The following is a 225244-nucleotide window of genomic DNA, read 5'->3' on the forward strand; positions in this document are numbered from 1 at the left end:
ACCTTCTCCCGCAGCGAGAGGTTCATGCGGCGTCCTTCGGTTGCAGCCTGCCGATGAGCGCGGTGGCGACCATGATCACGGCGGTGAGCGCGATCGCGACCGCGGCGCCCGAGCCGACCTGACCGGTGTTGAACGCCCGGTTGTAGGCCTCGAACGCCGGCACCGTCGTCGCGTTGCCCGGCCCGCCGCTCGTCGTGACGTAGACCAGGTCGAAGGTCTTGAGCGCGGAGACGATCGTGAGCGTCAGCGCCACCGCGATCTGCCCGCGCAGTGACGGCAGCGTGATCGCGAAGAACTCGCGCGCAGCGCCCGCCCCGTCCAGGCGGGCGGCCTCGAAGAGCGCCGGGTCGATGTTGCCGACGCCGGACAGGAACAGCACCAGGCACAGCCCCGCGTTCACCCATGTGCCGACGAACCCGATCGCGATCAGCGCCGTCGAGTAGTCGCCGAGCCACACCCGCGCGAGGTCACCGAGCCCGACCAGCCGCAGGCCCGCGTTCAGGAGCCCGTCACCCGAGTAGATCGACACCCAGATCGTGGCCACCACGGTGGACGCGATGACCTGCGGCAGGAACAGCACCGTGCGGTACACGCTCATTCCCCGGAGCTTGTGCGCGCGGGAGATCAACGCGGTGAGCAGCAGCGCGAGCACGATCGGGACGGCGGCGTAGAAGATCATGAGGACGAGCGCGTGGCCGAACGCCGCCCGCAGCCGCGCGTCGGTGAGCACGTCGACGTAGTTCGAGAGGCCCGCCCACGTGGCGTAGGAGAGCCCGTCCCAGTCGAAGAACGAGTACTGGAACGTCTGCAGGAACGGGACGCCGAGGAACACCGCGAACACGACGAAGGCCGGCAGCACGTAGAGGTAGCCGACCAGGCCGCGCCGCGAGGGCCGCCGCGCCACGGGCGTATCGGGCGCGGCGACCTTCGGGGCGTCGACCAGCGACCCCGTCGAGATCCCTTGGGTCACGCTAGCGCCCGCTCGCGCCGAACGCGGCGTAGTCGTCCTGCAGGGTCTGCGTGAACTGTTGGGGAGACTGGTGCCCTCCCACCAGGTCCTGGGCGGCGGCCGTCAGGGTGTCGTAGAAGGTGGGCGTCGCGTAGTCGAGGTAGGGCGAGATCCCGTCGGCCTGCGAGATCGTCTTGTACGCGCCGCTGATGTCGCCCGCGAGCGTGCCGGGTGCGGGCGCGGGGTCGGCGGGCACCACGGCTGGCAGGTTGCCGGTCTTCACGAGCGCCTGCGCGGCCTGCTCGTCGGTGATGAAGTCGACGTAGGCGGCGGCCGCGTCCGGGTGCTTCGTCTTGGTGGTCAGCGCCCAGGCCAGGCCCTCACCGCCCATGGTCTGCGGTGTGGCCGCGCCGTTCGGGACCAGCGCGGTGAAGCCGATGTCCTTCGCGGCGGCGGCCGCCTCGAGCGTGGCCTGGTACCAGGTGCCGGTGATCAGGAACGCGGCCTCGCCGTTGCCGAAGCTCGCCACGGCCTGGTCACGGGAGACGCCGTTCGCACCGGGAGTCACGTAGCCGTTGCCGACCCAGTCCGTGATCACCTGCGCGGCCTGCACCTGCTGGGCATCGGTCCACGCACCACTCTTGGACGTGATCAGGTCGTTGACGACCTGCTGCCCGGCCAGCGCGGTGAGCACGAACCCGTACAGGTGGATGCCGGGGCTCTTCTCCACGTCGCCGTAGCTGAGCGGGAGCGCGCCCGCCGCCTTGACCTTCGCCATCGCGTCGGTGAGCTCGGCGACGGTGGTGGGCGGCGTGGTGACGCCCGCCTTCGCGAGTACGGCCTTGTTGTAGTAGAGGCCGACGAGCTCGCCGGTCTGCGAGACGCCGTACAGGTTGTCGCCCTGCCATGTCTTGCCGTCCGGCGAGAACGAGTTCAGCGCGAGCAGGCCTGGCGGGTAGTAGCCGGTCCACCCGTAGAGGTCGGCGTAGTCGTTCAGCGGGCGCAGGTACCCGGCCTTCACGAAGGCACCCATGTCCGGGTAGCCCTGGTTGGCCTGCACGACGTCCGGCGGTTCGTCGCTCGACAGGGCCAGCTTGAGCGTGGTCTTCAGGTCGGCGAACGACCGGCTGACCCGGTTGATCGTGACGTTCGGGTACTTCGCGTGGAAGGCGGCGTTGAGCTGTTCCTGGGCGTCGTTGATCCCCGGGTCGGTGTTCTGGTCCCAGACGGTGAGGGTGATCGGTTCGGTGCCGACGTTCGTGGACACCGGGCCGAGCTGCTGGTCGGCGGCCGGCGCCGCCGGGCCGGGTGCACAGGCGGCCAGGCTCACCAATGCGACAACCGCGAGGAACGACTTCCTCAGATGGATCATGACGGTCCCTTCGTTGCGGTCAGGAATGCCCAGTCGCCCGCGGGGTCCTCCCGCGCGAGGAAGGCGAGCAGGTCAGCCGTTCGCGGCGCGCTGATGGCGCCACCGAGGCCGGTCACCGACACCGAGGCGGACAGACCGGCGAAACGCAGCTGCGTCTCCAGATCCCATCCGTGCCGCCATCCGTACCGGACCGCCATGAACGTCGCCACGAACACGTCGCCCGCGCCGGTCGGGTCGACGACGTCGACCGCGACCGAGGGCACCTCGACGACGTCGCCGCGCTCGGCGTCCACCGCGATCACCCCGCGCGGCCCGCACGTGACGACCGCGAGCGGGACGTGCTCGGCGAGGGCCTTCGCGGCGGTGGCGGCGTCATCGGTCCGCGTGTAGCGGGTGGCTTCGAGGTCGTTGGCGACGAACACGTCGACGTCGGCCAGTCGGTCCAGGACGGTCCGCGACCAGCGGCCCGTCGCGTCCCAGCCGACGCCGCCGACGATCGTGGTGCCGGACGCGCGCAGCTGTCCGACCCATGGCGGCAGCTCGCGTGCGACGCCGACGTGGGTGGCGCCGATCGGGCCGTGGTTGGCCGGCAGCTCGAGGTGAGGGCGCTCCTCGATGTAGGTGATGAAGCTGCGCTCGCCCGCACCGGCGAGCGAGACGGTGACCGGGCTCTGGTGCCCTGCGACGCTCGTCAGCCAGGACGTGTCGAGCTCCGGCTCGGCGTCGAGCAACCCGTGCACGTGCCGGCCGAGCGGGTCGTCACCGAGGCGGGACAGCAGCCGGGTGTGGGCGCCCGCACGGGCGGCGGCGACGGCGCGATTCGCCACCCCGCCGGGAGTGACGGCGAAGCCGTCGGCGAACACCTCGCCGCCGATCTCCGGGGCGGGGACGCCTGCGAAGACCAGGTCGCAGTAGACGTCGCCCGCGAACAGCAGATCGCAGCCGCCAGGGCTGTCGGTGCGGTCTGCCACGGGCGCTCCTCATCGATGCCGGTCGACGAACGATGCTCAGGTTCGAGCAAGCCTGCGCAGCGTTCGTGTCGCGCAGGTTACAGACATGGCGTCAGTTGGTGAAGCATGCTCACTCAGGGGACGCTTGTGCACGAGTCTGATTGACTTTGCGCGACCTCGCGCTACCGTCGACGCCGTGATCTCGCGCGAGCGCCACAACCGCATCGTCCGTGCCCTGCGCTCGGACGGGTCGGCGTCGGTGCGCGAGCTCGCCACCGCGCTGCGGGTCAGCGAGTCCACGATCCGGCGCGACCTGGAGGCCCTCGACCGCAACGGCGAGCTCGTGCGCACGTACGGCGGCGCGGTGGTCGCTCCGCGCGCCACCGTGGAGGAGGGCGGCCGCTCGGAGATCGAGCAACCGTTCAGCGCGGGCGAGGACGCTCCGCTGAAGCGGCGCATCGCCGCGGCAGCGGCCGAGCTCGTCCCGGACGGTGGCGTGGCCATCCTCGACATCGGCACCACCACCCCGCTGGTCGCGCGGCACCTGCGCGGCCGCGACGTCACGGTGATCACATCCAACCTCGCGGTGTTCGACGAGCTCCGCGACGACGACGCGGTCCGGCTGGTCCTGCTCGGCGGTGTGGTGCGCCGCAACTACCGCTCGCTCGTCGGGTCGCTCGCCGAGCTCGCCCTCAGCCAGGTCAGCGCCGACCTCGTGCTGCTGACCTGCACGGGAGTGCGGGCAAACGGGCACGTGGTGGACAACATGGCCGTCGAGGCGCCGATCAAACATGCCATGATCGCCGCGTCCGACCGGGTCGTGCTGCTCGCGGCCGAGACGAAGTTCCCCGGGAGAGGCGCGCTGCGCCTGTGCTCCCTCCCCGAGGTCGACACCCTGGTCACCACGGCCGGGGCACCCGAAGAGACGCTCGCGATCTGCCGGAACGCCGGCCGATCGGTGCTCGTCGTTTAGAAGGGCAGCATGAAGCTCTGCATCCTCGGCGGCGGAGGTTTCCGGACGCCGTACGTCTACCAGGCGCTCCTGCGCGACTCGGGGTCGCCGCGGGTCGACGAGGTGGCGCTGTACGACGTCGACGAGTCGCGCCTGCACGCCATGGTCGCGGTGCTCGCCGAGCTCGCCGCCGGGTTTCCGGACGCCCCTGCGCTCAAGCCGACCACGAACCTGCAGGACGCCGTCGAGGGCAGCCACTTCGTGTTCGCCGCGCTGCGCGTCGGCGGACTGGAGGGCCGCCGGTGCGACGAGCACGTCGCGCTCGACCTGAACGTGCTCGGCCAGGAGACCACCGGCCCCGGCGGGCTGGCCTACGCGATCCGCACGGTGCCGGTCATGGTCGAGGTGGCGAACGTCGTCAAGGCCCTCGCGCCGAACGCGTACGTCATGAACTTCACCAACCCCGCGGGCCTCGTCACCGAGGCGATGCAGGGTGTGCTCGGCGACCGCGTGCTCGGCATCTGCGACACCCCGTCCGGGCTCGGCAGGCGCGTCGCAGGCCTGCTGAACCTCGACCACACCCGGGTGCGGATGGACTACGTCGGCCTCAACCACCTCGGGTGGATGCGCCGGGTGCTCTACGACGGGCGGGACGTGCTGCCGGAGGTGCTCGGCGACGACGCACTGCTCGGCCGCCTGGAGGAGGGGCAGGTCTTCGGGGCGGACTGGGTTCGCTCGCTCGGCGTGATCCCCAACGAGTACCTGTACTACTACTACTTCAACCGCGACGCGGTGCGCGCGATCGTCGACTCCGGCACCACCCGGGGCGACTTCCTGGCCCGCACGCAGGAGGAGTTCTACCGGCGCGCGGCGCAGTCCGGGCCGGGTGTCGCCGACATGTGGCGCGCCACCGTCGCCCGGCGCACCGCGTCCTACATGGCAGAGGCCAGGGGCGGCACCCAGGACGAGCCCTCGGGCGACCGGCGCCCCGAAACCGACCCTTCCCACCAGGGCTACGCCGGAGTCGCGCTCGGCGTCATGGCCGCGATCAGCCGCAACGAGGGCCGGACCATGATCCTCAACGTGCGCAACCGCGGCACGGTGGCAGCGCTCCCCGACGACGCCGTGATCGAGGTACCGACCCTCGTCGACTCCAGCGGCGTGCACCCACTCTCGACCGACCAGCCCGACCTGCACCAGATCGGGATGATGGCGCAGGTCAAGGCCGTCGAGCGGCACACGATCTCCGCCGCCCTCACCGGGTCGGCGGACGAGGCCGTCACGGCGTTCGCCCTGCACCCGCTGGTGGACAGCGTCGCTGTGGCGCGCCAGCTGGTGAGGGGCTACATCGACCGGATCCCGGAGGTCGCCGCTGTACTGGGGCGGTGAACCGCGCTCGGGGACCTCTCCCCACGGCGCGCCTTACCGTCCGCGCCATGAGCACACCCCTGACCCCGGAGCAGCCCGCGGTAGCCGGTGCCGCGCCGTTCCGAGGCCTCGAACGCCCGGCCCGCTTGGTCGTCGTCCTCGTCTGCTGCGCTGCCTTCGCCGACCTCGTGTCCCTCCCGGTCGAGCTTCGGCTCGCCGAGTTCTACCGCGCGCTCGGAGCAGGCGAGTACAGCCAGGAGGAAGCAACCCGCACCGCCGAGGCGATCGACGCGTTCTCCTTCCCCCTCACGATCGCGGAGGTCGTCGCCTTCCTGGTTGCCGGGATCGCCTACATCGTCTGGTTCCGGCGCGCCCGCGCGAACCTCCCCCGCCTCGGCGCGGTCGAGCTCCCGCCGGGCACCGGCTGGGCGGTCGCCGCCTGGCTCATCCCCCTCGTGTCGCTGGTGATGCCGAAGGTGATCCACGACGAGATCTGGCGGGCGAGCGATCCCGACCTGCCGTGGCCGGCACAGCGCGCTGTGTGGGACCGCGTCCGGGTCCCCGTCCTGCACCACGTGTGGTGGGCCGCCTTCGTCGTGGGGGGCCTGCTCGAGACCATCGGCAGCCGACTGACGGACGCCGATGACCTCGGCACCATGCGGATCGGCGTGCTCATGTGGGCCGCGGCCAGCTTGGTGTTCCTCCTCGCTGCTGCCCTCGTCGTGTCGATCGTCCTCGCGGTGACGGCGCGACAGCGAGCGCGCGCCGCCCGGTCGCCCTGGCCGTGACCCTCGGGAGCACGGTTACCCCGTGCGGGGGCGGGCACCCCACCGCCAGGAAGGGGCGTGCTCGTGGTGACGACAAGGACGAACCGGTGGGCGACGGCGCGAGCCTGCGCGCGCGGGCTGATCGGCGCGATGGCGATGACCGGCCTCCGGACGGTCACCGCGGCGGTCGGCCGGCACGAGCAGAGCCCTCCGGTGGCCATCGTCGAGGAGAAGGCGCCCGCGCTGGTGCGCCGGCTGCCCGAACGGTCGCGGGGTGCCGTGATCGAAGCGGCCCACTGGACGTACGGCACCGGCGGCGGGCTGGTGTTCGGGCTGCTCCCGGCCGACATCCGCAGGCACCCGGCAGCCGGGCCGGCATACGGCCTCGCGATCTGGCTCGCCTTCGAGCTCGGGATCGCCCCGGTCCTCGGCGTCCGGCACGCCCGCGAGCGCCGGGTGCTGTGGCGTGCGCTGGTGGCGCTCGACCACATCCTCTACGGGATCGTCGTCGCCGGGCGGCCCACTCGTCCCTGACCGGAGAAGAGATCGCCTCAGGGGCCTTGACCATCGCCGAGAACGGGATGGGCTGAACCTCCCCATCCGGCCGCCCGTGTAACGGTCCGGCGGCGCGCGGCGCTGCCGGTCCGGACGGTTCCGGGCGGCGCTCCCCACGTTCCCGCCCTCCGTCCCCAGAAAGGACGTGGAGGACGTGTGCGTGCTACCGCGGGCGAAGTGATCCCACCACGAGCCGATGTAGATCTGGAGGATGCACTGCGAGCGGCGTCCCGCGGCGAGGAGGCCGGGTTCGTCGCCCTCTACCGCGACATGCAGCCCCGACTGCTGCGGTACGCCACCGCCCTGATCGGCGCCGAGGCGGAGGACGTCACGGCGGAGACCTGGTTGCAGGTGGCGAGGGACCTGCGCGGATTCGACGGCGACCTCGACGGGTTCCGCGGGTGGGTCAGCACGATCTGCCGCAACCGCGCGATGGACTGGGCCCGCACCCGCACCCGCCGGCCCGCCGACCCGACCGACATGCACACGCTCGCCGAGCACCCGGACGGCACCGACGCGCACAGGTCGGTGGTGGAGGGCATGTCGACGCAGTGGGCGATGGCCCAGATCCTCGCGCTGCCGCAGACCGAGGCGGAGGCAGTGCTCCTGCGTGCGGTCGTCGGGCTGGACGCCCCGACCGCGGCCAAGGTGCTCGGCAAGCGAGCCGGCGCAGTGCGGGTGGCCGCCCACCGCGGTCTCAAGAAACTGGCCGAGGCGATCCGAGACGACCGCTGGACGGGTGAGGACGATGCGTAACAGTTTGCGGGGGTGCGGCGCTGGACGGCCCGAGATGCGCACCTCGAACTCGGACCGCCTGACCGCGGCCACCACGGAGCAACTGCTCGACGGTGGTCCCGGCCCCGCCGGTCTCCACCAGCTCCTCGCCGCTGCCGCGGGCCCCGGCACGGCGAGCGAGCTCGCCGGCGAGACGGCGGCCGTTGCCGCCTTCGTCGGTGCTCCCCGCGAGACCTCGCTCCCCAGCGCACCCACCCGGAGACCCTCGATGCTCAGCACCGCATTGTCCAAGATCCTCGCGGCGAAGGCCCTCGCCGCCGTCGTCCTGCTGGCCGGCGCCACCGGCGGCGTGGCGCTCGCCGCGAACGCGTCCAGCGGCCCGTCCTCGACCGAGGAGACGGTGACCTCGACGGAGACGGCCGACCCCGAGCCAGCCGACGACGAGAACGCGGACTCCAACTCCGACTCCGACGAGAACGGCGACGCGCCGGACGCCACGAAGGCACCCTCCCCCGAACCGTCGATCATCGGCCTCTGCAGGGCATGGGCAGCGGGCGCCACCGATAACCCGGGCAAGGCCGCCGAGAACCCGGCCTTCCGCTCACTCCTCGAGGCGGCGGGCTCGGAACGGGACGTGCCCGGATTCTGCGCCGTGCGCGAGAGCCTCGACCAGCCCGGCAAGTCCGCCGCCGCGCCCGGCCACGCCGACGACGAGGACGCCGCACCCAAGGGCGCCCCGAAGGACACCGCCGAGGACAAGGGCGGCCGGCCCCCGGCTGCCCCCGGCAACCCCGACCACCTCACCGGCCCGCCTGCCGACCGCCCCGCGAAGGACGACGACAAGGCCGACTCCAAGGACGCCGAGGAGAGCGGATCCAAGGGGAAGAGCGACCAGGCCAAGCAGGGCGGTCAGGGCGGTCAGGGCGGTGGCGCCGAGCGCAGCTCGGGCGGCTGATCCGGCCGATCTAGCCTGTCGTCCCGCCTCCTTACGGCCCCGAGGAGGCGGGACGACAGCCCGAACGGCCCCCGGCCTCTCCCCCTCGGGGCCGGGGCCCGTTCGTGCGTAGTCCCGGCAAAATGCCGAGGTGGGAGCCGTGATGTAACGGTACGGCGGCGTGCAGCGCTGTCGGTGCGGACGGTTCGGGCGGTGCTCCCCACGCCCCTCGCCCCGTCCCCGACAGGACGGTGGAGGACGAGTGCGCGCTGCCCCGGGCGACGTGGTCCCACCGCGGACCGAGGCAGGCCTGGACGACGCGCTGCGCCGCGCGTCCCGCGGCGACGAGGCCGGGTTCGTCGCCCTGTATCGCGACCTGCAGCCAAGGCTGCTGCGGTACGCGACGGCGCTGGTCGGCGCCGAAGCGGAGGACGTCACGGCCGAGACGTGGCTGCAGGTGGCCCGCGACCTGCATGGCTTCCAGGGCGACCTGGACGGATTCCGGGGTTGGGTCAGCACCATCTGCCGCAACCGCGCGATGGACTGGGCGCGGACTCGTACCCGGCATTCCGCCGAGCCGAACGCGATGGATGTGCTCGCCGAACACCCCGACACCGCCGATGCGCACGGCTCGGCCGTGGAGGGGATGTCGACCCGGTGGGCGATGGCCCAGATCCTCGCGCTGCCGCAGACCGAGGCGGAGGCAGTCCTCCTGCGCGCGGTCATCGGCCTCGACGCCACGAGCGCGGGAAAGGTGCTCGGCAAGCGACCCGGCGCGGTCCGGGTGGCCGCCCACCGCGGCCTGAAGCGGCTGGCCCGGGTCATCCGGGACGACGACTGGACAGGCGAGGGGCATGTGTAACGGTTTGCGCCCGCCCGGCGCTGGAGGGCCCGAGATGCGCACCTCGACCTCGGACCGCCTGACCCGCGACGCCACCGAGCAGTTGCTCGACGGCGGCGACGGGCCGGCCGGCCTCCACCGGCTCCTCGCCGCCGCCGCCGGCCCTGGCACGGCGAGCGAGCTCGCGGGCGAGCCGGTCGCCGTGGCCGCGTTCGTCAACGCGCAGCGTGCGTCGCCGCCCGCCTTCGCTCCCTCGCGGAAGCCGTCGCTGCTCGGCACCGCCCTCTCGAAGGTCCTCGCCGCCAAGGCGGTCGCCGCCGTGGTTCTCCTGGCCGGTGCCACCGGCGGCGTAGCGCTCGCCGCGACCGTGTCCAGCGCGCCGTCGTCCCCGCCTGCGGACCGGCCCGTCGCGACCCTCACCCCGACGGCCACGCCGTCGCCGTCGGATGAGCCTGACCGTCTCACGGAGAGGACCGCAGCCGGCGAGCCGGACCCCGCCGCATCCCGATCCGGCTCCGTGCCCGGCGGGGACGGCGAGGAGCCGGAAGCACCGCCCGTCGACGAGCCCGGCGCTACCTCGGGCCGAGGCGTCCCGCCAACCGCCGCACCGGGCAATCCCGACCGTCCCGCCGGACCTCCCGCCGACCGCGCGGAACGGGACAACACCGAGCAGGAGGGCGACCAGCAGGACAGCGCCGGGCAGAACGGCGCCAAGCAAGAAAGCAACCAGCGGGACCGAAACGAACAACAAGGCAACCAGCAACAAGGCGACGAACAACAAAGCGACGAACAACAAGGCAACCAGCGGCAGAGCGGCAAGCAGGACGACACCGAGCAGGAAAGCGACGAGGAGGACGGGGGCAACCGCTCCACGTCGGAGGACAAGGGTCGCAGCGACGACTCCGCTGCAGCCGACCGCAGACCTACCAGCTGACAGCCCCTGAGCTGGCCGTCACGCCGCAAGGCGCGACGGTCGAGAGAACGGATCCCGGCCTCCGTCCCCCCGGGGCCGGGATCCGTTCGCATGTGCGGCCGAGATGTCAGCGGGACACGAACGCGGTCGGCGTGACCCCGGTGAACGTGCGGAACTCTCGCACCAGATGGGACTGGTCGGCGTAACCGGTCTCTGCCGCGATCCGTTCCCATCGTGGCGCGCCCGGTTGGTCGAGCGTGCGCAGGACGCGGGCGAAACGCACCAGCCGCGCCGCCGCCTTCGGGGACAGGCCGACCTGCTGCGTGAACCTGGTGATCAGGTGCTTGTGGCTCCACCCGACCTCACGGGCGAGGTGACCGATCCGCGCCGCCCCGCCCGTCGCGACCAGGCGTTGCAGGACCCGGGCGACCTCGGGCGACGGGCGCGGCCCGCCGTCGAGCCGCTCCAGCAGGAACCGGTCCACGATCGCGAACCGGTGGCGCCATGTGCTCGCGTCGCACAGCTGCTCGGCGAGCCGCCGGCCGTCGGCTCCGAGCAGGTCACGCAGATCAGCGAGCTGGTCGCCGAGCGCGTTCAGCGGAACGCCCAGCAGCGTGTAACCGCTGAGCGGGCGGATCCACATCTCCAGGTACGAGGCCGCGCACTCGCCCTCCGGCACGAGGTGCGCGTGGCGCGGGCCCTTCACGAACGCGGCAGGGCGGTATGCCGAGTCGCGCAGCTTCACGACGACCACCACCGCGGCGGACGCCGGGACCACGAGGTGGCGTGGCCGGGTCCGCTCCACGAAACCCGTGTGGCGCCGCGCCAGATGCGCTGCCAGCAGCGGGTGCGGTGCGCCGACGACACGCGGCCACCGCAGCCGTTCGAGCTCGGCACTCGCCACCACCGACACACTAGGCCGTGTCTCGCGGATCTTGACCGCGGTATTCGCGCCCAGGCCGCCCCTGGCTGCGTTGTCGGCCCGACCGGGTATTCCAATACAACGGCTCGGGCCTCCGCCTTGCCAGGCGCGGCCTGGATCACGAATCCCATCGCCCAAGATCCACGAGACACGGCCTAGGAGGGCGCTGAAGAAAGCCGATCTCGATGGGTGCGGGACGGGCAGGGTCTCTCAATGGGCCGTCGTTGCGGCGTTGGAGTCGAGCGCCCGTGGGCGTGACTACGAGCTCACCCTGCCCGTCGCGGGTCAGCGTGGAGGGCTGGGCGGGGCTGGTCAAGCCCGGTTCGGGTTAGGCGATCGCCCAGGCCCCGTCGGTGCGGGTGAGGCCGAGGGTGAGCAGGCGGCGCAGGTTGAGCGCGGCGAGGCGGTGGTGCAGCCACAGGTCGTTGAGCGCGGTTCCGCGGAACCGCAGTCGCCGGTTCCCGCCGGCGACCAGCCAGGCGATCGAGCGTTCGACCATCGGCCGGTGCTGGCGGTAGCTCGCCTGGAACTCGGGGTCTTGGGCGCGTTGTCGATGCGTGCGTTGGAGCGCGTCGTGAGGATGGAGCCGAAGTGTTCTTCCCGATGCCGAGGTGGTGCAGCGGGCGCGTAGCGGGCAGTCCCGGCAGGCCGCCCCGAAGATCACGTTCCGGGTGCGGGTCATCGAGCGGGTGATGCCGTTGGGGCAGGTCACGGTGCCGGCGTGCTCGTCGACGGTGAAGTCGTCGAGGGTGAACCCGCCCTCGACCGCGGGGCGCAGCGGCCACGGCTTGATGATCGGGGTGTGCCCGCCCTGCTGCGCGGCGTCGAGCATCTCCCCGCTGCCGTAGGCGGAATCGGCCAGCACCTCGGCCGGGTCGTCGGTGCCGGCGAGCAGATCGATCCCGACCGCGGCGTCGCTGTTCTCGGGCCCCGAGGCTGGGGTCAGCGCGGCGTCGGTGACGATCCCCGTCTCGGGTTCGACCACCAGATGCGCCTTGTAGCCGTCCTGGCGCCGCGAGCGGGTCTTATGCGCATGCCGCGCCTCGGGATCGACGGTGGAGATCACCCGATCCGGGGCCACCCGACGGGCGATCCGCCACCGCCCGTCGGTGCCGTCCGAGTCCTCGACCGGCTCCACGTCTTGCCCGGCGACCAGCGCCAACAACGCCACCGCCTCCGCCGCCTTCGCACCGAGTTCCTGCTCGGGCAGATGCCCCAACAGTCGGTGCGCATCGCCGACCAGGGCGTCGACCAGCTGCTCACGGGCAGCCGGGTCGTCCCAGGCGATCGACGGCTTCCCCGGCCGCGTGTAGTCGTGGGCCCGGCACTGCTGCGCGATCACGGCGGCGGCGCCGGGCACCTCCCGGGCGACCCGACGGACCGCGGCGATCAACTGGGTGATGGTGTCCTGGGTGGCCACCGCGTCATCCAGCACGGTGGAGTCCAACGCCCGCCGAGTCTTCCCGGTCAACGTCCCGGTCTCGGCCACCACCTGCCGGACCGCGTCGAAGATCCGATTCGGCCGATCCGAGCGCGCGAGCCGGCGCCGCCAGTAGGTCAACGACGTCGGGTGGAACGCCTTCCCCGTCACCGCCAGCCCACACGCGGCCTTCCACCGCAGATCAAACGTCAGCGCCTCCGCGGCCTCCCCGTCCGAGAGCCCGTGCAGGGTCTGCAACACGATCGCCGCCGCGATCACATCCGCCGGGATCGACGGCCGCCCCCGACCGGAGGCGAACAGGTCGACGAACATCTCGTCCGGGAACAACTCGCGGCGGTGCGCGGCCAGGAACGCGAACACCCCACCCTGCGGCAGCAGATGCCCCGCGACCGACTCCACATCCAAGATCTCACGCTGCGGATCAGCCCGTCCCTGCACCAACCGATCGTCCCAACCCGATCACGAACCCAGCGGGACCGACACCGCGATTTTTCAGGGGTCTCCTAGGCGCGCGAGGTGAACTTCGTTCAAGACAGCCGGTCGGGCGGGTTCCTACCGTCGTCGCCGTGCTCTTCGACCAGCCGACTCGGGCGGCCGCCGCGGACGACTTCGGGCACCTCGTGCACCGCACACCGCATGCCGTGCTACCCCCCGCCTCCGCTGCCGACGTGGCGTCGGCGGTGCACTGGGCCGCCGACCATGGCCTGCGGTTCGCGCCGCAGGGGCGTCGGCACTCGGTGTTCGGCCGCTCGCAGGTGGACGGCGGAGTCGTCGCCGAGATGACGACGCTGCGGACCGTCCACGCCGTCGAGGACGACCGCGTGGTCGTCGATGCGGGCGCCACCTGGCGTGACGTGCTCGCCAAGACCCTGCCCCGCGTCCCGGCGGGCCTGCCCGACTACCTCGACCTATCGGTGGGCGGCACCCTGGCGGTCGGCGGCGTCGGTGCGCAGATCTCGCGGACGGGAGCGCTGAGCGACAACGTCCTCGAGATGGAGGTGGTCACCGGCCGGGGCGAGATCCTCGAGTGCTCCCACGGTGACCTGTTCGACGCAGTACGAGCCGGACTGGGGCAGATCGGGATCATCACCCGGGCGACGCTCGCCCTCGTCCCCGCCGCGACACACGTGTGCCGCCACCTGCTGGTCTATCCCGACCTCCCCACGATGCTCGCCGACCAGCGTCTGCTCGCCGGCGACGACCGGTTCGCCGCCGTCCAGGGCGCCGTGCTCGCCGCCCCGGACGGCGGGTGGACGTTCCGGCTCGACGCCGTGGCCGACACCGAAGCCGACCTGACCGGCCTGTCCGACGATCGCCGCCACGCACAGGTCGTCACGATGACGCAACTGGACCACCTCGACCGGCTCGCCCAGCTCGAACGGGCGCTGCGCGCGAACGGCCAGTGGTCACTCCCTCACCCGTGGCTCACGACGTTCGTCGGCGATGTAGTCGTGGAGGCCGTCGTCACCGCCGAGCTGGACCGGCTGACGCCGGCCGATCTGGGTCCCTTCGGCCAGGTGGTGGTGTCCGCGTTCCGCGGGCGGGCGGTCACGAGTCCGTTGCTGCGCCTCCCGGCGGACAGCCTCTGCTTCACGTTCAACCTGATCCGGATCCCGGCCTCGGGCGAAGCGGCGGAGCGGCTCGTCGCCGCCAACCGGGACGTGTACGAGCGGATCCGGGATGCGGGCGGCACGCTCTACCCGGCGAGCGCCCTCCCGATGTCAGGCGCGGACTGGCGCGACCACTTCGGGCCTGCCTTCGACCGGTTCGGCGCGGCGAAGGAGGAGTTCGACCCGGGCCACGTCCTCACACCGGGCTACGAGGTCTTCTGAGTTCCCTGGTGGACGTGAGGGTGTGCGGTCGGCGCGATCTGGTCGGCGCTCACGCTGGTCCGCCGCCGCCCGACAGGCGCCGGTCGATGAGGACTGCCGGGATCGTGGCCAGTGCGAGCACCGCGCCGATCCAGGGGATGGAGCCGATGCCGGCACCGGCCGCGAGGGCGGCCCCTGCGAACACGGGAACGAGGCTGATGCCCAGCTGGAACGCCGACACCGCGGTGGCCCCAGCGAGGGTCGGCGCACCCGCGGCGATGGTGAACACCCGCCCGTAGATGGCCGGGTTCAGCACGAATCCCGCGACCCCGAGTAGCGCGACGAGCAGGACGACGGGCACGACGTGCGAGCCGAGCACCGCGAGCAGGACGGAGCTCGCCGCGATCCCGATCGCCCCTGCCAGCAGCGCGTGGAACGGACGCGCGTCTGCGATCCGGCCCCCGACCGAGAGGCCGAGGAGTGCGCCGACGCCGAAGAGCGTGAGGATCGGGGGCACCCACACCTCGGCGATGCCGGTGACACCGGTCAGGAACGCCGCCAGGTAGTTGTAGGAGATCATGTAAGCGGCCGTGCTGAGCAGCGTCACGCCGTAGACGAGCCACAGCCGCGGCCGCGCCATCGTGCGCAGCTCCCGCCGCACATCGGGCCTCCCGTCCGCGCGGGTCTCCGGCACCGCGACGAGGGTCGCGACCGCACCGATCACGGTCAGCACCACCACCGCCCAGAACCCGCCCCGCCATCCCGTGAAGTAGCCGAGCAGGGCGCCCGCCGGCCCACCGACGATCATGGCAAGGCTCAGCCCGCTCACGACCACGCCGGACGCGCGCGCCGTCCGCTCGGGGGTGACGAGCCCGACCGCGGTGACGGCGGCGGCCGCCCAGAACCCGGCATAGGCGAGACCGGCGACGAACCGGGTGGTCAGCAGGAACCCGTAGTGGTGGGTGAGGAGGCCGGCCGCCACCGACGCCGCGAAGACGACCTGCGCGGTGACCAGCGTGATCCGGCGCGGCCAGCGCAGGGTCGCGACGGCGAGCAACGGCCCGCCGACGACGACCCCGGCCGCGAAGGCCGAGATCATCGCGCCGGCGGCGGGCAGCGTGATCCGCAGGTCGTCCGCGATCGCCGGCAGGACCCCTGCAACGAGGAACTCCGCGCTCCCCATCGCGAACAGACTGAATGCGAGCAGGTAGACCGCCAGCGGCAGCCGTCCGCGGGCGGCCGACGCCCGCGGCGAGGTTCGAACGTTCATGCGCCACACGCTCGGTCCGCCCGTGGCGCATCACCAACAATCGTTGCCGATACCGGGACCATGTCGGCTCCAGGTACCGGTACGTCCACTGCTCCTCACAGCCGGGATCTGAGTGCGGACATCAACTCCGCCCGGCCCGCCACCGCCAGCTTCTGGCGCAACCGCGCCACGTGCTGTTCCACCGTCTTCGGCGAGATGTAGAGGCGCGCGCCGATCTCGCGGTGGGTGTGGCCGTCGAGGATCAACCTGCCGATCTCGCGTTCCCGCTCGGAGAGGCCGTCCGGCCCCGCGGCCCGGTCGCGCCCGCCCTTGCCGCGCCACCCGCGCCCCGCTCCCAGCAGCTCCCGGGCCGTCGTGGGATCGTCGGTGCGCCTGGCCGCGGCGGCGCACAGCGCCGCCGCCTCCCACGGCCGGCCGGCCGCCACGAGCCGGTCCCCGGCCCCGCGGACGGCCGTCGGGTCGACGCGGCCGCCCAGCACCTCCGCCCACGCCCGCGCGCTGCCCGCCAGCGCGGTCAGGTAGGCCGACCCGCCAGGAAAGGCGGCCGGTGCGGCGTATGCGGAGCCGGTCGCCGCGGCGCGTTGCACCTGCCACCACAGCCCGGAGGCGAGGGCCCACGCGGGCTGTCCGGCCCGTCTGATCGCGGCGTCGATCGCGGTGGCGATCGACGCGGCGGCAGGCGCGGAGACGGTCGCGGCCGACACCGACAGCTCGCCCCAGAGGTCGACCTGCAGGATCTCGACGTCCGCGCCTGCCACGACCGGGGCGATGCGGTGCCACGTCCGCGCCACGACCGCCGGGTCGGCGGTCCGGCGGGCGAGCCCGGCGCTCACGGCTGCCACGAGCAGGGCGTCGCGGCGCAGCACCGGACCGCCCGCGGCCGCGGCGAGCCCCGCCCGTGCTTCTGCGAGGCGTCCGGTGCGCAGGTCGAGCCATGCGACGAGCAGCAGGCGCCGAAGTCCCGGATGGCCGTCGTGCGCCGCGAGCATCGCGCGGGCGGTGTGGTCATCGCCACTCGCGAGCACCACCTCCGCGGCAAGCTCCGGCCATGGTTCCACCGCGAACGGATCGGGCGGCACGGTGGCCGCCGCAAGACCCGTGAGCCGGGTCGCCGCGCCTGCCAGATCGCCGTCAACCGCGTCGAGCACGGCCTGCACCCCGTTCAGCAGCACGGTCACACCGCGCGGTGCCGGATGGGTGAGCCCGGCGCGGGCCCCGGCGAGCTCGGCGGTCGCCGCGTTCCGGTCACCGGTGAGCGCTGCCGTCAGCGCCGCCCGCCCGCGGGCCTCGACCGCGGCCACCCCCTCGACCATCTCCGCGACCCCGCGCCAGCGCGCCGTGGCATCGCCCAGCGCGCCGTCCGCGGCCGCCGCAGCGGCAGCCACCCCGGCCGCTCGCGGGTCGAGCGCCGCGGCGAGCGCCCGGTCGGCCGCCTCGATCGCGGTGATCGCGTCCCCCGCGCGCCATGCGCGATCGGCCAGTGCAGCGTCGTTCATCGTCTCCCCCCACCGCTCGTGACGAGCAGTCCTTCACAGGTGCGCACGACCACCCGGCACACGTCGGCGGCGTTGCGCCGGAACATCGGGTTGGCGGCATGGCGCTGCCAACGCGCCACCGCGGCCCCTGCGGCGGCGCGCACGGAACCAGCGTCGGCGTCGCCGGGCAGCCCGAGACGGGCGGCCGCGCCGCGCCCGCTGTCGCCGAGCAGCCGCTCTGCCTCGCCGACGAGGTCTTTCGGCAGCCGCACCGCGCCCGCCCTGAGCGCGCCGAGCGCCCGCAGCTCGGTGAACTCGTGGGCGCCTGCCAGCACGCGTTCGAGCTCGGCGGCGAGAGGCCCGGGGCGCCCGTCGGCGCGCAGGACCGACTCGATGGCAAGCAGCGCCGAGCGCGCCTTGAGCACATCGCGCCGCTCCGCGAACTGGACGCGCAGCACCCGCTGCAGCTCGGGCAGGCCGCTGCGGTCGACCAGCTCGGTGGCCATGGCGTCCGCGGTCCGCGTGCCCTGCCGGATGAGGGAGACAGCAAGCCGGATCCCGTACATGCCGAACCGGCGCAGCAGCTGCTCCCGCGACGTCCCGGTGGCGAGCGGCTCGCCGCCGAGGAACCGGTCGACCGACATCAGCGAGCGGTCCAGCTCCTCGCGTGGGATCTCCGCCAGCGCGGCGAGCGCCTGGTACTCAGCCTGGCGCAGGGTGCGGCCGGTCTGGGCCAGCAGCCCGGCCACCGCGACGACGTCCTGGCACAGCGCACGCACGGCGGGCTCCCCGCGGTAGCGCTGCGCGATCGCGCGCGCCGAGAACATCGCGTCCACGCGGCCGGCGCCGATCTCGTCGGCCCGGGAGATCACCGCCATCGCGTTCACCGTCGCGGCCCTGGCCACCCCCTGGTCCCGGAACGACTCGAGGAACTCCGCGTCGGCGGTGTGCAGGTGGCGCATGAGGTAGACGACCGCGTCGGCCTCGGTCGGTGACTCGTCGTCCGGATCGAGGAACGTGACGGTGCGCCGGGAGTTCTCCGTGGTCAGCGACGCGATGCCGGGGGTGTCGATCAGGGTGAGGGTGCGCAGACCGGACGACGGCCAGTCGACCACCACTCGGTCCAGCTCCTCGGCCGGCGTCGTCCCGAGGTCGATGACGAGCGCGCCGTCCTCCCGGGCGACCGTCAGCGGCACCGCGGGACCGCGCAGCGGGTGCATGACGACCCGCGGCGTGCGCCCGTCCCGGAACCACGTGACGACCTTCGTGCACTCGCCGGCATCCGTCGGGGCCAGCAGGTCACCGACCAGGGCGTTGAGCAGCGTCGACTTGCCCGCCTTGACGCGGCCGGCGATCGCGACCCGCAGCGGCTCGTCGAGCCGGGCGAGCTGCCGGTGCAGCAGGGCCGCGGTCTCCGGATGCCCGCCGTAGGCCTGCAGGGCCATGCCGAGCAGCCGGCGCACGGCCTGGGTCAACGTAGCGCTCATCGCTCGGCCTCGCTGCGCTCCGCCGGCGCTTCGCGCGGGCACTGTGTCCATGATTCGCTCGCAAGCTCGCTCATGAGCGCACCAGCGCTTCCGCTTCCCGGCGCACCGCGGCAAGGCGCTCCAGCTCCGCGCGGAGCTCGGGCAGGCGCCGCTCACGTTCGCCGGTCGATGCCTTCACGGCACGCTCGGCCGCCTGCAGCGACTCCTGCAGCGACCGGTTCAGCTGCTCGGCCTGCGCGGTGAAGTGGTCGCGCAGGTCGCGCTGCACGAGCCGCAGCCGGTCGCGGGAGTCCTTGCCGACCTGGAACGTCACGTCGTCGACGTAGCGCTTCACCGCGGCGCGCGCCTCGGTCTGGCGCTTGGTGATCCGGCGTTTGCGCTCGTCGCCGATCTGCTTGCTGCCCATCGCGAGGCCGGCGCCGATGGAGATCGGGTTGATCATCGACAGCCCGACGAGGGTGCCGAGCATCCCGAACATCAGCATCCCCATGTATCCGCCCTTGACGCCGGTGAGCACCTTGGACCCGACACCCCACTTATCCTCGGTGCGGACGGCGAGGGGGCGCACCGAGCGCAGGGCATCGGAGGCGTCGGACCGCAGTGCCGGCAGCAGCTGGTCCTGGTCGTCGGAGAAGTGCCGGGCCACCCGCTCGGCGAGCACCCGGGACCGCTGCGTCGCCCAGATGAAGTTCGCCGAGGCCGCCCCGACCACCTCCTGGTGCACCCACCGGGAGAACTCCGGCCACGAAGGAGCGGGGTCGCCACCGTTGGTGATCTCGTCGTCGGCCGCGCGCGTGATCTCGCGCATCCGTCCCTTGAGGTCGTGGTCGATGTCGGCGTTGAGGTCGGCGACACCGTCGTTCAGCCGCTGCTGCCAGCGCGCAGAACGCTCCTTAAGCTCGGCAGCGCGCTCCCGGGCAGTCACGAGCTGGGCGACGAGCGCCTTGGCCTTCTCCGGGTCCTGCTGGGCCGCGAGCTCCGCCTCGAGGCTGCCTGCGATCTGCCCGGTCACCGCGAGCACGTCGTGCACGACCGACCGGCGGGCCAGCCGGTCCGCTCCGGCGAGCACCTCCTGACGCAGGACCTTCACCAACTCCGGAAAGCCGGACTCGGCGTTGACCTCGGTGTCGCCGGACCGCACCGCCTCCCAGCGCAGCGTGGACGACACGGGGAAGAGCCGCGCGGCGATCCCCGCCTTCTCCAGGTGCTCCCGGTCGATGTCGGCGATGCGCCGCCACTCCGGGTAGAGGTCGATCTTGGTGAGCACGCACAGCACGTTGGGGCACACGGCCGCGGCCTGTGCGAGGAAGGCCAGCTCGGGGGCGGTGAACTCCTGGGATGCGTCCGACACCAGCACCACGGCGTCGGCCGTCGGGAGCGCGGCCGTGGTGGCGGCACTGTGCGCGGACGACAGGCCCCCGACGCCCGGCGTGTCCACGATCTCCAGCCCGCCCGACAGCACCGGACGCGGCAGCCCGACCTCGACCTGCACGAGGCCTTCCCGGGCGGCCCGGTCACCCGACTCGTCGACGTGGGCCGCGAGCTCCTCGACCCCGACCACGACCCGCTCGGTGTGCGCGTCGGCGGGGTCGTTGTCCGGTCCGGACGGCAGCCGGCGGACGAGGGTGACCGTCACCTCCTCCGCGTGGTGCACCGCCGTCGGGACGGCTGTGGCGATGTCGTCGGACACCGGGCACACCGGCGCCGCGACCAGGGCGTTCACCAGCATGCTCTTGCCCTGCTTGAACTCCCCGACGACGAGCACCCGCACGCGCTCGTCGGTCAACCGATCCCGCGCCGCCCGCAGGCGGGACGTCAGGTCGGGACGGTCGTAGTGCGCGAGCGCGGTCAGCGCGAGGTCGACGACCTCCACCGGGCTGCGTTTCACCGGGCTGCGTGTCACTGGGCTGGATGTCACTGGGCTGGTTGTCATGGGCACCTCCACGGTTCCCCCGACCCGCCGCCCGGTGCCGCCTCAGATCACGGCCGCGTCGAGCGTCGGGTCGAGGTCCCCCTCCTCCGCGGGGTCGGGCTCGGGCTCGGCCTCCTCGATGTCCGCCGTGTCGTCGACCGGTTCCACAGGGGGCTCCTCGACGGGCGGGGCGGCCTCGTCCGGCACGTCCTCAGGCGCCGGTGTCTCGACGCCTGACCCGTCTACGACCGGGGCGGGCGGCTGGTTCACCGCGGGTCCGGCGCCGGTTTCGACCGGGCCCGATTCGATGACCCCGATGGTCGTGGAGTTGTCCTGGATCGCGGTGACGACGTTGACGCTCTCGTCGTTGAACGAGTCCTGGATGACCGTGATGTCGTTCGTGGTCGTGGTCTGGGTGACGGTCGTGTCGTCATCGCTGATCGTGACGGTCGTGTCGCGGTCGTCGATGTTGACGATCGTCGTGGTCTCGGAGAGGAGGTCGGGTTCGCCGAGGGCTGGTGGCCCAGCGGCGTCGGGCCCTGGCTCGAAGTTGTCGGCCGTGAACGCCAGCTCCGCGATCGGGTCGTTGCCGCCAGGGGGCGGATCATCGCCCACCGCCTGAGCGCCGCCCTGATCGGCGAGCGCGAGGCGGGCGTCGCGGACGTCCTGGGCCGTGACGCCCTCGAGGCCGCGGTCTTCGAGGACGCCCTCGGGGTTCTGTTCGAACTCGGCCTGCAGCTCCTCGTCGCGGAGCAGGTCGAGCAGGAAGTCGATCACGTCTTGCATGCTGGGCATGTCGGGCTCCTCCCGGGTGGCATGGGGAAGCCGGCCCCGCCCGGTGCGGGCGGGACCGGCTGGACTTCCTACGGGCCGTGTCTGTCAGACGGCGAAGTCCGCGTCGGTGTCGGCGTCCTGTTCGGAGTCGGCGTCCTGCTCGAGGTCCTGGTCCAGATCGATGTCCTGGTCCTGGTCGCTGTCGTTCGAGCCCACGACCTCCACGTCGGCGTCCGCGTCGCCGCCGCTGGCGTCGGCGTCACCGGCATTGCCGCCGTCGCCACCGACCCCGGTGCCGTCGCCACCCTCCGGGTCACCGAAGTTGATGTTGAACTTGCCGTCCTGGTCGATGTCGCCCGCGTCGCCGCCGACGCCGGTGCCCGCGCCGCCCGCGCCACCGGCTGAGATGGCGGTGCCGCCGTCGCCGCCCACGGTCGTGGTGTCGACGTCCTGCGCCAGCACCTGCTCGTTGACCTGCGGGGCCGTGGACACGTCGGCGACCTGGGCGGCCTCCTGGTCCTGCACGTTCGTCAGGTCGAGCGCCGAGTCGATGTCGGCCTGCACGTTGTCGAGGATGTCGCTGAGGTTGAAGTCGCTTGGCACGGTGGCTCCCTCTGGTGATCGGGTTGGTTCGTCGTGTCTCGCCGTATCCGGCTGCCAACGAAGTTAGGGCGGTCCGAGGCCCCCGCCATCCGGTCCGATCCCTGTCATCCCCAGCTCTGACCAGGGGGTTTCCGGGTCGCGTCGGGGGGTGCCCCGGGATCGGCCCGGTACTTGCCGCGAACGCCGAACTCGTCCGGCCACCCCGGCGTAAGCAGGGGGATGGCGGGACCGGCAGCGCGAGGAGGGGTGATGGCGTACCAGGTGGGTGTCGATCTCGGGACGACGTGGACGGCGGTGGCCGTGTGCCGTTCCGGTGGCCAGGCGGAGCTCGTGCAGCTCGGCGAGCGGGCGCCGGCCGTCCCGACCGTGGCCTTCCTCGGTGACGGCGGCGACTTCGCGATCGGGGAGGCCGCCGAGCGTCACGCGGCCGCGGAACCCGCGCGCGTCGTGGCCGAGTTCACCCGGCGCATCGGCGATCGCACGCCGATCGTCGTGGACGGCCAGCCGATCGCGGCCGAAGCCCTCGCGGCCCGGTTCGTCGGCCACCTGCTGCAGCACGTGGCAGCGCGGGAGGGCGGACCCGCGGCCGGGGTGGCGCTGACCCATCCCGCAGGGTGGGGTCCGCACAAGCTGGGCCTGCTGCGGGACGGGCTGGCCGGGCACGGGCTGCCCGGCGTGGTCGTGGTGCCCGAGCCGCGGGCCGCCGCGGTCGGGTACGCGAGCGTCACGCGGGTGGAGCCCGGCAGCGTCGTCGCCGTCTACGACCTCGGCGGTGGCACCTTCGACGCCGCGGTCCTGCGCACGGCGGACCGCGCGGGCGGGTTCGAGCTGCTCGGCCGGCCGGAGGGGATCGACCGGCTGGGCGGAATCGACTTCGACGAGGCCGTGTTCGAGCACGTGCAGGCCGAGCTCGGGGCCGAGTGGGACGCCCTCGACCCGACCGATGACATGGTGCTCGGTGCGGTGGCGGGGCTGCGGCGGGAGTGCGTCGCGGCGAAGGAGGCGCTGTCGCAGGACACCGAGGCGACGATCACGGTCACGCTGCCGGGCGTGCACCGGCTGGTCCGGCTGGAGCGCGTCCGGTTCGAGGAGATGATCCGGCCCGCCGTCGAGGAGACCGTCGCCGCGCTCGGCCGCGCGATCGCCTCCGCGGACCTGGCCGGTGGGACCGTTCCGACGATCGTGCTCGCGGGCGGATCGTCGCGGATCCCGCTCGTGCGCGCGACCGTGGAGCGCGAGCTGGGCCTGCCGATCGCGGTGGGCATCGACCCCACGGGCGTGATCGCCCTCGGCACCGCGCTCTCCGCCCGCGACGCGAACCCCGCCCCCATGAGCGCGCCGTCGGCCGCGGTGACGCCACCCGCGGCCGATGTGTACCCCACCGAACCTCTCGAGGCGCCGCCCGAGGCGCCCCCCGTGCTCGTCCCCCCGCCGGTCGGGGTCCGCCCGTTCCGGGAGCCCGACACGGCGCGGCCCCGACGGTTGCCCGTGCTGATCGGCGCGGCCGCCTCGGGCGTGCTCGCCCTGGCGATCGGCGGGAGCCTGCTCGCCTACGTCACCCAGAACCAGCCGGTCACACCGGTGGGCTCGACGGCGGTGGCGTCCACGCCTGCGAGCCGGCAACCGGCCGCGCCGACGCTCGCACCGCCCGCCGACGCCCCGCCCACCGCTGCGCCGCCTGCCGCGCGCCCACGTCCGCGCGAGCAGGCTCGGCCGGGGGTGCAGCCGCCGACGACGACGGTCGTGCCGACCCCGGCCGCCGCGACCACCACGACCGCTCCGCCGGAAGAAGCGGTGGTCCCGCAGGAGGAGACGACGGTCCCGCCTGAGGAGACGACGGTCCCGCCGGAGGACGGCGACGAGGCACCGAGGGAGCTCGCCGACCCCGAGGCCGACCAGTCCTCGGAATCCGCCACGAGCCCCGAGGAGACCACGCAACCGGTCCCGCCGGCGACGAGCGACGGCGGCTGACTTCGATCGCCCGCCGGTCGAGTAGCGCCGGGCATACTCGACCACCGGGGACACCAGTGACCACATTCATTCGCCGGGTCTGGTCGGGCTCGCCACGAGCACGGTCGCGCAGACCCGTGGTGGTTGTGGGGCCTTTGGTGGCGCCGGGTCCTCATCAGGCCGGCAGGCTGCAGGGCCTCCGGTGGCACCGGGCCGTCAGCATGCCGGCAGGCCATAGGGCCTCCGGTGGCGCCGCGCAGTGTGCGGGGCCGCCCCTCCCAGGTCAAGGGCGCCTCCGGCGTCGCTTCGCGATCGCTTCGCGACCCTTGATGCGATGAAGGAGCGGGGCCTCCGCTCCTCGTGATCCCCGGTTCATGCTCGGGGTTGCTCACACCATCGATTCGAGGAGGCCCCTGTGAGCGCATCGTACGAGGGCACGCAGGTCGTGGGAATCGACCTGCACCGGCGCCGGTCGGTGTTGGTGCGGATGACCGAGACCGGGGAGCGGTTGGAGACGGTGCGGATCTCCAACGACCCGCAGTATCTGCGGCAGGTGATGGCCCGGGCTGGGGAGGCCCCGGAGGTGGTGTTGGAGGCGGCGTATGGCTGGTATTGGGCCGCGGACACGCTGGCCGAGCTGGGCGCGCATGTGCATTTGGCGCACCCGCTGGGGGTGAAGATGTTCTCCTACCGGCGGGTGAAGAACGACGAGCTCGACGCCGGCGATTTGGCGGATCTGCTGCGGATGGGTCGGCTGCCCGAGGCGTGGATCGCCCCGCCGGCCACCCGGGAGTTGCGCGGCTGGGTGCGGCATCGGGCCAAGCTGGTCGGGCTGCGCTCCAGCCTGAAATGTCAGGTGCATGCGGTGCTGGCCGGGGCCGGGGTGCAGGTGGGGATGAGTGATCTGTTCAGCCCGGGCGGGCAGCACCTGCTGACCGGCACTGGGTTGTCGGCCGAATCACGGGTTCGGATCGACTCCGCGCTGCGGCTGATCGAGCACTTGGACGTGGAGATCGAGGCGTTCACCAAGCTGATCGGCGGTCGGTTGCGCAAGCATCCCGGCTATCGGGCGATCCAACAGATCCCCGGGGTCGGGCCCATCCTGGCCGCGGTGTTCGTGGCCGAGATCGGCGACATCACCCGGTTCCCCGGGCCGGCCCAGTTGGCCAGTTGGGCCGGGCTGACCCCGAAACACCACGAGTCCGACACCACGGTGCACCGCGGCCGGATCACCAAGCAGGGTTCGCGGCTGGTGCGCTGGGCCGCGGTAGAGGCGGTGCAACGGGTCGGCCCGCACACCCGTCCCGGCGTGGTTCGGGACCGGGTCGCCGCCCGCCGGGGCCGCAACATCGGTGTGGTTGCCGGCGCTCGCGAGCTGGTCGAGCTGGTCTTCTACGGCCTGCGTGATGGGCGCATCCGTCGGCTCACCCCGGCCGCCCCGGCCACCCCGGCCACCCCGGCCACCCCGGCGTGAGTCGACCATCGATCGTGGTGGGCGCGGGTCGTGCAGGTCATGACCCCCATCCCAGGCGAGAGTCACGGTCCTGGGGATCACGGCGTGGTCGCCCCTTTGATTGACCTCGCCCACCGCGAACCGTCGTAGCACTCCATGCCTGATGGCGAAGGGATGACCGACAGCCCCCCACGTGGGCCTGTCCACCGCCGGGGCACCGGCACTGGAGCATGCACCCGACCCCTGATTCACTCGAACCCCTGGAGCCGCGAGATCACCCCGTTCTCCGCCCGTGAACAGCGTGCGCCGGCCGGCGTCGAGGTCAAGGACCTGCGGCCGCTGCGCGGTCGGCCCTGCGGGCCGATCCTTGACCCCGACGCCTCATCCCGGCGCGCCCACACACAGGCGCAGAGACCAAGAAGAAAGATCAGGAGCCACAAACCGGGGGTTGACCGGCCCCGCTCCTTCAGGGATGACCTGCGAGCCTCTGCGTCCCCTCTGGGCAGTAGCACGGGCAGGCCAAGGGCCTGCCCAGATGGGCGCGCGGCGCCACCGGAGGCGGTTCTGACGGGCATGATCGAGGCTTCGGCGCGTTCTCGGGCGAAAATGACCCGGGAACGCGCCGAACTGCTGATCAAGCCGCCATCCTGGGTCAAATGCGGCGATCAAGGCGAAATGGTCGCTAGATGATCTCCGATCACGACCATCAGCCCTTGATCACCGCGCTGACCTGCCGGTATCGGGTGCAGATGGTAGTTGGCGCGACCATGGACAACCGATACTGCAAATCATGCGGTCGGCGCCCGGGTGGCGGGCGGTTCCATCTGCAACAGGCTCACACAACGACCCGGGAACGCGCCAAATCGGCGATCTTGCCGCGATCGAGGCCCGAGCGACACCCGCGGCCGCCGCCGGGGCCGGGGCACACACCGGGCGGCCTCGGCGCACACGTCCGGAGGTGTGTGAAGACGTGAACATGGTGGTCACCGCACTAGGCCAGGCGTCGCGGCTCGCGGATGCCCTCGAGGACGAAGCAGTCGACCGGGTCCCGCTTGCCCGCCACCCGCACGGCGCGCCGCTCGGAGGTGCGGGCCGCGTCACCGAGCTGTGCCGCCGTGACCGCCGAGACGACGACCGTGCCCGGCTCGGCCAGCCCTTCGAGGCGGGCCGCGAGGTTGGTCGTGTCCCCGATCGCGGTGTAGTTGCGCATCTGGGCCGCGCCGATGTTGCCGACGAGCGCGGGGCCGGTGTTGATCCCCACCCGGAACCGCGGCCAGTCCCGCCCCGCTGCGGCCGCCTCCACCGCCCGGTGCAGGCCGAGACCCGCGCGGGCGGCGCGCAGCGCGTGGTCGGGTTGCCGGGTGGGCGCGTTGAAGATCGCCATGACGGCGTCGCCGACGAACTGCACGACGGTGCCGCCGTTCCCGAGGATCACCGGGACGATCGCGCCGTAGTAGGTGTTGAGCATGGCGACCACGGCGTCGGGTGTGCTCCGCTCGGAGAACGGGGTGAACCCGCGCAGGTCGGCCATCAGCACGCTGACCTCCACCAACCGCCCGCCGAGGCCGGCCTGGGCCGGGTCGGCGATGAGCGCAGTGGCCACCCCGGGGGAGATGTAGGAGCGGAAGAGACCGTCGAGCTGCGCGTACAGCCGCGCGTTCTCGAGCGTGACCGAGAACTGGCTGGCCAGCGACGTGAGCACGGCCCGCTCCGGCACCGAGAACCCGCCCGCCGGGCGGTGCGCCTCCAGCACGCCCGCCGCCCGCCGCTTCACCGCGATCGGCAGGGCGAACGTCGCGCCGTCGGGTGAGACGGTGGGCCGCAGCGTCGACAGCACGGTGAGGGTCGCCGCGTCGCGGGCGGGTGCCCCGTCGGTGAACGCAAGGGCACCGTCGCGGACGAGCCCGAAGCGCAGCCGGTCGCGCTGGAACGCCGCCTCCGCCACGGCCATGACCTCGTCCATGAGCTGGAGCTCGCCCCGGATCACGCTCGCCCGCTCGCCGATGGTGACCAGCCCGCCCAGCCTGCGCGTCTGCTCACGCTCGCGGCCCAACGCCTCTGCGCTCTCCTGCAGCACCTCCAGCTGCCGCTCGGTGAGCCCGAACTTGTGCGCGACCTCGGCGCCGATCACGGCACGGGACTCGCCCGGCTCGTCGTCGGCGCGCCGCCGCAGCGCGTCGACCATCTCCTCGAGCGCCTGTGAGTACTCCCGCTGCAGGGCAGCGATCGTCTGCTGCAGGGTCATGCTGTCGAAGAGGCCGAGCGCCGAGCCCTCCCTGCGGAACTGGGCGTGCACGCTCACCGCGATCAGCGCGAAGGCGGCGACCATGAGCACGTGCCACTCCCACCAGGTGAGGCGCCAGCTGCGGGAGAGCGCCACGGCGAGCATGGCCTCGCCGAGCAGCACGAACGCCGTGAGCACGCTGAGCAGCAGCACAGACGGCCTGCGCCGGTACAGCAGCAGGTACCGCACGGCGGCGGCGAGGTAGAACACGGTTCCGGTCGACGCGGCCAGCGCTGCCACCCAGTGCGTCTCAATGACGTCCGGTGCGACGTCCAGCGGGGGCAGCCGGGCGAACGCCGGCACCGACCAGCCGACCAGGAGCACCCACGGCAACGCGGCGAGCAGCCACTGCCAGCGCATCAGCCGCTCCGCCGCTGCCGTACGCAGCTGTGCCGCCGACGCGAGCGCGGCCACCGACCCGAGCACGAGCCCGAACGGGGTGGACGCCACGAACCCCGCGTTGCGGGCCTGGAGGATCAGGCCCGGCGTTGCGAGCGCATGCACCGCGAGGAATCCGGCGTTGACCTGGAACACCAGCGAGACCAGGAACAGCCGCGCGTCCCGGCGTCTGCGCACCGCGCGCATCATCACCACGGCGAGCACGAAGCACACGGCCGCGGTGCCGAGCACGAGCCAGAAGTGCACACCGTGGTGCTCGTAGTGCGCGTCCATCTCGGGGCGGGCCAGCAGCACCACCAGACCCAGCAGCGGCACGGCCGCCGGCGCGAGCCAGGAGAGCAGCCGTGACGTGACAACAGGTGTCGTCACTGCCCGGCCCGATCCAGCGCGACCCGATCCCGCACCATGATCCGGCCCCTGGCGAGGCTCAGCACACCCCGTGCGGCGAGCTCCTGGAGCACTTTGTTGGTGGTGGCCCGCGTGGTGCCGGCCATGCCGGCGAGGTCGTCCTGGGTGAGGCGGATCTCCGCGCTGCCGTCGGCGGCGACGTACATGCCGGCGAGGCGGGCGAGCTGACGAGCCACCCGGGCGTCGACCGGCAGGTAGAGCGCTTCGAGCACCATCGCCGACAACCTTCGCACGTGGCCCGCGAGCGTCTCGGTGAGGAATCGGTCGATCTGCGGATGGTGGCGGCGCAGCTCGTCGAGCTGGGAGCGGGTCAGGCTCAGCGTGTGCGCCTCCTCCAGCGCGACGACGGTGGCGGTCCGCAGCGACGCCGGGTCGAGCAGGGCGAGCTCGCCGAACGTGTCGCCGGGACCGAGCAGGGACAGCGTGGCGCTGTGCCCCAGCGGGGTCGTGACGTGCACCGCCAGCCGCCCGGACGTCACGATGTGGAACGTGTCGCCGGGGTCGCCCTCGTGGCAGACGATCTCGCGCGCGCGGAAGCGACGCGGGCGGCTCGTGGCGATCAGACGCTCGCGGGCGGCCTCACCCAGACCCTGCAGCAACGCCGAATGGGCTCGAGTCATGCATGTCCCCCCATGCGCGTGGTCCGAACGATAGGACGCGGCGCACGGGGCGGCTATCCGCTGCTCAGTGCATGGTGCCATCGAGCTGTGCGCGCAACGCGCGGAGCGCGTAGTAGACGCGGCTCTTCGCCGTGCCGACCGGGATGCCCAGTCGCGCGGCGGCCTGCTCATAGGTCAGCTCCTCGATGAAGATGGCGGTCAGGATGGCGCGACCGTCGGGAGTCAGCCCGGCGAGTCCCCGGTACACCTCCTCGGCGGTGTCGTAGCGGGCGAACGTGTCGGACGGGTCGGCGAGCTGTGCGGCCTGGTCGGCCTCCGCGTGCAGCGCAGGCCGTCGGCCGCGGCCGCGCACGGCGTCGATGACGGCGTTGCGGGCGATCGCGAAGAGCCATGTGCGCAGCCGGGCGACGCGTTCGCGCGCATCCCCGTCCGGCATGCGGAAGTTTGAGCAGTGGCGCCATGCACGCAGGAACACGTCCTGGGTGATCTCCTCTGCGAGCCCGTGGTCGGCGAGTGCCTTGCGGCAGTAGCCGGTGAGCTCGCCGGAGAGGGCGGCATGGGCCTGCGCGAACCCGTCCCCCGTGCACAGGCGGGCACAGGACGGGGCGCATGAATTGGTGGTAGGGGCGTTGAGCTCGAGTGTTGGCATGGCGGCGGTCCTACGGTCGAGGGACGGTGCGTTCCTCGGGGGCGCCGCAACTGTCGCCTTCGAGGACAGGTCCGGTCTGTCAGCGAGCCGACACTCGCCACGTACTCGCGCACACACTCGAACTCTCGAGCGGCCGGGCACGTATCCGGGCCATGAGCGGCCGCCCTGTGGCATGCCCGAGCTGGCAGGACACCGTCGTCGACCTCGTGGTCGGCGTCGCCCCGCCGGCGCGGGCCACCGCGTTCCATCGGCACCGGGCCCGCTGCGACGCCTGCCGGGCCGAGTACGCGTCGGCGCTGTCACTCGCAACGGTGCTGGGTAACGGCGGCGACGCCTTTCCGAATCCTGCTGGGAGCCCATCCGAGGGGGTACCGATGAAGGGCCATCGAGGGCCGCTGCTGACCCTGCTCGCCGTGGCCGGCCTCGCGGCAGTGCTGCTGGGCGTCAACGTCGCGAGGGAGCCCGCGCCGGTCGCTGCGCCCACCGTGGTGCCGGCGCCGGCTCCCACCGAGGCGCCCCCGACCACTCAGCCGCTCCCGGCCGAGGTCGCCTACGCGGGCCGGACCGCGGGGAACGAGGCCACCATCGCGATAGCGATGAAGGACGGACGGGCCGTGGCCTACCTGTGCGACGGGAAGAAGATCGAAGCATGGCTCGAGGGCACGGTCGAGGGGTCGACGTTCTCCCTCGAGGGGCCCGACGGCGCCGCGGCCACCGGCGAGGTCGCAGACGGCGCGGTGTTCGGCGAGGCGACCGCGAAGGGCAAGCAATGGCCGTACTCCGCTGCGCTCGCCACCCCGCCGGCCGGCACGTACCGGGGCAGCGTCTCGGTCGCGGGGGTGCAGAAGCGGATCGGCTGGAACGTGCTGCCCGACGGCTCCGTCACCGGCATCGTCAGCGACCCGAACGGGGCGGCCCCGGCGCCACCGCTCGACCCGGCGGCCCGCACCGCGTCGCTCGACGGCGTGCCGGTCGACGTCGAACTCGTCACCGCCGGGGGGACGGGATGACGCACAGCTCACCACCCGCCGCCCGCAGCACCGCCGTCGTGGTCGTCCCGGTGGCGATCGGCGTCCTGGTCGCCGTGGCGCTCGGCGTGTACGGCCGTCTCCACGAGCCGGCCTTCTTCTCGGTCAACGTGGCGGGCTTCTCCAGCCCGGGTGCGGTGAAGTCGTGGCTGGCGACGGCCGCGTTCGTCCTCGCGCTGGTCCAGCTCGGCTCCGCGCTGGTCATGTGGGGCAAGATCCCCGGAGTCGCGGCGCCGTCGTGGATCGGCGGGCTGCACCGCTGGTCGGGCCGGCTGGCGGTGCTCGCCACCGTGCCGGTCGCGGTGCACTGCCTCTACGCGCTGGGCTTCGACTTCTCATCGCCGCGCACGCTCGTGCACTCGCTGCTCGGTTGCTTCTTCTACGGGGTCTTCGTCACGAAGATGCTCATGCTCAGCCGACCGAACGTGCCCGGATGGGCGCTGCCCGTGGTCGGCGGCCTCACCTTCACCGCGCTGACCGGTCTCTGGCTCACCTCCGCGGTGTGGTTCTTCACCACCACCGGCCTCACCTTCTAGCGCATCGATGGCCCGAGGTCAGGGCTGAACTCCAGCACCGTCCGCCCATCCGCCACCGGGCCGCTGCCGCGGAGCACGAGCCCACATTCGGCGGCCAGCGCGGCCAGCTCGTCGACCGTGCGCTCCCTCCCGCCGAAGCACATCAGCATGAACAGGTCCATCGCGGTGCCCGCCGCCCCCGCGCTCTCGATCACCACCACTGTGCCGTCCGGTGCGGCGGCCGAACGGCACCCGGTGAGGATCTTGCGGGCGTGTTCGTCGTCCCAGTCGTGCAGGATGTCGGACAGGAGATATGCGTCGGCTCCCGCCGGCAGCGGGTCGAAGAAGCTGCCGGGAACGGCACCGGCCCGCCCATCGAGCCCCGCCGCTGCGAACCTGTCCGCGGCAGCGGCAGCCGTAGGGGGCAGGTCCAGCACCCGTCCGTGAAGACCGGGGTGGGCCTGCAGGATCGCGGCGAGCACCATGCCGTCACCGCCGCCGACGTCGACGAGCTCGGAGAAGCGGCCCCAGTCGAAGCGTTCGGCGATCTGCGCCGCCTGCACCTGGAACCGCCAGTTCATCTGCGCGTCGAACGAGCGCCGCAACTCCGGGCTGGCGTCCAGGTCCGCCCAGAATTCGCGCCCGTAGCGCCGCACGTAGCCGGATGTGCCCGTGGTGATCGTCTCGAGCAGTTCGACGAACCCGAGCTCGGCGCGCCCGCCCGCGGCGTTGATGTCGAGCAAGGGCTTGATCCCCTCCGGGGCGTCCTCGGCCATCTGAGCGCCGAGTTCGGTGGGGCGGTAGGTGCCGGAGCCCGCGTCACGGTCGAACACGCCGATCGCGACCAGGTGCTCGAGCAGGCGTCGCAAGGCGGAGGGGGCGGTTCCGGTGGCCGCGGCGAGTTGCTCGGCCGTTGCTCCCGCACTTCCCGCGAGCTCCACGAGGCCGAGCGTCGCGGCCACGCGGATGGACATGGGGGTAGCCAGATCGGCGAGCGCCCGGATCGAGGGTGGTTCCACGGTCCGAACCTATTCACCCCGCCTGCCCCGACACCATGGAGCACGGCCGGCGGAACGTGAGGGGGCGATCCGCCGGCCGGGCTTGCACCCGGGTGCCCGATCTCCGCCGCCCGCACACATGGTCACGTTCGTACAAGACGGGGACGCCGCCGCCGGTGACGATCGGAGCCATGGCGATGAAGGAACCGGTCAACCTGACGACGGCGCTGGCCTCGTTCGACGAGGTGTACAGCCCACGGATCGTGGCCCGGATGAACGACTACGACGTGCGCATCGCCCACACGGAGGGCGAGCACGTCTGGCACGTGCACGAGGACACCGACGAGTTCTTCCTCGTACTGGACGGGCGCTTCGACGTCGCGATCCGGGAGGCCGACGGCACCGAGCGCACCGTCGTGCTGCACGAGGGCGACACGTTCGTCGTGCCGAAGGGCACCGAGCACAAGCCGTCCTCCCCCGGCGGCTCGATCCTGATGTTCGAGCCGAGCGGCACCTCGACCACCGGCGACCGGCACGAGGGCGAGATCCCCGGCCACGTGGACAGCACGACCGGTCACGAGCTCGGATAGCCGGTACGTTCCTGATCGTGTTCGAGGGGTTCGAGCGGGTCAGGGTCGATACCGGCGAGGCGACGATCAACGCCGTGCACGGCGGCACCGGGCCACCGGTGCTGCTGCTGCACGGGTTCCCCCAGACCTCGGCGATGTGGCACCGGGTGGCTCCCGCGCTGGCGCGGCGGCACACGGTGGTGGCCGCTGACCTGCGCGGCTACGGCGACTCCGCCCGCCCGCCCGCAGGTGCCGACCACGCGGCCTACTCGTTCCGCGCAATGGCGGCCGACCAGGTGGCGCTGATGCGCTCGCTCGGGCACGAGCGCTTCGCGGTGGTCGGGCACGACCGGGGCGCGCGCGTGACGCACCGGATGGCGCTCGACTCGCCGGACGCCGTCACGCGGCTGGCAGTGCTCGACATCCTGCCGACGCTGCACGTCTACACCCACGTCGACCGCCAGCTGGCCACGGCCTACTACCACTGGTTCCTCTACATCCAGCCCTTCGACGTCCCGGAACGGCTCATCGCGGGCGACCCCATCGGCTACCTGCACACCATCCTGGGCAGGTTCGGCGGCCGGGTGGACGCGTTCGCCCCGGAGGCGGTGGCCGAGTACGAACGCGTCTTCGCCGACCCCGACGCGCGCCACGCCATGATGGAGGACTACCGGGCAGGCGCCTCGATCGATCTCGAGCACGACCGCGCCGACGCCGGACGCCGGCTGGAGGCGCCGCTGCTCGCGATGTGGGGCACGCGGGGCGTCGTCGGACGCGGCCCGGACAACCCGGTCGCGGTGTGGCGCGAGCACGCCACCGACGTGTCCGGGGTGGGGCTCGACGCGGGCCACTACCTCGTGGAGGAGCGGCCGGACGAGGCGCTCGCCGCCATCGAACGATTCCTGGACGCGTGATGGACGACCTCGTCACACGGCTCGCCCGGCTGCAGGTCTCGTCGCTGTCGGACGCCGACAAGACGCTGCCGGTCTGCGACCCGGCGATCCACGCGCTGATCCCCGATGTCACGCTGGTGGGCACCGCGTTCACCGTCCGCGCCGACGGCGACTTGCTCGGCATGATCGACGCGATCGGCCGAGCTGAGCCGGGCACCGTGCTGGTGGTGGCCACGGACGGGCGGCCGCTCGCCGCGTCCGGGGAGCTGTTCGCCACCGAGGGCCGCAGGCGCGGGCTCGCCGGCATCGTCGTCGACGGGTTCTGCCGCGACCTCCGCGGGATCCGCCGGGTCGGACTCCCGGTGTACGCCCGCGGCACGACGCCGGCCGCGGGCCCCGCGCTCGGGCCCGCTGTCGTCCAGGAACCGGTGCCGTTCGGCGGGATCGAGGTGCGGCCGGGCGACCTCGTCTTCGGCGACGACGACGGCCTGCTCATCGCGCCGCCCGAGCGCATCGCGGCCGCAGTGGACCGGGCGGAGGAGATCGAGCGCGTCGAGGCGGAGGTGGCGGCCGCGATGCGCGGTGGCCGCAGCCTGCACGAGCTGACGAATGCCCCCGAACACCTCCGCGCGATCGCCGCGGGCGAGCCGAGCACGTTCCGCTTCCAGCCCTGACCGACGGTGGCCGAGCAGTCTGGTCGCTGGGCTCGGGAGGCGTCGGGTTTCGCGCCGAGCCGCTGATCATCGCCTGGGTCGCGGTGCGTTCCGCGGAACGCCCCCCGGGTTTCGGCCGGGTGCCGGACGCTTTCGTGGGCGCGCCGTACCCGGCCCCGGATAGCCCCCGGCCTCACCCACCAGCCCTCGGCTGCCGGCGTGCTCTCACCGGTTCACCTCAACCCTTCGCCTTGCGGGGTGGCTGGGCTGGGTGCACCACCGAATCATGTGGTTGCTCGGGCGGCCGTCCCCGACTGGGGGGCACGCCCGCTCCGGACGAGACCACCGCAATTTTGGTGCCACTTGACTGGCTGTGGTCCCGATCCTCGCCCACTGGCCACCCCTGGAATCTGGGGCGTGATCAGCGGAATCGGGACCGGAGCTGCACCACCTGCGGCTGGCGTCCCGTTCCTGCTGATCATGGACCTGCGCACGGGCCCTGTCCCTGGGGTGGTCTGGCCGTGATCATCCGGGAGAGGGCTGGGGTGGAGGGTCGGGACCACAGCCGGTTGCGTGGCACCCGAACCGCGGTGGTCTCGTCGAGAACGGGCGTGCCCCCCAGTCGGGGACGGCCGCCCACGCAACCCCAGGGTTCGGTAGTGCACCCAACCCAGCCACCCCCACAAGGCGAAGGGCGTCGAGGTGAACGGGCGGAACCCCACGCGAGGCCCGGCTCACGGGCGCGCGCCGGCGGGCCCGGGCCGGGAACGGCGCGCCCACCGGCAGCCGCCCGGCCAGACCGACCCGACGGACCGACACGATCGCGCCACCCCGGCCGCTCGACCGGCGGCGAGCATGATCCGAACCAGCGGTTGTCCACGGCTGCCCCCACAACCATGAGCAACCGAAACTCCGGATCATGGACGCGAAGATCGCAAGTAGCGGGTGCACACGGCTGCCGGCACAGCCATGAGCAACCGATACTTCGGATCATGGACGTGGCCACCACCGAACGGGACCCAGCAACAGCGCCGACCACCCATGATCACAAAATCCGCTGTAGGACTAGCCGATGCAGAACTCGTTGCCCTCCGGATCGGACATCACCGTCCAGCTGGTGCCGTTGCCGGAGCGGCGCTCGCCCCGGGTGGCACCGAGGGCGACGAGCCGGGCGATCTCGGCGTCCGGGTCGCGGGTGGCGAGGTCGACGTGCACCCGGTTCTTGCCCGCCTTCTGCTCGGGCACCTGGAAGAACAGCAGGTGGCGGACGCCGCGCGGGTCGGTGGCGCGCAGCCGCACGAAGTCGGGACGCTCCTCGGCCACCTCGTACCCGGTGGCCCCGGCCCAGAACGAGGCGACCCGGCGCGGGTCGACGCAGTCGAAGGTCACGTTGAACACGAACGACGTCATGACCGTCATGATGGGCGCACCCTGAGTGCTTCCGCGACGACCGCGTCGAGGCGCCGCCCGTGCGCGCCCCGCCAGTACACCCGGCCGCAGGACCGGCACCGGGAGAACCGCTCGTAGCACCGGCGGGTGCCCGGCTCCAGCCGGTCGGCGACCTCGGCCTTCTCCACCTCGACCAGCTCGCCGTTGCACGCCGAGCAGCGCGTCCACGGAGCGAGCGGCGGCGCGAAGCGGTCCAGCACGTCGGCCAGCTGCGCGCCCGCCCCGTGCCCTCGGACGTAGGCGCCCGCCCACAGCGCGCGGCGCATGAGCAGGCCACGGTCCTGGGTGAGCAGGACCCTGCGCTCCCGCCCTGCCCGCTCGACGAGGTCGGCGTCGTCGGCATCGTTGCTGTACGCGGTGTCGACGCCCAGCAGGCGCAGCCGCCGGGCGAGCGACCCGAGGTGGACGTCGAGCAGGAAGCGGGCGCTGCCCGGCAGGCGCTGCGGGCGGGGCAGCGGGTCGAGCTCGATCACCGTGCCGTCGCGGAGCCGGTCGGCCACCGGCGGCTTCACCTCGGTCAGCGGGATGCCGAGCGCCTGCACGACGTGGCCGACCGACGCGCTGCCGTCGTACGGCACCACGATCTCCGTACGTCGCCGGCGCGGCGGGAGGAAGAGCCACAGCGCCGGGTCGGGCCGGACCACGAGGTGCATCACGAGCGGGTTCCCGCTGATCACCGCGAGAACACCCGGTCGAGGTGGTAGTCCACGGTTGCCACGGCCTCGGCCGGTGTGCGGCCGCCGAGGACGATCGCCGTGGCCTGGGAGTCGATGAGCGCCCAGAGGATCACCGCCTCGTGTCGCGGATCGACCCCCTGCGCGAGGTCGGCCGCTGCGAGCCGCTCGGCGAGGAACTCGATCAGCCCCGGCCCGCCCGCCGCGACGACGGCGGCCATCCGATCGTCGGACATCGCACGGATGAAGAACGCGATGCCGGCAAGCCAGGACGCGCGGCTCGATGCGTCGGTCGGGAGGATCTCGACGATCACCGTCCGGACCACGTCGCGGATGGTCGGCGGGCGGCCCGCCGCGGTCAGCTTCTCGACGATCCGCTGCTCGTGCCGTCGCGACTGGTACTCGAAGGCGAAGACGAGCATCTCGTCCTTGCTGCGGAAGTAGTGCTGCACCCGGCCCATCGAGATCCCGGCCTCGGCCGCGACGTGCCGCAGGCTCACCGACTCCAGCCCCTCGGTCGCGGCGAGGCGCAGCACGGCATCGGCGATCTCACGGCGGCGCGCGTCGTGATCCACCCGTCTGGGCACCCAACCAGATTACAATGCGATCGCATTGCAAAAGGGGGAGACATGACGACAACGGAACGGGTGGGAGAGCTCCGGCTCCGGCCACCGCGCAACCCGGTCGACCCGCGGGCGGTCGGCTGGTGGCGCACCACGCTCGCGCTGCTCTTCGGCGCGCCGGTCGTGGTTCTCGTAGTGCTCGGGTTCCTGATCCCGCCTGCGCGGTTCTGGCTGCTGCTGCCCGCCGTGATCATCGTGATCGCCGGGCTGCCGCTGACGGTTGCGCTGCCGCGCTGGTGGTACCGCCTGCACCGGTGGGAGGTCACCGACGCCGCCGTCTACACCCGCTCCGGCTATTTCTGGCAGGAGTGGCGCGTGGCGCCGATGTCGCGGATCCAGACCGTCGACACCCAGCGCGGCCCACTGGAACAGCGCTTCGGGCTCGCGACCGTCACCGTCACGACGGCGTCGGCGAAGGGGGCGCTGAAGATCGAGGGACTCGACCACGAAGTGGCCGCCGACCTCGCCGAACGCCTCACCGCCTCCACGCAGGCCACTGCCGGGGACGCGACGTGACCGGCTGGACGTCGCTGGACCGGCGCACGGTCGCGGTCACCGCGCTCGTCATGGTGGGCGTGTCGGTCGCCGCGGGCGTGCCGACCGGCATCGGCATAGCTCGCGGCACGTCGGCCGGCACGGCCCTGCTCTGGCTGCTGCCGGCAGCAGCACTGCTCGTGGCGGGCGGCAGCGCCGTCGACTACGTCCGCTGGCGCCGCACGCGCTACCGGCTGACCCATGGCCGGGTCGAACTGCGCACCGGCATCCTGGTCAGCAAGCACCGGTCGCTGCAGCGCGACCGCATCCGCGCCGTCGACATCACGGCCGATCCCCTGCTGCGCGTGTTCGGGCTCGTGGCCGTGCGGATCGGAACCGGCGAGCAGTCCGGGGCGGGTGAGGGGTCGGTGGTGCTCCGGCCCGTGCCGGCCGCTGTCGGCGACGCGTTGCGGCGCGAGCTGCTGGACCGGGCGCACCCGCCGGCGGCGACGGACGGCGCGCTCGCCGGGTTCGATCCGGGCTGGATCCGGTACGCGCCGGTGTCGTTCCTCGCGCCCGTACTCGGCGCGAGCGCGTTCGGCGGTGTGCTCCAGGTGTCGGAGTGGTTCGGCCTCCAGTCCGCCGTGATCGACTGGGTCGGGAGCCTGTTCCGCGGCGTCCCCGTCGTGGCGATGATCGCGGCCCTCGCCGCGGCGGCGCTCGTCGTCGGCGCGGTCGCCTCGCTCGGGCTCTGGGTCGAGATGTGGTGGCATTACCGCCTGGAACGCGAGCCGGGCACGCTGCGGGTGCGCCGGGGCCTTTTCACCACCCGCTCGATCTCGATCGAGGAGGCGCGGCTGCGCGGCGTCGAGCTCGTCGAGCCGCTCGGCGTGCGCCTCTCGGGAGCGGCCCGGGTCGACGCGGTGGCCACCGGCATGGCGGGCGCGAAGAGCGACGACGACAAGTCCGACCGTCGCACCCTGCTGCCCGCAGCCCCGGTCGGGATCGCCCGGCGGGTCGCGGCCGACGTGCTGCGCGAACCCGAGTCCCCGCTCGACGCGGTCCACCTGACCGGACATCCCCTTGCCGCGCGCGGCAGGCGGCTGCGGTGGGCGCTCGGCACCGTCGTCGCGATCGAGGCGGGGCTGGTACTACTCGGCGCGCTGCTCACCGACGTGCTGCTGCACATCGCCTGGATCAGCGCGCTCGTGCTCGTGCCGCTCGCCGCGGTACTGGCCGTGGACGAGTACCGCGGCCTCGGCCACGGGCTCGGCGAGCGGTACCTGGTGACCCGCAGCGGCAGCCTCCGCCGGGCGACGGTGGCGCTGCAGCGTGGCGGCATCATCGGCTGGACGTTCCGGCAGTCGGTATTCCAGCGGCGTGCGGGCTTGGTCACGGTGCTCGCGACGACGGCAGCGGGCGCGGGCGCGTACGCGGTGCCCGACGCGGGGTCGGACGACGGGCTCGCCCTCGCGGTGACCGCCGTCCCCGGACTGCTGGACCCGTTCCTCGAGCCCCCAGCCGTTCCGACGAACGGCGCGTTCGTCGGAACCTATCCGACCGACGCGCCGTTCGTCGGAAGATCACATCCTCGCTAGCGTGCGCCGCACGGCTACGGTCGTGCGCTCCACATCGCCCGTGGCGAGCAGGTCCAGCAGTGCGCCGCGCAGGGTCGCGAGCACCTCGGTCGGGTCGCCCTTCGGGCCGAGCACCCCACCGAGCACCTCGATCCAGTCCTGCACGCCCTGCGCGGCGAAGCCGGCCCACGGCCCGTCCGGCTCCACGAGCGAGCGGGCGTAGCCCTCCGCCCACAGCCGCAGCAGGTCGCGCCGCTGCGGTGCGGCGAGCCACCCCCATAGCCCCTCGATGACCTCCGCCGGACCTCCTCCCTCCGCCCGCACCCGCGCGAGCAGCGCGAGCTCCTCGGTGCGCGACCGCCCCAGCAGCGCCCGCACCAGCCCGTCCTTGGAACCGAACAGGTACAGCAGCACGCGCGGGCTCGACCCGACGGCCTCCGCGAGCGGGCGCAGCGACATCGCGGCCATGCCGTTGCGGAGCACGTAGGCGTACGCCAGCTCCAGCAGCTCCTCCCGGCGGGCGGAAGGAACTTGCGGATCGGCGCTCATGGCGACAGTCTGCACTGAAACACTTGTTTCAGTCCATGGAGGGTAGCGATGGGCGATGTGCAGATCCGCGAGCTGGGACAGCCGGGAGACCTCGGCTGGGTGGTGCTCGCGCACGGCGAGCAGTACGCGGCGGAGTTCGGCTGGGACGGCTCGTTCGAGGCGCTCGTAGCCCGGATCGTGGCCGAGTTCGGGGAGGGCAACGACCCCGCGCGCGAGCGGGCGTGGATCGCCGAGCTCGACGGCAGGCGCGTGGGGTGCGTCTTCTGCGTGGCGGACGACGAACCGGGCACGGCCAAGCTGCGGATCCTGCTCGTGCACCCGGACGCCCGCGGCCACGGCGTCGGCACGCGGCTCGTGGACACCTGCGTGGCCTTCGCCCGCGAGGCGGGCTACGAGCGTATGCGGCTCTGGACGAACGACGTGCTCGTCGCGGCCCGCCGGATATACCTCGCCGAAGGCTTCCGGCTCGTGGCCGAGGAGCCACACCGCAGCTTCGGCGTGGACCTGGTGGGGCAGGACTACGAGCTCGACCTGGCCCGGGTGTGACCTACGCGGCCACGGCCTCCCACCGCCAGCTCTCGCTCATCGGCTCCCTGCAGTCGGGGCAGGGCACCTCGCAACCGGCCGTCGCCGTGACCGGCAGCTCGGCCTCGACGCCGCACCCGGTGCACACCCACCATCCGGTCGTGATCGTCGTGTTCATGGCTCGATGCTAAATGACACCACTGTCATTTCCCGTGACGCGCCGCCGCGCGGACCGCGGAGTAACACGGGCGCGGCGCGTCGCGAGTGGATCCGCGGGGGTGGGGTTGACCACGGGCCCCGCGCGGAGCGCAGGGCCCGCGCGCGTCCCCGGCGCCGCGCCCGGCCGGAGAACCCCTCCTCACCGGCCCCGGATCCGCACCGACGTGCCCGCGTGGTGCGGATCCGGCCAGAGGGTCATCTTGGCCTCTCAGACCTCGCTGACGAGGTCGGCGATCGAGGCCACCACCCGGTTGGGTCGGTACGGGTAGCGGTCGACCTCCTCTGCCTGGGTGATGCCGGTCAGCACCAGCACCGTGCGCATGCCGGCCTCGAGGCCGGCGATGATGTCGGTGTCCATCCGATCGCCGATCATCACCGTCGTCTCGGAATGGGCCTCCAGCCGGTTCAGCGCCGCCCGCATCATGAGCGAGTTCGGCTTGCCGATGAAGTAGGGCTCCACCCCGGTGGCCCGGCTGATCAGCGCGGCCACGGCGCCGGTCGCCGGCAGGACCCCGTCCACCGACGGCCCGGTCGGGTCCGGGTTCGTGGCCACCCACCGCGCGCCGCCCTTGATCAGCCGGACCGCCGTGGTCACCGCCTCGAAGCTGTAGGTGCGCGTCTCCCCCAGCACGACGTAGTCGGGCGCGTTGTCGGTGAGCACGTAACCGATCTCGTGCAGGGCCGTGGTGAGTCCGGCCTCGCCCACCACGTAGGCGCTGCCCTGCGGCCGCTGGTCATCGAGGAAGCTCGCGGTGGCGAGCGCCGACGTCCAGATCGACTCCACGGGTAGGTCGATACCAGTCGTCCGCAGGCGGAACTGAAGGTCTCGCGGTGTGTAGATCGAGTTGTTGGTGAGCACGAGGAACGGCCTGCCGGTGTCGCGCAGGCGGGTGATGAACTCGTCGGCGCCAGGGATCAGGCGTCCCTCGTGCACGAGGACACCGTCCATATCGGTCATCCAGCACTCGATCGGCTTGGAGTCGGCCACGGCTGGGCAGCCTATTGGAACGAGGCCGGTCTGACCTGCGTTGGACGATGTGACGGCTGCAGAGGAAGTGGTTCGAGATGGACGTGCTCCTGACCATCGTGGTCCTCGCTCTGATCGTGGTCGGCGTCGCGTGGTTGATTCGCCAGCGCAACGCGGCCAAGTCCCGCGAGCTGGAGGACGCCAAGTCCGAAGCACGACGGTGGGTGGAGCGGCTGGGCGGCCAGGTGCTCAACCTCGTCGGCACGGACGACGCGTCCAAGCAGGCGCTCGCCGACGCGGCGGAACGCTACAACGCTGCCGGCTCCCAGATGGAGCAGGCGCGCAGTACAGCCCAGGCACAGCAGGTCACCGAGACCGCCCGCGAGGGTCTCTACTACGTGCGCGCCGCCCGCACCGCGATGGGCATCGACCCCGGCCCCGAGCTGCCCCCGCTTCCCGGCCAGCAGCGGGCGGGCGCCGTCAGCGAGGAGCGCGAGGTCGAGGTGGAGGGCCACGCCTACAGCGCATCGCCCACGCCTTCGGGCCGCAACCAGCACTACTACCCCGGTGGCGTCGTGGCCGGGCGGCCGGTCCCGCAGGGCTGGTACTCCGAGCCGTGGTGGAAGCCCGCCCTCGTCGCGGGAGCATGGGGTATCGGGTCGGTCCTGCTGTTCAGCGCGATGTTCTCCGGCATGTCCGGCGTGGCCTACTCCGACGGGTTCGCCGACGGCGCGGCGTCCGCCGACGGAGGAGCCGACGACGCGCAGGGTGACGTCGGCGCCGACATGGGTGATCCCGGTGGGGTCGACGGTGGCGGGTTCGACGCCGGCGGCGGTTTTGACGGCGGGTTCGGCGACTTCTGAGTTACGGCTGCTCGACGCGCACCGTGCGCTCGGCCTCCGGCCAGAGGGCGGCCAGCATCCGCTCGCCCTCGGCCACCACCTCGGCCGCGTCCGCGTCGGCGAGCGGTGCGAGCGGGCGCACGACCAACCCATCGGGCCCCGACGTCCACAGCCCGGCGGCCATCCCGTCCACCAGGAGCGGGCGCACCGGCTTGAGCAGCACGTGCGAGCGGTGCTCGGTGTCGAGGACGCGGGTGCGGGCGTCGTGGCCGAGCAGCGCGTTGTCGAACTCGCCGAGGAACCGCGGGGGCGCGGGCGTGTCCGGGTCGGGCAGCGGCCCGTCGGGCACGTCGTACAGCGTGCGGCCGCGCTCGTCGACGAACCGGCGCAGATCGAGGCGTTCCACCACCTCACGGATGCCGCCGACGCCGGTGAACGCGCGGACGTCGGCGGTGCTCGCCGGGCCGAACGCGCGCAGGTAGCGCAGCACGAGCCAGTCGGCAGACGTGTCGGTGCCGACGGGTCTGCCGAGCGTCCGGCCCAGTTCCGCGAGCCGGGCCCGACCGGTCTCGCCCCACACCCCACGGGGCGGTAGCTGGAGGAGCGGAGCGCCGTACTGCACGGCGGCGCCGAGCGGGGTCGGCTTCCGGTCCGGATAGCGCCCCGCGAGCTCGCGGCCCAGCTCGGTGACGGTCAGGGGCCGGTCGCGCAGCAGCTCGACCCCTGCGGCGACGACCTCGTCGAGGTCGAGGCCTGCCAGGTCGCGCCCGTACTCGCTGCCCTTGAACACCCGCCGGTGCAGCGGAGCCACGATCGGCGGGAGCGCGAGGGCATCCTCGACGGTCGTGAGGTGGATGGTGGCGCGCAGCGATGGCATCCGCACCAGCGAGAGCTCGGCCACGCGTCGCGCGAGGTCGTGCGGGTCGAATCCGGCCACCCGCGACCAGAGCCCTAGTGCCCCGGCAAGGAAGGTTGGTGCGTAAATCGGCGGATCCAGGTTTCCGCTGGGTGCGCCGGCGGGCCGGCCTCGTACCGGGCGTACTCGGCCGGTTCGCCGGTGCGGCCAGCGGGGAGCTGGGCCGTCGAGTTACGTGGCGAACCTTCCTTGCCGGGGCACTAGGTACGGCGCGTTGGGCACCTGCGCCTGGACACCCACCAGGTGGGCGACCGCGTCCGGCACGGCCAGGTCGGCCCTGCGCAGCAGCTGGCGCTCGAGGAAGGCGCGGTTCAGCGCGCGCCTGCCGAGCACGGGCGGCGAGATCGTCATGCCGGGAACGGTACGAAAGTGGGTAGCGGCTACCGATGCCGGCGACGCTCCGAGGTCGTGTGATGGGCCTATGCACGCCACGTTCGACCCGTACACCGCAACCGCGGACGGCGCGCGCCACGCGGCGTACGCAGCGCTCGCCGCACGCGGGCCTGTGCATCAGGTCCGGCTGCCCAGCGGTGTCAAGGGGTGGCTGGTGACGAGCCACGACGCCGCCCGCGTCGCGCTCACCCACCCGGGCCTCAGCAAGGGTGGGCCCAGCAGGGCGCCGTACGCCGACGAGCTCCCGCCCGTCATCGCGGCGGCCATCAACCACCACATGCTCGCCATGGACCCGCCCGACCACACCCGCCTGCGCAAGCTCGTGTCGGCGGCGTTCACCCGCCGCCGCACCGAGGCGCTCGCCCCTGGCATCCAGCAGCTGGCCGACGACCTGCTCGACGGGCTCGCGGATCGGGACGAGGCAGACCTGATCACGGCCTTCGCCTACCCGCTGCCGATCGCGGTGATCTGCCGCCTGCTCGGCGTGCCGGACACCGACCACCACCTGTTCCGGGAATGGACGGCCCCGCTCGTCGTCGGCGGGAACATGGCGGGCATCGAGGCCTACTCGGCCGCGGCCACCGCGCTCGTCGCGTACGTGCGGGAGCTGCTCGCCGAGAAGCGCAGGCGGCCTACCGACGACCTGCTCTCCGCACTCGTCGCCGCGCGTGACGGCGAGGACCGGCTGACGGAGGACGAGCTGACCTCGATGGTCTACCTGCTCCTGCTCGCCGGCCACGAGACGACGGTGAACCTGATCGGCAACGGCGTGCTGGCCCTGCTCACCCATCCCGACCAGCTCGCGCTGCTGCGTGCCGAACCCGAACGGCTGCCCGCGGCCGTCGAGGAGCTGCTGCGCTTCGACGGCCCTCTCCAGAGCGCCATCCCCGCCATCGCGACGGAGCCGGTGGAGATCGCCGGCACCACGATCCCGGAAGGGGCGAACGTGGTGGTGGCGCTGCTCGCGGCCAACCGGGACCCCGATCGGCTCCCCCGTCCCGACCGGCTCGACCTCACCCGCACCCAGTCGCTCGGGCACCTCGCCTTCGGGCACGGGGTGCACCACTGCCTCGGCGCGCCGCTCGCCCGGCTGGAGGGTCGCATCGCGATCGGCGGCCTCGTCACACGGTTCCCGCGGCTGCGGCTCGCGGTGCCCGCGGCGGAGATCACCAGGACCCCCGGACTCATGATGAACGGACTCGCCGAACTCCCTGTGAGGCTTCGATGACAACTGCCCCGATGACCACATTCGTACTGGTGCACGGCGGTTGGCACGGCGCATGGTGCTGGCGGCGGGTGACGCCGCTGCTCACCGGCCACGACGTGCACTGCCCGACGCTGACCGGCGGCGGCGACCGCGCGCACCTCGCCCGCCCCGACACCGGGCTCGCCGACCACGTGGCGGACGTCGTCGCCGTGCTCGAGCTCGACGACCTGCGCGACGTCGTCCTCGTCGGGCACAGCTCGGGCGGTGCCGTGATCACGGGGGTCGCGCAGCGGTGCCCGGAGCGGCTCCGCGAGCTGGTGTACCTCGACGCCTTCGTGCCTGCGCCAGGGCAGTCCGTGTTCGACCTGCTGCCTGCCGTGCTGCGCGAGCGATTCCTCGGGCTCGTCGACGGGTCGGGGCGGATCGTGCTCGACTGGGAGGCCGCGATGGACGGCTGGGCCCTCACCGCCGCCGCCGACCGGGACTGGGTGCGCCCCAGGCTGCGGCCGTTCCCGGTCGGGGCGGTGCGTGACCCGCTGCCCCTCGACCCGGTGCCCGAGCTGCCCCGCCACTACATCCACTGCACGGTGAAGCCCGGTGGGGACAGCTTCGCCGGCTTCGCCGATGCGGCGCGCACCGATCCCGCGTGGCGGTTCGACGAGCTCGAGACCGGCCACGACCCGATGGTCACCACACCGGCGGCGCTCGCGGCGGTCCTCTCAGCGGAACGTCAGCAAATCCACTTTGCTGACGCTCCGGGGCCGCTAGCGTCGGGACGGTGACCACATCGACCACGCCGTCGCCGTTCACCGAGACCACCGGCACGGCGCGGCACGCCGCGTTCGCCGAGCTCGCGACCACCGGCCCGGTGCAGAAGGTCATGCTGTTCACCGGCGTCCCGGCGTGGCTGGTCACCGGGTACGCGGAGGTCCGCGAGCTGCTCGCGCACCCCGCGGTGGTCAAGACCGTCGGCGGTCCCCACATGGACACGATGCCGCCGGACCTGAACGCCGCGATGAACACGCACCTGCTCAGCACGAACCCGCCCGACCACACCCGGCTGCGCAGGCTGGTGACGGCCGCGTTCACCGTCCGGCGGGTCGAGGCGCTGGCCCCGCGCGTGCAGGAGATCACCGACGGGCTCCTCGACGAACTGGCGGCCGCGGGCACCGGCGGCCCCGTCGATCTCGTGGACGGCTTCGGGTTCCCGCTGCCGATCACCGTGATCACCGAGCTGCTGGGTATCCCGCCGGGTGACCGCGCCGAGTTCCGGCGCTGGTCGTCGATCGCCGTCAACGGCGCCGTGCACCCGGCCGACGTCTACGTCGACGCGGCCCGGAACATGGTCGGCTACGTGCGCGAGCTGATCGCCGCCAAGCGCGCCGACCCGAGTGACGACCTGCTGTCGGCCCTCATCGCGGTGCACGAGGACGGCGACCGGCTCTCGCAGGACGAGCTCACGTCGATGGTGTTCCTACTGCTCGTCGCCGGGCACGAGACCACCGTCAACCTGATCGTCTCCGGTGTGTACGCCCTGCTGCGCCACCCCGACCAGCTCGCGCTGCTGCGGGCCGAACCGGAACGGCTGCCGGCAGCCGTCGAGGAGCTGCTGCGCTACGACGGACCGGTGCAGGTGACGGTCCCGGCGGTCGCTGCGGCGCCGATCGAGGTGGGCGGAGTGACGATCCCGGCGGGCGACGTCGTGCTGCCCGCCCTGCTCGCCGCCAACCGCGACCAGGCGCGCTTCCCCGCACCGGACCGGCTCGACATCACCCGGACCTCGAACTCCCACATGGCGTTCGGCCACGGGCTGCACCACTGCCTCGGAGCCCCGCTCGCCCGCCTGGAGGGACGGATCGCGCTGGGCACGCTCTTCGCGCGCTTCCCCGGGCTGCGGCTCGCCGACCCGGCGGCCGAACCGGCCCGCAACCCGGGGCTGATCATCAACGGGCTGGTCGCGCTGCCCGTCGTGCTCGGCTGACCCGCTGGCACTTCGGGCACCAGAACAGGTTGCGGGCAGCGTGCGCGGCGTGCGCGATCGGTGTGCCGCATACGAGGCACGGCAGCCCGGCGCGGCGGTACGCGTAGACCTCGCCGCCGTGCCGGTCCTGACGCGGTGCTCGGCCCGTCCGCTCCGGGTCGTGCTCGGGAGCGACGGTGTCGATCCGGCCGGTCCGCACACCCTCGCGCATCAAGGCGACGAGGTCGCCCCACATCGCCTCCCAGCGCGCTCGGCGCAGTGAGCGGCCCGGCAGCTGGGGGTCGATCCGGTGTCGGAACAGCAGTTCGGCCCGGTAGACGTTGCCAACGCCCGCGATCACCGTCTGGTCCATGAGCAGCGTCGCGAGCGGCGCGCGCGAGCGCGAGATCCGGGCCCATGCGCGGTCTGGGTCGGCGTCGGCGCGCAACGGGTCCTCGCCGAGGCGGGCGTGCACCGCGGCGGCCTCGGCGTCGGTGACGAGCTCGCAGGCCGTTGCGCCACGCAGGTCGGTGTAGTGGGTGGCACCCACCATCCGCATCCGCACCTGTCCCACCGGCTCCGCGGCCGGCAGCGGCGCCTCACCGAACGTGCCGTAGAGGCCGAGGTGGACGTGCACCACGAGGTCGGGGCCGTAGTGGTGGAACAGGTGCTTGCCGTGCGCGTCGGTGCGCTCCAGCACGCGACCGTTGACGAGCGCGGCGCTGGCCGCGAAGCGCCCCTGCGGGCTGGACACGGCGACCGGGTGCCCGGCGTAGCGGCGCTGGTGCAGGTCGGCGAGCCGGTGGAGGGTGTGGCCTTCTGGCATCAGGTGGTCGTGGTCGGCGCCGGGATCTGCTCGGGCGGCAGCGCGGGCGGCACGCCGGTGCGCTCGTACTCGCTGAGCAGGTCGATCCGCCGCTGGTGGCGCTCCTGTCCGGAGAAGGGCGTGGCGACGAACGCGGCGACGATCTCGGCGGCCTCGTCGAGGGTGTGCATCCGGGCCCCGAGCGCGACGACCTGCGCGTCGTTGTGCTGGCGGCCAAGCGTGGCGGTCTCGACGCTCCACGCGAGCGCGCACCGGATGCCGGGCACCTTGTTGGCCGCGATCTGCTCGCCGTTGCCGGAGCCACCGAGGACGACGCCGAGGCTCCCCGGGTCGGCGAGCGTGCGCCGTGCCGCCTCGACGCAGAACGGCGGGTAGTCGTCTTCCGCGTCGTAGACGGCCGGACCGACGTCGATCGCCTCGTGGCCCAGCCCGGTCAGGTGTGCGACCAGGTGCGCCTTGAGCTCGAAGCCTGCGTGGTCGGACCCCAGGTAGACGCGCACGGTGCGCAATCCTCCCTCATGCCCCGCCGGAGCTCCCACCGCGGTGCACCTCGGGGAGCTCCGGTTCGGGGACGTCGAGGTCGCGCCGATCCGGGAGGTCCCGGTCGGGCGCGGTGGCGTCCGGCGTCGGGGCACCGGGCACGCCGTCGACCACCTGCACGGTCTCCAGCGGCGGGTCGACGCGCGGCGCGGGCCCACCGGCCGCGCGGGCGTCGATCCGCTCCCCCAGGTAGCGCACCACCACCGAACCCGCGGCAACGACCGGCACCGAGAGGAACGCGCCCGCGATCCCGTACAGCGTGCTACCGGCGGTGACGGCGAGCAGCACCACAGCTGCGTGCAACCGCAGGCTGCGGCCCTGCAGGTACGGCTGCAGGACGTTGCCCTCCAGCTGCTGCACCAGGACGATGATCGCCAGCACGATCAGCGCGGTGGTGAACCCGTTGCTCACCAGCGCGACCAGCACCGACAGGACGCCGGCCACCAGCGCGCCGACGATCGGCACGAACCCGCCGAGGAACGTGAGAACGGCGAGCGGGATCGCCAGCGGCACGCCGAGCACCACGAGCCCCAACCCGATGAGCACGCCGTCGACGAGCGCCACGAGCGCCTGCACGCGGATGAAGTCGCCGAGCGTGGTCCAGATCCGGCGCAGCACCTCGGCCATGTGCCCGCCCGCTCCGGGGCCCGCGACGGACCGCAGCCACGGCAGGAACCGCGGCCCGTCCTTCACGAAGAGGAACGCGAGCACGAGCGTGAGCAGCGCGGTGACCACCCCGGATGCCACGCCGCCGACGCCGGTGAGCACGCTGGTGGTGACCGTCGAGACACCCAGCTGCAGCTGGTCCGCCGCTGTCTGCACGGCCGCGTCGAGCTGGCTCTGCGCGAGGTTGAGCGGCGGGCCGGACAGCCACTCCTGAATGGCCTGGATGCCGTTCGACGCGCTCGCGGCGATCTGCGGGATGCTGCCCGACACGGACGCGCTGATCAGCGCGATGAGCCCGGCGAACACGACGATCCCGGCGAGCACGACCGTGGCCGCGGCCAGTGCGGGCGGGAAGCGGTGCCGCCGTAGGAACGCGGTGGGCGGCCAGAGCACCGTGGCCAGGATCACCGCGAGGAACACCGGCATCACGATCGACCACAGCGCACCGATCAGCAGCCAGACCAGCACGGCACCCGCGGAGACGAGGATCATCCGGAGGCTCCAGCGGGCGGTCCACGTGATGCCCTCGCCGATCGCGGTGCCACGGCCCCGCTCGGGAGGCTCGCTCGTCGTCACGGACACCAGCGTCCCAGACACCGCCGACCCGTGTCCGCCGTGTCTACGATCAGCCTGGTGACGCCGCGAACCGCAGGCATCGTTCTCGCGGGCGGGCTCTCGTCCCGGATGGGGACGGCGAAGGCCACCCTCGAATGGCACGGGTCCACGCTCCTGCGCCGCACCACCGGAATCGTCGCCCGCACCGTCGACGGGCCCGTCGTGGTGGTCCGCGCGCCAGGTCAACCGCTGCCCCCGCTCCCGGACGCCGTCGAGTTCGTGGACGACCCGGTCGAAGGACTCGGCCCGGTGCAGGGGATCGCCGCGGGCCTCGCCGCGATCGGTGACCGGGCGGACGCGGCGTTCGTCTGCTCGACCGACCTGCCGTTCCTGCACCCGGCCTACATCCGGCGGGTGCTCGACCTGCTCGACGGCGACGCCGTACTCCCGCACGCCCGCGGCCACCGCCAGCCGCTCGCCACCGCGTACAGCACGGCGCTCGCGCCCGTGCTCGCCCAGATGGCCGACGATCGTCAGCTCAAGCTCGGGCAGCTGTTCGAGCGCTGCCGCACCCGCCGCACCGACGACGCGGAGCTCCTCGCCGAGCCGCGGCTGCGTGCCGTCGACCCCGACCTGGACTCCGTCGTCAACGTGAACGAGCCCGCCGAGTACCGCGCGGCCAGGGAGCGCCCGGCCCCTGAGGTCACGGTCCAGCGGTTCGGGGCGCTCGCCCGCCGCGGCGGGGCCGCGCCCGGGGTCGTGCGGGCCGCCACGCTGCAGGCTGCGGCTGCCGCCGTCGGGCTGGAGCTCGACCGGCACGTCGTGGCCGCGCTCAACGGCGACCAGATCACGCGAGACCCCGAGACGCCGCTGGTTGCCGGAGACTCCGTGGCCTTCCTTTCGGCGGATGCGGGTGGTTGATCAGCGCGGTCGGGACCTGGCGCCCATATTCGAGCGTCAGGTCCCGACCCCGACGATCAAGGCCCCCATGCGCTTACAGTCGGCAGCATGACGGCAGGCGGCTACTCCGGGCGCGCGTTGGTCGTCGACGTCTCCGCCACGTCGGCCACCGGCGCCGTGCTCGACCTGCCCGAGCGCGTGCTGCGCGCCTACCTCGGTGGAGTCGGGCTCGGCACGTGGCTGCTGCACCGCCTCGTCCCCGCCCGGGTCGATCCCCTCGCCCCAGAGGCGCCGCTGGCGTTCGTCTTCTCCCCGCTCGTCGGCACGCCACTGACGACGAGCGCGAAGTTCGCGGTGCTGGCGAAGTCACCGCTCACCGGGCTGCTCACCGACGCGCTCGCGTCGTCCCAGTTCGCGATCGCGGGCAAGCTGACGGGCCACGACGCGATCGTCGTGCGCGGGCGGGCCGCGGAGCTGTCGGTGCTGCTGGTCGACGGGTCGGGAGTGCGGCTCGAGCCGGCACCCGAGCTGGCCGGGATGTCCGCGGCCGCCGCGGAGGCGGCGGTGAAGGAGCGGTTCGGCCGCGGGTGGCGCACCGCGGCGATCGGCCCCGCGGGCGAGCGGGGCGTCCGCTACGCCACGATCAGCCACGACGGGCGGCACGCCGGGCGCGGTGGGCTCGGCGCCGTGCTCGGGGCGAAGAACCTCAAGGCGGTGCTCGTGCGCGCGAGCACCAAGGTCGAGGTCGCCGACCCGGCCGCCGTGCTCGCGGCGGCCAAGGACCTGCGGCAACGCAGCTTCGGCCCGGCGACGGCCAAGTACCGCGAGCTCGGCACGCTGGCCAACCTGCTCGCGTTCAACGCCGTCTCCACGCTGCCGACCCGCAACTTCACCGCCGCCACGTTCGCCGAAGCGCCGCGGCTGGCCGCCGAGGAGCTGCACGAGCTGCGCGGCGTGGCCCGCAACAGCTGCGCGTCCTGCTCGATCGGCTGCGAGCACATCTACTCGCGCAAGGGCGGCGGCTCCCAGCGCATGGAGTACGAGAACGTGTTCGCGCTCGGCCCGCTGTGCGGTGTCTCCGACCCGGACGACGTGTTCGCCGCGAGCGCCCGCTGCGACGAGCTCGGCCTCGACACGATTTCGGCGGGCGGCACGATCGCATGGGCTATGGAGTGCGTCGAGCGCGGGCTGATCGACGAGCCGTGGCTGAAGTTCGGCGACGGCGCCGCGCTGCTGCGCACCCTCGACCTGATCGGCTCCCGCGAACCCGGCCTCGGCGAGCTGCTCGCCCTCGGCTCACGAGCCGCCGCCGAGGTGGTCGGGCACGGCTCCATCGACTTCGCGCCGCAGGTCAAGGGCCTCGAACTGCCCGGGTACGAGCCGCGGTCGCTGCAGTCGATGGCGCTGGGCCTCGCCGTCAACGCCCGCGGCGCCGACCACAACCGCTCCGGCGCCTACGAGGCCGACCTCTCCGGCGAGCTCGACCGCCTCTCCGGCGGCCCGGCGCACGTCGCGGCCGCCATCGGCACCGAGGATCGCGCCGCCGTTATGGACTCGATGATCCTCTGCAAGTTCCTGCGCGGGATCTTCACCGAGCCGTTCGACGAGTGGGCGACGCTGCTGCGCCCGGTCACCGGCTGGGACGTCACCGCCGACGAACTGCGCGCGGCGGCCCGCCGGATCGTGCTGGCCAAGCGCGCGTTCAACGCCCGCGAGGGCGCCACTGCCGCCGACGACGTGCTGCCCCGCCGGATGCTCGACACCCCGCTGCTGCTGGGCTCCGGCCGCACCGCCACCCTCACCGCCGAGCGGCTCCGCACGATGGTCGCGGGCTACTACAGCGGCCGCGGCCTCGACGCAGAGGGCCGTCCCGCCCCCGCGGATCTCGCCGACCTCCTGCTCTAGCCGGGGGCGCTTGCTGCGTTCACACCTGCACACGTTTTTCCGCGTTCGCCCGCGAGTGACTTCCAGGGCTGCCACGGTTCCACACCGAACCGAGAAGTCACTTCAAGTTGTGAGGCCAGCGGAATGGATGCAGGCAGCTTCGTCATCGCACTGCTGACGGCGGCGGGCGCCGCCGCCGGACCGGCGGCGCTCAGCGCGCCCCCGGACGCCACGGCGTCCACCGCCCGCTGCATCGCCGCTCCCGATGAGGAGCGGTCCGGGAGCGGGGCGTCGGCCCGGCAGCGGGCCGATACCGACGTCGGCCTCGACACCGCGCAGGACACAGGCACCGGTTCGTCGGCGCTGTCCGAGCAGCTCATCGAGGACCTCGCCGAGATCATCGCCGGCACCGGCGTCGACACGAGCGCCGACTCGTCTTCGGCCCTCGCGGAGGTGCTCGCCCAAGAGCTCGCCGACGTCGTTGCCGAGAGCGACGACCCCACGTCCCAGCGGCTCGCCGCCGCGCTCGCCGACGCGGGCTTCGAGCCGAGCGCCACAGGCGGGGCTCGCCAGGAGACCGCGGCATCCCGCCCCGACGACACCGGCCTCGACGACACCGGCCTCGACGACCGGTCGAGCCAGGCCGACCAGCGCGACCGGAACCGCCTCGACGACCAGCTCGGTCAGCGCGACGACGACCAGCTCGGCAACGACCGGAACGGGCAGGACCGGCAAGGCAACAACGATCTCGACGACAACCGTGGCGGCAACGGCCGGCAGAACGACGACCGGCTCGACCGCAACCAGGACGAGAACCTGGCATGCGACGAGCAGGCTGCCGAGCAGGACGGTGCCACGAACGGCAACGGCACGAACGGCGACCGCGCGAACAGCAACGGCGCCAACGACAACAGCGCCAACGACAACAGCGCCAACGACAACAGTGCCAACGACAACAGTGCCAACGACAACAGTGCCAACGACAACAGTGCCGACCGCGCCAACGACAGCGGCACGAACCGCTCCAGCGACCTGGAAGACGTCCTCGCCAGGGGATCGGATCGCGATCGAGCAGGCTCCGACCGGTCGAGCTCCCGGGTGGAGCGCGATGAATCGGGTATCGCGGCCGCGCTCGAGCGCGGCGAGCGGACCGCCGAATGACCGGCGACGGCGGCGCGCCCCGGCCGCCGTGGCGGCGCCCCCCGGCGGCCCGCCGGGCCCGCACTCGCATCGCGGAATCACCAGCCTCGCCGCACCTGCGCCCGGCGCCCTCGCCTCGTCCCGGTCCGGCCACTGACCGGGCGCACGCCGACCTCGCCGCGATCGGCCATCCGCACGCCGCAACCCCGGCCCCCGCTGCCCTCCCCGCCCGCCGGGCCGACGCGGGCGCGCTGGCCGCGGCGTTCGGCGTCGACTTCCTGTCATGGGACGAGAGCGATCCCGGCCGGCGGGGCCGCGCGCTCGCGTCGTACGTCGCGCAGCCGGTGCGGGAGGAGCGGCTCGCGGCCACGGGCTGGGCGGGCAGTGGGCGGCAGCGCGGTGAGCTGGCCCTTCCCGGCGCCGTCGTCGCCCTGTCGGAGGACCGGTTGCTGGTTCACGTCCGGGTTCGGGTCACGCCGTTCCGCAGGTTGACGATGACGCCCAGCTGCGTCCGGAAGAGCACCGACGTGCTCCCCTACCCGGCCGCCGCTCCCGCCCCTGCCGATCCGGACTGGGTTGGCCTCGACTCGTACTGGTACGAGCTGCTCGTCCCGGTGCGGGAGATCACCGACCAGTGGCGGGTGGACATCGGCGCGGTCATTGTGGTGCCCCCGTTGCCGTCCGAGGTGCGGGACGGGGTGGTTCCACCGTGAGCGTCCGATCACACGGATACCACTACGGCCGGCCCGCAGAGGCGCCGCTCGGCGAGGCACCGGTCCGCCCGAGCCGCCAGGCGAGCTGGGCCGACACGCCGTGGCGATCGGGCCCCGCCACCCACGAGTGGGACGACCCGCCCACGGAACCGATCCCCGTGATCCCGCCCGGCCCCGCGGTTCCCGACTGGAGCCGGCTCGCGCCCGCCCAGCCCTACCAACCGTCGACGGGCTTCCTCCCCGGCGCCGAGATCGACGTGGCGAGCGACACCGTCCTCACCGACGAGACGTTGGTGCGCCACCACCGGGCCACACCCACCGAGGGGTGGCGGCTCGCGCTGTACGCGGCCTCCGGTGGCCGCATCAACCCGGGGCAGAGTCCCCACGAGGCCGCACGGGTGGAGCTGGTCCACCGCATCCGGCGCCCGCTGCCCGCACCGCACAGGGTCGCCGTCGTCTCGGTCAAGGGCGGGGTCGGGAAGACCACGGTGGCCGCCTGCCTCGGGCTCGTGCTCGCCGAGCTGCGCGGCGACCGGGTGGTGGCACTCGACGCCAACCCCGACGCGGGCACCCTGTCCGAGCGGCTCACCGGGCCCGGCGGTCCCACCGTGCGCGACCTCTACGAGGACATGCCGAACCTGGCATCGGTCGCCGAACTCACCCGGTACATCCGCAGCGCGGGCCGGTTGCACGTGCTCGGCAGCGAGCAGGAGCCCGCGATGGGCGAAGCCTTCAGCGCGGAGGAGTACCTGGACGTCACCTCGCTGCTCGAGCGCTTCTACAACGTGATCATCACCGACTCGGGCACCGGCATGGTGCACTCGGCGATGGAGGCGACGCTCGCCACCGCCGACAGCCTCGTCGTCGTCGGCTCGCCCACGGTCGACGGCGCCAACCGGGCCAGCCGCACCCTGTCGTTCCTGGCCGACGAGGGCTACCGGGTGGCGGCCGAGCAGTCCATCGTCGTGCTCTGCGGCGACCGGAACAGCCCGGACGTCGATCGCGCCCTCATCCGGTCCCACTTCGCCACCCGCTGCCGCGCGGTGGTCGACGTCCCGCCCGACCCGCACCTCTCCACCGGCGGCCGGATCGACCCCGCGCTGTGGCGGGGCCCCACGCGCGACGCCTGGTACCTCCTCGCGGCGCACGTCGCGGACGGCTTCGGCGCCCCGTCCCCCACGGCACCGGCGCCCCCGTTCGCGATGCCGGCTCACGGCCCCGGCTGACCCTCACATCCCGACGACGCAGGAACCAACCGACGTACGAGGACGGCGATACCGATGGATCCGATGAAGAGCCGGAGGTGGATCGCTGCGGCCGCGCTCGCCGCCGCCGTGGTGTTCCTCGTCATGGTCACCGGCGAGCACGGCCCGGCGGCACCGGCTGCCACACCGGCGCCGGTCTCGTCGTCAGGGGCGGTGCTGGCCTCCGACGGCGGCCCTCCCGAGAACGACGACGGCGACGCTGGTGGGGGTGGAAACGCCGCCGCCGGGGAGGACGCCGACCGGGAAGAGATCATCGGCGCCCTGCAAGGCCTGCTCGACGCGCTCGGCATATCCGCGGAGGAACTCGGCGATGGAGCCGAGAACTCCGGCTGCGACAACGGCAACGGGAACGGCAACGGGAACGGCAACGGGAACGGCGACAACAGCAGCAACAACAAGGACGACAACAAGAGCAACGGGGAGTCGAACGGCGGCTGCGAGCAGTCCGAGCCCGCATCGGCCGGCCAGTCCGGTGAAGTCACGATCACGATCAAGGGCTTCGCGTTCGGGCAGCCCCTCACGGTCGCGCCCGGCGCAACGGTCGAGGTCGTGAACACCGACGCGGCGCCGCACAACGTCACCGCGGCCGACGGGGGCTTCAAGACCTCCAACCTGAACCAGGACGAGACGGCCACCTTCACCGCACCGAACACGCCGGGGCGCTACGAGTTCAGCTGCACGCTCCACCCGGAGATGACCGGCACGCTGATCGTCGAGGGCAACGGCGGCGAGTCGAGCCGGTCGCGCTCGTCGGAGCCCTCCAGCGGATCCCAGCGCGGCGGCAGCTCGAGCGGTGACCACAACGGCGGCTCCCAGCAGCACCAGTCCACAGCGCCTGGCAGGGAGAACACGGGCGGCTCCTCCGATGGCTACTGACACCGGCCGTGGCGAGCGAGCGGCGCGTTCGCTGCGCGGGAGTCACACGTGACCAGCTCCTTGGAGATGCAGGCGGGGCCGGGATCGGTGGCAGCCGCGCGCGGTTCGGCGCGGCTCGTACGCCGGTGGCTCGCCGGGCTTGCCGTCGTGCTGCTGGCGCCGCTCGCCATCCGGGTGCTCGTCGGCGGTCCCGCCCCGCTGTGGTCGATGCTGACCGACCTCACCGGCCTCGTGGCACTCTCGGCGATGGTCTGTACGTTCGTGCTGGTCTGCCGGCTGCGGGCGCTGTCGCGAGCGGCCGGGATCACCGCGCTGCTGTCGGCCCACCGCAGCATGGGGGTGCTGGCCACGACGAGCGTCGTGCTGCACATCGCCGTCGTCATCGCCGCCGACCTCGACAACGTCGACCTGCTGACCTGGATCTACGCGCCGCCGCGCGCACGGGCCGCCACCGTGGCCACGGTCGCGCTCGGCGGTGTGATCGCGCTCGGGGTGCTCCGGCGGCGGGTGCGCCAGGAGTACGAGCTGTGGCGCTGGGCGCACCTGGTGCTGAGCGTGGCGGCGGTCGCGCTCTCGGCGCTGCACGTGCAGCTGGTCGGGGAGCTCGTCGCACACCCGGTGATGCGATGGGTGCTGGTGGCGCTGGCCGTGGTGCTCGCCGCGGGCCTTGCGCACCGGGTGCTGGCGGCACAGCGCTCCAGCGAGCACGTCGTGCGGGAGGTCCGGCTCGACTCCGACAGCGTCTGCACCCTGGTGCTCGACCCGCGAGGGGCGCCGCTGCGGTTCGCCCCCGGCCAGTTCGCATGGCTGCGCCTCGCCAAGTCGGGCGGCGAGGAGCACCCGTTCACCATCGCCTCATCGGCTGCGGGTGGCGGGTGCGCGTTCACGGTGCGCTCCACGGGTGATTTCGGCACCCTGCTGCGGAACCTGCCGCCCGGCACACCGGTGTGGGTCGACGGGCCATACGGCTCGTGCAGCCTCGACCTGCTCCTCCAGCCGGCGTCGGGCGTCGCCATGATCGCCGCGGGGGTCGGGATCACCCCGATGCTCTCCATGGTGCGCACGCTCGCCGACCGGCACGACCCGCGCCCGCTGCTGCTGCTCAGGGCCGCGGGGACGCCACGCGAGCTGCTGTTCCGCCACGAGCTCGGCCACATGGCCCGCCGGCTCGACCTCACCGTCGTCGAGGTCGTGCGCCATCCCCCACCGGGCTGGACCGGTGCCGCGGGCGACGTCGGCACCCCGCTGCTGCGCGCGGTCCTACCGCACGCCGGACGGCGGTCGGCGCTCGACTACTTCGTGTGCGGGCCACCCGGCTTCGTCACCACCGTGACACGCAGCCTGCTGGAGCTCGGAGTGCCCGAGCACCGGATCCACATCGAACAGTTCTAAGGACGGGGCCGTGCGATCACCTGTCTCGAGGGCCGCGCGCTGGGCCGGCGCACTCGTGCTGGCCGTCATCGTGACGGTCGCGGTGTTCAACTCGGGGGGCACCGGCGGCGACGGCGTCGCGGTGGACCAGCAGTCCAGCGTGGGTACCACCACCCGCACCGAGTTCGGCCCGCTCACCGCGTCCGACATCGACCTGCTGGTGAAGGTGCGCCAGGCCGGGCTGTGGGAGACCCCCACCGGGCAGCAGATGGAGCAGCGGGCCACCAACTCGGTGGTGCGCGACGTGGGCAGGCGCATCTCGGTCGAGCACACCGATCTCGACGAGATCGTGCGCCGGACCGCCGACCAGCTCGGGGTCACCCTGCCGAGCCAGCCTTCGGCGCAGCAGCAGGGGTGGATGGAGGAGATCTCCGCGCAGACCGGCGCCGAGTACGACCGCACCGCGGTGAACCTGCTGCGCCAGGCGCACGGCAAGGTGCTCCCCGTCATCGCCGAGGTGCGTTCGGGCACCCGTAACGAGCTGGTCCGCGAGTTCGCGACGACAGCCGCCCAGTTCGTCACCCGCCACCACGAGTACCTCGAGAGCACCGGTCTCGTCGACTTCGAGGCGCTACCCGAACCGCCCGGTCCCGCGGCGGCCCCGGCCCCGGCCGCATCCGCCGCGGCCGGGACCGGCGGCGCGGCACCTGTGCTCACCGCGAACGGGAGCCCCTCCGATGGGAGCGCGACGTTCGGTGCGCTGGCCGCGATCCGCGACGCCTCTGTGTCGTCGTGGCTCGCTGCCGTGCTGGCGTTCGTCGCCGTGCTCGGTGGCGGCGCGCTGGTCGACATGCTGCTGCGCGACCGCTCCCGCACCCGCCCCGCAGGCGCCGCCCCCGCCTACCCCCCTGCCCAGCCGTTCCCCGCACCACCACCACGACCCCCGGCGCCCCCGCGCCTCCACCCGCAACGACGCAGGCCTGCCGGCCAGCGCCGCCCGGGAGGGCCTGCCGTGTTCGGCCTGCTCGTGATCGGAGTGCTGGCGCTGCCGCCCGTGCTGGAGGGCGCCGTGTCCCCGCCCGCGCAGCCGTCCACCTCGACGGCCGTCGCCGCCGGGTTCGCCGCGCTCGACCCCGCCCCCGACCACGTCATGGCACTGGTCGCCGCCAAGGAGGACGAGCCGTCCGACGAGGACGGTGGCAAGGACGGTGGCAACCGCGACTCAGACAACGACAAGGCGGACGGCGACAAGGCAGGGAACGCCGGCGCAGGCGAGGAGAACGACGCCCGGGAGGCACTGAGCCAGTCGCTCGCCGCCCGCCAGGCCGACCAGGATGGTGGCGACGACCAGAACGCGGAGAACGACAACAAACAGAACAACAACCAGAACAACGAGAACCAGAACAACGAGAACGACGACGAGAAGAACGAGAACGCGGCCGACGACGACTTTCCGGGGCGGGAGGACGCCGCGCCGCCCGCCATCGCCGACTTCGCCGACATCGGTGAGGTCAACCAGCTCGTCTCCAACCCGGCACCGGACGGGAACGCCTCCACCGGCAGCTTCGTGGCCGAGTGCGGCACACCGGATCCCGCGCTGCGCAACTCCGACAACTGGATCGTCGCCCCTGGCACCGTCAACGGCGCCCAGCACATGCACGACTACCTCGGCAGCACGGCAACGGACGCGTCAACGGACGCCGGTGACCTGCTGGTTTCGGAGACGACCTGCGACCTGGACAACCGCTCCACGTTCTTCTGGCCCGTGCTGCGCGACACCGGGCAGATCGGTGTGGACGACAACGACGACGGCGGTGGTCTGGACGGCAACGTCGGGGAGATCATCGAGCCTGCGCAGGTCGTCATGCAGTTCCTCGGCAACCCGACGGAGCCCGTCTCGCCCATGCCCCAGCTGCTGCGCGTGATCACCGGGGACGCCAAGGCGGTGACCAACGGCCCGGACAACGTGCGTGCGCAGTGGACGTGCCGCGGCTTCGAGGACCGCGCCACCACGCAATACCCGCTGTGCCCCGAGGGGAGCCGGCTGTTGCGCGTGCTCGACTTCCCGTCCTGCTGGGACGGCGAGAACCTCGACTCGGAGGACCACCGCTCGCACATCGCCTTCGCCGACGAGGACACCGGCGCGTGCCCGCAGGACACGGTCGCGGTGCCGCAGCTGCGGATGATCCTCGCCTACGACCAGCCGGGCGGGCGCAACTTCGCGCTCGACGGGTTCCCCGACCAGCAGCACCATCCGGCCACCGACCACGGCGACTTCGTCAACGGCATGCCCGACGAGCTGATGAACGCAGTCGTCGACTGCCTGAACGAGGGGCTGCAGTGTTGAACACCCTCGCCACCCGGCCGCGGGACGCCGTTGGCCCGGTCGGCAGATGGGCGGCGGTGGCGCTGGGTGCCACCGCCGCCGGGGTGCTGCTGGCCGCGGCGGCCGACGGCGTGCCGCCCGGCAGCACGTCCATCGCGGTCACGGTGAGCCGCACGGTGATGGACGTGGCCGGCGTCGCGGTCGTCGGCCTCGCGCTGCTCGAGGTGCTGCTCCCCCGGGGGGACCGGAGGACGGCACCGGTGCTCGCTCGGACGAGGCGGGCTGCGCTCGTCTCGGCGGGCGCGTGGCTGGTGGCCGTCCTGTTCGCGATCGTCCTCGGTGCCGCGGCCGCGTTCGCCCGGCCCGTCAGCACGCTCGGGGTGGACGAGCTCGTCACATGGGCCACCCGGCTCGGCGCGGGCCAGGGCATGCTGCTCGTCGCCTGCGCCACGGCGCTCGTCGCCTGCTGCACGGTCGTCAGGGCGCGCAGGCCGGGCCTGCTCCCGCCGCGGGTGGTGCTCGCGGTCGCCCTGTTCGCGATGATCACGCCGGCCGTCACAGGTCACTCGGGGGCCGTGCACGCCTACCAGGTGGTCGCCGTCGTCGGCGTCGGGATCCACGTGGCGGCCGCCGCCGCGTGGGTCGGCGGCCTCGGCGCGATCCTGGTGCTGGTCGCGCCCCGGCGCGGCCTGCTGGTCGCGGTGCTGCCCCGCTTCTCGCGGCTGGCCGCGGTGTGCATCGCCGCGGTGGCGGCCACCGGCGTCCTCACGGCAGCGGTCCGGCTGCCGCCCGCGCTTGCGCACGTCCGGTGGGAGGCCGCCGTGCAGCTCTACCTGGCCACCGGCACGGCGCAGCTGCTGGTGGCGAAGACCGCGGCCCTCGGTGTGATCGGCTGGCTCGGCTGGCTCACCCGCCGCCGGATGGCGGCGAGCCGCATGCCGCTGCTGCTGTGGGCGGGGTACGAGGTCACGCTGATGGCTGTGGCGCTCGGCCTTGCCGCTGCCCTCACGCAGACGGGCAGCGGCCACTGAGCGGGTTTCAGAAGGTGATCAGCGGGTCCCCCACGAAGTCGGCGACGAAGTTGACGAAGAAGAAGCCGAAGAACAGGAAGTTGAGCACCAGCAGCACGTAGTGCCACGGCCGTGGCCGGGCCGCTCGCGGCAGCCTGCTGTTCAGGTACATCAGCAGGAACGGGAAGATCAGCGCACCCAGGTTCGACATGTTCGCCGAGAACTGCACGAGCGCGACGGGCAGCGCCAGGTGGATGATGATCGCGATCGCGATCAACAGCGCGATCATGAAGGGGTAGTAGAAGCGGCGCGGGTCGCTCTCGATCAGCGCGCGCAGGCGCGGGCTCACCGCGGGTGCGCCGTCGGTGACCACCCGGACCAGCGCCTCGAAGATGCCCAGCTGCGTGGAGAACAGGACCAGCACACCCATCAGCAGCATCAGGTAGAACATCCCCTGGCCGTACTCCGGCGCCAGCGCGCTGGCGACGAACGTGGGCACGTTGGCCGTGGTGGGCCGCTCGCCCGACAGCGCCACCGCGTGTGACATGAGCACGGTCGGCAACAGCATGCCGAGGATCGCGCCCACGAAGAACACTCCCCACATGTCCACCAGCAGCAGGCGGTACCACCGCCGCCACACACCGGTATTCCGCTCGTCGTCCGGGAACGTGACGCCGACGGACAGCAGCTCCTGCTGGTTGCCGCGCAGGCCTGCTATGAACCCGGCGCGGTGCCCCATGCCGTAGCCCTTGTCGCGGTAGTGGCTCATCAGGTACCAGTTCAACCCCGACGCCATCGCGGTGAACCCGGCGAGCGCTCCGAGCTGGGTGGCGCTGATGCCGGCCGGTGGGGCGGCAGGCGTGACGAGCCCTCGGATGCCCTCCCACCAGACGCTCGCCGGCACGACGAGCAGGTCCACGATGATCAGGATCCCGAGGATCGCACCGACCATCACCCAGTTCGACAGCTCGAGCGCCCTGCTGATCCGCTGGGCCGACACGGTGATCAGGAAGACGATGACGAGCAGCCCGATCGCGTACCAGCGGGTCTGCTGCATCTCGCCCGCCTCGGCGACCCGGCCGTTGACGAGCGCGAACATGCCCTGCCCCGCCGAGGCGGCCCACCCGCCCGCGATGAACGCGAAGATGACGATGAACACCGAGACCGGGACCCAGAACAGCTTGCCGGGCGGCACCCGGCCCCACCCGACGGTGTCCGTCTCGCCGGTCGCGACGATGTAGCGGGCGCACTCGACGTTGTAGAACGTCTGGAGCACCGCCGAGATGGTGATCACCCAGCCGATCCCGACGAAGCCGTATTGCCCGACGGCCTGCGGCCCGAGCAGCCACTCCCCACTGCCGATCGAGACGCCGAGCGCGATCAGGCTGGGCCCGATCGCGTACATGACCAGCTCACGGGCGCCGATCTTGCGGACGTTGAACACTTCCTCCGGCGTCGGCAGATCGGCCACCGCGAGGTCTGGCCGGCTGACACCGAGCGGATAGGTCCTTTGCACCTCGGTCATCGCGACCTCCGCGACCACGTCGATGTGATTCGGACCCAGAGAGTGATCCGCGTCACCCACCCGGGTCAAGGGTGGTCACCCGGCCGGCCGTCGCCTACGAGGAGCTCGACGAGCTGTCCGAGGAACTCGACGAACTCGACGACGAGCTGTCGGACGAGCCGGACGAGCTGGACGAGGTGCTGTCCGACGAGGATCCCGAGCTGTCGCCCGACCACCCACCATCGGACGAGCCGTGCCAGCCGTGATGCCCTGCGTGGTCCGCGGCGAGATCACCGTCCGATGGCCACGCGGACCCGCGCGGGGTCGGATCGACGCCAGAGCTGGAGCCGGATCCGGACGGAGGATGGTGGAACTCTTGTGCCGCCCTCCATCCCGCGGGAGCGCCCCGCAGCGGCAGCCCTTCCACTCGGGCGCGCAGCATCCGCTGCGGGATCACCAGCGTCCACACCACGACGGCCACGACCACGGTCGCGAACAGCACGGGCCCGCCGACGAACAGCGCCGGCGCGCCCCACATGATGACCCCGACCGCCAGTCCGATGATCTCCAGTACGACGGCGGCGATGGCGATCCAACCCACGAGCAACGTCCGCTCCCCCGGTCGACGTGATGTCGCTCGTTCACTCGCTCGCCGGGCGCGGACCGTTGCGGGTGTCGGGCGCCCCGCGGTCGCAGCCTTGACCTGTACCTGACTTCAACTCCTACGGTCGTCCGCGAGCAGCCGAGGCGAACTCGGACCAGAACTGTCGGACCCCCTCACCACAATGACCGCGTCCGGACGACCGATGAGTTTCACCGGGCGGAGCGGTCGTAGAGGCGGCGGGCCGGACGGCGAGGAACAGGAGCGGCACGTGAGCATGGAGATGGTGGCGTGGCACTCGGTATACCGGGCTGCCCACGCCGAGGAGGAGAAGCGGCCGTTCTCGGCCGCAACGCTGCGCCGGATCGGGGCGTTCGCGCAGCCCCACCGCCGGCGCATCGGCGCGTTCCTGCTGGTCAGCGTCGTCGTTGCGGCCCTCGCCGTAGCCACGCCCGTCCTCGCGGGGCGGGTCTTCGACGTCATCAACCGTGGCGGGCCGGTCGGGGCCGTGATCGGGCTCGCCGTCCTGATCGCCGTGATCGCTGTCGCGGAGGCGGGTGGCGGCATCCTGCAGCGCTGGCTGTCGGCATCGCTCGGTGAGGGGCTCATCCTCGACCTGCGGGCCGCCGTGTTCGACCACGTCCAGCGCCAGCCCGTCGCGTTCTTCACCCGCACCCGCACCGGGGCGCTGGTGAGCAGGCTCAACAACGACGTCATCGGCGCCCAGCGAGCCTTCAGCGACACGCTCTCGGGCGTGGTCGGCAACGTCGTGCAGCTCGCGCTCACGCTCGGGGTGATGCTGAGCCTGTCGTGGCAGGTCACCCTGCTCGCCCTCGTGCTGCTGCCGCTGTTCGTCCTGCCTGCGCGACGGATGGGCGGCAAGCTCGCCTCTCTCGAGCGGGAGGCGGCCGACCACAACGCCGCCATGGGCACGCAGATGACGGAGCGCTTCTCCGCGCCTGGCGCCACGCTCATCAAGCTGTTCGGCCGGCCCGCCGAGGAGACGCGCGAGTTCGTCGCGCGCGCCGCCCGCGTCCGCGACATCGGCGTGCGCACCGCAATGGTGCAGTGGGTGTTCGTCTCGGCGCTCACGCTCGTGTCCGCGCTGGCGCTCGCGCTCGTCTACGGCGTGGGCGGGTGGCTGGCGCTGTCCGGCGGCGCGAGCTCCGGCGACATCGTGGCGCTCGCACTGCTGCTCACCCGCCTGTACGCGCCGCTCACGGCGCTGGCCAGCGCCCGGGTCGAGGTGATGAGCGCGCTGGTGAGCTTCGAGCGGGTGTTCGAGGTGCTCGACCTGCCGCCGCTGGTCGCAGAGCCGGAGCACCCGGTCCCGCTGCCCGACGGCCCGCTGTCGGTGGAGTTCGGCGCCGTCGACTTCGCTTACCCGTCGGCCGACAAGGTGTCGCTGGCGTCCCTCGAGGAGGTGGCGCGGCTCGACTCCCGCGGCGGCGAGCAGGTGCTGCACGACGTCTCGTTCCGGGCAGAGCCTGGCCAGATGATCGCGCTCGTCGGTTCGTCGGGGGCGGGCAAGTCCACGATCGCGCAGCTGCTCCCCCGCCTCTACGACGTCGACTCGGGCGCGATCGAGATCGGCGGCGTCGACGTGCGCGACCTGTCGTTCGACACGATCCGCGGGGCGCTGGGCCTCGTCACGCAGGACGGGCACCTCTTCCACGAGTCGATCCGCTCCAACCTGCTGCTCGCCGCACCGGGAGCGAGCGAGGCCGAGCTCTGGAGCGCGTTGGAACGCGCCCGGCTGGGCGAGCTCGTCGCGTCGCTGCCCGACGGCCTCGAGACGGTCGTCGGCGAGCGCGGCTACCGCCTGTCCGGTGGCGAACGCCAACGGCTCACCATCGCCCGCCTGCTGCTGGCGAAGCCGCGGGTCGTCGTGCTCGACGAGGCCACCGCCCACCTCGACTCCACATCCGAGGCCGCGGTGCAGGAGGCGCTGGGCGAGGCCCTCCAGGGCCGCACGGCCATCGTGATCGCCCACCGGCTGTCCACCATCCGGGCCGCCGACCAGATCCTCGTGCTCGAGGCCGGCCGGGTCATCGAGCGCGGCACCCACACCGAGCTCCTCGCTCGCGACGGGCGCTACGCCGAGCTGCACCGCACCCAGTTCGACCTCCCGGACGCCCAGACCCCGGTCGCGCTTGCCGGCAGCTGACCGGTGACCGCCGCCCGGCCGGGTTGAGGGGTCCGGCCGGGCGGAAGAGTGGCGATGATCGCCAGGAGTGGTGTGGGAGCGACATTTCTGACGCTCCCACACCACTTGCGGTGATCTCGGGCCAGCCGCCGCAACAACACACGGCCAAGATCAGCAGAACCGGGACATGACGCTCATATGCGAGCGCTGTGTCCCGATCCTGCCGATCATGGGCACTCCCGCGAACCTGACCCTCGAGTCCATCCCAACGCAGCGAACGGGTGCGAACACGTGGGAAGCCAGGGCGAGTGCGAGAACGGCCCCCAGGCGCTGGGGGCCGGGAACGGCGCGCCCAAGCCGCGCGCGACATGATCAAGTCGACGCTATGCGTCCCGGCCCAAGCTCCACAGACCCATGAGGTCGATCTGATCATGCTGGACTGAGGGCGGGGATGCTGCACGCCTGATCCCCCTCCGGCAGACTCGTCGGGTGGACTTCCGCTCCCCCTACCAGCACGGGTTCCTCCGGGTCGCCTCCTGCACGATCCGCACCTCGATCGCCCAGCCCGCTGCGAACGCGGAAGCCGTGCTGCGGTCGGCACGGGAGTGCCACGACGAGGGCGTGGGGCTCGCTGTGTTCCCCGAGCTGACGCTCTCGGGGTACTCGATCGAGGACATCCTGATGCAGGACACGCTTCTGGACACGGTCGAGGAAGCGCTGCTGGAGCTGCTGGCCGGCTCGGCCGACCTGCTCCCGGTGCTCGTCGTGGGGGCCCCGCTGCGGTACCGGCACCGGATCTACAACACGGCGGTCGTCATCCACCGTGGCCGGGTGCTCGGGGTGGCGCCGAAGTCGTACCTGCCGACGTACCGGGAGTTCTACGAGCGGCGGCAGGTGGCGCCCGGCGACGACGTGCGCGGCACGATCCGGATCGGCGAGTCGGAGGTGCCGTTCGGGCCGGACCTGCTCTTCGCCGCCGAGGACGTGCCGGGGTTCGTGCTGCACGCCGAGGTGTGCGAGGACATGTGGGTCCCGATCCCGCCCAGCGCGGAGGCCGCGCTCGCCGGGGCCACCGTGCTCGCCAACATCTCCGGGAGTCCCATCACGGTGGGCCGCGCGGAGGACCGGTGCCTGCTCGCGCGGTCGGCGTCGTCGCGCTGCCTGGCGGCGTACGTCTACTCGGCCGCGGGTGAGGGCGAGTCCACCACCGACCTGTCGTGGGACGGCCAGACCATGATCTGGGAGAACGGGGTGCTGCTCGCCGACACCGAGCGGTTCCCGATCGGCCCGCGCCGCTCGGTGGCCGATGTCGACCTGGACCTGCTGCGTGCCGAGCGGCTGCGGATGGGCACGTTCGACGACAACCGGCGCCACCACGCCCAGCGCACCGACGCGTTCCGGCAGGTCGGGTTCCGCCTGGAACCGCCGGGCGGGGACATCGGGTTCCGCCGGGAGGTCGAGCGGTTCCCGTTCGTGCCGTCCGACGAGACGCGCCTCGAGCAGGACTGCTACGAGGCCTACAGCATCCAGGTCGCGGGTCTGGAACAGCGGATGCGGGCGATCGGGCAGCCGAAGATCGTCATCGGCGTGTCCGGCGGGCTGGACTCCACGCACGCGTTGATCGTCGCGGCGAAGGCGATGGACCGGGAGGGGCGCCCGCGCAGCGACATCCTCGGCTTCACGCTGCCGGGCTTCGCGACGGGCACCCGCACCAAGGGCAACGCCACCCGGCTGGCGGAGACCCTCGGGATCACGTTCACCGAGCTCGACATCACCGAGACGGCGCGGTTGATGCTGAAGAACCTCGAGCACCCGTTCTCCCACGGCGAGCCGGTGTACGACGTGACGTTCGAGAACGTGCAGGCCGGGCTGCGCACCGACTACCTCTTCCGGGCGGCCAACCAACGCGGCGGGATCGTGCTGGGCACCGGCGACCTCTCCGAGCTGGCGCTGGGCTGGTCGACGTACGGCGTGGGCGACCAGATGTCGCACTACAACGTCAACGGCGGGGTGCCGAAGACGCTGATCCAGCACCTCATCCGATGGGTCGTGTCGTCGAAGCAGTTCGACGACGACGTGAACGCGGTGCTCACCGACGTCCTCGACACCGAGATCACACCCGAGCTGGTGCCCGCGGGCGAGGACGAGGAGGTGCAGAGCAGCGAGGCGAAGGTCGGGCCGTACTCGCTCCAGGACTTCTCGCTCTTCCACGTCCTGCGCTTCGGCTTCCGCCCCTCGAAGATCGCCTTCCTCGCCTGGCACGCATGGCACGACCCGCGGCTCGGCGACTGGCCGGTCGGGTTCCCCGAGGACGAGCGACCCTCCTACACGCTGGCGGAGATCAAGCACTGGCTGGAGGTGTTCGCGCAGCGCTTCTACGGCTTCAGCCAGTTCAAGCGGTCGGCGCTGCCGAACGGGCCGAAGGTGGCGGCTGGCGGGTCGCTCTCGCCGCGGGGCGACTGGCGGGCGCCCTCGGACATGTCGGCCCGCATCTGGCTTGACGAGATCCACAGGGAGATCCCGGCAGACTGGAAGGCGTGAGCCGGAAACCCTGGGTCCTCCTGGCGCTGCTGGCGCCGGTGCTCGTCGCTACGCCATTGGCCTGGTTCGCCGCGTCCACCGACGGCAGGCGCACCACCGTCGATCGGGCGGAGGCACGCCCGATCGCGCTCGTGCTCGGCGCCGGGTTGCGCCGCGACGGACGCCCGACCCTGCTGCTCGCCAGGCGCCTGGACATCGCCGCCGACCTCTACCACCGGGGCACCGTGGACGCGGTACTGGTGAGCGGCGCGGACGAGGAACCCGTAGCGATGCGCACCTACCTGCTCGCCGCGGGCGTCCCCGACGGCAAGATCGTCGGCGACGCGGCAGGGTTCCGCACGTGGGACTCGTGCGTGCGGGCGCGCGAGGTGTACGGCGTGCGTTCGGCGATCGTCGTCACGCAGGAGTTCCACCTGCCGCGGGCGATCGTCCTCTGCGGCGCCGCCGGCATCGACGCCACCGGCGTGGGCGACGCGAGCCTGAGCGCGCGGCGCACGGCCACGGTCTACGGCTGGCTGCGGGAGATCCCGGCCGCGGTGAAGGCCCTCGGCGACACGCTCTTCCGCCCGGCTCCGCAGCACATCGGAGCGCCGATGGACACCCTCGCCGACGCCGTGCTCGCACCCCGTGCGTGATCTGTGGAGAGATTCCTCCAGGCCTCGCCGGAGGCAATGGAGATTCATCCATCGTCGTCCGGTCGGCGCGCAGCTTGACTGGAGTGCATGACGACAGCGACCACCCACCCCGCACTCGCCCCGACCCGGCTCGGCGTCCACATCCTGCGCAACCGGATGGCCGTGGCACCCATGACCCGCACCTCGGCGACCCCCGACGGCGTACCGACCCCGGAGATGGCCGACTACTACGCCGAGTTCGCCGAGGGCGGGTTCGGCCTGATCGTCACCGAGGGCACCTACCCGGACACCGAGTACAGCCAGGGCTACGACAACCAGCCAGGGCTCGCCACCGACGCACACGTCGACGGCTGGCGGGCCGTGACCCGGCGCGTGCACGCCGCGGGCGCCGTGATGATCGCCCAGCTGATGCACGCCGGCGCGCTGTCGCAGGGCAACCCACACCGCACCGGCACCGTCGGCCCCTCGGCCGTGCAGCCGCGCGCGGAGATGATGCCCGAGTACGGCGGCAGCGGGCCGTGGCCGATTCCGGCCGAGCTCGGCGTCCACGACCTGGAGCGGATCGTCGAGGGGTTCGCCGCCTCGGCGCTGCGGGCCCGAGAGGCGGGCTTCGACGGCGTCGAGATCCACGCCGCCAACGGCTACCTGCTCGACCAGTTCCTCACCGAGTACACCAACCGGCGCACCGACGCCTACGGCGGTTCGGTCGCGAACCGGGTGCGGCTCTCCGCCGAGGTGACGGGCGCCGTCCGCGCCGCGGTCGGGTCCGAGTTCCTCGTCGGCGTCCGGCTGTCGCAGACCAAGGTCAACGACTTCGAGTACCGCTGGCCAGGCGGCCGGCGGGAGGCGGAGACCATCTACACCGCACTGGCGGACGCGCGGGCCGACTACCTGCACATCGCCAGCGAGGGCCGCACCTTCCTGGAGACGGCGGTGCTCGACGGCGGGTGCACGACCACGGCGCTCGCCCGCAGCGCGACCGGCCTGCCGGTGATCGCCAACGGCGGTATGCACGACCCGCGCCAGGCCGAACAGGTGCTCGCCGACGGGCACGCGGACCTGCTCGCCGTGGCCCGCGGCGCGCTCGCCAACCCCGACCTGCCCCGCAGGCTCGGCGCCGGGACACCGCTGGAGCGCTTCGACCGCTCGATGCTCTCCCCGCGCGTGACGCTGGAGAACGTCCAGCGCTGGCGTAATGGTTGATTAAGAGGTTTACGCCTTACCGACCAGGGCTACCCACCTCGTGACGGACACCGACACGAGGAGGACCCATGGTTCCGGTCGCCCATCGCCGCGTCGACGTGGACGGCATCGAGATCTTCTACCGGGAGGCGGGCCCGGCGGACGCCCCTGCCGTCGTGCTGCCGCACGGCTACCCGTGCTCGTCGTTCCAGTTCCGCCACTACATGGCGGCGCTGGGCGACCGCTGGCGCCTCGTCGCACCCGACCACCCCGGGTTCGGCCACAGCGCGACCCCCGAGCCGGACCGCTTCCCCTACACGTTCGACGCGTACGCCCAGTACCTGCGCCGCTTCGTCGACGCGCTTGGGATGAAGCGGTACGCGATCTACCTGCACGACTACGGGTCCCAGTTCGGCCTGCGGCTGGCGATGAGCTCCCCGGAGCGGGTGGCGGGGCTCATCCTGCAGAACGGCGACATCTACCCAGAGGAACACGGCCCGAAGTACGCGCCGCTGAAGGCGTTCTGGGACGACCCCACCCCGGAGGGCCGGGACCGGCTGCGGGCCGCGGTGAGCGAGGAGGGGTTCCGCGACGAGTTCATCGGCGAGGTCCCCGAGCACCAGGTCGAGCAGATCAGCCCGGACCTGTGGACGTTGCATTGGGCACTCGTGGAGCGCCACGGCCGGCGCGAGCACCTGGTCCGACTGCTGGCCGACCAGGGGTCGACACAGGCGTGGTTCCCGCGGCAGCAGGCGTACCTGCGCGAGCACCGGCCGCCCACGCTGATCGCGTGGGGCCCCCACGACGGCTACATGCCCGAGGGCGCCGCCCGCGCCTACTTGCGCGACCTGCCCGGCGCCGAGCTACACCTGCTCGACGCCGGGCACTGGGCGCTCGAGACGCACCTCGACGACATCGTCGCGCTGTCGCGCGACTTCCTCGGCCGGGTGCACCCGGCGTGACCCCCTGTTCTACGACGCCTGCGCGAGGAGCCCGGCCGGATCGGTTGCGTACACCGTCATCCAGGTCGGCCGCAGCCGGTAGTAGACGACGTCGAAGTCGAACGACATGTCGCCGTAGAACCCGCGCAGGTACTCGTGGATCGGCGGCCAGTCGGGGTGCGGCTGCCCGTTCACCGGCGTGAGTTCCTCCACCGCGCCGTGGACGAACACCCCGAGCTCCTCCCCGCGCAGGTGCGCGGCGCTCGCCGCCGGCCGCACCCGCAGGTGCCGCGCCTTGGCGGCGCTGCGCGCCGTGCCGAACACCCATCGGCCGTGCAGGAAGTGCCCGTCGACGGCGCTGACGCGCGGCTCGCCCTTCGCGGTGACCGTGGACAGCACGAGGACGCACATCCCGGTGAGCACCCGCGTCATCTGCTCGGCGCTCAGGCTGCGCTCGCCGGTGATGATCGACTGCAGGTGCGCGGTCGACCGGCCGAGCGAGGCGTCGATGAGGGTCTGCAGCTCCCGGAGCTCCGGTTCGGTTTCGTACACGCGACGAGCATCGCATCGAAACTTGACAGAACGTGGTCACGAAGCGCCTTGGAGCTTCACCCAGTGAGCAGCTCGCTCGATGGAGGTTCCGCTCTCGCCCAGCCGCCCGCGCGGGAGGTTGGGTGAGGGCATGCAGACCGACACGATCACCCGGCGCTTCGAGGTTCCCGGCGGCGCGGGGCGGGCGGTGCGCGTACGGGCCGGCGAGCTGGTCCGGATCGTCGACCTGGCAGGCGGGCAGGTCGGCGACGTCTTCGCGTTCGCCACGGACGTCCCCGACGAGCATCACAGCGCAGCCCACACGCGGACGCACACCCGACGGCTGTTCCCCGCCCTCGGGGAGCAGTTCGTCACCGACCGCAGGCGCCCGATCCTCACGCTCGTCGCGGACACCTCCCCTGGCCAGCACGACATGCTGATCGCCGCCTGCGACCCGCCGCGCTACGCCCAGCTGGGCGCTCCGGACCACCGGTCCTGCGCCACCAACATGTGGGAGGCCCTCGCCGCCGTGGGCCACCCCTACGCAGGCCCGACCCCGCAGCCGATCAACGTGTTCATGCGGATCCCCGTCGGCGCCGACGGGTCCCTGACGTGGCTGTCCGCGCCGACGAGTGCCGGCGACGCGATCACCTTCCGAGCGGAGCTGGACGCCGTGGTCGTGGTGTCGTCGTGCCCCATGGACCTGGTCGGGATCAACCGCGGCGCGCCGTCCCCGCTCGCCGTGGAGGTGCTGGCGGGGCAGGGTCGGCGGTCATGACCGGAAGCTGGCACGGCGGCGCGGCGGCCGTCGCGACCCTCACCTTCGACGTCGACGCGGAGACCCCCGTCCTCGCCGCGGGCCGCTCCTTCGCCGATCACATGTCGACGATGTCGCACCAGGCGTATGGGCCGGAGGTCGGCGTGCCCCGGATCCTGGACCTGCTCGACGAGCTCGCGGTGCCCGCCACGTTCTTCGTGCCGGGGTGGGTGGCTCAGCAGCGACCCGGCCTGGCTGCCTCGATCGTGGAGCGCGGCCACGAGGTGGCGCACCACTCGTACTCCCACCGGCCGCCGACGTGGATGACGGCGGCCGAGGAACGCGCCGACTTCGAACGGGCGCTCGCGGTGTTCGCCGAGCAGGGCATCCCGATCAGCGGCCACCGCGCGGCGATGTGGGAGGCGACCTGGCAGACCCCTGTTCTGGTGGCCGAGCACGGCCTGCGCTACGACTCGTCGCTCATGGCCGACGACCGGCCCTACCGGCTCGCGGCCGGAGGCGGCGAGATCGCGGAGCTGCCGGTGCACTGGTCGCTCGACGACTGGGAGCAGTACGCGTTCCTACCCGCGCCGCAGGTCGGCTCGGTGATCACCGCACCGTCGACGGTGCTGGGGATGTGGTGCGACGAACTGGACGCGATGCGGCAGTACCAGTGCCTGTTCAACCTGTGCGTCCACCCGTTCCTGTCCGGGCGGCCGAGCCGGATCGTCGCGCTGCGGAAGCTGATCGAGTTCGCGCTCGACCGCGGCGACGTCCGCTTCGCCCGATGCCGGGACGTGGCGGAAGCGGCGCTGTCGGACCCCGCTCTGCGCGTGCGCCACCCCGAACGCCCTGAGGTCTCAGCGGAGGTCTTTCCCGACTGAGGCGGCCTCCAGCGCGAGGAAGAGGTCCACCCGGTCGGCGGTGCGGCCGACGTCCCTGCCCGTGAGCTCCGCGATGCGCGACAGGCGGTTGCGCAGGGTGTTGACGTGCACGTAGAGCGCCTCGGCGGTGGCCGCCCAGTGACCGTCGTGGTCGAGGAACGCCCGCAGGGTCGCCTCCAGCTCTCCGCCGCGGCGGCCGTCGTGCTCGCGCAACGGGCCGAGCACGTTCGCGGCGAACCGGTGCAGTTGCTCGGGCTCCTGGAGGCCCAGCAGGAGCCGGTAGCCACCAAGCGAGTCGAACGTGGTGACACCCGGGCCGCCGCGCCGCGCGCGAAGCACCCGCACCGCCTCCCTGGCCTGCGCCAGCGGCCGGCGCAGCTCCGCTGCGTCCGCCGCAGTGCCGCCGATCCCCGCAACGGGGTCGCGATCGGCGAAGCGCGAGTCCAGCGCGGCGACGAGGCGCGTGGCGAGCGCCGACAGGTCCGACGGCGGCCGCCGCCACGGCAGCACGGCCACGACGTCCTGGCTGCCGCCCGCGACGAGGGCGGGGAGGCTCTCGGCGAGGAAGAAGTCGGTGATCGCCTCGACGATGCCGGGGAGCGTCGGATCGCCGGAGCGGAAGGCGACGGCACACACCGCGAGCGGCGCGTCCGGGTCGACGCCGAAGGCCCGCAGTCTGCCCGGCACCTCCGCGGCCCGGTGCGCGCCGGAGAGCACCATGTCCAGCAGCTCGCTGGCGAAGCGCTGCTCGATGGCCTGCACGGTCTGCTGGCGCGCGACCTCGAGGGACAGGAACCGCGCCGCCTGCTCCAACGCGTCGCGTTCCTCCCGGTCCAGCTCCGTGACCGGCCGCAGGCACAGCAGGGCGGCGTCGACGTCGCCGACCGCACCCACCGGGTAGATCGTGGCCCGGCCCGCGGAGCCGAGGTCCACTTCGAGGGGCCGCGGGCGGCGGGCGAGCGCCCGCGCCGCGGTGCCCGCCTGCTCGGTGTCGAGCTCAGCGCCGGCCGCGCCGAGCAGACGTCCCATCCGGTCGACGACAGCGAGCGGGAGGTCGTGGTCGCGGCGCAGCACCGCGAGCACCCCGGACGCGCCCGCCCCGTGCGAGATCGCCGTGGCGAGCGCGTTGCCCCGGCGCACCAGCCCGACGAGCGCCTCCTGGCGCTCGGCGGCGTAGCTGGCCGCGGCCGCCCGCGTGATCGCCGTGAACGGCACGTCTACCGAGATCTCCAGCAACGGCAGGCCCGCGGACCGGCAGGCCTCGACCAGTTCCTCCGGCGTGCTCGTCCGCTCGGCGCGCAACCCGAACACGACTCCCGCTGCGCCGGCCCGCCGGGCACCGGCAACGAAGCCGGCAGGCTCCGCCGTCTCCAGCCACAGACCGTTGGTCAGCACGAGCTCGTGCTCGCGCACGTACCGGGACGGGTCGGGCAGCTCGGTGTTGTGCACCCACACGACCTCGGCGTCCAGCGCACCTTCCGTCCCCGGTACGAGCAGGCGCAGCTCGAGCGCCGGGTCGGCGAGAAGAGCGCGCACCGTGAGCATGGTGGGAATCTATCCAGCCGAGGGGCCGAACCGTAGACGTTCCTCCAGGGCATATGGCTCGCCGGGCGTGAACAGGCAACGGCCCGCCGACGTGGTTCGTCGTCGGCGGGCCGGGGCAGCGCGGTATCAGCTGATTCGCCTGCTGAGCAGCTGCTTGCCTTGCTCCGCACCCTTGCGGCTCTCGCTCTGCGCCTTCCGGAAGAACTCGGCGAGCTCGTTGTCGCCCTCCCGCTCGGCGTCCTGGATGTAGGTCTCGAGGCGCAGCGCGTTGCTCAGGCACGCCTCGGTGAACCAGATGATGTTGTAGTCCTTGTCCTTGGTGCCGGTGACCTGACCGGTCTCCGTCGTGGTCATCGTGTTGCTGCCTCCTCGTCGTCGGCGACTGCCGGGACTCCTACGACGTACCCACGGGCCGTCGCAGAACACACGGCTCGCCCGCCTGGAGCACCGGTGCCGCCCGACCGGGAGAGACAAGTTAGCCTCTCCTCAGTTCTGGAGAGGGAGGCTCGATGAGGCGGATGGCGGCGGCGGGGGCGCTGGTCATGGCGCTGGTGGCCGGATGCGGTGGCGCGCCCGACCCGGGATCGAGCGGCCCGGGTAACACCGACGTGGCCACCGGGGGCCGGCTCTTCTCCACCGCCGACGAGGCCACCGCGAAGCTGGGCTCCGACGCCGCGCCGGGCGTGTTCCCGCGCACGATCACCCACGCACGGGGCACCACCCGGCTCGAGCAGAAGCCCAAGCGGGTGGTCGTGCTCGACACCGGGGAGACCGACGCGATGCTCGCGCTGGGCGTCGTGCCGGTGGGCACCGCGAGCCCGAACGGCACCATCCCCTCCTACCTGCAGCCACAGCTTGCGGGCAGCACCAACGTCGGGTCGCTCGACGGGCTGCGGCTGGAGGCGATCGCCGCGCTGCAGCCGGATCTCATCATCGGCAGCCAGCTGCGGGTCGACGCGCTGTACGACCGGCTGTCGGCGATCGCCCCCACCGTCTTCAGCATCCGGCCCGGGTTCCCGTGGAAGGAGAACCTGCTGCTCGCGGGCGCTGCGGTCGGCGAGGAGACCAAGGCCACCGAGCTGCTCAACGACTACCAGCGCCGCGCCGACGCCATCCGGGCCCGGTTCACCCAGCCGCCGACGATCTCGCTGCTGCGGTTCATGCCCGAGCGCGTCCGGCTCTACGGCAACCTCTCGATGGTCGGTGTCGTGCTGCGCGACGTCGGGCTCCCCCGCCCGCCGAACCAGGACATCCAGGATCTCGCCGCCGAGATCTCGCCGGAGCGGATCTCGGAGGCCGACGCCGACTGGATCTTCTACTCCAGCTACGGCCCGAAGGACGGCACCGCGGAAGGCTCGGTGGTCGGTGGGGAGCTGTGGAACCGGCTCGGCGCCGTGCAGCGCGGCACCGCGCGTCCCGTGGACGACGAGGTGTGGTTCCTCGGACTCGGCCCGATCGGCGCGTCTCGCGTGCTCGACGACCTGCAGGCGTTCCTGGCCTGACAACGCCGAGGACTGCTCAGCGCTCCGCGTCGGCCCCGTCGCCGAGCGGCTCGTCGCCCGCGATCTCCAGGTAGGTGTCGACCTCCTGCGGTGAAGGGTCGGTCCCCACCGCCTCCGCGTATGCCTCGGCCCGCTCGGGGTCGTGCTCGAAGCCCGGCTCGGGAGGGTCGGCCTCCGAATGCTTGTCGGGTGCGCTCACTCCGCCTCCTCGTACTCGATGGTCCCGACGCTGTACCCCATCTCCGGGGAGGTAGGCCTGGGGCGTGTCCCGCGGAGCTACCGACGCGCGCGCCGTGCGGTAGCAGCCCCTACAGGGCGCCGGCCAGTTCCCCGACCAGCTTCAGCGTCCTGGCCTTCTCGGTGTCGTCGCCGACGAGGCCGACCAGCACGTCGGTCGCGCCGGCGGCCGCGTAGGCGCGGACCGCGGCGGCGACGGTGTCCTCGTCTCCGGCGACGATCGTCTCCGCGACGTTGCGCTGTCCCTGGCGATCGAGGAGTGTCCGGTAGCTGGCGAAGTCCGACGCGAAGCCGAACACGCCGGCGGCCTCGTCGCGCACGGCGTCCGGTCTCGCGGTCACGCTCAGCATCACCGCCGCCACGACACGCGGATCCGTCGCCACCGCGTCGATCTTCGGCCGGATGTGGTCGGCGATCGTCGCCGGGGTCGCCCACACTGTGATCGTGCCGTCGGCCAGTTCGCCCGCGATGCGCAGCATCACCGGACCGAGCGCGGAGAGCAGCACCGACGGCGGCTGCGCGCCCGGTACCCGGATGTGGCCGGTGCCCGAGAGTTCGGCCCGCAGCGCGGTCAGGTACTCGCGGGTGTGGTTCGCGGGCCGGTCGTAGGACAGGCCGTACACGCCCTCGATGAACGGCTTGTGGCTCGGCCCGATGCCGAGGGTGAACCGGTTGCCGGTGGCGGCCGCCACGCTGAGAGCCTGTCCGGCCAGCGAGATCGGATGGCGCGGGTAGGTGTGCACGATGCCCGTGCCCAGCTCGATCCCCGGCACGGCCGTGCCGGCGAGCGCTGCGACGGTGAGTGGGTCCCACGCCATTACCTGGTTGAAGAACACGCTGGCCAGGCCGTGTTCGGCCGCTGCGCGCGTCTGTTCGATCTGGGACTGGAGATCACTCTGATCTCCGACGTACAGGCCGATCCGCATTGCCCCTCCAAGGTGAATTCGGGATTCCGCTTCCGCGACGGTAGCATAAGATGAATCGGGTATTCCGGTTGATGGGAGACGCGGGTGCGGGCAGACGCGCGGCGCAATCGGTCGGCGATCACGAGCGCCGCCCTCCGGCTCGCCGGCGAGCGGGGCGAGGCCGTGGCGATGGAGGACATCGCACGGGAGGCCGGGGTGGGCGTCGGCACCCTGTACCGGCACTTCCCCGACCGGCGCGCGCTGTTGGAGGACATCGCGGTCGACACGTTGCGGGAACTGCTTGCGGCCACACGCGCGGAGGTCGGCCGGGCCCCTGCGTGGGAGGCGCTGGTGCGGATCGCGGAGCACTGCGTGGCACTGCCGCTGTCGCTGACCAAGTCCCTGATCACCGATGAGGCGGGACGCCCCGAACTGGCCGAGCTGGAAGCCGAGGTCAACGCGCTGATCGCCGAAATCGCGGCGGACTCGCAGCGCGAGGGTGACTTGCGCGCCGACGTACCGCCGACGGAGGTGGTGCGGGTGCTCAACGTGGCGGTCTGCCGCTGCGGCGCCCGCATCGACGACCACCTGACCCGCGTGCTGCTCGACGGCCTGCGTACACCCAGGAACTAGGCCCTGGTACTACAGCCGGACTTCGTGATCGTTCTTCTGATCGCAGGGCTGGGGAGCATCTCGGCACGGCGGAGCCGCCGACACCGGCGCAACCCGTGCCGGTCGACGCAGCCCGTCGCAGGTCAGACACCCCGTCGACCGGACGCGCCAGCCGAGAACGAACGCGCCGGGCGACACAGGGCCCTGGCCGACCCGGCATAAGCCTGTGATCACCAGACCGGCGCGTTTCCCGACGCGGGGCGTCGGCCTTCGCGCCGAACCGCTGATCGTGCGTTCCGCGGAACGCGCCCCCAGGGTGCCGCCGGGTGCCGGGATCTTTCGTGGGCGCCGTTCCCGGCCCGGGCCACCCGGCGCTCACCCACCAGCCCTCGGCCGCCGTCGTGTTCCCGCCGGTTCACCTCAACCCCCGCCTCATGGAGGTGGCCGGGTTGGGTGCACTACCGAATCATGTGGTTGCTCGGGCAGCCGTCCCCGACGCGGGGGCACGCCCGTTCACGACGAAACCACCGCAATTTTGGTGCCACTTGACTGGCTGTGGTCCCGATCCTCGCCCACTGGCCACCCCTGGAATCTGGGGCGTGATCAGCGGAATCGGGACCCGAGCTGCACCACCTGCGGCTGGCGTCCCGTTCCTGCTGATCATGGACCTGCGCACGGGCCCTGTCCCTGGGGTGGTCTGGCCGTGATCATCCGGGAGAGGGCTGGGGTGGAGGGTCGGGACCACAGCCGGTCGCGTGGCACCCGAACCGCGGCGGTCTCGTCGAGAACAGGCGTGCCCCCAAGTCGGGGACGGCCGCCCACGCAACCCCAGGGTCCGGTAGTGCACCCAACCCAGCCACCCCCGCACGGCAACGGGCCGAGGCGAACCGGAGGGAACACACGCAAGGCCCGGATCACGGGGCGCGCACCAGGGGGCCCGGGCCGGGAACGGCGCGCCCACCGGCAGCCGCCCGACCAGCCCCGACCCGATGGACCGACACGATCGCGCCACCCCGGCCGCTCGACCGGCGGCGAGCATGATCCGAACTAGCGGTTGTCCACGGCTGCCCGCACAACCATGAGCAACCGAAACTCCGGATCATGGACGCGAAGATCGCAAGTAGCGGGTGCTCATGGCTGCCGGCACAACCATGAGCAACCGATACTTCGGATCATGGGCGCGGCCACCCGCGAACGGGACCCGGCAACAGCGCCGCAACACCCGTCGCGCGGCGGCAGTCCACGTTCCCCCGCCTCGACCAACCGACGACCTCGGGGTTGAGGCACCGACAGTTCGTCACAGCTCCGGCAGCCGCTGCGGCCGGCCGATGAGCTCGGCGAGCGGGTCGCCCGCCTCCCGCACCCGGTCGAACACGGTGCGGATCGTCCAGCGGTCGGGGCGCAGGCCGGCGTCGTCGAGCTCGTCCCACGTGATCGGCACGGAGACCGGGGCGCCAGGCGCGGGTCGGGCGCTGTACGGCGCGATCAGCGTCTTGTTGATCGCGTTCTGGGTGTAGTCGAGGCGCGCGAGCCCGCGGCGGCGGTCCTTCTGCCACTCCCAGCTGATCAGGTCCGGCACGGTGCGGCCGATGGCCCGCGAGATCTTCTCCACCCACCCGCGGGTGTCGGCGAACGTGTAGCCGCCGGCCACCGGAACCCAGATCTGGACGCCGCGCCTGCCGGTCACCTTCGGCGCAGCGGTGACACCCAGATGCTGCAACGCCGTGCGGTAGAGACGGGCGAGCACGAGGACGTCGTCGAAGGAGGAGCGCTCGCCAGGATCGACGTCGATCAGCGCCCACGTCGGCTCGTGGACGTCAGGCAACCGGGACGTCCACGCGTTGAGCTCGACCGCGCCCCAGTTCGCCATCCAAGCGAGGGCCGCCACGCTGTCCACCACCGCGTAGCAGACCGTCTCGCCCGGGTCCGCCTCCTCGTTGCGCCACTGGGTGAGCCACTCGGGCGCGTAGTCGGGCATCTCCTTGTGCCAGAAGCCAGGCTTGTCGACGCCGTCGGGATAGCGGTGCAGGTTCACCGGGCGGTCGTGGAGGAACGGGAGCATGTGCGGGGCGACCTGCGCGTGGTAGCGGACGAAATCGCGCTTGGTCACCGGCGGCTCGCCGTCCCGCGCCGGGAAGAGCACCTTGTCCAGGTTGGTGAGCTGCAGGTCGAGGCCCTGCACCGTCCACCGGCCCTTGCGCCCCAGCGCGTCGAGGGCGGCCAGCTCGTCGGGCGTCGGCGGATCCCAGGTCGGCAGGTTGCGGCCGATGGCGACGGCGGCCTCGGCGGCGGGGAGATCGCCCCGCCACAGGGTCTCCGGGTCGGCGGCCACCTCGTCGTTGGTGCGGCCACTCTTGACCGACCGCGGGTGCTCGTCAGCGTCCCAGCCCGGCACGGCGTGGTCGTCGTTCTTGTGCAGCAGTAGCCACCGCTCCTTGCCCGAGCGGTCCTCACCCGTGCGGACCAGCACGAACCGGCCGGCGAGCTTCTCGCCGTGCATGTCGAGGTGCAGCTCGCCGTCCGCGACAGCGGCGGCCGGATCCTCGGTGCGCGCAGGCTCCCACGTTCCCCAATCCCAGACCACGACGTCCCCACCGCCGTACTCGCCGCGCGGGATGATGCCCTCGAAGTCGAAGTACTCGATCGGGTGGTCCTCGACGTGGACTGCCAGCTGCCGGGCCTTCGGGTCCAGTGACGGGCCGTTCGGCACCGCCCAGCTCACCAGCACGCCGTCGATCTCGAGCCGGAAGTCGTAGTGCAGCCGCCGCGCCCGGTGCCGCTGCACGACGAACCGCCCGGTACCCGGCGCGACCTGCTCGCCCGCCGGCTCTGGCGTCGCGGCGAAGTCGCGCATGGATCGGTACGTGCTGAGCCGGTCCACCTGGTCGGTCATGCGCGCGGAGTACCCCGCTCAGTCCTCGCGCAGCACGGTGGCGAGGCCGAACACCCCGAACAGGCTGGGGTCCAGGAATGCCACCACACCGGCGATGGCCCCCGGAACCAGCTGCAGGACGTGCACCCCGTGGGCCCTGAAGACTCCGTCGGCGCCGCGCTGGTAGGCCGCGAAGGCCGGGCAGCCGTTCGCCCCGGTGGCGACCATCCAGGTGTCGCCCGGTCGGCTCGGACACTGCGCCGCGATCAGCGCCGCGACGGCGGCGCGCCCCCGCACCCAGGTCGGGAACGGCGGCATCTCCCATGTGGCGTCCGCGGTGAGCAGCCGCGTCAGCGCCGCCGTGTCGGCCTGCTCGAACGCCTCGGCGTACCGATCGAGCAGTGCACGCTGCTGCGGGTCGTCGGGCTCGACGAGGCGGTCCTCTACCGGTGCCACCGCCGCGAGGTGGGCCCGGGCGCGCTGGAGCGCGCTGTTGACCGCTGCCGTCGAGGTGCCCAGCAGCTCGGCGACCTCGGCGGCCCGCCAGCGCAGCACGTCACGCAGCAGCAGCATGGCCCGCTGTCGCGGTGGTAGGTGCTGCAGTGCGGCCACGAGGGCGAGGCGCAGGCTCGCCCGGTCGTCGACGATCGACGCGGGGTCGCCCCGGTCGATGGCGCCGAGCGCGTCCGGGAGCGGCTCCAGCCACGCCGACTCGGGCAGCTCGGCGAGCGGGCCGACGACGTCGTCGGCCGGACCGCCGAGCCCGGCTGGGAGCGCGCGCCTCCGCCTGCGCTCGATCGCGGTCAAGCACGTCGTCGTGGCGATCCGGTGCAGCCACGTCCGCAGCGAGGCCCGCCCCTCGAACCCCGGGTAGCCGCGCCACGCACGCAGGTAGGTCTCCTGCACCAGATCCTCGGCGTCGTGCACCGAGCCGACCATGCGGTAGCAGTGCTCCAGGAGCTCGCGCCGGTACGGGTCGGCGAGCCGGGCGAACTCCGCTCGGTCAGGGACCGGTGGAGTGATCGGTGCGGCGGTCACACCGGTACAGACCGTGCGGCGAGGCTGAACTCATCGCGATGAATCGGGGACGGGCGAGGTGTCAGTCCATGTGGAGGCACCGGACCGCGGTGCCGGACCCGTGGAGGAACCGTGGACCACCAACCAACGACCAGCCCGCCGCACGGCGGGCCCGAACCCGACCCGCGCCGCTGGCGAGCGCTCGCCCTGCTCGGCACGGCCTTCTTCATGGTCATCCTCGACTCGACGATCGTGCTCACCGCCATCCCGTCGATGCAGGCGGAGCTGGGCGTCCCGGTGGACGTCGTGCAGTGGGTCCTCACCGGATACGCACTCGCGTTCGGCGGGCTCATGCTGCTCGGCGGCCGGATCGCCGACCTGTGGGGCAGGCGGCGGGTGTTCGTCGTCGGGCTCGCGCTGTTCGGCCTGTCGTCGCTGGCCTGTGGGCTCGCCTGGACGGCCGGAATCCTGCTCGCGGCGCGTGGGGTGCAGGGCGTGTCGGCGGCGATCATGGCACCGACCGCCCTCTCGCTCGTGATGACGACGTTCCCGGACGGCCCGGAGCGCAACAAGGCCCTCGCGGTCTGGGGCGCGCTCGGCGGCATCGGCGCCACGGCCGGGCTGCTGGCGGGCGGCCTCATCACGGCCGCGCTCGGTTGGGAGTGGGTGTTCTTCCTCAACGTCCCGGTCACCGTCGTGCTGGTCGCGCTGTGCCCGGTGCTGCTGCGGGAGAGTCGCGACCCGAGTGCCGAGCGGTCCGTCGACGTCGCCGGCGCGATCACGGTGACCGGCGCGCTCGTCCTTCTCGTGTACGCGATCGTCACCGCCCCGGACGCCGGATGGGCCAGCGCGCGCACGGTCGGTCTGCTCATCGCGTCGGCCGGTCTGATCGGGCTCTTCGTGCTGATCGAGTCGCGGACCGCCGCGCCGCTCGTACCGCTGCGGATCTTCCGGCTCCGCACGCTCGTCGCCGGCAACGTCGTGCTGTTCATGGTCGGGTTGGCGCTGGACGGGATGCTGTTCCCGCTCACGCTCTACGCGCAGCAGGTGCTGGGATACTCCGCGCTGCAGGCCGGTCTCCTGTCCGCCGCGATGACCGCGACGTCGATCGCAGGCGCGTTCGCCGGGCAGGCCCTCGTGGTGCGGATCGGCCTGCGCCGCCTCGCGGTCGCCGGCATCGTGCCGGTCGTCGCGGGGTGCGCGCTGCTGCTCGGGGTGACCGCCGATGGCAACCCGCTCGTCCAGGTCGTGCCCGCGATGCTCGTCTTCGGCGCCGGTCTCGGCGCCGCGTTCGTCGCCTGCCAGATCGCGGCGCTCACCGGGGTGCCCGAGCGCGAGTCCGGCCTCGCCGCCGGCCTGATCGACACCTCGTTCAACCTCGGCAATGCGATCGGCATCGCGATCGCGACGTCCGTTGCGGTTGCCATCACGGAGGCGGCGCAGCACGCCGACCCCGGCATCCACCCCGCCGCCGCGTTCACCGACGGCCTGCGCGCCGCGTTCGGCATGACGGTGGTGGCAGCCGCACTTGCCCTCGTCGCCGCGATCGTCCTCCTGCCCCGCACGGCTCTCGCTCACGAAACCGGCGACGAGGGCCCACGAAGTTGAATCACGGCGCAGGCCGGCGCCCTCTTCCGATGTGACACCGCCGAGGGGATGGACGTAGATGGATACCGAGCTCGCACAGCTGGTTCGCGCCCGCGTGGCGTTCTGCAACGAAGGCGACTGGGCCGCCGTGCGCGCCGTGACCGGCGCCGGCTACGCCTACCGCGAGGCCGGCGCCGGTGGGCGCATCGACGACATCGACGACGTGCTCACCGCGCTGGAACGGCTGCGGGCGGCCGCCCCGGACGTGCACATCGAGGTCGAGCACGTCCTCAGCGAAGGGGACGTGACCGTCGCCCAGCTCGCATGGAGCGCGACGCTGACGCGCAGGCGGCTGCGCGTCGTCGATCGCATGTGGGCGAGCTGGGCGGACGGCAGGCTGATCGCCGAGTGGCACGAGGTGGGTGTACTGACGCTGGTTGCGCCCCTCGTCGATGCCGAGCTGGCCCGACACCGCGTCGCCTCCGCCGCGCCGGGGCGGCATTAGCCGTACGTCGAGCGACCGGCACGCTACCCTGCGCTCCGGCCCGGCCGCTCCGGCCGGGAACAGCAGCCGGTGCTGGGGGGCGCGATGGGCACCGACCGGATCGAGACCGACCTCGAGGTCGTCGCAGGCGTGACGGATCGTGGCCACAGCCACGAACGCAACGAGGATGCGATGGCGCTCGGCCTGTTGCCGGACGGGACCGTCGCCGCCGTGGTCTGCGACGGGGTGTCCACGTCGCTCGAGCCCCAGAAGGCGTCGCGGATGGCGGCCGACACCGCGCTCGACGTGCTGCTGACCAGCACCGCTGCGGCCGTCGAGAGTGTGGACGGCGCCGTTCTCGCCGCCGCGTCCGCCGTGGCCGCGCTCGGCCGTGCCGGCGATCCGCACGCGCCGTCCTGCACGCTCGTGTGCGCGCTGGCCCGTCCCGGTGAGATCACCGTCGGCTGGGTCGGCGACAGCCGCGCCTACTGGCTCTCGCCGCCCCACGCCGCCGAGCCGGCCCGCCTCGTGACCACCGACCACTCGTGGGCCGCGCAGATGGTGGCGGCGGGCGTGCTCGACGCGGCGGCGGCGATGCGCGACCCGCGGGCTCACGCGATCACCCGCTGGCTGGGCGCAGGCGGAACCGGAGAGGCGGAGGTCGCGACGCTGCGCCCGACGAGCCATGGCGCGCTGCTGCTCTGCAGCGACGGGCTGTGGAACTACCTGCCCGATGCCGCGCACCTCGCTGCCGTCGCGCTTCCGGAGCTCGCCGACGGCGGACCGATCATGGCGGCCGAGGCGTTGACGGCGCTCGCCCTCGACGCGGGCGGTCGCGACAACGTCACCGTGGTCGTCATCGAAGGCCCATCCAGGTGAATTATCATCACAATGCGTGACAATCATGTCCGTGACCGGCGCTGAACCCAATTCACGGGCAACCGGAAAGAGGGCGTAACCAAACGCAGAGTGGGCGACTCACCCGATGGTAGTAGGGAATTTGTTTCGCCCCACCGCGGACGCTAGCTTTTTCCGCAGTCAGCGATGCTCCCCGTCATGAACGCTGACCTTGGATGGGTTGGCTCCGGTCGACTCCGGACACTCAACAGGAGATGAACTGTGCTGAAGAAGGCTGGAATCGTCGTGGCTACGGCCGCTGCTGGTCTGCTCGCGGTCAGCCCGCTCGCCTTCGCCGGCGACGACCACGGCAAGACCAAGGTCGAGGACGTCAACCACATCGACGGCTCGACCAGCGGCGGCCTGCTGAACGTCGGCGGCAACAACCTGTCCGTGCCGGTGAACGTGTGTGACAACCAGGTTCCGGTGAACGTCCTTGGCGTTCAGGTGCCGCTCAACAACACCCACATCCTCGCCGACCTGACCGGTGCGCTCGGTCTCGGCGTTGCGGGTGGGGCCGACACGGACGCCGACTCCGACGGCGACAACACGATCGACGACTCCTGCAGCGCGGCCGCCACGTCCGGCGACTCCGCCGAGATCGACGACTGATCTCGCAGGACTGATCGCGGAACGGCGCCGGGCCTTCGGGTCCGGCGCTGTTCTCGTTTCTCGGGCGACAATCGGGTTTCCCTCGCGGGACGCGCGATCAACTTCTGCGGCCACGCACCAAGTGCAGTTCGTGTGCCGACACCGAAATTGGTGTGCGAGCACCCCTGTCCACCGCTCCTGTGCCAGCGCCGATGTGCGGCGACATGGCGATGGCAGACTGCCGGCCGACCGGGCCGATCGGGAACGGTCGGATCGATCAGGAGAGATCGTTGGACCGGCTACCCGTCCCCGATGTCACGGACCGCGCCGCCTGGACCGTGATCGACGCGGGCACTCGCGACGGCCTGCTCACCGCCGCCCGGACCGCGCTCGCGCAACCGCTGCCGGCCATGCCTGCGTCGGGCTGGGCACGGGCGTTCCGAGACGGCGTGCGCACCGAGCACGAGGACGCCGCTCGCGCCCTGCGCCACGACGTCGCGCTGCAGGTGGTCGCGGCCGTGCTCACGGGCGATGTCGCGGCGGCCACCGATCCGCCCGGTGCCGCCCGCCACCTGGATCGGGTCGTCGACGGGCTCGTCGCGCTCGCCGAGACCAGCACCTGGTGCTGGGCGCCGCACGACCGCGGTGCCGTCGCGCGAAGCGAGGTGCTTCCCGACCCCGACCGGCCGTTCCTCGACCTCGGCGCCGCCGAGGTGGCCTCGCTCGTGGCCTGGTCCGACCACGTCCTCGGCCCGCACCTGGACGTGCGGGCGCCCGGGCTGCGCAGGCGTCTGCGCCGCGAGGTCGAGAAGCGGGTGCTCGAGCCGTTCGAGCGGGTGCGGGACTGGCACTGGATCGGGCGCGACGGCGACGCCCACAACTGGAACCCGTGGATCCACTGCGCCGTGCTCGAGGCCACGATCGCGCTGGTGGACGACCCGCGGCGGCGCGACCACATCGTCCGGCTCGTCGAGGAAGGCCTCGATCACTTCGTGCGCGTGCAGCCCGACGACGGCGGCGTCGACGAGGGCGTGCAGTACTGGTGGCTCGGGGCAGGTCGACTCCTCGAGGCCCTCGACCTCCTCCCGCCGCGGGAGATCCCGGTGCTGGCGCAGCTCGTCCGCTACCCGCACCGGATGCACCTTGGCGGCGACTGGTACGTCAACGTGGGCGACGGCCCGGCCCGGCCGTCCGCCGAGCAGCCGTGGCACGTGCTGCACCGCTGGGGCGGGCGGCTGGGCGACGAGGCGGTGCAGGCGCACGCGCTCGCCCGCGGGCGGGCCGCGCCGGTTCCGGTACGGGCGGGGCTCGGGCGGGCGCTCACCGCGCTCGGGTGGACGGCTGCAGCGGACGGCGGCGGGAACTGGCTCGCCGCCCACGAGTGGCTGCCGCACGTCCAGGTGCTCGTGGCACGTGAGGAGGCGGGTACGACCCGCGGGCTGACACTGGCCGCCAAGGCGGGGCACAACGCCGAGCGGCACAACCACCTCGACGTCGGGACGTACTGGGTGGCCGTCGACGGCAGGCCGCTGGTGGTCGACGTCGGACAGCCCACCTACACCGCGGGGAGCTTCGGGCCCGACCGGTACCGCGCGTGGCCGCTGCGCAGCGCATGGCACAACGTGCCGGAACCCGGCCGCGAGCAGGAGCCCGGCGCGGCGAGCCGTGCCACGGACGTCCGTGCCGAGCTGAACGCCGACACGGCCGCGCTGCACTCCGACCTGACCGCCGCCTACCCCGATGCGCGGTTGCGCCGGTGGGAACGGATCGTCCGGCTGGTCCGGGGCGACCGCCCGCACGTACTGGTGACCGACCGCTGGGATGGCGCGCCGGAGCACGTGCTGCTGCGGCACGTGCTGGCCGGCGAGGTCGAGCTCGGCGCCGGCTTCGCGCTGGTCAGTGCGCCTGATGCCGGCCCGCTGATGATCACGTGGGAGAACGCCGACGCCGAGCTGGAGCACCGGGAGCTGGACGACCCCCTCCTGGTGGCGTCATGGGGCCCGCGGCTGTCCCGCCTGACGCTGCGGCCCGCGCCGACGGCAGGCGAGGCGACGATCCGGATGGAGAGGCACGGTGAGTGGCAGCCCGGCATGCTGCTCCCGTGACGTGGATCAACTGGGCGGGCGATGAGCGCTGCGCCCCCGCCGTCCTGGTCCGGCCGGGGTCGGTGGAGGAGCTCGCTGCCGCGGTGCGGCAGGCCAACGCGAGCGAGCGGACCGTGCGCGTGGCAGGCGCCGGGCACTCCTTCAGCGACCTCGTCGCGACCGACGGCGTGTTGCTGCAGCTCGACGGGCTCGCCGACGTGCTCGCCGTGGACCGGGCGGCCGGTCTGGTCCGGGTGGGTGCCGGCATCCGGTTGCACGCCCTGAACACCGTCCTCGACGCGCTCGGGCTCGCCCTGCCCAACCTTGGCGACATCGACCGGCAGAGCCTGGCGGGCGCGATCTCCACCGCCACCCACGGCACCGGCGCCCGGCTGGGCAACCTCGCCACGCAGGTCGAGGAGCTCGAGCTCGTGCTCGCCGACGGTAGCGTGCTGCGCTGCGCCCCCGGCAGCGACGACCTGCGCGCCGCGCGGGTGAGCCTCGGGGCGCTCGGCGTCATCACGAGCGTCACGCTGCGGGTGGTGCCGGCATTCCGGCTGTGCGCCGAGGACCGTGCGCGCCCACTCGACGAGACGCTCGGCCGGCTCGACGAGCTCGTGGCGGGGAGCGACCACTTCGAGTTCTACGTCTTCCCGCACTCCGACCGGGCTCTCACCCGCACCAACACCGGGACGGACGCCCCGGCGGCGCCGCGGGGCCCGCTGCGCCGCTTCCTCGACGAGGAGCTCGTGCCGAACGACCTGCTCGGTGCGGTCTGCCGGGTCGGCAGGCGGTTCCCGGCGGCGATCCCCCGGCTGAACAGGCAGGTCGCGGCGGCGTTCAGCGCGAGCGTTCGCACCGACGTGAGCCACCGGGTGTTCACCAGCCCGCGCCGGGTGCGGTTCACCGAGATGGAGTGGGCGCTGCCCCGCGCGGCGTGCGTGCCGGTGCTGCGGGCCGCGCTGCATGCCGCGGAGCGGCACGTCGTCAACTTCCCGATCGAGGTGCGCTTCGTGGCGGCCGACGAGGAGTCGTTCCTCAGCCCGTCATGGGGCCGGGACACGGCGTACGTGGCGGTGCACGCGTTCGAGGGCATGCCGTGGGAGCCCTACTTCCGGGAGGTGCAGGCCGCGGCGCTCGACCACGACGGGCGCCCGCACTGGGGCAAGCGCCATCTGCTCGACGCCGCCGATCTCGCGCCCCGCTACCCCGCCTGGGATCGCTTCACGGCCGTGCGGGACCGGCTGGACCCCGGGCGCCGGTTCACCAACGCCCACGTGGCGCGGGTACTGGGTCCATGAGTTGCGGCGCCGCGTGCTCGGCGACGAGCAGGTCGTGTGCATACGTGATCTTGATGTTGCGTTCGTCACCCCGTACCCAGCGGATCGGCACGTCAGGCGCGAAGCGCTCCATGCAGGACGCGGTGTCGGTGCCGACGAACCCCCGGCTCGCGGCCTCCTCGTACGCCGCGAGCAGCGGCGCGGCCCGGAACGCCTGAGGCGTCTGCACCGCCACGAGCGCGTCGGGCGACGGCCCCGCGAGCCCCGAACCGCCGGGAGCGGCGGCCGCGAGATCATCGCGCCACAGCCCGGGCACCGCGCCACCCGCGTCCCGAGCCGCGGCCAGCACGGACGACGCCAGCTCGCGCCCGGCGAGCGGGCGCGCGGCGTCGTGCACGAGCACGGCGTCGATCTCGTCCGCGTCGATCCGCGCGGCGAGCCGCCGCAGCCCGGCCAGTTCGGACTCCTGACGCGTGCTCCCACCGATGACGATCTCGACGCCACCCGCGGTGTGCTCGGCCAGTATCCGGTCGGCGAGTGGCCGGTCCGGCTCGCGCACCACCAGCACGATGACGCCGACCTCCGGCATGGCGGTGAACGTCGCGAGCGACCACGCGAGCACCGGCCGCCCGCGCAGCGGTAGGTAGACCTTGTTCCGCTCGGCGCCCAGACGTGTGCCGCTGCCGCCTGCCAGCACGATGGCGGCCGCTGCCGGACCCGGCGATGGCACATTCACGGGGTCAGTGTCCCCCGCCGGGAGGCCGAGATCCGTGCAGGACTCCCGGCGGAGGGCAGCCGTGTGCCGGATCGGCACCACACGGCCGGAGCGATCCGTATCGTCGTCCCGAGTGACATCGCCGTCCCTGACCACTGCAGATACCGGCCACATACGGGGAGAACCGCTCGAATCCCCCACCTGACGAGGTGCGTCGCGATGCCTGCGATCACGCGCAGTAGGCTCCGGCGGATTCCTCGTCCCGCCGCCGGAGGACCGAACGCCAGAGGGGGGTGCGCATGACCGACGACAGACAGCGCGTGCCCGGCCGCGACCGGATGACGCCTCCACCGCGGCAGGCGCCTCGCCAGCAGGGCTCGCGGCAGCAGCCGCCGCACCAGCAGCCACCCCGCCAGCAACCGCCGCGTCAGCCGCAGCAGCGCCAGCCACCGCCGCGCCAGCAGCCGCCACCGCCCGCGGCCCGCCGGTCCGACCGCGGGCACCGGGCCGTGCCGCCCTCGCGCCACGCGCAGCCGCCGCGGCCCGTGGCCCCGTCCGACGCCACCCGCGCGATGCCGACGACGCAGCGCCCGCCGCGGCCGCGCGACGTGGATCCCGCCACCAGCCCCGTTCCCCGGCCCGCGCCGGGCAGCCCGCGCCCCGCCGCCCCGCCGCGCGGGCCGCAGCGCAGGTCGGCCGCCGCGGCGCGGGCCGCTGTCACCACGGCGCTGCCCACATCGCGTGCGCTCGACGACCCCGAGCCCCCCACCGTCCGCCACGACGCGCTTCCCGCGGCGCGCACGTCCGTGACGCGCCCCCCGAGGCGGCGGCGCCCGGAGCCGCTGCCCGCCGAGGTCGAGGTCGAGGAGGAGGCCGACGAGAAGCCGCGGCGTTCCTTCGGCAAGGCACTCGCCGCCGCGGCCGCGTCCACCGTGGCCCCCGGCTCGGGCCACCTCATGCTGCACCGCACGCGCACCGGCGCCGTGATCCTCGGCACATTCCTGTTGGTCATCGCCGTGCTGGTGATCCTGGTGCTCAGCTCCGACACCGCGGAGCTGCTCGAGACGGCACTGTCGTCCAACGTGCTCGTCATGGCCACCGTCGGCAGTGTGGCGGCGGCGATCGCCTGGGTGGCGGTGATCGTCCGCACCTACCTGCTCGCCCGGCCTCCGGGGCTCGGGGCCGCCCGGCAGGCGATCGGCGTGGCCACCGTCGTCGCGTTGAGCCTCGTGGTGGCCGCGCCGCTCGGGTTCGGCGCCAACCTGGCCAACTCCCAGCGCACGCTGCTCGACGACCTCTTCGCGGGGGGCGGCGGTACCTCGGCGGCCGAGGCCATCGCGAAGCCGAAGCTGAACATCCTGCTCGTGGGCAGTGACGCCGGACCGGACCGCAAGGGCGCGCGCACCGACACGATGATGGTGGCCAACATCGACACGAAGACCGGCCGCACCGTCCTCTTCGCGCTGCCCCGCAACATCCAGTACGCCCAGTTCCCGCCGGACTCCCCGATGGGCGAGGAGTTCCCATCGGGCTTCCACAACCCGGACGACCCGCTGTCGGGCGACTACCTGCTCAACGCCGTCTACTCGTGGGGGCTCACGCACCCGAAGATGGCCCCTTCCGACCCGACGTCCGACCCGGGCCTGAACCTGCTCCACCAGACCGTCGCCCACATGCTCGGCCTGCAGCTCGACTACTACCTCGAGGTCAACATGGCCGGGTTCGAGTCGATCATCGACGCGTTCGGCGGCGTGACCATGGACGTCGGCCCGGAGCGGATCCCGGTCGGCGGCATCACACCGAGCGGCAGGCACGTGCGCCCCGACTACTACCTCGAGCCCGGCGTCCAGCAGCTCTCCGGAAAGCAGGCGCTGGACTTCGCCCGCTCCCGCTCCAGCTCGAGCGACTACGCCCGCATGGGCCGCCAGCGCTGCCTCCTGCAGTCCATCCTCTCGCAGAAGAGCCCCACCGACATGCTCGCCAACTTCCAGAGCGTCGCCACGGCCACCACCAACAGCGTGTCCACGAACATCCCGCAGGCCGTCCTGCCCGCGCTCGCGGCGCTCGGCGGGAACGGGATCTCGCTGGAGAGCGTGTCGTTCGACCCGAGCCTTCCCGACCCGTCCACGAAGGACGGCAACTTCAGCACAGCGGACCCGAACTTCCGCTACATGCGGCGGGTGGTCCAGGACGCCATCAACCGACCCCCTCCCCCACCGGCACCCCCCACGAACGCGGCGGCCGCCGCCCCCACCACCCGCGCGGGTGACGCCGATGACGACGAGGAGTCGACGGGCACCGAGGAGAGGGAGCCGAAGCAGAACTCGGCCGCTCCCACCTCGCTGGCAGAGTCCTGCTGAGAGCGGCCACACCCGCAGGGAGCGGTCAGCCGGATGCCCCGCGGGGCCGCCACCGGTACTCCGTCTGTGGCCGCCCGGTGGGCCCGTAGCGGGCGGTTCGCTCACCGAGGCCGGTCTCCACCAGGTACTCCAGGTACCGGCGGGCCGTCACACGCGACGCCCCGATGGCGTCCGCCACCTCGGCGGCGGTGCACCCTCCGGCGGCCTCGAGCGCGACACGGACCGCGTCGAGCGACGCGCGGTTCACACCCTTGGGCAGGCCGCCCGCCTCCGCAGGGGCGCGCAGGCGCCCGAACAGATCGTCGACGTCGTCCTGGGCCACCACGGGGCCTTCGCCGAGCCGCTCGCGGTACTCGAGGTAGCCCTCCAGCTTCCGGCGCACGGCGCTGAACGTGAACGGCTTCACCAGGTACTGGGTGGCGCCGAACGCGACGGCGGCCTGCACCACGGCGACGTCCCGGGCCCGCGTCACCATGATCACGTCCGTGGTGTGGCCCGCGGCCCGCATCCGGCGCAGCACTTCGAGCCCGCTCGTGTCGGGCAGGTGGACGTCCAGCAGGACGAGGTCGACGGCGGTGGTCGCCAGCGCGCGCAACGCATCGGCGCCGGAGGCGGTGCTCGCGGCGACGGTGAAGCCGCGCACGCGCTCGACGTACGCGACGTGGGCGGCCGCGGCCACGGGGTCGTCCTCGACGACGAGCGTGCGGATCACGCCCGCACCAGCGGCAGCCGCACCGTGAACTCCGCCCTGCCCGCGAGGTGGACCGCTCCGCCGTGGCGCTGGGCGGCCCTGCGCACCAGCGCGAGGCCAAGGCCGCGTCCCATGCCGTCGTGGGGCTTCGTGCTGAACCCCCGCTCGAAGGCCCGCTCGGCGTCCTCCGGCGCGATCCCGGGGCCGCTGTCGCTGAACCTCAACTCCACGGCGTCATCATCGACGCCTGCCCCGAACCGCACCCACCGCGGCTCCGGGCCGTCCTGCGCGGCGTCGATCGCGTTGTCGAGCAGGTTCCCGACGATGGTGACGAGGTCGCGTGGGTCGGCAAGGCCCGCCGGTACGTGCGTGCCCTCCTCCAGGCACAGTTCGACGCCCCGCTCGCCCGCTGCGGCCGCCTTCCCGATGACGAGCGCGGCGACCTCGGGCACCGAGATCCCGGAGACGACGGCATCGGTGAGGTGCTGGGCGGTCTCCAGCTCCGCCGTGGCGAACTCGAGCGCCTCGTCGGCCCGCCCGAGCTCGATCAGCGAGATGACGGTGTGCAGCTGGTTGGCCGCCTCGTGCGCCTGGGCGTGCAGCGAGTCGGCGAACCCGCGCACGGTCTGCAGCTCGCTGACCAGCTGCCGCAGCTCCGTGTGGTCCCGAAGGGTGACAACGGTACCGAGGTAGCGGCCCGCCCAGCGTGCGGCACCCTGGCTCACCACCACGATCCGATCGGCCGTGAGGTGGATCTCGTCGTCACGCGGCTGCCCGTCGGCGAGCGCCTCGCCGAGCGGTGCGGGCAGCCCGATCTCGTCCACGCGGCTGCCGTTGACGTCGGCCGGGAGCGCGAGCAGCCTGCGCGCCTCGTCGTTCACCAGCTGCACCCGGCCGTCCCGGTCGAGCAGCAGCAACCCCTCACGTACGGCGTGCAACACGGCGTCGTAGTACTCGTACATGCGCGCCAGCTCGGCGGGGCCCAGGTCGTGGGTGGAGCGGCGCAGCCATCGGCTCACCAGCCACGATCCGGCGGCAGCCAGCAGCAGCGCCACCGCGACGGCGCCGAGCACGAGCGGCACCTGCCGTTCCAGGTCGCGGGCGACGGCCGTGATCGACCGGCCCACCGAGACGAGTGCGACCACGCGCCCGCCGTCGAACACCGGCACGACCGCGCGCACGGACGGGCCGAGCGTGCCGGTGTAGGTCTCGGTGAACTGGCTGTCGCCCGCAGCCGCCGGCCCGATGGTCCCGACGAACCTACGACCGATCTCGCTGCGGGTGGGATGGGTGTAGCGGATCCCCTCGGGGCTCATCACGACGACGAAGTCCGTTGCGGTGTCGATGCGCACCCGCTCGGCGAGCGGCTGCAGCACCGCACTGGGGTCGGGGTCGTCGAGCGCGGCCAGCACCTCGGGGGATGCGGCCATGGTGTGGGCGATGCTGAGCATCTCCTCCGCGGTGGCCATGCGCTCGGCGTCCCGCAGCTGCAGGTAGCTGGCCATCGCCAGCCCGATCAGCACGATGCCCGCGATCGCGGCCTGCAGCGCGAACAGCTGCCGGGCAAGGCTCCACCCGCCTGCGCGCCCCATCAGCCGCTCCTCGCCTCGTACGAAATGAACAGAAGGGCGACGATAACCAGCCCGCGCCGCATGCTCGCCGCGATGGTCGCCGGTATCCCGGCACCGGTGCAATCAGCCTGAGTTCGCCATCGCCTGAATTCGCCAGAGTCGTCGGCTTCGGAGGAACCCGTGACAGACACCAGCGCACCACCCCGGCGGGATCGCACCCACTACCTGTACATCGCCGTGATCGTCGCCGTGATCGCGGGCGTCGTCGTCGGCCTGGTCGCCCCGACGGTCGGTGAGGCGCTCAAGCCGGTCGGTACCGCGTTCGTCAACCTGATCAAGATGATGATCTCGCCGGTCATCTTCTGCACGATCGTCCTCGGCATCGGGTCGATCCGGCAGGCGGCGAAGGTGGGCCGCGTCGGCGGGCTCGCGCTCGGGTACTTCATCGCGATGTCCACGGTCGCGCTGGTCATCGGGCTGGTCGTGGGCAACATCGTGCAGCCGGGCACCGGCCTGGACATCGGCGGCCTCGAGGCGTACAACGCGCCGGAGGGCGAGTCGACGTCCGAGTTCCTGATGGGGATCATCCCGACCACGCTGTTCTCTCCCCTTGTCGGCGACAGCGTGCTCTCCACCCTGTTCGTGGCGCTTCTGGTCGGGTTCGGGGTGCAGGCCCTCGGACGGTCCGGCGAGCCGATCCTGCGCGGCGTCAAGCACATCGAGCGCCTCGTCTTCCGGGTGCTCGCGATGATCATGTGGGTGGCTCCGATCGGCGCGTTCGGCGCCATCGCCGCCGTCGTGGGCTCGACCGGCTGGTCGGCGGTCGTCGCACTGTTCCAGGTGATGGCCGCGTTCTACATCACCTGCGTGCTCTTCGTCTTCGTCGTGCTGGGGACGCTCCTGCGGTTCGCCGCCGGCATCAACATCTTCTCGCTGCTGCGCTACCTCGGCCGCGAGTTCCTGCTGATCGTCTCGACCTCGTCGTCGGAGTCGGCGCTGCCGCGCCTGATCGCGAAGATGGAGCACGCGGGCATCTCGCGGCCGGTCGTCGGCATCACGGTGCCCACCGGCTACTCGTTCAACCTCGACGGCACCGCGATCTACCTGACGATGGCCTCGCTCTTCATCGCCGACGCCCTCGGCAGGCCGATGGCGATCAGCGAGCAGATCGGCCTCCTACTGTTCATGATCATCGCGTCGAAGGGCGCGGCGGGCGTCACCGGCGCCGGGCTCGCGACGCTGGCGGGCGGGCTCGCGTCGCACCGGCCTGACCTCGTCGACGGCGTCGGCATCATCGTCGGGATCGACCGCTTCATGTCCGAGGCCCGCGCGGTCACCAACTTCGCGGGCAACGCCGTCGCGACCGTCCTCATCGGGCACTGGGTCGGCGAGTTCGACCGTGAGAAGGCCAGCCGCGTGCTGAGCGGCGAGGACCCGTTCGACGAGGCCACGATGCTCGACGACGAGGAGCCGGAGCCTGCCGTTCACGGCGGCGCCGCCCTCAGCAGCTCGTAGGCGCGTCGAACCAGGAGGAGGCTGCCACCAGCGCCCGATCCCCAGCAGAGCGGCGCTCCGCCCACAGGCGGGGCGCCGCTCTGCTGCGTTACCGGACGGTGAGCGTGCAAGAGGCGGGCTGACGCCGCCGCGCTCGGCTCACCACGCACGTCGACCGGGCCTTCGCACGGACAGGAGGCGCGGGCCGCGCTTCGTTGGTCTACTGGGCCGCATGACTCGAGAGATCACCGCCGAGCAGGCAACCGCCGCCGTCGCCGAGCACGGTGAGGGCCCCGTGTGGGACGCGAGCCGCGGCCTGCTCGCCTCGGTCGACATGCTCCGCGGCGACCTGCTCACCGTCGACCTCCTGCGCGACGGGGTCGAGCTGGCCGAGGTGCGCCGCCGGCACGTGGGCGACGTGCTCGCCGCGCTGCGCCCGCGGGCACGGGGCGGCTGGGTGGTGGCCCTCGAGCGCGGGTTCGGGCTGCTCGACGAGCCGGGTTCGCCAGGGGAGGGTGGCGCCCGATCACTCGGCGAGCTGTGGTCCGACGAGAGCGTCCGGATGAACGACGGCGGCTGCGACCCGGCGGGCGCGTTCTGGTGCGGTTCCATGGCCTACGACTCCACCCCCGGCCGCGGCTCGCTGTACCGGCTGGCCCCCGACGGCTCGGTCGCCACCATGCTCACCGGCGTCACCGTCTCCAACGGCCTCTGCTGGGCCCCCGACGGCGCCCGCGCCTACTACGTCGACTCCCATGTTGGGGGGATCGACGTGTTGACCGTCGATCTCTCCGCACCCGCCGTGACCGCACGGGAGAGGTTCGTCGACGTCGAGGGCGGCACCCCCGACGGCCTTACCGTCGACGCGGAGGGCGGGGTGTGGGTCGCGCTGTGGGGCGGTTCCGCCGTGCACCGCTACACGCCGGACGGCGCCCTCGACACCGTCGTCCTGCTGCCCACGACACACCCCACGGCCTGCACGTTCGCCGGTCCCGAGCTGGACGAGCTGTGGATCACCTCGTCGGCGACGGGCGCGGGTGTATCTGATGGCCGCGCCGGGGCCCTGTACCGCTGCCTGCCGGGAGTTCGCGGCCTCGAACCACTCCCCTACCGCGGGTGAAAGACCCCCGACCGGGGAAGACCGTTCGGCGCGCACCGGGGGGCGCGCGCGTGGCGCTGCACGGTTCTGTCACCCTTGACAGCCAAGATGACCTGCGCACATCCCATCCGGGGTGGACGCACGGAGAGGAGAGAAGTCGACATGGCACTGCCCACGCTCACTCCGGAGCAGCGCGCCGAGGCCCTGAAGAAGGCCGCGGCCGCCCGCACCGCCCGCAAGGAGCTCCGCGACGCGATCGCTCGCGGCGAGCAGACGATCCCCGCGGTTCTCGATCGCGCCAAGACCGACCAGGTGGTCGGCAAGACCAAGGTCGCCGACCTGCTCAAGAGCCTTCCCGGCTACGGGCCCGCCAAGGTCTCGGCGCTGCTGGAGCAGACCGGCATCGACGCGTCGCGCCGCGCCGCGGGTCTCGGCGAGCGCCAGCGCCAGGCACTCATCGACGCGCTCAAGTGACACCCGCCGCCCGGCGCCCGGCCTGCTGATCCACTGCGACCGGGCCCGGGCGGGGTGGCGCCCGCCACCCGGGCACCCCCACCGATCGACATGGGCAGCATCGACGGGCAGGCTGCACGCCGTGGAACGCTTCGTCGACGTCGAGCCCGGTGTCCGCCTGTGGGCAGAGGCCATCGAGCCCACCGGGCCGCACCCGGGTGAGCCGCTGCTGCTCGTGATGGGCGCGAACTCGTCCGGCCTCGTCTGGCCGGACGACCTCGTCGCCCAGCTCGCCGAACACCACCGCGTCATCCGCTACGACCATCGCGACACCGGGCGCTCCACCGCGACCTTCGAGGACGCTCCCTACAGCATCGTCGATCTCGCCGACGACGCGATCGCGGTGCTCGACGCGTTCGACGTGCCGCGCGCCCACGTGGTCGGGATGTCGATGGGCGGGTACCTCGTGCAGCTGATGCTGCTCGACCATCCCGACCGCATCGCCACCGCCACTCTCTTCTGCACCGGGCCGCTGCCGTTCCCGGCGTCATCGTCCGCGCCCGCCGTTCCCGGCCCGGACCAGGCACTGCTGCGCCTGTGGGCCGAGCTGGACGACCCGCGTGACCTCCAGGGGGAGATCGCGTGGCGCCTCGAGCACTGGCGGCTGCTCAACGGCTCCGGCACCCTGTTCGACCCGGCGGAGTTCCGCGCGCTGGAGGAACGGGTGATCGCCCACTCCGGCCGGCACGACCCGGTGGTGGCGCACGCCCGCATGGACACCGACGGCATGGAACGCGGCGCCGAACTGGCCGGCGTCACCGTGCCGGCGCTTGTGATCGAGGCGCCGGAGGACCCCGCGTTCCCGCCGCCCAACGCCGGTGTGCTCGCCCGCTCGCTCGGGGAGGGCCGGCTGGTCCGGATCCCTGGCATGGGCCACGCGATCAACCGGACGGTGATCTCCCCGCTCGCCGCCGCGATCCTGACGCAGACCACCCGGACGGCCGCCGCGCCCGCCTGACGTTCCGGTGGTCGAGTAGGCCTGCGCTACTCGACCTCCGGATCTGTCGACTGGCGCACGACCGTGAGGGCGTCGCGCACGAGACCGATCAGGCGGTCGGCGCGGCCCTCGCCGCCGACCTGCTCGACCACCCACGCGATCCCGGCGACGATCGCGAGGACGTCCTCGGTCGACACGTCGGCCCGCACCGCGCCCGCGTCCTGAGCGGCTGTCATGAGCCGCGCCGCCCCTCCCTGCATCCGCCCGCACGAGGCGTGCAGCGGCGAACCCTCCTCGTCCAGCCCGACCAGCACCGACCGGGGCAGACCGCGGTAGGTGCCGCTGTGGGTCGCGAACGTGCGCAGCCAGCCGACGACGGCCTCCGCCGTGACCGGGGCGGCGAGCCGGACCTCCGCCTCGTCCGCGAGCTCCCGCAGGCTGCGTTCGAGCAGCGCGGCGAGCAGGTCGTCCCTGGTAGGGAAGTGCCGGTAGAGCGTGCCGATCGCGACGCCTGCCCGTCTCGCGACCTCTTCGAGGGATGCGTCCGTGCCGCGCTCGGCGAACAGGGCGTGCGCCGTCTCGAGCAAGCGGGCCCGGTTGCGGCGGGCGTCGGCGCGCTGTGGAGCACTTGACATGAGGCTCCCTCCGTTTAGCCTTACATGAGGCAACCTCACATTAAGGGATCGGGGACGAGATGGAGCTCGGACGGGTCGGGGTGTGGACTTGGGGCTTCGACCGCCTGCCGTGGGCGCGGGTCGCGGACGCGGCACGCGAAGTGGAGGAGCTGGGGTACGGCACCCTCTGGTTCGGCGAGGGCACCGGACGGGACGCGCCCACGCAGTCGGCACTGCTGCTCGGCGCCACCCGACGCATCGTCGTGGCGCCCGGCGTCGTCTCCATCCCCCGCCACGAGCCCACCACCCTCGCCCGCGTCGAGCAGACCCTCGCCGAGGCGTTCCCCGGCCGGTTCCTACTCGGCCTCGGCGTGGGAGCGAAGATCATCACCGACGAGGTCGGCCGCCCGTGGAACTCACCCCTGGCGACGATGGCGCGTTTCCTCGAGGCGATGAACGCCGCGAGGACCACAGCGCCTGCGCCGGCGACACCCGCGCCACGAGTGCTCGCCGCGCTTGGACCCCGCATGCTCGAGCTGGCCGCGAAGCGCACGTGGGGCGCCCACCCGTTCCTGATGCCGGTGGAGCACACGGCGTACGCGCGCGAACGCGTCGGCCCGGAGGCGCTGCTCGCCGTGCACCAGAACGTCGTGCTCGACCCCGACCGGGCACGGGCCCGAGAGACGGCTCGTGCCGCGCTCGCCGCCTTCATCGCGAATGTGCACATCAACCCATCCCGATGGCGGGTGATGCAGCAGGTCGGAGGGCTCGACGAGTCGGACCTGGCCGGCGGTGGCAGCGACCGGCTCGTCGACGCGCTCACCGCGTACGGAGACGTGGATGCCGTGGTCGCGCGGGTGCGCGACCAGTTCGCGGCGGGCGCCGACCACGTCTGCATCTCGGTCACGACATCGGACGCGCATCCGGTCGTCGGTCTCCCGGCTCTGCGCGAGCTCGCCCCCGCCCTGCCGTAACCCCGCTCGGGTGGTGTGAGCGATCGTCTCCTGGGGCACACTCGGCCGGGCAGGTTCGGACGACGACGGAGGGACAGCATGGGCATCGAGAACCCGGACGCCGACGTGGTCGAGCAGTTGCAGAGTGCCGACGACGGCGACGAGCCGGTGGACGACCGGACGGACCTGCCGTCCGAGGCCGACCCGGCCGATGTGGCCGAGCAGCGCATCGCCGTGCCGGACGACGACGACTACGAACGTTGAGGGTTGCGGCCATTCGAGTGACCCCGGGACGCATGGTGGCGGCAGTGCGTGATGACGATCAGCCACTCCCTCACCCGATCGAGTGATCCTTGCGGCAGTCCATTCGAAGTACGCGCCACCAGAGCGGTGCTCTCCCGGACGCTATGGGCATCTCCGCAGGTAGAACGGATTTCTGATCAACTCCGCGACGGGCCCCCGGTGCTCGGCCTCCGGCGCTCGGCCCTAAAGTCTGCCCCCTCGGCCGGTGCGCCGATGCCGCCGCACGGAGCAGTCGGCATAAGCCGATTAGCCTAAGTGCAGCCCTCCTCCGGGCGTATGGCATCGTTCGCGCGGCGTGCTGCGGGAGGAGAACGGGTGAAGGTCGTCGCCGTCATCAACCACAAGGGAGGGGTGGGCAAGACCACCCTCACGGCCAACCTCGGCGCCGGGTTCGCGGCCCGGGGCCAGAAGGTGTTGCTCATCGATCTGGATGGGCAAGCCAGTCTCACGATCTCGTTCTTCACCCAGAGCGAGTGGACAGCTGAACTGCTGCCGGAAAAGACGATCAAGGAATGGTTCGATCGCATCGGGAGCGGCAACGAGGAGAGCCCGGCGAAGCTCGTCTCGACACCGCCCCGCGTGCAGGACAAGCTGGCCCGCGGCAGCGGCCGGCTCGACCTCATCGCCGCTCACCGCGACCTCACGGACGTGGAGACCAACCTCGCGGCCGAACTGCTCTCGGAACCGGGCCGGTTCGGTGAGCTGCACGGGGGCCTGCGTCAGATGCTCGCCCACGAGGACTTCGCCGAGTACGACACGGTCCTCATCGACTGCGCCCCCAACTTCGGGCTCATCGCCAAGAACGCCGTCGCCGCGAGCGACCTGCTGCTGATCCCGACGAAGCCGGACTACCTGTCCACCAACGGCATCGACTCGCTCGGCCTGAAGATCCGCTCGTTCGTCGAGGAGTACAACGAACACTCCTCGGTGCCCGTCGAGCGGCCCGCCGCGTCGGTCGTGTTCACGATGGTGCAGAACCAGAACGGCGTGCCGATCGAGGCGCAGCGCAGCGTGATCAGCCGGATCGAGGCGCGCGAGGTGCCCACCTTCGCCACCACGATCCGCGACAGCAAGGCCGTCTACGGCCCCGCGCCCGAGCACGGCGTGCCGGTGATCCTCGGCGGCACGGGGCGGGCGGCCACGCGCGAGCTGCGCGACATGGTGTCCGAGCTGTCCGGTCGGCTGGAGAGGATCGCGGCGTGACGCGACACGAGCCGATCGACGTCGAGTCGCTCCCCAGCTCCCCGCTCCCGTCCGCGCCGCTGGCGATCGCGCTGCAGAAGGCCGTCGCGCTGCTCGAGTCGCTCAGTCGTGAGCAGCTCGAGGACATCGCCTCCGGTGAGGGAAAGCTCGTCTACGAGCCGAGCGCGGCGCGTCAGATGCGCAGGCGCGAGGTCGTGCACCGGCCGTCAGGCGTCGACGTCGAGGCCGCGGCCGCCGACATCAACCGGCTCACCACGCCCGGCGAGGTGGCCGAGTACCTGCAGAGCCGCGTGGAGTTCACGGTGCCGGTGCTGAAGGAGATCGCTCGCGCACTGGGCCCGACCGTCAACAGCACGGGCCGCACGAAGGCCCAGCTGCGCCGCGACATCGTGGAGGGCACGGCCGGCTTCCGGGTGCGCGCCGCCGCCATGTCCGACGGCGCGTGGGCGAAGCCCTGAACCACCTTGGAGCCATAGTGCTGAGCACTATGGCTTCAAGGTGGTCAGCCCACCTTCTGTAGCACCCTCGGGAAGTAGCGGCCCGTTCTGGCCGCATAGGCGGCGTACTCCTCGCCATGCAAGCGCGCCAGCATCGGTTCCCGCACCGCGCGCACCTGGATCCGCACCGAGACGACCAGCAGCACGGCCGCCAGCACCCCGACCAGCGTCGGCACCATCACGAGCGTGCCCGCGGTGGCGAGCACGATCCCGGTGAGTCCCGGGTTGCGCATCCGAGAACGCAAGCCATTGCTCGCGAGCACCGGGTCGGCGGAGCCACCCCGGCGCAGCTCGAGCTGGGACGCGAGAACGAGCGCCACCCCGAGCAGGGCGAGCCCGGCGCCGATCACGACGACGCCGGGGTCGTCGAACAGCGCGATCGGGTCGATGACGTCGGCGGCGACCAGGAGCGGCGCCACGAGACCGAGCATCGTGGCACCGCCGTAGAAGACGCGGCCCCACCACGCGGCCGAGCCCCGCACGCGCTCGGCCTGCCCGATCGCGCGGCGGGCTGGCGAGGCGTGCAGCAGGCGGCGTCCGCCGACCGCGCCCAGCACCGCAACGAATGCGGCGATCGCGAGCGCCAGCCAGCCCGCGGCGTGGTGGTCCAGCACGTCCGCGAGCACCGTCCAGGTGGACCTGCCCGCGAGCTGCCCAGCGGCGTCCACCACGAGAATGCCGCCGAACAGGAAGAACAGCGCGGCTGCGCCGATCTGGACAGCGCGCTCGGGGAGCAGCCGCCCCAGCTTCCGCCCGACGACGATCGCCAGCGCGTCCGCGGCCACCATCCCGAGCGTGGAGCCGACCCACACGCCGAACCAGCCGTACTGCGTGGCAAGGGTGATCGTGGCGAGCATCGTCTTGTCGCCGAGCTCGGCGAGGAAGAACGCCACCGACGAGGTGAGGACGGCCGAGCCGGTGGCCCGCTCGGCCTTGGCCCGCTCGGCAGGGGTGAGCCGGTCGCCGCGCAGGGTCCACGCGCCGAACCCGACGAACGCGACGGCGGCCACGAGGGCGATCCACCCGGTGGGGAGCGCCGTGCCCAGCCCGTGCCCGACGGCGACGGAGAGCAGGTGCACCGCCGTGGTGGCGAGGGTGATGCCGATGAGCACCGGCAGCGCCCGGTAGCGCGTGGCGAACGCGAGGGCCATCAGCTGGGACTTGTCGCCGAGCTCGGCGACGAACACCACCCCGAAGCTGACGGCGAAGGCAAGCAGGAATCCGTCCATCTCGCGGTCGACGCTACGAGCGCTCCGCGCAGCGGCTGGACTGCAAAATTCGATTAGCGTGAGCTAACGACCCAGGTCGGGGGCGCTAACCGGAACGTTCGCGCCCTCGGGGCCACTGGTGTACCAATGGGCTATGAGCGCTCCGTCGACGGAGACCGACAAGCAACGGCGCCTGCGCGCGCGGCTCGCCGAGCTGATCGCCGCGATGTCCCCCGGCGAGCCGCTCCCCGCCGAGCGCGACCTGGCGCGCGAGCTCGGCGTCGCCCGGATGACGCTGCGCCGGGCCGTCGACGGGCTCGTCGCCGACGCGATGCTCGTGCGCAGGCAGGGCGCGGGCACGTTCGTCGCGCCCGCCAAGGTGGCCCATCGCCTCGCGGCCAACTCCTTCTCGGCCGACATGCGCTCCCGCGGTCTGCGCCCCGGCAGCCGCACGCTGCGGTCGGGCCGCGGCCCCGCCGGGGTCATGCTGGCCGCGCTGCTTGAGGTGCCGACCGGTACGCCCGTCCTGCACGTGCGGCGGCTGCGCCTGGCCGACGACGAGCCGATGGCGGTGGAGGACCTGCACGTCCCGGCCGACCTCGTGCCCGGCCTCAGCGGCGCCGACCTGGAGAACCGCTCCTACTACGAGCTGCTCGCCGAGCGCTACGGGCACCGCATCGCCTCCGGCACCCAGACCGCGGAGGCCGCGCTCACCGGTGCGGAGGACGCCGCCGTGCTCGGCGTCGATCCCGGATCGCCCGCGTTCTGCTTCGAGCGCACCTGCCGGGTGGACGGCGGGCGCGTGGCCGAGTTCGTTCGTTCGATCTACCGGGGCGACCGCTACCGGATCATGGCGGACATCTTCCCGTCATGAGCTGTTACCTTCCGTAGCTTGACGGCTACGGGGTGACCGACACTACAGTCCGACGCCTAGACCTCTGGTCTCAAAACGTCGGAGGGGAACCCATGTGGTCGATGCCCGGATCCCGAACGGCACGACGGAGCGCCGTCGCCATCAGCGCGGTAGCGGCTTTGGCCCTCGCGGGCTGCGGCGGCGATGCCGGCTCCGGCGGCGGTGACCGCACGCTGACCGTCTGGATCATGGAGGGCACCAACCCGGACGCCCAGCCGTTCTTCTCCGAGCTCTCCACGGCGTTCCAGCAGCGCACCGGCGCCACCCTGGACGTCCAGTTCGTGCAATGGGCGGGCGCACACGACAAGTTCGTCACCGCCATCGCCGGCGGCACCACGCCGGACGTCGCCGAGGTCGGCACCACGTGGGTCGCCGAGTTCGCCGACGCGGGCGCGCTGGCCGACCTCGCGCCCCGCGTGCGGGACGCGGGTCTCGCCGACGGCCTTGTGGACGGCCTGGTGGAGGCGGGAACGCTCGGCGACGCGCTCTACGGCATGCCCTGGTACGCGGGCGTGCGCTCGGTCATCTACCGCACCGACGTGTTCGCCGAGCTCGGCCTGGCGCCGCCCACCACATGGGACGAGCTCGTCGCCGTCGGGCAGCGCATCAAGGAAGCCCGGCCGGAGATGGTCCCGCTGCCGATCGCGGGCGACGACGAGTTCGTCGTGTACCCGTTCCTCTGGGGCGCGGGCGGCCAGGTCGCCACGCAGAACGGCGGTACCTGGGTCAGTGGGGTCGACTCGCCCCAGGCCCGTCAGGGCGTCCAGTTCTACGCCGACCTCGCGCTGAAGCACGGGTTCTCCACGCCCGCGGCCGCGAACTGGCGGGGCACCGACGTGTCCGACTCCTTCGCAAAGGGCCAGTCCGCGATGATCTTCTCCGGCAACTGGGTGCCGAAGGCGATCGTCGAGGACGCGCCCGACCTGCAGGGCAAGATCGGCGCGTTCCCGATCCCGGGCCCGACCGGCGGGCTCGCGCCGTCGGTGCTCGGCGGCTCACTGCTGTCGGTCTTCGAGACCAGCGACGACCAGGACCTGGCATGGCAGCTGGTCGAGATGATGGGCACCGGTGAGTTCGCCGCTAAGTGGGCACGGGAATCCGGCTACTTCCCCGGCACCACGGCGCTGCTCGACGAGGCCGTCCGGTCGCCGGATCCCCTGGTCGCGCCGTTCGCAAGGCAGATGGCCGAGTCCGGCCGCAGCGTGCCGGTCACCCCGACGTTCGGCCAGATCCAGGGCAAGAAGACGATCGCGGCCATGATGCGCTCCATCCTCACCGGCGAGGCCACCGTGGAGCAGGCAACCACCGCTGCGGCCGCCGAGATGAACCAGATCTTCGCCAGCGGCGCATGACCCTCGCCGAGCGCACCCCCCTCGCGACCGAGCCGCCACCTCCTGCCCGTCGGAGCAGGCGGGGCGGCGCGGGCGCTCGGCCGTGGCTGCTGCTCGCACCAGCGCTACTGGTGATGGGTGGGCTGCTGCTCTACCCGCTGCTGCGGGTGCTGGTGCTCTCGCTGCAGGACTTCGGGCTGCGCGAGCTCGTGTCGGGCCGCACCCACTGGGTCGGGTTCGACAACTACGCGGAGCTGCTCGGCAACACCGACCTGTGGGAAACGGTGCTGCCCAACACGGTGGTGTTCGCCGTGGTGGCGGTGGCGTTCACCGTGGTGTTCGGCACGCTGGTTGCGCTGCTGCTGGCCCGGCTCACGCCCGTCGTCCGTGGGCTCGTCACCACCGCGATCATGGTGGCGTGGGCGATGCCGGCCGTCACCGGCACGTACGTCTGGGTCTTCGTGTTCACGCCGGGCGACGGCATCGCGGTGCAGGCGCTCGACGCGCTCGGCCTCGTCGACGCCGCCACCGCCAACCCGTTCTCCGGGCGCATGTCGTTCTACGCCGTGGCCGCCCTCAACGTGGTGCACCACGGCTTCCCGTTCGTCGCGCTCACCGTGCTCGCCGGCCTGCTGACGATCCCACGGGAGCTCACGGAGGCGGCGATCATGGACGGCGCGGGCGCGTGGCGCCGGTTCTGGTCGCTGACGTTCCCGATGCTGCGGCCGGTGTTCGCGGTGGTCACCGTGCTGTCGACGATCTGGGACTTCAAGGTCTTCACCCAGATCTACCTGATGCCCGGCGGCGACGGCGTCAACCGGAACGTGCTCACGCTCGGCACGTGGTCGTACGTCGAGTCGTTCGCCCAGAACCGCTACGGCCTCGGCGCCGCGATCGCGGTGCTGCTCACCGCGCTGCTGCTGGTGATCACGGTTGCCTACCTGCGGCTGCTGTTCCGGGAGCGGGAGCTGTGAGGGCCGTGCTGTGAAGACTGTGGCGAAGGGGCTCGGCGTCACGGGGGTGCTCGTCTTCACGCTGTTCCCCGTCTACCTCATGATCGTCACGGCCCTGAACGGCGAGGCCGACGTCGGATCGCGCACGCTGTGGCCCGACGAGTGGACCGTGCGGAACTTCGCCTACGTCATCGGCGAGGGCGGCTTCGGCCGGTACCTGGCGAACTCGCTCGCCGTCGCGCTCGCCACCGTGCTGGCAGGCGGCCTGCTCGCGCTACTGGCCGCGGTGGCCGTGGCCCGGTTCCGTTTCCGGTTCAGGACGTCCGTGCTGGTGATGGTGCTGATCATCCAGATGGTGCCGGTGGAGGCGCTGGTCATCCCGCTCTTCATCCAGGCGCGCACCATGGCGATGCTCGACACGCTGGTCGGGCTCGTCGTCGTGTACCTGGCGTTCTCGCTGCCGTTCGCCATCTGGACGCTGCGCGGGTTCGTCGCTGCCGTACCCGTCGAGCTCGAGGAGGCCGCCTACCTCGACGGCGCATCGTGGGGCCGGATGTTCCGGTCGGTGCTGCTGCCGCTGGTGGCGCCGGGGCTCGTGGCCACGAGCGTGTTCTCGTTCATCGTGGCCTGGAACGAGTTCATCTTCGCGCTCACGTTCATGGCCGACGACCAGAACTACACGGTGGCCGTCGGCCTGCGCCGCTTCTTCGGGCAGCACGCCACCGACTGGGGCGCGGTGATGGCCGCCTCCACGCTGATCACGATCCCGGTGATGGTGTTCTTCGTGATCGCGCAGAAGCGGCTCACCGACGGCCTCGTCGCGGGGGCGGTCAAGGGCTGACTCCCCTCACATCGGGATGGGCGGCGTCACCAGCAACGGCAGGACGAGCCCGCCCAACACCCCGAGCACCACCGCGACGGCCGCGCACGTGTAGGCGGCGACGGCCGACCAGGTGCCGGCCGGTTGCAGTGCGACCGGATCGAAGTCGGCCCCGCGGAACGTGGGCGCGATCCAGCGCAGGTAGTAGAAGACGCTCGCGACCGTGTTGACGATCGCGAGGATTGCGAGCCACGCGAACCCACCGTCGACGGCGGCGGTGAACACGACGAGCTTCCCGACGAACACCGCGGTGGGCGGGGTCCCGATCAACCCGAAGAGGCAGACGGCAAGCGCGACGGCGAGCGCCGGGTTCCGGCGCGCCATGCCGCGGTAGTCCTCGACGGTGCGCGCGTGCGGGAACTCGGCCACCACGGCGAACGCGCCGAGATTCGTGACGGCGTAGCCGGCGACGTAGTAGAGCAACGCCGGCTGCGCCAGATCGGCACGGCCCGCGACGGCCACGACGATCAGCAGGTAGCCGACCTGGCTGATCGTCGAATAGGCGAGCAGCCGCTGCACGGTGGTCTGGAAGAACGCGGCGAGGTTCCCCAGCGTCATCGAGACGGCGGCCAGTACGGCGACGAGCAACGGCCAGTCGAGGGCATCCGCCGGGACCGCGACCACCAGCAGCCGGTACATCGCTACGAGGCCACCGATCTTGGGGATCGTGGTGACGATCGCGGCCACGGCGGGCGGGGTGCCGTCGGTGACGTCCGGGACCCAGAAGTGCCCCGGCACCCCGCCGACCTTGAACAGCAGCCCGGCGAGCACGGCGACGAGGCCCACCCCGGCCGCGGCCACCGGGGCAGCCGCCAGTCCTTCGCGGAGCGGGCCGTATCCGGTGGTGCGGCCGACGCCGTAGAGGATCGCGACACCGGTGAGCATCGCGACACCGAGGAACGCGCCGGACAGGTAGTACTTCATCGCGGCCTCGGTGCCGAGCGAGGTCTTGTCCCAGCCCGCGAGGGCGTAGAACGGCACGCTGGCCAGCAGGAACGCCGCGAGCAGCAGCAGGAGGTCGTTGGCGCCGCCGAGCAGGATCGTCCCCAGCGCGCCGAGCTGCACGAGCACCACGAACTCGGTCTCGCGCCGGTGCCCCGCCGTCGAGTCGACCGACAGCGCCAGCGCCACCAGCACCGCGACCAGCACGATCGCGCGCGTGGCGTGGGTGGGGATGTCGACGGCGTAGCTGGTGCCGAACACGAGCTCGTCGGGCCGGGTGGCCGCGACGGCGGTGGCGACGAGCCCGGCGAGGGCGGCGGCCGCGGCGAGCAGCCGCACGAGCCACTGCCGGTCCCGCGGCAACCACGCCCCCAACAGGAGCCCGACGACCGCCGCACCGAGCAGGAACAGCTCCGGCAGCAGCGCCGCCGGGTTCTCGTTCATGCCGTTCATCGGAGTCATCGGGCGACGAGCTCCACGAGCGCCCGCGACGCCGGCTCGATCACGTCGAGCAGGAACCGGGGCAGGATCCCGATCACCGTGGCCAGCGCCAGCAGCCCGACGATTGCGGCGGTCTCGCTGGGGTGCAGGTCGGCGAACGGTCGCGGCGTCCCAGGTGCGTCCGGCAGTCGTTCCGGCCCGAGGAACACCCGCTGCAGGGCGCGGAGGAACAGCGCGGCGGTGACGAGAATCCCGGCGACCGCGAGTGCGGTGGCGACCGGCGCGGACGCCAGCGCGCCGGTGAAGATCTGGAACTCGGCGATGAACCCGGCGAACCCGGGCAGGCCGAGCGATGCGAACGCGGCCACGGCGAACACGCCCGCGAACAGCGGCGTCCGGGCCGCGAGGCCCGAGTACGCGGCCATGTCATAGGTGCGGCCCCGGTCGTAGAGCACGCCGGTGAGCAGGAACAGCGCCCCGGTGATCAGGCCGTGGGCGACCATCTGGGTCACCGCGCCGGTCGTGGCCAGCTGCCGGGCCTGTTCGTCGGAACCGGCGAGGATTCCGGCCGCGCCGACGCCGAGGATCACGTAGCCCATGTGGTTCACCGACGTGTAGGCGATCATCCGCTTGACGTCGGTCTGGGCCAGCGCAACCAGCGCGCCGTACAGCACCGACACCACGCCGACGACCACCGCGACCACCGCGTACTGGCGCCACGCGTCGGGCAGGATCGGCATCGCGATCCGCACGAACCCGTACGTGCCCATCTTCAGCAGGATCGCGGCGAGGATCGCCGAGCCGGTGGCAGGCGCCTCCGTGTGCGCGGGCGGGAGCCAGGTGTGGAACGGCACCGTCGGCGTCTTCACCGCGAGCCCGACCCCGATCGCGAGCAGCGCCAACGCGGCCGCGGGTCCGCCGCCGGCGAGCGGATCCGCCGCGATGAGCTCGACGATGTCGAACGTGTGCGGCTCCGCCGCGAGGTACAGCACGATGAACCCGAGCAGCAGGGCCAGCGACCCGAGGAAGGTGTAGAGGAAGAACTTCAGTGCCGCCGCGCGGGCCCGCTCGCCGTGCCCCCACCCGGCGATCAGGAAGTACATGAACACGATCGACAGGTCGAAGAACAGGAAGAACAGGATCAGGTCGAGCGCGACGAAGAGCCCGAGCGACACCGCCTGCAGCGCGAGGAACAGCGCGACGTAGCTCTTCACCCTGCGGGTCTCCCGCAGCGCGAACACCGAGCACGCCAGGAAGAGCACAGCCGTGAGCGCGACGAGCGGGAGCGAGATCCCGTCGACGCCGACGTGGTAGGAGATGCCGACGCTCGGCATCCACGCCACCCGCTCCTCGAACCGGAACCCGCTGCCGGGCGCGAGCCACACCGCCACGACCAGCGCCAGGTCCACGGCACTGACCGCCACCCACGCGCCCGTGAAGACCCGCCGCGGCGCGGTGGCCGGCACCAGCAGCAGCGCCGCTGCCACCACCGCGGGCAGGAACACGATCACCGACAGCACTAGTGCCCCCCACCGGGAGTCCGTTGCGTATATCGGCGGATCCAGGTTTCCGCTGGGTGTGCCGGCGGGCCGGCCTCGTATTGGACATACTCGGCCGGTTCGCCGGTGCAGCCAGCGGAAACCTGGGCCGTCGAGATATGTGGCGGACTCCCGGTGGGGGGCACTATTCACCTCACGACGATCACGACGAGGGCCAGCACCGCGAGCGCGGCGGCGGCCTGGGCGTAGTACTGGTGGACCTGCCCGGTCTGCGGGCGGCGGGCGAGCCTGCCGAGGGCACGGGCACCGTCCGCGATGGCCCGCACCGCGCCGTCGACGGCCCCCTCACCCCGCCGATCCAACGCCCGCGCCAGGCCGACGGTCCCCCGCGCGGCCGCCGTCACGCCCCGGTCCAGGACGCGGTCGTCGAACCGGGCGAGCGCACGAGCGAGGGCGAGAACCGGCCGCACGACCACGACGTGCGCCATCCGCTCCACCCCGAGCCACGACGCGAGCAGCGGCGGAGCACCGATCCGATCCGCCAGCCGCCACGTGACGGCGGCAGCCGCGATCGCGAGCACCCCCGATAGCGCCAGCTCCCAGAGAGCGGGTGCGGAGGCGAGAAGGGGAATCCCGAGCAAGGCGGCGAGCAGAGCGAGCACGCCGAGCGGCACCGCACCGTTCCGACGAACGGCGCGTTCGTCGGTACCTATCCGACGAACGCGCCGTTCGTCGGAAGGGGATGGGGCTTCCGGCCGCCAGACCCACCACACCGCCTTCGCGCTGTAGATCGCTGAGACCACCGCTGCCGCGAGACCCACGGCGTAGAGGGCGGCGCTCTGCTCGAGGGCCGCGGCCAGCACCATGTCCTTCGTGACCCACAGGGAGAGCGGGGGGAGGCCGGCGAGGGAGGCGGCCCCGAGCGTGAACGTGACCCCGACCATGGGATAGCGGCGGGCCGCGCCACGCAGCTCGCCGAGCTGCTTCGTGCCGAGCAGGACGAGCCACGCGCCCGCGGCGAGGAAGAGCAGGCTCTTCGTCGCGGCGTGCGTCACCAGCTGCAGCGCGCCGCCGGTGACGCCGCCTGCGCCCGCGGCGAGCACCATGAACCCGATCTGCGCGCACGTCGAGGCCGCGAGCAGCTGCTTGAGGTCGGTCTGCGCCACCGCGACCAGCCCCAGCAGCAGGGCCGTCGCCGCGCCGACCCACGCCACGACCGGGGCGGCCCAGCCCGTGGCCGCGAGCAGCGGGTCCAGCCGCAGCAGCAGGTACGCCCCCGCCGCGACCATCGTGGCCGAGTGCAGGAGCGCCGACACCGGGCTCGGGCCGCGCATCGCCTGCGACAGCCAGAAGGACAGCGGCAGCTGCGCCGACTTCCCCAGCGCCGCGACGACCAGCCCGGCGGCCACGACGTGCAGCCACGGCCCGTTCGCGGTGGGCAGCTCGGCCAGCGCGAGCGACCCGACGCCGCCTGCGAGCGCGGCCCCCGCGGCGACGTAGAGGCCGACGTCGGCGAGCCGGGTGGTGAGGAAGGCCGTGTGCCCGGCCTCCACAGACTCCGGATCCCGCCAGTGGTACGCGATGAGCGCCCAGCTCATGGCGCCCATGACCTCCCATGCCATGAGCAGGACGGCAAGCGTGGTCGCGGTGACCGTCACCAGCATCGCCCCGGCGAAGAGCAGCATGAACCCGACGAACCGCGCCGTCCGCAGCTCCGCCTCACCCGCGGCGTAGGCGAGCACGGCGAGCGTCGCGCCTGCGACGGTGACGACCATCAGCGCGGAGAGCCCGTCGACGGCCAGCCCGGCGCGGATCCCGGCGACGAGCGGCGCATCGACGGCGGGGCGGCCGATGGCCGCGCCGATCGCGAAGGCCAGCGTGACCGCCGCGACGATCGCCCCCGCCACAGGCGCGATCCGATCGGCGCGCCGACCGGCTACGGCGAGGAGCGCCCCCGTGAACAGGGGCACCGCGACCAGCCACCACAGCATCGGGTCAGCCCTTCAGGTCGGCGGCGTCGTCGGTCATGTCCACCTGCCGGGCGCGGTAGATGGCCGTGACGACGGCGAACCCGACCGCCATTTCGACCGCCATCACGGTGATGATCACGACGATGAGCACCTGGCCGTCGGTGCCGGCCGGCGAGACGTAGAACCAGAACGCGGCCGCGGCGACGATGACGCCGTTCAGCATCAGCTCGAGGCCCATCATCAACATCACGATCGACTGCTGGGACAGCGCCCCGTAGAGCCCGATCGCGAACAGCCCCGCCGCGAGCAGCAGGAACAGCTGCAGTGTCATCGCTCGTCCCCGTAGCGGCCGCGGTCGGTCGACAGCACAACGGTGGCGACGATCGTGGCGAACAGGCCGACGCCGAGCGTCATCATCGTGAGCATCTGCCCGCCCATCAGGGCCTCGCCGAGCGCGAACGTCGGGTCGGGCGGTGGCTCACCTTCCCGGGTGGGCCAGTCGACGAGCAGGATCCCGGCCGCCAGCACGACGAAGGTGCCGATCGCGATCGCGGCGGATCCGACCTTGTTGTGCACCATCGTCATCGGCATCAACCCTGCCGGGTTCATCATGAACATGATCATGAAGACGGCCATGATCACCATCTCGATGACCATCATCAGCGCGGTCACGACGCCGAGGTAGCCCAACCCGAGCAGCAGCACGAGCGCCGCCACCGCGAGGAACGACGCGAGCAGCGCGAACGTCACCTGCGCCATCGAGTCCAGCCGGAACACCAGGTACCCGAACACCAGCGCGGCGGCCGCCAGCACCCAGAACAGGACCACGTCCATCACGCACCCCCCAGCACGACCAGCGCCACCGCCAGCGCCTGAGCGATGGTCAACGGGATCAGCACGACCCATGCGAACTCGACGTAGCGGTCCATCCGCACGGTCGGGAACCGGTGGCGCAGCCACAGCAGCAGCGCCAGCACCGCCGCGGTCTTGACCGCAACCCACGCCCACGCCGGCAGGAACGGCCCCGCTCCCCCACCGAGGAAGAGCGGCACGGCCATGGCCGCGGCGACGACGAGCAGCAGCCATCGGCCGCCTGTGAACACCAGCCGGTCGACGCCCGACAGCTCCGCGGCCGCGCCCCCGGCCACGTCCGGTCCCACCGGCGCGTCGAACGGGCCCCAGAACGCCATCGCGGCCGCCGACATCAGGTACACGACGAACGCCACCGGCATGATCACGACGAACCACATGTCCTGCTGCGCCTCGACGATCGTGGTGAGGCGCAGGCTCTCCGCGCCCAGCGCGGCCGTGATGATCGCGAACATGTGCGGCAGCTCGTATGCCAGTCCCTGCGCGACGAACCGGTAGCCGCCCACCAGGCCGAGCGCGCTGTTGGAGCCCCACCCGACCATCCACACCGCGGCCCATGCCATGACCTCCATGGCGTTGAACCAGACGACGCCGACGGAGAGGTCGGCCACCGGGCGCTCCCCCAGCGGCAGCACAGCGGCCGCCAGCAGCGCGGCGATCGGCAGGACGGCTCCGCCGATGCGCCCCAGCACGCCGTCGCCCGCGACCGTGCGGCGCCGCTGCCCGACGAGGAGCCGGGCGGCCTCGCGCCCCGGCGCGGCGAGGGCAGCGCGCCCACCCGCCAGCGCCGCATCCCCGACGAGCGTCGCCCACGTCGCGAGCCCCAGCAGCACCGGCAGAAGCAACGCCGACCACCACGGGAGCGCGACCGGATCCGGCACGACCGGCATCTCACCCATGCCCGGCCTCCGTCCCCGCCTCCGCGCGGTCGGTGTCGGGATCGAGGGTGGCCACGATCAGCCGGGCCGCAGCGAGCTCGGCTCCAACGAGGAGGTCGCCCAGGCCCGCACTCCCGACCGCGCGAGGCGCCGCCGGCAGCGCCGCCTCGATCGCGGCCAGCCGGGCCGCCAGCAGTGCCGCCACGTCCGTTGGGCCGGCCGGGATGCCCTTGATCAGCCAACGAAGGGTTCGGGAGCGCCGGACGCGGCGCAGCAGCGCACCCACCTCCGCCTCGACCCGATCGCCGGCGAGCGCCGCATCGCGCAGCCTGCGCGCCTGCCCCGCCGCGCTCGGCCAGCCCGCGACGCCCAGGAACCGGGCCAGCCCGTCCAGCTCCCGCGCCGCGACGCTCGGCCACTCGTACGGTTCCGTGTGCCTGGCGTCCAGAACCTCGGCCGAGGCCTCCTGGATCACGTCGCCCTGCAGCGTCAGCCGCACCACGAGCCCGGCGGGCCAGTCCGGCAGCACGGGTCCGAGCGGGACGTGCAGCCGGTCGAGGGTCAACCCATCGCGGTCCGGCCCCAGCTCGGCCATCGGCAACCCGGCGACCATCCCGCCGTGCCCGTGGTGGTGGCCGCCGTGCCCGCCGCCGTGGCCTGCGTGGTCAGGCGCGGCGTCGGCCCCGTGCTCGCCGTGGTTCCCGTGCTCAGCGTGGTCCCCGTGCTCAGCGTGGTCCCCGTGCTCGGCGTGGTCCCCGTGCTCGGCGTGGTCCCCGTGCTCGGTGTGGTCCCCGTGCTCGGGTCGTGAGTGGATATGCGCGCCATGGCTCGCGTTTCCACTCACGACCTGGGTGCGCTGGTGCCCGGCGTCGGCCAGGAGCGCAGCCGCCGCGTCCAGGCGCTCGTCGACATCCCCCGGCGCTGCTGCCCCGATCCGGGCTCGCGGCGCCGGGACCTGCTCCCACACCGCGTCGACCACCGCGGCGAGCTCGGGGCCGGGCATGCCGGCGACGGCGAGGACATCGGCGTCGGCAGGCCCGGGCGCGACCGGCCACCCGCGCCGGGCGAGCGCGGCCTCCAGCGCGAGCCGCACGCCGGTGGCGCCGGGCACTGCCACGACGAGGACGTGGGGGCGTCGGGCCGCCACCCGGAGCAGCAGGGCGGTCAGGTCCACCGCAGCGCTCCCTCGCGCCATGCGTAGAGCACCCCGGCGAGCAGGATCCCGAGGAACAGGAACATCTCGATCACCGCGGCCGCTCCCACCCGGGACACGACGAGCGTCCACGGGTACATGAAGAGCATCTCCATGTCGAAGGCAAGGAAGACCATGGTCACCGGGTACCAGCGCACGTGGAACCGCGAGACGGCGTGCTCCTGCGGCGGCAGCCCGCCGGCGAAGGCCCCGACGACCTGCGGCGGCCGCACCGCGACCAGCGCCGACAGCGCGTAGCCGGCCATGACGAGACCGCCGCCCGCGACGAGCACCACGAGCAGCGGGCCGAACTCCCCCACGATCATCCCTCCTCGGTACCCGTATGGGGTGTCGGATACTCGTCGATCCGCAACCTGGTGTCCAGCCCGGGAGCTTTCGATCACCTGGCCCGATAGGGGGGCATAGTATTGGAGCCTGTGCCTGAGGAGGACGGATGCAGGGCTACACCCAGGACAAGGACGCCTACCTGAAGCGCCTGCGGCGCATCGAGGGTCAGGTCCGCGGCATCGCCAAGATGGTCGAGGACGACAAGTACTGCATCGACGTGCTCACCCAGGTCTCCGCGGCCACGAAGGCCCTCGAAGCGGTGGCGCTCGGCCTGCTCGACGAGCACCTGCGCCACTGCGTCGCACAGGCCGCGGCCACAGGTGGCGAGGTCGCGGAGCAGAAGGTGGCCGAGGCCAGTGCCGCGATCGCCCGCCTCGTGAAGTCCTGAGGGCCTACCCCTAGCCCCGAGGGGTATCTGCCCCGCAACTGTACAGGCCGGCCGGCGTGACCACCATCACAGCGGTCGACTGTTGATGGGGTACCCCCCTAGGGTATGGTTCTCCGTGTTCGGAGAGGAGCCCGGGATGAACGGCTACGCCCACGACAAGGACGCCTACCTCAAGCGGATGCGCCGCATCGAGGGGCAGGTCCGCGGGATCGCCAAGATGATCGAGACCGACCAGTACTGCATCGATGTGCTCACCCAGGTCTCCGCCGCCACGAAGGCCCTCGAGGCCGTGGCGCTCGGCCTGCTCGACGAGCACCTGAAGCACTGCGTCACCCAGGCCGCCGCCGAGGGCGGCGCGGTGGCGGACCAGAAGGTCGCCGAAGCCAGCGCCGCCATCGCGCGGCTGGTCAAGTCCTGACAACGCTGACAACCCCCGAAGAGAAGGAGCAGTAGATGAGCGAGAACACCTACACCGTCACCGGCATGACCTGCGGCCACTGCGTCGCCTCCGTCACCGAGGAGATCAGCGAGATCGACGGTGTCACCGACGTCGCGGTGGACCTGCCCACCGGCGCCGTCACGGTCACCAGCAGCAAGCCCGTCGACAGCGCGGACGTCCGCGCGGCCGTCGAGGAAGCCGGATACCAGCTCGCCGGCTAGCGCCGGCCGGAGACCAGGAACTGACATGAACACCATCGCGAAGCTCTCCGCCTACGGTGCGGCGCTCGTCCTGCTCGTCGCAGGTACGTTCGCCGTCGGCACCGCTGTCGGTCCCCTTCGCCCCGTCGCCCCGAGCGACGTGGCACCGTCCGGTGTTGAGGCCGCCGGGCACGGGGACGCACACAGCGGCACCGTCGCGGAGGCCGCAACCGACCAGCCCGCCGGGCTGGCGTCGAGCAGGGGCGGTTTCACCCTCACGCCCACCGACTCGACGCCGGAGGCGGGATCCTTCTCCTTCCAGATCACGGGCCCCGACGGGGCGCCCGTCACCGCGTTCGACGTGGAGCACGACAAGCGGATGCACCTGATCGTCGTGCGCCGCGACACGACCGGCTTCCAGCACGTGCACCCCGAGATGGCGCCCGACGGCACCTGGAGCGTCCCCTTGACGCTCCCGGCGGGCGGCTCGTACCGCGCCTTCGCCGACTTCGCCCCGACCGGCGGCGAGGGCACCACGCTCGGCGTCGACGTCGCCGTGCCCGGCACGTTCGAGCCCGTCGAGCACGCGCCGACCCGCACGGCTCAGGTCGACGGGTACACCGTCGAGCTCGCCGGCGAGCTCGTGCCCGGCCGCGCCTCCCCCGTCACCCTGACGGTGAGCAAGGACGGGCGACCGGTCACCGACCTGCAGCCCTACCTCGCCGCATACGGCCACCTGGTCGCGCTGCGGGAGGGTGACCTCGCCTACCTTCACGTCCACCCGGACGGGGCACCGGGCGACGGGGTCACCCCGGCCGGTCCGCAGATCGAGTTCGTCGCCGAGGTGCCGAGTGCGGGCAGCTACCGCCTGTTCCTCGATTTCCAACACGACGGCGTGGTGCGCACGGCAGAGTTCTCCGTGCCCACCGGTCCCGCGCTGCCGGACGCCGTCGCCGAAGCCCCGGCCCACGCCGATGACGGCCACGGCCACTGATCGCCGGAAGGAGGCTGGACGATGAGCACCACGATTCCCCTCACGAGCGTCGAGCTGGCGATCGGCGGCATGACCTGCGCGTCGTGCGCCAACCGGATCGAGCGCAAGCTGAACAAGCTCGACGGCGTGACCGCCACCGTCAACTACGCCACGGAGAAGGCGCGGGTCGAGGCCCCTGCCGGCGTCGACCCCGCCGTGCTGGTGGCCCAGGTCGAGGCGGCCGGCTACACCGCCGAGCTGCCCCGGCCGCCCGCGGCCCGCAATGATGATGAGGCCCCCGAGGACGATTCGACCCGCCCGCTGCGGAACCGGCTGATCACGAGCGCGGTCCTCGCGGTGCCGGTCATCGTGCTCTCGATGATCCCCGCCCTGCAGTTCACGTACTGGCAGTGGATCGCGCTCGCGCTCGCGGGGCCGGTCGTCACGTGGGCGGCGTGGCCGTTCCACCGGGCAGCGTGGGCGAACCTGCGCCACGGCGCCGCCACGATGGACACCCTGATCTCGATGGGTGTGCTCGCGGCGTTCGCATGGTCGTTGTACGCCCTGCTGTTCGGCACGGCGGGGATGCCCGGCATGACGCACCCCTTCGAGCTGACGATCTCGCCGAGCGACGGGGCCGCGAACATCTACCTGGAGGTCGCGGCCGGCGTCACCACGTTCATCCTGGCCGGCCGCTATTTCGAGGCCCGTTCGAAGCGGCGGGCCGGGGCGGCGCTGCGGGCGCTGCTCGAGCTGGGCGCTAAGGAGGTCGCCGTGCTCCGGCACGGCGCCGAGGTGCGCATCCCGATCGAACAGCTGGCCGTCGGCGACCGGTTCGTCGTGCGGCCGGGCGAGAAGGTCGCCACCGACGGCGTGGTCGACGAGGGCACCTCGGCGGTGGACGCCTCGATGCTCACCGGCGAGTCCGTGCCGGTCGAGGTCGGACCCGGCGACGCGGTCGTCGGCGCCACCGTCAACGCGGGCGGCCGGCTCGTCGTGCGCGCCACCCGGGTCGGCGCCGACACCCAGCTCGCGCAGATGGCGAAGCTGGTCGAGGACGCCCAGAACGGCAAGGCGGCCGTGCAGCGCCTCGCCGACCGCATCTCCGGGGTGTTCGTGCCGATCGTGATCGCGCTCGCCGTGGCCACCCTCGGGTTCTGGCTCGGCACGGGCGCCGGCGCCGCGGCGGCGTTCACGGCCGCGGTCGCCGTGCTGATCATCGCCTGCCCCTGCGCGCTGGGGCTCGCGACGCCCACCGCGCTACTGGTGGGCACCGGCCGGGGTGCCCAGCTGGGCATCCTGATCAAGGGCCCGGAGGTGCTGGAGTCCACCCGCAGGATCGACACCATCGTGCTGGACAAGACGGGCACCGTCACCACCGGCCGGATGGAGCTCGTCGCCGTCCACGCGGGCCGCGGGGTCGACGAGCACGAGCTCCTGCGGCTGGCAGGCGCGCTGGAGGACGCCTCCGAGCACCCGATCGCCGCGGCGGTCGCCAGGGGAGCCCGGGAACGCGTCCGGACCCTCCCGGCCGTCGAGGGCTTCTCCAACGTCGAGGGCCTCGGGGTGCAGGGGATCGTCGACGGGCGCGCCGTGCTCGTCGGGCGGCCCGCGCTGCTCGAGCAGTGGAGCCAGCCGCTCGACGCCGACCTCACCGCGCACCTCGAGGCGGCGCAGGCCGACGGTCGCACCGCGATCGCCGTGGCATGGGACGGCGCGGCCCGCGGGGTCCTGGTGGTGGCCGACACGGTGAAGCCCACGTCCGCGGAGGCCATCGCGCAGCTGCGCGCGCTCGGGCTCACCCCGGTGCTGCTCACCGGCGACAACGAGGCCGTTGCACGCGCCGTGGCCGCCGAGGTCGGCATAGAGGAGGTCGTCGCGGAGGTCCTGCCGGCCGACAAGGTCGACGTGGTCAAGCGGCTGCAGGACGACGATTGGGTCGTCGCCATGGTCGGCGACGGGGTCAACGACGCCGCCGCGCTCGCCCAGGCCGACCTCGGGCTCGCGATGGGCACCGGCACCGACGTGGCCATCGAGGCCAGCGACATCACGCTGGTCCGCGGCGACCTGCGCGCCGCGGCCGACGCGATCCGGCTCTCCCGCCGGACGCTGCGCACGATCAAGGGCAACCTGTTCTGGGCGTTCGCCTACAACGTCGCCGCCCTGCCGCTCGCCGCGGCCGGCCTGCTCAACCCGATGATCGCCGGGGCGGCCATGGCCTTCAGCTCGGCGTTCGTCGTGGCGAACAGCCTCCGGCTGCGCCGATTCCGCTGACCGCAGTGGGGTCGGCCCGGGTGAACCGGGCCGACCCCACTGCGTCATCCGAGCTGGGGCATCATGGGGCGCGGTGAACACGGGAACGGGAGCATCCGCGGCGGGCGTCGTCCGCCTCGTTCTGCTCGCCATGGCCGCCACCGGCTTCCTCGCCATGCACGGTGTGGCGGCCACGGACCCGGCGGCCGGGCACGTCAGCCCTCTCGACTCCCACTCGCTCGTCGCGCCGGCCGAACCCGCCATGGCGATGCCCGATGCCGGCCCGGAGACGATCGCGTGGTCGGGCGACGCAGGCCATCACCACCACGACGACATGGCCGCCTGCGCGTTCATCCTGCTGACCGTCCTCGCCGGCGTCGTGCTGCAAGCCCTCGGCGTCACATCGGGCAGCGCGTTCCCGAAGCTCTCGGCCCTCGTCCGGTCGAGGCGGGCGCCACCGCGCGCCCCACCCCTTCCCCTGTTCCTCTCCCTCTGCGTGTTCCGGCTGTAAAGAGCGCGCGCCCCGCGTTCCTTCCAACCTTCTTCCGCAGAGGAATCACGCATGTCCACCATTCGCAGGTCCACCCGTGCAACCGTGGCCGGCGCGGCGCTCGTCCTGTCCGTCACGCTGTCCGCCTGCGGCGGCGGCACTGCGGCGCCCACCGCCGCTCCCACCACGACCGAACCGCCGGTCTCCGCGCCTGCCGATGCCGGCGCGCAGCACAACGACACCGACATCCGCTTCGCACAGATGATGGTCCCCCACCACCAGCAGGCACTCGCCATGGCCGAGATGGCGGTGGAGCGGGCGGAGAGCCCTGACGTCAAGGCACTCGCCGAGCAGGTCAGGGCGGCACAGGACCCGGAGATCGCCACCCTGAACGGCTTCCTGGAGAGCTGGGGCATCCAGCCCATGGACAGCGGCATGGACCACTCGGGGATGGGTCACTCCGGGTCCGGCGGGATGATGACCCAGGGCGACATGGACTCGCTGGGGGCCGCCAGCGGAGCCGCCTTCGACAAGATGTTCCTCGAGATGATGATCGTGCACCACGAGGGCGCCGTCGCCGAGGCGGAGCGCGAGGTGGCCGGCGGGGCGAACGCGCAGGCCAAGGAGCTCGCCTCCCAGATCATCAGCGGCCAGACCGCCGAGATCGAGCGGATGCAGCAGATGCTGGCCTAATCGCCCTGGAGGATCGACTGCAGGGTGGCGCCCAGCACGTCGGGCGCCACCTCTGCGTCGAGCCTGCCGCCGCTGACCTCGTCGGCGGCGGCGTGCACCGTGGCGTAGAAGGACGCCACGAGCCACGGCCCGGGCAGGTCGGCGCGGAACACGCCGTCGGCCTGCCCGCGTGCGATCAGGCGCTCGACGTGACGGGCGACTCGATCGTGTTGCTCGCGCAGGGCCTCGGGGCCCAGCTCGGCGAGGGTCACGGAACGCACCGTGCGATGCCGGTCCAGGATCTGCCATGACGTGTGGACCAGTCGGTCGAGCGCGACCCGCGGCGGGTCGTCGTCGAGGCGGAGGCCGGTCAGCGCCTCGTCGGTCTCCGCCATCACCTTGCGGACGACGGCGTCGAGGAGTGCCTCGCGGGACGCGAAGTGCGCGTACAACGTCACGCGTCCCACGCCCGCGGCCACCGCGACCTCGCCCATCGACGGCAGCGTCCCACCGCAGAGCAGGTCACGGGCCGCCGCGACGATCGCCGCCACGTTGCGCTCAGCGTCGGCCCTGCGCCGCCGTGGTTTCTCGGTGATCGGGTCCACCGAATCAGTGTCCCTGAGCGTGCCCGTGTCCGTGCCCGGCGACGGCATGCGGCTTCCCACCGGGCACGAGCCCCAGCGCGACCACGGCCGCCACCGCCGCGACGACGGCGCACACCACGTAGCCACTGGTGAACCCGCTCGTACCGGAACCGGAGATGCTCGCCGCGGCGACCGTCGAGACGAGCGCGACGCCGATGCTCCCGCCGAGCTCGTGGAACGTGTTGACCACGCCGGACGCGACCCCCGCCTCGTCGCGCGGCACGTTCGCGAGCGTCGTCGTGGTGGCCGCGACGAACACCGGTCCGATGCCGAAGGCTGCCAACACGAACCCGGGGAGCACGGCGGCCAGCACCCCGTCGACGGCGGGGGCCTGGGTCAGCACGGCCGCGCCGACGGCCGTGAGCAGGAGCCCACCCACCGCGACGGGGCGGCCGCCGACCCGCCCGATCAGGTGGGCCCCGAGCTGCGCGCCCGCGGTGATCCCGAGCGCGACCGGCAGGAACAGCAGGCCGGTGGCCAGTGCACCCAGCCCGCGTGCGTGCTGCACGTAGAGCGAGGTGAGGAAGAACAGCCCGAGCATCAGCCCGGTGGCCACCAGCATCAGCAACGTGCCGGACACGACCGGCCGGCGCGCCAACGTCTGCGGGCGCATCAGCGGGACCCGGACCCGGGACTCGACGGCGACGAACACGGCGTAGCCGGCAACCGCCGCCACCAGCGCGCCGAGGGTGAGCGGCGCTCCCCATCCGGCGTCGCCCGCGTGCACGACGCCGTAGATCAGCAGCGCCGTGGCCGCGGTGACCGCGAGTGCGCCCGGCACGTCGACCGGCTGCCTCGCGCCTGCCGTGACGTCCGGCCGGACGAGGCCGGGGACAAGCGCCAGCACCACGAGGCCGACCGGCACGTTCACCCAGAAGACCCACTGCCATCCCGGTCCGGCGGTCAGCAGGCCGCTGAGCAGCACGCCGGCGGCGGCGCCCGCGCCGCCGATCGCCGCCCACACGCCGAGCGCCCGGCTGCGGTCGTTCCCGTCGAAGGTCGTGGTGATGACCGCGAGCGCCGCGGGCGAGAGCAGCGCCGCGCCGACCCCCTGCGCGGCGCGGGCCGCGACGAGGACGGCACCCGAGGTGGCCAGGCCGCACACCAGCGACGCCACCGTGAACACGGCCAGCCCTGCCAGCAGGGTGCGTCGCGCGCCGACGACATCGGCAAGGCGCCCGCCGAGGATCATCAGACCCCCGAACACCAGGGTGTAGGTGGTCACCACCCAGGTCAGCGCCTCGCGACCGAGCGCGAGGTCGGCGCCGATGCTCGGCAGCGCGACCTGCACCACGGTGATGTCGACGATCAGCATGAACTGCGCGAATGCGAGCAGGGTGAGCATCAGCCAGCGGCGGTTCATCGCCGCACCTCCAATAAGTCGTACAGTGCTGTACGGTTTAGAGCATGCGGCAGAACGACGGCGAAGGCAAGCTCACTCCCGTGAGCACGCGGACGGCCGTGGTGATCGGCGGCGGCATCGGTGGTCTCGCGAGCGCGGTCGCGCTGCGCTCGGCGGGCTGGAACGTGCAGGTCCTCGAACGCAGCGAGGGGCTGCGGGAGGTCGGCGCCGGCATCTCCCTGTGGCCTAACGCGTTGCGCGCGCTCGACTTACTCGGAGTGGGCGACCGAGTCCGCGAGCAAGGCACCATCGAAACGGGTGGCGGGTTCCGCGACCGGACGGGAACGTGGCTCTTCCGGACCGACATGCGCGCGATCGAGGAGCGCTTCGGCCCATCCGTCCTGATCCGGCGCCCCGCGCTGCTCGCGATACTCGCCGACGCGCTACCGCCCGGAACCGTGACGCTGTCGACCGAGGTCACCGGCATCGCCGAGCGGCCCGACCACGTCCGCGTCGAGCATCGCGCCGGACCGACCACCGCCGATGTCGTCGTGGCCGCCGACGGCATCCGCAGCCGGATCCGCGCCCACCTGTGGCCAGGCGCGCGAGGCCCCCGCTACGCCGGATACACGACGTGGCGCTTCGTCACGCCCGTGCTCGACATCGACGCGGAGGTGACCGAGAGCTGGGGCAGCGGGGAGCGGGTCGGGATCTTCCCGCTGGGCGACGGCACGTTCTACTCGTACCAGTCCGCCACGGTTCCGCCCGACAACCGGGTCGGCGACGAGCTGGGCGAGCTGAAGCGCCGGTTCAGCGGCTGGCACGACCCGATCCCCGCGCTGCTCGACAGCGTCACGTCCGCCGACGTGCTACGGCATGACATCTACCGCCTGCCCCCGCTGCGCACGTTCGTCACCCGGCGCGTCGCGCTCGTCGGCGACGCCGCCCACGCCATGACACCGGACCTCGGGCAGGGCGGCTGCACGTCCCTGGAGGATGCCGTCGAGCTCGCCCGCCAGCTCGATGGCCGGCCGGCCGATCCGGCGCACGGCCTGGCCCGCTACGACAGGCTCCGCCGCCCTCGCACCCAGGCCATCGCGCGCCGGTCCGCGATCTCCGGCCGGTTCGGCCAGGCCTCATCCCCGATCGCGGTTCGGCTGCGCGATCGCGCAGCGCGCCTCCTCCCCCACGGCGCGTTCCTGCGCTCCATGGAGCCGGTGTTCGGCTGGCGATGAGAGCGCCACGCACCCCCTCGCCGCGTTCCGCGGAACGCGGCGGGCGCGACCTCCGCACAGGCCGCGCCCGCTCTCATCACGCGCTCACTGCCGCCCCGGGCACCTGCCGGACATGCCATTCGACCGTGCGCTCCATGCCAGCGCGCAGGCTCGTCCGGGCGGACCACCCGAGGTACCGCAGCGCCGGCTCGGGGTCAGCGACGAGGTCGCGATCCCCCTGCCGGTCGGGCAGCTGCCCGAACTTCGGCACGACACGGGTGCCCGTGACGTCGGCGATCAGTGACACGGCGTCACGGATCGACGCCACGTCACCGGTGCCGATGTCCAGGACGCGCCCGAGCGCCGCCGGTTCGACGGCCGCGGCGAGCAGGGCGTCGACGACGTCGTCCACGTACACCCAGTCGATACGGCGCATGCCGCTGGAGAGCCTGGGGGCGACCCCGTGGAGGAAGCCGTCGACGACGTGGGGCACCAACCGCGTGGCGTGCGGGTCGTCCGGGCCGTAGACCATCGCGAGCCGCAGGACGACGACCGGCAGCCCCGCGAGGTCGCGGAACAGGGTCGCGTACGTCGTGGCCGCGATCTTCGACGCCGAGTACGGCGACCGCGCGCCCGAGCCCGGCTCGAGGTCGGAGTGCTCCTCGAGCGAGCCGGCGAGCACCACGCGGCAGCCCGGGACGTCCGCCGCGGCGGCCATCACGTTCACCGCGCTCATGACGTTGTCGTTGAGCATCGGCACCACGAGCGCGAGGCTGCGCCCGCCTTCTGCCCGGCTCGCGAGGTGGATGACGACGTCGGGGCGCACCTCTTGCACGACGGCACGCGTGGCCTTGGCGTCGGTCAGGTCCACGCACCACCACCGGACACCGGCCTGCTTGTGCGGCTGGGTACGGCTGGTGGCGTGGACGTCGGCTCCGCGCGCCACGAGGCGGCGGATCACGTGGCGGCCGATGAACCCCCGGCCGCCGGTGATGAGGTATCGGATCGGTTCAGAACGCATGTGGAGGACCTTCGGGAAAGTGGGCTGCTGGGAACGAGTCACCACGCAGGCGCAGGAGGTCCCCGCCGCGCCGCCCGGATCGTCCAGCCGCACCAGCGCAGCATCGAGCCGCGTCGACCGCTCCGCACCGCGACCGCGCCGACCGACGGCGCGACCGGTGGGCCCACCATGAGCAGCCGGACCGGACGGGACAGCACGTGGGCGAGCAGCTCGGTGAACCGCGCGCTCGCCGCGACCGCGACGACGATGAGCACGGTCACGGCGATCTGCATCGACGTGCCGGGCCCATCGGCGGTGACGACGTGCATCAGCCCGTCCCCACCGACCCCGCCGTGGCCGCCACCGAGCTTCGTGGTGGCGTGCAGCGCGGGCTGCGCGACGAGCACGCCCGCCACCGGGGCGAGAATGCTCTCGTGGCGTCCGGCCAGGTGCAGCCGCAACACGGCCACCACGGCCGCGACGAGCCCGAGGCTCGCCGTGTGGGTCGGGTGCTCCTCGGCGAGCACGTCGAACGCCACGGCAGCGGCGACCGCGATGCCCGCGCCCGCGGCGAGCGAGAAGCGTCCTGCTCCCATTCGCCTCACCGCCTCAGTGTCACCTGGTACCGAGTCTTCACGGCCCAGCTGTGACGACGCTGAACGCCGTCGCTACTCGTCGCGGTTCGCGAGGCAGCCGAGTCCACGCGTCCAGCGGTGGACCCTGCGGTCCCCGTTCCTGGTAGTCAGGAGCGATGAAGGGCCCGAAGGACGTGGAACGGCTGCGCCGGTACTGGGACGAGCACTCCGGCTCTTACGACAGGCAGATGGCGTTCCTCGACCGGAAGGTGTTCGGCGACAGCAGGCAGTGGGTGTGCCGGGACGCGGCCGGGGACGTGCTCGAGGTGGGCATCGGCACCGGCCTGAACCTCGCCTGCTACCCCGGCGACGTCTCGCTCACCGGCATCGACCTGAGCCCCGCGATGCTCGAACACGCTCGTCGCCGCGCCGCGATCAGCGGGCGCCCGGTCACCCTCCAGGTCGGCGACGCCCACCGGCTCGAGTTCCCCGACGCCTCGTTCGACACGGTGGTGTGCACCTTCGCGCTGTGCGCGATCCCGGACGAGCGCCGCGCCATCGCCGAGATGTGGCGCGTGCTGCGGCCCGGCGGGCAGCTGCGGCTGGCCGACCACGTCGTCAGCACGTCCGGGCCGGCACGGCTGCTCCAGCGGCTGCTGGAGCTGGTGACGATCCCGACCGGTGGGGAGCACTTCCGGCGCAGGCCCGTCCTCCACGTGCGCGAGCTGGGCTTCGTGGTCGAGCGGCAGGAGCGCTTCAAGCTGGGGATCGTGGAGCGCGTAGCCGCCCGCAAACCCGCGTAGCACTAGAGCTCGACTTCGTGATCTTGCTGGTCGAGGCGGGGAACGTGGACAGCCACCGCGCGGCGGGTGTTTCGGTGTTGTTGCCGGGTCCCGTTCGCCGGTGGCCGCGCCCATGATCCGAAGTATCGGTTGCTCATGGCTGTGCCGGCAGCAATGAGCACCCGCTACTCGCGATCTTCCCGTGCATGATCCGGAGTTTCGGTTGCTCATGGTCGTGCGAACAGCCGTGGACAACCGCTAGTTCGGATCATGCCCGCCACCGGCCGAGCGGCCGGGGTGGGTCAGGCGCGATCGTGTCGATCGGGTCGAGTCTGGTCGGGCCGCTGCCGGTGGGCGCGCCGTTCCCGGCCCGGGCCGCCCGGCGCCCGCCCCGCGGTCCGGGCCTCGGCGGTGCTCCCTCCCGTTCACCTCGACCCCGTCGCCGTGCGGGGGTGGCTGGGTTGGGTGCACTACCGGACCCTGGGGTGGCGTGGGCGGCCGTCCCCGACTGGGGGGCACGCCCGTTCTCGACGAGACCACCGCGGCTTGGGTGCCACGCAACCGGCTGTGGTCCCGACCCTCCACGCCCCAGCCCTCTCGCAGATGTTCGAGGCGAGACCATCCCGCGGGCAGGGCCGCGGGCGGGTCCGTGATCAGCCGGAACGGGACACCAACCGCAGGGGATGCAGCTCAGGTCCCGATCCCGCTGATCACGCCCCAGCTTCCCGGGGCGGCCAGAGGCGCGAACGGGACCACAACCGGTCGCGTGGCACCCAAGCCGCGGTGTTCTCGTCCGGAACGGGCGTGCCCCCGCGTCGGGGACGGCCGCCCACGCAACCACATGATTCGGTAGTGCACCCAACCCAGCCAGTCCCGCAAGGCGACGCGAGCGAGGTGAACCGGCGGGAACACAACGGCGGCCGGGGCTGGTGGGCGAGCGCCGGGTGGCCCGGGCCGGGAACGGCGCGCCCACGAAAGCGTCCGGCACCCGGCCGCACCCCCTGGGGGTGTTCCGCGGAACGCAGCGCGACCGGAGCGGTGATCAGCGGCTCGGCGCGAAACCCGACGCCCCGCGTCGGGAAAGGCGCCGGTCTGGTGATCACAGGCCGATGCCGGGTCGCCCCGGGCCCTGTGTCGCCCGGCGCGCTCGTTCTCGGCTGGCGCGCCCGGTCGACGGGGTGGCTGACCAGGTGCATCGACCGGCACGCGTTGCACCGGTGGCGGCTCCGCCGTGCCGAGATGCTCCCCCAGCCCTGCGATCAAAAAAACGATCACGAAGTCCGGCTGTGTAGTAGTGCCCTATACCCGTATGGGGCACGATGGCCGCATGGACTCCATCCCACCGCTCAGGATCCGCGACGCGTGGTCCACCGACGGCCCGGTGCTGACCCGGATGGTGCGCGGCTCCGGCGCCTACGACGGCGAGTACCGCGTGATGGTCGCACCGCTGCTCATCGACGACGCCTACCTCGCCGCGAACCCCACAAGGGTGTGCGTCGACGACAAGGGCACGATCGCCGGCTTCGCGAGCCTGCTGGTGCCAGGACGCGGGGTCGCGGGCGAGGCCGAGCTCGATTACATGTTCGTCGCCGACGATCAACAGGGGCGCGGGATCGGACGGTTCCTCTTCGCCGACATCGTCGCCATCAGCAGGGAGATGGGCGTCGGACGCATCCACATCGTGTCGCACCCGCCCTCGGAGGGGTTCTACCTGTCGGTCGGCGCGCAACGGGTGGGCGAGATCCCGCCGGCCGGCCGGGTCACATGGATCCGCCCGTACCTGCACCTCGACCTCGCGCTCGACGGCGCCTCGCGCTGAGCCCGCCGTCCGGTCCACAGGAAGGATTCCGCGGCACGGGCTCGACAACCGCCGTTCTAACGAGCACGATCTATATCGACACCCATCGATTAATGAGGTGTGCGATGGCAGAGCAGACCGACACCGCGATCCGCGAGTCCGTCCGGGCCCACTACGCCGCCGCGGCGCGCTCAGCCGCGGGAGAGCACGAGCAGGGCGGTGCCTGCTGCCCTCCGGGCGGCTGCGGGTCAGACAGCGTCGACGTCTCCTTCGGCGGGCAGCTCTACGACGCGACGGAGACGGCGGGCGTTCCGGCCGCAGCCGTCGCGGCATCGCTCGGATGCGGGGTGCCGACCGCCGTTGCCGACCTGCGCCCCGGCGAGGTGGTGCTCGACCTCGGTTCTGGCGCGGGGGCGGACGTGCTGATCTCCGCGGGCCGGGTCGCCCCCGGTGGTCGGGCGTTCGGACTGGACATGACCGACGAGATGCTCGAGCTGGCCCGCCGCAACGCTGCCGCGGCCGGCGTCGACAACATCGAGTTCCTGAAGGGCTATCTGGAGGACGTCCCGCTACCCGACGGCAGCGTCGACGTGGTGATCTCCAACTGCGTGATCAACCTCGCCGCGGACAAGGCTGCGGTCCTGCGGGAGGCAGCTCGGGTACTGCGGCCCGGCGGCCGGTTCGCCGTCTCGGACGTGATCGCCGACCCCGACGTGGATGCCGCGACCCGCACCGACCCGGACAGCTGGGCCGCGTGCGTGGCCGGAGCCATGACCCGCGCCGAGTTCGAGCAGGCACTCGACGCCGCCGGACTCACCGGCGTGGAGATCACCGAGACCCACCGCGTGCACGAGCACGCCGCGGCGGCCATCGTCAGGGCGTACAAGCCGCTCGGTCCGAGCGCACTTGCATCCGGTACCCAGGTACAGATTTAGCGTGGTTGCAGGGCCCGATCGGCGGGCCCGGACGGAGGCGAGTGCGATGAGTGGCGATGGATGGGCACCGGTCGATGCCTGCACGCTGCCGACCCCGGAGCAGCCGCTGCGCGAGGCCGAGTTCGATGCGTTGTTCGCGACGGCCCTGCGCAGGATCGAGCGACCGGAGCCGGAACGGCTGCGGCTGACGTTCGACGCGGATGCCGAGGTCGAGGACTTGGTCGCCCGCGAGTCCTCGTGCTGCTCGTTCTTCGACTTCGAGCTCGCCAGTACGTCGGACGGCCAGGTGCTGGACGTGCGGGTGCCCCCGGCGCGGGTCGCGGTGCTGGACGGGTTCGCGCGCCGCGCCGCGGCGTGAGCGGGACGTTGCGGTCGGGCCAACTGGCCGAGACCGCAGGGGTGAACGTGCAGACGCTGCGCTACTACGAGCGCCGCGGCCTGCTCCCCGAACCGCGGCGCAGCCTGGGCGGGCACCGCGAGTACGACCAGGAGGCCGTCACGGTGCTGCGCGTCATCCGCGGGCTGGCCCGGCTCGGGTTCACGCTCGCCGAGATCGCCGAGCTGATCGAGGTCGGCTCGCATCGCGGCCCACGGCCGGGGCTGCGCGCCGCGGCGACGGCCAAGCTGGCCGAGGTCGACGCGAAGATCGACCACCTGACACAGGTCCGCGCCGGCCTCACCGCCGTGCTCACCGCGGAGTGCAGCGACCTCACCGAGTGCTCGTGCAACCCGGCCTGCCCGATTCCCTTCGGGGAGATCAACGGCTAGATCGCCGGCTTTCAGCGCTGCGCTGCTCGGATGACGCCGTGGATGGCCTGCTCGATTCGGCTCGCCGCCTGGTCGGGGTCGGGCCGGCCGGCGTCGAGCCAGCTGATGACCGCCTCGATGGTGAGGGCGGGGATCAGCTGCGCCGCCCATTCCAGCCACGGCCCGTCGGGGATCTCCGCCCGCAGGTTCTTCCGCGCGACGTCGATGGACTGGCTGGTCATCTGGTCGACGAGCTCGCGGAACTCCGATTCGCGCGCTGTGTGGCGGAACAGGAGACGGAAGGCGTCGGGGTCGGCCGAGGCGGCGAGCAGGAGGTTCGGGATGGCCCGGTCGTCGAACTCGTCGCTGCCGACGCGCGCCTCCAGCCGATCGCCCGCCCGATCGAGGACAGCGCGGTACAGGTCGGCCTTCGAGTCGAAGTGCCGGTACAGCAGCACGCGAGTGATACCTGCCTCTGCCGCGACGTCGTCCAGCCCGGTGGCCGCGAACCCGGCGCGGGCGAACGCGCGGGTGGCGGCGTCGAGGATCTGCTCGCGCCGGTCCGCCCGGCGCAGCCTGCGCACCGGCGCGGCCTGCTCGGCCGCCGCTTGCCCTTCACCCATGGACACCACCTCTGCTTGTGTACGCCGAAGTACACAAGTATGTTGTTTACTTGCAAGTCTACAAACTGTAGTGAACTTGGAGGTCGTGGTGACGAGTGCGGTCCAGCTGCCGTTCGAGCAGCCCTGTCCGTTCCAGGCCGCGCCGCTGCTGCGAGAGCTGCAGACGGCCGGGCCGGTGCACCGGATCCGCACGGCCGTCGGTGCCGAGGCGTGGTTGGTCACCGGATACGAGCACGTGCGCCGCCTGCTCGACGACGACCGGCTCGGGAGATCGCACCCGGAACCGGCCAACGCGGCACGTACCGGGGAGTCGGCGCTGTTCGGTGGGCCGTTGGGGGACTTCGAGACCGAGCACGCCGACCATGCGCGGATGCGATCGCTGATGCAGCCGCACTTCGCACCCAAGCGCATGCGCGCGCTGCGCCCGCGCGTCGAGGCGCTCACCGCCGGCTTGCTCGACGAGCTGGCCGAACACGGATCACCCGCGGACCTGAACGAAGCGTTGGCGCTGCCGCTGCCGATCGCGGTGATCTGCGAGCTGCTCGGGGTGCCCTACGAGGACCGGGCACAGTTCCGGGCCTGGACCCAGGCGGCCGCCGACGTGCAGGACCGCGCGCGTTCGGAGAGGGGCCTCTACGACCTGTTCACCTACGGGCAGGAGCTGGTCGCACGCAAGCGCCGGGAGCCGGGCGACGACGTGATCTCGCGGCTGAGCACGGCGGAGGGGATCGGGGACGACGAGGCGGCGGGGATGGCGATGTCCCTGCTCTTCGCCGGGCACGAGACCACGGTGGTGGCCATCGGCATGGGCGCGGTCCAGCTGCTGACCAACCCGGCACAGTGGCAGGCCCTGCTCGCCGATCCGACCCGGATCGGCCGTGCCGTGGAGGAGATCCTGCGCACCGAGGGCCTTGGCGGCGGCGGGATCCCCCGGTACGCCCGCAGCGACCTCGAGATCGCGGGCGTCAGCGTCCGCGCGGGCGAACTGGTGCTGCTCGACACGGGCGCCGCGAACCACGACGGCTCGGTCTTTCCCGATCCGGACCGGTTCGACGTCGGCCGCCACGACGCCGGTCACATGACGTTCGGCCACGGCGCCCACTACTGCATCGGAGCGCCGCTGGCCCGGCTCGAGCTGGAGGCCGCCTTCTCCCAGCTGATCCCGCGCTTCCCCACGATGCGCCTGGCCGTCCCGGTGGAGGAGCTCGTGCTGAACACCCGGACACTGACCGGCGGATTGCTCGGGATCCCGGTGACGTGGTGACTGGTGACGTGACGAGGGCCGAGTCGGGGGTGCGGCAACCGGTCTTCGCCTCAGACGGGTGTGCTGGTCAGCGGCGCGGTGACCTGCTGGGAGATCAGTCGAGCGGCGCGGTGCACGTCGTCGATGGTCGTCCAGCGGCCAAGGGACAGCCGCAGCGCGGCGCTGGCGCGGTCGGCGGGCAGGCCCATGGCGAGCAGGACCTCGGACGGGGTGTCGACGCCTTCGTGGCATGCGGACCCGGTGGAGGCGGCGAGCTCGGGCAGGGCGGCGAGCAGGGCGCGGCCGTGGATGCCGTCGATGCTGACGTTCAGCGTGCCGGGTAGCCGCTGGGTGGGGTGGCCGTTGAGGTGGACCCGGTCGAGAAGGAGCCGCTGCAGCTCGTGGTGGAGCAGGTCCCGCAGTCCTGCCAGGCGATGCGTGCTGCCGGGGAGCTCGGCGGCGGCGAGGGCGGCGGCCTGGCCGAGGGCGGCGATGAACGCGACGTTCTCGGTGCCCGCTCTCAGCCCGTGCTCCTGCCCGCCGCCGTGGATGATCGGCTGCATCGGAACGCCGGTGCGGATGTAGAGGGCGCCGACGCCTTTGGGTGCGTACATCTTGTGCCCGACCACGGTCAGCAGGTCCACCCCGAGTTCGTCGACGTCGAGGGCGACCTTCCCGACGGCTTGAGCGGCGTCGGTGTGGAACACCGCACCATGAGCCCTGGCGATGGCGGAGAGCTGCGAGATCGGCTGCAGTGTGCCGGTCTCGCTGTTGCCGTACGCGATCGACACCAGCGCGGTCGCGCCCGTGATTCCGGCCTGCAGGTCGGCGGGGTCGACGCGACCGAACTGGTCGACCGGGAGGTGGGTGACGACGAAGCCCTCGGCCTGCAGGCTGTGGCAGGCCTTGAGCACGGCGGGGTGCTCCGTGGGCAGGGTTATCACGGCGCGACGACCGGTGGGTGCGGCGAGGGCGGCGCCGCGGAGGGCGAGCGTGTCAGCTTCCGACCCGCCGCCGGTGAACACGATCTCCTGCGGCTGCGCGCCGAGCAGCTCGGCGAGCTGATCTCGGGCGCGTGCGACGGCGGCGCGTGGGGCGTCGGCGTAGTGGTGGCCACTGGAGGGGTTGCCGAAGTGCACAGCCAGGTAGGGCAGGGCAGCGTCGAGGACGGCCGGATCGACCGGTGTCGTGGCGTTGTAGTCCAGGAAGATCGGCCCATCGGCCAGGGCAGGGTGGGTCATCAGGCTCCTCGGAGGGTCGACGCCTGCCGGCTGGCCGATTGCGGTGTCACTGCAATCTCCCTCGGCTCGTCGCCCGGTCGGTGTGGGTTTCGTACATGCGCACCGCGACGGCGCCCCCGGACGCTGCGGTGAGCGCGGCGACGGCCCACACGGCGGCGGTGAGGCCGTACGCGTCGGCGATCAGCCCGGCGACGAGGGCACCGACGACGAAGCCGCCGTCGCGCCACAGCCGGTAGACCCCGACCGCCCTGGCCCGCCATGCGGGATGGGCGACGTCGCCGACCGTGGCGAGCAGGGTGGGGTAGACCAGTGCGGTGCCCGCCCCGAGCAGGACGACCGCCACTGCCCAGACGGAGAAGGAGTCGCCGATCGCGACGAGGGCGAGGGCGAAGGCCTGCAGGAGCTGCCCGATGACGATGAGCGGTTTGCGGCCGGTGCGGTCCGACAGCGCGCCGGTGACGAGCTGTCCGAATCCCCACACCGCCGGGTAAAGCGCCGCGAGCACGCCGATCTGCGCGACCGGCAACCCGGCGCGGGCGAAGAGCAGCGGGAGCAGACCCCAGGCCACGCCGTCCATCAGGTTGTTGACCATGCCGGCATGGCTCGCAGCGGACAGCGCAGGCTCGCGGTAGCTGGTCTGGGCCAGTATCTCGCGGCTCGACAGGCCTGCGTGCAGGTGCGCGTGCCGCCCGTCCGCGCGTCCGACGTGGTTGGCCGCCTCGAGGCGGGCGTGGTCGCGGGTCTCCCGCACGACGATCGTGGACAAGCCGAGCCCGAGCGCGGCGTAGGCGATCCCGAGGAAGAAGGGCTCGGGGCGCAGCCCGTGCCGGGCCGCGATGTAGCCCGTTGCCAGCGCGGTCGCCGCCACGGCGACGTACCCGGCGGCCTCGTTGAGGCCCATCGCCATCCCACGCCGAGCCGGGCCGACGAGGTCGATCTTCATGACCACGGTGGTGGACCAGGTCAGGCCCTGGTTGAGCCCGAGCAGCACGTTGGCCGCGATCACCCAGCCCCAGGTGGGCGCCCAGATCAGCAGCAGCGGGACGGGCAGCGCGATCAGCCAGCCGGCGACCAGCACCGGCTTGCGCCCGTAGCGGTCCGACAGCGCGCCCGCCGCGTAGTTCGCGACGGCCTTCGTGGCACCGAACGCCAGGATGAAGGTCAGCACACCCGTGTAGTGGGTGAGCCCGAACTCGGACTCCGCCAGCAGCGGCAGCACCGTCCGCTCCTGCCCGTACATGCCGCCGACGAGCGCGTTGACGGCCACGAGCAGCACGAACTGGGCGAGGTTCTCCCGAAGCCCCAGCCGAGCGGGCCCGTTCACGACCCCTTTTCCAGGGCCAGGCCGGTGGCATCGGCCCATTCACGCGGCCCGCCGCGCAACACCGCCAGGTCGTGGTGCCCTGCGCGTTCGAGCAGGCTGGCCGCGCCCGCGGCGCGTTCCCCGTGCCCGCACATCACCAGCGTCGGCGCGCCCGTCAGCTGCGGGGCGGTTCGAGGCAGTGCACCCAGCTCGACGTGCAGGGCGCCGGGCAGGTGCCCCGCGGTGAACTCGGCGTCCTGGCGGACGTCGAGCACCTGCCGGTACGCGTCGATCTCCCCGGGGTGCACCACCCGGGTGCTCGCGGTGGGCTGCCCGGCCCCGGTCCAGGTGTCCATGCCGCCGGCCAGCTCACCGACCAGCCGCTCGATGCCGATGTTCACCGCCTGCCAGACCAGCTCCGCACCGTCCTGATCGGCGTTGCGCACGACGACGATGGGCACGTCGGCCGGGACGAGCCAGCCCAGCCAGGTGGCGAACTGGGCGCGCAGCGGGATCGAGATCGCTCCCGGGATGTGGGCGCGGGCGTAGTCGGGCACCGGGCGGGCGTCGACCGCGACCGCCCCATCGGCGCGCAACTGCTGCACCGCCGCCACCGGCAGCGGGTCGAGCCGCCCGGTGGCAGGGTCGAGAACCGCCGGACCACGCCGGTTGATCTCGGCCAGCCGCCGGAAGTAGTGCGGGTAGCTGCCCAGCGAACCCAGCAGCCGATCGACGAAACGGTCCTCGTCGTCGATACCGAGCAGCGGGTTCGTGGCCAGTTCAGCGCCGATCGTCGACGTCCGTTCGACGCCGGGCGGCGCCGAGCAGAACGACCCCGCCCCGTGCGTCGGCCACACCGCCGTCTCCCCCGGCAGCCGCGAGAGCCGTCGCAGCGACGCGAACTGCGCCCTGGCCAGCTCTTCGGCGCGCTCCGGTCCGAGCAGGTCGGTGCGCGCCGCCGATCCGACGATCAGCGACCCGCCGGTGAACACCCCGGCCGGGCGTGCACCATCGGCCAGCAGGAACGACAGGTGCTCATCGGTGTGACCGGGCGTCGACAGCGCGGTCAGCCTCAGCCCACCGACGTCGACCTCGTCCCCGTCGCCCAGCCCACGGTGCTCGAACCCTCGTCGCCCTGCGGCCGGGGCCAGCACGGTGGCGCCGTCGTCGTGCGCCAGCTGCACCGCACCGGAGAGGAAGTCCGCGTGCAGGTGGGTGTCGGCGACGAACCGGAGCCGCAGCCCGGCCTTCTCCGCCGCCGCGCGCACGCCGCGCAGATCCCGCGGCGGATCGACCACCAGAGCCGCACCGTCGCCGAGATCGACCAGGTAGCTGGAGTTGCCCAGACCTTCGTCGACGATCGCCGTCACACCGACGCCGGTCGCTGTGGTGTCGTTCATGCCGCCTCCTGGCATCCCCGGTGACGCTCTTCTACACTGTTCCACGGAATATTGGAGGAGTCCATGGGTGATGCGGGACGCAAGTCGGAGCTGTTCGAGCAGCTGGCCCGTGTGGGCAAGGCGCTGGGCAGCGGGAAGCGGCTCGAGCTGCTCGACCTGCTCGCCCAGGCGCCGCGCGGCGTGGCCGATCTCGCCGCGGCCGCGGGGCTGGGGCTGACCACCACATCGGCCCACCTGCAGACGTTGAAGCAGGCCGGCCTGGTGGCCACCAGCCGGGAGGGCACCACGATCCGCTACCGGCTCGCGGACGATGACGTGGCCGGCTTGTTCGCACAGCTGCGTTCCGTCGCCGCGGCGCGCCTGCCCGACGTGGAGGCGGCGCGGGTCCGGTACCTCGGGCTCGACGACGGGGAGGACACCGAACAGGTCGACCGTGAGGAGCTGCTGCGGCGCGTCGAGGCGGGCGAGGTCGTGGTACTGGACGTACGGCCCGGCGCGGAGTTCGCGGCCGGGCACATCCCCGGAGCGGTGTCGATCCCGATCGACGAGCTGCCCGACCGGCTGTCCGAACTGCCGGCCGATGTCGAGGTCGTCGCCTACTGCCGAGGCGCGTACTGCGTGCTCGCGCACGATGCCGTGCGCCTTCTGGGCGCCAACGGCCTGCGCGCGGTCCGCCTGTCGGAGGGGATGCTCGAATGGCGACTCGCGGACCTGCCGGTCGCCGTGGCGTCGTAGAGCCGGATGTCGAATCGGCGGCGGCCCCGAACGTCATCGGGATGGAGCCGCCGCGGCTCCACAGCCGAACGCTCGAGGGAGCAGCGATGAACCCGACCATGAACGCGATCGACATCGTCGTGTCCGACCTGGACGCCACGATCGGCTTCTACCGGCATCTCGGACTGGAGTTCGCGATCGACCCGAACATGCCCGACCACGCGGCCTGCGATCTGCCGAGCGGGCTGCACCTGATGCTCGACACCGAGGAGCTGCGCGGCAAGACGCTGCCGAGCTGGAGCCGCCCCACCGGTGGGCCGCGCAACTTCCTCGCGTTCGAGTTCCCCGACCCCGCCGCGGTCGACGCGAAATACGCCGAGCTCACCGCCGCCGGCTACCGAGGCCTCCAGGAGCCGTGGGACGCGTTCTGGGGGATGCGTTACGCCACCGTCGCCGATCCCGACGGCAACGGTATCGACCTGTACGCCGGGCTGGCCACCGACCAGGAGGGGAACGCGTGAAGTACGTGCTGATGTTCGCCGAGACCGCGCAGTACGCAGAGGATCTCGCCGCGATGAGCGACCCGGAGCGCCAGGCGGCCTACGACGAGGTGGGGCGCTGGTTCGCCGACAACGCCGCGCGGATCACCCACCACGTCCACCTGCGGCCCCCGCACACCGCCACCACGATGCGCAAGGTGGACGGCCACGCGGAGGTGACCGACGGGCCGTTCGTCGAGGGCAAGGAGATCGTCAGCGGGTTCGTCGAGGCCGAGGTGGCCGACCTGGACGAGGCGCTGGCGATGGCCCGCTCGTGGCCCGGCTGCCCGATCATCGAGATCCGGCCCGCCGACGCATGAGCGCGTGAGTCGTCCACAGGACGAGCTGGCCCGCGTGGTGCGCGACCACGCGGGCCGGCTCGCCGCGTCACTGGTGCACCTGCTCGGCGACTTCTCCGCGGCGGAGGACCTGGTGCAGGACGCGATCGAGGCCGCCCTTCGGCGCTGGCCGGACGAGGGCGTCCCGGACCGACCCGACGCGTGGCTGTTCACCGTCGCGCGCAACCGCGGGCTCGACGTGCTGCGCCGCCAGGTCCGCTACCGGGAGAAGCTCACCCAGCTCCAGTGGCCCGCCCCCGAGGCACCGGACGATCGGCTGCGGCTGCTGTTCACCTGCTGCCACCCCGCGCTCCCGCGGCAGGCGCAGGTCGCGCTCACCCTGCGCACGATCTGCGGCCTGACGACACCGCAGATCGCCGCGGCGTTCCTGGTGCCCGAGTCCACGGTGGCGCAGCGGATCACCCGGGCCAAGCGCAAGATCACCGAGGCCGGCATCCCGTACCGCATCCCGTCCGACGCGGAGCTGCCGGAGCGGCTGAACGAGGTGCTCACCGTCGTCTACCTGCTCTACAACGAGGGCTACCTGTCCTCGACCGGCGACGGGGCGTGGTCGCGGCGACTCGCAGAGGACGCCGAGTGGCTCGCCTCCTCGCTCGCATGGACCCTCCCCCGCGAGCCCGAGGTCATCGGGCTGCTCGCGTTGATCCGGCTCCACCAGGCCCGGGCCTCCGCCCGGTTCGACGCCGACGGGCGGATCGTGCTGCTGCCCGACCAGGACCGGGCTCGGTGGGACCACCCCGCGATCGCCGAGGCGGGCCAGCTCATCGCCCGCGCCGCCGCGTTCGGTCGCCCCGGCCCGTACCAGCTGCAGGCCGCGATCGTCGCCTGCCATGCCGAGGCCCCGCGGTGGGAGGACACCGACTGGGCGCAGATCGTCGTCCTCTACGACATGCTGCTCGCCCTCGCTCCGTCACCGGTCACGCGGCTGAACCGGGCGATCGCCCTGCGCTACCTCGCGGGGCCCGAAGCGGCCGTGCGCGAGCTGGACGGGCTCGCCGAGCACCTCGACCGGTACCCGCTCTTCCACGCCACTCGCGCCGAGCTGCTCAGGGCCGTCGGTCAACCGGAGGAAGCGCGGGAGGCCGACCGCCGTGCGCTCGACCTCACCGCGAACCCCGCTCAGCGCGCCCTCCTCGAGGGGCGCATCAGCTGGACGTGACGCGCCCGAGGAAGGAGAGCATCCTGTCCTGCTCGTCGCTGCCAGCGGGCGGCGTGACCTCCGGCCCGAAGAAGCCTGGGCGACGCACGACGTTCGAGCGCGCCCAGTCGAACGCCACCGTGACGAGCGCCGGGTCGAGCCGCACGTCCATCCCGAGCGCGTGCCCGATGTCCCAGGTGTGCGTCACGATGTCGGCGGTCACCAGCGTGACCATCGCGGCGAGCGGCACCTCACCGATGCCAGTGATCGACGTCGTCCGAGCGAGCGCCTCGGGCGTCAACGTCGGCACCGACTCGGCACGCGCCGCCCGCCAGACCGCGACCGGGTCCGGACCAGCCAGCTCAGCCGGGTGCGGTGCGCCCGGAGCGCCCCGCCGGTCCGCGTAGTCCGTGCCCGTCGCCCAGGCCCGCATCTGGCGCTGCCCCCAGATCACGTGGCCCGCGACGTCGCGCACCGTCCACTCCGTGCACTCCGATGGCGCGTCCCACTGGTCCGGTCGCACCGCGGCCAGCACCGCGTCGAAGTCGTCCTGGGCCTTCCCGTAGCCCTGCATCGCGTCCATGACCGTCCTTCCGCTCGAGCAACTGACACCCCGGAGACGAACTGGCGGCGGCCGATTTCGACAGCGGTACTGAAATCCACTCAAGTACGCTAAAGTTCTCTTTGCAAGTCCATCTGAGGGAAGTTGAGATGACACAGCTGTACTCCGTCGAGGAAGTCGCGGCGCTGCTCGGGCTCCACGTGAAGACCGTGCGGGGCTACGTGCACGACGGCCGGCTCGATGCCGTCCGCATCGGCCGGCAGTACCGGATCGCTGCCGACGCGCTGGAGGCGTTCACCGGCCGGGCCGCGACCCCGCCGCGACGGAAGGCGGAGGTCGAGGTGTCGAGCATCGTCCAGATCGACGACGTCGACCGCGCGCTGGCCGACCGCATCAGCACGCTCGTGATGAGCAGCCTGAACAGCGGGCCGAGCGACGACGGCCGGTTGCGCCTCGAGACGGCCTACGACGCGGGGAGATCACGCATGAAGCTCATCGTTCTCGGTGGGCCCGAGAGCACGGCCGAGCTGCTCCGGCTCGTCGCCGCATTGTTGGAGGACCGGTCATGACCAGCATCTACACCTCGCCTGCGGGCGCCCGCACCATCGAGGCGAAGTACGGGGAGCTGCTCGCGGGCTGGCCGGTGCCTGCGCAGCACCAGCGCGTGCCCACCCGCGAGGGCGAGACGTTCGTCGTCGCGTCGGGCCCGGCCGATGCCCCGCCGCTGGTGCTCCTGCACGGCTCCGGGTCGAACGCCCTGATGTGGACGCCCGACGTGGCCGCGTGGTCCGAGCGGTTCCGCGTCTACGCGGTGGACCTCATCGGCGAGCCCGGTCTCAGCGCGCCCGCGCGTCCCCCGCTGACGTCCGGGGCCTACCCGCTGTGGCTCGGCGATGTCCTCGACGCGCTCGGCGTCGCGCGGGCGTCCGTCGTGGCGGTCTCGCTGGGCGGCTGGCTGGCGCTCGACTTCGCCACCCGGCACCCCGAGCGCGTGGAGCGGCTGGTGCTGCTGACCCCGGCGGGCGTCGCCAAGGCGAAGGTCGCCGGGGTGCTCGGCGCCGTGCTGCTGAAGCCGTTCGGCGAGTGGGGGAAGCAGAAGTCGGTGGAGCTGCTACTGGGGCCGGAGGTGCGCAGGCAGCAGGGATCCGCCGAGTTCGTCCGGCTCATGTCCCAGCACTACCGGTACCGCCGGGAGCCCGTACCGGTCGTCGACGACGCCGCCATGCAGCGCGTGACCATGCCGACCCTCGCGATCCTCGGCGCACGCGACACGTTCATCGACACGCCCCGCACCGCGGCACGGCTCGCCCGGCTCGTGCCGTCGGCCACCGTTCGGGTCCTACCCGAAATCGGGCACCTCCTGCCGGCGCAGACCACGCCGGTACTGGAGTTCCTCACCTCCCCCTGACGCGGAGGTGGGCGCGCTCCCCCTGCCCGCCGAACAGCACGAGGATCTCGGCGGGACCCGGGCCTGCGGACGCCATCCAGTGCGGGAGGTGCGTGTCGAACTCGGCGGCCTCACCAGGACCGAGCACGAGGTCGTTCTCACCGAGCACCAGCCGGAGCCTGCCGTCGAGGACGTAGAGCCACTCGTACCCCTCGTGGGTCTTCGGGTCGGGGTCATCCTGGCGGGCCGGGATGATCAGCTTGAAGGCCCGTACCCCACCCGCCCGCGTGCTCAGCGGGATGTGCGTCATCCCGTGGCGGCGCACCGGACGGAAATGCACGCGCGGGTCCCCGGTCTGCGGCGCCCCGACGAGCTCGTCGAGCGCCACGCCGTAGACCCGCGCGAGCGGCAGGAGCAGCTCCAGGTTCGGCCTGCGTCCCCCGCTCTCGAGCCGCGAGAGCGTGCTCGCCGAGATCCCGGTCGTCGCCGCGACGTCGGTGATCGTCAGGTCACGGCGCTTGCGAATTGCCCGCAGCCGCGGCCCGACCGCGCCGAGCACGACATCCAGTTCCTCGTCCACCGGTCCATCGTGCCGGAACGGCACGCTGTCGTGCTATACCTGCAACACGGCGTCGCGGGCCAGCCGGTCGGCCCGGCGCGTGGTCTCCGGCAGCCGGTGCCGGGAGAGCCGGAGCACGTGGTCGCACGCGGCGTCGAGCGCGATGCGGTGGCCGACGGACACGAACACCGGCCGGACGCCGTGTTGCGTGCGCAGGGCCCTTCCGACCACCTCGTCGCCGTCGACCTGCGGGGTCCAACACCCGCGCGCGGGCTTCGGCATCTCGAACGGCACCGGCGGTGTCTTCGCCACCCCGATCGTCGGCAGTCCGGTGAGCAGCCCGACGTGGCAGGCCAGGCCGAAGCGGCGCGGGTGCGCGACGCCAGCGCCGTCGCACACGATCAGCTCCGGGGCGGTTTCGAGGGCCTCCAGCGCGGCGGTGACGGCGGGCAGCTCACGCAGGGCAAGGAACCCCGGCTCGTACGGATGGCAGGCGCGGCCGCGGGCGGTGCGGGTCTCGACCGGTCGCAGCGTGGTGGCGTCCAGCACGACGACCGCGGCCACCACGTCGTCGGTGCCCTCGCGGTGCGCCACGTCGATGCCGGCCACGGTGCGCGGATCCGAGGGACCGGACCCGGTGGCGTCGACGAGCGAGCTCAGCTTCTCCTGCTGCGCGGCGGCCTCGTCGAGCGTGGTCGGCGGCGGCCCGAGGGGATGCAGGTGCACGTCGGCGGAGGCTATCGGCTCCCCGCCCCGAAAGGGGGGCTTTCCCTACCGCGGCTTCTGCGGTACGCGGGCTACGGTCCGGCCCGTGACCAGCCTGGGCGTCGGGGGTTCGCTGCTGCGGGCCTGGGTGGCCGCCGCGGTCGGGCTGCTGCTCGCGGTGGACCTCGTGGCGGTGGCCGGGGCGCTGGTACTGGCCGTGGTGCCGCAGACCGCGCCGTTCGAGTCCCGCTGGTTCGGGCCTGATCCACCACTCGCGCAGCTCGGACTGAGTGCCACCGCCCTGTTGGCCCTTCCGCTGCTGGTCAGAGGTCGTGAGTGGATACGCGCGCTGGAGCACGCGTATCCACTCACGACGGCACGGCGGGCCCTCGACGAACAGCGGCGACGGATCGAGCGCGACCTGCACGACGGCGCGCAGCTGCGGCTCACCGCCGTCACGATGGCGCTGGGGGTCGCACGCGTCGAGGACGACGAGCGGGCGGTGCGTGCCCAGGTCGACCGCGCCTACGACCAGGCCCGGCTGGCGCTGGCCGAGCTGCGCGAGCTGGTGCACGGCCTGCACCCGCGGGACGGCCTTGGACCGGCGCTCGCCGCGCTGGCCGAGCGATCCGCCGTCCCGCTCGACGTCGACGTGGACCTGTCCGCGCGGCCGCCCGCGGCGGTCGAGGCGGCGGCCTGGTTCGTCGCGAACGAGGCCGTCGCGAACATCGCCAAGCACAGCGCGGCCGGCCGGGCATGGGTGCGGTGCAGCCGGCGGTCCGGCGTGCTGCACATCGAGGTGGGCGACGACGGCCGTGGCGGCGCCGACCCTCGCGGCACGGGCCTGTCCGGCCTCGCGGAGCGGGTGACGGCGCTCGGCGGACGGCTGCGGGTGCACAGCCCGCGGGGCGGGCCAACCGTGATCCGGGCGGAGCTGCCGTGCGCGCGGTGATCGCCGAGGACTCGGTGCTGTTGCGCGACGGGCTCGCCCACATCCTGCGGCGCTCCGGGTGCGAGGTGGCCGCCGAGGTCGGCGACGCGGACGCCCTGGTCGCCGCGGTCGAGTGCGAAGCCCCTGACGTCGCGGTCACGGACGTGCGGATGCCGCCCCGGTTCGCCGACGAGGGCCTCGTCGCCGCGCTCGAGCTGCGCAGGCGCAGGCCCGGATTCCCGGTGCTCGTGCTCTCCCACCACGTCGAGCACGAGTGCGCCGCGGAGCTGGTCCGCACCGGCGCAGGTGTCGGGTACCTGCTGAAGGACCGGGTCGGCGAGGTGGCGGAGTTCGTGTTGGCGGTGCGAGAGGTGGCGAGCGGCGGCACCGTGCTCGACGCGGAGGTCGTGCGCAGGCTGCTCACCCGCTCCCCCGTCGCCGCGCTCACCCCGCGCGAGCGCGAGGTGCTCGCGCTCGTCGCGCAGGGGCGGTCGAACGCGGCCGTCGCGCGTCGACTCGTCGTCACCGAAGCGGCGGTGGCGAAGCACGTCAACGCGATCCTGACCAAGCTCGACCTGCGGCCCGCGCCCGACGACCACCGCCGGGTGCTGGCGGTGCTCGCCTTCCTGGGTGTTCACCGGAACGCGGCCAGCTCGAGGTGAATCGCCGTCGCCGGTACCCCGAGCCTGCGGAACCCCGCGGCCAGGCCGGTGGTCATCGGCTCCGGACCGCACAGGTGGACGTCGACGTCCTCCAGCCGCCCCACCGTGGCCGCGATCCGCTCCGCGGTCGGCCGGCCGGAGTCCGAGGTCACGACGAGGTGCAGGCGCAGCCCTCCGTAGCACTCGAGCTCGCTGCGGAACAACGCGTCCTCGGCGCGGCGCACGACGTAGAAGAGGTCGACGCGGCGGCCGGGTCCACCGGCGCGCAGGCGGCTGAGGAACGGCGTGATCCCGATGCCTCCTGCCACCCAGATCTGGCGCGGCCGCCTGCCCGCGTGGGCCGGCATCCCGTAGCCGCCCTCCACGGTGGCCCGCCTGCCGGGTACGAGCTCGCGGTGCACGCGGGCCGTGAAGGGCCCCGCCGCGCGGATCGTGAGCCGCAGCGCCTCCTCCGACGGCGCGCTGCTCACGGTGAACGGATGCGGCTCGCGCAGGCCGCGCTGGTGGAACGTCACGAAGGCGAACTGGCCGGGCCGGAACGCGAGCCTCCGCCCGCGCGGGGACAGGGTGACCTCCACCGTGGCGGGGTCGAGGCGGCGCACCGTCCGCACCAGGTAGGCCCGCCGCGGCCGCACGAACCGGGCCAGCACCAGGGTGTGGCCGTATGCGATGGCGCCTGCGACGTAGGCGGCCGACAGCAGGAGGAACGGGCCGGGCGCGGCGTCGACGACCTGGTCGACGAGTAGAGCGTGCGCAATGCTCACCAGGAAGAAGACACCGACGAGCCGGTGCGAGCGCCGCCACGCGGCATACCGCATCCTGCGGACGACGCAGAGCACCACGAGCACCGCGAACCCCGCGGCCGCGATGAGCCCGGACGGAGCGCCCCCTGGTGACGCGAGGGTCCACGGGACGGCGGCGACGTGCAGCGCGAGGAACGCGAACCCCCACGTGCCGGCGCGGCGGTGGGCCCGGTACACCCGGTCCAGCCCGCCGAAGAAACGCTCGAGCCACCGCGCCCTCGTGGCCAGCACGAGGGCCGTCGCGAAGAGCAGCACCGCGGTGGAGCCCGCGGCCTCCCCCACCACCTGCCGACCGCCGCCATGCGGAGGGGACGCCGCCCACAGAACGCCGTTGAGCACCGGGAGCGCGGCGACCGCTACTGGCCCGATCCTCATCGCCGGGCCGCGACGGCGAGGCCGAGCGAGACGGCGCCGGTTCCGATGTGCACCAGCGCGTCGGTGTGGTCGAGCAGCCCGAACCGCGCGACGACGCCGAGCACCACCCAGAACGCGCCGAGCGCCGCGACGACCCTTGGCGTCGGCCTGCGCGCGCCCCACTGCACGAACGCCGCCCCGGAGACGAGGTGCAGCGCTCCGTGCACGTACTCGGGATGCGCGAACGGCGCGAGCTCCGGGATCGGGATCATGCGCAGCACCCCCACCACGAGGAAGCCGACCCCGAGCACGAGCGACCAGATCCGCAGCGCGAGCAGCATGGGTCGACCTCACCGCGCTGGAACCGGCGAATCACCAGTGCAGGCATCCGGAACGGGGGTGGTGCCGGGGTTACCGCCGATCGGTGGCCGCGGCGAGCCGCTCCGCCAGCTCCCGGACGTGCGCGACGAGCTCCGGGGGCTCGTGCACGTCGAACGGGAAGCCGAAGAGCCCGACGTAGAGGGCGAGCTCGTCGAGGGAGTTCGAACCCGCGTGCAGGGTGCAGGACCGCTCGTCGATCGCGTCCAGGGTGCCGACCGTCGGCGCGATCCGGTCGGCCGCGACCTCGATCGGGACATGCAGGGTGACGCGGGCCCGGTAGCGGTAGGCCCGCGTGGTGATCCCGCGCCCGACGTGGCCGGGAAGGTCCGCCGGCAGCTCGCGCGGGACGAAGCGGGGGCCGGTCGGGATGCGCGGGCGGAGGCGGTCGACCCGGAACGTCCGCCAGCCGCCGCGGTCGAGGTCCCACGCGAGCAGGTACCAGCGCCGTCCGCCGTGGACGAGCCGGTGCGGCTCGGTGCGGCGCAGGGTCTCGCCGCCGTCCTGGCCGCGGTAGTCGAACCGCAGCTGCTCGTGCGCCCTGGCCGCGGCCGCCACCGCCATCAGCACGTCGGGGTCGACGGCCGCGGCACCCGGCGGGATCGTCACGGTCACGGCGTGCAGCCCGTCGACGCGGTGCCGCAGGCGGGACGGCAGCACGGTCTCCAGCTTGGTCAGCGCTCGCAGCGACGCCTCCTCGATGCCGGCCACGCCGCCGCTCGCCGCGGTGCGCATCCCGACCGCGACGGCGACCGCCTCGTCGTCGTCGAGCAGCAGCGGCGGCAGCCGGGTGCCCGCGCCGAGGCGGTAGCCGGCCACGCCGCGCGCGGCGTGGACCGGGTAGCCGAGCGCGCGCAGCTTGTCGACGTCCCGACGGACGGTGCGCACGTCGACGTCGAGGCGCTCGGCGAGCTCGGCGCCCGGCCACTCGCGCGGCGTCTGCAGGAGCGACAGGAGGCGGAGCAGGCGCGCGGAGGTCTCCAACATGCCCCGGACTCTCCCTCCTGGTTAGGGCCGAATTTGTCCTAACTGGAGGATAGTGTCGTTCCCATGACCGAGGACATCAGCCCCTTTCGCATCGACGTCCCGCAGGCCGCGCTCGACGAGCTCGCCGCGAAGCTCGACGCCACCCGCTGGCCGGCCCCGCTGCCCGGTGACGGCTGGGACACGGGCGTGCCGACGAAGTGGCTGCGCTCGCTGGCGGAGCACTGGCGCTCCGGCTACGACTGGCGTGCGGCCGAGCGGGAGCTCAACGCGATTCCCCAGTTCACGACCACCATCGACGGGCAGAACATCCACTTCCTGCACGTGCGGTCGGCCGAGCCCGGCGCGGTGCCGCTGGTCCTCACGCACGGCTGGCCCGGCTCGATCGTGGAGTTCCTCGACCTGATCGGTCCGCTCACCGACCCGGCAGCGCACGGCGGCGACCCGGCCGACGCGTTCCACGTGGTGATCCCGGCGCTGCCCGGATTCGGGTTCTCCGGCCCGGTGGCCGACAGCGGCTGGACGGCGAAGCGGATCGCGCGGACGTGGGCCGAGCTGATGCGCAGGCTGGGCTACGAGCGGTTCGCGGCACAGGGCGGGGACATCGGCTCCGGGGTGTCCCTCGAGCTGGGCCGGGTGGCGCCGGACCGGGTGCTCGGCGTGCACATCAACGGCAGCGCCGACAGCCTGCCCCCGCTCCCGATGCCCGACGAGGAACGCGCCTCGCTCACCGATCTGGAGCGGGACCGGGTGGCCAGGGTCGAGGCGTTCATGCGGGAGGAGTTCGGTTACATCGCGATCCAGTCGACCCGTCCCCAGACGATCGGCTACGGGCTGGTCGACTCCCCGGTCGCGCTGCTGGCGTGGATCATGGACAAGTTCCGGGAGTGGACCCACCCGCGGCACGTGCTGCCCGACGAGATCATCGACCGCGACCGCCTGCTCACCAACGTGATGCTCTACTGGCTCACCGGCACCGCGGGCTCGGCCGCCTACGTCGGCTACGCACAGGGCGAGGGCTGGGAACCGCGGGCGAACTCAGGGGTGCCGACCGGGGTGATCGTGTTCGCCCACGACATCGGCATCCGCCGCTACTCGGAGCAGTCGGCCACGATCGTGCGCTGGACCGACGTCGACCGCGGCGGCCACTTCGCGGCGCTGGAGGAGCCGGAGCTGCTGGTGACGGACGTGCGGGAGTTCTTCCGGACGCTCCGCTGAACTCGTCACCGGCCAGCCACCCCGTCGACCTGGCGCGCCACCCGAGAACGAGCGCACCGGGCGACACGGGGCCTGGCCGGCCTGGAGGGAGCCTGTGATCGTCAGATCGGCGCCTTTCCCGACGCGGGGCGTCCGAACCGCTGATCACCGCTCCGGTCGCGCTGCGTTCCGCGGAACGCCCCCAGGGGGTGCGGCCGGGTGTCGGACGCTTTCGTGGGCGCGCCGTTCCCGGCCCGGGCCACCCGGCGCTCACCCACCCGTTCCTGCTGATCACGGACCTGCCCGCGACCCAGCCCCAGGGGGTGGTTTCGCCTCGATCATCCGGGAGAAGGGCTGGGGTGTGGAGGGTCGGAACCACAGCCGGTCGCGTGGCACCCGAACCGCGGCGGTCTCGTCGAGAACAGCCGTGCCCCCCAGTCGGGGACGGCCGCCCACGCACCCCCAAAGTTCGGTAGTGCACCCAACCCAGCCACCCCACAAGGCAACGGGCCGAGGCGAACCGGCGGGAACACACGCAAGGCCCGGACCGCGGGGCGCGCACCAGGGGGCCGGGCCGGGAACGGCGCGCCCACCGGCAGCCGCCCGACCGGACCGACCCGATGGACCGACACGATCGCGCCACCCCGGCCGCTCGACCGGCCGCGGGCATGATCCGAACTACCGGTTGTCCACGGCTGCCCCGACGACCATGAGCACCCGAAACTCCGGATCATGCACGGGAAGATCGCGAGTAGCGGGTGCTCATGGCTGCCGGCACAACCATGAGCAACCGATACTTCGGATCATGGGCCGCGGCCACCACCGAACGGGACCCGCCAACAACACCGAAACACCCGTCGCGCGGTGGCAGTCCACGTTCCCAGCCTCGACCAGCAAGATCACGAAGTCGAGCTGTAGTACTAGGTCTCGACGGCCACTGTTGCCGGGCGGTGGTCGGTGGCCCGCTCGTCGCGCCGCTCGCCGGTGCCGACGCGGCGGGCCGCCCACGCGTCGTGCTCGATCCGTCCCGAGCCGGGGGTCTTCCGCACGCCCGCGCCCGCGGCCATCGCGGGCGACAGGATGATGTGGTCGAGCAGTATCCGCTTCTGCGGTTCCTCGGTCACGAAGTCGTCGAACACCGCGCTGTAGCGGAGATCGGCCGGCACGTCGACCAGTGCGTGCCCGAAGAGGGTCTCGGGCCGGTACGAGGAGCCGACCAGCAGGTCGGTGACGTTGTGGGCGAGGTACTGCTGCTCGAACAGGTCCCGGCCCGGCCCGTCGTTGAAGTCGCCGAGCACCACGATCGCCGCGTCCGGGTCCTCGTCGAGGCGGGCGTCGAGGTACTGGCGCATCCGCATGCCCTCGTTGGCGATGCGGCGCCGGTTCTGCAACGCGGACCTGACGAACTCGATGCGACGAGCGGGGTCGCGCCACATCTGCTCGCCCCGGTTGATGAAGTTCGACTTGAGGTGGGCGACGACGATCGCGAGGGGGTTGCCGTCGAGGGTGAGCCGGCAGACGAGCGGGTCGCGGGTGAACTCGTACTCGTTGACGAGACCGTCGCCGTCGACGTCGACGAGCCACGGCTCGATCAGGCCGGCGAGCCCCGCGGGCGGCACGAGCTCCGCCTCGACCGCCGTTCTCGCCAGCAGCGCGAGCTTCTGGGATCCGCCGCTGTCGCCGAGCAGGAACCGGTACCGGCCTGCCAGGTGCGTGTCGAGGAACAGCGCCAGCTCCGCGGCCCGACTCGGGGCCTCCTGCAACGCGACGACGTCCGCGTCCAGGTCCGCGATCAGGCCGGCGAGCAACCCCGCCGCCTGTTCCGTGTCGCACTCCACGCCGTCGCGCACGAACGTCGGGCGCCACGCCGCACCGTCCATGCGGTCGGGCGCGAACCAGTCGTTCATCCACTCGCCGTTGACGGTGGCGATCACGAACCGCGCCACGCCGGCCTCCCCGTCGCTCGGTGTGCGGGAATCGTCCCGCCCCGCGCGCACCCGAGAAACCGACTGGCGGTGAACGATCGGGATCAATCGGGTACACCAGCTCCGTGACCGATCGGGAGGACAAAGTCCTGGTGCCGGCGTTGGTCGGCCTGGAGGTGGGTGCAGCGCACGAGCTCGCGTTCGAAGCGCGGGTCGTCGTGGTCGCGGCAGATCCCGACGAGCCACTCCCGGTCACGGGCACCGTGGTCGCACAGAGCCCCATCGCGGGCACCCGGGTCGCTCCGGCCCATCCGGTCGCGATCGCCGTCGAGACCGGGGGCGGCGGAGGCGGGGGTGGTGGCCGACGGCTCTCGACACCGCCTCCCGGTCCGCGCGACCCGTCCGGGACGAAGACACCCGCCTGACGGGTCAGAGCTCCGCCCCGCAGCTCGGCGTCGCGCATCCGGCCGTCCTGTTAAGGTCGGTCTCGTGGCAGGCGTAGGGGACGACGACATCTCCGGGTGATCCCGGACCAGTTCGCCGATTCCCATTCCTCCCCTCACCTCCGTGAAGGCTGCCGCATGTCGATCGTCTGTTCCCACCTTTCCTTCTCATGGCCCGACGACACCCCCGTGTTCGAGGACCTGTCCTTCACCGTCGGCGCAGGCCGGACCGGCCTCGTCGCTCCCAACGGCGCCGGCAAGAGCACCCTGCTGCGGCTGATCGCCGGGCAGCTGAGGCCGACGGGCGGCTCCGTCACCGTCGACGGCGTGCTCGGCTACCTCCCCCAGGAACTGCCGTTCGTCGGCGAGCTGACCGTGGCCGAGGTGCTCGGGATCGCGTCCGTGCTCGCGGCGCTGCACGCCGTCGAGGCGGGCGACGCGAGCGAGGAGCACTTCACGACGATCGGCACCGACTGGGACGTCGAGGAGCGCACCCGCGCCCAGCTCGACCGCCTCGGGCTCGGCGACGTCGAGCTCAGCAGGCGCTTGCGCACCCTGAGCGGCGGGCAGGTCGTCTCCCTCGGCCTGGCAGGCCAGCTGCTGAAGCGGCCCGACGTCCTGCTGCTCGACGAGCCGACCAACAACCTCGACCTCGACGCCCGCCGCAGGCTCTACGACGTGCTCGACGACTGGAACGGCTGCCTGCTGCTGGTCAGCCACGACCGCGCGCTACTCGACCGGATGGACCGCATCGCCGAGCTCGACCGCCGGGGCGTCCGGTTCTTCGGCGGCAACTTCACCGCGTACACCGAGGCCGTGACCGCGGAACAGGAGGTCGCCGAACGGAACGTCCGCAACGCCGAGCAGGAGATCAAGCGGGAGAAGCGGGAGAAGCAGCAGGCGCGCGAGCGGGCCGCGCGACGGGCGAGCACCGCCGCCAGGAACATCAAGGACGCCGGGCTGCCGAAGATCCTTGCCGGGGCGCGGCAGCGACGGGCCCAGGAGTCGGCGGGCAAGGCGGACGGGACGCACGCCGCGCGGGTCGGGGCGGCGCGCGCCCGCCTCGACGAGGCGAGCCAGTCCCTGCGCGACGAGCAGAAGATCGCGCTGGAGCTGCCGGAGACCCGCGTGCCGGCCGGGCGCACCGTGTTCGTCGGCGACGGTATCCGCGTGCGGAACCTCTTCGCGGGCAACGGGATCGACATGGCGATCCGCGGGCCGGAGCGCATCGCGTTGACCGGCCCCAACGGCGCCGGGAAGTCCACGCTGCTGCGCGTGATCGAAGGCGAGCTGCAGCCGGATGCCGGCACGGCCACCCGCGCCGACGGCCGGATCGCCTACCTGTCCCAGCGGCTTGACCTGCTGGACCCCGAGCGCACCGTCGTGGAGAGCCTCGAATCCGCCGCGCCCGCGATGCCGCCATCGCGGCGGATGCACCTCCTCGCCCGGTTCCTGTTCCAGGGCCCGCGCATCCACCTCCCGATCGGCGCGCTGTCGGGTGGCGAACGACTGCGCGCCACCCTCGCCTGCGTCCTCTTCGCCGAACCGGCACCCCAGCTCCTGCTCCTCGACGAGCCGACGAACAACCTCGACCTCGTCAGCGTCGGCCAGCTGGAGAGCGCGCTCGCCGCCTACGAAGGAGCGTTCGTGGTGGTGAGCCACGACGAGCGCTTCCTCACGGAGATCGGGGTGAACCGCCGACTGCGGCTCGCCGACGGGCTGCTGCACGAGACGTAACCCCTCGAGCCGGCCCGCCATGATCACCGGAAGGGCGCGTCGACGGCCACATCCGGCCGCCGGCGCACCCAAGTGATGATCAGCCGCGGGCGACTCCGCCACTGCCCGTGATCATCAGATGGGTGCATTCCCGGCCGCATGCGGCCGTCCGTGCTCCTGGCTGGTGATCACGCCCGCAGCCCGCGCATGATCACCAGAACGGTGCGGGACCGGCCACATACGGCCGTGGGAGCACCCAGCCGGTGATCACCCCGCCGGCCGGCGGCGGGTCGCGACCGCGCGCTGCACGTCCTCCTGCGCGAGGTCGGCGTTCAGCGCGATAGCGGCCGCCGATCCCATGCCGGCCGCGGTCACGACCTGCGCGCGCGGGTCCACGACGTTGCCGGCCGCCCAGACGCCGGGCACGCTCGTGCGGCCGGTGGGGTCGGTGCGGACCCGGCCGTCCTCGCCGGTCGCGCAGCCCAGCCCGGCCAGCAGCTCGTCACGCGCGACGAACCGCGGCCCGACGAACAGCGCCGCCCGCGGCACCACGCGTCCATCGGCCAGCTCCACCCCGCGCAGGGCGTCGCCGTCCACCACCAGCCCCGTCACCTCGCCGTCGGCGATGTGCACGCCGCGCGCGAGGAGCTGCTCGCGCTCGTCGGCCGACAGCTCGGTCCGGTGTGGGAAGAACACCATGTCCGCCGACCACTGGGGCAGCAGGAGTCCGAGGTGGAGTGCGCCGAGGACGCCGATGGACCGGTCGCGCACCTCGTATCCGTGGCAGTACGGGCAGTGCAGCACGTCGCGGCCCCACCGTTCCCACAGACCGGGGACGTCGGGGAGCTCGTCGCGCAAGCCCGTCGCCACGAGCACGCGGCGGGCGTGCAGCGTGCGGCCGCCCGCCAGGTGCACTGCGAAGCCCTCGTCGATCCGCGCGACCCGATCCGCGACCAGCTCTCCGCCGTAGCCCGCCACCTCGGCGCGCCCCGCCTCCAGCAGCTCGGCCGGGGCCATCCCGTCCCGCGAGAGGAAACCGTGCATGTGGGCCGCGGGCGCGTTGCGCGGGTCACCCGCGTCGACCACCGCCACCCGACGGCGGGCTCGCGTGAGCACCAGTGCCGCGTTCAGCCCGGCCGCGCCACCACCGACCACCACCACGTCGAACTCGTCCATGTACGGGAGCATCCGCCCGCCGGACCGGCTTCGGCAACGAATGTTGCCGTTTCCGGGACGGCGGCGTTCCATGGCGGCGTGCAGGACTCACCGACGATCCAGGGCGCCCTCGCCGAGGTCGGGCCACGGGTGCGGCAGCTGCGGACCCAGCGCGACATCACCCTCACCGCCCTCGCCGAGGCCACCGGCATCTCCAAGAGCACGCTCTCGCGGCTGGAGTCCGGCGGGCGACGGCCCAGCCTCGAGCTGCTGCTGCCGATCGCGGTGGCACTGCAGGTGCCGGTCGACGAGCTGATCGGGGCGCTGCGCGTCGCCGACCCCCGGATCCACACCAGCCCACGCCGGGTGGACGGGCGCACCGTGCTCCCGCTGACCCGCCACCCCGGCCCGATCCAGGCGTTCAAGCTGACCATCCCGGCGACCCAGCGCGATCCGAAGCTCGTGACGCACGACGGGTACGAGTGGCTCTACGTCCTGTCCGGACACCTGCGGCTCTGCCTCGCCGACCACGACCTGTCCCTCGGTCCCGGTGAGGCCGCGGAGTTCGACACCCGGGTGCCGCACTGGTTCGGTAGCGCCGGCCGCGGGCCCGTCGAGATCCTCAGCCTGTTCGGCCGCCAGGGCGAGCGCATGCACGTCCGCGCCCGGCCCCGCCGATGAACGCCGGCGGCATCTCGACAAGGCGGGTCGTGCGAAGGAGGCTTTCCGCATGCCGATCATCGTGCGGGCCGAGCTGCGAGTCCGGCCGGGGCGGACCGAGGAGTTCCTCGCGGTCGCCCGGAAGCTCGCCGCGGCCGCGGCGGACGAGCCGGGGACGCTGCGCTACAGCTGGTACACGAGCGCCGACCCGGCTGTCTTCGTCGTGATCGAGGAGTACACCGGACCCGCGGCGGCGGTGGAGCACAACGAGCACTGTGCCGCACACCTGCGCGATGTGGCGGAGCTGGCCGACATGACGTCGGTTCACTTGCACGGCGATCTCGGGCCGGAGCTCGAGGCGTGGGTCAGCGCCGACCCGGTCGCGCACGCGCACCCGCCGCTGCACACCACCCGGTAGCCGATGCGGGGTCAGTTCGGCCCGGGTGCGGCGGCGTCCACCGCGACCGGGGAGCGGCGCATCGGGCGCGCCGTGAACACCATGTCGCGACCGACGTCGCCGAACCGGGTGGTCAGCATGTCGATCGGGTAGCTCTGGCGCAGCACCCAGGGCGCGGCCTTCCCCTGCTTCGGCAGCACGTCCGCGGCCCGCTGCACGTAGCCGGAGGTGAGCGCGAGCAGCGGGCGGGCAGCCACCGCGCCGTCGAACTCGGGTGTGGCCGAGCGGTAGCCGTGAGCGTCCATGTGGGAGAGGAGCCGGCAGACGTAGCGCGCGGTCAGGTCGGCCCGCAGCGTCCAGGAGGCGTTGACGTAGCCGATGCAGATCGCGAGGTTCGGCACGCCGGAGAGCAGGCAGCCGCGGTAGATGACCGTCTTCCCCGGGTCGACATCGGTGCCGTCCACGGTGATCCGCATGCCGCCGCCGACCTGCAGCTGCAGCCCTGTCGCCGTGACGACGACGTCGGCAGGCAGCTCGCGCCCGGACGCGAGGCGGATCCCATCCTCCGTGAAGTTGTCGATCGTGTCGGTGACGACCTCGGCGCGGCCGGCCCGCATCGCGCGGAACATGTCGCCGTCCGGTACGACGCACAGGCGCTGGTCCCACGGCTGGTACCGGGGGGTGAAGTCCCGGTCGATGATCTCGCGATCGGGGATCTGGCGCTCGAGCCCGGCGCGCAGCATCCGCTTGGCGACCGCGGGGGCGCGCTGCGCGACCTGGTAGAACGCCGAGGTCACGAGCACGTTCTTCCAGCGGATCAGCCGGTGTGCCCATCGGGGCAGCCGGTCGACGAGCCGGTCGGTGCCGGGCAGCGCGACGACGTAGCTCGGCGAGCGCTGCAGCATCGTGACCTGCGCTCCCCGCGCGGCGAGCGCAGGCACCAGCGTGACGGCGGTGGCCCCGCTTCCGATCACGACCACCCGCTTGCCCGCGCAGTCGAGGTCCTCTGGCCAGTGCTGCGGGTGCACCACCGTGCCCTGGAAGGCGTCGCTCCCGGGGAAGTCGGGCGAGTAGCCGCGGTCGTAGCGGTAGTAGCCGGTGCCGAGGAAGAGGAAGCCGCACGTGTACCGCTCCGTGGTGCCGTCTTCGACCTGGACCTCGACCGTCCACCGCTGCTCCTGGCTCGACCACGCCGCGGCCGTGACCCGCCTGCCGAATCGGATGCGCCGGTCGATGCCGAACTCGGCCGCGGTGTCCCGCAGGTACCGCAGGATCGACTCGCCGTCGGCGATCGCCGCGGCGGCCCGCCACGGGCGGAACGGGAACCCGAGCGTGAACATGTCGGAGTCCGAGCGGATCCCGGGGAAGCGGAAGAGATCCCAGGTCCCACCGATCGAGTCCCGAGCCTCGAGGATCGCGTACGTGCGCTGCGGGTGCTCGGTCTGCAGCCGGTAGGCGGCGTCGATCCCGGAGATGCCGGCGCCGACGACGAGGACATCCAGGTGTTCCACAGGCATTCCCCCTGGGGTACGGATCAGCCTTTCCGCATCATGCCCCACGGCGGCGCAGCGCGACGATCGTGACGATCCTCGTCTCAGGAGCGCTTCGTCGGAACGGGGCGGTGCGGGCGGTACGGGGCCAGGTCGAGGCGTGGTTCCTCGCCCAGCACGACCTCCGCGACCAGCGCACCGGCGAAGGGCGCCATGGTGAGGCCGGTGTGGCCAAACCCGGTGGCGAGCACGACGTGCGGGTTGCCGGGGAGCGGCCCGAGCACGGGAAGCCCGTCCGGGGTGGCGGGGCGGAAGCCGACGCGCGTCTCCAGCAGCGTGGCGTCCCGCAGCCCGGGCGCTACCGAGAGCGCCTGCTCGAGGACCTCGAGCTGCCCGGCCGCGGTCACCCGGTGGTCGAAGCCCGACCCGGTCTCCCTGGTCGCGCCGGCCACCACCCGGCCGCCGGGGAACGCCAGCAGGTAGTGGCCGGTACCCAGCGGCGACACCACGGGCCACCTCGAGGTGTCCTCGGCCACCTCGAGGTGCGTGATCTGCCCACGCTGCGGGGCCACGGGCAGGTCCGTCCCGAGCGGGGCCAGCAGCTCGCCGCTCCACGCGCCCGCCGCCACGACCACGGCGTCGGCGCCGAGCGGCGCTCCGTCCACCCGCACGCCGTCGGCGGTCAGCGCGGCCGTGCCGGTGCGCAGCTCGGCCCCGCGCCGCCGCGCGGCGTCCAGCAGGCTCGCACGCACCTGACGCCCGTCGACCCGCGCTCCGCCGCTGACGTGCACGGCCGCCAGACCTGGGTCCAGCGGCGGGAACAGCGCGCGAGCCTGGGCGGGGTCGAGGAGCGACGCCTCGCCCGCAGCCGGATGGCCCGCCGCCCGCGCCGCGACGCGCCCGCGGACCTCCCGCAGCGCGCCGTCGTCCCGGCCGACGACGAGGCCGCCGACCACCGAGTAGGACGTCAGCTCGTCGGTGTCCTCGGCCAGCGCGGCCACGAGCTCGGGGTAGAAGCCCGCCGCCGGACCCGCGAGGGCGAAGAGCTCCTCGTCCGCCGTTGCCCACGGCGAGACGATGCCCGCGCCTGCGGCCGTCGCCACTCCTGGCCGCGCGTCGTCCACCACCACGACCTCGACCCCGCGCCGCGCGAGTTGGTAGGCCGATGCGGCCCCCGCAATGCCGGACCCCACCACGACGACGCGCACCGGAAGATCATCCCACTTTCCGCGAGTCGCGGCTTGGGGTGCGCCCGCTCAGTCGGGTGTGGCAACGGCCCCGGCGAACTGGCTCTCGTAGAGCGCCGAGTACGCGCCCCCGGAGACCACCAGCTCGTCGTGGGTGCCCTGCTCCACGATCCGGCCCGACTCCATCACGAGGATCAGGTCGGCGTCCCGGATCGTCGACAGGCGGTGGGCGATCACGAAGCTGGTGCGGTCGGTGCGCAGCGCGGCCATCGCCCGCTGCAGCAGCAGCTCGGTGCGGGTGTCCACCGAGCTGGTGGCCTCGTCGAGGATGAGCAGCGTCGGGTCGGCGAGGAATGCCCGCGCGATCGTGATCAGCTGCTTCTCCCCCGCGCTGACGTTCGAGCCCTCGTCGTCGATCACCGTGTCGTAGCCGTCGGGGAGGCTGCGCACGAACCGGTCGACGTAGGTGGCCCGCGCCGCGGCCACGATCTCCTCCTCGGTGGCCCCCGGGTTTCCGTAGGCGATGTTGTCGCGGATCGTGCCGCCGAAGAGCCAGGTGTCCTGCAGCACCATGCCGATCGCCGAGCGCAGCGTGGCCCGGTCCATCGCGGCGATGTCGGCGCCGTCGAGCGTGATCCGCCCGGCGTCCAGCTCGTAGAACCGCATGATCAGGTTGACGAGCGTGGTCTTGCCCGCCCCGGTCGGGCCGACGATCGCGACCGTCTGGCCGGGCTCCGCGGTGAGCGACAGGTCCTCGATCAGCGGCTGGTCCGGCTGGTAGCGGAACGAGACGCCGGAGAACACCACCCGGCCGCAGCGCGTCGTCGGTACGGCGGGCCGCGCGGGATCGGGCACCTGCTCTTCCGCGTCGAGCAGCTCGAACACCCGCTCCGCCGACGCGACGCCCGACTGCAGGAGGTTGATCATCGACGACACCTGCGTGAGCGGCTGGGTGAACTGGCGGGAGTACTGGACGAACGCCTGCACCTCGCCGAGGGTCAACGACCCCGACGCCACCCGCAGGCCGCCGACGACGGCCACGAGCACGTAGTTCAGGTTCCCGATGAACATCATCGACGGCATGATGATCCCGGAGATGAACTGCGCCATGTAGCTGGCGCCGAACAGCTGCTCGTTCTTCTCCGCGAAGGCGGCCTCCACCTCGCGCCGCCTGCCGAACACCCGGACCAGCTCGTGGCCGGTGAAGGCCTCCTCGATGTGCGCGTTGAGCGCGCCGGTGTGCCGCCACTGCGCCACGAACTGCTTCTGCGACCGCGCCATGATCGCCCGCGAGAGCAGCAGCGACAGCGGGATCGACACGATCGCCACCAGCGCGAGCAGCGGGGAGATCAGGAGCATCACCAGCAACACGCCGACGATGGTGAGCAGCGAGGTGAGCAGCTGCGACAGCGTCTGCTGCAGGCTCTGCGAGACGTTGTCGATGTCGTTGGTGACGCGGCTGAGCAGCTCGCCGCGCGGCTGGCGGTCGAAGTAGCGCAGCGGAAGCCGGTTGATCTTGTCCTCGACGTCGCGGCGCAACGCGAAGATCGTGCGCTGCACGACGCCGTTGAGCAGGTAGCCCTGCACCCAGCTGAACAGCGACGACGCCACGTAGATCACGACGACGCCCACCAGCACGCTGCCGAGCAGGCCGAAGTCGATGCCGTGGCCCGGCACGACACCGGCACCCTCGATCACGTTCGCGTACGTGTCGTTGCCCGCCGCCCGAGCCGCGGCGGCGGCCGCCTCCGTGGACGTGCCCGGATCGAGCTGGCGGCCGAGCACCCCGGCGAAGATGACGTCGGTGGCATGGCCGAGCACGAGCGGCCCTACCGAGCTGAGCGCCACGCTGAGCACGCCGAGGGCGACCACAGCGGCCACCCTCACCCGCTCCGGCGCGAGCCTGCGCAGCAGCCTGCGTGCCGAGGGCCCGAACGCGAGCGACTTCTCGGCAGGCATGCCCATGCCGGCCCACGGCGGGCCGCCGCGCCGGGCGACGGTCATCTCGCGCGCGGCGCGGTTCGTCTCGACACCGTCTGTTTCCGCCGCGGGGTCCGGCCGGGTCATGCCACCTCCTCGGGGGTGAACTGGGACGCCACGATCTCGGCGTAGGTCGGGCAGCCGGCCAGCAGCTCGTCGTGGGTGCCGAGGCCGACCACCACGCCGTCGTCGAGCACGACGATCTGGTCGGCGTCGCGGATGCTCGCCACCCGCTGGCCCACGATCACCAGCGTCGCGGTGGCGGTGACCGGGCGCAGCGCAGCGCGCAGCCGGGCGTCGGTGGCCAGGTCGAGCGCGGAGAACGAGTCGTCGAACAGGTAGATCTGGGGCTGCCGCACGAGCACGCGGGCGATCGAGAGCCGCTGGCGCTGACCGCCGGACACGTTGGTGCCGCCCTGTGCGATGGGCGAGTCGAGGCCGGCGGACATCGCACGCACGAAGTCGGCCGCCTGCGCCACCTCGAGCGCCGCCCACAGCTCGTCGTCCGTGGCGTCCGGGTTGCCGTAGCGCAGGTTGCTCGCCACCGTGCCGGTGAACAGGTACGGCTTCTGCGGCACGATGCCGACCCGGCTCCACAGGTACTCCGGGTCGAGGTCGCGCACGTCGACACCGTCCACGCACACGCTGCCGCTCGTGACGTCGAACAGCCGGGGTACGAGCCCGAGCAGCGTGGTCTTGCCGGCGCCGGTGCTGCCGACGATCGCCGTGGTCGTGCCCGGGTTCGCGGTGAGCGTGATTTCGTGCAACACGGGCGCGTCGGCGCCCGGGTAGGCGAACCCCGCGCCCCGCAGCTCGAGCGCGCCGGTGGGCGCGGGCGGGCTGACCGGCCGGGCGGGCGAGGCCACCGAGGACTCGGTGTCCAGCACCTCGGTGATCCGTTCCGCGCAGACGGCGGCGCGCGGGATCATCATCGTCATGAAGGTGGCCATCATGACCGCCATCAGGATCTGGATCAGGTAGGCCAGGAACGCCGTCAGCGCGCCGATCTGCATCTGGCCCGCGTCGATGCGGCCCGCGCCGAACCACAGCACGGCCACGCTCGACAGGTTCAGCACGAGCATCACGATCGGGAAGAGCATCGCCTGCAGCCTGCCCACGTACGTGGCGACGTCGGTGAGGGCGGTGTTCGCGGTGTCGAAGCGGGCCGTCTCCTGCGGCTCACGCACGAACGCCCGCACCACCCGGATGCCGGTGATCTGCTCGCGCAGGACGCGATTGACCTCGTCGATGCGGGTCTGCATCACGCGGAAGCCCGGCATCATGCGCAGGATCAACACGCCGATCGCGACCACCAGCACCGGCACGCAGACCAGCATCAGCCAGGACAGGTGCGTGTCCTCCCGCAGCGCCATGACCACGCCGCCGAAGCACATGATCGGCGCCGTGACCATCATCGTGCAGGTCATCAGGACGAGCATCTGCACCTGCTGCACGTCGTTGGTGCCGCGCGTGATCAGCGACGGGGCCCCGAAGTGGTTGACCTCCCGGACGGAGAACTCACCGACCCGGTGGAACAGCGCCGTCCGCACGTCGCGCCCGAAGCCCATCGCCGTGCGGGCTCCGAAGTAGACCGCGGCGACCGAGCAGACGATCTGCACGAGCGTGACGGCGAGCATCCAGCCGCCGACGGACATGATGTAGTCGGTGTCGCCGCGGGCGATGCCGCGGTCGATGATGTCGGCGTTGAGGCTCGGCAGGTACAGCGACGCGATCGTGCCCGCGAGCTGCAGCGCGACCACGATCAGCAGCGGTCTGGAGTACGGGCGCAGGTGGGTGCGCAGCAGTCGGATCAGCATGCACGGTCCTCAGTGGTGGTGGGGGTACCGAGCCCGTCGAGCAGGATCGTGACGATCTGCTCCGGGGTTAACAGGCGTCCGTCGGAGATCATCGGGTGGGTGCCGGAGAAGACGAGCAGCCGCAGCACGTGGGCGAACTCCATGGCCGGCACCCGCAGCAGGCGCTCGTCCGGGCCGATGATGTCGACTATCGCTGCCCGGAACCCGTCGTTGATCGCTGCGGGCGGCTGCGGCCGGTGCTCCTCCGGCTCGGGAGGCCGGACCCAGCCGAGCGCGTCGAGCAGGCCGAACACCTGCGACAGCCGCCGCTGCAGCACGCCGGTAGCGCTCGTCAGGCGCTCGCGCAGCGGGAGCCCGCGATCGACGGCGGCGAGCTCGCGCAACGTCGGCTCGGGGTCGAAGAACTCGGCGACGACCGCCTGCACCACCGAGTCCTTGTCGGGGAAGACGCGGAAGATCGTGCCCTCCGCGATGCCGGCGGCCTCGGCGATCTGGCGTGTGGTGACCCCCGGGCCGTGCCGCATGACGAGGGGCCGCGCGGCGTCGATGATCGCCGTGCGCCGCTCTGCCGGCGCCATGCGCGGGGCCCGGCGGTTGGAGGGGGACACCGCACCAGAGTAAATGAGCGCGCGCTCACTACCTACCGGATTTCGCTGCCGGCGAGCGCGGACGCGCGGCGGGCCGCCACGAAGATCGATCACACCGCCGAGCGGTCGCACGCGACAAACTCGTGGCGACGTCGGTGGTCATCCCTCGATGATGGCCGACGTGGAGCAGGTCGAGGTCGTCGTCGCCCACAACGAGCGCGCGACCCTGCGTGTCGGCGACGTGTTCCTGAAGATCGACGCTGACCAGACGCGCATCGACGTCGAGGTCGATGCGATGGCCATGGCGCCGATCCCGACTCCCGAGGTCCTGTGGCGGAAGCCACCCGTGCTCGCGCTCGCCGCCGTCGCCGGGACGGCACTCGGCCGCCTCGGCGAGCCGTCGACCGCCTCGTCGGCGGCGTGGGCCGCGGCGGGCGCCGCCGCACGGAAGCTGCACGACGCGCCGCTGCCGCCATGGCCAGGTCGGAGCACCGACGAGATCGCGTCACAACTCGACGAGGAATGTGCGTGGCTCGTCACGAACGGCGTCCTTCCCGCCGAACTGGTCACGCGCAACCTCCAGGTTGCCGAGGCCGCGCTCCGGCCGTGGACACCCGTGTTCACGCACGGCGACCTGCAGATCACCCACGTGTTCGTCGACGGCGACGAGATCACCGGTGTGATCGACTGGTCCGAGGCGAGCCAGGGCGACGCCCTGTTCGACCTCGCCATCTTGACGCTCGGACACGAGGAGCGCCTCGGCGACGTCCTCGCCGGCTACGGCACCGACGTCGACCTCGACGTGATCCGCGCGTGGTGGTCGTTGCGCAGCCTGCTGGCGATCCGCTGGCTGGTCGAGCACGGCTTCGACCCGTTTGCGCCCGGCTGCGAGGTCGACGTGCTGAGAGCCCGACTGTGAGGCTGCCCGAGCCCGACGGCCACGAGTGCCGGCTGATCAGCCGCACCGCACGCCGCCGGGTCGCCGGGTGGCCCCACTGAGGGAGATGGGGCCACCCGGCGGGGTGGGACCGCCGGCACCCCGAGTTGCGCGACGGCCCACGGCTGGGGCGTCAACCGCCGAGTAGCCCTCCGGTGACGCTCCTGACGGTGTCGACCACGTTGCCGACGAGCCCTCCGACGATGCCGGGCGAATCGTCCGGTGACTCCTTGGCCGGTGGCGGTGCCGGCTCGGGGACGTCGTCCGATGGGTTCCCGGGCTCATCCGGCGCCTCGGACGGGTGCGGACGCTCGGAGTCCCGGGAGTCGCCCGAGCCGCCATCGCGCCGAGTGTCGCTGCTTCCGGTCTCGCCGCGCACTGGCTCAGTGTCGCCGGGCCGGTCGGCGGGGGCGTCGATGTCCCGAGCGGGCGGCGCCGGGGCGGGGCCGGCCTGCGCCCCGGCACGGCCTCCCTGGATGGATCGGGGCGGCGCCGCGACGACGTCCTCGCCCACGGCCTCGCCGGGAACGGGCTGGTCGGGAACGGCCTGGTCGACGGGCGGCGGCGGGTAGAGCGGGGCCGGCTCGGGTACGCGCCGGTCCGGGAGGGCGTTGACAGCGTCCACCCGGGTGGCGGGTGACGGGGTGTTGATCACCACCGCCACGCCGAAGGCGGCCACCGCGACGAGCAGCGCGCCGGCCGTCACCGCCCTGCGCAGCCGTTCCTGCCGTTGCCGGACCGCGTTGATCACGAGGTCCAGCACGACGAACGCCGCCAGGCTGAGGCCGAACGCGGGCATCAGCCAGCCGAGTACGACCGTGACCAGCACGACCGGCACCCCGACCGTCGCGGTGAGCTGGCGCAGCGCGGGCGGCGGCGCCGATGCGAGCCGCTCGCCGTACGGGCTGCGCTTCCACCACATCCGGTAGCCGATGAGGATCAGCACGATCGTGGCGATCACGAGCAGCCCCAGCACGATCTGGTTGGCGACCCCGAAGAGGGTGCCCGTGTGCGCCTGCTGGCCCATCTCGCGCAGCTGCGCGAGGAACGGGTAGTCGTCCCACCCGATCCGCTCGGTGACCTGCGCGGTGTAGGGGTCGACCGCGATGCTGCCCTTGCGGATCGGCAGTCCTGCCGAGATCTCGGCCACCGTGAACGGCTGATCCGGGGCGGTCGGTGCCGCCACCTGGACCTCGCCGCGGAGCCCCTCCGCACGCGCGACCTGCAGCACCCGGTCGACGCCGGCGGGCGCGACGTCGCCCGGCACCACGACAGGGGCCATGGCGAGCTCGGGCGCCCGCACAGCGGGCAGCCCCCACCCGGCGAACCGGCTCATCGTCAGGCCGGTGACGCTCATGACGAGCAGGCCGGCCGTCAGCCAGATCCCGAGCGGCCCGTGCACGGCGCGCATCCGCGCCTGCTCCCCCTTGCCCCGCGGCAGCGGGGTCAGCAGCTCACGGATGCCGCGCCGGCGCCGCCCCTGCTTGGCGATCCACACCACCAGCCCGCCGAGGACGATCACGGGCAGCCAGCTCGCGGCGACCTCCGAGTACAGCCGCCCGACCGCACCGAGATGGAGGTCGGTGTGCAGGTCGCGCAGCCAGACGTTGGCGGGCATCCGGCCGTCGACCGTGGTCAGCTCGCCGCTGATGTAGTTCGTGTACGGGTCGACGAAGACCGTGCGCGCCTCGCCGGGCTCGGTCAGGCTCGGCACGGCGAGGTTCACGCGCGTGGTGCGGTCAGGCCCTGGCGGGGGCACGACCGACCGCAGCTCCGCCTCGGGGTGGGCGGCCAGCGCCGCGACGACCTGTTCCGTGACGGGCCGGGGGTTGTCACCGACCTCGGGGACGAACAGCTGACCCCCGTAGAGGTCCTCGTGGATCTGCGGGCTGCACACGTAGACGAGCCCGGTCATGCACAGCACGAGCAGGAACGGCGCCACCAGTAGCCCGGCCATGAAGTGCACCCGCCGGGCGAGCGGGCGCAGCTGGGCGGCCGAGCCGGCGAGAGGCCACTTTCTCGCCGCCCGCCCCGTGATGCTCCAGCCCGATGGCCTGCCGGCATGCGCCTCGCGGGCTCCGGACCCGATTTCGTGGCGCGGGCTCATCGTCCGGCCTGCTGTACGCCGTCGGACTGCGCGAGCTGTGCCGGACCGGTCACAGGCGCCGCCGCGGCGAGCAGCCCGGGAAGGCCGCGCGCGAGCGTCTGGGTCGCGGTCATCGCCTGCCCGCCCCCGTCGGCAGCTCCCGGATATTCGTGCTGGTGAGCCGAGGCCTCGCCAGTCGTTTGCGGCGCTCCTGCTGCCGGTATCCGACGACGCTCCCGACGCCCGCCACCAGCACGCCTGCCACCAGCAGGATCCACGGCAGCACACCGGCTCCGCCGGAGGCGGGCTCCGCAGCGGCCGCCATGGCGGCGGGGCCGGCACCGGCCTGCACCGGTGCGCCGCCGCTCTCCACCGCCCGGCCCACCGGAGCGGCATCCGCGTCTGGCGTGATGGCGATCGTCGGCGCACCCGGCCAGCCCGGCCGCGCCGCCTCATCGGCCCACCGGTCGACGGTGCCGTCCTCGTACCCCTGCACGGCGGCCAGCACCAGCCTGCCCCCGCCGGCCGGGAGCGGGCCCGCGGTGACGAGGAACTGCTCGAACTGCTTGGGGGCGACCTCACCGCCCGTCCACACGATCGAGGCCACGGCCTCGTCGACCTCCTCACCGTCGACCGTGACCGGCGGATCCACGCGGCGCATGTCGACCTTCACCCGCCACTTGCCGACCCGCGCGACCTCGACGCGCGGGATCACGACATCCGGCGGGAAGGTGAGCTCGAGCCGGGTGGTCACCATGTCCGGCTGCTCGTTGGACAAGCGGACGGCCAAGGTCGCCGTGCCGCCGCCCTGCACCGATCCGGGCACGACGGTGACGCGCGCCGACGCGGCGGGCGCGAACGCCAGCATGCAGATCACGGTCAACGTCGTCGTGAACGTCGCGGCCAGTAGGTGAGGACCGGACTTCCGGCTGCAGGCCATGGGGTACTCCCTCGGAGAAACGGTCCGGGCTGGGCGACGACCCGAGTCGGGACCGCGGGGTGGAACGAACTGCTGACGCGGTCCGGGGCCGGGGAGCAGCCCCGGACCGCTGTCGTGTCGGTCGACGTGCGGTCGTGCCAGGGCTTGTCCTAGCCGATCGGGTTGAGCTGCTGGGGAGTCAGCTTTTCCCGCCACCCAGCGGGAACCTCCTGCGACCAGCCGTTGTAGACGAGCGGGATGGCCACGACGCCCTGTCCGCCCACTCCGGCATGTGCGACGAGCTCGTCGTCGACCGCCGTGTTCGCGGTCCCGTCCAGCACCAGCTCGCCGGCGACGGCGGCATCGGAGATGTCGCCGTCGTTGTTCGGGTCGACATCGATGACTTGCACTGCGTTGGAGAACTTGTTGGAGATGTAGGCGTAGTACCCGCCGCCCTTCTTGGCGCCGAAGTTGCCGCCGTGGCAGCCGGCGTTGCAGGGGAGGTCCTTGATGTACTCGTTGGTCTTCGGATCGATCACCGAGACCGTTTGGGACAGCGTGTTCGCCGCCAGCAACGCCTTGCCGTCCGGACTCACCGGGAGCTGGACGGTCAGCCCGCCCCACGGCCCGGTGGGCTTGTTCTGCTTGTCGTAGTTCTGCCACAGGTCGACCGTCGCGAGGTGTGCGACGCCGCCGTCAGGGGTGGCGCATGCGTCCTCCACGAGCGAGACGCACGTGAGGCTCCCGCCGAGGAAGTCCGACAGGTACGCCTTCTTCGAGTCCGGCGTCATCGACGTGGCGATCGGGAAGGCCCCGACGGGGTCGTGCTTGACCGTGCCCGACTCCATGTCGACGATGACGGCCTCGTTGGTCATCGTGTTCGGCGCGACGACCGTCTTGCCGTCGTGGCTGGTCCAGTGCGCGTGCGGGTGCGGCGTGATGCCGCTCTCCGGGTCGACGTCGATCCGGCGGAGGACCTCCGTGCCGCCCGGCGCCAGCTCGACGACGTCCGTGCCGGCATTGATGCCGACCACCAGGTTGTCGCTGCCCGGCCGCGTCATCACGTGCGCCGGGTTGTGCCCGACCTCGGTCTGCCGGATGGTCTCTCCGGTCTCGCGGTCGAACACGTCGGTCTCGTTGTCGAACCACTCGTTCGCGTAGAGGTACTTGTATTCCTTGTCGGTCCACATGTTGTGCGGGTTGTTCATGTCGATGCCGGGGGCCGCGATCTTCCGATCGATCGTCCAGTCCTCGACATTGATCTTGGTGACGGAGCCGTGCTTCACCTTGCCGGCGTAGTCCTCCATCTGGGTGGCGATCCAGGTCTCACCCACCCCGGGGGCATCCGGCTTCCTCAGCGCCGGCAGCGTCCTGGGATAGTCGAAGTACCGGTCGAAGTAGGCGTCCAGATCGGGGATCAGCACCGGGTTGCCGGCAGCGTCGTACTGCAGGATCGGAGCAGGCGGCTGGAACGGGTTCCAGGACGTCTCCCCGGTGTCGCTGAAGGTCTGCCAGTTGTTCGGGTTGGTGGCGGTGAAGAACGTGTTCACCAGCCGCTGGATGTAGTCGGCGTTCGACGGAAGAGGCTGCTGCTGCCCGTTGACCAGCAGGCTCTTGCCGAAGTCGAGGCCCAGCGTGAGCGGGTCGTCCACCACGACGGCACCGAGCATGTAGGGCGCGACCGAGTCCGTGAAGGCGTACAACCCTGGCTCGGTGAGCTGGATCGTCTTCTCGCCGAAGAACGCGCCTCCCGCGTTCACGTACGGGAAGCCTTCCGCGCCCTCGGGCGCGATGAGCCCGATGGGGTTGCGAACACCCTCGGACCGTCTCCGGTCGACGTTGAAGGTCACCGAGACCGGCGGCGCCACCACGGCGAACTTCCCGAGCGAGTCGAGCACGCCCTGCAGGTCGACGCCGACCGGGAGGTCGAGCAGGTTGACCGGCGCGCCGGCCGGCATCCCCCCGAGGATCCCGTTGAGCTCGCCGATCAGCGACTCGGCCTCGAGAGCGAGGCCGGCGGCCTCCGGCTCGGCCGCGCCGATGCCCTTGACGGCGGACAGGGTCGTGTCCAGCCCCAGCAGGTCGCCGAGGCCCAGCAGCCCGCCGGACGGAGCGGTGGCCGGGACGGGCGGCGCGGCGATGCTCGGCACCGCGATGTCGGCCCCCAGCCTTGGCAGCACGGCGACCGCGAGCGAGCTGCTGCCGAACAGCTCGAGCCCCGAGTCGAACCACGCGCCGTTCTCGTCGGTCAGGTTGAACGTGATCGGCAGTGGCCCCACTCCGATCGGCTGCTGAGCAGCGGCAGGTGTGGCTGTCATCGTCGTCGCGCCGGCTGCCGCCATCACCGTCGCCGCGGCGAGGCGGCGTCGTCTCTTCCCAGCCCCGGAGGGGCAATGGGCGGCGATTCCGGACATGTACTTCCTCTCGTGTCCCGCACTGATTCTCGGTCGCCGACCCGCGAATGCGGATCACTCTCGACGTGGCGCGCACGACGACGCGCAGAATCACTGCCGACCTCGGGGAAGATCGCGCTGCGCGGAGCAATCCCTCGTCACTCCCGGATCACGGGATGTGCAAATGCTCGCACGAACGGCGTAACAGATGGGTGCAAGCGCATGACCCTTCCGTTACATTGGACTACTCCGGACGGAGTACGCGCCCGTGAGCCCACAGATACCGATTGTTAACTACTGCCGGGCGTAACCCGTGACGGTGCTCCGTCGTTAGTACCGTGGCCGATCCGTGCTGGATAGCCCGCAACATCAATGAGCCCGCGGGCCGGCTGTTCTGCCGGCCCGCGGGCCCACGAAGACTCCATCAGATCATTGTCAGGCGACCGCAGTCTCCCTCGCCATCGCCCGGCGCGCGAGCGCCCGCACGTCGTAATCGGCCGCAACGAGTTCCGCTTCGCTGGGTGTCACGCGCTCCAGCAGCCTGCGGGCAGCCATGTGAGTGCCAGGATCGTTGACGGACTCGACCGCCGTCAGCCGCGCATTCCGCAGGCAGAACACCGAGAAGCGCGATTCGTCGCCCCGCACCACGAATTGATCGACCTCCTCCGCCATCCCCACGAGCTGGAGCCGGAGCGAACCCTGGTTGCTCCAGAACCACGGCACGGCGTAGTACGGCCGTTTCTCACCGAGAATGCGCGCGGCGGCGTAGCGGCCATGATCGGTCGCATTCTGGATGGACTCCAGCCGCCGCCTCGTACCGGTCGACGGATCGCACACCACGGCGCAGTCCCCGATCGCGACGATCCGGGGGTCCGACGTGGCCAGCCACCGGTCCACGAGCACGCCGCCGTCCGTGGCGAGGCCCGCCCGGTGGGCCAGGCCGTCCTCGGCCGTGGCACCCACCCCCAGCACGACGAGGTCCGCCGGCAGCACCCGCCCTGAGGCCGTGCGCACGCCCGTCACGTGCCCGGCGTCGCCGATCAGCTCCGTGGCATGCTCGCCGAACCACAGCCCCACGCCCTCTGCCCGGTGGTGGGCCGCAACGGCCGCCGACACCGGCGGGCACACCGCCCTCCTGAGCAGCCGGTCGCCGAGCTCGACCACCGACACCTCGACGCCGCGCTTGCGCGCCGCACTCGCCACCTCCATCCCGATGAACCCGCCGCCCAGCACGACCACCCGCCTCGCCCCCACCAGCGACGCGCGCAACGCGAGCGCATCGTCGAGGGTGCGCAGCTCCGCCACCCCGCGCAGCGACCGGCCGGGGAGCTCGATCCGGCGGGGCGCGGCGCCCGTGGCGAGCACCAGGTGGTCGTAAGCGACGGGCCGGTCGCCCGCGATGTGGACGAGCTGCGCGGCCCGGTCGATGTCGAGCGCCAGGCCATGGCGCAGGACGATGCGCCGGTCCTCGAAGAACGCCTCGGCGCGGAGGGAGAGGGCGTCCGGGTCACCACCGTCGTGGAGCATCTCCTTCGACAGCGGAGGTCGCTGGTAGGGCAGATGTCGCTCGGCACCGACGACCGTCACGGGACCGTTGTAGCCGCCCGCACGCAGGGACGCCGCGGCCTCCACGCCCGCGTGCCCGGCGCCGATCACTACGACCCCGCGCATCTCAGACCTGCTCCGCCGGGACGCGGACGACCAGGTGGGCGCCTTCATCCGTGGGGACGAGCTGACAGCTCAAGCGGCTGTTCGCCGCGCGCGGAGCGGCCGTCCACTCCAACATCTCGTCCTCGTCGCCCGACGGTGGCGCGAACTGCTCGGTGCTGTGGTCGAGGTAGACGTGGCAGGTCCCGCACGTCGCCGCGCCCCCGCACTCACCGACGATGCCGCTCACCTGGTTACGCAACGCGGCCCGCATCAGGCTCGTCGCGACAGCCACCTCGACGGTGTGCTCCGAACCGTCGTCGTACACGTAGGTGACTTTTGGCACGCTCATCTCCTCGTGGTCGCGGATCGGAGTCGAAAGCCAGACGATGCCAAAAGGGCGTAACCACGACGTCGCACACCGTAAAGTCACTGTAACGAACAACTCTGCGGATTCCTGGGCAGCTGTGAGGCACAATTTCTACCCGGACCGCGGTAACAGCCACGAGTATCCGCGTGAGCCCTTCGTAACAACCATCTCCCTCGGGCACCTAATCGCCAGTGAGCCGGTTGTCACATACTGTTTACCGACGCTCACGCGTCCCGGTCGTTAGGAGCCTCCGCCTGCGGCCCGGCGCCGTCAGTCATGCTGGGGACGTGACGATCGGGGAGACGAGTGCGGCCGGGAACGATCAAGTGCACCTGATCACGGCCGCCGAGCTGGAATCGACCGTACGCGCGATCTTCGCCGCGGCCGGCTGCGCCGAGGACGAGGCGGGGTTGATCGCCCGCGAGCTCGTCGGGGCGAACCTCGCAGGCCACGACAGCCACGGCGTCGTGCGAGTGCCGTTGTACGTCGACTGGATGCGGGAAGGCTGGGTCCGGGCCGGGCAACGGGCCGAGGTCGTCACCGACGGCGGCGCGTTCGTGGTGCTCGACGGGCACAAGGGCTTCGGCCAGACGATCGCGGCGCAAGCCGTTGCACTCGGGGTCGAGCGGGCCGGGGCCAACGGCAGCTGCATCGTTGCGCTACGCAACTCCGGCCACATCGGCCGCGTCGGCGCGTACGCCGAGACCGCGCTCGCCGCGGGCCTGATCTCCATCCATTTCGTGAACGTGGCCAAGTCGCCGCTGGTGGCGCCCTTCGGGGCGGTCGAGCGGCGGTTCTCGACGGCGCCGTTCGCCATCGGGATCCCGCTGCCGGAGCGGCCGGTGGTGCTGGACTTCGCCACGTCGCTCGTCGCCGAGGGGAAGGTGCAGGTGGCCTCGTACGGCGGACGGCCACTCCCCCCGGACGCCCTGATCGGTCCGGAGGGCGTGCAGTCCGCCGACCCGCGCGTCCTCTACGGCGACTACGGGCCCACCGACCTGCGCCACCCCGGCGGGGGCGTGGGCGCCATCCGCGCGTTCGGCGAGCACAAGGGATCAGGCCTCGCGCTGATGTGCGAGCTGCTGGCGGGCGCGTTCACCGCAGGCGGCTGCGCGGGCCCGATCGACGGCCCGCGCAAGGGAATCGCCAACGGGATGCTGTCGATCTACCTCTCCCCTGCCCACTTCGGCACGCAGGCCGAGTTCGAGCGGATCGCGCGCGAGTACCTGGACTGGGTGCTCAGCGCGCGCCCGATCGACCCGGCCGCCCCGGTACTGGCACCCGGCGACCCGGAGACGGTCACCCGCGAGGTCCGTCTGGCCGAAGGAGTCCCCCTGCCGGTGAACACGTGGGCGGCGATCCGCCGCACGGCGGAGGCGCTCGGCGTCACCACCCCCACCTGACGGCCTACTGGTTGCTTCCGGTCCGGACGGTGAACTCGGCCGTGTGGACGACACCCCGGTGCTTGAACTCGAGGAACAACCGGTGTTCACCCGCCCCCGGGACCTCCACGGTGAACGCGATGCCCGCGCTGGTCCGGTACCCCGCCGCCGGCTCCGCGTCGCGCGCGAGCGGCGCCACGCGCAGATAGGCCTGGTCGCTCTGCCGCAGCACGACGAGATGGCCGGGCGCACCGAGGTACGGCTCGAGGTCGGTCACCGGGCGGCGGTCGCGGTCAATTGCCACGAACACCTCGGACCGGCCGCCTGCCACGAGGTCGGCGTCGAGCCGGACGTCGTAGCCCGCGACGTGGGCCGTTCGGGATCGCGGGAACTCGGCAGGTGAGAACCGGCCGGGCGCGAACAGGTCGATGCCGAGCACGAGCGCCGGGCCGCCGGTCGGTACGAAGTCGGCGTACGCGCGGTACACGCCAGCGGCCGGCAACGTGAGCGGTACCCGCCAGACGCCGTCGGGGTCGAACGCGGGCTGCAGGTGCTGGAATCCCCCACCGTCACGGCCGACGACGACCAGGTCGAGCCGCCGTTCGTCCCTCGTGTCGTACGCGGTGACCGGGAGGCCGTCCGGCCCGATCACGACGAACTCGAGCTCGCGTGGCCTGCCGGGCGCGAACGTCGTGTCGCCGCGCGGCACGAACGTGTAGCCGGCAGCGGTGGAGACGACTCCTGCCGCACCCGGGTCGAACGCGACTTCGGAGTTCGGGGCCCCGGCAGGCTCGTCGGTCTCGGCCATCGAGGGCGCCTGCACGCCGGGCACGGACGTTCCCGTCCACCAGGACAGGCCGAAGACCAGCGCCAGCACCGCCACGAAGCCCGACAAGCGCGCCGCCGTGCCCATCCGCGTCCCCTCTCGTCGCGGATACAACGATGGGTTGCGTTCACTCGGGCTGGTGACTACGGTCACCCGCGTCACTGTCGATGCGTATCGACTACCCGACGGAGGGAGGCGCCCGATGGTCACCAGCCGGGACGTCGCCCGGGTCGCGGGGGTGTCGCAGAGCACCGTCTCCTACGTGATGAGCGGCCGCCGGACGATCTCGGCCGAGACCCGCAAGCGCGTGCTCGACGCCATCGAACAGCTCACCTACCAGCCCAACGCCGGTGCCAGGGCCCTCGCCAGCCAGCGCACCCACGTGGTCGGGCTCGTCGTCCGGTTCCGGCCGGGCGCCGACACCACCGGTCTGCTCCCGTTCATCGAGACGATCGCGGGCTGCGCCCGCGCGGCGGACCACGACGTCCTGCTCGTCACGGCCGACGAGGGCTCGGCCGGGCTCACCCGGCTGGCGGGCCGCGCGCTCTGCGACGCGATCGTGATGATGGACATCGAGGCCGACGACGCCCGCATCCCGGTGGCGGCGACACTGCGGGTCCCGGTGATCCTCATCGGCGTCCCGGACGACAGCGCAGGGCTGCACTGCGTGGACGTGGACTTCGCCGAGGCCGGACGGCTCGCAGTCGACGAGCTGGCCGCGGCGGGGCACGACCGGATCGTGGTGATCGGCCATCCCCCCGACGTGGTGGAGCGCGACATCAACTACGTACGCCGGTTCCAGCGCGGAGCCTCGGCGGCCGCCGAGGCGCACGGCGTCGGCATGGAGCTCGTGAGCCCCGTCCCGCTGGACCGCGCGGGGGTCGAGGACGCGGTGCGGGAGGCGCTCGAGCGCGGCGGCGACCGTCCCGGCTTCGTCATCCCGAACTCCCCTGCCGTGCAGCCGGTGCTGCAGGCCGTGCTCGACCGCGGTCTCACCCCTGGCCGGGACATCTCGCTCGTCGGTCTGTGCACCGACGCCGCCGCCGAGGCGACCAGACCCGCCGTCACCAACGTGTCGCTGGAGCCGCGCGACGTCTCCCGGCGCGCGATGGAGATCCTCTTCCGCCTGCTCGACCGCAGCGCGGACGACCCCGCCCAGCTCGTCGAGCTGATCCCGCCCCGGCTCACGCGCCGGAAGACCACATTGCCCGCCCCCTGACGCCGGTCGCGCACCCCGCGGCCACCGCACGCCCGCAATCGATACGTATCAACCGAGAGGACCGGACATGGCTCGACGAGGAGCATCACTACGGACCGCCCTCCCCGCGCTGGTCGCGGCCGCCGCGCTCGGGCTCACCGCCTGCGGGGGCGGAGGCGGCGGAGGCGGCGGTGGTGAGGTCACCTCGCTCCGGGTGCTCGACTACTACAACAACGAGCCCGACCGCAGCGTCTACGCCCGCAAGCTCGACGAGTGCGGCCAGCAGGCAGGCGTGACGATCGAGCGCGAGGTCGTGCCCGGGCCGCAGCTCATCGCGAAGGTGCTGCAGCAGGCGTCCTCGCGGACGCTCCCCGACGTCCTCATGCTCGACAACCCGGACCTGCAGCAGATCGCCGCCACCGGCGCGCTCGCCCCGATCAGCGACTTCGGCCTGTCCGCGGACGGGTTCCAGGAGGGCGTCGTGAGCGCCTCGACCTTCGAGGGGCAGGTCTACGGGCTGCAGCCGGTGACCAACTCGATCGGCCTGTTCTACAACGTCGATCTCCTGAACCAGGCCGGCATCTCGCCGCCCAAGACGTGGGACGAGCTCAAGACCGCGGCGGCGGCGCTCACCCAGGGCGAGCGCTACGGCGTCGCGTTCTCCGCTATCGCCGACTACGAGGGCGCGTGGCAGTTCCTGCCGTTCATGTGGAGCAACGGCGGCGACGAGACCAACATCGCGAGCCCGGAGACCGCCGAGGCGCTGCAGCTGTGGGTCGACCTGGTGAACTCCGGTTCGGCGTCGCGGTCGGTGCTCAACTGGGGCCAGGCCGACGTCAAGGACCAGTTCGGGGCGGGCAACGCGGCGATGATGATCAACGGGCCGTGGCAGTTCCCCGCGCTCGAAGAGTTCGAGGGGCTGAACTACGAGGTCGTGCCGATCCCGGTGCCGCAGGCAGGCGACACCGTGGTCGCACCGCTGGGCGGCGAGACCTGGACGATCCCGCAGACCGGTGACGCAGCCCGCCAGGCCAAGGCCGCCGAGATCGTGACCTGCCTGAACACCGACGACAACCAGATCGCCCTCGCCACCGAGCGCACGACCGTGCCGACCAAGACGGCGCTGCGCGACCGGTTCGTCGCCGAGGTGCCGCGGATGGCGGCCTTCACCGAGATCGTCCAGACCGCACGGGCGCGCACCGGCAAGCTCGGCCCCGAGTGGCCCGCCGCCGCCACCCGCATCTACACGGCGGTGCAGACCGCGATCACGGGTGGTGCGCCGCCGCTCCAGGCCCTGCAGCAGGCGCAGGATGGCTGACGTATCGCGCCGGTCGGGCGCCGCACCTACCCGCCCCGTCGGCTCCGAAGGCTCCGCCGACTTCCATCCACCGGGTGTGGCCGCGCCCGACCGGCCGGTTCCGACGGACGCCGCGCCGGCGCCACCACGGGGACCGGCCGGTGGGTGGTGGTCGCCGCGCGGACGCGAGCGGCTGCTGCAGCTGGGGTTCCTCGTGCCGGCCGTGGCCTACCTGCTGCTCTTCTTCGGCTACCCGGTGGTCCAGAACGCCCTGATGGGGTTCCAGGAGTACACGACCCGCAGCTTCTACACGGGCGAAGCGCCGTTCGTCGGGCTGGACAACTACGTCGCCGTGCTGACGTCCGGCCTCTTCGGCACGGCGCTGCTCAACACGGTGTTGTTCACGGTCGGCTCGATCGCGGGCCAGTTCGTGATCGGGTTGGGGATCGCGCTGTTCTTCCATCGGCGGTTCCCGCTGTCCGGGACGCTGCGCTCGTTGCTGCTGCTGCCGTGGCTGATCCCACTGATCGTGTCCGGCGCCGTGTGGCGGTGGATCCTCGACCAGGACAACGGCGCGCTGAACCGGTTCCTCGGCGCGGTCGGCATCGCCGACAACCCCGGCTGGCTCACCAGCACCTCGCTCGCGCTGATCGCGGTGATCGGCGTGAACATCTGGATCGGGATCCCGTTCAACACCACGATCCTCTACGGCGGGCTGCAGGACATCCCGCAGGATCTCTACGAGGCCGCAGCCCTGGACGGGGCCACCGGCTGGCGCGCGTTCCACAACGTCACGTGGCCGCTGCTGCGACCGGTGGTGAACGTGGTGCTGGTGCTCGGGGTCGTCTACACGATCAAGGTCCTGGACATCATCCTCGGGCTCACCCGCGGCGGACCCGCGAACTCGACGCAGACGATCGCCACGCAGGCGTATCACCTGTCGTTCCAGGAGTTCCAGTTCGGTCAGGGCGCGGCGATGGGCAACGTGCTGATCATCATCTCGCTGGCGTTCGCCCTCCTCTACCTGCGCGCCAACCGGCACGCGATGGACCGGTGAAGCACCCATGACGTTCGTTCGCAAGCACGGCTGGGGCAGCACCGCGATCGGCGTGCTGATCCTCGGGGTGATGCTGTTCCCGCTGTACTGGATGCTCAACGTCTCGTTGCAGCCCGCCAGCTCGGCGGTCGGGACGCCGTGGATCCCGCTCGACCTGTCCTTCGACGGCTACGCGACCGCGTTGCGCGAGCAGGGCCGCAACCTGGTCACCAGCCTGATCGTGGCCCTCGGCAGCGTCGTGTTCAGCCTGCTGGTCGCCACGCCGGCGGCGTACGCGCTGGCGCAGTTCAAGGTGCGTGGCGCGGGCGTGGTGCTGTTCGGGATCCTGATCAGCCAGATGATCCCCGGGATCGTCGTCGCCAACGCGCTCTACCGCGCCTACAGCGACCTCGGGCTGCTCAACTCGATCCCCGGGCTGATCCTCGCGGATTCCACGCACGGCATCCCGTTCGCGATCCTGATCATGCGCGCGTACCTGCTGTCGATCCCGAACGAGGTCATCGAGGCCGCCCGGGTGGACGGCGCGGGCCAGATCCGCGCGTTCGTCTCGATCGTCGTGCCGATGAGCCGCAACGCGCTGGTCACCGCGGCGCTCTTCACGTTCCTGTTCACGTGGAGCGACTTCCTCTTCGCGCTCACGCTGACCACCACCGAAGAGGTGCGGCCGGTGACGCTGGGCATCTACCAGTACATCGGCACGTACATCAACGACTGGAGCTCGGTGATGGCCACCGCCGTGCTCGCCTCCATCCCGGCCGTCGTGCTGCTGCTGGTGGCCCAGCGCTTCGTCGCCGCAGGCGTCGCCAGCGGTGCCGTGAAATAAAGCAGCGAAATGACCGAAAGGACGCAATCTGTGACTCCCGTCCGCGTGACCGTCTGGGGCGAGAACCGCCACGAGAAGATCGAGGAGCACGTTCGCAAGATCTACCCGGACGGCATGCACGAGACGATCGCCGACGGCATCCGCGAGAACCTCGGCGACGGCAGCGTCGTGCGGACCGTCACCCTCGACGACCCGGAGCACGGCCTCACCGAGGAGGCCCTGCAGGACACCGACGTGCTCGTCTGGTGGGGCCACGCTGCGCACGGCGAGGTGGCCGACGAGGTCGTCGAGCGCGTGCACCACCACGTGTTGGCCGGCATGGGGCTCGTGGTGCTGCACTCCGGGCACTGGTCGAAGATCTTCATGAAGCTCATGGGCACCAGCTGCACCCTGCGCTGGCGCAGCGAGCACGACCGCGAGCTGATCTGGACCGTCGACCCCACCCACCCGATCGCCGAGGGGGTCCCGCATCCCCTCGAGATCGAGGAGGACGAGATGTACGGGGAGTTCTTCGACATCCCGGCCCCCGACGAGCTCATCTTCATCAGCACGTTCTCCGGCGGGGAGGCGTTCCGCAGCGGCTGCACATTCCGCCGCGGCTACGGCAAGATCTTCTACTTCCGCCCAGGCGACCAGGACTACCCGACCTACCACCACAAGGACGTCCGGCGCGTGATCGCCAACGGCGTCAAGTGGGCGCGGACCGACAGGCCCGAGCGCGCCGAGCCGGTGCTGCTGCGCTACGAGACCGGCGAGTTCTTCCAGGGCGCCGGCTACACGGGGCCGATCGGATGACCCTCGCCGATCCGCTGCGTGTCGTACTGGTCGGCGCCGGCCTCATGGGGCGGGCGTGGCGCGACATCATCGAGGCCGCCCCTGACGTCGAACTGGCCGGGATCGCCGACATCGACCCCGCCACGGCCGAGGTCACCGCGGCCGCGCTGGGCCGTCCGGTGGCCACCGGCACCGACGGCGTGGCGCTGGCCGCGGCAACCGGCGCCCGGGCCATCGTGAACGCGACCGTGCCGGAGGCCCACCACCCGGTGACGACCGCGGCACTGTTCGCCGGGCTCGACGTGCTGGGTGAGAAGCCGGTCGCCCCCACCGTGGCCGAGGCGCTCTCGCTGGCCGCGGCGACGGAGGTGACCGGCCGGCTGTTCATGGTGAGCCAGTCGCGGCGGTGGAACCCTCAGCTGTTCGCGCTGCGCGCCATGGCGGAGGACCTCGGCACGCCGGGCTCGCTCACCACGGAGTTCTTCCGGGAGGCCCACTTCCCGGGGTTCCGGGAGGAGATGGCCCACCCGCTACTGGTGGACATGGCGATCCACCCGTTCGACTCGGCCCGGTTCGTGCTCGGCGCAGAGCCGGTCGCGGCGTACTGCGAGTCGCACAACCCGCCGTGGAGCTGGTTCGCGGGCGACGCGGCGGCCACCGCGGTGTTCGAGATGACCGGCGGTGTCCGCTACACCTACACCGGTAGCTGGGTCAGCCCCGGCATGCAGACGTCCTGGAACGGCGTGTGGCGCCTGTCCGGGGAGAAGGGTTCCGCGCACTGGGACGGCGACCGCGACCCGGTGCTCGAGGGCGACGTCGACCCGGCACCTCGCCCCGCCTCGCCGTACTCCGGAATCGAGGGCGCGCTGCTCGTCTTCACCGACGCCCTGCGCACCGGCCTGCCCCCGATGGGCGAGGTGCACGAGAACGTGCTGAGCCTCGCCATGGTGGAGGCGGCGGTCCGGTCGGCGGACACCGGGCAGCGCGTGCTCATCGACGACGTGCTGGCCGAGGCCCACGCGGAGGCCATGCGGGCGGAGACGCACCCCGACGTCCGGGACGCGCTGGCGAGCTGGCCGTCGGTGCGCGCGGTCCTCACCGCCGGCCGCTGACCACGGTGGCCGAGTAGGGCCGGCGCCCCAACGCCGGCCCGTATCGAGACCACGAACCCGGAGGCAGATCGCGGCTGTGATCTCGATGCGCGCCGGGCGGCTCTAACCTGGACGCGTGCGGCTCTTCGTGGCCATCCGGCCGCCCGCCCACGTCGTCGACGTGCTCGGCGCCCTGCCGCGGGAGCCCACCCGCGGTGTTACCTGGTCGGTACCCGAGCAGTGGATCGTGAAGCTGCGGGCGCTCGGGCACGTACCAGACCACGTCGTGGATCCCCTGGTCAGAGAGCTGGCCGACGAGCTGGACGGCGTGCCGCCCGCGCAGTGCACCCTCGGCCCCGCCACGCGCAGGCTGGGTGGCCAGTGGCTCGGCGCCCCGGTCTCCGGGCTGGAGGACCTCGCCGCGCTCGTGTTCGACGCGACGGTCGGGCTGGTCCCGGTGACCCACCCCCAGCCGTTCCAGGCCGACGTCGTGCTCGCACGCGGCCGGGTGCCGGCCACTCTCGCGGGCGAGCCGGTCGCCGCGGAGTGGACCGCCCGCGAGGTCGCGCTGGTGGCCGACCGCTCCTCTCCCCGCCGCCCGCTGCTCGAGGACGTCGCGTCCTTTCCGCTGACGGAGTAGCCCACGCCGGCATGATGACCAGTTTTCCCAAACGGCCCCGCGCGTGAGGGTCCGGCGCTTACCGTCCCACCCATGGACGGACGCGAGTGGCTCGCCGGCTACCAGGATCGCCTCCAGGACGTCCGGGCACGGACGGCCCGGGCCGAGCGGGCGCTGGCCGCCGTTGCGGGCACGGCAACGAGCCGGGACGGCGCGGTCGTCGTCACGGTTGACCAGTCGGGTGCCTTGCGGCACCTGGAGCTCACCGAGCACGCCGAGGTCCTCTCCCGCAAGGAGCTCGCCGCCGCCGTGCTCGACACGGCGCGGCAGGCGCGGCGGGAGGCGGCATCGCAGGCCGAGGCGGCGCTGGTGCCCGTCTTCGGGGAGCGCAGCGCGGCCATGGAGATGTTCCGGGCCCACCTCGCCGTGCCGGAGCGGTGATGGACGGCTTCCGGGTCGACGACGGGGTCCTGTCCGAGCATGCGCGGGAGGTCGACGCGCTCACCGCCCGGCTGCGCAACGCCGCGGGCGCAGGGACCCCGCTGGGACTCGGCGCGTACGGGGTGATCGGGCAGGTCTTCGCGGTGTCGGCGGTCGACGCCGCAGCCACCGCGTCCCAGTCGGTCGCCGAGCTCGCCGATGGTGGTCAGGCGTTCGGCGACGGCGTGCGGGCGGCCGTCCGCGACTACCAGGAGGCCGAGCGGCGCGTCGCGGCACCGTTCGGTGGCGGGCGATGAGTGAGCAGCCGGGCGTCAAACAGCTCGTGGTGCAGCCCGAGAACGAGGACGCTCAGCCGCTGGACAGCTTCGAGGGCGGCGGGGTCGTGTCGAGCTGGGCGGACCTGAACGCCGCCCTCTCCGCCGACGACGTCGACCCGCTCCAGGTCACCTACACGGCCGTGGGCGCAGGTCTCGACACGCTCGGCACGATCGTCGATCCGCTCGACTCCCTGCTCTCGGCCGGCGTCGGTTGGCTCATCGAGCACGTGTGGTTCCTGCACGAGCCACTCGACGCACTCGCGGGCGACCCCACTCAGATCACCGCGCAGGCCCAGACCTGGCACAACGTCGGCGGTGAGCTCGGCTCGATCGCGCAGGACCACCGGGCGGCCGCCGCGGCGCTCAGCGCGTGGGAGGGCATGGCGGGCAACGGCTACCGCGGAGCCGTCGACCGGTTCGGCGGCGCGCTCGAGCAGGCGGGGCGCGACGCCGTCCAGCTCGCCGACCTCATCCTCACCACCGGTGCCCAGGTCGGCACCGTGCGAGCCGTGATCCGCGACCAGATCGCGGAGTGGGTGAGCGACGCGATCCAGACCGCTGTCGTCGCGGGCATCGCGGCGCTGGTCACGGCGGGCGGCGCGCTGGGCGCGGGCGCACTGCGGCTGATCTGGGCCGCGATCGACCTCGCCGAGGACATCGCGCGGACGATCCGGAATCTGCTCGACGCGATGACGCTCGCCGGCGGGATGGCCGCGCAGATCAGTGGCGCGATCCAGCAGACCGCCGCCACGGTCAAGGCCGCGATGCCGACCATGAGGGAGATCGACACAGCGGCCGACGAGTACGAGGCCGGGGCCGTGGTCGAGACCGGGAAGCAGTTCACCGCGGCCGAGCAGGGTCAGCGGGGGTGGGGAGTGGCCCCGGCGTGACCTCCGGCGCGGTCCGACGGCAGGATTGCGCCATGGCACAGGTGACGGCGCGGACCGAGCGCACGATCGACGCCCCCGCGGAGCGGGTGCGCGCTGCGCTCGCCGACTACGAGAAGGTGCGGCCGGCGATCCTCACCGACCACTACCGGGACTACCGCGTGGAGGCGGGCGGGCAGGGCGAAGGGACTCGCGCGCACTGGCTCCTGCAGGCCACGAGCAAGCGGGTGCGCGACCAGCTGGTGGAGGTCACCACCCCGGGTGACGACCGGATCGTCGAGAAGGACGCGAACTCGAGCATGGTCACCACCTGGACCGTCACGGCCGCGGGGCCCGACCGGACCGTCGTCGCGGTGGAGAGCAGCTGGAAGGGCGCGGGCGGCATCGGCGGCTTCTTCGAGCGCACCTTCGCCCCGAAGGGTCTGCAGCGGATCCACGACGGCGTGCTGGAGAACCTCGAGAACACGCTGCGCGGCTGAGGGGGCCATCATCAGCGCACCGATCGAGAACGGGATCGTCGCGGTCGCAGGGGAGGCGCTCGTCGACATGGTCCCGGCGCCCGTCGGCGACTACTTCGAGGCCGCGCCGGGAGGGAGCCCCGCGAACGTGGCCGTCGCGCTGGCCCGGCTGGGCGTGCCGGCTCGGCTGCTCGCCCGGATCGCCGACGACATGCTCGGCCGCCGGGTCCGCGAGCACCTCGCCGTCAACGGCGTGCAGCTCGACCACGCCGTCGCCGCGACCGAGCAGACGTCGCTCGCGATGGTCGCGGTCGGTCCCGACGGCGGAGCGAGCTACGACTTCCGCGTCACCGGCACCGCCGACTGGCAGTGGACGGCCGCCGAGCTCGACGGCGCCCTCGACGGGCCCGTCGTCGCGCTGCACTCCGGGTCGCTCGCGCTCACCATGCCGCCGGGTGCGGCCGCGCTGCGCGAACTGATGTCGCGTGCGGCGGCGTCGGTGACGATCAGCTACGACCCCAACTGCCGCCCCCTGCTCATGGGCGACCCGACCGAAGTGCTGGCCGGGGTGCACGAGCTGCTGGCCGTCGCCGACGTCGTGAAGGTCAGCGCGGAGGACCTCGAGTGGGTCCTGCCCGGCTCCCGCCCCGAGCAGGTGCTGGAGGACTGGCTCACGCTGGGCCCAGCCGTCGTCGCCGTCACGCTCGGCGGGGAGGGCGTGCTCGCCGGCACGGCGTCCGGCGTCCGGAGCCGCAGGCCGCCGGTGCCGGTCACCGTGATCGACACGGTCGGCGCGGGCGACACGTTCTCCGCCGCCCTGCTCGCCGGGCTGCACCGGCGCGGGCTGCTCGGCGCCGCGGCCCGGCCCGCGCTGCGCGCCGTCGACGCCGAGACCCTCGACGCCCTGCTCGACGAGGCCGCGCTCGCCGCCGCGATCACGTGCAGCCGGCGGGGCGCCGACCCACCGACGGCCGACGACCTGCTGTCCCGCCGCTCGACGTGATTTAGCAGGCCGCCGTGGGGTCGCCGATCAGGTCCTTGTAGGTGCCCACGGCGTTGCCACCGACGTTGCCGTGCATCACGTTGCCGCAGATCGTGCCGTGCGGCCCGAACTCCATGACCTTGATGCCGCCGCGGGCGTTGCCGATGATCACGTTGTGGTGGACGTCGTTGCCCACGGCGTCGCCCGGAAGATCACCGCCGATGCGGATGCCGGCCGCCGCGTTGTGGTGGATGACGTTGAACCGGAACGTGTTGGACGGTCCGCGCGATTCCATCGCGCCGGAGTTGCCGTTGCGGGGTCCTTGGCCGGTGCAGAGGTTGTGGGCGACGTCGTTGTCGCGCGCGGCCTCCTTGATGTCGACGCACTCACCGGCCCGGGTGTCGATCACGTTGTCCCGCACCTCGTTGCGGTCGCTGGCATCCGGCTCAGGGGTGGGGTTGCGGTCGAGTTGCTCGGGTGCCGTACCGATGTAGACGCCCTCGCCGTTCTGGCCCGTCCCGGTGTTCGGCACGGCGAAGTCCCATACGCCGCACGGTCCGATCGTGTTGCCGGTGACGCGACTGCCGGTGGTGAAGTACTTCATGCGGAGGCACTCGCCACCGAGGTTCTCCAGGCGCATCCCGTCGATCTCGATACCGGTGAGGCCGCGGTGCGCGACCGTGCTCTGGACCCAGATCGCCCGGCCCCGGAAGCAGTCCTTCACGGGCGCGTCGCAGACCTTGCCGTCGATCGTGAACCCGCGCAGCGTGGTGTCGTCGTGCTGGATCTCGAACACCCGCATCGAGGAACCAGCGCCGCGGAGCACGGCGTTGCGCGGGCCGGTCACGGTGACGCCGAGTCGCACGGTGACGACGTGCTCGTCGTACGTTCCGGGGCGCAGCACCACGGTCTCGCCCTGCCGGGCGGACGCGAGCGCCCTGGTGATCGTGCGAAAGGGGGCGGTGACCGAGCCCGTGCCGGTGCCGTCGTCACCGAGCGCCGGATCCACCTGGTGGATCGCCGGTACCTGGGCCACGGCGGGTGTGGGCCCCGCTCCGGTGAGGACGGCGACGACCGCGATCACCCCGATCTTGATCATCACCGGAGGCGGCGCGGGGCGCGTTCGGGGTAGTCGTCCGGCTGGCCGGTGGCCGGGTCACCGGGGGCGAGGGAGAACTCGGCTGGCTCGCTCTCCGGAAGCGCCCACTGCATGGCCCAGTCCATGTGCATCGCGGCCGGGCCGCCCGCGGGAGGGAAGTAGTCCAGCTGCATCGTCATGTTCATCGGCCGCGGCGGGAACTTCGCGGTGTCGGCGTTCGAGTACCACTCCTCGCCGTTCACGTAGGCGGTGATCTTTTCCGGCGTCCATTCGAGGGCGTAGGCCGACCACCGCGTCGAGTCGTGCCGCACGGACCCGTGGTCCTGGTCGTTGTCCCGGCCGTAGTGCAGGAAGAAGTCGGTCTCCCGCCGGTCGTCGGACGTGATCTCCATCCAGTCGATCTCCCCGCCCACCGGGAAGTCCTCGGCCACCGGCCAGAGCAGCAGCAACGCGTTCAGGCCACCGGACGCGGCCTCGGAGCGCACGCACGCCTCCCAGCGCCCGTACCGCTGCCCGGGATGCCAGCTCATGGCACCGGTCGTGCCGTCCCGTGTCGCGGAGATCGTGGCGACGCCGTCGGCGACCGTGATCGCCTCCGGCGTGCGGATCCCCTCCTTGCTGTGCCCGGGCTCGGGGCCGTACGGGTGCCAGTCGCCCGGCAGGCCGTCGGCGAAGTCGGAGCGGCGGGTCGGCTCACCCCAGCCGTATCGCTGCGCGGCGGTCGCGGCACATTCCGACGGGTCGGCCTGCGTCGGCGCGGCCTGGCCGGCCGCCAGCAGGGCACACACCATCGCCGGCACCAAAATGGACATCTGCACCATTGACACCTCCAGCCCCATTGGAACCGGGTGGAGGGCGCCGCGCGAGATCAGCCACGCGTACGGGTGAGGAGCCTTTCCAAGGGCCAAGTGTTGAGGACGCGGTCAGCCGGCACCTCGCACTCGGCCGCGCGTTCGCAGCCGTTGCGCAGCCAGTCGAGCTGGCCGGGCGCGTGGGCGTCGGTGTCGATCGTGAACTGGCAGCCCGCCGCGAGGGCTTTGCGGAGCAGCGGCCTCGGCGGATCGAGGCGCTCGGGGCGGGAGTTCACCTCGACCGCGACGCCGTACTCGGCACATGCGTCGAACACCGCGCCCGCATCGAACTGAGAACCCGGCCGCTTGCGGTTGCCGGCGACCATCCGGCCGGTGCAGTGCCCGAGCACGTCGACGTGCGGGTTCGCAATCGCGGTGAGCATCCGCTCGGTCATCTCGACCGCGGGCATCTTCAGCTTGGAATGCACCGACGCGACCACGACGTCCAGCTGGGCGAGCAGCTCTTCGTCCTGGTCGAGCGAGCCGTCCTCGTTGATGTCGACCTCGATGCCGGTGAGCACCCGGAAGCCCGTGAGCTCGGCGTTGAGCTCCGCGATGTCCTCCAGCTGCGCCCGCAGCCGGTCCGCGGACAGGCCGTTGGCGACGGTCAGCCGCGGCGAGTGGTCGGTGATCACCAGGTAGTCGTGGCCGAGCGCCTGCGCGGTCTCGACCATCTCGCGCAGCGGCGAGCCGCCGTCGGAGGCGTCGGTGTGGCTGTGGCAGTCCCCGCGGATCGCCTCCAGCAGGGCCTCGGCGGCCGTGTCGAGCGGCGTCGGCTCGATCGCCTCGAGTTTCAGCAGGTACGACGGCGGTTCACCGCGCACCGACTCCGCCACGCACTTCGCGGTGACCTCCCCGACGCCCTTGAGCCGCACCAGCTCGCCGGTGCGCACGAGCCGCGCGATCTCGTCCGCGTCACGCCTGCGCAGCACGGCCGCCGCGGTGCGGAACGCCCTGACCCGGTAGGTCGACTCGTGCGCACGCTCCAGAAGGAAGGCGATGCGCCGCAGGTCCGCCACGGCATTCCGGGTCTCGGTCACGTCAGCGATCGTCGCACGGCCCGAGGCGTGCGCTCACAACGCGACTCACCCGCACTCAGACCGCGACTCGCGCACGGGGTGGAGCCCCGCCCATCAGGTTCTCATTCGCTCGAGGTGGTCAGCCGAACCCACGAGCCGTGGTCGGCGAGCCGTAACGTGGACGAGTAGCCCGCCTGCTCGAAGGCCTCCGCGATGTCCTTTTCGGTCTCCGAGAAATGGGCCCAACCGTCATAGTGCGCGGGCACCACGATCGGCGTGTTCAAGATCGCTGCGGCCGCCGCGGCGCGTACGGCATCCAGGGTGAGCGGACGCCCACCGAACTTCTCCGCTACGCGGGCCGCACCGGCGAAGAGCACTGCTGCATCGATGCGCGGGAATCTGCGCGCCACCTCGGCGACGACCCGGATCGAAGCGTTGTCGCCGCTGACGTAGACCGTGGGAACGTCGGGGCCGGAGACGAGGAATCCGGTGACCTCGCAGTTGATGTTGCCGTTCCCGTCGCGGGGCGCGTCTTCCGGGCCGTGGACCGCGGGTACGGCCGTGATCGCGACGTCCCTGCCGTCGCCGACGCGCATCGTGTGCGACGTCCACGGGCGCAATCCGATGGCCCGTGGACCCAGCTCGGCCGCGGCGGACGGGCACGTGAGCACCAACGGTGCGGCGACGGCGAACGCCCGGCCGCGGTCGTCGAGGTTGTCGGGGTGGGCGGCGTGGCTGACCAGCACCACGTCGACCGGTCCGAGCGCCTCTTCCTGGACGGCGGGCCCGGCAGTCTTGGTGAGGTAGCCGTGGGGACCCGGGGCGTCGAAGGTCGGGTCGACAACCATGCGAAGGCCGCCGAGATCGAGCACCGTTGTCGGCCCGCCCAGCACCGTCGCTGCACATTCCTGTCGTGTCAGCATTGCGTCATTGTTGCGGGGTCAGCTCAGCCAGCGGCGGTTGCGGGGGCGCCATGCACGGGCCCAGAGGTCCGGGAGCTCCTCCTCGATCCGGGCGGCGCGGGCGGCGTCCAGGCCGTGCAGGACCCCGAACGCGAAGCCGTTCTCGCCCTTTCCGCTCGCCTCGGCGGCGAGCTCGCGGAGGGCCTCCCGGGCAACCACGGTGTCCTGGTGCTCGCCGAGGGCGTCCTGGAACCCCTTGAGCTCCTTGGCGAACCGCTTCGCGTCCTTCCCGACGGCCGGCCGGGCGACCTCGGTGGCGTACCGCAGCCGCTTGCCTGCCTTCCGCGCGTCGTGCACGGCGAGGTCCCGATCCTCGGCCTCGGCATTCTGGTCGACCGCCACCTCGACAGCCCTGGACAGCCGCCCCGCCGCCCGCGCGACGTGCGCCGGGAGCTCCTTGTCGGCGGGCCGGGCCGCGCGCTTCGTGAGCGGCGGATCCTGCAGCAGGTCGTCGAGATCGCGGCGCAGGCGCGCGTACGCGTCACCGTCGAGGGCGCTGAGCACCGCCGCCGTCGCCTCCCCCTCCACGCGCGCGTAATGCCGGGTGACCTGCGCCTGCACCGGTCCGAGCAGCAGCTCCGGCTCCAGCCCGAGCAGGCCGTCGCGGATCCGGGCGTGCAGCACCTCGGCGTCGCGGGCCGGGGCGAGCGCGCGGGCCAGCTCACGCAGGGCGTCGACGAGGGGGTCGGTGCGCTCGCGGTCCAGCAGCCGCCGGTACGACTGCAGCGCGCTGCGCAGCCGCCGCGTCGCCACTCGCAGCTGGTGCACGGAGTCGTGCTCGCCCCGCCGGGCGCGCAGGTCCTCGGCGGCGAGCCGGTCGACGTGCGTGGCCAGGTAGTCGAGGAGCGCGGCGCCCGCCGTTCCGGCCTTGGCGCGTTTCCCTCCCGACCGGCGCCGCGGTGGCGCCACGGGGCGCAGCAGGCGGTCGAGCTCGGCATCGGCGGACGTCGCGGCGGGCCGCAGCCCGGCCTCGCCGAGCCGCCGTTCGAGCTCGGCGGCCAGCCCGTCGTCGGACGTGTCGTGCGTCCGCACCTCGGTCCACGCGCCGCCCTCGGTGGACGATCCGAGAGTGGCGACCGTGACGTGGTCGCGGAACACGGTGCCGAGCAGGCGATCGTCGCCACCCAGCAGGCGCGTGCCGGTACGCACCCGGCGGACCTGTCCCGCGGGGCGCAGCTCACCGTCGCGCACGACACCGCGCACCAGCTCGGCAAGCTCACCCGGAACCTCCGGCACCGGCGGCGCGTCGGGAGCGAGCGGGACGCGCAGCTCCTCGCCGCTGTCGTCGTCCGGGAGGTCGAGCCGCCAGTACGACTGCTCGCCCTCGTTCCGGTGCACGGCCAGCGTGATCCCGGCGGCGGCGAGGCGGTGGTCCGCGGTGTCGAAACGCTCGATCTCGAGCACGTGCTGCGGAACGGCGTCCTCGCGGTGGACTCCGGGGAGCGCGTCGAGCCGGGGACTGCCGGCCTCGGGGGCACCGCGGAAGATCTGGCTCTCGGTGCGGGTCGTCGTGTCCGTCATCCGATCAGGGTGCACTATCGTCCGCGCTCGTTCACTCCTGCGGAAGGCGGGACTTCTGCACCTTCCCCATGTCGTTGCGGGGGAGCGCCTCGGTGAACCGCACCTCGCGCGGCCGCTTGTGCGGCGCCAGCAGCGCGGCGACGTGGTCGATCAGCTCCCGCTCCCGCGGCGGGGCACCGGACGGTACGACGTGCGCGACGATCCGCTCCCCGAGGTCGGCGTCGGGCACCCCGACGACCGCCGCCTCGGCCACGCCGGGGTGCTCGAGCAGCGCGTTCTCGATCTCGCCGGCGCCGATCTTGTAGCCGCCGGACTTGATCAGGTCGGTTGCGCTGCGTCCGACGATCGCGAGCGCGCCGCTCTCGGTCCAGCGGCCGATGTCGCCCGTGGCGAACCAACCGTCCGCGGTGTGTGCGGCGGCGGTGGCGTCCGGGCGGTTGAGGTAGCCGGTGAAGAGGCTCGGCCCGCGCACCTCGACCGCGCCCAGCCCGTCTGCCTGCTCGCCGGGGCCGGCGAGCGGCGCGAGCCGGATCTCGGTGCCCCGCAGCGGCGGGCCGACGGTGCCGACCTCGGGCTCGTCGGCGGCGCGCGCGGCCGTGAGGATAAGCGTCTCGGTGAGGCCGTAGCGCTCCCGCACGGCGAGTCCGGTGGCGCGGTGCAGGCGGGCGTGGTCGACGGCGGTGAGCGCGGCCGAGCCGGACACGAGCAGCCGCGCGCGCCCGATCTCCTTCGCCGACTCCGGGTCGGACTCGAGCTGCCCGGCGAGCCGGTGGTACTGGGTCGGCACCCCGAACACCATCGACGCGCCGGCCGCGGCCAGCGCCTGCCCGTCGAGTGCGCCGACGTGGTGCAGGCTCCCGCCCCGGCGCAGCGGGCCGAGCACGCCGAGCACCAGCCCGTGCACGTGGAACAGCGGCAGGGCGTGGGCGAGCAGGTCGTCGGCCGTCCAGTCCCACGCCTCGGCGAGTGCGTCGAGGTCGTACGCGACGGCACTGCGCGGGAGCACCGCGCCCTTCGGCGGGCCGGTGGTGCCGGATGTGTAGATCACGAGCGCCGGCACGTCCGGCGGCGGCACATGCGTCGGCACCGGTCCGACCGCGGTGAGGTCGACGTCGAGCCGCTGCAGTGCCCCGAGCGGACCGGGCAGCGCCGCACCGGGCGCGGCCAGTACGAGGTCGGGTGCGCAGTCGCCGACGACGTGCCCGAGCTCCCGCTCCCCCAGCTTCGGGTTCACCGGCACCACCGCGACGCCCGCGAGCAACGCCGCCGTGACCCCGACCGCCGTGTGGATCGTCGGCGTGGCGTGTACGGCGACCCGCTGCCGCCCCGCGAGCGCACCGGCGAGCGCCCCCGCGGCGCCGGCGAGCTGACGATAGGTCAGCGCGTCGTCGCCGAACCGCAGCGCGGGCCGGTCGTCGGGATCGAGGAGAGCCGGGAACAGCGGAGTCATCCCACCACCTTGCCGGGGTTGAGGATCGCATGGGGATCCAGTGCCTGCTTCACCGCGCGCTGCAGCGCGAGGACCTCGGGGCCGAGCTCGGTGCGCATGCCCGCCAGCTTGAGCAGCCCGACACCGTGCTCGCCGGTGACGGTGCCACCGAGGGCGAGCGCAGCGTCGACGATGTCGTCGAACGCCGCCTGCGCCCTGCGCTTCGCGGCGTCGTCGCCGTGCGGGGTGATCAGCAGCGGGTGCAGGTTGCCGTCTCCGGCGTGCGCGATGTTGGCGATCAGCACGTCGTGCCGCGCCGCGATCTCCTCGACGCGGACGAGCATCTCGGCGAGCCGCCCGCGCGGGAGGCAGACGTCCTCCGTGAGCATCGCGTCGCCCCGCTGCTCCAGCGCCGGGTAGGCCAGCCGGCGCGCGTCGAACAGCGCCTCGGCCTCGACCGGATCGGTGGAGAACATCGCGTCCCGCGCGCCCGCCGCCACGAACTCGGCGTGGAACGCCGCGGCCTCCTGCTCGGCAGCCGGCTCGGGGAGGTCGGTCTGGGCGAGGAGCAGCGCTGCCGCGTCCTCGGGCAGGCCCGCGTGCTTCCAGGCATTGACGGCGTGCAGGCACAGGCGGTCGATCAGCTCGAACGCCGAGGGCTGCAGCCCGCGCGCGGTGACCCGCGAGACCGCGTCGCCCGCCGCCGCGAGCGTGTCGAAGAAGCCGACCACGGTGCGCGGCGAGCCCGTGCGCAGCGGCCGCAGGCGCACGGTGATCTCGGTGATCACCCCGAGGGTGCCCTCCGAGCCGACCATGAGCCCGGCCAGGTCGTAACCGGCCACGCCCTTCGCGGTGCGCCTGCCGACCCGCACCACCTCACCCGCGGCCGTCACGACCTCGAGCGCGAGCACGTAGTCGCGCGTGACGCCGTACTTGACGCAGCACAGCCCACCGGCGTTGGTGGCGACGTTACCGCCGATCGTCGACCACGGTGAGCTCGCCGGGTCCGGCGGGTACCACAGCCCGTGCCGCGCCACGGCTGCCCGCAGGTCGTCGTTGACCACTCCCGGCTGCACGACGGCGAGCCGCTCTGCCTCGTCGATCTCGACGATCTCGCGCATCCGCTCGGTGGACAGCACGACGCACCCGTCCACCGCGTTCGCCCCGCCGGACAGGCCGGTGCCCGCGCCGCGCGGCACCAGCGGGCGCTTGTGCCGGGCGCACGCCGCGACGACCGTGGCGACCTCGGCCGTGCTCCTCGGGCGGACCACCGCGGCGGCCCGCCCGTACTCGGCCCACTCCGCCTCGTCGTGCAGGAAGGGCGCCACGACGTCCGGGTCGACGAGCACGCGGTCGGCCGGGAGCGCGGCGAGCAGGTCGGCGAGGAGTAGATCATCGGGAACGGGCACAGCAGGACGCTAACCCGCGAGGCGACCGCACCGCACCTGGTCGTGAGCGGATACGCGCGCCAGGGCACGCGTATCCGCTCACGAGGGCCGGAGGCGCTCCACGAGTGCGCGGCCGAGCAGGTGGCCGGAGCGCCATGCCGTCTCCACACGGGGGCTGCCCCAGCCGTCGCCGGCCAGTCCGATGCCGTCGGCTGTGAGGTGGAACGGCTCGTCGCGGGTGCCGTCCGGCGACGCGTACGGCCAGTGGTGCGCCAGCGTCCACATCGGCGGGGTGTGGACGCCGAGCAGCTCACGCAGCGCGTCGAGCACCAGCCCGATCGCGCCGTCCGGATCGGCCTCGTGGGCGCGGGCGACGTCGGCGGTCGTGTGCGCCACCAGGACGGGGGCGCGGTCGCCGCGCCGATCGCCGTCATCGGCGATCATGGTGAGCACCGGGTGGTCGTTGACGAACGCGGCGGGCAGGTCCGCCCACTCCCGAGCGGGCCACCCGGCGGCGACCGCGATCGCGGGCCGCCACTCGCGGCCGGCCGCCCGGGCGGCCGCGGGATGATCGGGTCCGAGCAGCCGCAGCGCCTGCGGGTCGGGCATCGCGAGCACGACGGCGTCGGCGGGCTCGCCGTCGACGACCGGGCCCGGACCAACCCTGCGGACCTCGTGCCCGAGCTCGACGGTGAGCCCGGTGGCCAGCTCGGCGACGAGCCCGCCCAGCCCGCCGGGCGCCGCCCACCGCTGCGGTCCTGGCGCGCGATCACGGGTGCCGGAGCGGAGCACGGCGAGCTCGGTCGTCCACGGCCGCGCGAGCCCCGCGGCCTCCCACCGCCGCACCACCTGTTCGAAGTCCGGGTCCCGCACCGTGAAGTAGGCCGCGCCGAGATCGACGGGGCGCCCCGCGACGACGTGCCCACCCATCCGCCCGCCGACCTCGCCCGCCTGTTCCAGCAGTCGCACCGGCACGCCCGCCGCGGTGAGCTCGACGGCGCAGGCGGTCCCGGCGATGCCCGCGCCCACGACGACGACACCCATCAGACCGCGGCGCCGACGCGGGCGAGCCGGTCCTCCCACCAGCGAACCCGCTCGGGCGATGCGGCGACCGCGGCGCGGCGCGACGGCTCCGGCGCGCGCCGTGGCACCGGGAGCCAGCCGTCACGCGGCCGGATCGGGTCGTCGACGACGTCCGCGGTGAGCAGCGCGCCCGTGCCGAGACCGCACGCCATGTCCAGCCGCGGCAGCGCCCCGGCCAGCGCGAGCTCGGCGGCCATGCCGACGCTCGTCTCCAGCGCGGACGACACCACGCACGGCAGCCCGCACGCCTCCGCCACCGCGAGGGCCTTGCGCACACCGCCGAGCGGGGCGACCTTGAGCACCGCGACGTCCGCCGCCCCGGCCACGGCGACGCGCAGCGGGTCCTCGGCGCGGCGGATCGACTCGTCCGCGGCGATCGGCACGTCGACCTTGCGGCGGACCGCCGCCAGCTCGTCGACGGTGCGGCAGGGCTGCTCGACGTACTGCAGGCCGCCGGCGGCGCGATCCAGCGCCGCGATCGCGGCGACCGCCTCATCGACGGTCCACGCGGCGTTGGCGTCAACGCGGACCGCGCCTGCGAGGCCGAGCGCGTCCCGGACCGCGGCCACCCGCTCCAGGTCAGCAGGCAGCGAGCCGGGCCCGTCGGCCACCTTGACCTTGGCGGTGGCGCACCCCGATGCCCGCACGATCTCCTGCGCCCGCTCCGGCCCGACGGCGGGCACGATGCAGTTCACCGGGACGCGGTCGCGCACCGGCTCGGGCCAGCCCTCCTCGGCGGCCTCCATGGCGGCGGCGAGCCACGGCACCGACTCGCGATCGTCGTAGTCGGCGAACGGGCAGAACTCCCCCCACCCCGACGGGCCGTCGATCAGCACGCCCTCGCGAACGGTGATCCCCCGGAAACGCGTGGTCAGCGGGATGGAGTAGACGTCGAGCACCGCCCGACCCTACGTGCGCCCGGCCCGACTCACCCGCACCCAGACCGCGACTCGCGCGCATCCAGACCGCGACTCGCGGACGAGGCGGAGCCCATCCCCGCGAGTCGCGGTCTGGGTGTACGCGAGTCGCGGTCTGAGTACGCCGGCTACGCCAGCAGCTCGTGGTCGGACGGGCGAACCTTGCGGGTGCGGCGGCGGAAGTCGAAGGTGTAGCCCGGCCAGAGGGTGCGGTTGCGGCCGTCGTCGTCGAGGTACCAGCTGGCGCAGCCGCCCGCGGTCCACACCGATCCGTCGAGCCGGCGCTGCAGCGCTGCGTTGTAGGCATCCTGGCGGTCGCGGCGGGTGTCGAGGGCGACCGCGCCGTGCTCGTCGAGCACGCGCAGCGCGTCCAGCACGTAGTTGAGCTGCGACTCGATCATGAAGACCATCGAGCTGTGCCCGAGCCCGGTGTTCGGTCCGGTGAGCACGAACAGGTTCGGGAACCCGGCGATCGTCGTGCCGAGGAATCCCTCGACGACGCCCTTGTCGGCGAGCCGCACGCCGTCGCGGCCGGTGATCGGCACTGAATGCCCGACGCCCGCGGCCACCGCGAACCCGGTGCCGAAGATGATCGTGTCGACCTCGTGCTCGACACCGTCGGCCGTCATAACGGCGTTCGGCGTGATCCGCACGATCTTCTCGGTGACCACGTCCACGTTGGGCCGCTTCAGCGCCGGGTAGTAGTCGTTCGACATCAGGATGCGCTTGCAGCCGATCGTGAAGTCCGGGGTGACCTCGGCCTCGAGGTCGGGCCGGTCGGCGAACACGCGGTGCAGGTAGGCGCGCGCGAACCGCTCGACGACGGCCATGCGCCGCGGCTTGAGGAACCCGCTGACGAGCGCCTCGTTCCGGGCGTAGATCAGCGCGCGCTGCAGCTTCTGCACTCCCGGCACGGCGCGGTAGAGCCTGCGCAGCGCGGCGGGAACGGGGCGGTCCGGCTTCGGCAGCACCCACGGCGCCGTGCGCTGGAACAGCGCGAGCGACGCCACCTTCGGCTGGATCGTCGGGACGAACTGGATCGCGCTCGCCCCCGTCCCGATCACCGCGACCCGACGGCCGGTCAGGTCGTGGTCGTGGCGCCACTGTGCGGAGTGGAACACGGCGCCGGTGAACTCGTCGAGGCCCGGGATGTCGGGCACCGACGGCTCGTGCAACGCGCCGGTGCCCCACACGAGGGCGCGCGCGTGCACCCGAGAACCATCGGCGAGCTCCAGCTCCCAGCCCTTGCCCGCCCAGCGCGCCGCCGTGACCTCCGCGCCGAAGCGGATCCGGTCGCGCAGGCCGTACCGATCGGCCACTCGCTCCAGGTAGGCGCGGATCTCCGGTTGCCGGGCGAACGTGCGCGTCCACTCCGGGTTGGGCGCGAAGGAGAACGAGTACAGGTGCGACTGCACGTCACAGGCGCAGCCCGGGTAGGTGTTGTCGCGCCACGTGCCGCCGAGCGTGTCGCCCTTCTCCAGTACCAGGAAGTCCTCGCGACCCGCCCCACGTAGCCGCACCGCGGCGCCGAGACCGGCGAACCCGCTTCCCACGATCGCGACGTCCACGTGCGTCCCGGTCTCGTGCATCGGCTCCTCCTCGATGGGTTACCGCCGGTAACTTACCACGAGTAACTTACCTCCGGTAGGGTCGTTCCGTGGACACTCGCCCGACCCGGCGCCGCGTCGGCCGCGCCGAGCGCGAGCGCCAGATCCTCGACGCCGCCGTCGCGGTCTTCGGGGAGCGCGGCTACCAGAACGCCTCGATGGACCAGGTGGCCGAGCGCGTGGGCGTGACGAAGCCGGTGCTGTACACGCACTTCGGCTCCAAGCACGGGCTCCTGCTGGCCTGCATCGCGCGGGCACGGGCGGAGCTGCTGGAGGTCACGTCGACCGCAGCGGCGGTCGCGTCCACCCCTGAGGAGATGCTGCGCAAGGGCACGCTCGCGTTCTTCGACTACCTGGAGCGCCAGGCCCCGGAGTGGACGATCCTCTACGCGGAGTCGGCGGTGACGGGCGAGGCGATCGAGGAGATCCGCGCCCAGCAGACCGACTTCATCGCCACCCTCCTCGCCGCGGCGGCCCCCGACACCGACCCGCAGCGCCTCGCCGGCTGGGCCAACGTGATCGTCGGGGCGTGCGAGCGGCTCGCGCTGTGGCGCTCCCGCTCCGGAATCACGAGCGAGCAGGCCACCGACTACCTCATGGACCTCGTCTGGACCGGCCTCGGGAGGGCGGCAGAATTGCCGCAATGAGTACGACGGCACCCCGGCTGCTGCAGGTGCGGCGCAGCGAGCGGATCACCCCCCGGATGGTCCGCGTGACGCTCGGCGGCGACGAGCTCGCCGGGTTCGGCGGCGAGGGACCGGACCGGCGGATCAAGATGTTCTTCCCGGTGACCGGCCAGGAGCGGCCCGCCGTGCCGAGGGCGACGTCGGGCGGCCCGCTGTGGCCGGCAGGCGAGCCGCGCCCGGCGATCCGCACCTACACGGTGCGCCGGTTCGACGCCGCGGCCGGTGAGCTCGACATCGACTTCGTGCTGCACGAGGGCCACGGCCCCGCTGCCGCATGGGCCCGTGACGCCCAGCCAGGCGCATGGGTGGGCGTCTCCGAGCCCGGCGGCCGCTACGAGCCGGACCCGGCCGCCGACTTCCACGTGGTGATCGGCGACGAGACCGCGCTCCCCGCCGTCACCACCGTGCTCGCCGCGCTGCCCGACGACGTGCCGACGCTGGCGTTCCTCGAGGTCGCCGACGTCGACGAGGAGCAGCAGCTGCCCGGGTCGGCGCGGGTGCGGTGGGTGCACCGTGGTGCCGCCGAGCCGGGGGAGCCGCTGGCCGCGGCCGTGCGGGCCGCGGCGTTCCCGGCGGGGAGCGGACAGGCGTGGCTGTCCGGCGAGTCGGCCTGCGTGCGCGACCTGCGCAAGCACCTGCTCGACGAGCGCGGGCTCGACCGCAGGCGGGTCTACGCGACGGGCTACTGGCGGGCCCGGTAGGCCACTCCGGCAGCGTCCCGGCCGTCCCGCCGGGTGCTCGCACACCGGCCGCGGTGACCACGCTCACCTCGGATCGGCGTGGCACACAGCTCGCTCACACGATCGCCACAAGGAGCCGATAGCGCCTGGTCGAACGCTGGGCTCCATGAGCGTCGACACCGCACTCCGGCCTCCTCGCCACCGACGGTCCGAGCGCACCGTGCTCGACATCGTGGTGCCGGTCCACAACGAGGAGGTGGACCTCGAGCCGTCGGTGCGCCGGCTGCACGAGCACCTGTCCGGGCAGTTCCCCTACGCGTTCCGCATCACGATCGCGGACAACGCGAGCACCGACGCGACACCGCTGATCGCGGCGCGGCTGGCAGCTGAGCTCCCGGACGTCACCGCCCTCCGGCTGGCCGAGAAGGGGCGTGGCCGGGCGCTGCGGGAGGCCTGGTCGACGTCCGACGCGCACGTGCTGGCCTACTGCGACGTGGACCTGTCCACCGACCTGGCCGCGCTGCTCCCCCTCGTGGCGCCGCTGATCTCGGGGCACTCCGATCTCGCGATCGGCACGCGCCTCGCGCGCACCTCCAGGGTCGTCCGCGGCGCCAAGCGGGAGTTCATCTCCCGCTCCTACAACCTGCTGCTGCGGGGAACGCTCGGCGCCGGATTCTCCGACGCGCAGTGCGGGTTCAAGGCGATCCGGGCCGACGTGGCCCAGCGGCTGCTCCCGCTGGTGGAGGACGCGGGCTGGTTCTTCGACACCGAACTGCTCGTGCTCGCGGAGCGGAGCGGGCTACGCATCCACGAGGTGCCCGTCGACTGGGTCGACGACCCGGACAGCCGCGTCGACATCGTCGCGACCGCCGTCGCCGACCTGAAGGGCATCGCCCGGGTCGGACGCGCGCTGGCGACCGGCCGGCTGCCCCTCGCTGAGCTGCGCGGACAGCTCGGGCGAAACCCCGATCCCGTGCCCGGGGTGCCCACCGGCCTCCCCGGCCAGCTCGTGCGATTCGCGGCGATCGGGGTGGCGAGCACCCTCGCGTACGCACTGCTGTTCCTGCTGCTGCGCGAGCCGGTCGGGGCCTACGCAGCCAACCTCATCGCGCTCGTCGTCACGGCCATCGGCAACACCGCGGCGAACCGGCGCCTCACGTTCGGCGTGCGCGGCTCGACAGGCGCGGCCACCCACCAGCTGCAAGGCCTGATCGTCTTCGCGCTGGGCCTCGCGCTCACCAGTGGCGCACTCGCCGCGCTGCACACGTGGGTGCCGGCGGCGAGCCAGGCCGTCGAGCTGCTGGTGCTGATCGTCGCGAACGCGCTGTCGACGCTGCTGCGGTTCGTCGCGTACCGCTCCTGGATCTTCCGGAAACCCAGCGCCCGTCCGGCCGAACCGGCCCGTCAGGAGATCTCCGCATGACGGCCACCCTCGCCCCCGCCCACCAGGCGCCCGCCGCCGTGGCAGAACGCCCGCGGCGCCGCACGGAGTGGATCGCACTGGCGATCCTCCTCGTCGCCACCGCCGTGCTCTACCTGTGGAACCTCGGCGCGGAGGGCTGGGCCAACACCTACTACGCCGGCGCCGTCCGCGCGATGACGCAGAACTGGACCGCCTTCTTCTTCGGCTCCACCGACGCCGGCAACACGGTGACGGTCGACAAGCCACCCGCGTCGCTGTGGGTCATAGCGCTGTCGGCCCGGATCTTCGGGCTCTCCTCGTGGAGCATGCTCGTGCCGCAGGCGCTGATGGGCGTCGGCGCGGTGGCCCTGCTGTACGCGGCCGTGCGCCGGGTGGCGAGCCCGGCCGCCGCGCTGCTCGCGGGCGGGGTGTTCGCGCTGACGCCGATCGCTGTACTCATGTTCCGCTACAACAACCCGGACGCGCTGCTCGTCCTGCTGCTCGTCGCCGCCGCGTACGCCACGGTCCGCGCGATCGAGAGAGCATCGACGCGGTGGATCGTGCTCGCGGGCGCGCTCATCGGCTTCGCGTTCCTGGCCAAGATGATGCAGGCCTTCGTCGTCATCCCGGCGCTCGCGCTCGCCTACCTCGTGGCCGCGCCCACCGGGTTCTGGCGGCGGGTCCGCCAGCTGCTCGCCGCGGGGCTCGCCGTCGTGGTGGCCGCGGGCTGGTGGGTGGTGATCGCAGAACTGTGGCCCGCGAGCTCACGGCCCTACATCGGCGGCTCGGAGAACAACAGCGTCCTCGACCTCACGTTCGGCTACAACGGCCTCGGCCGGATCTTCGGCCAGGGCGGTGGTGGACGGCAGATGGAACCGCCCGCCGGGATGGAGCTTCCGGCCGGGGCCGAGGCCGGTGGCGGTGGGTTCGGCGGATTCGGCGGCGCCGCGGGCTGGTCGCGCTTGTTCAACGAGCAGGCCGGTGGCCAGATCTCGTGGCTGCTACCCGCGGCGCTGGCGCTGCTCGTCGCGGGCCTGGCACTGACCTGGCGGGCCGCGCGCACCGACCGCCTGCGCGCCTCCCTCCTGCTCTGGGGTGGCTGGACGGTCGTCACAGCGGCGGTCTTCAGCTTCGCCCAGGGGATCTTCCACCCCTACTACACAGTGGCGCTCGCCCCCGGCATCGCCGCGCTCGCCGGGATCGGCGGGATGCAGCTGTGGCGGCGACGGGCCGCATGGCCGGCTCGGATCACCCTTTCCGTGATCACCGCCGGTACCGCGGCGTGGGCCGTCGTGCTGCTGTCGCGCACGCCCGACTTCGTGCCGTGGCTGCGCTGGGTCGTGATCGCCGTGGCCGCGGTGGCCGTGCTCGCGCTGCTGATCGGAGCGCACTGGCGCAGGCTCGCCGTCGTCGCCGCGCTTGCCGTGCTGCTCACGGGGGGCGCCGCGCAGCTCGCCTACGCCGCCGACACGATCACGAGCACGCACAACGGCGGGAACCCGACGGCGGGCCCCGCCACGGCCGACTCCGGCCCGGGCGGTGGTATGCGCTTCGGCCCTGGCCCCGACGGTGGCCGGCGGGACGACGGCGGCGCGAACCAGGGCGGCGCGGGTGGCGGCTTCGGCTCCCGGGCCAATGCCTCCGACCCCGAGTTCGTCGCGCTGCTGCGGAATGCCGGCACGAAGTGGGCGGCGGCCACAACGAGCGCGTCAAGCAGCGCGGGCCTCGCGCTGGCCAGCGGCGCCGACGTGATGGGCATCGGCGGCTTCAACGGCGCTGACCCCGCGCCGACACTCGAGCAGTTCCGGTCACTCGTCGCGGCCGGTGAGGTGCACTACTTCATCGGCGGTGGCGGTGGCCCGGGCGGCAACTCCGAGATCGCCACCTGGGTGCGGGACACGTTCACCTCCACCACCGTGGGCGGCACCACCGTCTACGACCTGACCCAGCCGGTGGGCTGACCCCCTCCTCCCGCCGGCTGACCGGGTGGCCGTGCCCCATCCCTCCGGGGCACGGCCACCCACGCACCAGGCCTAGTGCCCTTCGCTCGGCGGTGCCGGACGGGGCCGCGGCGGCACCGGATCGGCCGGGCCGACGTGCGTGTCCAGCCACGTCACCACCGGCCCCGCTGCCCGCCATGCCGCCCGCACCCACTCCAGGGGCTCCCGTGTGGAGAGCCACGCACCCACCGGTCTCGTCGTGACGACCTGCAGCCCGGTCAGCTTGAGGAGGTCGATCCGCGGGTGGTCGCCCTTGAAGCCGCGGGGAACGCCACGCAGCGAGCGGCGGCGGTCGACCTGGTACCCGGCGAGCAACCCTTCGAGCTGGTCGCCGGGCGCCTCGAGCACCGCGACGCGATAGCTGCGCAACTGACCGGAGTCGAACGTCCAGTGCCCCACAGCGGTGGTCAGGGCGGTGGCCGACAGCACGACGGTGAGGGCCGAGCCGCCCGGGCTGCTGGCGATCCCGCCGGTGTCGGTGCGATAGGGCGGGGAAGAGGGGCGAAAGCGGCGGTTGCGGTACGCGCGCAGTACCCGGATCGGCCCGAACTCGGGTTCCAGCTCCGCTGCCAGCGCACGCATCGGACCCTGCACGGCGGTGGCGTGGCGGTGGCCCTTCGCCTCCCAGAACTCCCGGGTGTTGTCGGCTTCGATCTCGGCGAGGAACGCCGTGGCGTCGCTTGGCCAGCCCGTGAACATGTCGTCCTCCTGTCGGTCGGTTCGTGATGACCGGCATGGACGACGGCGAGGGCCCGCAGGTTCCCTCGAGAGCCACAGGTTTCACACAGGTTCCGCCCATCGAGGTCACAGCCTCGCGCGCGAGCCTGGCTAGCATGGCGACGATGCGGGACACCGGACCTGAGCTGCGGCGGGCCGACGGTGGTCCGATCCGGGTTCTGGTGGTCGACGACGAGGCGTCGCTGTCGGAGCTGCTCTCGATGGCGCTGCGCTACGAGGGATGGGACGTGCGGACGGCCGCAGACGGCACCACCGCAGTGCGCGTCGCCCGCGAGCACCGCCCCGACGCCGTCGTGCTCGACGTGATGCTCCCCGACTTCGACGGCCTCGAGGTGCTGCGCCGCATGCGCGCCGAGAGCCCCGAGGTTCCGGTGCTGTTCCTCACCGCCCGCGACGCCGTGGAGGACCGGGTCGCCGGGCTCACCGCGGGCGGCGACGACTACGTCACCAAGCCATTCAGCCTCGAGGAGCTGGTGGCGCGGCTGCGCGGGCTGCTGCGCCGCTCCCGCATGACCGCCGCCCGGGAGGGCTCCGAGCTCGTGGTCGGCGACCTCGTGCTCGACGAGGACAGCCACGAGGTCCGCCGCGGCGACGACCTGATCGAGCTCACCGCCACCGAGTACGAGTTGCTGCGCTACCTCATGCGCAACCCCAAGCGCGTGCTGTCGAAGGCCCAGATCCTCGACCGCGTCTGGAACTACGACTTCGGCGGCCAGTCCAACGTCGTCGAGCTCTACGTCTCCTACCTGCGCAAGAAGATCGACGCCGGACGCGCGCCGATGATCCACACGGTGCGCGGGGCGGGGTACGTGCTCAAGCCGGCGGCCGGCGGGTGAGAACCGGCCACTCGCTGCGCACCCGGCTGGTGGCCACCACGCTGCTGCTGCTGGCCATCGCGTCGGCGCTCATCGCGGTGGCCACGACGATCTCGTTGCGGCAGTTCCTGATGAGCCGCCTCGACGGCGAGGTGCGCGCGTCCAGCCGGGTGTTCATCCGCGGCGAGCCGGGTTCCCCACCGGTGCTCATGCTGCCCGACCGCGGCCCGCGACCGCCGCCGAACGCCCTCACCGCGGTCGTCAGGGACGGCGCGGTGGTCGCCGCGTCGGTGTTCCCGTTCGGCGAGGACCCGGTGTCGGTGCCCGCGTCGGAGTACCCCGATCTCGTCGGACTGCCGGCCGGGGTACCGCCGCGCAGCGTGGATCTCGGAGTGCTCGGCGACTACCGCCTCGTCGCGACCCGCACGCCCCTCGGCGACGTCGTCGTCACCGGCCTGCCGGAGGCCCCCGTGCAGGCGACGTTGACGTCGCTCGTGCTCATCGAGCTGGTCGTCACCGGCATCGCGCTGGCCGGGGCCGGTACCGCGGCCGCGATGGTCGTCCGCCGAGAGCTGCGGCCCCTCGAACGGGTGGCCGCGACGGCCTCGCGGGTGAGCGTGATGCCGCTCGACCGCGGTGAGGTCTCGCTGGTCGAGCGCGTGCCGGACGTCGATCCGCGCACCGAGGTGGGGCAGGTCGGCAGCGCCCTCAACCGGATGCTCGACAACGTCGGGTCCGCCCTCGAGGTGCGGCACGAGAGCGAGATGCAGCTGCGCCAGTTCATCGCCGACGCGAGCCACGAGCTGCGCACCCCGCTCGCCGCGATCAGCGGCTACACCGAGCTCACCCGCCGCGAGGAGCTCTCTCCCGACGTCGAGTACTCGCTGACCCGCATCGCCTCGCAGACCGTGCGGATGACCGCGCTCGTCGAGGACCTGCTGCTGCTCGCCCGCCTCGACGCGGGCCGCCCGCTCGAACGCGGCGAGGTCGACCTCACCCGCCTCGTCGTCGATGCCGTGGCCGACGCCCACGCGGCAGGACCCGAGCACAAGTGGCAGCTCGCGGTGCCCGACGAGCCGGTGGTCGTGCCCGGCGACGGTTCGCGGCTGGCCCAGGTGCTCGCCAACCTGCTGGCCAACGCACGCGCCCACACCCCACCCGGCACGAACGTCACGGTCACGCTCGCCGCCGAGGCATCGTGCGCCCGGCTGTCGGTCGCCGACGACGGCCCTGGCATCGCCCGCGAGCTTCTGCCGCACATCTTCGAACGCTTCGCCCGCGGCTCGACGTCCCGCTCCCGGGACAACGGCAGCACCGGCCTCGGCCTGGCCATCGTCCGCGCGGTCGTAGGGGCGCACGGTGGCACGGTGGACGCCGCGAGCAAGCCGGGGCACACGGAGTTCACGGTCCGCCTCCCCCGCCCCAGCGCTCCGGTGGTCGAGTAGCGGCGGATCGTCCACAGCTCGTGCACAGCCGCGGCACCGGGGCGGCACAGCTCGTCGCACCAGGCTCGGGAGCGTGGCCACGACGATCTCCGTTCGCACCGAACCGCCTCCGGTCGCCCCGCTCGCCCGCCGCCACCCGTGGCCGCGGCGGGCCGCAGTGGCCGGCCTGCTCGCCGGCACCGCGGTGCTCTACCTGTGGGGCCTGTCCGCGTCCGGCTGGGCCAACGCGTTCTACTCGGCCGCCGCGCAGGCAGGCGCCCAGAGCTGGACGGCGTGGTTCTTCGGTTCCTCTGACGCCGCGAACGCGATCACCGTGGACAAGACCCCTGCCGCACTGTGGGTCACCGGCCTGTCGGTGCGGCTGTTCGGGCTGAGCGGCTGGAGCATCCTCGTGCCGCAGGCGCTGATGGGCGTCGCCACGGTCGCGCTGCTGTACGCGACGGTGCGCCGCAGCGCGGGTACCGCGGCCGGTCTGCTGGCCGGCACCGTCCTCGCGCTCACGCCGGTGGCCGTGCTGATGTTCCGGTTCAACAACCCGGACGCCCTGCTCACGCTGCTGCTGGTCGGCGCGACGTACGCCGTGCTGCGCGCGGTCGAGGCAGGCCGCACGCGCTGGCTGGTACTGGTAGGCGTGCTCGTTGGGTTCGGGTTCCTGACCAAGATGCTGCAGGCGTTCCTCGTGCTGCCGGCGTTCGCGGCGGTCTGGCTGCTCGCCGCGCCGGTCGGCATCGGGCGCCGGGTGCGGGACCTGCTGCTCGCGGGCCTCGCGATGCTCGTCAGCGCGGGGTGGTGGGTGCTCGCGGTCGAGCTGTGGCCGGTCGACGCCCGGCCCTACATCGGCGGTTCGCAGACGAACAGCGTGCTCGAGCTGGTGCTCGGCTACAACGGCCTCGGCCGCCTCACCGGTGACGAGGTCGGAAGCGTCGTGCCCGGCCAGATGGGCGCGGGCGGCAGCTGGGGCCCGACCGGGCTCACCCGCCTGTTCACCGGGATGTACGCAGGCGACGCCTCCTGGCTGCTGCCGGCCGCGCTGGCGCTCCTCGTCGCGCTGCTGTGGTGGACGCGGCGGGCCCCACGCACCGACCGGACGCGCGCGGCCGCACTCGCATGGGGCGGCTGGCTCGTCGTCACCACGCTCGTCTTCAGCCTGATGGCCGGGATCTTCCACAGCTACTACCAGGTGGTGCTGGCGCCCGCGATCGGTGCGCTGGCCGGGATCGGGGCGGTGGAGCTCTGGCGGCGCCGTGCCGGGTTCGCCGCACGGGCGGTGCTCGCCGTGGTGCTCGCCGGCACGGTGGCGTGGGCGTTCGTACTCCTGAACCGTGCGGGCTGGCAGCCGTGGCTCGCGTGGACCGCGCTCGTCCTCGGGCTGATCGGCGCCGTCGGGCTGCTCGGCGTGCACCGGTTCGGCGGCCGGGCGCGGCTCGGCGTGGTCGCCGTCGCCGTGGTGGCTGCGCTCGCGGCGCCGGCCGGCTGGTCGATCGCGACGGCCGCGACGCCGCACAGCGGCGCCATCCCGTCCTCAGGGCCGAGGGAGGCGCGGATGGGCGGCATGGGCATGGGCGGGCCGGGCGGGGGCCGTCCCGGTGGCCGCATGGTCGCAGGCGCACCAGTAGGCGGCCCCGTGCGCGGCGGCGAGGGCCTCATGATCGGCGGCAACATACTGGGCGCCCCGACGCCGCCTGCCGAGCTCACCGCGCTCCTGCAGCGCGACTCAGGCGCCTACACATGGGCCGCCGCCACGATCGGGTCCAACGGCGCCGCCGGCTACCAGCTCGCGAGCGGCGAGCCGGTGATGGCACTCGGCGGGTTCAACGGCACCGATCCCTTCCCCACCCTCGCGGGCTTCCAGCAGCTCGTCGCGGATGGCGAGATCCACTACTTCATCGGCGATGCGGGCCGCAGCAACACCGGGAGCGGCGGCAGCGACGACGCCCACCGGATCGGCCTGTGGGTGCAGGAGAACTTCACACGGATTACGGTCGGCGGAACGACCGTGTACGACCTCACGCAGGTCCCGTGAGCCGGCGCACGACCCACCGGCGGGTCCGCTCGTGGATTCTCCGCCACCGCTCGGCCACGTCGAGGTCGCGAGTCCCCATCGGACTGCGCTAGCGAGGACAGCATCGGATGGGAACGCCGACGAGCGTTGGCGAGGAGGCTTCGTGACCGTTGCGGCCGACACCGTCTTCATCCCCCGTCTGGCGCCGTTCGCCCCACCGGTGGAGCGCACGCTCACTCGAGGCGAGCGGTACACGTTGGCCGGCCTGCTGCTCTGCGCCGCCGCCCTCTACCTGTGGAACCTGGGTTCCGCCGGCTGGGCGAACATCTACTACGCGGGGGCCGTCCACGCCATGGCGCAGGACTGGACGGCCTTCTTCTTCGGGTCCACCGACGCGGGAAACATCGTCACGGTCGACACGCCGCCCGCCTCGCTCTGGGCGATGGCCCTGTCCGCGCGGGTGTTCGGGCTCTCCTCGTGGAGCATGCTCGTCCCGCAGGCGATTATCGGTGCCTGCACCGTTGCGATGCTCTATGCCGCCGTGCGCCGGGTCGCCGGCCATGGCGCAGGCCTCGCGGCCGGGGCGACGTTGGCGCTCACGCCGGTGGCCGTGGAGGTGTTCCGGTACAACAACCCGGACGCACTGCTGGTGCTTCTGATGGTCACGACCGCCTATGCCGTGGTCCGCGCCACCCAGACCGCATCCACCGGCTGGCTGCTCATCGCCGGCGCGCTGATCGGGTTCGCGTTCCTGACGATGACGGTCCAGGCCCTCGTGCCGCTGCCGGCGATGGCGATGGCGTATCTGGTCGCCGCCCCGACCGGGTTCTGGCGGCGCGTGCGGCAGCTGCTGGCCGCGGGCGTCGCCATCGTCATCGCGGGTGGCTGGTGGTTCGCGGTTGTCGAGCTCTCACCCCCGGGCAGCCGCCCGTACATCGGCGGGTCCCGCACGGACAGCGCCCTGCAGCTGGCGCTGGGCGACAACGGCCTCGGCCGGGTCCTCGGCACCGCCGGCGACGGAACGATGATCTCGGGCGGCGTTCCCGAGCCGACGGGGCCCGGCTCCGGCAGCGACCCCGGGATCCTGCGGATGGTCGACGCGCAGAACGGAGTGCTCGTCGGCTGGCTGCTGCCGACCGCGCTCACCCTGCTCCTGGTGGGGCTCTGGCTCACTCGCCGCGGCCGACGCACGGATACCACGCGCGCGTCGCTCCTGCTGTGGGGCGGCTGGACCGTGACCACAGCACTCGTGTTCAGCGAGGGGATCTACGGCTCATCGTCCATCGTGGCGCTCGCGCCCGGCGTCGCAGCGCTCGTCGGGATCGGTGGTGCGCTCCTGTGGGTGCGTCGGCGGAGCTGGGCAGGTCGCACGGCGCTCGCGCTGCTCGTGGCCGGCACGGCGGCGTGGGTGTTGGAGCTGCTCGACCGGACGCCGGAGTTCCTGCCCTGGTTGCAGTGGGTCGTCGTCGCTGCCGCGACCGTCGCGTTCGTCGCGCTGCTGGTCCGACCCGCCGCCCGCCGCATCGGCGGCGTCATCCTGGTGCTCACGTTGGCGTCGACGGCGCTCGCGGCGCCCGCAGCATTCGCGGCACGGGCCGTGGCCGAAGGCGGCCAAGGCCGGACGCCGGTCGTGGACCCGGCGCCGAACACCCCCGATGCGCAGCTGGTGGCCATGCTCCGGTCGACCAGCAGGAGGTGGTCGGCCGCGACGATCGGCGCGCGGAGCAGCGCTGCGCTCACGCTCGCCAGCGACACCGCTGTGATGGGCATCGGCGGCTTCTCCGGTGGCGACCCGGCCCCCACGCTCGAGGAGTTCCGAGATCACGTGGCCGCGCGCGAGGTGCGCTGGTTCGTCGACGACGGCGCAGGGGCGCAGCAGTCCGGTCCCGACAGCAACTCCGAGATCGTGTCCTGGGTGCGGGAGAACTTCGAGTCGACGACGGTCGGCGGCCGCACGGTCTACGACCTGGACCCGCTGCTGCCCTGACGGCGAACTCGTCACGACGGGATGGTGTTCGGCGAAGACCAGAGCCTCACCCGTGGATCGACCCCTGCGCGCGCGGCGTCGCCTTGCGAGACTGCAACGGTGGTCGATGTCGGACGGATGCTCGAGGTGACGCGGTCGGGGGCGGAACAGGCGGTCGGATCGGCGCGGGCGGTGGTGGCGCTGACTCGCTCCGGGGTGGTTCGCCCGGTACGCCCTGATCGCCTGCTCGGCATGGTCGCAGGCCTCGCCCGCTACGGCTTGACGATCACCGCGGGCTATGCGGCCGGGGCGGCGAGGCACCCGGACCGCACGGCGATCGTCGACGACGCGGGCACGCTCACGTTCGCCGAGCTGGCGACGTGGACCGACGCGATCGCCCGCGGGCTCGCCGCGGCCGGCGTCGGGCCGGGCACGCGCCTCGGCGTGCTCTGCCGCAACCACCGCGGCGCGATCGCGGGCCAGATCGCGGCGGGCAAGCTGGGCGCCGATGCCGTGCTGCTGAACGTCGGGCTCTCCGCGACGCAGCTCCGCGAGGTCGCGGGCGAGCTGCGCCTGCATACGGTCGTGGCCGACGAGGAGTTCGGCCCGGCGCTCGCCGGCCTCCCGGAGCACGTCCACGTCGTCACCGATGCCGAGCTCGGCGACCTCGACGGCCCCGGCCAGCTGCCGCGGCGGCCACCCGCCGGGCACACCATCGTGCTGACGTCCGGCACCACCGGCACCCCCAAGGGCGCGCGGCGCCCGCCCCTGCACAGCATCTCCCCCGCCGCCGCAATCCTCTCCGCAATCCCGATGCGGGCCGGCGAGCCGGCGTTCATCGCCGCACCCCTGCTGCACACATGGGGGTACGCGGCGCTGCAGCTGGCCGTGCTGCACGGCTCCCCTGTCGTGCTCGGCCGCAAGTACTCCCCGGCGGAGTTCCTGCGGATCGCCGGGGAGCACCGGGTCGACGCCGTGTTCGCGGTGCCGGTGATGCTGCAGCGGGTCCTCGAACTGCCCGCCGCCGACCTCGACAAGGCCTTGTCGACGCACCGACCGCGGATCGTCGCGGTGAGCGGGTCGGCACTGCCCGCCGAGCTGGCCACCACGTTCATGGACCGCTTCGGCGAGGTCCTCTACAACCTCTACGGCTCCACCGAGGTTTCGTGGGTGAGCATCGCGGGCCCGTCCGACCTGCGGGCAGCCCCCGGCACGGCGGGCCGCGCGCCCGTCGGCACCCGCCTGGTGATCCTCGGCGACGACGACCGCCCGGTGCCGCCGGGCACCGAGGGCCGCGTGTTCGTCCACAACGACATGCCGTTCGCCGGCTACACGCGCGAGGGAACCGACGTCGAGCGGCTCGGGCGGATGATCGGCACGGGCGACGTCGGCCGCCTCGACGAGCACGGGCTCCTCCACCTCACGGGGCGCGCCGACGACATGATCGTCTCCGGCGGCGAGAACGTGCATCCCGGCCCGGTCGAGGACCTCATCGCGGCCCGGCCCGAGGTGCGCGAGGCCGCCGTCACCGGCGTGCCGGACGAGCAGTACGGCCAGCGGCTCGCCGCGTACGTCGTGCTGGAGCCGGGCTCCCGGGTGAGCGCCGACGACGTCCGCGGCTGGGTGCGCGCCGAGCTGAGCCGGTTCGCCGTGCCACGCGACGTCGAGTTCGTCAGCGAGCTGCCCCGCAACGCCACCGGGAAGGTCGTGCACCGCGAGGTGCGATGAGCGAGCGAATCATCGGCGCAGCACCGCGTGAGGGGTGTCACCCAACCGAGTTAGGTAAGGCTTAGGTACTGTTCGGGGGTGGACCCGGACGCGAGGTGGCAGCGCTGCAGCCTTCTCGCGCTCGCCCGCGACGAGCCGCTGGCCGGCACCGCGCCGGTCGCCCGCCGCTGGGTATGCGTCGAGCAGCGCGGCGCGTGGCCGAGTGACCTCACCACCCATCCGGAACCGGCCCTCGCCGCCCTCGCCGCCACCCCCGGCTGGCGGCTGCTGCTGATCCGCAGGCCCGGCCGCCGCGGCGAGCGGGGCGCGTCCCTGCGCGTGTTCCTTGCCGACACCTCACCCGGCGCATCCCGCGTCACCACGTTCACCGTCGAGGGCCCCGAGGAGCTCGCCGGTCTCGAGCTGCCCGGCCCCGACGAGCCGCTGCCCGGCGCGCCGATCCACGACCCGCTGCTGCTGGTGTGCACGCACGGCCGGCGCGACCGCTGCTGCGCGGTGGACGGGCGCGCGCTCGCGCTCTCCGTGGTCGACGCGGGCGAGCAGCACGTGTGGGAGTGCAGCCACCTCGGCGGCCACCGGTTCGCGCCCACCGCGCTCGTGCTCCCCACCGGCTACGCCTACGGCCGGCTCGACCCCGCCACCGCGATCGCCGCCCGCAAGGCCGCCTTCCCCGGCGAGGTCGACACCACGCTCTGCCGTGGCCGCAGCACCTGGTCGCCGGCCGGTCAGGTCGCCGAGCTCGCCGTCCGCGGCGCCACCGGGCTGCGCGACGCCGACGCACTCCACGTCGCCGATGCTCCGGGCGGTGCCGTTGTCTCGGCCAGCGGCGGGCGACGCTGGGCAGTCGATGTGGCACCGCTCCTCGGTGCCCCTCGGCCACTGTCCTGTGGCACCGACCCGTCCCCGTGGCAGTCGCTGCGGGCCACCGCCATCCATCCACTGCCCGCCTGATACTTGCTTCAGTCTCTGCTGGAGATTTAGCCCCCCGCGCTCCGCACGCCCAACCATCCCCATCTGCTGACAGCGCCACTGCTGGGCTGGTGCGGCCACGACGATCGTGGCTGCACCTGCCCAGCTGTGTGGCGGTCCGATGCGGTGTGCCTCCGACCGGGCAGACTTCTGGCATGCCCGCCGCTCCCGTCGCCCTTCCGCTGCGCCCGCCTGCCCACCAGGTGAGCCCGCGGGCCGTGCGGTGGTGGCAGCTGCGCGCCCTTCTCACGGTGGTCGTGCTCGCCGCCCCGCAGGCGGCCGTGCTGCTGTTCCTCGGCGGGGACGCGCCGGGCTGGCTCATGGCCACGACGATCGCGACGCTGGTGGCCGGGCTCGGGTACGGGATCGCCGTACCACCGCTGCTCTACCGCATCCACCGGTGGGAGGTCACCCCCGAGGCGGTCTACACCCTGTCGGGGTGGCTGGTGCGGGAGTGGCGGATCGCGCCGATCTCGCGGGTGCAGACCGTCGACACCGAGCACGGGCCGTTGCAGCAGCTGATGAAGCTCGCGAGCGTCACGGTCACCACGGCGTCGGCGCGCGGCCCGGTCAAGATCCGCGGACTCGACGAGGACGCGGCCGCGGAGCTCGCACGCCTGCTCACCGAGACCACGCAGGCGACCCCGGGGGACGCGACGTGACACCCGACGAGCCGCCGTGGCGGCGGCTGGACAGGCGGATGCTCGCGGTGACGCCGCTGTCCGGGGCGGTCCGGCTGCTGCCGGTGGCGGCGCTGCTCCTGCTGACCGGGCAGGGCGACGCGGCCGGGCGGCTGTGGGTGCCGCTCGGCATCGCGGTCGCACTCGTGCTCGGCGGCGTGGTGCGCTGGCGCACCACGCGGTACCGGATCACTGCCGACCGGGTGGAGCTGCACACCGGGTGGCTGCGCCGCCAGCGCCGGTCGGTGCCGCGGGACCGGATCCGCACCGTCGACCTCACCGCGAAACTGGTGCACCGCGTGTTCGGGCTCAGCGTCGTGCAGGTCGGCGCGGCATCCGGCTCATCACCGGAGAGCTCGGGACTCGCCCTCGACGCCGTCAGCAAGGCCGAGGCCGATCGGCTGCGCCGCGAGCTGCTGGACCGATCCGCCGCGGTCACGCCGGAGCATCCGGTCCCCCCACCGGCTGAGGACCTGGCCCGGCTGCGGTGGTCGTGGCTGCGCTTCGCCCCGCTGACGTTCTCCTCGATCGCCGGCATCGGCGCGGTCCTCGCCGCCGTCTACAACGTGTTCGACGACCTCGGGGTGGACCCACGAGACGTCCCTGCCGTCGACGACGCCGCCCACCGCCTCACCGCGGCGCCGATCTGGCTGGGCGTGGCCGTCGTCGCCTGCCTGCTGCTCGTGGTCGCGGTCATCGGCGCACTCCTGCTCTTCGCCGAGCGCTGGTACGACTACCGCCTCACCCGGGAGGCGAACACCGAGGGCGGAGCGCTCCGGGTCAAGCGCGGGCTGCTGACCCGCCGATCGCTGTCGGTGTCCGAGCAGCGCCTCCGCGGCGCTGAGGTCGTCGAGCCGCTGCTGCTGAGGGCCGGCAGGGGCGCGCAGACGAGGGCCCTGTCCGCCGGACTGTCCCGCGACGCCCAGGGCGGCGTCCTCCAGCCGCCCGCGCCGCGTGCCGAGGCGCATCGCGTCGCTTCGGTCGCCCTGCGCGAGCAGCCCGAACTAGCCACGCTCGCCCCGCTCCTGCGCCACCCCCGCGCGGCGCTGCGGCGCAGGCTGACCCGCGCCCTGCTCCCAGCCACCGCCGTGGTCGTGATCGCGCTCGCGGTCGGGCTGGCCGTGCCGATCCCGTGGCTCGGGCCGGCCGGCCTCGTCCTGCTCCCGATCGCGCTGCTGCTCGCCCTTGATCGCTACCGCAACCTCGGGCACCGGCTCACGCCCCGGTACCTCGTCACCCGCCAGGGCTCGGTCCAACGGCGCACGGTCGCGCTGCAGCGGACGGGTGTGATCGGCTGGACCTTCCGGCAGAGCGTGTTCCAGCGGCGAGCCGGACTCGTCGAGGTGGAGGCGGTCACCGCGGCCGGCGCGGGCGGCTACACCGTGCTCGACGTGTCCGCGCCCGACGGCGTCGCGCTGGCCGACGCGACGGTCCCGCACCTGCTCACCCCGTTCGTGATCGAGCAGGCGCCACTCGACCGGACCCGTGGCTGAGATCAGGGCTTTCTCGCCACTCCGCAGTACATCGCGACGTCGGTGTCCTTCTTGACCAACCCGGTCGCCATGTCGTCGGGTCGCCACTTGTGCACCTGCACCACGCCCGGCTCGAGCAGCTCCACACCGTCGAAGAACTTCTCCACCTGGACGCGGTCGCGCAGCTTCATCACCTCACCGCGGGCCTCGTACGCCTGCACCACCCCGGCGAGCGGCTCCGGATCGAAGTCGCCGGTGGCCGTCGACACGGCGACGTAACTACCGGACGGCAGCGGATCCACGAGATGGCGCATCACCGCGAGCGCCTCGTCGTCGTCATCGATGAAATGCAGCACCGCGATCACCAGCAACGCGACGGGCCGGCCCAGATCGATGGTGTCGCGCAGCTGTTGCGCCCCCAAGATCGCTGCAGGGTCGCGCATGTCGGCGTGGATGTAGGCCGTGCGGCCCTCCCCGGTGCTGGTCATCAGCGCCCGCGCGTGGGCGAGGACGACCGGGTCGTTGTCGGTGTAGACGATCCGCGCGTCGGGCGTGACCGTCTGCACCACCTCGTGCAGGTTCGGCGAGGTCGGGATGCCCGTTCCGATGTCCAGGAACTGCCGGACACCGCACTCCCCTGCCAGGAACCGGCCGACGCGCTGCATGAACGCCCGGTTCGACCGCATCGACGTGCGCAACCCCGGCCACGCCTTCATCGCGGCCTCGGCGGCCTCTCGATCGAGCGCGTAGTTGTCCTTGCCCCCGAGGACGTAGTCATAGATCCGGGCGCCGTGAGCCCGGCTCAAATCCAGCTCATCGCCGGGCGTCACCATCGCGTTGGCTCCGTTCTGTCCGGTTTCAGATCGATCTTAGGACCCGAACCGCGCCAGGCACGCGCCCGAACGGAGTCACCGGCTGGTCCTCGACTCCTGCTCGGCCGTGGCCTGGATGAGCTGGAGCAGCGCTTCGTCGAGGCCGGGCGCGAACTCCTCGGGCCGCTCCGGCGCCGTCTCGAGCGGCACGCCCTCGGGCCTGCCCATCTCCGTGCTGAGGGTCGTCCCGTCCTTGAACGCCGACTCACCCTGGAGGATCTTGCCCGCCTCGTTGAGGTTGTCGGCGCTGAACAGGAACTGCCGCTCGCCGAGGCCCTGGTCGAGCAACGTCTTGACCTCCGGGTAACGCTCGGCCTTGGTCTTCGGGATCGGGAGCACCTTGCCCCAGTTCACCCCGAGGCTTTCCAGAGCCTTGGCGTAGACGTTCTCGTGCGCCTGGTCACGCACGATGAGGTAGGAGACCGTCGAGCGGGCCGTCTTGTTGGCGGTCATCTCGTAGATCCGGCATTTCTGCAGCCGCCCGGTCGACTCGAGCATCAGGTTGTAGAGCAGATCGAGAACCAGGTTTCCGCTGTTGTAGACGTACGACCCCGACCACGGGTTGCCGACGGCATCCACCGGCATGGCGCCCTGCGCGCCGACGAGGAAGTGGTGGATGTTGCCGTTCGACAGCGCCATCGACAGCGGCGTCGCACCGCCCGCGGCGGGCTCGTCGAGCGGGGCGGTGGCCGAACCGCGGTAGCGCGGGGATCCGTCGACGAGCCGCGCGATCGTCGTCGCGATCAACTCCACGTGGCTGATCTCCTCGGTGCCGACGCCGTAGAGGAGGTCGCGGTAGGGCTTGGCCTTGCCGTTGCCGCGGAAGTTGAAGCTCTGGAAGAGGTACTGCATCATCGTGCGCATCTCACCGAACTGACCACCCAGGCCTTCCTGCAGCGCATTGGCCGCGGCCGGGTCGGGTTCGTCCGGAACGATCTCGTTGATCAGCCGCTGGACGTGCATGAACATCGAGTTGCCTCGCCTTCGTCCGGTTGCGTGCTTTCGTCCTCCGTGCATGAGGCAGTACACAGAATTGATCGATTCGCATTTCCACAATTTGTGGATCACCGAGCGATTCACCGCTCGACAGCGCGATACCCACGCGTGATGCGGGTTACACCCTCGCGCGGTGTGTCGAGGGGTGACGGACCGACGTGACGCGGTCAGCGGCGCCGGCGAGTACCGAAGAGGCCTCTGGTGATCTCGCGGCCCAGCGCGCTCGCGGCCGACCGCAGGAACGACTTCACCACCGGTGAGCCGAGCACCTCGGCCACCATCCCTGGCTCCTCCCGGCGCCGCTCCGGCTCCGGGGCCGCAGGCGGCGGTGCGTCCGCGGGCGCCGGGGCAGGCTCCGCGATCTTCGCGGTCAGCTTCTCGTAGGCCGACTCGCGGTCGACCGTCTCGCCGTACTTCCCGTGGAGCGGGGACGCCTTCGCCGCCTGCGCGACGGCGTCCGCGCCGATCGCGGCCATCAGCGAGCGCGGCGCGCGCATCCGGGACCACGCCACCGGGGTGGGCGCGCCCCGCTCGGAGAGCACGGTGACGATCGCCTCGCCGATGCCGAGCGACGTCAGTGCCTTCTCCATGTCGTAGACCGCGGTCTTCGGGTACGTCCGCACGGTCTTGGAGAGGGCGGTCTGGTCCTCCGGCGTGAACGCGCGCAGCGCGTGCTGGACCCGCGCGCCGAGCTGGGAGAGCACCGCGTTCGGGATGTCGGTGGGCAGCTGCGTGCAGAAGAACACCCCGACGCCCTTGGACCGGATCAGCTTCACGGTCTGCTCGATGCGTTCGAGGAACGCCTTCGAGGCGCCGTCGAAGAGCAGGTGGGCCTCGTCGAGGAAGAACACGAGCTTCGGCTTGTCGAGGTCGCCCGCCTCTGGCAGCTCCTCGAACAGCTCGGCGAGCAGCCACATCAGGAACGTCGACCACAGCCGCGGGTTGGCCTGCTGGTCCGACAGCTCCAGCAGCGTGACGACGCCCTTCCCGTCGACCTGACGCATCAGGTCGGCCGGATCGAACTCCGGCTCGCCGAAGAAGTCGTCGCCGCCCTGTGCCTCCAGGTTCACCAGCGCCCGCAGGATCACCCCCGCCGTGGCGGGCGAGACCCCGCCGATGCCCTTGAGATCGGCCTTGCCCTCGTCCGACGTGAGGTGCTGGACGACGGCACGCAGGTCCTTGGTGTCCAGCAGCGGCAGCGCCTGCTGGTCTGCCCAGTGGAAGATCAGTCCGAGGGTGGACTCCTGCGTGTCGTTGAGGTCGAGCACCTTGCTCAGCAGGATCGGGCCGAACTGCGTGAGCGTGGCCCGGATCGGCACCGCCGCACTGCCGCCGCCGAGCGACATGAACTCCACCGGGTACGCCGTGGGCGCCCAGTCGTCCCCGGTCTCCTGCGCCCGGGACTCGATCTTCGGGCCGCCCTCGCCCGGGCGCGCCATCCCGGACAGGTCGCCCTTGATGTCCGAGAGCAGTACGGGCACACCCGCCGCGGAAAGCTGCTCGGCGATCCCTTGCAGGGTCTTCGTCTTGCCGGTGCCGGTGGCCCCCGCGACGAGGCCGTGGCGGTTGAGCGTCGCGAACGGGATGCGCACCCTTGCGGTGGAATCGACCGCACCGTCGACGACGACGCACCCCAGCTCGAGGGCCGCGCCTTCCGTCGCGTATCCAGCGGCGATGTCCTGCGCGGCAGTGCGGGCGGCCGTGTTCTCCACGGCAGCGCAGCCTACTGCCAAGAGCGACTCGGAGCCGATCTTCGCACGGCGACACGCCCCGGAGCAGGCCCTCCACCCCGCTCCCGGGCATAGTGTGACGCCGTGACCGACCGTCTGGTGTGGATCGACTGCGAGATGACCGGGCTCGACCTCGGACGCGACGCGCTCATCGAGATCGCCGTGCTCGTCACCGACGGTGACCTCAGGGTGCTCGGCGAGGGCATCGACCTCGTCATCCACGCCGACGAGACCGCCCTCGCGGGCATGCCCGAGATCGTGCGCGAGATGCACGAGCGATCAGGGCTCACCGACGCGGTCCGCGCCTCCACCGTGACGATCGCCGAGGCCGAGCAGCTCGCGCTCGACTACGTGCGCCAGCACGTCCCCGACGCCCGCAGCGCCCCGCTCGCCGGGAACTCGATCGCCACCGACCGCGCGTTCCTCGCCCGCGACATGCCGGCGCTCGACGGCTACCTGCACTACCGCATGGTCGACGTCAGCTCCGTCAAGGAGCTCGCCCGGCGCTGGTATCCCCGCGTGTTCTACGCCAAGCCGGAGAAGGGCCTCGCCCACCGCGCCCTCGCCGACATCATGGAGTCGATCCGCGAACTCGAGTACTACCGCCGCACGCTGTTCGCGCCCCCTCCAGGACCGACCAGCGAGGCCGCCCAGGCCGTCGCCGCGAGCCTCCCGGCAACCCGCTTCGAAGTCCCCCATCCGCCACGCTAAACTCGACCTCGCGCCCGGCCGAGGCCGGGCCGCATGGTGGGTGTAGCTCAGCTGGTAGAGCACCTGGTTGTGGTCCAGGTGGTCGCGGGTTCAAGTCCCGTCACTCACCCCATGCCGCGGCACCCCGCCGCACGGCCCCCGGAAGCACGTGTTAGCGTTTCCGGGCGCCGAGCGGGAGGGCGCAACGGCAGGCGCCGCTAGCTCAATTGGCAGAGCAGCTGGCTCTTAACCAGCGGGTTCGGGGTTCGAGTCCCTGGCGGCGCACGGGCGAGTGGGCGAGGTGTGTTCGCGGAAAGCGCGAACGCGCCTCGCCCGTCGTCTTCTCTGGGGGCGCAGCCCCCGGACCCCCCGTCTCGCATCACCAGGTCCCCACCTCACCGCGAGGTCCCGTCGATCTCAGGTCTCGAACCAGCGATGATCGACCAGACACGAGACGCACCCGCGGAAAGCGCGAACGGGCCTCGCCCTTTCGTGTTCTCTGGGGGCGCAGCCCCCAGACCCCTGGTCGCCACCATCCGGTCGCTCAATGAGCAGAGCGCGCTACGCGATCAAGAAATAGGCGGAAGTCCGTGGGGACAACGCGGCGATCAAGGCGAGATGGTCGCTAGATGATCTGGCGGCCTCAACCGGCGGTTGCAACCAGGTGATCAGGGGAAGTGTGGATCATGGCTGGTGCGCGGTTGAGCCCGGAGGAACGGGTCCGGATCGAGACGTTGTGGCGGGCGGGGTGGTCGTTCCCGCAGATCGGGCAGGCACTCGGACGGCACCGCAGCACGGTGTGGCGGGAAATGCAGCGCAACAACTCGGCTCGACACGGGGTGAAGAACCCGTCCAGGTCCCGGGACGGGCGCCGCGACCGCGGCCGGGGCGGGCTGTACCGGTGGGGGTATCAGGCCGACTTCGCCCAGGAACGGTCCCGGCTGCGGGCGCTGCGGCCCAAAACGGCGCGGCTGGGCCGGGGACAGCCGCTGCGGGAGGTGGTGCTGGAGCGGCTGCGCAAGCGGTGGTCACCCGAGCAGATCGCGGGCGACTTGCGTGTCAGCTACCCGGCTGATCCGCTGATGCGGGTGTCGCACGAGACGATCTACCAGGCGATCTACGTGCAGGGCCGGGGTGGGCTGCGCGCCGAGCTGGACCGTCAGGTGGCGCTGCGCTCCGGGCGCACCCGCCGCCGCCGCGCCGCCGCCGCGGGTGGGGCGACCCGGTCGCGGCGCCCGTGGACCGAGGGCTTGCATATCTCGAACCGGCCGGCCGAGGCCACCGACCGGGCGGTGCCCGGGCACTGGGAGGGGGATCTGGTCATCGGGGTCCGCTCGGCCTCGGCGATGATCACCCTGGTCGAGCGGTCCACCCGGTATGTGCTGCTCGGCGCGCTGCCCGACGGGCGCGCCTCCGAAGCGGTCATCGATGTGCTGTCCGTGTTGGCCCAGCGGCTGCCCGAGCACCTGCGCCGGTCGCTGACCTGGGACTGCGGCAGCGAGATGCGCCACCACGCCCGTTTCACCGTGGCCACCGACTGCCCGGTGTTCTTCTGCGACCCACACAGTCCCTGGCAGCGCGGCTCGAACGAGAACACCAACCGGCTGCTGCGCCAGTACTTCCCCAAGACCACCGCCGACTTCCGCGCCTACACCCAGGCCGACCTCGACGCCGTCGCCCACGAACTCAACGGCCGACCCCGCCAGACCCTGGCATGGAAGAATCCCGCCCAGGCACTCGACGAGCTGCTCGTTGCAACAACCGGCTGAGACCGCCTCTCCGATCGCGACCACCAGCCCTTGATCACCGCGCTGACTGCCCGGAGATGTCATCCCTTCACGTAGGACAGCTTCTCCGCGACCCGCCCGGCCCGCACGGTGAACAGGTCGACGCCGCGGACGTGCCCGCCACCCCACTCGTAGCGCCAGCGCTGCACGACCCGGTCCCCCGCGGGGAACAGCTCCTCGACGGTGAAGCGGGCGTTCGGCGACCCGGTGAACAGGCTCGTCCACGCCGCCCGCACCGCATCCGCGCCGACGTGCCGCGTGCCGTCCGGGGACGTGGTGTCCTCGAAGACGCAGTCCGGCGTCATCGCCACCATGATCGCGTCGACGTCCTTCGCGCCGAACGCGGTGTTGAACCGCTGCACGGCGGCGAGGGCCGGGCTCCGCCCGAACATCGCGAGCAGCTCGTCCTGCGGACCAGCGCCGTCGGGCACAACGGCCCGCTGTCCGATGACTCCCGCTCGCCGGTAGAGCGGCTCGACCGGCCCGAACCATTCGCGGATGGCCGCGACGGCGTCCGCGTCGAGCGCGGAGTCGTCGCCGAGCGCCTGCCCGAGATCCCACGCGTGCACCAGGTGGTCGGCCGCGAGCTGCATGACGTACTCATGGCCGGGGACGTCGCCGAACGACAGGTGCACCGTCCTGGTCATGGCGTCGTCGGACTCGACGGCCGAGACCGCACGGGGCGCGGCCTCGTCCACCGCCCCGATCGGATCCGCGCCGAGCAGGTCACCGGCGAACCGGCCGCCGACCTCCGCGATCGTGGCGCCGCCGAGGAGGGGCGGGGTCCAGCGCTCCTCCTCGACGAGATGCCCGACCAGCGCGCGGACATCCCAGCCCGCGCACGGGGTCGGCGCGGTCCACCGGTCACCGACGCGGTGGACGCGCGCGGTGAACTCCGCGGAGGCGCGGCGGTACAGCTCGCGGGCATCGAGGGTGGTCATGGTGACTTCTCGGAGCCGGGAGCGAGGACGTTATGCCTGAGAATGTGTTCGAGAAGCGCGGAGCGGGCCGCCCAGGGAAGCCGTGACCTGCTGGATCACCGGCAGCTGCGGCCCACATGCGGGCTTCTCGAACACATTCTTCAGCACGCTGTCTTGTAGAAGTACTGCGAGTTCGCGTCCATGTCGGCGGTGGTGATCGCGACCAGGTCGGTCTGGATCTCCCGCTGCACCGGCCTGCCCTCGATCGCGGCCACGACCTGCTGCACGCCCTGGCGCCCGATCGTGGCCGGGCCCTGGGCGATCAGCGCGGAGACCTCACCCGCGCGCAGGTCCTCGACCTGGTTCGGGCTCGCGTCGAACCCGACGAGGCGCACCTGCTCGGTCTTGCCCGCGTTGCGCAGCCCGGTGGCCGCGCCCTCGCCCGAGTTGAGGTTGGTGGCGAAGACGGCGGCGAGGTCGGGGTCGCTGGACAGCTTCGCCGACACCTTCTGCGCCGCCACGGCGGGCTGGTTGTCGGTGTACTCCTGGCCGAGGTAGGTGATGCCGGGGTGCTTCGCGATCTCGTCGGCGAAGCCCTTGGCCCTTGCGTCCGTGGTGGACGTGCCGGCCTTCGTGTTCAGGACCAGCACCTTGCCCCTGTCCCCGATCAGCTGCGCCACGGTCTGCGCGGCGAGCTGCCCGCCCTGCTCGTTGTTCGACGACACGGTCGACAGCGCCACCGACTCGTCCTGCAGCCGGGTGTCGACCTCGACGACCTTGATGCCCGCATCCTTGAGCTGGGTCATCGGGTTGGCGAGCGCGACGTCGTCGGTGGGCGCGATCAGCACGCCCGCGGGGCGGGTGGCGAGCACGCCCGTGACGATCGGGGTCTGCAGCGCCGCCTCGAACTGGTCGGGGGCCTGCGTGGTGAGCTGGTAGCCCAGCTTGGCTGCCTCCTCCTGGGCGCCGCACTCCATCGAGATGTAGAACGGCTCGGCCTTGACGCCCGGCATGAGCACCAGGTTCTTGTTCGTAGGGGGCGCGGACCCGCCCCCCGGGCTCTGGCCGATCGTCCCGCTGCCACCGCAGCCGGCCGCCAGCAGCGCCAACGCCGCCACGACCGCCGCCGTACCCACCCGCGTGCGCCTCATCGCGCTCCTCCTCACCTATGGTCCCGGGACCGCCGCCGGACCTGGTCGAACCACACGGCGGCCACCAGCACCGCGCTGATCGCCACCGGCTGCCAGAACTGCTGCACCCCGACGATCACGAAACCCTTCGAGAGCACCGCCGGGATGAAGACACCGATCACCGTGCCGAACACCGTGCCGACGCCACCGAACAGGCTCGTGCCGCCCAGCACGACCGCGGCGATCGCGTTCAGGTTGTCGGTCGAGTGCCCGCTGATCGTGGTGGTGCCGAAGTACGCGAGCGACATGAAGCCGGCAAGGCCGGACAGCAGCCCGACTCCGGTGTAGACGCGCACGAGGTGGCCCCGCACCGGGATCCCGGCCCGCCGCGCCGCCTCCGTGTTCGACCCCACGGCGAACGTTCGCCGCCCGAACCGGGTCGTGTGCAGCAGCCAGGCACCCGCCAGCGTCACGACGGCCGCGAGCGCCACCATGTGCGGCACCTGCGCGGTCTGGCCGAACCCGAGCCCGTCGCGCAGCACGCGCGGCACGGTGCGCACGTCGACGCCGTCGGTGATCAGCTGGGCAGCGCCGAGCGCGGCGCCGAACGACCCGAGCGTGACGATCAGCGGGGGGATCCGCGCCCTGGCCACCAGCAGCCCGTTGACCAGCCCCCACACTCCCCCGCCCGCGAGCGCGCCGAGCAGCCCGAGCAGCACGACGCCCACGCCCGCGTCGGACGCGTCCCCACCGGACAGCGCCTCCATCAGCGTGGCCGCGACGACCCCGGAGAACACCAGCACCGATCCGACGGACAGGTCGATGCCGGCCGTGATGATCACGAACGTCATCCCGACGGCGAGCACCAGCAGCACCGACGCCTCGATCAGCAGCGTCTGGAGCGTGAACAGGGTGGGGAACGCGTCCGGGCGCAGCACGCTGAACAGCACGCACAGCGCCACCAGCACCAGCGCGATCCAGAACGTGGACACCCCCGCCAGCCGCTGCATGGCGGTGCGCTGGGCCGGGACGCCGACCTCGGTGTCGGTCACCGCTCCTCCTCGTGGACGAGCGCGCCGGTCATCGCGCCGACCAGCTGCTCGAGCGAGGCGTCGGCGGCGGTGAAGCGGGCCACGCGGGCGCCGAGGCGCAGCACCTCGATCCGGTCGGCCACCGCCAGCACCTCGGGCATGTTGTGACTGATCAGCACGACCGCGACACCGGTGTCGCGCACCTTCCGCACGACGTCGAGCACCCGTTCCCGCTGCACGACGCCGAGCGCGGCCGTCGGCTCGTCGAGGAACACCACGCGGCTGGCCCACACCACCGAGCGGGCGACCGCGACGCTCTGCCGCTGGCCGCCGGACAGGGACCCGATCGGGACATCGATGTCCTGCAGGGTCACGCCGAGGCGCGCGAACTGCTCGGCGGCCTGCTGTCGCATCGCGGCCTTGTCCAGCATGCCGAGCGCGCCCAGCAGGCCGGGGCGACGCAGCTCGCGGCCGAGGAACAGGTTGGCTGCGGGGTCGAGGTCGGGCGCGACGGCGAGGTCCTGGTAGGCGGTCTCGATGCCGTGGTCGCGTGCGGCGGTCGGCGAGTCCAGCACCACCTGCTCGCCGTCGATGAGGATCTCACCCGCGTCCGGTCGCTCGACGCCGGACAGGCACTTGACCAGGGTGGACTTGCCGGCGCCGTTGTCGCCGATCAGCGCGACGACCTCGCCGGCATCGGCGTCGAACGACGCGCCGCGCAGCGCTTGCACGGAGCCGTAGCTCTTGCGCAGCTCGCGTGCCTGCAGCAGCGGGGGTGATCCCGTCACACGCGCTCCGATCCTCGACGATCCGGCGCCTTAGCTTGGACCCACCGGGGGCGTTCTGTCGATCACTCGTCGCTACTCGGGTGGGGACAGGCCGACTCGACGCCTGACTCGTCTCTACGGCTGAGTCGTCTCTACTGCTGAGTCGCGGCCGTGTGCAGAAGGCGGAACTCGTGGCGTCGTAGGAGTCTGAGCACGAGCGCGGCTGGATAGCCGTATGCACGGACGCCGGTATCGGGGTCACATGGCTCGATGCGGTCGATCCGATGCTCTGCTCCACCGGAGATGATCACGCATTCACCGGCGGCCACGATGTTGCGGTACCAGTTGACGTCGGTTCCGTAGGTGAGCTCGGCGACGAACCCGTCGGGCACGCGGGCGAGGATCAGCGGTGTCTCGTAGGTCTTGCCGCTCTTGCGCCCGACGTGCCGGACGAGCGCGAATGGACCGCGCCCGGAACGCGCGAGGCGCGTCGTGAGGCGGTTCAGGGTGTTGTTCAGCAGCCAGAGGAATTGCCGCTTCACCCGGCGAGTCATCGCGCTCCCTGTGCGCCGTGCCCACTCGGGGTCCACGGCCGCAGCCGAGGCCACCATGCGGGCACCGCGCGGCGGTAGGCCTCGTACTCGGCGCCGAACTGCCGGGCCAGCGTGGGTTCCTCGTACCAGCGGACGAACGCCGCCGGGACCGCCCACGCGATGGCGGCGTAGATCAGCAGGCCTGCGCTCGCGAACAGCAGAGCCTGACCGAGGATGACCAGCACGAGCCCGAAGTACATCGGGTTGCGGAGGTAGCGGTTGAACCCGGAGACGACCAGCCGCTGGGTCGGCGCGATCGGCATCGGGGTGCCACCGGCCTTGACGAACTCGACGAACGCCGACACCGGCGGCACCAGGCCGGCACAGATCAGCCCGACGCCGAGGACCTGGGCCACGATCCAGTACGGCCAGGGTTGGTGCAGCTCCCAGCGCGTGATCAGCCACGGGATCAGCCCGACCACGGTTCCCGGCGCCACGACGAAGAACGCCGCGCTGCCCAGCGCCGCTCTCGATCTGCGCATCACGTTCGGTCGCCTTTCGTCTCGGTGGATGACCTCGCCCGACCTTCGGGGTTCGGCGTTGCCGGCTCGGACGTCCCCACGGCGTGGACGAAGGCTGCCGCGAACATCGCGCACGCCTCGTCGGAGCCGGGCTCCTCCGGCCCGACGTGCCGGGCGATGAGGGGGCCGGAGAGGAGGTGCAGCAGGAGCGGGCCGAGCAGCTGATGGAGGAGCAGCGCGATCGGCAGGCGCTGGACGCGCCCGGCCGCGATCTCGGCCGACAACCAGCCGCCGACGCTGTGGAGTGCCCGGGGGAAGAACCGATCGACGAGTTGCCCCGCTGCCCCGTCCGGGCGGGCGAACGCATCGGCCAACATCATCGGCGCCACCCTCGGCTCTCGGCGCAGACCGGCGGCGAACGCCCGATAGATGCCGTACACGGTCTGTTCGAGGCCGTGGTCCGGCTGTTCGAGGATCGCTTCGATGTCGAACAGCGGGGTGTAGCTCTCATAGACGGCGCTCAGCAGCCCGTCGCGCCCGACGAACGTGGCGTACAGGCTGTGCACCGAACAACCGGCCGCGGCCGCCACCGCCTCCAGGGTCATCGCCGCCACGCCCTGCTCGCTGATCAGCCGCGCGGCCGCGTCGACCGCGCGGCGGCGCACCGGCACCCGACCACCCGGATCGACCCCGGCCGCGCGTACCGCCTCTTCCAGCGCCCGCCGCGAGCCGCCCAACCGGCGCACCAGCGTGCTGCGCGAAACACCGACCGCGGCCGCGAGCACGGGCAGCGGCACGTCGGCCACGCCCTCCCCGCGCTGGGCGGCAACGCGAATCGCGGCCCGCACCACGTCGGCGGGGACCTGTTTTTCAACGGATCGTGACATCCTTTGTAATGTAGCAGGTACTCACGACTCGCATCCCTCGCGGACCGCCGACCGGTTGGCGCAGCGGATCCGGGAGGATCGTCGCGACGAGAGGAGCTCGCGATGACTGCGGCCGAGAGCGCGCCTCGCGCCGGCGCGTCTGCGTGGCCCCGGCTCGCGTACGCGCTCGCGCCTGCCGGCGTCTACCTCGGCGTCCGGGCCGTCGGAGTCGCGGTGCTCGCGCTCATGGCGGGCGGGTCACGCCTGGTGCCCGAGCTCACGAGCTGGGACGCGTCGTGGCTGCTCGCGATCGCCGAGCACGGCTACGACGGTGTCCCCACCGACATGCTCGACGCGTTCGGCAACCACACTCCGGACACGCCGCTGGGTTTCTTCCCCGGCTATCCGGCGCTCGTCGCCGCGGTCGCCGTGCTGACCGCAGGCAACCTCGTCGTCGCAGGCCTGCTCGTGGCCGCCGTGGCAGGCGTGGCCGCCGCGTACGGGACGACTCGGATCGGGGAGCTCGTGCCCGGCGGGTCCCGGCGCACCGGCCTGCTGCTCACGGCCCTGTTCGCCGCCACACCGATGAGCGTCGTGCTCTCGATGGCCTACACCGAGGCGCTCTTCTGCGCGCTCGTGGCCTGGGCGCTGGTCGGGGTGCTGCGCGAGCAGTGGCTGCTCGCCGGGCTCTGCGCCGCGGCAGCCGGGCTCGTGCGGCCGACGGGATCCGCGGTGGTGGCCGCCGTCGGCCTTGCGGCGCTCGCGGCCGTGTTCGGCCGTCGCGGCGGCTGGCGGCCGTGGGCGGGCGGCCTGCTGGCGGCGACCGGCCTCCTCGGTTACCTCGGCTGGGTCGCGGCGCGCACGGGTGCGCTCGACGGCTGGTTCCGCATCCAGCGCGGCGGCTGGGGCTGGTACCTCGACGGCGGCGCCGCCACCGCCCGCTACATCGGGGCCGTGCTCGCGGAGGGCGAGCGCGTGTTCGACGCGGTCACGGTGCTCGCGCTCGTCGGCAGCATCGTCCTGCTCGGCCTCGCGGTGACCCGGCAGATGCCGTGGCCGCTCGTCGTCTACGCCGCGCTCGTGGTGCTGCCCGTGTGGGGCACCCACGGGCTGATGAACGCCAAGCTGCGGCTGCTCATCCCCGCGTTCGTGCTGCTGCTCCCGGTGGCGTCCGGACTGGCCGTGCGCCGGCCGGGCACCGCGGTGGCGGTAGTGGTCGCCGCAACGCTCGCGTCGGCGTGGTTCGGCGGCTACGCCCTCACCATCTGGCGCTACGGGATCTGACTCATTCGCGCTCCTCGGTGCGCGCGGGCTTGTGCGCCTTGAGCGAGCCGGCGTGCGCCGTGAGCGTCGGGTCCTTGCGGGTCTTGATCAGGCTTGCCACCGTGACGATCACCAGCACGCCGATGATCACACCGAGGCTGACCGGCGTGGTGATCTCGGGGACGGCGGTCGAGATGTCCTCGTGCGCCCAGTGCAGGATCAGCTTGATCCCGATGAAACCCAGGATGATCGCCAGGCCGGTGGACAGGTACACGAGCCGGTCGAGCAGGCCCTTCACCAGGAAGTACAGGGCCCGCAGGCCCAGCAGCGCGAACGCGTTGGCCACGAACACGATGTAGGCCTCTGACGTGACGCCGAACACCGCGGGGATCGAGTCGAGCGCGAACAGCAGGTCGATGCTGCCGATGGCGAGCAGCACGATGACGAGCGGCGTGACCATCCGGCGGCCGTCGACGCGCGTGAGCAGCTTGCCGCCGACGTAGTCGTCGGTGATGGGCAGCACCCGGCGGGCCGTGCGCACGACCGCGTTGTCCTCGACGTCGGGGTCCTCGTCGCGGTGGCGGAACAGCTGCACCGCCGTGTAGATCAGCAGCAGGCCGAACAGCAGGAACATGAACGAGAACAACGACAGCAGCGTGGCGCCGAGCGCGATGAAGATTGCGCGCATGATCAGCGCCAGGATGATGCCGAACGTCAGCACCTTGTGCTGGTGCTCCTCGGGCACCGCGAACGTCGTCATGATGATCACGAAGACGAACAGGTTGTCGACCGAGAGGCTCTTCTCGACGATGTATCCGGCGAAGTACTGGGTGCCGAAGTCGCCGCCGTAGGCCATCGCGAACCAGACGCCGAACGCGATCGCGATCAGGACGTAGAAGACCGACCACGCGGTGGCCTCGCGGAAGCCGACGCGATGCGGCCGCGCCGCGGCCAGCACCAGGTCGAGCGCGAGGAGCGCGACGACCACCCCGATCGTCACCGCCCAGGTGAGCCCGCTGATCTCGAGCACCCGACCCTCCACCCTCACTCGATCTTCATTACCAAGTCTTTACCACCGGTCCCAACGAGCCTAACGGAGCCGAGGTTCCCCGCATGTCGAGCCGGGTGGCCGAGCACACGGCCGGGTAAGGGACCCTCGCCGGGGTAGCCTTCTGCGGTGGACGAGGCCGTGACGGGCGGCTGGCCCCGCTGCTCGTTCGCCGCGGACGCGGCGGCGGATCCGCCGGAGGGCACCGCACCTCAGGCGGAGCGCTGGTTGCTGGTCGAACATCCCGGACCCTGGCCCCGTCAAGCCCTCACCGCACTGCCGGCCGACGTGACCGACGCCCTTTCCGACTGGGAAGGGCGGGTCGTGCTCGTGCGGCGTCCCGGCCGCGCCCGCCGCACCGGGCCCCGACACTGGTTCCGGGTGGATGCCCGGCCGGGCCACGAGTCCGTCTGCACCGGCACCTACGGCCTCGAACCGGAGCTGGTCGCCGCCGTCGACAGGCCCGGAAAGCCGTACGACGGGCCGATCGTCCTCGTCTGCGCTCATGGGCGGCACGACACCTGTTGCGCGGTCCGCGGCCGTCCGGTCGCCGCCGCGCTGGCCGCCGCGGATCCCGAGCCGGTGTGGGAATGCAGTCACGTCGGTGGGTGCCGCTTCGCACCCGCCGTGGTGTTCCTCCCCCACGGGTACACGCTCGGCGGGCTCGACCCGGACGACGCGCCCGCCGCCCTCGCCGCCTACCGCGCAGGGCACCTCGCGCCGGGCGCCGTGCGCGGACGGACGGCGCTACCGCCCGCTGTGCAGGCCGCGCAGCACCACGCGCGGCTGGCCACCGGCGCCACCGGTGTGGACGACCTGCGGCTCGTGCACGTCACCTCCGACGATCTCCCGGACGGCTGCACGGACTGGCACGTCGAGCTCGCCGAGCCGGACTGCTCGGTGCTGCTGAGGGAGCGCTACGTCGCCGCCGGACGCCCGCTGACGTGCGCCGCGACCGCCCCCGGGCGCATGCGCGTCTTCGACCTGCAGAAGCTGCGCACGACCAGCAGGGCGTGAGGGTCAGCCGGACCGGACGTCGTCGAGCGCGGCCCCGTCGAGCAGGCCGAGGGTGGCCGCGTGCGTGGCGATCTGGAGGCTGTCGTCGACCGCCAGCATCGGCACCCCGGCCGCGGTGACCTCGGCGGCCAGCGCGTCCACAGCGGCGAGCCGGCCCGGGAGGGCGTGGCGGGTGCGGCGGATGTAGACGGCGCGGATGCGGTCCGGGAACTCGCGGGCGAGCCCCGCGTAGATCTCCGGGTCGAGCTGACCGCTGTCGCCCACGAGCACGAGCCCCAGCCGCGGGTGCTCCTCGAGCATCCGACGGACGAGCCCGCCCTTGTGTTCCTGCGCGCCGATCCGGAACAGGCCGCTGCGCGACGGCCCCCAGTCGGTGAGCAGCAGCGGGCCGAGCGGGAACCGCCGCAGCACGACGAACTCCAGCAGCATCTCGTGCAGGTTCCACGGGCTCGTCGAGACGTAGAAGACCGGCCGGACCGGACCGTCGGCCGGCTGCGCGAGCGCGCGGTAGAGCGCCGCTGCGGCGGGCAAGGGGGTGCGGTCGTGCACCGGGGTGAGCAGCGCGGCGCGGATGAACTCGATCCCCCGGCTCAGGCCGGTCTCCAGAATGGTGTCGTCGATGTCGCTGACCAGGCCGACCCTCGCCTCCGGGTCGACGACCAGCACCTGCGCCGACACCGCGGCCCCATCACGCAGCCGCAGCTCGAACGCGTGCCACCCGGGGCTCAGGGGTTCGGCGACGTCGAGCACGGCGTCGAGGTAGCCGTCCCGGTCGGCGCGGATCTGGGCCGCCACGCCGGGCCCGTGGACCGCGACGACCGCGCCAGGTACCTCGACGGTGAGGAACCGCGCGATGGTCGCCCGCAGCACCGCCCGCCGCGACCGCGGGGTCGGGGCCGGTGCCTCCGGCACCCCGACCGCGGGTGCGGCGGCCTCCGGCCTGCCGAGCACGACGCGGCCGCCCACCCGCACGCGCCGAACGGTGCCGTGCCCGATGAACGGCACGATCATCGGCAGGTGCCTGCCCCGGACGCGCAACACGAGCAGCACGGCCGCCTGCACGACGCTCTCGGCGGCCATCGCGACCCTGACGACCAGCTTGCGGAGCTGCACGGAGCAGACCTACCGCACGGCGCCAACCGAGGCTACCGCGGGGCCCACGTACCATGCGATCAGTGCGCACCGTCCTCCTCGACCTCGACGGCACCCTCGTCGACTCGGCCACCACGATCGTCGATCACCTGACCGCGGCCCTCGCCGAAGTCGGCTTCCCGGTGCCCGACGCCGCGCGGTTGCGCCGTCTCGTCGGCCCGCCGTTCGAGACCGCCCTGCCCGAGCTCGGCCTGACCCAGGACCAGACGGCGGCGGCCATCGTCGCGTACCGCAGCTCGTACGACGCGGTCGCGGCCACGATCACGCCCGTCTACCCGGGAATCCCCGCGCTCCTCGAGCGGCTGCGCGAGGACGGGATGCGCCTGGCCACCGCGACGTCCAAGCCGGAGGACCTGGCCCGCAAGATCGTGGCCGGCACCGGGCTCGCCAGCTACCTCGATCTCGTGGGCGGCGCCGACCACGTGGCCGGCCGGGTGGGCAAGGCCGCCGTCGTCGGCTC

At 72.5% G+C, this 225244-nt stretch carries 217 protein-coding genes and 2 tRNA genes (2 of these 219 cut by a window edge); 121 read left to right on the forward strand and 98 right to left on the reverse strand.

Features of this window, described 5'->3' with window-relative positions; translation table 11 throughout:
- The 4 genes in view from K1T35_RS37945 to K1T35_RS37960 are tightly spaced (at most 1 nt apart) and all read right to left on the reverse strand, a layout consistent with a single transcriptional unit that may run on beyond the window.
- Positions 1-26, reverse strand: the 5' end (the start) of a protein-coding gene (locus K1T35_RS37945; RefSeq protein ID WP_220256530.1) for a carbohydrate ABC transporter permease. 799 nt of this gene lie to the left of the window's left edge; only the first 26 of its 825 coding nucleotides appear in the window; the start codon lies at positions 24-26; its stop codon lies off the left edge, out of view.
- The gene (locus tag K1T35_RS37950; RefSeq protein WP_255621172.1) at positions 23-970 is read right to left on the reverse strand and encodes a carbohydrate ABC transporter permease; all 948 of its coding nucleotides are present in this window, start codon (positions 968-970) and stop codon (positions 23-25) included. The genes K1T35_RS37945 and K1T35_RS37950 overlap by 4 nt, the downstream gene beginning before the upstream one ends.
- 1 nt (position 971) lies before the next feature.
- Entirely contained in the window at positions 972-2321 is a 1350-nt protein-coding gene (locus tag K1T35_RS37955; protein WP_220256531.1) for an extracellular solute-binding protein, read from the reverse strand.
- A complete protein-coding gene (locus K1T35_RS37960) occupies positions 2318-3292 on the reverse strand; it encodes a carbohydrate kinase family protein (protein WP_220256532.1) in 975 nt (324 codons plus the stop codon). Before K1T35_RS37960 ends, K1T35_RS37955 begins: the two co-directional genes overlap by 4 nt.
- Positions 3293-3467: 175 nt before the next feature.
- On the opposite strand from K1T35_RS37960, the gene K1T35_RS37965 reads away from it, so the two are divergent.
- The 8 genes from K1T35_RS37965 to K1T35_RS38000 all read left to right on the forward strand — a co-directional run bounded on the left by K1T35_RS37965 (position 3468) and on the right by K1T35_RS38000 (position 10357).
- Entirely contained in the window at positions 3468-4244 is a 777-nt protein-coding gene (locus tag K1T35_RS37965; RefSeq protein ID WP_220256533.1) for a DeoR/GlpR family DNA-binding transcription regulator, read from the forward strand.
- Between the two features lie 9 nt (positions 4245-4253).
- Complete coding sequence (locus K1T35_RS37970) at positions 4254-5612, forward strand: 6-phospho-beta-glucosidase (RefSeq protein WP_220256534.1); 1359 nt, start codon at positions 4254-4256, stop codon at positions 5610-5612.
- 47 nt (positions 5613-5659) lie between these two features.
- Positions 5660-6379, forward strand: coding sequence for a DUF4328 domain-containing protein (locus tag K1T35_RS37975; RefSeq protein WP_220256535.1), 720 nt, complete (start codon positions 5660-5662; stop codon positions 6377-6379).
- A gap of 66 nt (positions 6380-6445) precedes the next feature.
- Positions 6446-6892, forward strand: coding sequence for a DUF1440 domain-containing protein (locus tag K1T35_RS37980; protein ID WP_220256536.1), 447 nt, complete (start codon positions 6446-6448; stop codon positions 6890-6892).
- A gap of 198 nt (positions 6893-7090) precedes the next feature.
- Positions 7091-7669, forward strand: a complete 579-nt coding sequence (locus K1T35_RS37985; protein ID WP_255621173.1) for an RNA polymerase sigma factor — start codon at positions 7091-7093, stop codon at positions 7667-7669.
- A gap of 34 nt (positions 7670-7703) precedes the next feature.
- Entirely contained in the window at positions 7704-8603 is a 900-nt protein-coding gene (locus K1T35_RS37990; protein ID WP_220256537.1) for a hypothetical protein, read from the forward strand.
- Between the two features lie 241 nt (positions 8604-8844).
- Entirely contained in the window at positions 8845-9444 is a 600-nt protein-coding gene (locus K1T35_RS37995; protein ID WP_220256538.1) for an RNA polymerase sigma factor, read from the forward strand.
- Between the two features lie 34 nt (positions 9445-9478).
- Entirely contained in the window at positions 9479-10357 is an 879-nt protein-coding gene (locus K1T35_RS38000) for a hypothetical protein (RefSeq protein ID WP_220256539.1), read from the forward strand.
- Between the two features lie 106 nt (positions 10358-10463).
- Here the strand turns inward: K1T35_RS38000 and K1T35_RS38005 are convergent, their stop codons facing one another.
- Both K1T35_RS38005 and K1T35_RS38010 read right to left on the reverse strand, forming a co-directional pair.
- Entirely contained in the window at positions 10464-11240 is a 777-nt protein-coding gene (locus K1T35_RS38005; RefSeq protein ID WP_220256540.1) for a helix-turn-helix domain-containing protein, read from the reverse strand.
- 346 nt (positions 11241-11586) lie between these two features.
- Positions 11587-13137 (reverse strand): IS1182 family transposase, encoded by a 1551-nt coding sequence (locus K1T35_RS38010; protein ID WP_220254237.1) that lies wholly within the window; start codon positions 13135-13137, stop codon positions 11587-11589.
- Between the two features lie 128 nt (positions 13138-13265).
- Here K1T35_RS38010 and K1T35_RS38015 point away from each other — a divergent pair, with 128 nt between their 5' ends.
- Positions 13266-14531, forward strand: a complete 1266-nt coding sequence (locus K1T35_RS38015; protein WP_220256541.1) for an FAD-binding protein — start codon at positions 13266-13268, stop codon at positions 14529-14531.
- Positions 14532-14580: 49 nt separating this feature from the next.
- Here the strand turns inward: K1T35_RS38015 and K1T35_RS38020 are convergent, their stop codons facing one another.
- The 6 genes from K1T35_RS38020 to K1T35_RS38045 form a co-directional block, all read right to left on the reverse strand.
- Positions 14581-15780 carry an MFS transporter gene (locus K1T35_RS38020; protein WP_220256542.1) on the reverse strand — a complete coding sequence of 400 codons (1200 nt, stop codon included), beginning with the start codon at positions 15778-15780 and terminating at the stop codon, positions 14581-14583.
- 95 nt (positions 15781-15875) lie between these two features.
- A complete protein-coding gene (locus tag K1T35_RS38025) occupies positions 15876-17276 on the reverse strand; it encodes a helix-turn-helix transcriptional regulator (RefSeq protein ID WP_220256543.1) in 1401 nt (466 codons plus the stop codon).
- Complete coding sequence (locus K1T35_RS38030; protein ID WP_220256544.1) at positions 17273-18742, reverse strand: dynamin family protein; 1470 nt, start codon at positions 18740-18742, stop codon at positions 17273-17275. Before K1T35_RS38030 ends, K1T35_RS38025 begins: the two co-directional genes overlap by 4 nt.
- Before the next feature lie 70 nt (positions 18743-18812).
- Positions 18813-20630 (reverse strand): dynamin family protein, encoded by a 1818-nt coding sequence (locus K1T35_RS38035; protein WP_255621174.1) that lies wholly within the window; start codon positions 20628-20630, stop codon positions 18813-18815.
- Positions 20631-20717: 87 nt separating this feature from the next.
- The gene (locus K1T35_RS38040; protein ID WP_220256546.1) at positions 20718-21449 is read right to left on the reverse strand and encodes an IniB N-terminal domain-containing protein; all 732 of its coding nucleotides are present in this window, start codon (positions 21447-21449) and stop codon (positions 20718-20720) included.
- A gap of 84 nt (positions 21450-21533) precedes the next feature.
- Positions 21534-22031 carry a hypothetical protein gene (locus K1T35_RS38045; RefSeq protein ID WP_220256547.1) on the reverse strand — a complete coding sequence of 166 codons (498 nt, stop codon included), beginning with the start codon at positions 22029-22031 and terminating at the stop codon, positions 21534-21536.
- Between the two features lie 249 nt (positions 22032-22280).
- On the opposite strand from K1T35_RS38045, the gene K1T35_RS38050 reads away from it, so the two are divergent.
- Together K1T35_RS38050 and K1T35_RS38055 are read left to right on the forward strand one after the other, a co-directional pair.
- A complete protein-coding gene (locus K1T35_RS38050) occupies positions 22281-24002 on the forward strand; it encodes an Hsp70 family protein (protein WP_220256548.1) in 1722 nt (573 codons plus the stop codon).
- 394 nt (positions 24003-24396) lie between these two features.
- Complete coding sequence (locus K1T35_RS38055; RefSeq protein ID WP_220256549.1) at positions 24397-25455, forward strand: IS110 family transposase; 1059 nt, start codon at positions 24397-24399, stop codon at positions 25453-25455.
- A 970-nt stretch (positions 25456-26425) separates the two neighbouring features.
- Here K1T35_RS38055 and K1T35_RS38060 read toward each other — a convergent pair.
- From K1T35_RS38060 to K1T35_RS38070, 3 genes are all read right to left on the reverse strand, one after another.
- Positions 26426-28486: an adenylate/guanylate cyclase domain-containing protein gene (locus K1T35_RS38060; RefSeq protein ID WP_220256550.1), complete on the reverse strand. Its 2061-nt coding sequence runs from the start codon at positions 28484-28486 to the stop codon at positions 26426-26428.
- Positions 28483-29145, reverse strand: coding sequence for a Crp/Fnr family transcriptional regulator (locus K1T35_RS38065; protein ID WP_220256551.1), 663 nt, complete (start codon positions 29143-29145; stop codon positions 28483-28485). The genes K1T35_RS38060 and K1T35_RS38065 overlap by 4 nt, the downstream gene beginning before the upstream one ends.
- A 64-nt stretch (positions 29146-29209) precedes the next feature.
- Positions 29210-29794, reverse strand: coding sequence for an RNA polymerase sigma factor (locus K1T35_RS38070; protein ID WP_220256552.1), 585 nt, complete (start codon positions 29792-29794; stop codon positions 29210-29212).
- A 152-nt stretch (positions 29795-29946) separates the two neighbouring features.
- On the opposite strand from K1T35_RS38070, the gene K1T35_RS38075 reads away from it, so the two are divergent.
- Positions 29947-30804 (forward strand): hypothetical protein, encoded by an 858-nt coding sequence (locus K1T35_RS38075; RefSeq protein WP_220256553.1) that lies wholly within the window; start codon positions 29947-29949, stop codon positions 30802-30804.
- Positions 30801-31358, forward strand: coding sequence for a DUF6529 family protein (locus K1T35_RS38080; protein ID WP_220256554.1), 558 nt, complete (start codon positions 30801-30803; stop codon positions 31356-31358). Before K1T35_RS38075 ends, K1T35_RS38080 begins: the two co-directional genes overlap by 4 nt.
- Here the strand turns inward: K1T35_RS38080 and K1T35_RS38085 are convergent.
- Positions 31355-32311 carry a methyltransferase gene (locus tag K1T35_RS38085; protein ID WP_220263103.1) on the reverse strand — a complete coding sequence of 319 codons (957 nt, stop codon included), beginning with the start codon at positions 32309-32311 and terminating at the stop codon, positions 31355-31357. The two genes, K1T35_RS38080 and K1T35_RS38085, sit on opposite strands and share 4 nt — an antisense overlap.
- Positions 32312-32526: 215 nt before the next feature.
- Between K1T35_RS38085 and K1T35_RS38090 the strand changes: the two genes are divergently transcribed.
- From K1T35_RS38090 to K1T35_RS38100, 3 genes are read left to right on the forward strand one after another with little or no spacing between them, the layout of a single operon-like run.
- Positions 32527-32925 (forward strand): cupin domain-containing protein, encoded by a 399-nt coding sequence (locus tag K1T35_RS38090; protein WP_255621175.1) that lies wholly within the window; start codon positions 32527-32529, stop codon positions 32923-32925.
- A gap of 17 nt (positions 32926-32942) precedes the next feature.
- The gene (locus K1T35_RS38095; RefSeq protein WP_255621176.1) at positions 32943-33818 is read left to right on the forward strand and encodes an alpha/beta fold hydrolase; all 876 of its coding nucleotides are present in this window, start codon (positions 32943-32945) and stop codon (positions 33816-33818) included.
- A complete protein-coding gene (locus K1T35_RS38100; protein ID WP_220256555.1) occupies positions 33818-34471 on the forward strand; it encodes an RraA family protein in 654 nt (217 codons plus the stop codon). Before K1T35_RS38095 ends, K1T35_RS38100 begins: the two co-directional genes overlap by 1 nt.
- Before the next feature lie 1044 nt (positions 34472-35515).
- Here the strand turns inward: K1T35_RS38100 and K1T35_RS38105 are convergent.
- Genes K1T35_RS38105 through K1T35_RS38115 form a run of 3 tightly spaced genes read right to left on the reverse strand, consistent with a single transcriptional unit; the run spans position 35516 to position 37160 of the window.
- Positions 35516-35869 carry a VOC family protein gene (locus K1T35_RS38105; protein ID WP_255621177.1) on the reverse strand — a complete coding sequence of 118 codons (354 nt, stop codon included), beginning with the start codon at positions 35867-35869 and terminating at the stop codon, positions 35516-35518.
- Positions 35866-36576 (reverse strand): Mut7-C ubiquitin/RNAse domain-containing protein, encoded by a 711-nt coding sequence (locus tag K1T35_RS38110; RefSeq protein WP_255621179.1) that lies wholly within the window; start codon positions 36574-36576, stop codon positions 35866-35868. Before K1T35_RS38110 ends, K1T35_RS38105 begins: the two co-directional genes overlap by 4 nt.
- A complete protein-coding gene (locus tag K1T35_RS38115; RefSeq protein ID WP_220256556.1) occupies positions 36573-37160 on the reverse strand; it encodes a TetR/AcrR family transcriptional regulator in 588 nt (195 codons plus the stop codon). Before K1T35_RS38115 ends, K1T35_RS38110 begins: the two co-directional genes overlap by 4 nt.
- A 42-nt stretch (positions 37161-37202) precedes the next feature.
- Between K1T35_RS38115 and K1T35_RS38120 the strand changes: the two genes are divergently transcribed.
- Both K1T35_RS38120 and K1T35_RS38125 read left to right on the forward strand, forming a co-directional pair.
- Positions 37203-37712, forward strand: coding sequence for a PH domain-containing protein (locus K1T35_RS38120; RefSeq protein ID WP_220256557.1), 510 nt, complete (start codon positions 37203-37205; stop codon positions 37710-37712).
- Between the two features lie 50 nt (positions 37713-37762).
- Positions 37763-39268 (forward strand): PH domain-containing protein, encoded by a 1506-nt coding sequence (locus K1T35_RS38125; RefSeq protein WP_220263108.1) that lies wholly within the window; start codon positions 37763-37765, stop codon positions 39266-39268.
- On the opposite strand, the gene K1T35_RS38130 is transcribed toward K1T35_RS38125, so the two are convergent.
- On the reverse strand, positions 39254-39796 hold the full coding sequence (locus K1T35_RS38130; protein ID WP_220256558.1) for a TetR family transcriptional regulator: 543 nt from the start codon (positions 39794-39796) through the stop codon (positions 39254-39256). The genes K1T35_RS38125 and K1T35_RS38130 overlap by 15 nt on opposite strands.
- A 48-nt stretch (positions 39797-39844) precedes the next feature.
- Between K1T35_RS38130 and K1T35_RS38135 the strand changes: the two genes are divergently transcribed.
- A complete protein-coding gene (locus K1T35_RS38135; RefSeq protein ID WP_220256559.1) occupies positions 39845-40342 on the forward strand; it encodes a GNAT family N-acetyltransferase in 498 nt (165 codons plus the stop codon).
- Position 40343: 1 nt separating this feature from the next.
- Here the strand turns inward: K1T35_RS38135 and K1T35_RS38140 are convergent, their stop codons facing one another.
- A complete protein-coding gene (locus K1T35_RS38140) occupies positions 40344-40499 on the reverse strand; it encodes a hypothetical protein (RefSeq protein ID WP_220256560.1) in 156 nt (51 codons plus the stop codon).
- A gap of 249 nt (positions 40500-40748) precedes the next feature.
- Positions 40749-41498 (reverse strand): HAD-IIA family hydrolase, encoded by a 750-nt coding sequence (locus K1T35_RS38145; RefSeq protein ID WP_370645533.1) that lies wholly within the window; start codon positions 41496-41498, stop codon positions 40749-40751.
- 107 nt (positions 41499-41605) lie between these two features.
- Between K1T35_RS38145 and K1T35_RS38150 the strand changes: the two genes are divergently transcribed.
- A complete protein-coding gene (locus K1T35_RS38150; protein ID WP_220256561.1) occupies positions 41606-42370 on the forward strand; it encodes a hypothetical protein in 765 nt (254 codons plus the stop codon).
- A gap of 1 nt (position 42371) precedes the next feature.
- On the opposite strand, the gene K1T35_RS38155 is transcribed toward K1T35_RS38150, so the two are convergent.
- Both K1T35_RS38155 and K1T35_RS38160 read right to left on the reverse strand, forming a co-directional pair.
- Positions 42372-43346 (reverse strand): winged helix DNA-binding domain-containing protein, encoded by a 975-nt coding sequence (locus K1T35_RS38155; RefSeq protein ID WP_370645534.1) that lies wholly within the window; start codon positions 43344-43346, stop codon positions 42372-42374.
- A 90-nt stretch (positions 43347-43436) separates the two neighbouring features.
- The gene (locus tag K1T35_RS38160; RefSeq protein WP_220256563.1) at positions 43437-43616 is read right to left on the reverse strand and encodes a hypothetical protein; all 180 of its coding nucleotides are present in this window, start codon (positions 43614-43616) and stop codon (positions 43437-43439) included.
- A 70-nt stretch (positions 43617-43686) separates the two neighbouring features.
- Between K1T35_RS38160 and K1T35_RS38165 the strand changes: the two genes are divergently transcribed.
- From K1T35_RS38165 to K1T35_RS38175, 3 genes are read left to right on the forward strand one after another with little or no spacing between them, the layout of a single operon-like run.
- Entirely contained in the window at positions 43687-44886 is a 1200-nt protein-coding gene (locus K1T35_RS38165; protein WP_220256564.1) for a cytochrome P450, read from the forward strand.
- An 11-nt stretch (positions 44887-44897) separates the two neighbouring features.
- Positions 44898-45647 carry an alpha/beta fold hydrolase gene (locus K1T35_RS38170; RefSeq protein ID WP_220256565.1) on the forward strand — a complete coding sequence of 250 codons (750 nt, stop codon included), beginning with the start codon at positions 44898-44900 and terminating at the stop codon, positions 45645-45647.
- Positions 45644-46846: a cytochrome P450 gene (locus K1T35_RS38175; RefSeq protein WP_255621182.1), complete on the forward strand. Its 1203-nt coding sequence runs from the start codon at positions 45644-45646 to the stop codon at positions 46844-46846. Before K1T35_RS38170 ends, K1T35_RS38175 begins: the two co-directional genes overlap by 4 nt.
- Here the strand turns inward: K1T35_RS38175 and K1T35_RS38180 are convergent.
- Genes K1T35_RS38180 through K1T35_RS38190 form a run of 3 tightly spaced genes read right to left on the reverse strand, consistent with a single transcriptional unit; the run spans position 46809 to position 49433 of the window.
- Complete coding sequence (locus K1T35_RS38180) at positions 46809-47651, reverse strand: Fpg/Nei family DNA glycosylase (RefSeq protein ID WP_220256566.1); 843 nt, start codon at positions 47649-47651, stop codon at positions 46809-46811. The genes K1T35_RS38175 and K1T35_RS38180 overlap by 38 nt on opposite strands.
- Entirely contained in the window at positions 47651-48151 is a 501-nt protein-coding gene (locus tag K1T35_RS38185) for a ribose-5-phosphate isomerase (RefSeq protein ID WP_220256567.1), read from the reverse strand. Before K1T35_RS38185 ends, K1T35_RS38180 begins: the two co-directional genes overlap by 1 nt.
- 16 nt (positions 48152-48167) lie before the next feature.
- Positions 48168-49433: an AI-2E family transporter gene (locus K1T35_RS38190; protein WP_255621183.1), complete on the reverse strand. Its 1266-nt coding sequence runs from the start codon at positions 49431-49433 to the stop codon at positions 48168-48170.
- A 57-nt stretch (positions 49434-49490) separates the two neighbouring features.
- On the opposite strand from K1T35_RS38190, the gene K1T35_RS38195 reads away from it, so the two are divergent.
- The 9 genes from K1T35_RS38195 (at position 49491) to K1T35_RS38235 (ending at position 60918) form a co-directional block, all read left to right on the forward strand.
- Entirely contained in the window at positions 49491-50333 is an 843-nt protein-coding gene (locus K1T35_RS38195; protein WP_220256568.1) for an NTP transferase domain-containing protein, read from the forward strand.
- A gap of 87 nt (positions 50334-50420) precedes the next feature.
- Positions 50421-52217 carry an aldehyde ferredoxin oxidoreductase family protein gene (locus tag K1T35_RS38200; RefSeq protein ID WP_220256569.1) on the forward strand — a complete coding sequence of 599 codons (1797 nt, stop codon included), beginning with the start codon at positions 50421-50423 and terminating at the stop codon, positions 52215-52217.
- Positions 52218-52340: 123 nt separating this feature from the next.
- Entirely contained in the window at positions 52341-53357 is a 1017-nt protein-coding gene (locus K1T35_RS38205; protein WP_220256570.1) for a hypothetical protein, read from the forward strand.
- Complete coding sequence (locus K1T35_RS38210; protein ID WP_220256571.1) at positions 53354-54049, forward strand: hypothetical protein; 696 nt, start codon at positions 53354-53356, stop codon at positions 54047-54049. Before K1T35_RS38205 ends, K1T35_RS38210 begins: the two co-directional genes overlap by 4 nt.
- Positions 54046-55275: a MinD/ParA family protein gene (locus K1T35_RS38215; protein WP_255621184.1), complete on the forward strand. Its 1230-nt coding sequence runs from the start codon at positions 54046-54048 to the stop codon at positions 55273-55275. Before K1T35_RS38210 ends, K1T35_RS38215 begins: the two co-directional genes overlap by 4 nt.
- A 63-nt stretch (positions 55276-55338) precedes the next feature.
- A complete protein-coding gene (locus tag K1T35_RS38220) occupies positions 55339-56190 on the forward strand; it encodes a cupredoxin domain-containing protein (protein ID WP_220256572.1) in 852 nt (283 codons plus the stop codon).
- Positions 56191-56238: 48 nt separating this feature from the next.
- Complete coding sequence (locus tag K1T35_RS38225; RefSeq protein ID WP_220256573.1) at positions 56239-57582, forward strand: ferric reductase-like transmembrane domain-containing protein; 1344 nt, start codon at positions 56239-56241, stop codon at positions 57580-57582.
- A gap of 10 nt (positions 57583-57592) precedes the next feature.
- Positions 57593-59908 (forward strand): DUF1996 domain-containing protein, encoded by a 2316-nt coding sequence (locus tag K1T35_RS38230; protein WP_220256574.1) that lies wholly within the window; start codon positions 57593-57595, stop codon positions 59906-59908.
- Positions 59902-60918, forward strand: coding sequence for a CopD family protein (locus K1T35_RS38235; protein WP_220256575.1), 1017 nt, complete (start codon positions 59902-59904; stop codon positions 60916-60918). Before K1T35_RS38230 ends, K1T35_RS38235 begins: the two co-directional genes overlap by 7 nt.
- Before the next feature lie 7 nt (positions 60919-60925).
- Here K1T35_RS38235 and K1T35_RS38240 read toward each other — a convergent pair whose 3' ends face one another.
- Positions 60926-62422, reverse strand: coding sequence for an Nramp family divalent metal transporter (locus K1T35_RS38240; RefSeq protein WP_220256576.1), 1497 nt, complete (start codon positions 62420-62422; stop codon positions 60926-60928).
- A gap of 71 nt (positions 62423-62493) precedes the next feature.
- Here K1T35_RS38240 and K1T35_RS38245 point away from each other — a divergent pair, with 71 nt between their 5' ends.
- The 6 genes from K1T35_RS38245 to K1T35_RS38270 all read left to right on the forward strand — a co-directional run bounded on the left by K1T35_RS38245 (position 62494) and on the right by K1T35_RS38270 (position 70468).
- Positions 62494-62667: a hypothetical protein gene (locus tag K1T35_RS38245; RefSeq protein ID WP_220256577.1), complete on the forward strand. Its 174-nt coding sequence runs from the start codon at positions 62494-62496 to the stop codon at positions 62665-62667.
- A gap of 618 nt (positions 62668-63285) precedes the next feature.
- Positions 63286-65169, forward strand: coding sequence for an ABC transporter ATP-binding protein (locus K1T35_RS38250; RefSeq protein WP_220263113.1), 1884 nt, complete (start codon positions 63286-63288; stop codon positions 65167-65169).
- A 468-nt stretch (positions 65170-65637) separates the two neighbouring features.
- On the forward strand, positions 65638-67689 hold the full coding sequence (locus K1T35_RS38255; RefSeq protein ID WP_220256578.1) for an NAD(+) synthase: 2052 nt from the start codon (positions 65638-65640) through the stop codon (positions 67687-67689).
- Positions 67686-68324: a vancomycin high temperature exclusion protein gene (locus tag K1T35_RS38260; RefSeq protein ID WP_255621185.1), complete on the forward strand. Its 639-nt coding sequence runs from the start codon at positions 67686-67688 to the stop codon at positions 68322-68324. Before K1T35_RS38255 ends, K1T35_RS38260 begins: the two co-directional genes overlap by 4 nt.
- 87 nt (positions 68325-68411) lie before the next feature.
- Entirely contained in the window at positions 68412-69527 is a 1116-nt protein-coding gene (locus tag K1T35_RS38265) for a tRNA-dihydrouridine synthase (protein WP_220256579.1), read from the forward strand.
- A 68-nt stretch (positions 69528-69595) separates the two neighbouring features.
- Positions 69596-70468 (forward strand): alpha/beta fold hydrolase, encoded by an 873-nt coding sequence (locus tag K1T35_RS38270; RefSeq protein WP_220256580.1) that lies wholly within the window; start codon positions 69596-69598, stop codon positions 70466-70468.
- 9 nt (positions 70469-70477) lie between these two features.
- Here the strand turns inward: K1T35_RS38270 and K1T35_RS38275 are convergent, their stop codons facing one another.
- A complete protein-coding gene (locus tag K1T35_RS38275; RefSeq protein WP_220256581.1) occupies positions 70478-70999 on the reverse strand; it encodes a pyridoxamine 5'-phosphate oxidase family protein in 522 nt (173 codons plus the stop codon).
- Between the two features lie 130 nt (positions 71000-71129).
- On the opposite strand from K1T35_RS38275, the gene K1T35_RS38280 reads away from it, so the two are divergent.
- On the forward strand, positions 71130-71756 hold the full coding sequence (locus K1T35_RS38280; protein WP_220256582.1) for a DUF1989 domain-containing protein: 627 nt from the start codon (positions 71130-71132) through the stop codon (positions 71754-71756).
- Entirely contained in the window at positions 71753-72619 is an 867-nt protein-coding gene (locus K1T35_RS38285) for a polysaccharide deacetylase (protein ID WP_220256583.1), read from the forward strand. The genes K1T35_RS38280 and K1T35_RS38285 overlap by 4 nt, the downstream gene beginning before the upstream one ends.
- On the opposite strand, the gene K1T35_RS38290 is transcribed toward K1T35_RS38285, so the two are convergent.
- Positions 72596-74164, reverse strand: coding sequence for a PucR family transcriptional regulator (locus tag K1T35_RS38290; protein WP_220256584.1), 1569 nt, complete (start codon positions 74162-74164; stop codon positions 72596-72598). The genes K1T35_RS38285 and K1T35_RS38290 overlap by 24 nt on opposite strands.
- 126 nt (positions 74165-74290) lie before the next feature.
- The gene (locus tag K1T35_RS38295) at positions 74291-74518 is read right to left on the reverse strand and encodes a hypothetical protein (RefSeq protein ID WP_220256585.1); all 228 of its coding nucleotides are present in this window, start codon (positions 74516-74518) and stop codon (positions 74291-74293) included.
- A 155-nt stretch (positions 74519-74673) separates the two neighbouring features.
- Here K1T35_RS38295 and K1T35_RS38300 point away from each other — a divergent pair, with 155 nt between their 5' ends.
- The gene (locus K1T35_RS38300) at positions 74674-75666 is read left to right on the forward strand and encodes an ABC transporter substrate-binding protein (protein WP_220256586.1); all 993 of its coding nucleotides are present in this window, start codon (positions 74674-74676) and stop codon (positions 75664-75666) included.
- Between the two features lie 16 nt (positions 75667-75682).
- On the opposite strand, the gene K1T35_RS38305 is transcribed toward K1T35_RS38300, so the two are convergent.
- Both K1T35_RS38305 and K1T35_RS38310 read right to left on the reverse strand, forming a co-directional pair.
- Positions 75683-75865: a hypothetical protein gene (locus K1T35_RS38305; RefSeq protein ID WP_220256587.1), complete on the reverse strand. Its 183-nt coding sequence runs from the start codon at positions 75863-75865 to the stop codon at positions 75683-75685.
- Between the two features lie 109 nt (positions 75866-75974).
- Complete coding sequence (locus tag K1T35_RS38310; protein ID WP_220256588.1) at positions 75975-76829, reverse strand: TIGR03564 family F420-dependent LLM class oxidoreductase; 855 nt, start codon at positions 76827-76829, stop codon at positions 75975-75977.
- 84 nt (positions 76830-76913) lie between these two features.
- On the opposite strand from K1T35_RS38310, the gene K1T35_RS38315 reads away from it, so the two are divergent.
- A complete protein-coding gene (locus K1T35_RS38315; RefSeq protein ID WP_220256589.1) occupies positions 76914-77441 on the forward strand; it encodes a TetR/AcrR family transcriptional regulator in 528 nt (175 codons plus the stop codon).
- A gap of 1276 nt (positions 77442-78717) precedes the next feature.
- Here K1T35_RS38315 and K1T35_RS38320 read toward each other — a convergent pair.
- Both K1T35_RS38320 and K1T35_RS38325 read right to left on the reverse strand, forming a co-directional pair.
- Positions 78718-80313 carry a DNA polymerase ligase N-terminal domain-containing protein gene (locus tag K1T35_RS38320; protein ID WP_220256590.1) on the reverse strand — a complete coding sequence of 532 codons (1596 nt, stop codon included), beginning with the start codon at positions 80311-80313 and terminating at the stop codon, positions 78718-78720.
- A gap of 18 nt (positions 80314-80331) precedes the next feature.
- Positions 80332-81330 carry a sigma-70 family RNA polymerase sigma factor gene (locus tag K1T35_RS38325; protein WP_220256591.1) on the reverse strand — a complete coding sequence of 333 codons (999 nt, stop codon included), beginning with the start codon at positions 81328-81330 and terminating at the stop codon, positions 80332-80334.
- 111 nt (positions 81331-81441) lie between these two features.
- Between K1T35_RS38325 and K1T35_RS38330 the strand changes: the two genes are divergently transcribed.
- The 6 genes from K1T35_RS38330 (at position 81442) to K1T35_RS38355 (ending at position 88253) form a co-directional block, all read left to right on the forward strand.
- Positions 81442-82917, forward strand: coding sequence for an MFS transporter (locus K1T35_RS38330; protein WP_220256592.1), 1476 nt, complete (start codon positions 81442-81444; stop codon positions 82915-82917).
- Between the two features lie 58 nt (positions 82918-82975).
- The gene (locus K1T35_RS38335) at positions 82976-83401 is read left to right on the forward strand and encodes an ester cyclase (RefSeq protein WP_220256593.1); all 426 of its coding nucleotides are present in this window, start codon (positions 82976-82978) and stop codon (positions 83399-83401) included.
- Between the two features lie 84 nt (positions 83402-83485).
- Positions 83486-84259 (forward strand): PP2C family serine/threonine-protein phosphatase, encoded by a 774-nt coding sequence (locus tag K1T35_RS38340; protein ID WP_220256594.1) that lies wholly within the window; start codon positions 83486-83488, stop codon positions 84257-84259.
- Between the two features lie 240 nt (positions 84260-84499).
- A complete protein-coding gene (locus K1T35_RS38345; RefSeq protein WP_220256595.1) occupies positions 84500-84889 on the forward strand; it encodes a hypothetical protein in 390 nt (129 codons plus the stop codon).
- A 269-nt stretch (positions 84890-85158) separates the two neighbouring features.
- Positions 85159-86973 carry a heparinase II/III family protein gene (locus tag K1T35_RS38350; RefSeq protein ID WP_255621187.1) on the forward strand — a complete coding sequence of 605 codons (1815 nt, stop codon included), beginning with the start codon at positions 85159-85161 and terminating at the stop codon, positions 86971-86973.
- Positions 86970-88253: a D-arabinono-1,4-lactone oxidase gene (locus K1T35_RS38355; RefSeq protein ID WP_255621188.1), complete on the forward strand. Its 1284-nt coding sequence runs from the start codon at positions 86970-86972 to the stop codon at positions 88251-88253. Before K1T35_RS38350 ends, K1T35_RS38355 begins: the two co-directional genes overlap by 4 nt.
- Here the strand turns inward: K1T35_RS38355 and K1T35_RS38360 are convergent.
- Positions 88216-88968, reverse strand: coding sequence for a 2-C-methyl-D-erythritol 4-phosphate cytidylyltransferase (locus tag K1T35_RS38360; RefSeq protein WP_370645207.1), 753 nt, complete (start codon positions 88966-88968; stop codon positions 88216-88218). The two genes, K1T35_RS38355 and K1T35_RS38360, sit on opposite strands and share 38 nt — an antisense overlap.
- 278 nt (positions 88969-89246) lie before the next feature.
- Here K1T35_RS38360 and K1T35_RS38365 point away from each other — a divergent pair, with 278 nt between their 5' ends.
- Positions 89247-91307 (forward strand): LCP family protein, encoded by a 2061-nt coding sequence (locus K1T35_RS38365; protein WP_220256598.1) that lies wholly within the window; start codon positions 89247-89249, stop codon positions 91305-91307.
- Positions 91308-91332: 25 nt separating this feature from the next.
- Here K1T35_RS38365 and K1T35_RS38370 read toward each other — a convergent pair whose 3' ends face one another.
- Both K1T35_RS38370 and K1T35_RS38375 read right to left on the reverse strand, forming a co-directional pair.
- The gene (locus K1T35_RS38370; protein WP_220256599.1) at positions 91333-92019 is read right to left on the reverse strand and encodes a response regulator; all 687 of its coding nucleotides are present in this window, start codon (positions 92017-92019) and stop codon (positions 91333-91335) included.
- Positions 92016-93590: a sensor histidine kinase gene (locus K1T35_RS38375; RefSeq protein ID WP_220256600.1), complete on the reverse strand. Its 1575-nt coding sequence runs from the start codon at positions 93588-93590 to the stop codon at positions 92016-92018. The genes K1T35_RS38370 and K1T35_RS38375 overlap by 4 nt, the downstream gene beginning before the upstream one ends.
- 159 nt (positions 93591-93749) lie before the next feature.
- On the opposite strand from K1T35_RS38375, the gene K1T35_RS38380 reads away from it, so the two are divergent.
- The 4 genes from K1T35_RS38380 (at position 93750) to K1T35_RS38395 (ending at position 97633) form a co-directional block, all read left to right on the forward strand.
- Complete coding sequence (locus K1T35_RS38380; protein ID WP_220256601.1) at positions 93750-95084, forward strand: cation:dicarboxylate symporter family transporter; 1335 nt, start codon at positions 93750-93752, stop codon at positions 95082-95084.
- A gap of 211 nt (positions 95085-95295) precedes the next feature.
- Complete coding sequence (locus K1T35_RS38385) at positions 95296-96183, forward strand: SMP-30/gluconolactonase/LRE family protein (RefSeq protein ID WP_220256602.1); 888 nt, start codon at positions 95296-95298, stop codon at positions 96181-96183.
- Positions 96184-96324: 141 nt separating this feature from the next.
- Entirely contained in the window at positions 96325-96636 is a 312-nt protein-coding gene (mihF, locus tag K1T35_RS38390) for an integration host factor, actinobacterial type (protein ID WP_147255093.1), read from the forward strand.
- 121 nt (positions 96637-96757) lie between these two features.
- Positions 96758-97633: an alpha/beta fold hydrolase gene (locus tag K1T35_RS38395; RefSeq protein WP_220256603.1), complete on the forward strand. Its 876-nt coding sequence runs from the start codon at positions 96758-96760 to the stop codon at positions 97631-97633.
- A 26-nt stretch (positions 97634-97659) separates the two neighbouring features.
- Here K1T35_RS38395 and K1T35_RS38400 read toward each other — a convergent pair whose 3' ends face one another.
- The gene (locus K1T35_RS38400; RefSeq protein ID WP_220256604.1) at positions 97660-98247 is read right to left on the reverse strand and encodes a TetR/AcrR family transcriptional regulator; all 588 of its coding nucleotides are present in this window, start codon (positions 98245-98247) and stop codon (positions 97660-97662) included.
- A 59-nt stretch (positions 98248-98306) separates the two neighbouring features.
- Between K1T35_RS38400 and K1T35_RS38405 the strand changes: the two genes are divergently transcribed.
- From K1T35_RS38405 to K1T35_RS38420, 4 genes are all read left to right on the forward strand, one after another.
- Entirely contained in the window at positions 98307-99200 is an 894-nt protein-coding gene (locus tag K1T35_RS38405; RefSeq protein ID WP_220256605.1) for a TIGR03620 family F420-dependent LLM class oxidoreductase, read from the forward strand.
- 78 nt (positions 99201-99278) lie between these two features.
- Positions 99279-99443: a hypothetical protein gene (locus tag K1T35_RS38410; protein ID WP_220256606.1), complete on the forward strand. Its 165-nt coding sequence runs from the start codon at positions 99279-99281 to the stop codon at positions 99441-99443.
- A gap of 354 nt (positions 99444-99797) precedes the next feature.
- On the forward strand, positions 99798-100685 hold the full coding sequence (locus tag K1T35_RS38415) for a ParA family protein (RefSeq protein ID WP_220256607.1): 888 nt from the start codon (positions 99798-99800) through the stop codon (positions 100683-100685).
- On the forward strand, positions 100682-101143 hold the full coding sequence (locus K1T35_RS38420; RefSeq protein ID WP_220256608.1) for a hypothetical protein: 462 nt from the start codon (positions 100682-100684) through the stop codon (positions 101141-101143). The genes K1T35_RS38415 and K1T35_RS38420 overlap by 4 nt, the downstream gene beginning before the upstream one ends.
- 44 nt (positions 101144-101187) lie before the next feature.
- On the opposite strand, the gene K1T35_RS38425 is transcribed toward K1T35_RS38420, so the two are convergent.
- Positions 101188-102411, reverse strand: coding sequence for a TMEM165/GDT1 family protein (locus K1T35_RS38425; RefSeq protein ID WP_220256609.1), 1224 nt, complete (start codon positions 102409-102411; stop codon positions 101188-101190).
- Positions 102412-102544: 133 nt separating this feature from the next.
- Between K1T35_RS38425 and K1T35_RS38430 the strand changes: the two genes are divergently transcribed.
- The 4 genes from K1T35_RS38430 (at position 102545) to K1T35_RS38445 (ending at position 106428) form a co-directional block, all read left to right on the forward strand.
- Complete coding sequence (locus K1T35_RS38430) at positions 102545-103264, forward strand: GntR family transcriptional regulator (protein ID WP_220256610.1); 720 nt, start codon at positions 102545-102547, stop codon at positions 103262-103264.
- A 227-nt stretch (positions 103265-103491) separates the two neighbouring features.
- Positions 103492-104655, forward strand: a complete 1164-nt coding sequence (locus K1T35_RS38435; RefSeq protein ID WP_220256611.1) for a sugar ABC transporter substrate-binding protein — start codon at positions 103492-103494, stop codon at positions 104653-104655.
- Positions 104652-105608, forward strand: a complete 957-nt coding sequence (locus K1T35_RS38440; RefSeq protein ID WP_220256612.1) for a carbohydrate ABC transporter permease — start codon at positions 104652-104654, stop codon at positions 105606-105608. The genes K1T35_RS38435 and K1T35_RS38440 overlap by 4 nt, the downstream gene beginning before the upstream one ends.
- Positions 105609-105618: 10 nt before the next feature.
- Complete coding sequence (locus K1T35_RS38445; RefSeq protein WP_255621193.1) at positions 105619-106428, forward strand: carbohydrate ABC transporter permease; 810 nt, start codon at positions 105619-105621, stop codon at positions 106426-106428.
- Between the two features lie 6 nt (positions 106429-106434).
- Here the strand turns inward: K1T35_RS38445 and K1T35_RS38450 are convergent, their stop codons facing one another.
- The 8 genes from K1T35_RS38450 to K1T35_RS38485 form a co-directional block, all read right to left on the reverse strand.
- Positions 106435-107853 (reverse strand): NADH-quinone oxidoreductase subunit N, encoded by a 1419-nt coding sequence (locus K1T35_RS38450; RefSeq protein ID WP_220256613.1) that lies wholly within the window; start codon positions 107851-107853, stop codon positions 106435-106437.
- Between the two features lie 14 nt (positions 107854-107867).
- Positions 107868-109370, reverse strand: a complete 1503-nt coding sequence (locus K1T35_RS38455) for a NuoM family protein (RefSeq protein ID WP_220256614.1) — start codon at positions 109368-109370, stop codon at positions 107868-107870.
- A gap of 167 nt (positions 109371-109537) precedes the next feature.
- On the reverse strand, positions 109538-111340 hold the full coding sequence (locus tag K1T35_RS38460; RefSeq protein WP_220256615.1) for an NADH-quinone oxidoreductase subunit L: 1803 nt from the start codon (positions 111338-111340) through the stop codon (positions 109538-109540).
- 4 nt (positions 111341-111344) lie between these two features.
- Complete coding sequence (gene nuoK / locus K1T35_RS38465) at positions 111345-111650, reverse strand: NADH-quinone oxidoreductase subunit NuoK (RefSeq protein ID WP_220256616.1); 306 nt, start codon at positions 111648-111650, stop codon at positions 111345-111347.
- Positions 111647-112153 carry an NADH-quinone oxidoreductase subunit J gene (locus K1T35_RS38470; protein ID WP_220256617.1) on the reverse strand — a complete coding sequence of 169 codons (507 nt, stop codon included), beginning with the start codon at positions 112151-112153 and terminating at the stop codon, positions 111647-111649. The genes nuoK and K1T35_RS38470 overlap by 4 nt, the downstream gene beginning before the upstream one ends.
- Positions 112153-113088, reverse strand: a complete 936-nt coding sequence (locus K1T35_RS38475; protein ID WP_255621194.1) for a complex I subunit 1 family protein — start codon at positions 113086-113088, stop codon at positions 112153-112155. The genes K1T35_RS38470 and K1T35_RS38475 overlap by 1 nt, the downstream gene beginning before the upstream one ends.
- Positions 113081-114241: a hypothetical protein gene (locus K1T35_RS38480; protein WP_220256618.1), complete on the reverse strand. Its 1161-nt coding sequence runs from the start codon at positions 114239-114241 to the stop codon at positions 113081-113083. Before K1T35_RS38480 ends, K1T35_RS38475 begins: the two co-directional genes overlap by 8 nt.
- Complete coding sequence (locus tag K1T35_RS38485) at positions 114232-114585, reverse strand: NADH-quinone oxidoreductase subunit A (RefSeq protein WP_255621195.1); 354 nt, start codon at positions 114583-114585, stop codon at positions 114232-114234. The genes K1T35_RS38480 and K1T35_RS38485 overlap by 10 nt, the downstream gene beginning before the upstream one ends.
- A 128-nt stretch (positions 114586-114713) precedes the next feature.
- On the opposite strand from K1T35_RS38485, the gene K1T35_RS38490 reads away from it, so the two are divergent.
- The 7 genes from K1T35_RS38490 to K1T35_RS38520 all read left to right on the forward strand — a co-directional run bounded on the left by K1T35_RS38490 (position 114714) and on the right by K1T35_RS38520 (position 120043).
- Positions 114714-114995: a metal-sensitive transcriptional regulator gene (locus tag K1T35_RS38490; protein ID WP_220256619.1), complete on the forward strand. Its 282-nt coding sequence runs from the start codon at positions 114714-114716 to the stop codon at positions 114993-114995.
- A 136-nt stretch (positions 114996-115131) separates the two neighbouring features.
- Positions 115132-115413 carry a metal-sensitive transcriptional regulator gene (locus tag K1T35_RS38495; RefSeq protein WP_220256620.1) on the forward strand — a complete coding sequence of 94 codons (282 nt, stop codon included), beginning with the start codon at positions 115132-115134 and terminating at the stop codon, positions 115411-115413.
- 35 nt (positions 115414-115448) lie between these two features.
- Positions 115449-115655 carry a heavy-metal-associated domain-containing protein gene (locus K1T35_RS38500; RefSeq protein WP_220256621.1) on the forward strand — a complete coding sequence of 69 codons (207 nt, stop codon included), beginning with the start codon at positions 115449-115451 and terminating at the stop codon, positions 115653-115655.
- 25 nt (positions 115656-115680) lie between these two features.
- On the forward strand, positions 115681-116628 hold the full coding sequence (locus tag K1T35_RS38505; RefSeq protein WP_220256622.1) for a hypothetical protein: 948 nt from the start codon (positions 115681-115683) through the stop codon (positions 116626-116628).
- A 21-nt stretch (positions 116629-116649) separates the two neighbouring features.
- The gene (locus K1T35_RS38510; protein WP_220256623.1) at positions 116650-118881 is read left to right on the forward strand and encodes a cation-translocating P-type ATPase; all 2232 of its coding nucleotides are present in this window, start codon (positions 116650-116652) and stop codon (positions 118879-118881) included.
- A 73-nt stretch (positions 118882-118954) separates the two neighbouring features.
- Positions 118955-119371 (forward strand): DUF6153 family protein, encoded by a 417-nt coding sequence (locus K1T35_RS38515; protein ID WP_220256624.1) that lies wholly within the window; start codon positions 118955-118957, stop codon positions 119369-119371.
- A 51-nt stretch (positions 119372-119422) separates the two neighbouring features.
- A complete protein-coding gene (locus K1T35_RS38520; protein ID WP_220256625.1) occupies positions 119423-120043 on the forward strand; it encodes a DUF305 domain-containing protein in 621 nt (206 codons plus the stop codon).
- Here the strand turns inward: K1T35_RS38520 and K1T35_RS38525 are convergent.
- Both K1T35_RS38525 and K1T35_RS38530 read right to left on the reverse strand, forming a co-directional pair.
- A complete protein-coding gene (locus K1T35_RS38525; protein ID WP_220256626.1) occupies positions 120040-120627 on the reverse strand; it encodes a TetR/AcrR family transcriptional regulator in 588 nt (195 codons plus the stop codon). The genes K1T35_RS38520 and K1T35_RS38525 overlap by 4 nt on opposite strands.
- A gap of 4 nt (positions 120628-120631) precedes the next feature.
- Positions 120632-122029 (reverse strand): MFS transporter, encoded by a 1398-nt coding sequence (locus K1T35_RS38530; RefSeq protein WP_220256627.1) that lies wholly within the window; start codon positions 122027-122029, stop codon positions 120632-120634.
- 44 nt (positions 122030-122073) lie between these two features.
- Between K1T35_RS38530 and K1T35_RS38535 the strand changes: the two genes are divergently transcribed.
- The gene (locus tag K1T35_RS38535) at positions 122074-123243 is read left to right on the forward strand and encodes an FAD-dependent monooxygenase (protein WP_220256628.1); all 1170 of its coding nucleotides are present in this window, start codon (positions 122074-122076) and stop codon (positions 123241-123243) included.
- A gap of 76 nt (positions 123244-123319) precedes the next feature.
- Here K1T35_RS38535 and K1T35_RS38540 read toward each other — a convergent pair whose 3' ends face one another.
- Together K1T35_RS38540 and K1T35_RS38545 are read right to left on the reverse strand one after the other, a co-directional pair.
- A complete protein-coding gene (locus K1T35_RS38540; RefSeq protein ID WP_220256629.1) occupies positions 123320-124243 on the reverse strand; it encodes an NAD(P)-dependent oxidoreductase in 924 nt (307 codons plus the stop codon).
- A 38-nt stretch (positions 124244-124281) separates the two neighbouring features.
- Entirely contained in the window at positions 124282-124818 is a 537-nt protein-coding gene (locus K1T35_RS38545) for a hypothetical protein (protein WP_220256630.1), read from the reverse strand.
- A 155-nt stretch (positions 124819-124973) separates the two neighbouring features.
- Here K1T35_RS38545 and K1T35_RS38550 point away from each other — a divergent pair, with 155 nt between their 5' ends.
- The 5 genes from K1T35_RS38550 to K1T35_RS38570 all read left to right on the forward strand — a co-directional run bounded on the left by K1T35_RS38550 (position 124974) and on the right by K1T35_RS38570 (position 129080).
- On the forward strand, positions 124974-125600 hold the full coding sequence (locus tag K1T35_RS38550; RefSeq protein WP_220256631.1) for a class I SAM-dependent methyltransferase: 627 nt from the start codon (positions 124974-124976) through the stop codon (positions 125598-125600).
- A gap of 1306 nt (positions 125601-126906) precedes the next feature.
- The gene (locus tag K1T35_RS38555) at positions 126907-127398 is read left to right on the forward strand and encodes a GNAT family N-acetyltransferase (protein ID WP_220256632.1); all 492 of its coding nucleotides are present in this window, start codon (positions 126907-126909) and stop codon (positions 127396-127398) included.
- 104 nt (positions 127399-127502) lie between these two features.
- Positions 127503-128312 carry an arsenite methyltransferase gene (arsM, locus tag K1T35_RS38560; RefSeq protein WP_220256633.1) on the forward strand — a complete coding sequence of 270 codons (810 nt, stop codon included), beginning with the start codon at positions 127503-127505 and terminating at the stop codon, positions 128310-128312.
- A 46-nt stretch (positions 128313-128358) separates the two neighbouring features.
- On the forward strand, positions 128359-128670 hold the full coding sequence (locus K1T35_RS38565) for a hypothetical protein (RefSeq protein WP_220256634.1): 312 nt from the start codon (positions 128359-128361) through the stop codon (positions 128668-128670).
- Positions 128667-129080: a MerR family transcriptional regulator gene (locus K1T35_RS38570; protein WP_255621196.1), complete on the forward strand. Its 414-nt coding sequence runs from the start codon at positions 128667-128669 to the stop codon at positions 129078-129080. The genes K1T35_RS38565 and K1T35_RS38570 overlap by 4 nt, the downstream gene beginning before the upstream one ends.
- 11 nt (positions 129081-129091) lie before the next feature.
- Here the strand turns inward: K1T35_RS38570 and K1T35_RS38575 are convergent, their stop codons facing one another.
- Positions 129092-129682: a TetR/AcrR family transcriptional regulator gene (locus K1T35_RS38575; protein ID WP_220256636.1), complete on the reverse strand. Its 591-nt coding sequence runs from the start codon at positions 129680-129682 to the stop codon at positions 129092-129094.
- Positions 129683-129770: 88 nt separating this feature from the next.
- Between K1T35_RS38575 and K1T35_RS38580 the strand changes: the two genes are divergently transcribed.
- Positions 129771-130946 carry a cytochrome P450 gene (locus K1T35_RS38580; RefSeq protein ID WP_255621197.1) on the forward strand — a complete coding sequence of 392 codons (1176 nt, stop codon included), beginning with the start codon at positions 129771-129773 and terminating at the stop codon, positions 130944-130946.
- Positions 130947-130996: 50 nt separating this feature from the next.
- On the opposite strand, the gene K1T35_RS38585 is transcribed toward K1T35_RS38580, so the two are convergent.
- The 3 genes from K1T35_RS38585 to K1T35_RS38595 are packed head-to-tail and all read right to left on the reverse strand — an operon-like array spanning position 130997 to position 134869.
- A complete protein-coding gene (locus K1T35_RS38585; RefSeq protein WP_220256638.1) occupies positions 130997-132166 on the reverse strand; it encodes a cysteine desulfurase family protein in 1170 nt (389 codons plus the stop codon).
- A 46-nt stretch (positions 132167-132212) separates the two neighbouring features.
- Positions 132213-133529, reverse strand: a complete 1317-nt coding sequence (locus K1T35_RS38590; protein WP_220256639.1) for an MFS transporter — start codon at positions 133527-133529, stop codon at positions 132213-132215.
- Positions 133487-134869: a rhodanese-like domain-containing protein gene (locus K1T35_RS38595; protein ID WP_220256640.1), complete on the reverse strand. Its 1383-nt coding sequence runs from the start codon at positions 134867-134869 to the stop codon at positions 133487-133489. The genes K1T35_RS38590 and K1T35_RS38595 overlap by 43 nt, the downstream gene beginning before the upstream one ends.
- Positions 134870-134932: 63 nt before the next feature.
- Here K1T35_RS38595 and K1T35_RS38600 point away from each other — a divergent pair, with 63 nt between their 5' ends.
- The 4 genes from K1T35_RS38600 to K1T35_RS38615 all read left to right on the forward strand — a co-directional run bounded on the left by K1T35_RS38600 (position 134933) and on the right by K1T35_RS38615 (position 137640).
- Entirely contained in the window at positions 134933-135604 is a 672-nt protein-coding gene (locus K1T35_RS38600; protein ID WP_220256641.1) for an ArsR family transcriptional regulator, read from the forward strand.
- Between the two features lie 86 nt (positions 135605-135690).
- Positions 135691-136104 carry a VOC family protein gene (locus K1T35_RS38605; protein WP_220256642.1) on the forward strand — a complete coding sequence of 138 codons (414 nt, stop codon included), beginning with the start codon at positions 135691-135693 and terminating at the stop codon, positions 136102-136104.
- Positions 136101-136442, forward strand: coding sequence for a YciI family protein (locus tag K1T35_RS38610; protein WP_220256643.1), 342 nt, complete (start codon positions 136101-136103; stop codon positions 136440-136442). The genes K1T35_RS38605 and K1T35_RS38610 overlap by 4 nt, the downstream gene beginning before the upstream one ends.
- A gap of 4 nt (positions 136443-136446) precedes the next feature.
- Positions 136447-137640, forward strand: a complete 1194-nt coding sequence (locus K1T35_RS38615) for an RNA polymerase sigma factor (protein ID WP_255621198.1) — start codon at positions 136447-136449, stop codon at positions 137638-137640.
- Here the strand turns inward: K1T35_RS38615 and K1T35_RS38620 are convergent.
- A complete protein-coding gene (locus K1T35_RS38620; RefSeq protein WP_220256644.1) occupies positions 137627-138202 on the reverse strand; it encodes a TIGR03086 family metal-binding protein in 576 nt (191 codons plus the stop codon). The genes K1T35_RS38615 and K1T35_RS38620 overlap by 14 nt on opposite strands.
- A 128-nt stretch (positions 138203-138330) precedes the next feature.
- On the opposite strand from K1T35_RS38620, the gene K1T35_RS38625 reads away from it, so the two are divergent.
- Both K1T35_RS38625 and K1T35_RS38630 read left to right on the forward strand, forming a co-directional pair.
- A complete protein-coding gene (locus tag K1T35_RS38625) occupies positions 138331-138750 on the forward strand; it encodes a helix-turn-helix domain-containing protein (protein ID WP_220256645.1) in 420 nt (139 codons plus the stop codon).
- Positions 138747-139589, forward strand: a complete 843-nt coding sequence (locus K1T35_RS38630; RefSeq protein ID WP_220256646.1) for an alpha/beta fold hydrolase — start codon at positions 138747-138749, stop codon at positions 139587-139589. Before K1T35_RS38625 ends, K1T35_RS38630 begins: the two co-directional genes overlap by 4 nt.
- Here K1T35_RS38630 and K1T35_RS38635 read toward each other — a convergent pair.
- Together K1T35_RS38635 and K1T35_RS38640 are read right to left on the reverse strand one after the other, a co-directional pair.
- On the reverse strand, positions 139576-140148 hold the full coding sequence (locus tag K1T35_RS38635; RefSeq protein ID WP_220256647.1) for a helix-turn-helix domain-containing protein: 573 nt from the start codon (positions 140146-140148) through the stop codon (positions 139576-139578). The two genes, K1T35_RS38630 and K1T35_RS38635, sit on opposite strands and share 14 nt — an antisense overlap.
- A 33-nt stretch (positions 140149-140181) precedes the next feature.
- Positions 140182-140853 (reverse strand): endonuclease V, encoded by a 672-nt coding sequence (locus tag K1T35_RS38640; protein WP_220256648.1) that lies wholly within the window; start codon positions 140851-140853, stop codon positions 140182-140184.
- Between the two features lie 85 nt (positions 140854-140938).
- On the opposite strand from K1T35_RS38640, the gene K1T35_RS38645 reads away from it, so the two are divergent.
- Complete coding sequence (locus K1T35_RS38645) at positions 140939-141784, forward strand: sensor histidine kinase (protein WP_220256649.1); 846 nt, start codon at positions 140939-140941, stop codon at positions 141782-141784.
- Entirely contained in the window at positions 141772-142425 is a 654-nt protein-coding gene (locus tag K1T35_RS38650; protein ID WP_220256650.1) for a response regulator transcription factor, read from the forward strand. The genes K1T35_RS38645 and K1T35_RS38650 overlap by 13 nt, the downstream gene beginning before the upstream one ends.
- Here K1T35_RS38650 and K1T35_RS38655 read toward each other — a convergent pair.
- The 3 genes from K1T35_RS38655 to K1T35_RS38665 all read right to left on the reverse strand — a co-directional run bounded on the left by K1T35_RS38655 (position 142398) and on the right by K1T35_RS38665 (position 144947).
- Positions 142398-143603: a ferric reductase-like transmembrane domain-containing protein gene (locus K1T35_RS38655; protein ID WP_220256651.1), complete on the reverse strand. Its 1206-nt coding sequence runs from the start codon at positions 143601-143603 to the stop codon at positions 142398-142400. The two genes, K1T35_RS38650 and K1T35_RS38655, sit on opposite strands and share 28 nt — an antisense overlap.
- Entirely contained in the window at positions 143600-143923 is a 324-nt protein-coding gene (locus K1T35_RS38660) for a hypothetical protein (protein WP_220256652.1), read from the reverse strand. Before K1T35_RS38660 ends, K1T35_RS38655 begins: the two co-directional genes overlap by 4 nt.
- Positions 143924-143993: 70 nt before the next feature.
- Entirely contained in the window at positions 143994-144947 is a 954-nt protein-coding gene (locus K1T35_RS38665) for a YafY family protein (RefSeq protein WP_220256653.1), read from the reverse strand.
- Positions 144948-145010: 63 nt separating this feature from the next.
- Between K1T35_RS38665 and K1T35_RS38670 the strand changes: the two genes are divergently transcribed.
- Positions 145011-146162: an epoxide hydrolase family protein gene (locus tag K1T35_RS38670; protein ID WP_220256654.1), complete on the forward strand. Its 1152-nt coding sequence runs from the start codon at positions 145011-145013 to the stop codon at positions 146160-146162.
- An 899-nt stretch (positions 146163-147061) separates the two neighbouring features.
- On the opposite strand, the gene K1T35_RS38675 is transcribed toward K1T35_RS38670, so the two are convergent.
- On the reverse strand, positions 147062-148087 hold the full coding sequence (locus K1T35_RS38675) for an endonuclease/exonuclease/phosphatase family protein (RefSeq protein WP_220256655.1): 1026 nt from the start codon (positions 148085-148087) through the stop codon (positions 147062-147064).
- A gap of 104 nt (positions 148088-148191) precedes the next feature.
- Between K1T35_RS38675 and K1T35_RS38680 the strand changes: the two genes are divergently transcribed.
- Entirely contained in the window at positions 148192-148491 is a 300-nt protein-coding gene (locus K1T35_RS38680; RefSeq protein WP_220256656.1) for a PASTA domain-containing protein, read from the forward strand.
- Positions 148492-148647: 156 nt separating this feature from the next.
- The gene (locus K1T35_RS38685; protein ID WP_220256657.1) at positions 148648-150246 is read left to right on the forward strand and encodes an ABC-F family ATP-binding cassette domain-containing protein; all 1599 of its coding nucleotides are present in this window, start codon (positions 148648-148650) and stop codon (positions 150244-150246) included.
- A 246-nt stretch (positions 150247-150492) separates the two neighbouring features.
- Here the strand turns inward: K1T35_RS38685 and K1T35_RS38690 are convergent, their stop codons facing one another.
- Positions 150493-151401, reverse strand: coding sequence for an NAD(P)/FAD-dependent oxidoreductase (locus K1T35_RS38690; protein ID WP_220256658.1), 909 nt, complete (start codon positions 151399-151401; stop codon positions 150493-150495).
- 96 nt (positions 151402-151497) lie between these two features.
- Here K1T35_RS38690 and K1T35_RS38695 point away from each other — a divergent pair, with 96 nt between their 5' ends.
- Together K1T35_RS38695 and K1T35_RS38700 are read left to right on the forward strand one after the other, a co-directional pair.
- Positions 151498-152061, forward strand: a complete 564-nt coding sequence (locus K1T35_RS38695; protein ID WP_220263120.1) for a helix-turn-helix domain-containing protein — start codon at positions 151498-151500, stop codon at positions 152059-152061.
- Positions 152062-152110: 49 nt separating this feature from the next.
- Positions 152111-152458, forward strand: a complete 348-nt coding sequence (locus tag K1T35_RS38700) for a putative quinol monooxygenase (protein WP_220256659.1) — start codon at positions 152111-152113, stop codon at positions 152456-152458.
- Positions 152459-152469: 11 nt separating this feature from the next.
- Here the strand turns inward: K1T35_RS38700 and K1T35_RS38705 are convergent, their stop codons facing one another.
- The 5 genes from K1T35_RS38705 to K1T35_RS38725 all read right to left on the reverse strand — a co-directional run bounded on the left by K1T35_RS38705 (position 152470) and on the right by K1T35_RS38725 (position 159519).
- Entirely contained in the window at positions 152470-153954 is a 1485-nt protein-coding gene (locus K1T35_RS38705) for an NAD(P)/FAD-dependent oxidoreductase (RefSeq protein ID WP_220256660.1), read from the reverse strand.
- Positions 153955-154031: 77 nt separating this feature from the next.
- The gene (locus tag K1T35_RS38710; protein ID WP_220256661.1) at positions 154032-155135 is read right to left on the reverse strand and encodes an FAD-binding oxidoreductase; all 1104 of its coding nucleotides are present in this window, start codon (positions 155133-155135) and stop codon (positions 154032-154034) included.
- 48 nt (positions 155136-155183) lie between these two features.
- On the reverse strand, positions 155184-157181 hold the full coding sequence (locus tag K1T35_RS38715; RefSeq protein WP_370645210.1) for an ABC transporter ATP-binding protein: 1998 nt from the start codon (positions 157179-157181) through the stop codon (positions 155184-155186).
- Positions 157178-158911 (reverse strand): ABC transporter ATP-binding protein, encoded by a 1734-nt coding sequence (locus K1T35_RS38720; RefSeq protein ID WP_220256662.1) that lies wholly within the window; start codon positions 158909-158911, stop codon positions 157178-157180. The genes K1T35_RS38715 and K1T35_RS38720 overlap by 4 nt, the downstream gene beginning before the upstream one ends.
- Positions 158905-159519 (reverse strand): TetR/AcrR family transcriptional regulator, encoded by a 615-nt coding sequence (locus tag K1T35_RS38725; RefSeq protein ID WP_220256663.1) that lies wholly within the window; start codon positions 159517-159519, stop codon positions 158905-158907. Before K1T35_RS38725 ends, K1T35_RS38720 begins: the two co-directional genes overlap by 7 nt.
- A gap of 151 nt (positions 159520-159670) precedes the next feature.
- On the opposite strand from K1T35_RS38725, the gene K1T35_RS38730 reads away from it, so the two are divergent.
- Positions 159671-160417, forward strand: a complete 747-nt coding sequence (locus tag K1T35_RS38730; protein WP_370645535.1) for a phosphotransferase family protein — start codon at positions 159671-159673, stop codon at positions 160415-160417.
- A 151-nt stretch (positions 160418-160568) separates the two neighbouring features.
- Here the strand turns inward: K1T35_RS38730 and K1T35_RS38735 are convergent, their stop codons facing one another.
- The 5 genes from K1T35_RS38735 to K1T35_RS38755 all read right to left on the reverse strand — a co-directional run bounded on the left by K1T35_RS38735 (position 160569) and on the right by K1T35_RS38755 (position 167826).
- Positions 160569-162542 carry a PepSY domain-containing protein gene (locus K1T35_RS38735; protein ID WP_220256665.1) on the reverse strand — a complete coding sequence of 658 codons (1974 nt, stop codon included), beginning with the start codon at positions 162540-162542 and terminating at the stop codon, positions 160569-160571.
- Positions 162543-162651: 109 nt separating this feature from the next.
- Positions 162652-163461, reverse strand: coding sequence for a DUF1775 domain-containing protein (locus K1T35_RS38740; protein WP_220256666.1), 810 nt, complete (start codon positions 163459-163461; stop codon positions 162652-162654).
- A 149-nt stretch (positions 163462-163610) separates the two neighbouring features.
- Positions 163611-165758, reverse strand: a complete 2148-nt coding sequence (locus K1T35_RS38745) for a copper oxidase (RefSeq protein WP_255621200.1) — start codon at positions 165756-165758, stop codon at positions 163611-163613.
- Between the two features lie 510 nt (positions 165759-166268).
- The gene (locus K1T35_RS38750) at positions 166269-167504 is read right to left on the reverse strand and encodes an NAD(P)/FAD-dependent oxidoreductase (protein WP_220256667.1); all 1236 of its coding nucleotides are present in this window, start codon (positions 167502-167504) and stop codon (positions 166269-166271) included.
- 1 nt (position 167505) lies between these two features.
- Entirely contained in the window at positions 167506-167826 is a 321-nt protein-coding gene (locus K1T35_RS38755; protein ID WP_220256668.1) for a 2Fe-2S iron-sulfur cluster-binding protein, read from the reverse strand.
- A 311-nt stretch (positions 167827-168137) separates the two neighbouring features.
- On the opposite strand from K1T35_RS38755, the gene K1T35_RS38760 reads away from it, so the two are divergent.
- Positions 168138-169253: a malate/lactate/ureidoglycolate dehydrogenase gene (locus K1T35_RS38760; protein ID WP_255621201.1), complete on the forward strand. Its 1116-nt coding sequence runs from the start codon at positions 168138-168140 to the stop codon at positions 169251-169253.
- A gap of 4 nt (positions 169254-169257) precedes the next feature.
- Here the strand turns inward: K1T35_RS38760 and K1T35_RS38765 are convergent, their stop codons facing one another.
- Complete coding sequence (locus tag K1T35_RS38765; RefSeq protein WP_220256669.1) at positions 169258-170145, reverse strand: hypothetical protein; 888 nt, start codon at positions 170143-170145, stop codon at positions 169258-169260.
- Between the two features lie 115 nt (positions 170146-170260).
- On the opposite strand from K1T35_RS38765, the gene K1T35_RS38770 reads away from it, so the two are divergent.
- From K1T35_RS38770 to K1T35_RS38825, 12 genes are all read left to right on the forward strand, one after another.
- Positions 170261-171277, forward strand: coding sequence for a LacI family DNA-binding transcriptional regulator (locus tag K1T35_RS38770; RefSeq protein ID WP_220256670.1), 1017 nt, complete (start codon positions 170261-170263; stop codon positions 171275-171277).
- 67 nt (positions 171278-171344) lie between these two features.
- Positions 171345-172574, forward strand: coding sequence for an extracellular solute-binding protein (locus tag K1T35_RS38775; protein WP_220256671.1), 1230 nt, complete (start codon positions 171345-171347; stop codon positions 172572-172574).
- Complete coding sequence (locus K1T35_RS38780) at positions 172567-173610, forward strand: carbohydrate ABC transporter permease (protein WP_220256672.1); 1044 nt, start codon at positions 172567-172569, stop codon at positions 173608-173610. The genes K1T35_RS38775 and K1T35_RS38780 overlap by 8 nt, the downstream gene beginning before the upstream one ends.
- A gap of 7 nt (positions 173611-173617) precedes the next feature.
- Positions 173618-174433, forward strand: a complete 816-nt coding sequence (locus tag K1T35_RS38785; RefSeq protein WP_220256673.1) for a carbohydrate ABC transporter permease — start codon at positions 173618-173620, stop codon at positions 174431-174433.
- Positions 174434-174463: 30 nt separating this feature from the next.
- The gene (locus K1T35_RS38790) at positions 174464-175228 is read left to right on the forward strand and encodes a ThuA domain-containing protein (RefSeq protein WP_220256674.1); all 765 of its coding nucleotides are present in this window, start codon (positions 174464-174466) and stop codon (positions 175226-175228) included.
- Positions 175225-176319: a Gfo/Idh/MocA family protein gene (locus K1T35_RS38795; protein WP_220256675.1), complete on the forward strand. Its 1095-nt coding sequence runs from the start codon at positions 175225-175227 to the stop codon at positions 176317-176319. The genes K1T35_RS38790 and K1T35_RS38795 overlap by 4 nt, the downstream gene beginning before the upstream one ends.
- A 115-nt stretch (positions 176320-176434) precedes the next feature.
- Complete coding sequence (locus tag K1T35_RS38800; RefSeq protein ID WP_220256676.1) at positions 176435-176938, forward strand: 2'-5' RNA ligase family protein; 504 nt, start codon at positions 176435-176437, stop codon at positions 176936-176938.
- 72 nt (positions 176939-177010) lie between these two features.
- Positions 177011-177358 carry a YbaB/EbfC family nucleoid-associated protein gene (locus K1T35_RS38805; RefSeq protein ID WP_220256677.1) on the forward strand — a complete coding sequence of 116 codons (348 nt, stop codon included), beginning with the start codon at positions 177011-177013 and terminating at the stop codon, positions 177356-177358.
- Positions 177358-177654, forward strand: a complete 297-nt coding sequence (locus K1T35_RS38810) for a hypothetical protein (RefSeq protein WP_220256678.1) — start codon at positions 177358-177360, stop codon at positions 177652-177654. The genes K1T35_RS38805 and K1T35_RS38810 overlap by 1 nt, the downstream gene beginning before the upstream one ends.
- Entirely contained in the window at positions 177651-178565 is a 915-nt protein-coding gene (locus tag K1T35_RS38815; protein ID WP_220256679.1) for a hypothetical protein, read from the forward strand. Before K1T35_RS38810 ends, K1T35_RS38815 begins: the two co-directional genes overlap by 4 nt.
- Positions 178566-178597: 32 nt before the next feature.
- Positions 178598-179041 carry an SRPBCC family protein gene (locus K1T35_RS38820; protein WP_220256680.1) on the forward strand — a complete coding sequence of 148 codons (444 nt, stop codon included), beginning with the start codon at positions 178598-178600 and terminating at the stop codon, positions 179039-179041.
- A gap of 34 nt (positions 179042-179075) precedes the next feature.
- Entirely contained in the window at positions 179076-180023 is a 948-nt protein-coding gene (locus K1T35_RS38825) for a carbohydrate kinase (protein WP_220263124.1), read from the forward strand.
- A gap of 1 nt (position 180024) precedes the next feature.
- Here K1T35_RS38825 and K1T35_RS38830 read toward each other — a convergent pair whose 3' ends face one another.
- The 10 genes from K1T35_RS38830 to K1T35_RS38875 all read right to left on the reverse strand — a co-directional run bounded on the left by K1T35_RS38830 (position 180025) and on the right by K1T35_RS38875 (position 191860).
- Positions 180025-181101 carry a right-handed parallel beta-helix repeat-containing protein gene (locus K1T35_RS38830; RefSeq protein ID WP_220256681.1) on the reverse strand — a complete coding sequence of 359 codons (1077 nt, stop codon included), beginning with the start codon at positions 181099-181101 and terminating at the stop codon, positions 180025-180027.
- The gene (locus K1T35_RS38835; RefSeq protein ID WP_220256682.1) at positions 181101-181913 is read right to left on the reverse strand and encodes a glycoside hydrolase family 16 protein; all 813 of its coding nucleotides are present in this window, start codon (positions 181911-181913) and stop codon (positions 181101-181103) included. The genes K1T35_RS38830 and K1T35_RS38835 overlap by 1 nt, the downstream gene beginning before the upstream one ends.
- Positions 181914-181969: 56 nt before the next feature.
- A complete protein-coding gene (locus tag K1T35_RS38840) occupies positions 181970-182992 on the reverse strand; it encodes a PHP domain-containing protein (RefSeq protein WP_220256683.1) in 1023 nt (340 codons plus the stop codon).
- A gap of 101 nt (positions 182993-183093) precedes the next feature.
- Positions 183094-183894 (reverse strand): MBL fold metallo-hydrolase, encoded by an 801-nt coding sequence (locus K1T35_RS38845; RefSeq protein WP_220256684.1) that lies wholly within the window; start codon positions 183892-183894, stop codon positions 183094-183096.
- Positions 183895-183912: 18 nt separating this feature from the next.
- Positions 183913-185454, reverse strand: a complete 1542-nt coding sequence (locus K1T35_RS38850) for a CHAD domain-containing protein (RefSeq protein ID WP_220256685.1) — start codon at positions 185452-185454, stop codon at positions 183913-183915.
- A gap of 31 nt (positions 185455-185485) precedes the next feature.
- Entirely contained in the window at positions 185486-186904 is a 1419-nt protein-coding gene (locus K1T35_RS38855; RefSeq protein WP_220256686.1) for an AMP-binding protein, read from the reverse strand.
- Entirely contained in the window at positions 186901-188292 is a 1392-nt protein-coding gene (locus K1T35_RS38860; RefSeq protein WP_220256687.1) for an FAD-binding oxidoreductase, read from the reverse strand. The genes K1T35_RS38855 and K1T35_RS38860 overlap by 4 nt, the downstream gene beginning before the upstream one ends.
- Positions 188293-188370: 78 nt before the next feature.
- Positions 188371-189315 (reverse strand): NAD(P)/FAD-dependent oxidoreductase, encoded by a 945-nt coding sequence (locus K1T35_RS38865; protein ID WP_220256688.1) that lies wholly within the window; start codon positions 189313-189315, stop codon positions 188371-188373.
- Positions 189315-190253 carry an o-succinylbenzoate synthase gene (locus tag K1T35_RS38870; protein ID WP_220256689.1) on the reverse strand — a complete coding sequence of 313 codons (939 nt, stop codon included), beginning with the start codon at positions 190251-190253 and terminating at the stop codon, positions 189315-189317. The genes K1T35_RS38865 and K1T35_RS38870 overlap by 1 nt, the downstream gene beginning before the upstream one ends.
- A gap of 146 nt (positions 190254-190399) precedes the next feature.
- A complete protein-coding gene (locus tag K1T35_RS38875) occupies positions 190400-191860 on the reverse strand; it encodes an NAD(P)/FAD-dependent oxidoreductase (RefSeq protein ID WP_220256690.1) in 1461 nt (486 codons plus the stop codon).
- A 68-nt stretch (positions 191861-191928) separates the two neighbouring features.
- Between K1T35_RS38875 and K1T35_RS38880 the strand changes: the two genes are divergently transcribed.
- The 4 genes from K1T35_RS38880 (at position 191929) to K1T35_RS38895 (ending at position 196607) form a co-directional block, all read left to right on the forward strand.
- Complete coding sequence (locus K1T35_RS38880) at positions 191929-192525, forward strand: TetR/AcrR family transcriptional regulator (RefSeq protein ID WP_220256691.1); 597 nt, start codon at positions 191929-191931, stop codon at positions 192523-192525.
- Positions 192522-193265 (forward strand): siderophore-interacting protein, encoded by a 744-nt coding sequence (locus K1T35_RS38885; protein WP_220256692.1) that lies wholly within the window; start codon positions 192522-192524, stop codon positions 193263-193265. Before K1T35_RS38880 ends, K1T35_RS38885 begins: the two co-directional genes overlap by 4 nt.
- A gap of 145 nt (positions 193266-193410) precedes the next feature.
- Positions 193411-194667, forward strand: coding sequence for a bifunctional glycosyltransferase family 2/GtrA family protein (locus tag K1T35_RS38890; protein ID WP_220256693.1), 1257 nt, complete (start codon positions 193411-193413; stop codon positions 194665-194667).
- Positions 194664-196607, forward strand: a complete 1944-nt coding sequence (locus tag K1T35_RS38895) for a glycosyltransferase family 39 protein (protein ID WP_220256694.1) — start codon at positions 194664-194666, stop codon at positions 196605-196607. The genes K1T35_RS38890 and K1T35_RS38895 overlap by 4 nt, the downstream gene beginning before the upstream one ends.
- A gap of 72 nt (positions 196608-196679) precedes the next feature.
- On the opposite strand, the gene K1T35_RS38900 is transcribed toward K1T35_RS38895, so the two are convergent.
- Positions 196680-197345 carry a DUF2461 family protein gene (locus K1T35_RS38900; RefSeq protein ID WP_220256695.1) on the reverse strand — a complete coding sequence of 222 codons (666 nt, stop codon included), beginning with the start codon at positions 197343-197345 and terminating at the stop codon, positions 196680-196682.
- A gap of 143 nt (positions 197346-197488) precedes the next feature.
- On the opposite strand from K1T35_RS38900, the gene K1T35_RS38905 reads away from it, so the two are divergent.
- The 8 genes from K1T35_RS38905 (at position 197489) to K1T35_RS38940 (ending at position 208482) form a co-directional block, all read left to right on the forward strand.
- The gene (locus tag K1T35_RS38905) at positions 197489-198220 is read left to right on the forward strand and encodes a response regulator transcription factor (RefSeq protein WP_220256696.1); all 732 of its coding nucleotides are present in this window, start codon (positions 197489-197491) and stop codon (positions 198218-198220) included.
- Positions 198217-199644: a cell wall metabolism sensor histidine kinase WalK gene (locus tag K1T35_RS38910; RefSeq protein ID WP_220256697.1), complete on the forward strand. Its 1428-nt coding sequence runs from the start codon at positions 198217-198219 to the stop codon at positions 199642-199644. The genes K1T35_RS38905 and K1T35_RS38910 overlap by 4 nt, the downstream gene beginning before the upstream one ends.
- Positions 199645-199717: 73 nt before the next feature.
- A complete protein-coding gene (locus K1T35_RS38915; RefSeq protein WP_370645211.1) occupies positions 199718-201667 on the forward strand; it encodes a glycosyltransferase family 39 protein in 1950 nt (649 codons plus the stop codon).
- A 142-nt stretch (positions 201668-201809) separates the two neighbouring features.
- Complete coding sequence (locus tag K1T35_RS38920) at positions 201810-203633, forward strand: glycosyltransferase family 39 protein (RefSeq protein WP_220256698.1); 1824 nt, start codon at positions 201810-201812, stop codon at positions 203631-203633.
- Between the two features lie 99 nt (positions 203634-203732).
- Entirely contained in the window at positions 203733-205340 is a 1608-nt protein-coding gene (locus K1T35_RS38925; RefSeq protein WP_370645212.1) for an AMP-binding protein, read from the forward strand.
- A 78-nt stretch (positions 205341-205418) separates the two neighbouring features.
- A complete protein-coding gene (locus K1T35_RS38930; RefSeq protein ID WP_220256699.1) occupies positions 205419-206291 on the forward strand; it encodes a sucrase ferredoxin in 873 nt (290 codons plus the stop codon).
- Positions 206292-206464: 173 nt separating this feature from the next.
- Entirely contained in the window at positions 206465-206971 is a 507-nt protein-coding gene (locus K1T35_RS38935; protein ID WP_220256700.1) for a PH domain-containing protein, read from the forward strand.
- A complete protein-coding gene (locus K1T35_RS38940) occupies positions 206968-208482 on the forward strand; it encodes a PH domain-containing protein (protein ID WP_220256701.1) in 1515 nt (504 codons plus the stop codon). Before K1T35_RS38935 ends, K1T35_RS38940 begins: the two co-directional genes overlap by 4 nt.
- Positions 208483-208484: 2 nt before the next feature.
- Here K1T35_RS38940 and K1T35_RS38945 read toward each other — a convergent pair whose 3' ends face one another.
- From K1T35_RS38945 to K1T35_RS38955, 3 genes are all read right to left on the reverse strand, one after another.
- A complete protein-coding gene (locus tag K1T35_RS38945) occupies positions 208485-209294 on the reverse strand; it encodes an SAM-dependent methyltransferase (protein WP_220256702.1) in 810 nt (269 codons plus the stop codon).
- A 75-nt stretch (positions 209295-209369) separates the two neighbouring features.
- The gene (locus K1T35_RS38950) at positions 209370-210302 is read right to left on the reverse strand and encodes a manganese catalase family protein (protein WP_220256703.1); all 933 of its coding nucleotides are present in this window, start codon (positions 210300-210302) and stop codon (positions 209370-209372) included.
- 194 nt (positions 210303-210496) lie between these two features.
- Positions 210497-212041: a helicase HerA-like domain-containing protein gene (locus K1T35_RS38955; RefSeq protein WP_220256704.1), complete on the reverse strand. Its 1545-nt coding sequence runs from the start codon at positions 212039-212041 to the stop codon at positions 210497-210499.
- Positions 212042-212143: 102 nt separating this feature from the next.
- On the opposite strand from K1T35_RS38955, the gene orn reads away from it, so the two are divergent.
- From orn to K1T35_RS38975, 4 genes are all read left to right on the forward strand, one after another.
- Positions 212144-212770: an oligoribonuclease gene (orn, locus tag K1T35_RS38960; protein WP_220256705.1), complete on the forward strand. Its 627-nt coding sequence runs from the start codon at positions 212144-212146 to the stop codon at positions 212768-212770.
- Between the two features lie 36 nt (positions 212771-212806).
- Positions 212807-212882, forward strand: a tRNA-His gene (locus K1T35_RS38965).
- 79 nt (positions 212883-212961) lie between these two features.
- A tRNA-Lys gene (locus K1T35_RS38970) sits at positions 212962-213034 on the forward strand.
- Between the two features lie 401 nt (positions 213035-213435).
- Positions 213436-214518: an IS30 family transposase gene (locus tag K1T35_RS38975; RefSeq protein ID WP_220256706.1), complete on the forward strand. Its 1083-nt coding sequence runs from the start codon at positions 213436-213438 to the stop codon at positions 214516-214518.
- 59 nt (positions 214519-214577) lie between these two features.
- Here K1T35_RS38975 and K1T35_RS49470 read toward each other — a convergent pair whose 3' ends face one another.
- The 7 genes from K1T35_RS49470 to K1T35_RS39015 all read right to left on the reverse strand — a co-directional run bounded on the left by K1T35_RS49470 (position 214578) and on the right by K1T35_RS39015 (position 220325).
- Positions 214578-215477, reverse strand: a complete 900-nt coding sequence (locus K1T35_RS49470; protein WP_255621202.1) for a TIGR03086 family metal-binding protein — start codon at positions 215475-215477, stop codon at positions 214578-214580.
- A 140-nt stretch (positions 215478-215617) separates the two neighbouring features.
- The gene (locus tag K1T35_RS38990) at positions 215618-216607 is read right to left on the reverse strand and encodes an ABC transporter substrate-binding protein (protein WP_220256707.1); all 990 of its coding nucleotides are present in this window, start codon (positions 216605-216607) and stop codon (positions 215618-215620) included.
- A gap of 11 nt (positions 216608-216618) precedes the next feature.
- Positions 216619-217596 carry an ABC transporter permease gene (locus K1T35_RS38995; protein ID WP_220263128.1) on the reverse strand — a complete coding sequence of 326 codons (978 nt, stop codon included), beginning with the start codon at positions 217594-217596 and terminating at the stop codon, positions 216619-216621.
- Between the two features lie 38 nt (positions 217597-217634).
- Positions 217635-218405 (reverse strand): ATP-binding cassette domain-containing protein, encoded by a 771-nt coding sequence (locus K1T35_RS39000; protein WP_220256708.1) that lies wholly within the window; start codon positions 218403-218405, stop codon positions 217635-217637.
- A 131-nt stretch (positions 218406-218536) separates the two neighbouring features.
- Positions 218537-218938 carry a nitroreductase family deazaflavin-dependent oxidoreductase gene (locus tag K1T35_RS39005; protein WP_220256709.1) on the reverse strand — a complete coding sequence of 134 codons (402 nt, stop codon included), beginning with the start codon at positions 218936-218938 and terminating at the stop codon, positions 218537-218539.
- Positions 218935-219459 carry an isoprenylcysteine carboxylmethyltransferase family protein gene (locus K1T35_RS39010; RefSeq protein WP_220256710.1) on the reverse strand — a complete coding sequence of 175 codons (525 nt, stop codon included), beginning with the start codon at positions 219457-219459 and terminating at the stop codon, positions 218935-218937. Before K1T35_RS39010 ends, K1T35_RS39005 begins: the two co-directional genes overlap by 4 nt.
- A complete protein-coding gene (locus K1T35_RS39015) occupies positions 219459-220325 on the reverse strand; it encodes a TetR/AcrR family transcriptional regulator (protein ID WP_220256711.1) in 867 nt (288 codons plus the stop codon). Before K1T35_RS39015 ends, K1T35_RS39010 begins: the two co-directional genes overlap by 1 nt.
- Positions 220326-220427: 102 nt before the next feature.
- On the opposite strand from K1T35_RS39015, the gene K1T35_RS39020 reads away from it, so the two are divergent.
- Positions 220428-221588 carry a hypothetical protein gene (locus tag K1T35_RS39020; protein ID WP_255621205.1) on the forward strand — a complete coding sequence of 387 codons (1161 nt, stop codon included), beginning with the start codon at positions 220428-220430 and terminating at the stop codon, positions 221586-221588.
- Position 221589: 1 nt separating this feature from the next.
- On the opposite strand, the gene K1T35_RS39025 is transcribed toward K1T35_RS39020, so the two are convergent.
- Complete coding sequence (locus K1T35_RS39025; protein WP_220263130.1) at positions 221590-222597, reverse strand: TerC/Alx family metal homeostasis membrane protein; 1008 nt, start codon at positions 222595-222597, stop codon at positions 221590-221592.
- A gap of 147 nt (positions 222598-222744) precedes the next feature.
- Between K1T35_RS39025 and K1T35_RS39030 the strand changes: the two genes are divergently transcribed.
- The gene (locus tag K1T35_RS39030) at positions 222745-223632 is read left to right on the forward strand and encodes a sucrase ferredoxin (RefSeq protein WP_255621207.1); all 888 of its coding nucleotides are present in this window, start codon (positions 222745-222747) and stop codon (positions 223630-223632) included.
- A 3-nt stretch (positions 223633-223635) separates the two neighbouring features.
- Here K1T35_RS39030 and K1T35_RS39035 read toward each other — a convergent pair whose 3' ends face one another.
- On the reverse strand, positions 223636-224745 hold the full coding sequence (locus tag K1T35_RS39035) for an App1 family protein (protein ID WP_220256712.1): 1110 nt from the start codon (positions 224743-224745) through the stop codon (positions 223636-223638).
- A gap of 62 nt (positions 224746-224807) precedes the next feature.
- Between K1T35_RS39035 and K1T35_RS39040 the strand changes: the two genes are divergently transcribed.
- Positions 224808-225244, forward strand: the 5' portion of a protein-coding gene (locus K1T35_RS39040; RefSeq protein WP_255621210.1) for an HAD hydrolase-like protein. The gene runs 241 nt beyond the window's last position; 437 of the gene's 678 nt are visible here — the first part of the coding sequence; it begins with the start codon at positions 224808-224810; the stop codon falls past the right edge of the window.

This window comes from Pseudonocardia sp. DSM 110487 (assembly GCF_019468565.1).
GTDB lineage: Bacteria > Actinomycetota > Actinomycetes > Mycobacteriales > Pseudonocardiaceae > Pseudonocardia.

What these genes read in the sequence shown, in the direction of transcription:
- K1T35_RS37955 (WP_220256531.1), bottom strand. Translation starts at nt 2,321, where the DNA reads ATGATCCATCTGAGGAAGTCGTTCCTCGCGGTTGTCGCATTGGTGAGC.
- K1T35_RS37970 (WP_220256534.1), top strand. Translation starts at nt 4,254, where the DNA reads ATGAAGCTCTGCATCCTCGGCGGCGGAGGTTTCCGGACGCCGTACGTC.
- K1T35_RS37975 (WP_220256535.1), top strand. Translation starts at nt 5,660, where the DNA reads ATGAGCACACCCCTGACCCCGGAGCAGCCCGCGGTAGCCGGTGCCGCG.
- K1T35_RS37990 (WP_220256537.1), top strand. Translation starts at nt 7,704, where the DNA reads ATGCGCACCTCGAACTCGGACCGCCTGACCGCGGCCACCACGGAGCAA.
- K1T35_RS38000 (WP_220256539.1), top strand. Translation starts at nt 9,479, where the DNA reads ATGCGCACCTCGACCTCGGACCGCCTGACCCGCGACGCCACCGAGCAG.
- K1T35_RS38020 (WP_220256542.1), bottom strand. Translation starts at nt 15,780, where the DNA reads ATGAACGTTCGAACCTCGCCGCGGGCGTCGGCCGCCCGCGGACGGCTG.
- K1T35_RS38025 (WP_220256543.1), bottom strand. Translation starts at nt 17,276, where the DNA reads ATGAACGACGCTGCACTGGCCGATCGCGCATGGCGCGCGGGGGACGCG.
- K1T35_RS38030 (WP_220256544.1), bottom strand. Translation starts at nt 18,742, where the DNA reads ATGAGCGCTACGTTGACCCAGGCCGTGCGCCGGCTGCTCGGCATGGCC.
- K1T35_RS38040 (WP_220256546.1), bottom strand. Translation starts at nt 21,449, where the DNA reads ATGCCCAGCATGCAAGACGTGATCGACTTCCTGCTCGACCTGCTCCGC.
- K1T35_RS38050 (WP_220256548.1), top strand. Translation starts at nt 22,281, where the DNA reads ATGGCGTACCAGGTGGGTGTCGATCTCGGGACGACGTGGACGGCGGTG.
- K1T35_RS38065 (WP_220256551.1), bottom strand. Translation starts at nt 29,145, where the DNA reads ATGACTCGAGCCCATTCGGCGTTGCTGCAGGGTCTGGGTGAGGCCGCC.
- K1T35_RS38070 (WP_220256552.1), bottom strand. Translation starts at nt 29,794, where the DNA reads ATGCCAACACTCGAGCTCAACGCCCCTACCACCAATTCATGCGCCCCG.
- K1T35_RS38075 (WP_220256553.1), top strand. Translation starts at nt 29,947, where the DNA reads ATGAGCGGCCGCCCTGTGGCATGCCCGAGCTGGCAGGACACCGTCGTC.
- K1T35_RS38080 (WP_220256554.1), top strand. Translation starts at nt 30,801, where the DNA reads ATGACGCACAGCTCACCACCCGCCGCCCGCAGCACCGCCGTCGTGGTC.
- K1T35_RS38085 (WP_220263103.1), bottom strand. Translation starts at nt 32,311, where the DNA reads ATGTCCATCCGCGTGGCCGCGACGCTCGGCCTCGTGGAGCTCGCGGGA.
- K1T35_RS38090 (WP_255621175.1), top strand. Translation starts at nt 32,527, where the DNA reads ATGGCGATGAAGGAACCGGTCAACCTGACGACGGCGCTGGCCTCGTTC.
- K1T35_RS38100 (WP_220256555.1), top strand. Translation starts at nt 33,818, where the DNA reads ATGGACGACCTCGTCACACGGCTCGCCCGGCTGCAGGTCTCGTCGCTG.
- K1T35_RS38105 (WP_255621177.1), bottom strand. Translation starts at nt 35,869, where the DNA reads ATGACGGTCATGACGTCGTTCGTGTTCAACGTGACCTTCGACTGCGTC.
- K1T35_RS38120 (WP_220256557.1), top strand. Translation starts at nt 37,203, where the DNA reads ATGACGACAACGGAACGGGTGGGAGAGCTCCGGCTCCGGCCACCGCGC.
- K1T35_RS38125 (WP_220263108.1), top strand. Translation starts at nt 37,763, where the DNA reads ATGGTGGGCGTGTCGGTCGCCGCGGGCGTGCCGACCGGCATCGGCATA.
- K1T35_RS38130 (WP_220256558.1), bottom strand. Translation starts at nt 39,796, where the DNA reads ATGAGCGCCGATCCGCAAGTTCCTTCCGCCCGCCGGGAGGAGCTGCTG.
- K1T35_RS38135 (WP_220256559.1), top strand. Translation starts at nt 39,845, where the DNA reads ATGGGCGATGTGCAGATCCGCGAGCTGGGACAGCCGGGAGACCTCGGC.
- K1T35_RS38140 (WP_220256560.1), bottom strand. Translation starts at nt 40,499, where the DNA reads ATGAACACGACGATCACGACCGGATGGTGGGTGTGCACCGGGTGCGGC.
- K1T35_RS38145 (WP_370645533.1), bottom strand. Translation starts at nt 41,498, where the DNA reads ATGACCGATATGGACGGTGTCCTCGTGCACGAGGGACGCCTGATCCCT.
- K1T35_RS38150 (WP_220256561.1), top strand. Translation starts at nt 41,606, where the DNA reads ATGGACGTGCTCCTGACCATCGTGGTCCTCGCTCTGATCGTGGTCGGC.
- K1T35_RS38160 (WP_220256563.1), bottom strand. Translation starts at nt 43,616, where the DNA reads ATGACGATCTCGCCGCCCGTGCTCGGCAGGCGCGCGCTGAACCGCGCC.
- K1T35_RS38165 (WP_220256564.1), top strand. Translation starts at nt 43,687, where the DNA reads ATGCACGCCACGTTCGACCCGTACACCGCAACCGCGGACGGCGCGCGC.
- K1T35_RS38170 (WP_220256565.1), top strand. Translation starts at nt 44,898, where the DNA reads ATGACCACATTCGTACTGGTGCACGGCGGTTGGCACGGCGCATGGTGC.
- K1T35_RS38180 (WP_220256566.1), bottom strand. Translation starts at nt 47,651, where the DNA reads ATGCCAGAAGGCCACACCCTCCACCGGCTCGCCGACCTGCACCAGCGC.
- K1T35_RS38200 (WP_220256569.1), top strand. Translation starts at nt 50,421, where the DNA reads ATGACGGCAGGCGGCTACTCCGGGCGCGCGTTGGTCGTCGACGTCTCC.
- K1T35_RS38205 (WP_220256570.1), top strand. Translation starts at nt 52,341, where the DNA reads ATGGATGCAGGCAGCTTCGTCATCGCACTGCTGACGGCGGCGGGCGCC.
- K1T35_RS38210 (WP_220256571.1), top strand. Translation starts at nt 53,354, where the DNA reads ATGACCGGCGACGGCGGCGCGCCCCGGCCGCCGTGGCGGCGCCCCCCG.
- K1T35_RS38220 (WP_220256572.1), top strand. Translation starts at nt 55,339, where the DNA reads ATGAAGAGCCGGAGGTGGATCGCTGCGGCCGCGCTCGCCGCCGCCGTG.
- K1T35_RS38240 (WP_220256576.1), bottom strand. Translation starts at nt 62,422, where the DNA reads ATGACCGAGGTGCAAAGGACCTATCCGCTCGGTGTCAGCCGGCCAGAC.
- K1T35_RS38250 (WP_220263113.1), top strand. Translation starts at nt 63,286, where the DNA reads ATGGTGGCGTGGCACTCGGTATACCGGGCTGCCCACGCCGAGGAGGAG.
- K1T35_RS38265 (WP_220256579.1), top strand. Translation starts at nt 68,412, where the DNA reads ATGACGACAGCGACCACCCACCCCGCACTCGCCCCGACCCGGCTCGGC.
- K1T35_RS38270 (WP_220256580.1), top strand. Translation starts at nt 69,596, where the DNA reads ATGGTTCCGGTCGCCCATCGCCGCGTCGACGTGGACGGCATCGAGATC.
- K1T35_RS38280 (WP_220256582.1), top strand. Translation starts at nt 71,130, where the DNA reads ATGCAGACCGACACGATCACCCGGCGCTTCGAGGTTCCCGGCGGCGCG.
- K1T35_RS38285 (WP_220256583.1), top strand. Translation starts at nt 71,753, where the DNA reads ATGACCGGAAGCTGGCACGGCGGCGCGGCGGCCGTCGCGACCCTCACC.
- K1T35_RS38290 (WP_220256584.1), bottom strand. Translation starts at nt 74,164, where the DNA reads ATGCTCACGGTGCGCGCTCTTCTCGCCGACCCGGCGCTCGAGCTGCGC.
- K1T35_RS38295 (WP_220256585.1), bottom strand. Translation starts at nt 74,518, where the DNA reads ATGACCACGACGGAGACCGGTCAGGTCACCGGCACCAAGGACAAGGAC.
- K1T35_RS38300 (WP_220256586.1), top strand. Translation starts at nt 74,674, where the DNA reads ATGAGGCGGATGGCGGCGGCGGGGGCGCTGGTCATGGCGCTGGTGGCC.
- K1T35_RS38310 (WP_220256588.1), bottom strand. Translation starts at nt 76,829, where the DNA reads ATGCGGATCGGCCTGTACGTCGGAGATCAGAGTGATCTCCAGTCCCAG.
- K1T35_RS38320 (WP_220256590.1), bottom strand. Translation starts at nt 80,313, where the DNA reads ATGACCGACCAGGTGGACCGGCTCAGCACGTACCGATCCATGCGCGAC.
- K1T35_RS38335 (WP_220256593.1), top strand. Translation starts at nt 82,976, where the DNA reads ATGGATACCGAGCTCGCACAGCTGGTTCGCGCCCGCGTGGCGTTCTGC.
- K1T35_RS38340 (WP_220256594.1), top strand. Translation starts at nt 83,486, where the DNA reads ATGGGCACCGACCGGATCGAGACCGACCTCGAGGTCGTCGCAGGCGTG.
- K1T35_RS38365 (WP_220256598.1), top strand. Translation starts at nt 89,247, where the DNA reads ATGACCGACGACAGACAGCGCGTGCCCGGCCGCGACCGGATGACGCCT.
- K1T35_RS38375 (WP_220256600.1), bottom strand. Translation starts at nt 93,590, where the DNA reads ATGGGGCGCGCAGGCGGGTGGAGCCTTGCCCGGCAGCTGTTCGCGCTG.
- K1T35_RS38385 (WP_220256602.1), top strand. Translation starts at nt 95,296, where the DNA reads ATGACTCGAGAGATCACCGCCGAGCAGGCAACCGCCGCCGTCGCCGAG.
- mihF (WP_147255093.1), top strand. Translation starts at nt 96,325, where the DNA reads ATGGCACTGCCCACGCTCACTCCGGAGCAGCGCGCCGAGGCCCTGAAG.
- K1T35_RS38400 (WP_220256604.1), bottom strand. Translation starts at nt 98,247, where the DNA reads ATGTCAAGTGCTCCACAGCGCGCCGACGCCCGCCGCAACCGGGCCCGC.
- K1T35_RS38405 (WP_220256605.1), top strand. Translation starts at nt 98,307, where the DNA reads ATGGAGCTCGGACGGGTCGGGGTGTGGACTTGGGGCTTCGACCGCCTG.
- K1T35_RS38410 (WP_220256606.1), top strand. Translation starts at nt 99,279, where the DNA reads ATGGGCATCGAGAACCCGGACGCCGACGTGGTCGAGCAGTTGCAGAGT.
- K1T35_RS38425 (WP_220256609.1), bottom strand. Translation starts at nt 102,411, where the DNA reads ATGGACGGATTCCTGCTTGCCTTCGCCGTCAGCTTCGGGGTGGTGTTC.
- K1T35_RS38430 (WP_220256610.1), top strand. Translation starts at nt 102,545, where the DNA reads ATGAGCGCTCCGTCGACGGAGACCGACAAGCAACGGCGCCTGCGCGCG.
- K1T35_RS38435 (WP_220256611.1), top strand. Translation starts at nt 103,492, where the DNA reads ATGGAGGGCACCAACCCGGACGCCCAGCCGTTCTTCTCCGAGCTCTCC.
- K1T35_RS38440 (WP_220256612.1), top strand. Translation starts at nt 104,652, where the DNA reads ATGACCCTCGCCGAGCGCACCCCCCTCGCGACCGAGCCGCCACCTCCT.
- K1T35_RS38450 (WP_220256613.1), bottom strand. Translation starts at nt 107,853, where the DNA reads ATGAACGAGAACCCGGCGGCGCTGCTGCCGGAGCTGTTCCTGCTCGGT.
- K1T35_RS38460 (WP_220256615.1), bottom strand. Translation starts at nt 111,340, where the DNA reads ATGCTGTGGTGGCTGGTCGCGGTGCCCCTGTTCACGGGGGCGCTCCTC.
- nuoK (WP_220256616.1), bottom strand. Translation starts at nt 111,650, where the DNA reads ATGACACTGCAGCTGTTCCTGCTGCTCGCGGCGGGGCTGTTCGCGATC.
- K1T35_RS38470 (WP_220256617.1), bottom strand. Translation starts at nt 112,153, where the DNA reads ATGGACGTGGTCCTGTTCTGGGTGCTGGCGGCCGCCGCGCTGGTGTTC.
- K1T35_RS38475 (WP_255621194.1), bottom strand. Translation starts at nt 113,088, where the DNA reads ATGGGTGAGATGCCGGTCGTGCCGGATCCGGTCGCGCTCCCGTGGTGG.
- K1T35_RS38485 (WP_255621195.1), bottom strand. Translation starts at nt 114,585, where the DNA reads ATGATCGTGGGGGAGTTCGGCCCGCTGCTCGTGGTGCTCGTCGCGGGC.
- K1T35_RS38490 (WP_220256619.1), top strand. Translation starts at nt 114,714, where the DNA reads ATGCAGGGCTACACCCAGGACAAGGACGCCTACCTGAAGCGCCTGCGG.
- K1T35_RS38495 (WP_220256620.1), top strand. Translation starts at nt 115,132, where the DNA reads ATGAACGGCTACGCCCACGACAAGGACGCCTACCTCAAGCGGATGCGC.
- K1T35_RS38500 (WP_220256621.1), top strand. Translation starts at nt 115,449, where the DNA reads ATGAGCGAGAACACCTACACCGTCACCGGCATGACCTGCGGCCACTGC.
- K1T35_RS38505 (WP_220256622.1), top strand. Translation starts at nt 115,681, where the DNA reads ATGAACACCATCGCGAAGCTCTCCGCCTACGGTGCGGCGCTCGTCCTG.
- K1T35_RS38510 (WP_220256623.1), top strand. Translation starts at nt 116,650, where the DNA reads ATGAGCACCACGATTCCCCTCACGAGCGTCGAGCTGGCGATCGGCGGC.
- K1T35_RS38520 (WP_220256625.1), top strand. Translation starts at nt 119,423, where the DNA reads ATGTCCACCATTCGCAGGTCCACCCGTGCAACCGTGGCCGGCGCGGCG.
- K1T35_RS38530 (WP_220256627.1), bottom strand. Translation starts at nt 122,029, where the DNA reads ATGAACCGCCGCTGGCTGATGCTCACCCTGCTCGCATTCGCGCAGTTC.
- K1T35_RS38535 (WP_220256628.1), top strand. Translation starts at nt 122,074, where the DNA reads ATGCGGCAGAACGACGGCGAAGGCAAGCTCACTCCCGTGAGCACGCGG.
- K1T35_RS38540 (WP_220256629.1), bottom strand. Translation starts at nt 124,243, where the DNA reads ATGCGTTCTGAACCGATCCGATACCTCATCACCGGCGGCCGGGGGTTC.
- K1T35_RS38545 (WP_220256630.1), bottom strand. Translation starts at nt 124,818, where the DNA reads ATGGGAGCAGGACGCTTCTCGCTCGCCGCGGGCGCGGGCATCGCGGTC.
- K1T35_RS38550 (WP_220256631.1), top strand. Translation starts at nt 124,974, where the DNA reads ATGAAGGGCCCGAAGGACGTGGAACGGCTGCGCCGGTACTGGGACGAG.
- K1T35_RS38555 (WP_220256632.1), top strand. Translation starts at nt 126,907, where the DNA reads ATGGACTCCATCCCACCGCTCAGGATCCGCGACGCGTGGTCCACCGAC.
- arsM (WP_220256633.1), top strand. Translation starts at nt 127,503, where the DNA reads ATGGCAGAGCAGACCGACACCGCGATCCGCGAGTCCGTCCGGGCCCAC.
- K1T35_RS38565 (WP_220256634.1), top strand. Translation starts at nt 128,359, where the DNA reads ATGAGTGGCGATGGATGGGCACCGGTCGATGCCTGCACGCTGCCGACC.
- K1T35_RS38575 (WP_220256636.1), bottom strand. Translation starts at nt 129,682, where the DNA reads ATGGGTGAAGGGCAAGCGGCGGCCGAGCAGGCCGCGCCGGTGCGCAGG.
- K1T35_RS38585 (WP_220256638.1), bottom strand. Translation starts at nt 132,166, where the DNA reads ATGACCCACCCTGCCCTGGCCGATGGGCCGATCTTCCTGGACTACAAC.
- K1T35_RS38590 (WP_220256639.1), bottom strand. Translation starts at nt 133,529, where the DNA reads ATGGGCCGATGCCACCGGCCTGGCCCTGGAAAAGGGGTCGTGAACGGG.
- K1T35_RS38595 (WP_220256640.1), bottom strand. Translation starts at nt 134,869, where the DNA reads ATGAACGACACCACAGCGACCGGCGTCGGTGTGACGGCGATCGTCGAC.
- K1T35_RS38600 (WP_220256641.1), top strand. Translation starts at nt 134,933, where the DNA reads ATGGGTGATGCGGGACGCAAGTCGGAGCTGTTCGAGCAGCTGGCCCGT.
- K1T35_RS38605 (WP_220256642.1), top strand. Translation starts at nt 135,691, where the DNA reads ATGAACCCGACCATGAACGCGATCGACATCGTCGTGTCCGACCTGGAC.
- K1T35_RS38620 (WP_220256644.1), bottom strand. Translation starts at nt 138,202, where the DNA reads ATGGACGCGATGCAGGGCTACGGGAAGGCCCAGGACGACTTCGACGCG.
- K1T35_RS38625 (WP_220256645.1), top strand. Translation starts at nt 138,331, where the DNA reads ATGACACAGCTGTACTCCGTCGAGGAAGTCGCGGCGCTGCTCGGGCTC.
- K1T35_RS38630 (WP_220256646.1), top strand. Translation starts at nt 138,747, where the DNA reads ATGACCAGCATCTACACCTCGCCTGCGGGCGCCCGCACCATCGAGGCG.
- K1T35_RS38655 (WP_220256651.1), bottom strand. Translation starts at nt 143,603, where the DNA reads ATGAGGATCGGGCCAGTAGCGGTCGCCGCGCTCCCGGTGCTCAACGGC.
- K1T35_RS38660 (WP_220256652.1), bottom strand. Translation starts at nt 143,923, where the DNA reads ATGCTGCTCGCGCTGCGGATCTGGTCGCTCGTGCTCGGGGTCGGCTTC.
- K1T35_RS38665 (WP_220256653.1), bottom strand. Translation starts at nt 144,947, where the DNA reads ATGTTGGAGACCTCCGCGCGCCTGCTCCGCCTCCTGTCGCTCCTGCAG.
- K1T35_RS38670 (WP_220256654.1), top strand. Translation starts at nt 145,011, where the DNA reads ATGACCGAGGACATCAGCCCCTTTCGCATCGACGTCCCGCAGGCCGCG.
- K1T35_RS38685 (WP_220256657.1), top strand. Translation starts at nt 148,648, where the DNA reads ATGTCGATCGTCTGTTCCCACCTTTCCTTCTCATGGCCCGACGACACC.
- K1T35_RS38690 (WP_220256658.1), bottom strand. Translation starts at nt 151,401, where the DNA reads ATGGACGAGTTCGACGTGGTGGTGGTCGGTGGTGGCGCGGCCGGGCTG.
- K1T35_RS38700 (WP_220256659.1), top strand. Translation starts at nt 152,111, where the DNA reads ATGCCGATCATCGTGCGGGCCGAGCTGCGAGTCCGGCCGGGGCGGACC.
- K1T35_RS38705 (WP_220256660.1), bottom strand. Translation starts at nt 153,954, where the DNA reads ATGCCTGTGGAACACCTGGATGTCCTCGTCGTCGGCGCCGGCATCTCC.
- K1T35_RS38715 (WP_370645210.1), bottom strand. Translation starts at nt 157,181, where the DNA reads ATGACCCGGCCGGACCCCGCGGCGGAAACAGACGGTGTCGAGACGAAC.
- K1T35_RS38720 (WP_220256662.1), bottom strand. Translation starts at nt 158,911, where the DNA reads ATGCTGATCCGACTGCTGCGCACCCACCTGCGCCCGTACTCCAGACCG.
- K1T35_RS38730 (WP_370645535.1), top strand. Translation starts at nt 159,671, where the DNA reads ATGGCCGACGTGGAGCAGGTCGAGGTCGTCGTCGCCCACAACGAGCGC.
- K1T35_RS38735 (WP_220256665.1), bottom strand. Translation starts at nt 162,542, where the DNA reads ATGAGCCCGCGCCACGAAATCGGGTCCGGAGCCCGCGAGGCGCATGCC.
- K1T35_RS38740 (WP_220256666.1), bottom strand. Translation starts at nt 163,461, where the DNA reads ATGGCCTGCAGCCGGAAGTCCGGTCCTCACCTACTGGCCGCGACGTTC.
- K1T35_RS38745 (WP_255621200.1), bottom strand. Translation starts at nt 165,758, where the DNA reads ATGACAGCCACACCTGCCGCTGCTCAGCAGCCGATCGGAGTGGGGCCA.
- K1T35_RS38750 (WP_220256667.1), bottom strand. Translation starts at nt 167,504, where the DNA reads ATGCGCGGGGTCGTAGTGATCGGCGCCGGGCACGCGGGCGTGGAGGCC.
- K1T35_RS38765 (WP_220256669.1), bottom strand. Translation starts at nt 170,145, where the DNA reads ATGGGCACGGCGGCGCGCTTGTCGGGCTTCGTGGCGGTGCTGGCGCTG.
- K1T35_RS38770 (WP_220256670.1), top strand. Translation starts at nt 170,261, where the DNA reads ATGGTCACCAGCCGGGACGTCGCCCGGGTCGCGGGGGTGTCGCAGAGC.
- K1T35_RS38775 (WP_220256671.1), top strand. Translation starts at nt 171,345, where the DNA reads ATGGCTCGACGAGGAGCATCACTACGGACCGCCCTCCCCGCGCTGGTC.
- K1T35_RS38780 (WP_220256672.1), top strand. Translation starts at nt 172,567, where the DNA reads ATGGCTGACGTATCGCGCCGGTCGGGCGCCGCACCTACCCGCCCCGTC.
- K1T35_RS38785 (WP_220256673.1), top strand. Translation starts at nt 173,618, where the DNA reads ATGACGTTCGTTCGCAAGCACGGCTGGGGCAGCACCGCGATCGGCGTG.
- K1T35_RS38795 (WP_220256675.1), top strand. Translation starts at nt 175,225, where the DNA reads ATGACCCTCGCCGATCCGCTGCGTGTCGTACTGGTCGGCGCCGGCCTC.
- K1T35_RS38805 (WP_220256677.1), top strand. Translation starts at nt 177,011, where the DNA reads ATGGACGGACGCGAGTGGCTCGCCGGCTACCAGGATCGCCTCCAGGAC.
- K1T35_RS38810 (WP_220256678.1), top strand. Translation starts at nt 177,358, where the DNA reads ATGGACGGCTTCCGGGTCGACGACGGGGTCCTGTCCGAGCATGCGCGG.
- K1T35_RS38815 (WP_220256679.1), top strand. Translation starts at nt 177,651, where the DNA reads ATGAGTGAGCAGCCGGGCGTCAAACAGCTCGTGGTGCAGCCCGAGAAC.
- K1T35_RS38820 (WP_220256680.1), top strand. Translation starts at nt 178,598, where the DNA reads ATGGCACAGGTGACGGCGCGGACCGAGCGCACGATCGACGCCCCCGCG.
- K1T35_RS38830 (WP_220256681.1), bottom strand. Translation starts at nt 181,101, where the DNA reads ATGATCAAGATCGGGGTGATCGCGGTCGTCGCCGTCCTCACCGGAGCG.
- K1T35_RS38835 (WP_220256682.1), bottom strand. Translation starts at nt 181,913, where the DNA reads ATGTCCATTTTGGTGCCGGCGATGGTGTGTGCCCTGCTGGCGGCCGGC.
- K1T35_RS38845 (WP_220256684.1), bottom strand. Translation starts at nt 183,894, where the DNA reads ATGCTGACACGACAGGAATGTGCAGCGACGGTGCTGGGCGGGCCGACA.
- K1T35_RS38850 (WP_220256685.1), bottom strand. Translation starts at nt 185,454, where the DNA reads ATGACGGACACGACGACCCGCACCGAGAGCCAGATCTTCCGCGGTGCC.
- K1T35_RS38855 (WP_220256686.1), bottom strand. Translation starts at nt 186,904, where the DNA reads ATGACTCCGCTGTTCCCGGCTCTCCTCGATCCCGACGACCGGCCCGCG.
- K1T35_RS38865 (WP_220256688.1), bottom strand. Translation starts at nt 189,315, where the DNA reads ATGGGTGTCGTCGTCGTGGGCGCGGGCATCGCCGGGACCGCCTGCGCC.
- K1T35_RS38875 (WP_220256690.1), bottom strand. Translation starts at nt 191,860, where the DNA reads ATGCACGAGACCGGGACGCACGTGGACGTCGCGATCGTGGGAAGCGGG.
- K1T35_RS38885 (WP_220256692.1), top strand. Translation starts at nt 192,522, where the DNA reads ATGAGTACGACGGCACCCCGGCTGCTGCAGGTGCGGCGCAGCGAGCGG.
- K1T35_RS38890 (WP_220256693.1), top strand. Translation starts at nt 193,411, where the DNA reads ATGAGCGTCGACACCGCACTCCGGCCTCCTCGCCACCGACGGTCCGAG.
- K1T35_RS38895 (WP_220256694.1), top strand. Translation starts at nt 194,664, where the DNA reads ATGACGGCCACCCTCGCCCCCGCCCACCAGGCGCCCGCCGCCGTGGCA.
- K1T35_RS38900 (WP_220256695.1), bottom strand. Translation starts at nt 197,345, where the DNA reads ATGTTCACGGGCTGGCCAAGCGACGCCACGGCGTTCCTCGCCGAGATC.
- K1T35_RS38905 (WP_220256696.1), top strand. Translation starts at nt 197,489, where the DNA reads ATGCGGGACACCGGACCTGAGCTGCGGCGGGCCGACGGTGGTCCGATC.
- K1T35_RS38935 (WP_220256700.1), top strand. Translation starts at nt 206,465, where the DNA reads ATGCCCGCCGCTCCCGTCGCCCTTCCGCTGCGCCCGCCTGCCCACCAG.
- K1T35_RS38945 (WP_220256702.1), bottom strand. Translation starts at nt 209,294, where the DNA reads ATGGTGACGCCCGGCGATGAGCTGGATTTGAGCCGGGCTCACGGCGCC.
- K1T35_RS38950 (WP_220256703.1), bottom strand. Translation starts at nt 210,302, where the DNA reads ATGTTCATGCACGTCCAGCGGCTGATCAACGAGATCGTTCCGGACGAA.
- K1T35_RS38975 (WP_220256706.1), top strand. Translation starts at nt 213,436, where the DNA reads ATGGCTGGTGCGCGGTTGAGCCCGGAGGAACGGGTCCGGATCGAGACG.
- K1T35_RS49470 (WP_255621202.1), bottom strand. Translation starts at nt 215,477, where the DNA reads ATGACCACCCTCGATGCCCGCGAGCTGTACCGCCGCGCCTCCGCGGAG.
- K1T35_RS38990 (WP_220256707.1), bottom strand. Translation starts at nt 216,607, where the DNA reads ATGAGGCGCACGCGGGTGGGTACGGCGGCGGTCGTGGCGGCGTTGGCG.
- K1T35_RS38995 (WP_220263128.1), bottom strand. Translation starts at nt 217,596, where the DNA reads ATGCAGCGGCTGGCGGGGGTGTCCACGTTCTGGATCGCGCTGGTGCTG.
- K1T35_RS39005 (WP_220256709.1), bottom strand. Translation starts at nt 218,938, where the DNA reads ATGACTCGCCGGGTGAAGCGGCAATTCCTCTGGCTGCTGAACAACACC.
- K1T35_RS39010 (WP_220256710.1), bottom strand. Translation starts at nt 219,459, where the DNA reads ATGCGCAGATCGAGAGCGGCGCTGGGCAGCGCGGCGTTCTTCGTCGTG.
- K1T35_RS39015 (WP_220256711.1), bottom strand. Translation starts at nt 220,325, where the DNA reads ATGTCACGATCCGTTGAAAAACAGGTCCCCGCCGACGTGGTGCGGGCC.
- K1T35_RS39020 (WP_255621205.1), top strand. Translation starts at nt 220,428, where the DNA reads ATGACTGCGGCCGAGAGCGCGCCTCGCGCCGGCGCGTCTGCGTGGCCC.